Origin of the sequence: Tenacibaculum sp. Cn5-46 (assembly GCF_022347705.1) — a bacterium.
Lineage (GTDB): Bacteria > Bacteroidota > Bacteroidia > Flavobacteriales > Flavobacteriaceae > Polaribacter > Polaribacter aiptasiae.
This window is the reverse complement of record NZ_JAKRGD010000002.1, coordinates 115,343-346,028: the sequence shown is the minus strand read 5'-3', so window position 1 is coordinate 346,028 and position 230,686 is coordinate 115,343. Positions and strand designations below refer to the sequence as shown.

Annotated in this window: 204 protein-coding genes, 1 tRNA gene and 1 pseudogene (2 of these 206 cut by a window edge); 117 read left to right on the top strand and 89 right to left on the bottom strand. The window is 30.3% G+C overall.

Annotation, left to right across the window (positions count from 1 at the left end; all coding sequences use genetic code 11):
- On the top strand, positions 1–41 hold the final stretch of the coding sequence (locus MHN29_RS05555) for a GNAT family N-acetyltransferase (RefSeq protein WP_235274340.1). It extends 493 nt beyond the left edge of the window; the window shows 41 of its 534 coding nt (coding positions 494–534); its start codon lies beyond the left edge, outside the window; the stop codon is at positions 39–41.
- Here the strand turns inward: MHN29_RS05555 and MHN29_RS05550 are convergent.
- Entirely contained in the window at positions 38–2,794 is a 2,757-nt protein-coding gene (locus tag MHN29_RS05550) for a PD-(D/E)XK nuclease family protein (protein ID WP_235274341.1), read from the bottom strand. The genes MHN29_RS05555 and MHN29_RS05550 overlap by 4 nt on opposite strands.
- A gap of 144 nt (positions 2,795–2,938) precedes the next feature.
- Here MHN29_RS05550 and MHN29_RS05545 point away from each other — a divergent pair, with 144 nt between their 5' ends.
- The 3 genes from MHN29_RS05545 to MHN29_RS05535 all read left to right on the top strand — a co-directional run bounded on the left by MHN29_RS05545 (position 2,939) and on the right by MHN29_RS05535 (position 5,417).
- Positions 2,939–3,184: a hypothetical protein gene (locus tag MHN29_RS05545; protein WP_235274342.1), complete on the top strand. Its 246-nt coding sequence runs from the start codon at positions 2,939–2,941 to the stop codon at positions 3,182–3,184.
- A gap of 91 nt (positions 3,185–3,275) precedes the next feature.
- A complete protein-coding gene (locus MHN29_RS05540; RefSeq protein WP_235274343.1) occupies positions 3,276–4,622 on the top strand; it encodes a hypothetical protein in 1,347 nt (448 codons plus the stop codon).
- A 12-nt stretch (positions 4,623–4,634) separates the two neighbouring features.
- Positions 4,635–5,417, top strand: coding sequence for an amidohydrolase (locus MHN29_RS05535; protein ID WP_235274344.1), 783 nt, complete (start codon positions 4,635–4,637; stop codon positions 5,415–5,417).
- A 32-nt stretch (positions 5,418–5,449) separates the two neighbouring features.
- Here the strand turns inward: MHN29_RS05535 and MHN29_RS05530 are convergent, their stop codons facing one another.
- The 10 genes from MHN29_RS05530 to MHN29_RS05485 all read right to left on the bottom strand — a co-directional run bounded on the left by MHN29_RS05530 (position 5,450) and on the right by MHN29_RS05485 (position 17,880).
- Entirely contained in the window at positions 5,450–6,430 is a 981-nt protein-coding gene (locus tag MHN29_RS05530) for an acyl-ACP desaturase (RefSeq protein WP_235274345.1), read from the bottom strand.
- Between the two features lie 32 nt (positions 6,431–6,462).
- Positions 6,463–7,191 carry a 1-acyl-sn-glycerol-3-phosphate acyltransferase gene (locus tag MHN29_RS05525; protein WP_235274346.1) on the bottom strand — a complete coding sequence of 243 codons (729 nt, stop codon included), beginning with the start codon at positions 7,189–7,191 and terminating at the stop codon, positions 6,463–6,465.
- 63 nt (positions 7,192–7,254) lie between these two features.
- Positions 7,255–7,677, bottom strand: coding sequence for a hypothetical protein (locus MHN29_RS05520; RefSeq protein WP_235274607.1), 423 nt, complete (start codon positions 7,675–7,677; stop codon positions 7,255–7,257).
- A 146-nt stretch (positions 7,678–7,823) separates the two neighbouring features.
- Positions 7,824–10,454, bottom strand: coding sequence for a carboxypeptidase-like regulatory domain-containing protein (locus MHN29_RS05515; RefSeq protein ID WP_235274347.1), 2,631 nt, complete (start codon positions 10,452–10,454; stop codon positions 7,824–7,826).
- A gap of 137 nt (positions 10,455–10,591) precedes the next feature.
- Positions 10,592–12,160, bottom strand: a complete 1,569-nt coding sequence (gene pgi / locus MHN29_RS05510) for a glucose-6-phosphate isomerase (protein ID WP_235274348.1) — start codon at positions 12,158–12,160, stop codon at positions 10,592–10,594.
- Between the two features lie 7 nt (positions 12,161–12,167).
- Positions 12,168–13,481, bottom strand: a complete 1,314-nt coding sequence (locus MHN29_RS05505) for a peptidoglycan DD-metalloendopeptidase family protein (RefSeq protein WP_235274349.1) — start codon at positions 13,479–13,481, stop codon at positions 12,168–12,170.
- 96 nt (positions 13,482–13,577) lie between these two features.
- On the bottom strand, positions 13,578–14,354 hold the full coding sequence (locus MHN29_RS05500; protein WP_235274350.1) for a DUF3108 domain-containing protein: 777 nt from the start codon (positions 14,352–14,354) through the stop codon (positions 13,578–13,580).
- A 97-nt stretch (positions 14,355–14,451) separates the two neighbouring features.
- Positions 14,452–15,369: a tryptophan 2,3-dioxygenase family protein gene (locus MHN29_RS05495; RefSeq protein WP_235274351.1), complete on the bottom strand. Its 918-nt coding sequence runs from the start codon at positions 15,367–15,369 to the stop codon at positions 14,452–14,454.
- Positions 15,370–15,539: 170 nt separating this feature from the next.
- Complete coding sequence (gene hppD / locus MHN29_RS05490) at positions 15,540–16,700, bottom strand: 4-hydroxyphenylpyruvate dioxygenase (RefSeq protein ID WP_235274352.1); 1,161 nt, start codon at positions 16,698–16,700, stop codon at positions 15,540–15,542.
- Between the two features lie 22 nt (positions 16,701–16,722).
- Positions 16,723–17,880, bottom strand: a complete 1,158-nt coding sequence (locus MHN29_RS05485; protein ID WP_150898260.1) for a homogentisate 1,2-dioxygenase — start codon at positions 17,878–17,880, stop codon at positions 16,723–16,725.
- A gap of 329 nt (positions 17,881–18,209) precedes the next feature.
- On the opposite strand from MHN29_RS05485, the gene MHN29_RS05480 reads away from it, so the two are divergent.
- The 6 genes from MHN29_RS05480 (at position 18,210) to MHN29_RS05455 (ending at position 27,389) form a co-directional block, all read left to right on the top strand.
- Entirely contained in the window at positions 18,210–20,618 is a 2,409-nt protein-coding gene (locus MHN29_RS05480; protein ID WP_235274353.1) for a TonB-dependent receptor, read from the top strand.
- A gap of 227 nt (positions 20,619–20,845) precedes the next feature.
- Complete coding sequence (locus MHN29_RS05475; protein ID WP_235274354.1) at positions 20,846–23,554, top strand: TonB-dependent receptor; 2,709 nt, start codon at positions 20,846–20,848, stop codon at positions 23,552–23,554.
- Positions 23,555–23,654: 100 nt separating this feature from the next.
- The gene (locus MHN29_RS05470; protein ID WP_235274355.1) at positions 23,655–23,984 is read left to right on the top strand and encodes a hypothetical protein; all 330 of its coding nucleotides are present in this window, start codon (positions 23,655–23,657) and stop codon (positions 23,982–23,984) included.
- Position 23,985: 1 nt separating this feature from the next.
- On the top strand, positions 23,986–24,288 hold the full coding sequence (locus MHN29_RS05465) for a hypothetical protein (RefSeq protein WP_235274356.1): 303 nt from the start codon (positions 23,986–23,988) through the stop codon (positions 24,286–24,288).
- Complete coding sequence (locus MHN29_RS05460; protein ID WP_235274357.1) at positions 24,288–26,357, top strand: PepSY domain-containing protein; 2,070 nt, start codon at positions 24,288–24,290, stop codon at positions 26,355–26,357. Before MHN29_RS05465 ends, MHN29_RS05460 begins: the two co-directional genes overlap by 1 nt.
- A 63-nt stretch (positions 26,358–26,420) precedes the next feature.
- The gene (locus tag MHN29_RS05455) at positions 26,421–27,389 is read left to right on the top strand and encodes an AraC family transcriptional regulator (RefSeq protein ID WP_235274358.1); all 969 of its coding nucleotides are present in this window, start codon (positions 26,421–26,423) and stop codon (positions 27,387–27,389) included.
- Position 27,390: 1 nt separating this feature from the next.
- Here MHN29_RS05455 and MHN29_RS05450 read toward each other — a convergent pair whose 3' ends face one another.
- Genes MHN29_RS05450 through MHN29_RS05400 form a run of 11 tightly spaced genes read right to left on the bottom strand, consistent with a single transcriptional unit; the run spans position 27,391 to position 40,717 of the window.
- On the bottom strand, positions 27,391–28,221 hold the full coding sequence (locus MHN29_RS05450; RefSeq protein WP_235274359.1) for a crotonase/enoyl-CoA hydratase family protein: 831 nt from the start codon (positions 28,219–28,221) through the stop codon (positions 27,391–27,393).
- Positions 28,222–28,247: 26 nt separating this feature from the next.
- Positions 28,248–29,168, bottom strand: a complete 921-nt coding sequence (locus MHN29_RS05445) for a sterol desaturase family protein (RefSeq protein WP_235274360.1) — start codon at positions 29,166–29,168, stop codon at positions 28,248–28,250.
- Positions 29,169–29,170: 2 nt separating this feature from the next.
- Positions 29,171–30,187, bottom strand: coding sequence for an alpha/beta hydrolase (locus MHN29_RS05440; RefSeq protein WP_235274361.1), 1,017 nt, complete (start codon positions 30,185–30,187; stop codon positions 29,171–29,173).
- A gap of 1 nt (position 30,188) precedes the next feature.
- On the bottom strand, positions 30,189–31,289 hold the full coding sequence (locus MHN29_RS05435; protein WP_235274362.1) for a heparan-alpha-glucosaminide N-acetyltransferase domain-containing protein: 1,101 nt from the start codon (positions 31,287–31,289) through the stop codon (positions 30,189–30,191).
- A gap of 13 nt (positions 31,290–31,302) precedes the next feature.
- Complete coding sequence (locus tag MHN29_RS05430; RefSeq protein WP_235274363.1) at positions 31,303–31,884, bottom strand: nitroreductase; 582 nt, start codon at positions 31,882–31,884, stop codon at positions 31,303–31,305.
- A 1-nt stretch (position 31,885) separates the two neighbouring features.
- Entirely contained in the window at positions 31,886–33,691 is a 1,806-nt protein-coding gene (locus tag MHN29_RS05425; protein WP_235274364.1) for an IucA/IucC family siderophore biosynthesis protein, read from the bottom strand.
- Positions 33,681–34,271 carry a GNAT family N-acetyltransferase gene (locus MHN29_RS05420; protein ID WP_235274365.1) on the bottom strand — a complete coding sequence of 197 codons (591 nt, stop codon included), beginning with the start codon at positions 34,269–34,271 and terminating at the stop codon, positions 33,681–33,683. The genes MHN29_RS05425 and MHN29_RS05420 overlap by 11 nt, the downstream gene beginning before the upstream one ends.
- A gap of 2 nt (positions 34,272–34,273) precedes the next feature.
- Positions 34,274–36,694: a GNAT family N-acetyltransferase gene (locus MHN29_RS05415; protein WP_235274366.1), complete on the bottom strand. Its 2,421-nt coding sequence runs from the start codon at positions 36,692–36,694 to the stop codon at positions 34,274–34,276.
- 3 nt (positions 36,695–36,697) lie between these two features.
- Positions 36,698–37,873, bottom strand: a complete 1,176-nt coding sequence (locus tag MHN29_RS05410; RefSeq protein ID WP_235274367.1) for an MFS transporter — start codon at positions 37,871–37,873, stop codon at positions 36,698–36,700.
- A 4-nt stretch (positions 37,874–37,877) separates the two neighbouring features.
- A complete protein-coding gene (locus MHN29_RS05405; RefSeq protein ID WP_235274368.1) occupies positions 37,878–39,200 on the bottom strand; it encodes a lysine N(6)-hydroxylase/L-ornithine N(5)-oxygenase family protein in 1,323 nt (440 codons plus the stop codon).
- Positions 39,200–40,717 (bottom strand): aspartate aminotransferase family protein, encoded by a 1,518-nt coding sequence (locus tag MHN29_RS05400; RefSeq protein ID WP_235274369.1) that lies wholly within the window; start codon positions 40,715–40,717, stop codon positions 39,200–39,202. Before MHN29_RS05400 ends, MHN29_RS05405 begins: the two co-directional genes overlap by 1 nt.
- Before the next feature lie 127 nt (positions 40,718–40,844).
- On the opposite strand from MHN29_RS05400, the gene MHN29_RS05395 reads away from it, so the two are divergent.
- Positions 40,845–41,363, top strand: coding sequence for a flavodoxin (locus MHN29_RS05395; protein ID WP_235274370.1), 519 nt, complete (start codon positions 40,845–40,847; stop codon positions 41,361–41,363).
- Between the two features lie 31 nt (positions 41,364–41,394).
- Here MHN29_RS05395 and MHN29_RS05390 read toward each other — a convergent pair whose 3' ends face one another.
- From MHN29_RS05390 to MHN29_RS05365, 6 genes are all read right to left on the bottom strand, one after another.
- Positions 41,395–41,727: a 2Fe-2S iron-sulfur cluster-binding protein gene (locus MHN29_RS05390; RefSeq protein ID WP_150898244.1), complete on the bottom strand. Its 333-nt coding sequence runs from the start codon at positions 41,725–41,727 to the stop codon at positions 41,395–41,397.
- 2 nt (positions 41,728–41,729) lie between these two features.
- A complete protein-coding gene (locus MHN29_RS05385) occupies positions 41,730–42,626 on the bottom strand; it encodes a sterol desaturase family protein (protein ID WP_235274371.1) in 897 nt (298 codons plus the stop codon).
- 4 nt (positions 42,627–42,630) lie between these two features.
- On the bottom strand, positions 42,631–43,209 hold the full coding sequence (locus MHN29_RS05380) for a GrpB family protein (protein ID WP_150898243.1): 579 nt from the start codon (positions 43,207–43,209) through the stop codon (positions 42,631–42,633).
- 3 nt (positions 43,210–43,212) lie between these two features.
- Positions 43,213–44,268 carry an NAD(P)/FAD-dependent oxidoreductase gene (locus MHN29_RS05375; protein WP_150898242.1) on the bottom strand — a complete coding sequence of 352 codons (1,056 nt, stop codon included), beginning with the start codon at positions 44,266–44,268 and terminating at the stop codon, positions 43,213–43,215.
- 64 nt (positions 44,269–44,332) lie between these two features.
- The gene (locus tag MHN29_RS05370) at positions 44,333–44,569 is read right to left on the bottom strand and encodes a NifU family protein (protein ID WP_150898241.1); all 237 of its coding nucleotides are present in this window, start codon (positions 44,567–44,569) and stop codon (positions 44,333–44,335) included.
- 9 nt (positions 44,570–44,578) lie between these two features.
- Complete coding sequence (locus MHN29_RS05365) at positions 44,579–45,709, bottom strand: Mrp/NBP35 family ATP-binding protein (RefSeq protein WP_150898240.1); 1,131 nt, start codon at positions 45,707–45,709, stop codon at positions 44,579–44,581.
- A gap of 127 nt (positions 45,710–45,836) precedes the next feature.
- Here MHN29_RS05365 and MHN29_RS05360 point away from each other — a divergent pair, with 127 nt between their 5' ends.
- Positions 45,837–46,736, top strand: a complete 900-nt coding sequence (locus MHN29_RS05360) for a sterol desaturase family protein (protein ID WP_235274372.1) — start codon at positions 45,837–45,839, stop codon at positions 46,734–46,736.
- On the opposite strand, the gene MHN29_RS05355 is transcribed toward MHN29_RS05360, so the two are convergent.
- The 4 genes from MHN29_RS05355 to MHN29_RS05340 all read right to left on the bottom strand — a co-directional run bounded on the left by MHN29_RS05355 (position 46,731) and on the right by MHN29_RS05340 (position 48,670).
- Complete coding sequence (locus MHN29_RS05355; protein WP_235274373.1) at positions 46,731–47,057, bottom strand: MGMT family protein; 327 nt, start codon at positions 47,055–47,057, stop codon at positions 46,731–46,733. The genes MHN29_RS05360 and MHN29_RS05355 overlap by 6 nt on opposite strands.
- Positions 47,058–47,060: 3 nt before the next feature.
- A complete protein-coding gene (locus tag MHN29_RS05350) occupies positions 47,061–47,672 on the bottom strand; it encodes a hypothetical protein (protein ID WP_235274374.1) in 612 nt (203 codons plus the stop codon).
- A gap of 95 nt (positions 47,673–47,767) precedes the next feature.
- Complete coding sequence (gene trmB / locus MHN29_RS05345) at positions 47,768–48,439, bottom strand: tRNA (guanosine(46)-N7)-methyltransferase TrmB (protein ID WP_150898236.1); 672 nt, start codon at positions 48,437–48,439, stop codon at positions 47,768–47,770.
- 12 nt (positions 48,440–48,451) lie between these two features.
- On the bottom strand, positions 48,452–48,670 hold the full coding sequence (locus tag MHN29_RS05340; protein ID WP_150898235.1) for a hypothetical protein: 219 nt from the start codon (positions 48,668–48,670) through the stop codon (positions 48,452–48,454).
- A 42-nt stretch (positions 48,671–48,712) separates the two neighbouring features.
- Between MHN29_RS05340 and MHN29_RS05335 the strand changes: the two genes are divergently transcribed.
- A complete protein-coding gene (locus MHN29_RS05335; protein ID WP_235274375.1) occupies positions 48,713–49,615 on the top strand; it encodes a DUF6427 family protein in 903 nt (300 codons plus the stop codon).
- A 2-nt stretch (positions 49,616–49,617) separates the two neighbouring features.
- On the opposite strand, the gene upp is transcribed toward MHN29_RS05335, so the two are convergent.
- The 3 genes from upp to MHN29_RS05320 form a co-directional block, all read right to left on the bottom strand.
- A complete protein-coding gene (gene upp, locus MHN29_RS05330; protein ID WP_150898233.1) occupies positions 49,618–50,271 on the bottom strand; it encodes a uracil phosphoribosyltransferase in 654 nt (217 codons plus the stop codon).
- Positions 50,272–50,340: 69 nt separating this feature from the next.
- Positions 50,341–50,916: a hypothetical protein gene (locus tag MHN29_RS05325; RefSeq protein ID WP_235274376.1), complete on the bottom strand. Its 576-nt coding sequence runs from the start codon at positions 50,914–50,916 to the stop codon at positions 50,341–50,343.
- 61 nt (positions 50,917–50,977) lie between these two features.
- Positions 50,978–51,754, bottom strand: a complete 777-nt coding sequence (locus MHN29_RS05320; protein WP_235274608.1) for an alpha/beta fold hydrolase — start codon at positions 51,752–51,754, stop codon at positions 50,978–50,980.
- Between the two features lie 125 nt (positions 51,755–51,879).
- On the opposite strand from MHN29_RS05320, the gene MHN29_RS05315 reads away from it, so the two are divergent.
- The 3 genes from MHN29_RS05315 to MHN29_RS05305 all read left to right on the top strand — a co-directional run bounded on the left by MHN29_RS05315 (position 51,880) and on the right by MHN29_RS05305 (position 54,168).
- Positions 51,880–52,353, top strand: a complete 474-nt coding sequence (locus MHN29_RS05315; protein WP_235274377.1) for a hypothetical protein — start codon at positions 51,880–51,882, stop codon at positions 52,351–52,353.
- On the top strand, positions 52,354–53,625 hold the full coding sequence (gene brnQ / locus MHN29_RS05310) for a branched-chain amino acid transport system II carrier protein (protein WP_235274378.1): 1,272 nt from the start codon (positions 52,354–52,356) through the stop codon (positions 53,623–53,625).
- Between the two features lie 87 nt (positions 53,626–53,712).
- Complete coding sequence (locus MHN29_RS05305) at positions 53,713–54,168, top strand: nuclear transport factor 2 family protein (RefSeq protein ID WP_235274379.1); 456 nt, start codon at positions 53,713–53,715, stop codon at positions 54,166–54,168.
- 57 nt (positions 54,169–54,225) lie between these two features.
- On the opposite strand, the gene MHN29_RS05300 is transcribed toward MHN29_RS05305, so the two are convergent.
- The 3 genes from MHN29_RS05300 to MHN29_RS05285 form a co-directional block, all read right to left on the bottom strand.
- On the bottom strand, positions 54,226–54,714 hold the full coding sequence (locus tag MHN29_RS05300; protein ID WP_150898222.1) for a DUF3575 domain-containing protein: 489 nt from the start codon (positions 54,712–54,714) through the stop codon (positions 54,226–54,228).
- Positions 54,715–54,928: 214 nt separating this feature from the next.
- Positions 54,929–57,034: a ferrous iron transport protein B gene (gene feoB / locus MHN29_RS05290; RefSeq protein WP_235274381.1), complete on the bottom strand. Its 2,106-nt coding sequence runs from the start codon at positions 57,032–57,034 to the stop codon at positions 54,929–54,931.
- Between the two features lie 3 nt (positions 57,035–57,037).
- A complete protein-coding gene (locus MHN29_RS05285) occupies positions 57,038–57,262 on the bottom strand; it encodes a FeoA family protein (protein ID WP_235274382.1) in 225 nt (74 codons plus the stop codon).
- 127 nt (positions 57,263–57,389) lie between these two features.
- On the opposite strand from MHN29_RS05285, the gene MHN29_RS05280 reads away from it, so the two are divergent.
- The 6 genes from MHN29_RS05280 to MHN29_RS05255 all read left to right on the top strand — a co-directional run bounded on the left by MHN29_RS05280 (position 57,390) and on the right by MHN29_RS05255 (position 63,605).
- The gene (locus MHN29_RS05280) at positions 57,390–58,541 is read left to right on the top strand and encodes a DNA polymerase III subunit delta' (protein ID WP_235274609.1); all 1,152 of its coding nucleotides are present in this window, start codon (positions 57,390–57,392) and stop codon (positions 58,539–58,541) included.
- Between the two features lie 3 nt (positions 58,542–58,544).
- Positions 58,545–59,012: a hypothetical protein gene (locus MHN29_RS05275; RefSeq protein WP_235274383.1), complete on the top strand. Its 468-nt coding sequence runs from the start codon at positions 58,545–58,547 to the stop codon at positions 59,010–59,012.
- A 50-nt stretch (positions 59,013–59,062) separates the two neighbouring features.
- On the top strand, positions 59,063–60,475 hold the full coding sequence (locus MHN29_RS05270; protein ID WP_235274384.1) for an ATP-binding protein: 1,413 nt from the start codon (positions 59,063–59,065) through the stop codon (positions 60,473–60,475).
- Positions 60,476–60,479: 4 nt separating this feature from the next.
- The gene (locus MHN29_RS05265) at positions 60,480–61,262 is read left to right on the top strand and encodes an enoyl-CoA hydratase/isomerase family protein (protein ID WP_235274385.1); all 783 of its coding nucleotides are present in this window, start codon (positions 60,480–60,482) and stop codon (positions 61,260–61,262) included.
- 3 nt (positions 61,263–61,265) lie between these two features.
- Complete coding sequence (locus MHN29_RS05260) at positions 61,266–62,987, top strand: helix-turn-helix domain-containing protein (RefSeq protein WP_235274386.1); 1,722 nt, start codon at positions 61,266–61,268, stop codon at positions 62,985–62,987.
- A gap of 228 nt (positions 62,988–63,215) precedes the next feature.
- Positions 63,216–63,605: a hypothetical protein gene (locus MHN29_RS05255; protein ID WP_235274387.1), complete on the top strand. Its 390-nt coding sequence runs from the start codon at positions 63,216–63,218 to the stop codon at positions 63,603–63,605.
- 120 nt (positions 63,606–63,725) lie between these two features.
- Here MHN29_RS05255 and MHN29_RS05250 read toward each other — a convergent pair whose 3' ends face one another.
- The 3 genes from MHN29_RS05250 to MHN29_RS05240 all read right to left on the bottom strand — a co-directional run bounded on the left by MHN29_RS05250 (position 63,726) and on the right by MHN29_RS05240 (position 65,948).
- The gene (locus MHN29_RS05250) at positions 63,726–64,379 is read right to left on the bottom strand and encodes an HD domain-containing protein (RefSeq protein ID WP_235274388.1); all 654 of its coding nucleotides are present in this window, start codon (positions 64,377–64,379) and stop codon (positions 63,726–63,728) included.
- A gap of 67 nt (positions 64,380–64,446) precedes the next feature.
- Positions 64,447–65,454: an aspartate-semialdehyde dehydrogenase gene (locus tag MHN29_RS05245; RefSeq protein ID WP_235274389.1), complete on the bottom strand. Its 1,008-nt coding sequence runs from the start codon at positions 65,452–65,454 to the stop codon at positions 64,447–64,449.
- The gene (locus MHN29_RS05240; RefSeq protein WP_235274390.1) at positions 65,451–65,948 is read right to left on the bottom strand and encodes a GNAT family N-acetyltransferase; all 498 of its coding nucleotides are present in this window, start codon (positions 65,946–65,948) and stop codon (positions 65,451–65,453) included. The genes MHN29_RS05245 and MHN29_RS05240 overlap by 4 nt, the downstream gene beginning before the upstream one ends.
- 201 nt (positions 65,949–66,149) lie before the next feature.
- Here MHN29_RS05240 and MHN29_RS05235 point away from each other — a divergent pair, with 201 nt between their 5' ends.
- The 5 genes from MHN29_RS05235 to dinB all read left to right on the top strand — a co-directional run bounded on the left by MHN29_RS05235 (position 66,150) and on the right by dinB (position 70,229).
- The gene (locus MHN29_RS05235) at positions 66,150–67,181 is read left to right on the top strand and encodes a rhodanese-related sulfurtransferase (RefSeq protein WP_235274391.1); all 1,032 of its coding nucleotides are present in this window, start codon (positions 66,150–66,152) and stop codon (positions 67,179–67,181) included.
- A complete protein-coding gene (locus tag MHN29_RS05230) occupies positions 67,181–68,428 on the top strand; it encodes a peptidase U32 family protein (RefSeq protein WP_235274392.1) in 1,248 nt (415 codons plus the stop codon). Before MHN29_RS05235 ends, MHN29_RS05230 begins: the two co-directional genes overlap by 1 nt.
- Entirely contained in the window at positions 68,428–68,658 is a 231-nt protein-coding gene (locus tag MHN29_RS05225; RefSeq protein ID WP_235274393.1) for a ferredoxin, read from the top strand. The genes MHN29_RS05230 and MHN29_RS05225 overlap by 1 nt, the downstream gene beginning before the upstream one ends.
- An 80-nt stretch (positions 68,659–68,738) precedes the next feature.
- A complete protein-coding gene (locus MHN29_RS05220; RefSeq protein WP_150898207.1) occupies positions 68,739–69,137 on the top strand; it encodes an ACT domain-containing protein in 399 nt (132 codons plus the stop codon).
- A gap of 9 nt (positions 69,138–69,146) precedes the next feature.
- Complete coding sequence (dinB, locus tag MHN29_RS05215) at positions 69,147–70,229, top strand: DNA polymerase IV (RefSeq protein ID WP_235274394.1); 1,083 nt, start codon at positions 69,147–69,149, stop codon at positions 70,227–70,229.
- Here dinB and MHN29_RS05210 read toward each other — a convergent pair.
- The 4 genes from MHN29_RS05210 to rplU all read right to left on the bottom strand — a co-directional run bounded on the left by MHN29_RS05210 (position 70,226) and on the right by rplU (position 74,005).
- Complete coding sequence (locus tag MHN29_RS05210; protein WP_235274395.1) at positions 70,226–72,139, bottom strand: tetratricopeptide repeat protein; 1,914 nt, start codon at positions 72,137–72,139, stop codon at positions 70,226–70,228. The genes dinB and MHN29_RS05210 overlap by 4 nt on opposite strands.
- A 1-nt stretch (position 72,140) precedes the next feature.
- On the bottom strand, positions 72,141–72,878 hold the full coding sequence (locus MHN29_RS05205) for a LytTR family DNA-binding domain-containing protein (protein ID WP_235274396.1): 738 nt from the start codon (positions 72,876–72,878) through the stop codon (positions 72,141–72,143).
- 358 nt (positions 72,879–73,236) lie between these two features.
- Positions 73,237–73,497, bottom strand: a complete 261-nt coding sequence (rpmA, locus tag MHN29_RS05200; protein ID WP_150898203.1) for a 50S ribosomal protein L27 — start codon at positions 73,495–73,497, stop codon at positions 73,237–73,239.
- A gap of 22 nt (positions 73,498–73,519) precedes the next feature.
- Positions 73,520–74,005, bottom strand: a complete 486-nt coding sequence (gene rplU, locus MHN29_RS05195; protein ID WP_150898202.1) for a 50S ribosomal protein L21 — start codon at positions 74,003–74,005, stop codon at positions 73,520–73,522.
- Positions 74,006–74,213: 208 nt separating this feature from the next.
- Here rplU and MHN29_RS05190 point away from each other — a divergent pair, with 208 nt between their 5' ends.
- On the top strand, positions 74,214–75,530 hold the full coding sequence (locus MHN29_RS05190; RefSeq protein WP_235274397.1) for a pitrilysin family protein: 1,317 nt from the start codon (positions 74,214–74,216) through the stop codon (positions 75,528–75,530).
- 25 nt (positions 75,531–75,555) lie between these two features.
- A complete protein-coding gene (locus MHN29_RS05185) occupies positions 75,556–77,610 on the top strand; it encodes a pitrilysin family protein (RefSeq protein WP_235274398.1) in 2,055 nt (684 codons plus the stop codon).
- Positions 77,611–77,683: 73 nt separating this feature from the next.
- On the opposite strand, the gene MHN29_RS05180 is transcribed toward MHN29_RS05185, so the two are convergent.
- Positions 77,684–78,556: a DMT family transporter gene (locus MHN29_RS05180; RefSeq protein ID WP_235274399.1), complete on the bottom strand. Its 873-nt coding sequence runs from the start codon at positions 78,554–78,556 to the stop codon at positions 77,684–77,686.
- 89 nt (positions 78,557–78,645) lie between these two features.
- Between MHN29_RS05180 and MHN29_RS05175 the strand changes: the two genes are divergently transcribed.
- Entirely contained in the window at positions 78,646–79,101 is a 456-nt protein-coding gene (locus tag MHN29_RS05175; protein ID WP_235274400.1) for a cation transporter, read from the top strand.
- Positions 79,102–79,188: 87 nt separating this feature from the next.
- Positions 79,189–80,205, top strand: a complete 1,017-nt coding sequence (locus MHN29_RS05170; protein WP_235274401.1) for a heme A synthase — start codon at positions 79,189–79,191, stop codon at positions 80,203–80,205.
- 257 nt (positions 80,206–80,462) lie between these two features.
- Here MHN29_RS05170 and gldD read toward each other — a convergent pair whose 3' ends face one another.
- Genes gldD through mutY form a run of 4 tightly spaced genes read right to left on the bottom strand, consistent with a single transcriptional unit; the run spans position 80,463 to position 83,854 of the window.
- The gene (gldD, locus tag MHN29_RS05165) at positions 80,463–81,017 is read right to left on the bottom strand and encodes a gliding motility lipoprotein GldD (protein ID WP_235274402.1); all 555 of its coding nucleotides are present in this window, start codon (positions 81,015–81,017) and stop codon (positions 80,463–80,465) included.
- Positions 81,010–82,311 (bottom strand): gliding motility-associated protein GldE, encoded by a 1,302-nt coding sequence (gldE, locus tag MHN29_RS05160; protein WP_175578607.1) that lies wholly within the window; start codon positions 82,309–82,311, stop codon positions 81,010–81,012. Before gldE ends, gldD begins: the two co-directional genes overlap by 8 nt.
- Before the next feature lie 19 nt (positions 82,312–82,330).
- On the bottom strand, positions 82,331–82,771 hold the full coding sequence (locus MHN29_RS05155; RefSeq protein ID WP_150898195.1) for a single-stranded DNA-binding protein: 441 nt from the start codon (positions 82,769–82,771) through the stop codon (positions 82,331–82,333).
- 36 nt (positions 82,772–82,807) lie between these two features.
- Positions 82,808–83,854 carry an A/G-specific adenine glycosylase gene (gene mutY, locus MHN29_RS05150; protein ID WP_235274403.1) on the bottom strand — a complete coding sequence of 349 codons (1,047 nt, stop codon included), beginning with the start codon at positions 83,852–83,854 and terminating at the stop codon, positions 82,808–82,810.
- A 129-nt stretch (positions 83,855–83,983) separates the two neighbouring features.
- On the opposite strand from mutY, the gene MHN29_RS05145 reads away from it, so the two are divergent.
- Positions 83,984–84,274 carry an HU family DNA-binding protein gene (locus MHN29_RS05145; RefSeq protein ID WP_068702156.1) on the top strand — a complete coding sequence of 97 codons (291 nt, stop codon included), beginning with the start codon at positions 83,984–83,986 and terminating at the stop codon, positions 84,272–84,274.
- A gap of 285 nt (positions 84,275–84,559) precedes the next feature.
- Positions 84,560–86,104 (top strand): ribonuclease E/G, encoded by a 1,545-nt coding sequence (locus MHN29_RS05140; RefSeq protein ID WP_235274404.1) that lies wholly within the window; start codon positions 84,560–84,562, stop codon positions 86,102–86,104.
- Positions 86,105–86,163: 59 nt separating this feature from the next.
- Here MHN29_RS05140 and MHN29_RS05135 read toward each other — a convergent pair whose 3' ends face one another.
- Positions 86,164–88,359 (bottom strand): patatin-like phospholipase family protein, encoded by a 2,196-nt coding sequence (locus tag MHN29_RS05135; RefSeq protein WP_235274405.1) that lies wholly within the window; start codon positions 88,357–88,359, stop codon positions 86,164–86,166.
- Entirely contained in the window at positions 88,356–90,158 is a 1,803-nt protein-coding gene (gene uvrC / locus MHN29_RS05130; protein WP_235274406.1) for an excinuclease ABC subunit UvrC, read from the bottom strand. The genes MHN29_RS05135 and uvrC overlap by 4 nt, the downstream gene beginning before the upstream one ends.
- Before the next feature lie 75 nt (positions 90,159–90,233).
- On the opposite strand from uvrC, the gene MHN29_RS05125 reads away from it, so the two are divergent.
- The 8 genes from MHN29_RS05125 to MHN29_RS05090 all read left to right on the top strand — a co-directional run bounded on the left by MHN29_RS05125 (position 90,234) and on the right by MHN29_RS05090 (position 97,126).
- Complete coding sequence (locus tag MHN29_RS05125) at positions 90,234–92,003, top strand: DNA mismatch repair protein MutS (RefSeq protein WP_235274407.1); 1,770 nt, start codon at positions 90,234–90,236, stop codon at positions 92,001–92,003.
- An 83-nt stretch (positions 92,004–92,086) separates the two neighbouring features.
- The gene (moaA, locus tag MHN29_RS05120) at positions 92,087–93,079 is read left to right on the top strand and encodes a GTP 3',8-cyclase MoaA (protein WP_235274408.1); all 993 of its coding nucleotides are present in this window, start codon (positions 92,087–92,089) and stop codon (positions 93,077–93,079) included.
- Positions 93,080–93,094: 15 nt separating this feature from the next.
- Entirely contained in the window at positions 93,095–93,244 is a 150-nt protein-coding gene (locus MHN29_RS05115; RefSeq protein ID WP_235274409.1) for a hypothetical protein, read from the top strand.
- Between the two features lie 7 nt (positions 93,245–93,251).
- Positions 93,252–94,499, top strand: coding sequence for a molybdopterin molybdotransferase MoeA (locus MHN29_RS05110; RefSeq protein WP_235274410.1), 1,248 nt, complete (start codon positions 93,252–93,254; stop codon positions 94,497–94,499).
- 35 nt (positions 94,500–94,534) lie between these two features.
- Complete coding sequence (locus tag MHN29_RS05105; protein WP_235274411.1) at positions 94,535–94,972, top strand: hypothetical protein; 438 nt, start codon at positions 94,535–94,537, stop codon at positions 94,970–94,972.
- A 4-nt stretch (positions 94,973–94,976) separates the two neighbouring features.
- Positions 94,977–95,453, top strand: a complete 477-nt coding sequence (gene moaC, locus MHN29_RS05100; protein WP_235274412.1) for a cyclic pyranopterin monophosphate synthase MoaC — start codon at positions 94,977–94,979, stop codon at positions 95,451–95,453.
- Positions 95,446–96,555 carry an NTP transferase domain-containing protein gene (locus MHN29_RS05095; protein WP_235274413.1) on the top strand — a complete coding sequence of 370 codons (1,110 nt, stop codon included), beginning with the start codon at positions 95,446–95,448 and terminating at the stop codon, positions 96,553–96,555. Before moaC ends, MHN29_RS05095 begins: the two co-directional genes overlap by 8 nt.
- Complete coding sequence (locus MHN29_RS05090; protein ID WP_235274414.1) at positions 96,548–97,126, top strand: DUF1835 domain-containing protein; 579 nt, start codon at positions 96,548–96,550, stop codon at positions 97,124–97,126. The genes MHN29_RS05095 and MHN29_RS05090 overlap by 8 nt, the downstream gene beginning before the upstream one ends.
- 4 nt (positions 97,127–97,130) lie before the next feature.
- On the opposite strand, the gene MHN29_RS05085 is transcribed toward MHN29_RS05090, so the two are convergent.
- Positions 97,131–98,267 carry an AraC family transcriptional regulator gene (locus MHN29_RS05085; RefSeq protein WP_235274415.1) on the bottom strand — a complete coding sequence of 379 codons (1,137 nt, stop codon included), beginning with the start codon at positions 98,265–98,267 and terminating at the stop codon, positions 97,131–97,133.
- A 273-nt stretch (positions 98,268–98,540) separates the two neighbouring features.
- On the opposite strand from MHN29_RS05085, the gene MHN29_RS05080 reads away from it, so the two are divergent.
- The 4 genes from MHN29_RS05080 to MHN29_RS05065 are packed head-to-tail and all read left to right on the top strand — an operon-like array spanning position 98,541 to position 105,845.
- Positions 98,541–100,874, top strand: coding sequence for a TolC family protein (locus tag MHN29_RS05080; RefSeq protein ID WP_235274416.1), 2,334 nt, complete (start codon positions 98,541–98,543; stop codon positions 100,872–100,874).
- Positions 100,875–100,901: 27 nt separating this feature from the next.
- The gene (locus MHN29_RS05075; protein WP_235274417.1) at positions 100,902–101,990 is read left to right on the top strand and encodes an efflux RND transporter periplasmic adaptor subunit; all 1,089 of its coding nucleotides are present in this window, start codon (positions 100,902–100,904) and stop codon (positions 101,988–101,990) included.
- A gap of 56 nt (positions 101,991–102,046) precedes the next feature.
- Complete coding sequence (locus MHN29_RS05070; RefSeq protein ID WP_235274418.1) at positions 102,047–105,160, top strand: efflux RND transporter permease subunit; 3,114 nt, start codon at positions 102,047–102,049, stop codon at positions 105,158–105,160.
- Positions 105,161–105,167: 7 nt separating this feature from the next.
- Positions 105,168–105,845, top strand: a complete 678-nt coding sequence (locus MHN29_RS05065; RefSeq protein WP_235274419.1) for an ion channel — start codon at positions 105,168–105,170, stop codon at positions 105,843–105,845.
- A 63-nt stretch (positions 105,846–105,908) separates the two neighbouring features.
- Here the strand turns inward: MHN29_RS05065 and MHN29_RS05060 are convergent.
- Positions 105,909–105,990 (bottom strand) — tRNA-Leu (locus MHN29_RS05060).
- A 123-nt stretch (positions 105,991–106,113) separates the two neighbouring features.
- Here MHN29_RS05060 and MHN29_RS05055 point away from each other — a divergent pair.
- The 3 genes from MHN29_RS05055 to pth all read left to right on the top strand — a co-directional run bounded on the left by MHN29_RS05055 (position 106,114) and on the right by pth (position 108,359).
- Positions 106,114–107,055 carry a ribose-phosphate pyrophosphokinase gene (locus MHN29_RS05055; protein ID WP_150898178.1) on the top strand — a complete coding sequence of 314 codons (942 nt, stop codon included), beginning with the start codon at positions 106,114–106,116 and terminating at the stop codon, positions 107,053–107,055.
- Positions 107,056–107,077: 22 nt separating this feature from the next.
- Positions 107,078–107,653 carry a 50S ribosomal protein L25/general stress protein Ctc gene (locus tag MHN29_RS05050; RefSeq protein ID WP_150898177.1) on the top strand — a complete coding sequence of 192 codons (576 nt, stop codon included), beginning with the start codon at positions 107,078–107,080 and terminating at the stop codon, positions 107,651–107,653.
- A gap of 139 nt (positions 107,654–107,792) precedes the next feature.
- Positions 107,793–108,359, top strand: coding sequence for an aminoacyl-tRNA hydrolase (gene pth, locus MHN29_RS05045; protein WP_235274420.1), 567 nt, complete (start codon positions 107,793–107,795; stop codon positions 108,357–108,359).
- A 181-nt stretch (positions 108,360–108,540) separates the two neighbouring features.
- Here the strand turns inward: pth and MHN29_RS05040 are convergent, their stop codons facing one another.
- From MHN29_RS05040 to MHN29_RS05030, 3 genes are all read right to left on the bottom strand, one after another.
- Positions 108,541–108,990: a 6-carboxytetrahydropterin synthase gene (locus MHN29_RS05040; protein ID WP_150898174.1), complete on the bottom strand. Its 450-nt coding sequence runs from the start codon at positions 108,988–108,990 to the stop codon at positions 108,541–108,543.
- A 108-nt stretch (positions 108,991–109,098) separates the two neighbouring features.
- Entirely contained in the window at positions 109,099–109,272 is a 174-nt protein-coding gene (locus MHN29_RS05035) for a hypothetical protein (protein WP_175578604.1), read from the bottom strand.
- A gap of 3 nt (positions 109,273–109,275) precedes the next feature.
- Positions 109,276–110,043: an enoyl-CoA hydratase/isomerase family protein gene (locus MHN29_RS05030; protein ID WP_235274421.1), complete on the bottom strand. Its 768-nt coding sequence runs from the start codon at positions 110,041–110,043 to the stop codon at positions 109,276–109,278.
- 48 nt (positions 110,044–110,091) lie between these two features.
- Between MHN29_RS05030 and MHN29_RS05025 the strand changes: the two genes are divergently transcribed.
- Positions 110,092–110,547, top strand: coding sequence for a GNAT family N-acetyltransferase (locus tag MHN29_RS05025; RefSeq protein WP_235274422.1), 456 nt, complete (start codon positions 110,092–110,094; stop codon positions 110,545–110,547).
- Here the strand turns inward: MHN29_RS05025 and MHN29_RS05020 are convergent.
- Entirely contained in the window at positions 110,544–111,878 is a 1,335-nt protein-coding gene (locus MHN29_RS05020) for an MATE family efflux transporter (protein ID WP_235274423.1), read from the bottom strand. The genes MHN29_RS05025 and MHN29_RS05020 overlap by 4 nt on opposite strands.
- Before the next feature lie 139 nt (positions 111,879–112,017).
- Between MHN29_RS05020 and MHN29_RS05015 the strand changes: the two genes are divergently transcribed.
- Entirely contained in the window at positions 112,018–112,812 is a 795-nt protein-coding gene (locus MHN29_RS05015) for a universal stress protein (RefSeq protein ID WP_235274424.1), read from the top strand.
- A gap of 83 nt (positions 112,813–112,895) precedes the next feature.
- On the opposite strand, the gene mutS is transcribed toward MHN29_RS05015, so the two are convergent.
- A complete protein-coding gene (gene mutS / locus MHN29_RS05010) occupies positions 112,896–115,505 on the bottom strand; it encodes a DNA mismatch repair protein MutS (RefSeq protein WP_150898169.1) in 2,610 nt (869 codons plus the stop codon).
- Between the two features lie 64 nt (positions 115,506–115,569).
- Here mutS and MHN29_RS05005 point away from each other — a divergent pair, with 64 nt between their 5' ends.
- From MHN29_RS05005 to MHN29_RS04960, 10 genes are all read left to right on the top strand, one after another.
- A complete protein-coding gene (locus MHN29_RS05005; protein WP_235274425.1) occupies positions 115,570–116,100 on the top strand; it encodes an RNA methyltransferase in 531 nt (176 codons plus the stop codon).
- Between the two features lie 266 nt (positions 116,101–116,366).
- Entirely contained in the window at positions 116,367–116,534 is a 168-nt protein-coding gene (locus MHN29_RS05000; RefSeq protein WP_235274614.1) for a hypothetical protein, read from the top strand.
- Positions 116,535–116,596: 62 nt separating this feature from the next.
- Positions 116,597–118,540, top strand: a complete 1,944-nt coding sequence (locus MHN29_RS04995) for a tetratricopeptide repeat-containing sensor histidine kinase (RefSeq protein ID WP_235274426.1) — start codon at positions 116,597–116,599, stop codon at positions 118,538–118,540.
- The gene (locus MHN29_RS04990; RefSeq protein ID WP_235274427.1) at positions 118,533–119,210 is read left to right on the top strand and encodes a response regulator; all 678 of its coding nucleotides are present in this window, start codon (positions 118,533–118,535) and stop codon (positions 119,208–119,210) included. The genes MHN29_RS04995 and MHN29_RS04990 overlap by 8 nt, the downstream gene beginning before the upstream one ends.
- A gap of 1,668 nt (positions 119,211–120,878) precedes the next feature.
- Positions 120,879–122,360, top strand: coding sequence for a glycerol kinase GlpK (gene glpK, locus MHN29_RS04985; protein ID WP_235274428.1), 1,482 nt, complete (start codon positions 120,879–120,881; stop codon positions 122,358–122,360).
- 111 nt (positions 122,361–122,471) lie between these two features.
- Positions 122,472–123,128 carry a hypothetical protein gene (locus MHN29_RS04980; protein WP_235274429.1) on the top strand — a complete coding sequence of 219 codons (657 nt, stop codon included), beginning with the start codon at positions 122,472–122,474 and terminating at the stop codon, positions 123,126–123,128.
- Positions 123,129–123,513: 385 nt separating this feature from the next.
- A complete protein-coding gene (locus MHN29_RS04975; protein ID WP_235274430.1) occupies positions 123,514–124,158 on the top strand; it encodes a sensor histidine kinase in 645 nt (214 codons plus the stop codon).
- Positions 124,155–124,826 carry a LytTR family DNA-binding domain-containing protein gene (locus MHN29_RS04970; RefSeq protein WP_235274431.1) on the top strand — a complete coding sequence of 224 codons (672 nt, stop codon included), beginning with the start codon at positions 124,155–124,157 and terminating at the stop codon, positions 124,824–124,826. Before MHN29_RS04975 ends, MHN29_RS04970 begins: the two co-directional genes overlap by 4 nt.
- A gap of 1 nt (position 124,827) precedes the next feature.
- Positions 124,828–125,370, top strand: a complete 543-nt coding sequence (locus tag MHN29_RS04965) for a pyridoxamine 5'-phosphate oxidase family protein (protein WP_235274432.1) — start codon at positions 124,828–124,830, stop codon at positions 125,368–125,370.
- A gap of 100 nt (positions 125,371–125,470) precedes the next feature.
- On the top strand, positions 125,471–125,608 hold the full coding sequence (locus tag MHN29_RS04960) for a hypothetical protein (protein ID WP_175578591.1): 138 nt from the start codon (positions 125,471–125,473) through the stop codon (positions 125,606–125,608).
- A 93-nt stretch (positions 125,609–125,701) separates the two neighbouring features.
- Here MHN29_RS04960 and MHN29_RS04955 read toward each other — a convergent pair whose 3' ends face one another.
- Entirely contained in the window at positions 125,702–126,880 is a 1,179-nt protein-coding gene (locus MHN29_RS04955) for an acyl-CoA dehydrogenase family protein (RefSeq protein WP_235274433.1), read from the bottom strand.
- Between the two features lie 139 nt (positions 126,881–127,019).
- On the opposite strand from MHN29_RS04955, the gene rnpA reads away from it, so the two are divergent.
- From rnpA to purD, 4 genes are all read left to right on the top strand, one after another.
- Positions 127,020–127,403, top strand: coding sequence for a ribonuclease P protein component (gene rnpA / locus MHN29_RS04950; protein WP_150898162.1), 384 nt, complete (start codon positions 127,020–127,022; stop codon positions 127,401–127,403).
- Complete coding sequence (locus MHN29_RS04945; protein WP_235274434.1) at positions 127,393–129,018, top strand: S41 family peptidase; 1,626 nt, start codon at positions 127,393–127,395, stop codon at positions 129,016–129,018. The genes rnpA and MHN29_RS04945 overlap by 11 nt, the downstream gene beginning before the upstream one ends.
- A gap of 42 nt (positions 129,019–129,060) precedes the next feature.
- Positions 129,061–130,740: a hypothetical protein gene (locus tag MHN29_RS04940; RefSeq protein WP_235274435.1), complete on the top strand. Its 1,680-nt coding sequence runs from the start codon at positions 129,061–129,063 to the stop codon at positions 130,738–130,740.
- A gap of 76 nt (positions 130,741–130,816) precedes the next feature.
- Positions 130,817–132,091: a phosphoribosylamine--glycine ligase gene (gene purD / locus MHN29_RS04935; RefSeq protein WP_235274436.1), complete on the top strand. Its 1,275-nt coding sequence runs from the start codon at positions 130,817–130,819 to the stop codon at positions 132,089–132,091.
- Positions 132,092–132,130: 39 nt separating this feature from the next.
- On the opposite strand, the gene MHN29_RS04930 is transcribed toward purD, so the two are convergent.
- Entirely contained in the window at positions 132,131–133,174 is a 1,044-nt protein-coding gene (locus MHN29_RS04930) for a cell wall metabolism sensor histidine kinase WalK (RefSeq protein WP_235274437.1), read from the bottom strand.
- A gap of 55 nt (positions 133,175–133,229) precedes the next feature.
- Positions 133,230–133,928 (bottom strand): response regulator transcription factor, encoded by a 699-nt coding sequence (locus MHN29_RS04925; RefSeq protein WP_150898157.1) that lies wholly within the window; start codon positions 133,926–133,928, stop codon positions 133,230–133,232.
- 359 nt (positions 133,929–134,287) lie between these two features.
- Between MHN29_RS04925 and MHN29_RS04920 the strand changes: the two genes are divergently transcribed.
- The 6 genes from MHN29_RS04920 (at position 134,288) to MHN29_RS04895 (ending at position 137,930) form a co-directional block, all read left to right on the top strand.
- Positions 134,288–135,004 carry a 3'-5' exonuclease gene (locus MHN29_RS04920; protein WP_235274438.1) on the top strand — a complete coding sequence of 239 codons (717 nt, stop codon included), beginning with the start codon at positions 134,288–134,290 and terminating at the stop codon, positions 135,002–135,004.
- Positions 135,005–135,094: 90 nt separating this feature from the next.
- Complete coding sequence (locus tag MHN29_RS04915) at positions 135,095–135,568, top strand: hypothetical protein (protein ID WP_235274439.1); 474 nt, start codon at positions 135,095–135,097, stop codon at positions 135,566–135,568.
- A gap of 11 nt (positions 135,569–135,579) precedes the next feature.
- Positions 135,580–136,089: a hypothetical protein gene (locus MHN29_RS04910; protein ID WP_235274440.1), complete on the top strand. Its 510-nt coding sequence runs from the start codon at positions 135,580–135,582 to the stop codon at positions 136,087–136,089.
- Positions 136,090–136,197: 108 nt separating this feature from the next.
- Positions 136,198–136,854, top strand: a complete 657-nt coding sequence (locus tag MHN29_RS04905; protein ID WP_235274441.1) for a hypothetical protein — start codon at positions 136,198–136,200, stop codon at positions 136,852–136,854.
- Positions 136,855–136,879: 25 nt separating this feature from the next.
- A complete protein-coding gene (locus MHN29_RS04900; protein WP_235274442.1) occupies positions 136,880–137,449 on the top strand; it encodes a Crp/Fnr family transcriptional regulator in 570 nt (189 codons plus the stop codon).
- 58 nt (positions 137,450–137,507) lie between these two features.
- A complete protein-coding gene (locus MHN29_RS04895) occupies positions 137,508–137,930 on the top strand; it encodes an SRPBCC domain-containing protein (protein ID WP_150898149.1) in 423 nt (140 codons plus the stop codon).
- Here the strand turns inward: MHN29_RS04895 and MHN29_RS04890 are convergent.
- Positions 137,927–138,817: a LysR family transcriptional regulator gene (locus MHN29_RS04890; protein WP_235274443.1), complete on the bottom strand. Its 891-nt coding sequence runs from the start codon at positions 138,815–138,817 to the stop codon at positions 137,927–137,929. The genes MHN29_RS04895 and MHN29_RS04890 overlap by 4 nt on opposite strands.
- Before the next feature lie 129 nt (positions 138,818–138,946).
- On the opposite strand from MHN29_RS04890, the gene MHN29_RS04885 reads away from it, so the two are divergent.
- The 20 genes and pseudogenes from MHN29_RS04885 to MHN29_RS04785 all read left to right on the top strand — a co-directional run bounded on the left by MHN29_RS04885 (position 138,947) and on the right by MHN29_RS04785 (position 153,955).
- Positions 138,947–139,336, top strand: a complete 390-nt coding sequence (locus MHN29_RS04885; RefSeq protein ID WP_235274444.1) for a nuclear transport factor 2 family protein — start codon at positions 138,947–138,949, stop codon at positions 139,334–139,336.
- 43 nt (positions 139,337–139,379) lie between these two features.
- Positions 139,380–140,102, top strand: a pseudogene (gene bla / locus MHN29_RS04880) (subclass B1 metallo-beta-lactamase); the annotation flags it as partial.
- Positions 140,103–140,752: 650 nt separating this feature from the next.
- The gene (locus MHN29_RS04870; protein WP_235274445.1) at positions 140,753–141,682 is read left to right on the top strand and encodes a hypothetical protein; all 930 of its coding nucleotides are present in this window, start codon (positions 140,753–140,755) and stop codon (positions 141,680–141,682) included.
- A 112-nt stretch (positions 141,683–141,794) separates the two neighbouring features.
- A complete protein-coding gene (locus MHN29_RS04865; RefSeq protein ID WP_235274446.1) occupies positions 141,795–142,382 on the top strand; it encodes a hypothetical protein in 588 nt (195 codons plus the stop codon).
- Between the two features lie 202 nt (positions 142,383–142,584).
- Entirely contained in the window at positions 142,585–143,007 is a 423-nt protein-coding gene (locus tag MHN29_RS04860; protein WP_235274447.1) for a hypothetical protein, read from the top strand.
- A 115-nt stretch (positions 143,008–143,122) separates the two neighbouring features.
- Positions 143,123–143,836, top strand: a complete 714-nt coding sequence (locus tag MHN29_RS04855; RefSeq protein ID WP_235274448.1) for a hypothetical protein — start codon at positions 143,123–143,125, stop codon at positions 143,834–143,836.
- 202 nt (positions 143,837–144,038) lie between these two features.
- On the top strand, positions 144,039–144,446 hold the full coding sequence (locus tag MHN29_RS04850; protein ID WP_235274449.1) for a GNAT family N-acetyltransferase: 408 nt from the start codon (positions 144,039–144,041) through the stop codon (positions 144,444–144,446).
- A gap of 315 nt (positions 144,447–144,761) precedes the next feature.
- Complete coding sequence (locus tag MHN29_RS04845; RefSeq protein WP_235274450.1) at positions 144,762–145,049, top strand: biotin/lipoyl-containing protein; 288 nt, start codon at positions 144,762–144,764, stop codon at positions 145,047–145,049.
- 100 nt (positions 145,050–145,149) lie between these two features.
- Positions 145,150–145,428, top strand: coding sequence for a hypothetical protein (locus MHN29_RS04840; protein ID WP_235274451.1), 279 nt, complete (start codon positions 145,150–145,152; stop codon positions 145,426–145,428).
- A 65-nt stretch (positions 145,429–145,493) separates the two neighbouring features.
- A complete protein-coding gene (locus tag MHN29_RS04835; RefSeq protein ID WP_235274452.1) occupies positions 145,494–146,153 on the top strand; it encodes a hypothetical protein in 660 nt (219 codons plus the stop codon).
- Positions 146,154–146,247: 94 nt separating this feature from the next.
- Positions 146,248–146,694: a hypothetical protein gene (locus MHN29_RS04830; RefSeq protein ID WP_235274453.1), complete on the top strand. Its 447-nt coding sequence runs from the start codon at positions 146,248–146,250 to the stop codon at positions 146,692–146,694.
- Between the two features lie 60 nt (positions 146,695–146,754).
- Positions 146,755–147,240, top strand: coding sequence for a hypothetical protein (locus MHN29_RS04825; protein WP_235274454.1), 486 nt, complete (start codon positions 146,755–146,757; stop codon positions 147,238–147,240).
- A gap of 44 nt (positions 147,241–147,284) precedes the next feature.
- The gene (locus tag MHN29_RS04820; protein WP_235274455.1) at positions 147,285–147,869 is read left to right on the top strand and encodes a nucleotidyltransferase family protein; all 585 of its coding nucleotides are present in this window, start codon (positions 147,285–147,287) and stop codon (positions 147,867–147,869) included.
- Between the two features lie 142 nt (positions 147,870–148,011).
- Positions 148,012–148,602 carry a DUF6624 domain-containing protein gene (locus MHN29_RS04815; RefSeq protein WP_235274456.1) on the top strand — a complete coding sequence of 197 codons (591 nt, stop codon included), beginning with the start codon at positions 148,012–148,014 and terminating at the stop codon, positions 148,600–148,602.
- A 338-nt stretch (positions 148,603–148,940) separates the two neighbouring features.
- On the top strand, positions 148,941–150,398 hold the full coding sequence (locus MHN29_RS04810) for a serine hydrolase domain-containing protein (protein WP_235274457.1): 1,458 nt from the start codon (positions 148,941–148,943) through the stop codon (positions 150,396–150,398).
- 54 nt (positions 150,399–150,452) lie between these two features.
- Positions 150,453–151,025 (top strand): hypothetical protein, encoded by a 573-nt coding sequence (locus MHN29_RS04805; RefSeq protein ID WP_235274458.1) that lies wholly within the window; start codon positions 150,453–150,455, stop codon positions 151,023–151,025.
- A gap of 97 nt (positions 151,026–151,122) precedes the next feature.
- Positions 151,123–151,662 carry a hypothetical protein gene (locus MHN29_RS04800; protein ID WP_235274459.1) on the top strand — a complete coding sequence of 180 codons (540 nt, stop codon included), beginning with the start codon at positions 151,123–151,125 and terminating at the stop codon, positions 151,660–151,662.
- Positions 151,663–151,703: 41 nt separating this feature from the next.
- The gene (locus tag MHN29_RS04795; RefSeq protein WP_235274460.1) at positions 151,704–152,096 is read left to right on the top strand and encodes a hypothetical protein; all 393 of its coding nucleotides are present in this window, start codon (positions 151,704–151,706) and stop codon (positions 152,094–152,096) included.
- A gap of 167 nt (positions 152,097–152,263) precedes the next feature.
- Complete coding sequence (locus MHN29_RS04790; protein ID WP_235274461.1) at positions 152,264–152,848, top strand: RDD family protein; 585 nt, start codon at positions 152,264–152,266, stop codon at positions 152,846–152,848.
- A gap of 9 nt (positions 152,849–152,857) precedes the next feature.
- Complete coding sequence (locus MHN29_RS04785) at positions 152,858–153,955, top strand: hypothetical protein (RefSeq protein ID WP_235274462.1); 1,098 nt, start codon at positions 152,858–152,860, stop codon at positions 153,953–153,955.
- Positions 153,956–154,268: 313 nt separating this feature from the next.
- On the opposite strand, the gene MHN29_RS04780 is transcribed toward MHN29_RS04785, so the two are convergent.
- The 5 genes from MHN29_RS04780 to MHN29_RS04760 all read right to left on the bottom strand — a co-directional run bounded on the left by MHN29_RS04780 (position 154,269) and on the right by MHN29_RS04760 (position 160,455).
- On the bottom strand, positions 154,269–154,439 hold the full coding sequence (locus MHN29_RS04780) for a hypothetical protein (RefSeq protein ID WP_235274463.1): 171 nt from the start codon (positions 154,437–154,439) through the stop codon (positions 154,269–154,271).
- Between the two features lie 132 nt (positions 154,440–154,571).
- Positions 154,572–155,867 (bottom strand): IPT/TIG domain-containing protein, encoded by a 1,296-nt coding sequence (locus MHN29_RS04775; protein ID WP_235274464.1) that lies wholly within the window; start codon positions 155,865–155,867, stop codon positions 154,572–154,574.
- Positions 155,868–155,874: 7 nt separating this feature from the next.
- Positions 155,875–157,221, bottom strand: coding sequence for a hypothetical protein (locus MHN29_RS04770; protein WP_235274465.1), 1,347 nt, complete (start codon positions 157,219–157,221; stop codon positions 155,875–155,877).
- Positions 157,222–157,231: 10 nt separating this feature from the next.
- Positions 157,232–159,706 carry a hypothetical protein gene (locus tag MHN29_RS04765; protein ID WP_235274466.1) on the bottom strand — a complete coding sequence of 825 codons (2,475 nt, stop codon included), beginning with the start codon at positions 159,704–159,706 and terminating at the stop codon, positions 157,232–157,234.
- A 95-nt stretch (positions 159,707–159,801) separates the two neighbouring features.
- Positions 159,802–160,455, bottom strand: a complete 654-nt coding sequence (locus MHN29_RS04760) for an IPT/TIG domain-containing protein (protein ID WP_235274467.1) — start codon at positions 160,453–160,455, stop codon at positions 159,802–159,804.
- A gap of 670 nt (positions 160,456–161,125) precedes the next feature.
- Between MHN29_RS04760 and MHN29_RS04755 the strand changes: the two genes are divergently transcribed.
- The 5 genes from MHN29_RS04755 to MHN29_RS04735 all read left to right on the top strand — a co-directional run bounded on the left by MHN29_RS04755 (position 161,126) and on the right by MHN29_RS04735 (position 165,392).
- On the top strand, positions 161,126–161,608 hold the full coding sequence (locus MHN29_RS04755) for a ubiquinone biosynthesis protein COQ4 (protein ID WP_235274468.1): 483 nt from the start codon (positions 161,126–161,128) through the stop codon (positions 161,606–161,608).
- Between the two features lie 83 nt (positions 161,609–161,691).
- Entirely contained in the window at positions 161,692–162,042 is a 351-nt protein-coding gene (locus tag MHN29_RS04750; protein WP_235274469.1) for a hypothetical protein, read from the top strand.
- Between the two features lie 332 nt (positions 162,043–162,374).
- Positions 162,375–163,415, top strand: a complete 1,041-nt coding sequence (locus tag MHN29_RS04745) for a PIN domain-containing protein (protein ID WP_235274470.1) — start codon at positions 162,375–162,377, stop codon at positions 163,413–163,415.
- Positions 163,416–163,623: 208 nt separating this feature from the next.
- The gene (locus MHN29_RS04740; protein WP_235274471.1) at positions 163,624–164,475 is read left to right on the top strand and encodes a hypothetical protein; all 852 of its coding nucleotides are present in this window, start codon (positions 163,624–163,626) and stop codon (positions 164,473–164,475) included.
- A gap of 194 nt (positions 164,476–164,669) precedes the next feature.
- The gene (locus MHN29_RS04735; RefSeq protein WP_235274472.1) at positions 164,670–165,392 is read left to right on the top strand and encodes a hypothetical protein; all 723 of its coding nucleotides are present in this window, start codon (positions 164,670–164,672) and stop codon (positions 165,390–165,392) included.
- Between the two features lie 294 nt (positions 165,393–165,686).
- Here MHN29_RS04735 and MHN29_RS04730 read toward each other — a convergent pair whose 3' ends face one another.
- The 6 genes from MHN29_RS04730 to MHN29_RS04705 all read right to left on the bottom strand — a co-directional run bounded on the left by MHN29_RS04730 (position 165,687) and on the right by MHN29_RS04705 (position 185,892).
- Entirely contained in the window at positions 165,687–167,549 is a 1,863-nt protein-coding gene (locus MHN29_RS04730; RefSeq protein WP_235274473.1) for an ABC-F family ATP-binding cassette domain-containing protein, read from the bottom strand.
- 75 nt (positions 167,550–167,624) lie between these two features.
- Positions 167,625–171,635, bottom strand: coding sequence for a M4 family metallopeptidase (locus MHN29_RS04725; protein ID WP_235274474.1), 4,011 nt, complete (start codon positions 171,633–171,635; stop codon positions 167,625–167,627).
- A gap of 192 nt (positions 171,636–171,827) precedes the next feature.
- Positions 171,828–175,310 (bottom strand): M4 family metallopeptidase, encoded by a 3,483-nt coding sequence (locus MHN29_RS04720; RefSeq protein ID WP_235274475.1) that lies wholly within the window; start codon positions 175,308–175,310, stop codon positions 171,828–171,830.
- A 208-nt stretch (positions 175,311–175,518) separates the two neighbouring features.
- The gene (locus MHN29_RS04715) at positions 175,519–178,929 is read right to left on the bottom strand and encodes a GEVED domain-containing protein (RefSeq protein ID WP_235274476.1); all 3,411 of its coding nucleotides are present in this window, start codon (positions 178,927–178,929) and stop codon (positions 175,519–175,521) included.
- 241 nt (positions 178,930–179,170) lie between these two features.
- Positions 179,171–183,454, bottom strand: a complete 4,284-nt coding sequence (locus MHN29_RS04710; RefSeq protein ID WP_235274477.1) for a GEVED domain-containing protein — start codon at positions 183,452–183,454, stop codon at positions 179,171–179,173.
- Positions 183,455–183,546: 92 nt separating this feature from the next.
- Positions 183,547–185,892 carry a GEVED domain-containing protein gene (locus MHN29_RS04705; protein ID WP_235274478.1) on the bottom strand — a complete coding sequence of 782 codons (2,346 nt, stop codon included), beginning with the start codon at positions 185,890–185,892 and terminating at the stop codon, positions 183,547–183,549.
- A 290-nt stretch (positions 185,893–186,182) separates the two neighbouring features.
- Here MHN29_RS04705 and MHN29_RS04700 point away from each other — a divergent pair, with 290 nt between their 5' ends.
- From MHN29_RS04700 to MHN29_RS04675, 6 genes are read left to right on the top strand one after another with little or no spacing between them, the layout of a single operon-like run.
- On the top strand, positions 186,183–187,844 hold the full coding sequence (locus tag MHN29_RS04700) for an ABC transporter ATP-binding protein (RefSeq protein ID WP_235274479.1): 1,662 nt from the start codon (positions 186,183–186,185) through the stop codon (positions 187,842–187,844).
- Positions 187,845–187,902: 58 nt separating this feature from the next.
- Positions 187,903–188,919 carry a sugar phosphate nucleotidyltransferase gene (locus MHN29_RS04695; RefSeq protein WP_235274480.1) on the top strand — a complete coding sequence of 339 codons (1,017 nt, stop codon included), beginning with the start codon at positions 187,903–187,905 and terminating at the stop codon, positions 188,917–188,919.
- Positions 188,897–189,892, top strand: a complete 996-nt coding sequence (locus tag MHN29_RS04690; RefSeq protein WP_239176067.1) for a tetratricopeptide repeat protein — start codon at positions 188,897–188,899, stop codon at positions 189,890–189,892. The genes MHN29_RS04695 and MHN29_RS04690 overlap by 23 nt, the downstream gene beginning before the upstream one ends.
- Positions 189,893–189,914: 22 nt before the next feature.
- Positions 189,915–190,682, top strand: coding sequence for a DUF4292 domain-containing protein (locus MHN29_RS04685; RefSeq protein WP_235274482.1), 768 nt, complete (start codon positions 189,915–189,917; stop codon positions 190,680–190,682).
- Entirely contained in the window at positions 190,682–191,905 is a 1,224-nt protein-coding gene (locus tag MHN29_RS04680; RefSeq protein WP_235274483.1) for a murein hydrolase activator EnvC, read from the top strand. The genes MHN29_RS04685 and MHN29_RS04680 overlap by 1 nt, the downstream gene beginning before the upstream one ends.
- Before the next feature lie 6 nt (positions 191,906–191,911).
- Positions 191,912–192,946, top strand: coding sequence for an AI-2E family transporter (locus MHN29_RS04675; RefSeq protein ID WP_150898085.1), 1,035 nt, complete (start codon positions 191,912–191,914; stop codon positions 192,944–192,946).
- A gap of 7 nt (positions 192,947–192,953) precedes the next feature.
- Here MHN29_RS04675 and MHN29_RS04670 read toward each other — a convergent pair whose 3' ends face one another.
- Together MHN29_RS04670 and MHN29_RS04665 are read right to left on the bottom strand one after the other, a co-directional pair.
- Positions 192,954–193,466 (bottom strand): acyl-CoA thioesterase, encoded by a 513-nt coding sequence (locus tag MHN29_RS04670; RefSeq protein WP_235274484.1) that lies wholly within the window; start codon positions 193,464–193,466, stop codon positions 192,954–192,956.
- Between the two features lie 61 nt (positions 193,467–193,527).
- A complete protein-coding gene (locus MHN29_RS04665; RefSeq protein WP_235274485.1) occupies positions 193,528–194,427 on the bottom strand; it encodes an SPOR domain-containing protein in 900 nt (299 codons plus the stop codon).
- A gap of 95 nt (positions 194,428–194,522) precedes the next feature.
- Between MHN29_RS04665 and dprA the strand changes: the two genes are divergently transcribed.
- Positions 194,523–195,629: a DNA-processing protein DprA gene (gene dprA / locus MHN29_RS04660; RefSeq protein ID WP_235274486.1), complete on the top strand. Its 1,107-nt coding sequence runs from the start codon at positions 194,523–194,525 to the stop codon at positions 195,627–195,629.
- 32 nt (positions 195,630–195,661) lie between these two features.
- Complete coding sequence (locus MHN29_RS04655) at positions 195,662–196,720, top strand: hypothetical protein (RefSeq protein WP_235274487.1); 1,059 nt, start codon at positions 195,662–195,664, stop codon at positions 196,718–196,720.
- Here the strand turns inward: MHN29_RS04655 and MHN29_RS04650 are convergent.
- On the bottom strand, positions 196,717–197,430 hold the full coding sequence (locus MHN29_RS04650; RefSeq protein WP_235274488.1) for a DUF6503 family protein: 714 nt from the start codon (positions 197,428–197,430) through the stop codon (positions 196,717–196,719). The genes MHN29_RS04655 and MHN29_RS04650 overlap by 4 nt on opposite strands.
- Before the next feature lie 64 nt (positions 197,431–197,494).
- Positions 197,495–198,352, bottom strand: coding sequence for a DMT family transporter (locus tag MHN29_RS04645; protein WP_235274489.1), 858 nt, complete (start codon positions 198,350–198,352; stop codon positions 197,495–197,497).
- A gap of 181 nt (positions 198,353–198,533) precedes the next feature.
- Between MHN29_RS04645 and MHN29_RS04640 the strand changes: the two genes are divergently transcribed.
- Positions 198,534–200,519 (top strand): sensor histidine kinase, encoded by a 1,986-nt coding sequence (locus MHN29_RS04640; RefSeq protein WP_235274490.1) that lies wholly within the window; start codon positions 198,534–198,536, stop codon positions 200,517–200,519.
- Positions 200,520–200,522: 3 nt separating this feature from the next.
- Entirely contained in the window at positions 200,523–201,326 is an 804-nt protein-coding gene (locus tag MHN29_RS04635) for a response regulator transcription factor (protein WP_235274491.1), read from the top strand.
- Positions 201,327–201,415: 89 nt separating this feature from the next.
- Here the strand turns inward: MHN29_RS04635 and MHN29_RS04630 are convergent, their stop codons facing one another.
- Positions 201,416–202,981 carry a hypothetical protein gene (locus tag MHN29_RS04630; RefSeq protein ID WP_235274492.1) on the bottom strand — a complete coding sequence of 522 codons (1,566 nt, stop codon included), beginning with the start codon at positions 202,979–202,981 and terminating at the stop codon, positions 201,416–201,418.
- 172 nt (positions 202,982–203,153) lie between these two features.
- On the opposite strand from MHN29_RS04630, the gene MHN29_RS04625 reads away from it, so the two are divergent.
- Both MHN29_RS04625 and MHN29_RS04620 read left to right on the top strand, forming a co-directional pair.
- Positions 203,154–203,360 carry a hypothetical protein gene (locus MHN29_RS04625; protein WP_235274493.1) on the top strand — a complete coding sequence of 69 codons (207 nt, stop codon included), beginning with the start codon at positions 203,154–203,156 and terminating at the stop codon, positions 203,358–203,360.
- 111 nt (positions 203,361–203,471) lie between these two features.
- The gene (locus MHN29_RS04620) at positions 203,472–206,222 is read left to right on the top strand and encodes an AAA domain-containing protein (RefSeq protein WP_235274494.1); all 2,751 of its coding nucleotides are present in this window, start codon (positions 203,472–203,474) and stop codon (positions 206,220–206,222) included.
- A gap of 5 nt (positions 206,223–206,227) precedes the next feature.
- Here the strand turns inward: MHN29_RS04620 and MHN29_RS04615 are convergent, their stop codons facing one another.
- The 4 genes from MHN29_RS04615 to MHN29_RS04600 form a co-directional block, all read right to left on the bottom strand.
- Positions 206,228–206,959, bottom strand: a complete 732-nt coding sequence (locus MHN29_RS04615; protein WP_235274495.1) for a protein phosphatase 2C domain-containing protein — start codon at positions 206,957–206,959, stop codon at positions 206,228–206,230.
- Positions 206,960–207,044: 85 nt separating this feature from the next.
- On the bottom strand, positions 207,045–208,370 hold the full coding sequence (locus tag MHN29_RS04610) for a TlpA disulfide reductase family protein (protein WP_239176066.1): 1,326 nt from the start codon (positions 208,368–208,370) through the stop codon (positions 207,045–207,047).
- Positions 208,371–208,400: 30 nt separating this feature from the next.
- Positions 208,401–211,733: a transcription-repair coupling factor gene (gene mfd, locus MHN29_RS04605; RefSeq protein ID WP_235274497.1), complete on the bottom strand. Its 3,333-nt coding sequence runs from the start codon at positions 211,731–211,733 to the stop codon at positions 208,401–208,403.
- Positions 211,734–211,807: 74 nt separating this feature from the next.
- Complete coding sequence (locus MHN29_RS04600; protein ID WP_235274498.1) at positions 211,808–212,509, bottom strand: class I SAM-dependent methyltransferase; 702 nt, start codon at positions 212,507–212,509, stop codon at positions 211,808–211,810.
- Between the two features lie 239 nt (positions 212,510–212,748).
- Between MHN29_RS04600 and MHN29_RS04595 the strand changes: the two genes are divergently transcribed.
- From MHN29_RS04595 to MHN29_RS04585, 3 genes are all read left to right on the top strand, one after another.
- A complete protein-coding gene (locus tag MHN29_RS04595; protein ID WP_235274499.1) occupies positions 212,749–213,483 on the top strand; it encodes a DNA/RNA non-specific endonuclease in 735 nt (244 codons plus the stop codon).
- A gap of 417 nt (positions 213,484–213,900) precedes the next feature.
- Positions 213,901–214,335: a TerB family tellurite resistance protein gene (locus MHN29_RS04590; RefSeq protein WP_235274500.1), complete on the top strand. Its 435-nt coding sequence runs from the start codon at positions 213,901–213,903 to the stop codon at positions 214,333–214,335.
- Positions 214,336–214,390: 55 nt separating this feature from the next.
- On the top strand, positions 214,391–214,984 hold the full coding sequence (locus tag MHN29_RS04585; RefSeq protein ID WP_235274501.1) for an outer membrane beta-barrel protein: 594 nt from the start codon (positions 214,391–214,393) through the stop codon (positions 214,982–214,984).
- 51 nt (positions 214,985–215,035) lie between these two features.
- Here the strand turns inward: MHN29_RS04585 and gltX are convergent, their stop codons facing one another.
- Both gltX and MHN29_RS04575 read right to left on the bottom strand, forming a co-directional pair.
- Positions 215,036–216,553 (bottom strand): glutamate--tRNA ligase, encoded by a 1,518-nt coding sequence (gene gltX, locus MHN29_RS04580; RefSeq protein ID WP_235274502.1) that lies wholly within the window; start codon positions 216,551–216,553, stop codon positions 215,036–215,038.
- A 326-nt stretch (positions 216,554–216,879) separates the two neighbouring features.
- Entirely contained in the window at positions 216,880–217,704 is an 825-nt protein-coding gene (locus MHN29_RS04575; protein ID WP_235274503.1) for a hypothetical protein, read from the bottom strand.
- 122 nt (positions 217,705–217,826) lie between these two features.
- Here MHN29_RS04575 and MHN29_RS04570 point away from each other — a divergent pair, with 122 nt between their 5' ends.
- From MHN29_RS04570 to MHN29_RS04555, 4 genes are all read left to right on the top strand, one after another.
- A complete protein-coding gene (locus MHN29_RS04570; protein WP_235274504.1) occupies positions 217,827–221,129 on the top strand; it encodes a DUF4175 family protein in 3,303 nt (1,100 codons plus the stop codon).
- Positions 221,130–221,220: 91 nt separating this feature from the next.
- Positions 221,221–221,637, top strand: coding sequence for an rRNA maturation RNase YbeY (gene ybeY / locus MHN29_RS04565; RefSeq protein ID WP_235274505.1), 417 nt, complete (start codon positions 221,221–221,223; stop codon positions 221,635–221,637).
- A gap of 28 nt (positions 221,638–221,665) precedes the next feature.
- Positions 221,666–223,543 (top strand): tRNA uridine-5-carboxymethylaminomethyl(34) synthesis enzyme MnmG, encoded by a 1,878-nt coding sequence (mnmG, locus tag MHN29_RS04560; RefSeq protein ID WP_235274506.1) that lies wholly within the window; start codon positions 221,666–221,668, stop codon positions 223,541–223,543.
- A gap of 110 nt (positions 223,544–223,653) precedes the next feature.
- Positions 223,654–224,511 carry a class I SAM-dependent methyltransferase gene (locus MHN29_RS04555; RefSeq protein ID WP_235274507.1) on the top strand — a complete coding sequence of 286 codons (858 nt, stop codon included), beginning with the start codon at positions 223,654–223,656 and terminating at the stop codon, positions 224,509–224,511.
- A 142-nt stretch (positions 224,512–224,653) separates the two neighbouring features.
- Here MHN29_RS04555 and MHN29_RS04550 read toward each other — a convergent pair whose 3' ends face one another.
- Complete coding sequence (locus MHN29_RS04550) at positions 224,654–225,052, bottom strand: DoxX family protein (protein WP_235274508.1); 399 nt, start codon at positions 225,050–225,052, stop codon at positions 224,654–224,656.
- Positions 225,053–225,179: 127 nt separating this feature from the next.
- On the opposite strand from MHN29_RS04550, the gene MHN29_RS04545 reads away from it, so the two are divergent.
- Together MHN29_RS04545 and MHN29_RS04540 are read left to right on the top strand one after the other, a co-directional pair.
- The gene (locus MHN29_RS04545; protein ID WP_150898060.1) at positions 225,180–226,097 is read left to right on the top strand and encodes an SPFH domain-containing protein; all 918 of its coding nucleotides are present in this window, start codon (positions 225,180–225,182) and stop codon (positions 226,095–226,097) included.
- Between the two features lie 3 nt (positions 226,098–226,100).
- Positions 226,101–226,418 (top strand): heavy metal-binding domain-containing protein, encoded by a 318-nt coding sequence (locus MHN29_RS04540; protein ID WP_150898059.1) that lies wholly within the window; start codon positions 226,101–226,103, stop codon positions 226,416–226,418.
- A 51-nt stretch (positions 226,419–226,469) separates the two neighbouring features.
- On the opposite strand, the gene MHN29_RS04535 is transcribed toward MHN29_RS04540, so the two are convergent.
- The 3 genes from MHN29_RS04535 to rnr form a co-directional block, all read right to left on the bottom strand.
- On the bottom strand, positions 226,470–226,658 hold the full coding sequence (locus MHN29_RS04535; RefSeq protein ID WP_150898058.1) for a twin-arginine translocase TatA/TatE family subunit: 189 nt from the start codon (positions 226,656–226,658) through the stop codon (positions 226,470–226,472).
- Between the two features lie 34 nt (positions 226,659–226,692).
- On the bottom strand, positions 226,693–227,370 hold the full coding sequence (locus MHN29_RS04530; RefSeq protein ID WP_150898057.1) for a head GIN domain-containing protein: 678 nt from the start codon (positions 227,368–227,370) through the stop codon (positions 226,693–226,695).
- 91 nt (positions 227,371–227,461) lie between these two features.
- Positions 227,462–229,657 (bottom strand): ribonuclease R, encoded by a 2,196-nt coding sequence (gene rnr / locus MHN29_RS04525; protein WP_235274509.1) that lies wholly within the window; start codon positions 229,655–229,657, stop codon positions 227,462–227,464.
- Between the two features lie 116 nt (positions 229,658–229,773).
- Between rnr and MHN29_RS04520 the strand changes: the two genes are divergently transcribed.
- Positions 229,774–230,686, top strand: partial view of a diacylglycerol kinase family protein gene (locus tag MHN29_RS04520; protein WP_235274510.1) — the 5' portion only. 2 nt of this gene lie beyond the right edge of the window; only the first 913 of its 915 coding nucleotides appear in the window; the start codon lies at positions 229,774–229,776; only part of the stop codon is in view: it crosses the right edge, with 1 base visible at position 230,686.

The window sequence follows — 230,686 nt, the reverse complement described above, 5'->3', positions numbered from 1 at the left end:
CTAATAACCAAAATTGGATTATTGTTTATATGGATATTTAATACGGTAAATCTGCTGGTTCCATAAAACTAACTTCTGGATTGTACATTTCTTTTAAAACCTCTTTTATCTCTACCATAAACTCACTCAATTTCTCTTCTGTTACTAAATTATCTGGCTTTCTATAATTTGATGAGAAATTCATTTTTAAAAACCCACTTTTTAAATTCTTGAAAGAAATTATTCCCGCTTCTATTTCTTTAGAAAAATCAAACTTAGTATTTTGAGTATATAAAAAAGCATATAACATTACTTGTATTGCTTTATGATATTTTAACTCACGAATACTATCAAAATCGATAACTTTCAAATTGGTTGAACTAACCATACCTGTTTTATAATCAATAATTCGGGTTACTCCGTTTAGTTCATCAATTCTATCAACCTGTCCATGTATTTTTATCGGAAACTCTATTCCTTCAACAGCTATTTCAGCAGCCAAGTTTTGCTCTGTTGCTATAATTTTTAATTGGTTATTTTTATCTTTTAATAATTGCTCCTCTTTTGTTAAAAAATTTTTCACAAAACGATTTGCAACTTCAAAAACCAACCTGTTTTTACCCGTTTTTATATCTCCGTTTCTAAAATGCTTTGAAAAGAAAAAGACAACAAGTTCTTCTCTTTTCTTATGCATTTGCTGTACATCCTCTAATTGTAAAAACTTATTTAAATACGGCTTATATAATTCTTCCAGAGTATCATGAACTACTGTTCCCATTGTATTCGCTGCCACAGTTTCTTCTACATTTTCAAACTCATTTATTTTTAAAACTTTTTGTTTATAAAAAGCTATCGGATTGTATAAATAGTTTGTTAATGCAGACGGTGATATCCCTTTTCTTGCCAGTTCTTGCAATCGTTCTAAAGCTTTTTCATCTTTTTGTATTTCTTTGAGTTTTACTGGTGATGTTACTACTTTTGGACTTATTGTTTCCTCAGTAATATCATCTCTCATCATTTCTAACTGTGTTACAAAACGGCTTTTTTCTCCACTTCCAAATACATCATGTTCAGTATTATACAGTATATAAATGTTCTTTGCTCTTTGTAATAATCTAAAAAAGTGATAAGAAAAAAGAGCATCTTTTTCCTTATATGTTGGAAGTCCAAATGCTATTTTTACATCAAAAGGAATGAATGTATTTTGCTGACTACTTGCTGGCAACACTCCCTCATTTACTGAAGTTATAATTACGTTTTCAAAATCTAACATACGTGTTTCTAGCACTCCCATAAGTTGCAAACCTTGTAAAGGTTCTCCCTGAAAAGACAAACTTTCTGATTGAATTAACTGTTTAAAAAACTGATGTAATGTTTTTAAATCTTGTACATAATTAAACTCGTTATGTAAGTTTTGTAATTGTGTAAATGCTGTATAAAACCTAAACAAGTATTCTTTCTCTAAATCGTTTGCTGTATCTTTTAAAACATTGATGAGCTCTAATATTCTTGATAAAAAATCGCTTATTGATGTAAATGGTTTAAAAACATTATTGATTACCTCCTTTATTTTATCTTCTAAAGGAAGAAGAAACTCATTAATTTTCTCTTTATCTACAAACGTATTGTTCTCTTTTACGATAGCTTCAGAAATTACATCTGCAATATTTTTTTGTTCTTCTATTTGTAAAAGTCTATATATGGTTGCGTCTTTTACCAATCGAACAACATCTTTATGATAAAATAACCCTTCTTCTTGTTTTTGTAATTTTTCTTGATTGATAAACAATTGAAAAACAGCAAAAATTAAACTTGTTGTAGGAATATCTTTTAGTGGATATCCCATTGTTATATTTATTGCATCTACATTTTTTGGCAAGGAATTTAGAGTAATTGGTAATAAAGTCTCATCAGCCAGTACTAATGCTGTATTATTATAACTCGGTAATTTTGATAAAATCTCACCTGTATATTTTATTTGAGTAATATTTTTTGACGCTCCAATTACTTGGATGTTTTTTGGTTCAGAAAAATAATCTTTAATCGTTTGAATTGGATTATTTTGATAATGTTTCCAAGTAGTTTTATATTTTCTTAGAAAGCTTCCTGCTTGATGAGTTCCTTCATAAAACGTTTTTTCAATATCCCAGTAAACTTCTGTAGTTTCACTAGTTAAAAACTCTTGAAATATATATTCTTCAGCACTATTCAATGCATTAAACCCTATAAAAACATACTTCTTATCTTTATTTCTTTGCACATAATCCACTACTTTTTTAGTTGCTTCCCTGTACAGTACTCCTTGATAACCTATTTTATTGTCTGTTAAAAACTGATATAAAGATTCGTATAGTTTTTCCAACTCTTCCATAAAAGAAAAGTGATCTTTGATTAGTTCAGTTTCTTTAAACTCTCCTTTTACCGACCACTTTTTTAAACGGTGTATATCTCTCAAATACACAAAAATATCACGAGGATTAATTAAATGTTGATCTATCTCATTAAAATCTTGTAATACTGTAAATGCCCAAGAAGAGAATTTGTCAAATGGATCTGGATCCTCTACTATTTCTTTATAAATTGTATAAAAATGAAATAATAACTGAACACTATCTGCTTTTTTTATTTCAGAAATTTCTTCAACAAAATCGCCAATGTTAACTATATGAGGTAAAAAACCTGCTAAAATTTTATTCTTAAAATCTTGTTTAACAAATACACCTGCCCTTTGAGATGGTAATATAAACACAACATTTTCAAACGTTTTTGTTGTTTGCGAAATAGCATCCAAAGTCTCTGAAATAAAGGAATTCATCGGGTTTTTATTATTTAAAAATTGAAAAAGGTTTTTATTATTATTTCAAAGCCGAAAGTACAATATTTATATTTTTCACATCCATTAATAGCTTTTTATAAATTAAAAATTTATATTTGGTTTGCTTAATTAAAAATTATTTTTATGAAAAATTTAAAATCTTTAAGGGAATCCTTAACAAAAATTGCAAATTCTAAAGAACTTAGTAATCAAGAATTAAAAGAAATTAAAGGTGGTGGTAATATTGGTGATTGGTTTGCCACATTAGAAGAATGTAAAGCTGAATGTTGGGGAGCCGATTGGTGGTATCATCCAACAGGTGGTATACATGGTGAATCAGCAATCTGCACCTATGTTGGAAATGGTTATGAATGTGACCATGACAGTTAATTAAAAGATATACTTATTAAATTATCGGTAAAGCCTCATTTTTATTTTAAATGAGGTTTTATTATTTTAAAAATGCTTTAAAAAGAAACTTATGCTAAAATCCTTAATTAATGACATTACAGACAATAAAAACATAGCTTCAAATATTGCTTCTGTAATTAATATTCATTATCAAAATGTAAAAATCAATGCTATAATAATTGTAGGTAGTAACCATCAAATTAAAAATCTAAAGAATATAAACAATAAAAATTCTGATGTTGACATTATCATATTGTCAGAAAAAACAAGTAATCTTAAACAATTCAATTATGACTATGAAGGTATCAATCTAGATATTATTCTAACCAATCCAAATAATATTCTTTCATTAATTTTAGAAGCATTTAATGGTTCTAAACAAGCAGGGAAAATATTTTCATCCTCTATATTATATTCTATCGTTTATGATGAAAATGGAATTGGAAAAGACTTTATGTATACAGTACAAAAAGTTTACTCCTTGTTAAAAGAGTCTTACTTACCTAATTACTATACAAATAGTCTTTTTCTACATAATATAAATTCCAATTTAAATGATATATATAAACAAGATTTAGTAGCCAACTTTTTCTCTTTGCATCGTACATCAACTCAGATATTTGATTACATCTCTACACTTATATACCCCTTTAAAACATCTGGATCCTATAGAGGTAAAGTCTTTAATCAAAATTTTCCTAATGAATTCAACAACGAATTGACGCCTTATAAAAACTCAAACAATTACTTTGATTTTATTGAGTCTTCTGTTTCTAAATTTGCTCCTGTTTCTAAAACTAAATTTCAAGCTTTTCTTTATTCAGATGAATTAAAAAAAGAATTAACATTTAATAAAAGTGTTAGCTCATTTTTCTTTGGATATGATAATTTACTATTTGAAAAAGAAATCATCTTTCTAACAAAAGAAGATATCTCTAAACTACAAACAAAGTTAACTCCTATAAAACTAACTAATATTATTCCTTTGTTAGTTGAAAGTGAATTAAATTCTTTTTATCAATTCCTTAATTATTTATCTACAAAATATATTTTTTCTTCATTGAACGATAGAAAAGAGGTAATGGAAAAAATCTTATATCAGTTTACAGAATCAGTTGACAAAACAACTATTGAAAACTCTTTAAAAACAATAACTTTAATTAAAGTTATTGTTGATATTATAAAAGAGTCGAAAACTATACCTATAAAGGAATTTAGATCTTGGTTAGAAAGCTTTAATTTAAAACTAAAGCAAGAAGATATGCAGAGCCTTGAAAATCATCAACTTCTACCAGAAATTTTTTCAATAATAAATAACAGTTCTTCTATAAAAGAAAAAGAAATAAAAACTAACTTTATCTTTTTTAGTATTCTTAAATCACTAAGAATAAAAGTAGAAGACATTGACTTCTCTTAAAAACACAAAAAGATGAACTCAAAAACATTAAAAATTGCTCTTATACAAGCTGATCTTGTATGGGAAAATCCAACTAAAAACAGAAATCGCTTTCAAGAGAAAATTATGGCTATTTCTGATACTATCGATTTAATCATTCTTCCTGAAATGTTTACTACTGGTTTTTCTATGACCCCAGAAAATATTGCCGAAACTATGGAAGGAAATACGGTGAATTGGATGCTTAAATTAGCCAAAGAGAAAAACTGTGCTATTACTGGAAGTATTATTATTACTGAAAACAGCAATTATTATAATAGATTACTTTTTGTTCATCCTTCGGGAAAAATAGATTCTTACGATAAAAAACATACGTTTACATTAGCTGGTGAACATGAAGTATATACTGCTGGAAAAACTAAAAAGATTATTGATTATAAAGGATGGAAAATATGTCCTTTAATTTGTTATGATTTACGCTTTCCTGTATGGGCTAGGAATACTGAAAACTATGATTTATTATTATATGTAGCCAGCTGGCCTAAACCTCGTATTGAAGCTTGGGACACTTTATTAAAAGCTCGTGCTATTGAAAATATGAGTTATACTATTGGTGTAAATAGAGTAGGGGTTGATGCTAACAACTATGAATATAATGGTAACTCTGTTGCTTATGATATGCTAGGAAACTGTGTAGATAAAAAGAATGATAACGAAGAAGTTTCTATAATAATTGAACTAGATAAAGAATCTCAACTTAAAGTTAGAAATAGATTTCGCTTTTTAGAAGATCAAGACAATTTTATATTTCAATAAAAAAGCAACCTTTAAAAGGTTGCTTTTTTGTTTTAAGCTGGTATCATCCACTTAAAATTAAATTTGGTGTCTGGAACTACAATACGTTCTGTAATTCGATACATTCTATCTGGTAATTTCATTAAGAAATCTCTTGCTTTTTCTGCCTCTGGAGTTAAACCAGTGATTTTATCAATCTCCCAAGCTTTGTTTAACTTCCTTAAAATATCAACATAGTCAAAACCTGTATATACACCTATTCTTTGAGCTACTGTAGAGAAATCATCAAATAAACTTCCTTTTTCTCCAAAAGACTCTCTTAAGTGCATTGCAGGCATTACTATTTTATGCTTCATCATGTGTTGAAAAGCTAACATCATTTCACTTGGATCTATTTTAAATATTTCCTTCACAAAATCTGTATAAGCAATGTGATGACGCATTTCATCTCCAGCTATAATTTTAGACATTTTCGCTAAAGCCTTATGTCCTTTTTTCTTAGCTATCTTAGCTACATTATTATGTGAAATATACGTTGCTAATTCTTGGAAACTTGTATATACAAAGTTTTTGTAAGGATCAGTAGCTGTTCCAATATCAAATCCATCAGCAATTAAATGCTGAGTAGAAATTTCTACTTCACGCATATTTACTCTTCCTGAAAGATATAAATACTTGTTTAATACATCTCCATGACGATTTTCTTCTGCTGTCCAAGCGCGAACCCATTTTGCCCAACCATTATCTGGTTGCTGTGTTACTCCATCCAAATCTAATAACCAAGATTCGTATGTTGGTAAAGCTTCTTCTGTGATTGTGTCTCCAACCAAAACTACCCAAAAATCATCATCAAGCTCTTTAGAAAGTTCTTGAATTTCTTTTACTTCTTCTATAAAAGAATCTTTTTGAGAATTTGGTAAAAAATCTGTTGGTTGCCAGATTTTTTCAATTGGGATTAAGAATTTGTCTACAAAACTGTCAATATTTTTTTCCAGCGTTTGCATTACTTCCTTTCTAATGTTTTGTAATGACATAATTATATTTAATTTTAATTTTTATAAGGGGGTTATTCAATTGACTCTTTGATGGTCGACTCTACATTTGCTATCAACTCATCAAACGGTAAACTATCAATTTTTATTGGTTGGTGTGTTTTAATTTTGATGGGACTTCCTAAACCTAATGGAAATTTACCATACTTAAACACTTTCCATGAATTGTTAATTGTTAGTGGCACAATATACGCTTCAGGATTATACTTTGTAATCATTTTAAGACCATTAACTGAAAATGATTTAGGTTTTCCTGTTCTACTTCTTGTTCCTTCTGGAAATATAGCCGCAGACCATTTATTTTTATTAATTCTTTTAGAAAACCCTGCTAACTCTGTTAAAGCTTGTCTAGAATCTTTTCTATCAATTAAAGCCGCTCCTCCATGCTTTAGATTAAAAGAGATACTTGGAATTCCTTTTCCTAGTTCTTTTTTGGATACAAATTTTGGGTAGTGTTTCCTAAAATACCAAATAATTGGCGGAATATCAAATGTACTTTGATGATTTGCAACAAAAATTAGTGTTGTGTTTTCTGGCAAATCATGTTTATTTTCAACTTTTACTCTAATTCCTAAGATTAGAAGTGATTTAATTAAAAACCAATTCATTATATCTACCACATTTTGATGTCCATTTTGACCAAACAATTTTAGGCCAATCCATTGTAAAGGATGAAATATTAATAGTAGAGAAAAGAACACCAATGCAAAAATTGATGACAATATATAGCTTAAGAATTTCATTATTTTATTTTTAATAATCTGCAAAAATAAAAAATCCCGCGAAAGCGGGACTATATATCTGTGTTAAAACCAATTATTCCATGGAATTCTTGATAGTACTATTACCAATGCTAATCCATAAAAAATTGCAAAAGTTTTAAATTTTGCTTCACTCTTAACTTGCTTTTTATGCTTTGACCAACCAATTGTTATCAATACAATTGCAATAAGCATCATTATTGGATGCTCTAAGGCTAACAAACGTGCTCCAGAATCTTTCATAACCTCTCCTCCGTTACTTTTTAAGGCTTTATACCAAGGAGACATAAAATACCACCCTAAACCTATTAATAATTGAATGTGAGCCGTTATTAAAGTAAATAAACCTAAACGGAATTCTTTATGAGTAAATTCTTTTTTTTGTACTAAACCAATTATTGCATTTATAACTGTATAAACTAATACGGCTAATACTATATATGCCCAATAAGAATGTATTGTTTTCATCATATCTTCACTTAATTTTATAGAGTGATGTAACTAATAATTACATCAAAATTTGTTAGTTTTTGTTACTTGCAAAGTTACTGTTTTTTATGCATAAAAAAACCACCTCAATTGAGGTGGTTTTAAATTTTATTCTTTGTTAAGAATTAGAACTTATAAGTAACTCCAAAGTTCCAAGTTCTTCCGAATCCGAAATAAACTCTGTTGTTTTTGTTAACTCCATTCCAGTTGTTGTTTGGATCAGAATCAGCAGCGATGTTTGTATCAGAATCAGAGATATAAACTTCATTAAATAAGTTGTTCGCGTTAGCTCTAAACTGTAATGAAGACTCTTCAGTTAAATCAAACTTGTATGATAAACCTAAATCGAATAAATCATAGTTTGGTAATTCGATAGCACCATTACTTTGAGTTGGTACGAAATCAGAATATAAGTTTGAGAAGTAATTCCAATCAGCATCAACTTTGAATCCGTCTAAGAATCTATAAGAAGCTCCTAATCCAATAGTTGTTTGAGCAGCATCTCCTACTTTAAATCCATCAACATCAATTGAGCTACCAATATTAAGACTTCCATTAACAACGTTTAATTGTTCGTCGAATGCAGTTACTTGTGTATTTCCAACATATTCCCAATCTCCAAAAGAACCGTATCCTTTTAATTCTAAACCATTGATTGGTCTATAAGTAAAGTCAACCTCTAATCCTTTGTGAGCCTGTGTAATACCTTTGTATAAGAAAGTAACTACTTGACGAGCTCCGTTGAAAAATCTAAAAGTCGTATTTCTGTTTGCTCTGTTTTCCCATACTGTATAGTATAAGTTTACGTTAGCAGCAAATTTCTCTCCTCTATGACCGTAACCCATTTCTAATCCAGAAACTAATTCGTTAACCATTGCTGGATCTACTTCGTTTCTAAAGTTTAAGAAAATATTATCGTGGAAAGGTTGACGAGAATAGTGTCCCATGTTCATGAAGAAGTTATTCTTTTCATCAAACTTAAAGTTAATTCCTCCTTTAACATTATATCCTACGTTATTAACTTTTTCTGATTTGATATCAGCTGGGTTAGCATAGTTATGATAGTCATATCTTTGGTGACCTTGAGTAGATAAAGCACCTTGCACATAAGCGGACATATTATCATTCTTAAACTCAAACTGAGTAAAACCTCCAATGTATTGGATAGTCTCTTCGTAATCCCAAGCATATCTTTGGTTACGATCGTTATTTGGGCTAAATAAAGCACTCCAAGGGTTAGCTTCAAACGCTTCAGTTAAAGTATATGTTCCTTTTCCTGGGTTTGTAGTTGTCATTCCTTGTAATCCTAAGAAATCAACGATATTTCTAAAGTGAGTTCCTTCATAGTGTCTTCCATCAACTCCAATATTCCAAGTCCAGTTTTCATTTATATCTAAGTTATAGTTAGATACTAAACCATACCACTCGTGGTTGTTAACAGATGCTCTTAAAGCATATCCGTTTGCTGGGAAAGTTTCTTGTCCAATTCCACCTGCTATAGTAGCATTGTGAGCTCTTAATGCGTCAAAATCTACTTGTCCGTTAGCATCGTATCTGTCGCTTGATGATAATCCACCACCAACTCTACCAGTTCCTCCTCCTCGTCCCCAAGAAGCATATAATACAGTAGATAAAGAAGATACATCATTAATTTTATAATCCCAGTTTAAGTTAGCTACTGGTTTGTGGTAGAAGTTTCTTCTTTCAGTCTTATATTGACCATTTTCGTAACCCCAGTTATCGTTAAATCTATGACCTTTATCTAAGAAAGTCTGAATTGATTTAGAGAAGTTGTTATCGTGCCATTGTGGAGCACCAGTAATTAAGAAGTTTAAGTTATGCTTCTCGTTAATTTCATATCCTAATGAGATAAAGTAGTTTTGTCCTTGACCTCTAGTTCCATCGTTATATCCATCACCTTGCCAGTGAGTAAATAAAGCTGTAACTCCCCAAGGAGAATCTTCATTTTTACCTGTAGAGTATCCTACTGTACCTTTGTAGTAAGCGTCGTTACCAACTAATCCTTTTACAAAACCACCTTCTTTTTTATCAGTAGATTTTGTTACAATATTTACAGTACCTCCTACAGAAGAAATTGCTAATTTAGAAGATCCTAAACCTCTCTGAATCTGAACAGCGTTTGCAACATCTGTTACTCCAGACCAGTTAGACCAGTACATCTTACCATCTTCCATACCATTAATTGGTTGTCCGTTTAATAAGAATGCTGTATTAGATTGATCAAAACCACGTAAGTTAATTCTTGAATCTCCAAAACCTCCACCTTGCTTTGTTACATAAACAGAAGGAGTAGATTTCATAATTTCAGGAAATTCTTGGTTACCTGCTTTTTCTTGAATCTCTGCTGCTTTAATAGTTGAAACTGCGATTGGAGTTTGTCTATCTTTTACTAAATCTACAATTCCTGTTCCAACTACAACTATCTCATCTAAAATGTTAGCTGGTTCTAATTCAATAGTTCCTAAATTAGTACTTGCTGAAGAGTAAGCTACTTCTTTACTATTGTACCCTACGAAAGATACAACTACTGCTCCAGAATTTGAATTTGCGTTTATCATAAACTTTCCATCAAAATCTGTCGCTGTTCCATTTGTAGTCCCTTTAACTACAACGCTAGCTCCTGGTAATGGTTCACCCATTTCGTCAACCACTGTACCAGTAAGTTTAGTTTGTCCTAAAATTGTAGCCGTTGCAAAGAATAAAGCTACAAGTAAAACATTTTTAAATTTTCTCATTGTTTAATCTAATTGTTATTAAATGCGGAGGCAAAGGTCTTGCTTTTATACCTTGTTAATATTAACTTAATGTTAAGTTTTTTAACATTGACTTAACAGTGCCTGATAAACAAGAAGTTAAATTTTAATGTTTTTTTTTAGTTTTTTAGCATTTTTTTAGCAAGTTCTTTACCTAATTCAACACCAAACTGATCAAAAGAGTAAATATTCCACACTATTCCTTGTGTAAATATTTTATGTTCATAAGTTGAAATTAACATTCCTAATGTCTTTGGAGTCAATTTTTTAAACAAAAGTGAGTTACTTGGTCTATTTCCTTTAAATACTTTATAAGGTAGTAATTTATTTATATGGTCTAGTTTATTTTCTGTCTTTAACTCTAAATGAACTTCTTCTTTTGTCTTTCCATAAGCTAAAGCATCCATTTGTGCATAATAATTAGCCATTAACTTTTTATGGTGATCTGTTAAACCATATAATGATTCTTCATACCCAATAAAGTCAGTAGGAATTAATTTTGTTCCTTGATGAACTAATTGCATAAATGCATGTTGCATATTCGTTCCTGTACTTCCCCAAACGATTGTTCCTGTTTGGTAATTTATTTCTTCTCCATTTCTATCTACACCCTTACCATTACTTTCCATAATAGCTTGTTGTAAATATGCTGGAAGTTTAGATAAGTATTGACTATATGGAAGTACTGCTTCTGTTTCACTTCCATAAAAATTATTATACCAAACACTTAATAATGCTAAAATTACAGGAATGTTTTTATCGAAATCAGCTGTTTTAAAATGAACATCCATTTCTTCTGCTCCATTCAATAACTCTTTAAAGTTATCATAACCTACTGATAAACTTATTGACAAACCAACTGCTGACCATAAAGAAAATCTTCCGCCAACCCAATCCCACATTGGAAAAACATTTTTCTTGTCTATACCAAAACTATTTACAGCTTCTAAATTCGTAGATACTGCAACAAAATGTTTTGTTATATCAAAAACTGTAGCTGATTTTAAAAACCAATCTCTAATCATATTTGCATTGGTTAATGTTTCTTGAGTTGTAAACGTTTTTGATACTATTACAAATAATGTAGTCTCAGGGTCTAATTTTTTTAATACTTCTGAAACATGATCACCATCTATATTAGAAACAAAATGTGTATTTAGTTTGTTCTTATAATATTGCAATGCTTCCACTACCATATCAGGACCAAGATCTGAACCTCCAATACCAATATTAACTACATCGGTAATAGACTTTCCTGTATATCCTTTCCACTTACCTGAGATAACTTTATTACTAAAGCTTTTTATTTTTCTTAAAGCTGTTTGTACTTTAGGTTTTATATCCTTACCGTCTACAAGGACAGGTTCTTCAGAATTACTTCTTAAAGCTGTATGTAATACTGCTCTATTTTCTGTTTCATTTATTTTTTCTCCTGAAAAACATTTTTCTATTGCAGCTTCTAAGCCTACTTCTTTTGCTAGAGAAACCAATAAACTAATTGTTTCTTCTGTTATATGGTTTTTTGAATAATCTACTTCAAAATCATTATAACAAATAGAAAAATTTTTCTTCCTATTCTTATCCTTTAGAAATAACTCTTTTAAACTATTGTTTTTTGCTTCGTTAAAATGTTCTGTCAACTTTTTCCATGACTCTGTTTGAGTTGGATTTATGTTTGGTAAAGGCATAATTGATTTAGTGTTTTTCTATTACTTCTAATTTCTTAGCTAAAAGTGTATCTTTTTTTTCTTCAGCTATTCTAGGTTTCTTTTCTGGAAAAGGTATAGTATCCAACTGCTTTTTTAATGGTTCTATAAATTTAAAAAAAGTTGGTTTTATTTTAGGGTCTAATGGTTCTGCAGAAGGTAGTTTTTGTCTAAAAGGATCGACTTGTCTTCCATTTTTCCAAAATCGATAACATACATGTGGTCCACTTGTATTTCCTGTCATTCCTACCCAACCTATAATATCTCCTTGTTTTACATAATCACCTACTCTTACATTCCTTCTTTTCATATGTAAGTATTGTGTTGAGTAAGTACTATTATGTTTTACTTTTACGTAGTTACCATTTCCTCCTCTTCTAGCAGATTCTACAACGGTTCCACTAGCAGTAGTCATAATAGGTGTTCCATATTTAGCTGCAAAATCGGTTCCTTTATGAGCTCTAATTCTATTACCATATAACTTAATACGTCTTCTTAAGTTATATCTAGAAGATATTCTATATTGAAATTTTATTGGCGATTTTAAAAAGGCACGTCTTAGCATATTTCCTTTTTCATCATAATATTCAGCAATATTCTTAACAGAATCTGCTACAAATTTATAAGCGTGTAAATCTTCACCTTTATGATTGAAAATAGCTGCTTTTATTTCTCCATACCCAACAAAGGTAGTATCATTAATAAAACGTTCCTCGTAAATTAATTTAAACTTGTCTCCTTTCTGTAATCTATAAAAATCAAGAGTCCAAGCATAAATATCGGCAACAGTATTTGTTAAAGTAGGCCTTAATCCTAAGCTATCCATAGTTACTGATAAACTTGAATATATTTCTCCAGCTATTTCTTTTTCAACCGTTTTTACTTTTTTCTTAAATCTATATGCAGATATAATAGAATCTTTAAAATCTACTATCATTGCATTTACTTTATCTTGTTTATAAATAAAAACTTGTGCTTTTGCTAATGAATCTTTAGATGTTAAAATGGTGTATGCTTTTCCTGATCGTATCCTCCTTACATCAAAAGTATCTTTTATTTTTGTAGCAATTTGATTGATTTTTGGATACATCACATGATGCCTATCTAATATAATACCAAAACTTTCTCCGTTTTTTATGGTATCATTAACAATATCATAATCATCTAAATTATACCCAAATACATAAACAGGTTTAGGTTTCTCAATTTTAACAACTGGTTCTACAGGAGCTTTCTTTTCCTCTTTACACGAGATAAAAAATAAAAATACGAGACTAAGAAAAGGGAAGATGAGTTTTTTCAAAAAAGTTGTTTTAAAATTGAGTTTGTGCGCAAAAGTACAAATAAAAACTTTTGCTTTTAACACTTTAACAATATCTAAACATCTTATAACTCCCTATTAATCAACTATAATTTCAAATGGATTTGCTAAACCTTTATACGCTTCTAATTCAGCACGTAGCGAACCTACAGATAATGAGGCTTTCATTTTTATTGGAATCTTATTATCATCAGCAGTAATCCAAACTGTTACACTTTCTTGAGCTTTAAAAACTCTTCCTGCTTGTACTAAAGGTCTAAATTTTTGAGTCTTCACCTTACCAAATTTTGTTTTTAAAGTTTCAAACCCCAAAAAACGTAATTTAAAAGGATAGGATTTATCGTCCATAAACATATCTACTTTTATCTCTTCCCCTTTTTTCATCTTTTGGGTATCGTGACTTCTTAAAAAGTAAAAAGTAGAGATCATATCTTGAGGACCATTTATAGATATAATGCTATCTTTTTGTTTTAGAAAATCCTGTACATATGCTGTATTATTTTTATGATTAAATGTTATTTGACGATGTTTTTTATAACCACCTTCATCTATTTTCCTTTTAAACAAATATGGTTTTCCTGTATTTTTATCAAAATATGATTGATAATTATCATCTACTTTAAAAAACCATTTAATCATCCCTGTTGTCCATCCTTTTCCTGTAGCATGCAATACCCTTTTACCTTTTAAATTTTCTTCTTTTAAGGACAAGGTAGCATTACCGGCTTTTAAAAAACCGCTATAACTCATTCTAAATTTTAACCATTCTCCATCTTTAAACGCTATTGTTTTTTTTTGACTAAAACTTTGAATAGCAAAAAACAGTACGGAAATTAAAAGTATCTTTTTCTTCATGACTTTCAAACTTATGAAAAATGATAGACAATTACCATTCCAAAATAAAAAAAGAGGTTAAAACTAACCTCTTTTTAAACTTATCATAATGTTAAAACTAAAATGTACCCCAGTTTTTCAGCTCTTCTTCGCTCCATAAATATGGAAAGAAAACTCTTCGCTGATATTTTGGGTGTAAATATTTTCTCCAATTACTTCCACCTGTTGCTTCAAGTGCTGTATCGTCTCCTCCTAAGTATTTCCCAGCAGCATTATAATGTGCCATTACCCATTTTACATTAACTGTATAATCATAATGACGCATTGCTTCTATTAACTCTTTATTCTTTTGAACTTCATCAGGTAATTGCTTAAACTTTTTTGATAGGTTACAATCATTATAATCTTCCATAAAATCAATAAACTCACCCATATATTTCTTTTCAAATAACTTTAACAAGGTAGTTTTTTGTCCTGTTGAATAATTCTTACCTGCTGCTTGCCAATATAAATGGTCGTAAGCATTCTTAAATGAAGAGTCTCTATCAATCGTATCTCTAAAACGGGCATCAATTAAATTGATTAATTCTGTTGATGCAAATTCTATTTTTCTATACTGTGCACTTTGGAAACCACTTGCAGGTGTTAATGTATTTCTAAATTTCAAATATTGCTCTACATCCATTCCTTCTCCCATTACTGAAAAAGAGCTACTTAAAACATCAAAATATCTACTAATTCTCATTAGATGTTTGGTGAATTTTTCTGCAGATATATCATTTGATTTTGCAACTTGATCTATTTCCCAAAGAATCATTTTGAACAACAATTCATTTACTTGATGATACATGATAAACACCATTTCATCTGGTTGTGTTGTTCTAGGAATTTGTAATCCTAAAAGTGCATCGGTTTGTATATAATCCCAATAGGTTATAGGTTTACTCCAAAGTAAGCCTTCTAACATTGCTTCTACTGGCACTCCTAATTCTTCGTATTTATTTTCTATTGACTTTAATATTTCTTCTTTACTCATTGTTTTGTTTATTAAAAATAGGTATAAAATTCACTTTCGATTTTGTTAGTGAACTTTACGAGAAGGGAGATTTTATATTTAAATATCGATCCATTTTTTCAACTAAAAACCAAGAAACATAACATGTAAGTTTTGATTCTTGGTTTTTGTTTTTAGTTAGACTTTTGTCTTTATAGTGTACCTCTTAATTGTTGCTCTCTTTCAATAGATTCAAACAATGCCTTGAAGTTTCCTGCTCCAAAACCACGAGCTCCCATTCGTTGAATTATTTCAAAGAATAAAGTTGGTCTATCTTCTACTGGTTTTGTGAAAATTTGTAATAAATATCCTTCTTCATCAGCATCTACCAATATTGATAGCTTTTGTAATTCGGAAATATCTTCTTTCATAATTTCCATATGCTCTCCTAAACGCTCTGGAATCATATCGTAATATGATTGTGGCGGCGGTGGTAAAAACTCAACCCCATTAGCTTTTAACTGAGATACTGTTTTAATTATATCATCAGTAGCTACAGCGATATGCTGAACTCCTTCACCTTCATAGAAATCTAAATATTCTTCAATTTGAGAACGCTTTGCTGCTTTTGCTGGCTCGTTGATTGGAAACTTAATTCTTCCGTTTCCGTTAGACATCACCTTACTCATTAAAGCTGAATATTCTGTATGAATTTGCTTATCATCAAACGATAAAAAGTTTACAAACCCCATTACATCTTCATACCATTTTACCCATTTATCCATTTGATTCCATCCTACATTCCCAACCATGTGGTCAATGTATTTCAACCCTGCACTTGGTGGATTGTAATCTGTTTTCCACTCTTGGAATCCTGGTAAGAACACTCCATTGTAGTTTTTACGTTCTACAAACATGTGAACTGTTTCTCCATAAGTGTAAATTCCTGCACGAACTACCTCTCCTTGTTCATCAGTTTCAACAGTAGGCTCCATGTATGATTTTGCTCCTCTTGAAGTTGTTTCTTCCCAAGCTTTACGAGCATCCTCTACCCATAGCGCTACAACTTTTACACCATCACCATGTTTTACGATATGATCGTTAATTGGTGATTTACTATTTAATGGTGTTGTTAAAACTAATTTAATTTTGTCTTGTGTTAACACATAGCTTACAGAATCTGTTGATCCTGTTTCTAACCCTTTGTATGCATATGATTGAAAACCAAATGCTGTTTTATAAAAGTGAGCAGATTGTTTTGCATTACCTACATAAAACTCTACATAATCTGTTCCTAAAAGTGGTAAGAAGTCTTGTGCTCCTTCAAATATTTTTTCTAAACCGTAGTTTACTGATTTTATCTCTTTACTCATGATGTTGTTTTGTTAGTTATTGTTATTCCAACCAAGACTTATAATAATCTTCGTCTGCAATCTTCATCGCCTCTTCTGTTACTTGTAATGGTTTAAAAGTATCTACCATTACAGCCAATTCTTCTGTTACTGTTTCTCCTATACTTCTTTCCGTAGCTCCTGGGTGTGGTCCATGAGGAATTCCTGCTGGGTGCAATGAAATATGCCCTGCATCGATATCGTTTCTACTCATAAAATCACCATCTACATAATATAATACCTCATCGGAGTCTATATTACTATGATTGTATGGAGCTGGAATTGCATTCGGATGATAGTCGTATAATCTTGGTACAAAACTGCAAATTACAAATGCGTTTGTTTCAAATGTTTGATGCACTGGTGGCGGTTGGTGAATACGACCAGTAATTGGTTCAAAATCGTGAATTGAAAACGCATATGGAAAATTATATCCATCATAACCTACCACATCAAAAGGATGCGAAGCGTAAACCATTTCTATAATTTCTCCTTGTTTTTTTACTTTAATTAAGAAGTCTCCTAATTCATTATAAGTCTCTAATTCTTCAGGTCTTCTCAAATCACGTTCACAAAATGGTGAATGCTCTAATAATTGACCAAACCAATTTCTATAACGTTTAGGTGTATATACTGGAGAGTAAGACTCTACTATAAAAAGTCTATTATTCTCATCATCAAAATCTAATTTATAGATTATTCCCCTAGGAATTACTAGATAATCTCCATATTTAAAATCGATATTACCTAACATTGTACGTAATTTTCCAGATCCTTTATGAATGAAAATTACCTCATCTGCATCGGTGTTTTTATAAAAATAGTCTTTTGTTGAATGCTTTGGTGCAGATAATATGATATTACAATCTGAGTTTGTTAAAACTACTTTTCTACTCTCTAAATAATCGTTTTCTGGCGGTACTTGAAACCCTCTAAAACGGTATGATTGTATATTATTCGCTTTCGCTATTTTGGGCGCAACAGAATATTGTTTACGAATTTCTTTAACCATCGTAGGTCTGTGCTCATGGTAACTATTGGTTGACATACCGTCGAAACCAATGGTTCCAAAAAGCTGTTCGTAATACAAGCTTCCATCTTCTTTACGAAATTGTGTGTGTCGTTTTGGTGGGATTTTCCCTAATTTATGATAAAATGGCATAACCTTATATTTTTAATGATTTTATACAGTGTCACTCATAAGAAACACTACTCTTTTTTACTAATCGTCAATATTTATAAAGTAATTATTCCGGTTTACGTTTTATCATAAATTTTAAATGCGCTAAAAGACCTTCCCAATGCATTTTCATTAGTTTTTGTTGTGTGTTTACAAATATACCAAATTTAAAAACACATTATATCGTCTTAGAATTCAAAAAAGTATCGAAATTTATTTAAAATTAATCTAAATAAAGTTTGTTGTTAATTTTTTCATAAATATATTTGTGCCGTTTTTCTAATTATATTAAATAAATCTAAATAAAAACAATGAAAACAATTATAACAACCATGCTATTTTTAATAGCTGTGGTAAGTTCGTTTGCTCAAAACAGTGCTATTAGCGGTAGGGTCGTTGATAACAACAATGAGCCAATAGTAGGTGTAAACCTTACTATAAAAAACTCAACAATCGGTACACAAACCGATATAGATGGAAACTTTACTCTTAATGGAGTTAAGCAAGGAGAACAGATATTGGTTGCTTCTTTTATAGGTTTTAAAACCAAAAACATTACTATTTCTGTTCCTTCTAATAATCTTGACATTACTTTGTTTGAAGGAAATGAAATACTACAAGAAGTAATTATAGATACTGATAGAAAAAATAAATTTTCTCGTAAAAAATCTGCTTATGTAGCAAAATTACCTTTAAAAAACATTGAAAACTCTCAAGTTTATAGTACTGTTACGAATCAATTATTAATCTCACAATCTGTTACTAGTTTTGAAGATGCATTAAAAAACACTACTGGTGTTGAGAAATTATGGTCATCTACAGGTAGAAGTGGGGACGGTGCAGGATATTACTCAATCCGTGGTTTTTCTGTTCAACCTAAATTAGTAAATGGTGTTCCTGGAATTACTAACGGTTTTATTAATCCTGATAATGTAGAAAGAATTGAAGTTATAAAAGGACCTTCTGCTACTTTATTTGGAAGTACTGTTACTTCTTATGGTGGATTAATTAATGTAGTTACTAAAAAACCTTATAAAGGTACTGGTGGAAACATTACTGTTGGTGCTGGTTCTTTTGGTTTTAAAAAATTAACTCTTGATGTAAATACTAACGTAGAAGATAACGAAGACATTTCATTAAGATTAAATGCTGGTTATCAAACTGAAGATAGTTTTCAAGATGCTGGTTTTAGAAAATCTTTATTCTTAGCTCCTGCTATTTCTTATAAAGTTAACAACAGATTAACTTTAAACTTTAACTACGAATTATCTTCAACTGATCAGACAAATCAAACTTTTTTATTTTTAAATAGAGCTGCACCATTAACATTTAAAAATTTAGCAGAGTTAAATTATGATAGAAATAAATCATTAACTAGTGATGATGTTTCAATTGAAAATCCAACTCAAAATTATAGAGGTGAAATCGCTTATAAAATTTCTGATAACTGGTCTTCTCAAACAATAGTTGCTGGAGGTAATGCAAAGTCGCAAGGATATTACACGTATCTATACAATCTGCAAGCTAATTTATTTGGATTGTATGCTCAAAAAACTGATGCTGAAACTAACACATTAGCTTTACAACAAAACTTCACTGGAGATATTAAAATAGGGAGTGTTAGAAATAGAATTTTAGTAGGTGTTGATTATTTAGAATCACAAACTATTGATCAAAGTTCTGGTTTTAGAGGTATACATGTAGTTACTCCACAAGGTCAAGTTACTCCAGTTCCAGCTGCTTTTGGTTTTGCAAACTTACCAATAAACAAAGGTAATATTGATGCCGTGTTAGCTAATGTACCTAGATCTAACTCTGATCTTAACCAAAATGTTTTAAGCGGATATATTTCTGACGTTGCAAATATATTACCAGAATTATCTATAATGGCTGGAGTTCGTTATGACAGATTTGAATATAAAGGTGATGCCAATGATGCTAGCGACGATGACAAAGCATACACTAAATCAACTTTCTCACCAAAGTTTGGAGTAGTATACCAACCTATCTTAAACAAATTATCTGTTTTTGCTAATTATCAAAATGGATTTAGTTATGTAAACCCAGAAAGAGTTCCTATCGATTTAACTAATCCAGCTGCAGGGACTAGAATTCAATCATACGATTTAGAACAAGCTAACCAATTAGAGTTTGGTGTGAAATCAAACTTATTCAACAACAAGCTTGAAGCTACTCTTAGTTACTATGACATTACTGTAAAAGATAAGGTTATGGGATTTGGAGCAAACAAGCAGCAAGATGGTACTATCAATAGTAAAGGTTTTGAGTTAGAATTAAATGCAAATCCAATTGAAGGATTAAACTTAAGAGGAGGATTTAGTTATAACGATGCAAAAGTTACTAAATCTGCATCGAGACCTGATTTAATTGGAAGACGTTTAGCTGAAGCTGGTCCTGAAACTTCTTACAACTTTTGGGCTGATTATAAATTCTTAGATGGTGTAGCCGAAAACTTTGGTTTAGGTCTAGGTTTCAATGGAGCTAGTAATTATAACACAATGGTTGGTTACCCGACTGCTGGTGATTTTATACTTCCTTCTTATACTATTTTCAATGCATCTATTTACTATGAGAATGATACCTTTAGAGCAAGTATAAAAGCTAATAACATAACAGATAAAGAATATTATAAAGGGTGGAGTACTGTAACTCCACAAGCACCAAGAGCTTTCTTAGGTACTTTTACTTATAAATTTTAAGTTTGTTTATCTATCTCACAGAGATTATTCAATTTTAATTAATGAAAAACCTGGTTTTAAATCAGGTTTTTTGCTTTTAACAACATTCGATAACAAATCATATATTCTTAAAATTCAAAAAAATAGAGTTTTTAATTTAAAATTAATCTAAATAAAGTTTGCTGTTAATTTTTTGTGAAATATCTTTGCATCTGTTTTTCTAAATTAATTAAATCTAAATAAAAACTATGAAAACAATAATGACAACCGTGCTATTATTTTTAGCTACGGTAGTTTCAGTAGCTCAGAATTCTATTTCTGGTACTGTAGTTGACAATAACAACGAATCTATAGTAGGTGTTAACGTCATAATTCAGGGGACAGACAAAGGGGTACAAACTGACATGGATGGAAAGTTTGAAATTAAAAATGTTCCTTCTGGCAATTTTAAATTAGTAATTTCTTTTATTGGTTTTAAGACTAAAGTAATTGATGCAACTGCTTCAAATAATTTAACGGTAACTTTATATGAAGGAAATGAATTATTACAAGAAGTAGAGGTAACTTCAAGAAACAATAAGTTTTCTCGTAAGAAAACAGCCTATGTTTCTAAATTACCTTTAAAAGACTTAGAAAACTCTCAAGTTTATTCTACTATTACTTCTGAATTATTAGAATCGCAAATTATAACTAATGTTGAAGATGCCTTAGTAAATTCAACAGGTATTAGTAAATTATGGGAAGCAACGGGAAGAGCTCCTGGTGAAGGAACTGGTTATTTTGCTGTACGTGGTTTTGCAACTCAATCACAGTTAGTTGATGGTATGCCTGGTTTTACTTTAAGTGCACTTGACCCTTCCTATATTGAAAGAATTGAGGTTGTAAAAGGACCTTCGGCAACTTTATTTGGTAGTACAGCTACTTCTCTAGGTGGATTAATTAATATTGTTACTAAAAAGCCTTACAAAGGATTAGGTGGTAGCGTATCTTTTACTGCTGGTTCTTTTGGACTTAATAGACTTTCTTTAGACTACAATACTCCTTTATCTACAGATGAAAGAACATACTTCAGATTAAACGCAACAAACTTATCTCAAAATAGTTTTCAGGATGCTGGATTTAGAGATTCATTCTTCGTAGCTCCATCCATTACTCATAAAGTGAACAATCGTTTAAACATATCTTTTGGTTTTGAATTTGCAAAAACTTCGCAAACAAACCCATCTATGTTATTTGTTAACAGATTAGGTCAAGGAAGATTAACTGCTATGCTAGCTCCATTTGGAATTACTCCAACTGTACCGACTAATGTTGCTGAATTAAATGTAAACCCTAAAAAATCTTTTACTTCTAATGATGTTGCTTTAAACAGCTTGAACTTTAACACAAGAACTATTGTAGATTATAAAATTTCTAACGAGTGGAGTTCTCAAACAATTTTTGCAAGTAGCTATGCAAGAACTAAAGGATTTTATCAATACAATATTGATGGTGGTGCTGCTGCAATTTTACAATTAGCCCCTCTATTATCAGATCCAAGATTGGCTCCTGTGAACCCAATTATATCGCCAATCATTACTCCTATGCTTATTGAATCTGGTACTTTATTAGCTTCACCTTCTTTTACAAGAATTTTTGATAAGCGTAACGCTAATGCAACTAATTACAACATTCAACAAAACTTTATTGGTGATTTTAAAATTGGTGATTTAAGAAATCGTTTTGTAGGTGGTTTAGATTTTGTAAGTAGATCTCAACATTCTAGAAATCAGAATGGAAATCCAACACTAACTTCTACTCCAGGTTTTGCACAATTATTAGGGTTCTTTAATAATCCACAAGCATTTGTACCGTTTCCTTTAGACCCAGCTGTGGTTGGTGCGTTACAAGCAACAGGGCAACAAGTTGGAGGAGGATTTAATGCACTTCCATATTTCGATGCATTTTTAGATGCACAAGGAAATGTGAAAACATCAACATTTACACCTAATGCTGTATACTCACCTACAAAAGCAAGTTTAGAAAATATTTTTAGCAATGTTCCTGTTAATGATTTTAAAACTAATTCTAAAACCTATGCAGCTTATATTTCAAACGTATTAAATGTTACTCCAGAATTAACTGTAAATTTAGGTTTACGTGTAGATCACTTTGACCAAGATGGTAATACAGCTACTACTGCTGATGATTATACGAAAACTACTTTTTCTCCAAAGGCTGGGGTAGTATATCAAGTAATCCCTAATGAGCTATCTATTTTTGGTAACTACCAAACTGGTTTTGTAAACAAAGACCCTGTTATTACTCAAACTGGTATACAAAACTTTAAACCTATAAAAGCAAATCAATTTGAAGGAGGAGTAAAAACTAATTTATTCAATAACAAGTTAAACTTAGGTGCTTCTTATTACCATATTATAGCTAATAATGTTACTACAACTGATCCAACTGCTTTCTTAACAACAAATCAAATAGATCTTAAAGAGGTTGTAAGTAAAGGAATCGAATTAGAAGCAAACTCGAGTCCTTTTGCAGGGTTAAACTTAAGAGCTTCTTATGCTTATAACGATAGCAAAGTTACTGATGCTAATAGTGTATTTGCTAACAGAAATGTTGCTGAACTTTTAAACAGAAGACCTGAAGAAGCTGGTCCAAAAACTACTTATAACTTTTGGGCAGATTATAGATTCCAACATGGAAAATTCTTAAAAAACATTGGTTTAGGAGCTGGATTTAATGGAGCCTCAGAGCATTTAACAATTAACAATGCTATTTCTGGAACTTTTACATTACCAAGCTATACCGTATTTAATGCTGGTGCATATTATGATACTGATAAATTTAGAGTTGCGTTAAAAGTAAATAACTTAACAAACGAAACTTATTACAAAGGATGGAGTACTGTTAATGCACAAGCTCCAAGAGCTTTCTTAGGTACTGTAACTTATAAATTTTAAAACTAAACACTTTGTGTAGTATAAATTAATCTATTTAAATAAATGCTTCAAAACTCTTGGTCATTTTATGGCTGAGGGTTTTGTAATTAAAAAATAAATAATGATAAGTATTTTAATAGCCATACTATTTTTAGGCTGCTACCTATTTTACAATACTTCACAAAAAACAACTATTGTTTCAAATAGTTATATAGAAGAAAGGATACGTAGCAACGAGCAATTATCTAAAATTGTAGGTGGAAGTTTTTTCTTAATTACGTTGATAATAGCAGCAGTTCATTTTGGACTATTTTCTGGCATTCTTTTTTGGCTATCAGCCTTAACAATGCTAATGAGTTTATTAATTGTTATAGCCCCACTAAAGCTTGTAAACTATAAAACTTTAATTGCTCTTCTTTTTGTTCTCTTATTAATCGAATTCATTTTTTAATATGCCTGCAAATCCAAAACATCTAACATCTTCTCCTTGGCAACAATTTGCAAAAATATCTTCTGGTATTCTTGGAGGGTATATTGTTACTGCTTTATTTCATATGTGTTTAGCGCTATGGCTACCAAACTCAAGAGAAGTTTTAATAACCTCTATTTATACACATTTTATAATTTGGTGTGCATTACTTATTGTTCCTTTTCTATTCAAAAATGGATGGAAAGCATGGGGATTATATCTTCTTATATCGATAGTTCTTTATGTGATTTATTATTATGGTAATCAACAAAACCCTTTTGTATAATGAGTAAAAGAAACTACAATGTATTTTTTAATACACATACAGTAAGTGGTATTGTTATTAGTGTAGCTTTATACGTTATCTTTTTTGCTGGAGCTTTTGCTTTATTTAAAGATGAAATTGAAATATGGGAAAACGGAAAGCATTCTAAAAATATAGCTAGAGAAAAAATAGACTACGATTTTTTATTAAACAAACTTTCTGAAAACCGTCATCTAACTAGTAGAGATATTCGTTTTTATTTAGGTCATAAAGACGATAATATTTATGTATTAACTACTCCTGCTAAGGATACTGTAAACATTCCTGAAGAAGCAAAATATCAAAGTTACGAATCAATAAATATTCATACTGGTGAAACTGCTACTTATACTGAAAAATATGGATTAGGTGAGTTTTTATATCGCTTGCACTTCTTAACACAAATACCTGTAATAGGTGTTTATTTGGCCGGTTTCATTTCATTATTCTTTTTGTTTGCTATTGTAACAGGAGTTATAGTACATTGGAAAAAAATTGTTTCAAACTTTTATCAATTCAACCCAAAAAATGCTTTAAAGCGAGTTTGGACAGATGCACATACTGCATTAGGTGTAATTGGCCTACCTTTTCAATTTATGTATGCCGTTACTGGAGCTTACTTCTGCTTAAGTATTTTGGTTTTAATTCCTGCTAACTTTTTATACAATGGAGATCAGGATAAATTAATGGAAGATTTACGTCCTGATCGAAAAGTATATGAATGGGTTCAAAAAACCAATAAGCAGCTTCCTAGTGTTAATGATTTCGTTGAAAAGAATACTAATCGCTGGGATAATTTTAATCCTGAATATGTGCTTATAAAAAATTATGGAGGCACAAATATGAAATATGTTCTTTTAGGAGCCTTAGATCCTAAAGAACGTCTTCTAAGTTCTGGGAATGTTATTTATGATTTTGAAACTGGAAAAACTACTGTTAATCGAAATCCTAATGAAGCTAAATATACTGACGACATTCAATTGTCAATGGGACGTTTGCATTTTGGTAATTTTGGTGGTGTTACTGTTAAAATCATCTATTTCATATTAGCTTTAATTACTTGTTTTGTAATTATAACTGGAGTATTAATCTGGATAGAAGCTCGTAATAAAAAGAGCATGACTTTACGTCAACGATTATATACAGCAAAAGTTGGGCATATCTATATGGCTATTTGCCTTTCTTTATTCCCTGTAATTGCTTTATTCTTTTTAATAGTCAAAATACTTCCTGAAGAATATTTAACTCAAAAAATGTCAATCTTAAACAACTGGTTTTTTATTGTTTGGCTTATATCTATTCTATTCTTCAGATTTAAACGCAATAACTATTTCACTAATAAAGTAACATTACTAACTGGTGCTATTTTAGGGTTCTTAGTTCCTATTGCCAGTGGAATTAAATCAAATAATTGGATTTGGAACACTTATAAAAACAACCAATTTGACATCTTAACTATTGATTTATTATGGATAATTCTATCTGCTACAGCACTATTTATATACTTTAAAATAAAGCCATCTGTACAAGAGCAAAGTGCTTTTAACAAACATAAAATTGACTACAAAAACATTAAGACTTTAAAATTAGAAGAGAAAAATAAATTACAACAAACAAAACCAAAAATTATGGAAAACACGACTATACAACAAGGTTCTTTATCTCTAAGAACAAAAATTATTATTCTATGGATCTTTTTAGCTATTGGCTGGATTGTTCATCATATGTATGGGTTATTTAACATTTACTACAATGAAACTTTAGTAATGAAAGATGCTACTGGTGAAGCTCCTCTGATTCATCATATATACCGAATTTTATTTGAAGGTATGTGTTTATTATTTGCTTTATTGTCTATAGAAATTTCTAAAAAATGGTTCAAAATAACCTCTATTGTTTGGGCTAGCATTGCTGCTATCTATAACATTTATCACTTTTTTGAAGCTATTATGCATGAATCAAGTAATGTTTCAGAAATCTTTATGCTTACGCTAGTTGCAATAGCAAGTACTCTTTTAGTTATTAATATTAACAAATGGATTAAAAGTTAGATAAAGGCTTATTAATTATAATTATTTATAGGCCTATTATCTATTTCCTTTTGTCCCCCGTTTATGGAAATTCTAATAGCCAACAACCAAACATCGCAGTTAAAAAAAATACTGCAACTTCAATCTAAAAGTATAGACTGTGGTATTAAAACTTCAGTCTATACTATTAATCCTGTATATGGCGAAGGTTTTATTATAAGCTACTTTTTTGACGGCTTATTAATCAATATTATCAGCGCTAAATTTAAAGAAGACTTTTTATTTATATCTAAACACAATTTAAGTGCTTTAGAACTCTCTGTTTTAATGGAAGGTGAAAAAATTATTCGCTCTTCAAACTTTAAAAGCGATTTGATTCTTGAAAAAAATGAAAGCTACCTTTTATACGACGATTGTGAAAATAAAAAGATTATTTTTTATAAAGACAAACCTCTCAAAGAAGTAAAAATTAGGATGTATGATGACTTCATTAAAAAGCACAAAATGCAAGTTCTTTTATCAAACGATAAAACACTTAGTTTAAAAAAATCTAACAGAAATTTTACACATCAGCTAACTTCAAAAATGGAAGAAGTTGTTTCTGAAATACTTTCAAATTCTCAAAAAGGATTACTAAAAAGGATTTTTTTAGAATCTAAAACATTAGAATTATTACATCTTCAGTTAAATTTTCAAGCGAAGAAAACCTATAATTCAGATAATATTTTAAAGAAAATATATAGAGTAGAAACCATACTTCAAACCAATCTACACAAACAAATATCTATTGAGCAACTAGCTCGTATGGTGTTATTAAATCAAAATGTTTTAAAAAATGAATTTAAGAAATTGTTTGGAGAAACTATTTTTAACTACACTAAAAAGTTAAGAATGAGTAAGGCTAAAAACTTTCTAATCCATACTCAAAAACCTATTTATGAAATAGCAGACATGGTAGGATATAAAAATCCTACCCATTTTACTGCTGCTTTTAAAAAGTTTGAGAAAATAACTCCCAAAGAATTTCGTAAAAACCATGTTTATATTCCTTAAACTAGGATTTACATTCATGCTTTAATTTTCTTAACTGAGCGTTAATCATAAGTTCCATTCTACGTAAGCTTTCACTCTCTAAACTCATACAAGCATCTACCCACATATTTGTAATATCTCCTAGCTCACTTTTTTGTAGAGGAAAAACTCTTTTAATGCATTTATAGTGGTTGTATTTAAAACTAAAACTCGATTTATTTAAATAATTAACTACAGCTTCTATTCCTGATTCATTTTTAAAAATATTGTCTACAAGCCCCATTTCTTCAACTTCTTTTGCTTTGTATACATTTCCTGTATTTAAAACTTCTAGAGCCGTTTCTATATTTAATTTTCTACATAAAAAACTATAGGCTCCCATCCCTGGAAAAAGGTGAAATTTATTTTCTGGCAAGCAAAACTTTGCTGACTCATGAGATAATATAATGTCATGCGCCATTGCACATTCAAATCCTCCTCCATAAGCATTTCCTTCAACCAAAGCAATACTTAAAACAGGTAAATCAAACGTATTATAAATGTTATAAATAGCATCTATACACAAATTAGCATACTCCTCTAAAGCTGTTTTATTATGAGATTTTATATTTTTTAAAAAGTAAGGTAAATCGCCTCCCATATTATATACCTCATCATGAGTTGATGCTGACACAATGTATTTTAATGGATATCCATTGTCTGAAAACATCATTTTTAAGTCTTTCTTCAACTCATTAAACTCTCTCAATATACCGATTGAAAAATTAGGAACTCCTTCTGACTTGATACTCCAAAGCACAAGTTCATGCTCTGGATAATAGTTTACTTTAAAATTTTCATATTGTTTTATCATTGTCCTATTTCTTTTTTAGATGTATTCTAAGACACATCTGTTTTACATCTATTTAACCAAGCCTCATCTCTATAAGCTTTGGCTTTTTTCCCACCATCAATATGATTCCAACCTGGTGGCATAAAAATGTATTTTACTTTATCTGAAAAAGTTGGTGCTTTTTTAACGTCATTCCATAACTCTTTCCACATTAAAAATTGCACATCTGAAAAGCTCTCACTATTCAAAGTATCGTGCATAATTCCATAAGAAATTTTCTCATTATCTAACTCTTTCTGAAATGTATTGAAAATACGATCCCAAATACTGAAAGTTTCTCCATAATTTCTATCTAGATAGATATGGTTTTTAGCATGGTGAACCCTATGAACTGAAGGTGTTATTAATATCTTATCTAACCATTTTTGTTTCCCTATTACTTTTTCATTTACATGCGTTAAAGTTGCATACAAACGTGCAATAGGCTCAATGATGAATATCATTAATGGGTGAAATCCTAAAATAGGTAACCATATAAAGTTAAATGGTGTAAAAAACACATCGAATATGGAACCTCTAGCAACCACAGTTAAATTCATATCTTCCGCTGTATGATGCACTCCGTGAATACACCATAAAACACGAACTTTGTGTCCTAAAAAATGAATAAAAAACACTGTGAAATCATATAACAAATAAGCTATAATCCATACATACCATTGAAAACCTAGATCAAACAACCTATGTTCGTATAACAAAAACATTGTACCAACAATGAATACTTTAGACAATAAAAAGTAAGGAATACTTTGTACTATATATGATAATATACTAACCACTCCTTCTTTTTTTCTTTCAACATAATTAGTTAAAATAAGGATTCCCCATTCTACCAACATAAGTGCAAGTACTATTACACTCATATGCTCTAACTGCCCTACTATTTTTTCTATAGATGATAAATCCATTTCTATAAATTATTATTTAAAAAAGTACATATTTGCATTACTGCCGCTTTAGAAGCTTCTGTTTCTCTCAAAGGATTCAACACAATAAAATCATGGATAGTCCCTCCATATCTTGTTGAAATTACTGGTACTTCAGCCATTCTTAATTTTTTTGCATATGCTTCTCCTTCATCCCTTAACACATCATACTCTGCTGTGATTAAAAGTGTTTTAGGTAAATTTTTAAGCTCTTCTAAACTTGCTCTTAAAGGTGCTACTGTTGGAAGTAAATGTGTTTCCTTTTTAGGTGCATACACTTTCCAAAACCATTTCATTGTATCTCTTGTTAAATAGTGTCCTTTAGAAAATTGTTCGTAAGACCTTGTGTTCAGATTCGTATCCGTTACTGGGTATAATAATATTTGACCTTTAAGCTTAGGAACACCTTTTTCTTTTGCCATCATAGCAACAGCTGTTGCCATATTTCCTCCAGCACTATCTCCTCCTACTATAATTTTAGTAGGGTCTAAACCATATTTTTTTCCATATTTTGAAACAAATAATGTTGCTAAATAACCTTCTTCGTTGGCTACTGGATATTGTACTTCTGGTGCTCTTGAATAATCAACAAAAACAACTCCTACATTTGCTTTTAAAGCAATATCTCTCATTAATCTTTTGTGAGTTTCAAAACTATTGAATACCCATCCTCCTCCATGGAAATAAATTAAAGTAGGCAATAACTTCCTTCTTTTTTTAGGCTTTACAATAATCACTTTAACCGCTTTATTTCCTTCTTTAAAAATCGCCTTAGTAAAAGTTACTTTTGTATAAGTTAATGTTGAATCTTGCTGCATATACTCCATAGCATTTCTACCAACATCCAATGGTAATTCTTGTAATGGTGGTCCATCATAGGAATGTACTGCTTCCAGAAATTTCTGAACTTTAGAATCTAAACCATAACTTCCAGCTAGTTTTGTTTGAGCTATGGATGTAAATTGTAATAAAACAATTATAATAACTAATAACTTTCTCATACTATGCTGCTTGTTGTAGTACTTTTCTTTTTTTACTTCTTTTAGAAATTACATAATTGTTAAATAGATACAATAGTGTAAATGTTCCTACATTAATCCCTAGCATTATTAATAAAACAACTGGCTCATTGTATGCAGAGAAATCTAGAAATACTAACAACCAATAAATTAAAATCCATTGTATCATATAAAAAGTAGTTACATTTTTACTACAGTAAAAGAATAATCTGCTTATGTAATTATTTTCAGGCAATGCTTTTTCTATTAAATAATACACCCAAAAAAGCACTAAAATAATTCCCATTAATCCCATACTTCCTCCAGGGCCTAAATGATAATAATCTCCAAAATGGTACTCGTAATTATAATCGCATAGCAGTTTTCCAATCACTAGAAAAATTAAACCTAAATAGAGCATAGGTCTAAATAAAGATTTATCTGCATTTTCAGGATTTTCTTGATAACGTAATCCTAAGTATAATCCCATTAAAATAAAGGAAAGCCAAGGAAATAATGGAAAGTACACATCGAAGTTATTACCCCAAACTAAATTCAAAATATAATCTACACCAGGAACACCTAATTGTATACCACTCACAATTTTTGAAAGCCACATTATAACTAATGCTATAAAAATTAGCACTCCCTTATTTTTTATTAAAAACTTAAAAGATAGCCCTATTAAGAACAATGATATTCCTACTAACTGAAACATATCACCTTTTAAGAAATAGTTTAATAAACTACTAAGGTTACTTAATTCGAGTCCACTAGCTTTTACAAAACTCTCTGGAAATCCTCCAAAAAATAAAACTGGTATGATAAATCTTAAAAAATTTAAAATATATCCTAAAGCAATAATCATTAATGCTTTTTTTAAGATTCCATTTTTGTTTGCATTTCTTGAGAATGCAAATGAGATTCCCATTACAATAAGAAATACAGGAGATCCTCTTTCTAATAACTGCCCTATATTTCCTGTAACTGTATTTTCCCAAGTTTCCATGCTTGAAAAAATCATTAAAACGTGTACAGGAATCATCATAAGAACACTAAAGCCTCTTACAAAGTCTACTGCTCTTACTCTATTTTTTGTTTTCATTTTTTATCTTTTACTATTTTTTATTCCAACTTAATTTCTTCGATAATGGTTTTCTTTTTCTTCTAGGCTCTGGAATATTTTCTTTTTTATATCCCATAAAAAAGATTCCTAAAAACTGCTCGTCCTTTTCTAGGTTTACGTATTCTTTTCCATACTCTAAAGTTGCTGGAGAAGAATCCCAATAACTACCCAAACCTAAAGAAGTACAACTCAGCCACATGTTTTGTACAGCACAAGAAACAGCTGCCAACTCTTCCCATTCAGATAGTTTTGCTTTTTTATTTGGTGTAAACACAATTCCTATTAAAGTTGCATTTTGAGCATAGGTTTTAGTAGCTTCATAACGCTCGTTAGAAAATTGTTTTTCGGTGTATAACTCTCTATAATAAGATGCCATAAACTCACTTAAATCCAATTGATGCTTACCTTCTAAAACCACAAAACGCCATGGTTGTGTTACTAAATGAGTTGGTGCCCATAATGCATTTGTAACTATAGCTTCTATCGTTTCTTTTTCAATTTTTTTGTTTGCATAATCATACGCGTAAGTACTTTTACGCGTATGTATAACTTTTGTAAGCTCTTCGAAATTCATCTTAAAAAGTTTCTGCTACCTCTTTTTTAAATTGAGCAAGTGGATTTATTAAAGTTCCTTCTAATTTTAAGCTTTCTATTGGATCGGCCAAGGTTAACATTTGCTTTGTATTTCCTAGTTGTAATCTATTTAAACAACAACGGTCAAACTCATTTACGAATAAATCATATCGTTCGTATTTTTCTGAAAACTCTGGATGTTCTTCTTGATATTCATAGACACATTCTGCTACTAATTGCCAAAAATTATATTCAGAAAAATTCGCATGAGTATCTAATTGTTGTCCCATAAAACGGAAAATACAATCAAAAACATCTGTGAAAATTGACAGTATTTTCATTTTATCAGAAGTCTTCGTAAACAGCCTATCTGCATGTTCAGGTAAATGCATTGTTTCGTTGAAAACAATTACTTCTTCCGTAATATCTTTCATTAATACATGTACAGGAGTATTTTCTTCTAATACCATTATTAGATTTTCTCCATGGGGCATAAATACAAACTCGTATTTATAAAAGCAATGTAACAATGGTGCTAAATATGCTTTTAAATATCGCTGTATCCAAGTAGTTGCTCCATATGGAGAGGCCTCTATCAACGAACCTAATAACGAATTCCCTTGGTAATCTACATGCAGCAAAGCTGCCATTGTAAATACTCGCTGATTAGAGGCAATCTTTATAAACGGACTTTCTCTCCATAATGCAGACAACATTTTATTGTGTGGATTTGTTTTTCCTAATACTTCATAATAATGGTTATGATATCCTACGGTAGCAACTTCTCCTAACATTGTAAATCCATTCTCATTCAAGTAGGTATCTTCTGCTAGTAGATTTGTTATCCATGTAGTAATATGCGGAGTACTTTGCATATAATATGGTGACAAACCTCTCATGAATCCCATATTTAGAATGGATAATGCTGTTTTTGTATATAACTTTTCTGGATGTGAAGCATTAAACAATGTTCTAATAGATTGTTGCGCCGAAAACTTATCGTCACTTTCTCCAACTAAAACAATATTTTTCTGTGCTATATCTGCTCCAAAAACTGCCACTATTTTATTTTTCCATTGCCATGGGTGTACTGGCATAAAAACATAATCTTCAGGCGCTAAATTATTTTGATGTAACACCTCATTAAAACCAGTAATTTTATCTTTTCCTAGTTCATTTAACAACAACTCTTCATACTCATATCCTTCAACTGCTGTATAGGTTGCGTATTTTTTATGTCCTGCTATCCATAAAATTTGGAAAGGTTGATTACCTTCTGGTGCATATGCATGATAATCGTCAATATTGAAACCTATTCGACCATTATTAGCTACAAAACAAGGATGCCCTTCAGTCATACCATGCTCTATCTCTTGGAAACTTTTCTCTGCTAATTCTTTTGCTGAAAATTTTTCATTTAGATATTTATAAGCAGCTCCTGAAAGTGTGCTTGTGATTTCTTCTAAATAAGTTGCTAAAAATTCATCAGGAATTCCTAATATCGTTTTAAACTCAACAATGAAATGTAATGCATCTAAATACAATACATCTTTTGAATCTTCTTTTGTTTTTTTAATACTATCAGCATCTACCAACCAATGATCTAACAAATATTTTTTTGCTTTAAATTGATAGTTAAACTCTTTGGCGTCTGATTGTATTTTATACAAATTCCATCCATCTTGCTCTTCAAGAAACTCTGGAACTAAAATAAGCTCATGAGAAAACTCACTTATCGCTTTTTTTATTAATTGACGATTTACAAATTCCCATACCTGAGGTTGTAAATGTGCTATATTATTTTTCATTGTTCTCTAATTGGTTTAAAGCTTCCTTGTACATTTCTTGAGTACAAAAAGCCAAAGCTGCTTTCTTATAAGACAAGTCTATTTCCTTTTGATAAACAAAACCTGCTTTTTTATTTAACTTGTGAATTTTTTCATTGTTTACATCTGGTTCTACAACAACTCTTGCTACTTGTGGTAAACTGAAAAAATAATCGATAATGGTTGAAAACACATGCCAAGTAAATTGAGGTATTCTTTTTTCTATTGGAGCAACTAATATGTGCATCCCATAATCATTCTCTTGCGCTTCGTAGTGTTTCGCTATAATATCTGTTGAAGCTTTATAACGTTCCATTAAAAACACAGGAATATTATTTAACATTCCTATGTAAGTATGATGATTTGGATTTTCTTCTATCTCCTGATACTCGGCACGTACTTCTTCTAAAGATTTATCTAACATTCCCCAATATTTAGCATAGGGTTGTGTAACCCAAGTATGCAACATTGGTGAATCTGTATCTACATGAAATGGGCGAATACTTATAACTCCCAATCCAGCAATTTCTTTGCTAAATACTTCTTGATTCGTTTGTACCATGATTAAACTTCTTGCGTTTTAAATACTGCTAATGGGTTTTGCAGTTTCCCAGCAAATTGTAATAAGGCTACTGGGTCATCTAAATCAATCATTTGCTTATGATTATTTAACTGTAACCTATTTAAACATGATAATTTGAAATCTTCCGCAAACAAATCGTATTGTTCAAACTTTGCTACTAGTTGTGGGAATTTTGCTTGATATTCTTGAATGTTTTCTGCCACTAATTCCCAAAAACGATTTTCACTATAATCTGCGTGCTCTTCTAAAATAGGTGCTAAGAAACGGAAGAATCCATCAAACATATCAGTAAAAATTGATAGTAATTTTACGTCTTCCGGCACTGGAGCATACATTCTCTTTAAATGCTCTGGCAATTCAACTTCTGGATTTAAAATACAAGCTTCTTCAGTAATATCTTTCAATAATGCATACACAGGAATATTATCTTCTAATACCATAATTAAGTTTTCTCCATGTGGCATAAACACTAAATCGTAGTAATAGAAACAATGTAACATTGGACTTAAATATGCTTGTAAATACTTACGCAACCAATTATCAATTGAAATTCCTGAATCTTTTATGATTTCTGGTAATAATGCATTTCCATGATGATCAATATGAAGTAAAGCTGCCATAGTTAAAGGCTTCTGATTTTCTTTAACTACTGAATAAGGACTTTCTCTCCATAAAGAAGCTAACATTTTGTTATAATCATTATGAGGCCCGAACTCGTCAAAATAAGGATTCACATAACTTACTGAACCTATTTCGCTAAGCATTCTAAATCCATTTTCTTGGATATAGCTATCGTTGTATAATAAATTTTCTAACCAAACTGCCATTTTAGGTGCTGTACCTAAGTAATATAAAGGCAATCCTCTCATGAATCCCATATTTAAAATAGACAATGCCGATTTTGTATAGAATTTTTGTGGATTAGTCACATTGAATAATGTTCTAATAGATTGCTGTGCTAAATACTGATCTGGTCCATATCCTAAGCAAATTAAATCTCCTTTTGCTACTTCTGGAGAAAAGATGTTTGCTAGCTTGTTAAACCATTGCCATGGATGAATTGGTAAGAATAAATAATCTTCTGCTTTGTATCCTTTTTCTTCTATGGTTTTATTGAATTGTGCAATGGTCTCTGCATCTAATTCTTGTTGTATTAATGTTTCATATGGAAGCGACTCTATAGCAGAGAAAACTGCTTTCGATTTATGTCCTGCTAACCATAATAAAGAAAATGAATTTCCTGCCTCAGGTGCATACGAACGGTAATCGCTACTATCAAAACCTATTCTTCCATTATTAGCAACAAACCCTGGATGTCCTTCAGTCATAGACTGCTCTATAGTTTGAAAATCGGCCGTAGCTAATTCTTGAGCTGTTGGATTTCCTTTCGTTATTTTAAAAGCACTTCCGTATAATGTACTAATAATTTCTTCTAAGTATACTGGCATTTTCTCATCTGCAATACCTAATATTTTTCTAAACTCTTTTATAAAATAAATAGCATCTACTTCAGTAATAGCATCTTTTACATACTTTTTAATTGACTTTTCGTCTATCATAAAATGATTTAATGCCATTGGCTTTGCATTAAACTCGTATCGTATATCTAAAGAATCTGTATAAACTTTGTAGTGTTTATATCCATTACTTAATTCTTCTATTATTTCGGGTTTTATTAATAGTTCGTGTGAAAATTCACACAATGCTTTTTTTACTAACAATAAGTTCGCTTGTTTCCAAACATTTGGTTGTATATGTTGAGTTGATTGTTGTGGCGATACCACATTATCTAAGGTGTTCATGGCACTTCTTTTTGATGGTGAAAAAGATTGAATTTGGTTTTTATAGTTGATTTTGGTTAAAAATGCTAACTGAGCTGTTTTATTAGGTAACTCAATTACATTAGCCAATTCAAATCCTATTCTTTGGCATAATGCAAACATTTTTTTGTTTCGAATATCTGGCTCAACAACTATTCTATTAATTGCTGAATTTGTAAAAACAAAATCCATAATTGATCGAAACATAAACCAAGTAAAATTTGGAGTTTTTGGCTCTTTTGGCGGAGCTACAATAATGTGTACTCCACAATCTGATTCTTTGGTTTTATAAAAATTATTAATAATGTCTAACTGAGGGTTGTAACGCTCTAAAACAAATGCTGGTTCGTTATTAAACATTCCAACAAAAACATCATAATGTTCTGGAGCTGTTAATTCTGTATACTCTTTTTCTACATCTTCTAATGTAGCATTTGGCATTCCCCAAAAAACAGCATACTCTTTAGTTACCCATTTTTGTAAAAAAACACTATCTTCTTTTACTCGAAAAGGACGAATAGTAATCGTTCCAAAATCGTTGTATTCTTTTGAAAAAACTGAGGTGGTTTGTGTTGTTGACATTTCTTAAGCTTTTGCTAGTTGTTTATGAACTTTTCTTACCGACTTAAACACAAAAAAGTATAATATAAGAGTTAGTAAAAACCCTCCTAAAGCAATGGCAAAAGGCATCTGTAAACCAAATTCATCTACTATAATTCCTACATTTAAAGAAGCTAATAAAACTCCTAAATTTTGAAAGAAATGTATTTTACTATAGTCTACAGAATATGATTCTGGAGTACTTAATTCAAATAATAAAATATCGAATTTTACTACCCCTTGAAAAATTGCCCATCCATAGACAATTCTTCCTAAAATTACAATTCCGTCATAAGGTATTCCTTGTAATAAAAGACCAATTAACCCTATAAACAATGCATTTATAATTCCTTGATGTCCTTCTGATTTTCTTCTGTTATTAATCCATAAGGCTACTAAAGCAACAAAACCAGGTATTGCATAAACGGTTCCTGAAACTAATTTGCTTTTATAATCTGAAAAACTTTCCCAATACGATGAAAAGAAAGGTCTAATTAAAAAGTCACTGAAATATAAAATCAACGTAATTAGTCCTAATTTTAAAATAAAGCCTTTAGGTATAAACTTCTTCTCTGTATTCTCTGGCTTTTCTGAAATGATTAAATCTGTAGCATACTTTTTACTTTTTAGTAAATAGGCACTCATTGCCATTTGTATAAAATCACCTCCAGCCATAATTAAAAAGATACTACTTGGTGCTATATAGTCTACGGTTATTCCTCCCAATACTGCTCCTAATATTCCTCCTAAGTGCACAACTACCGAAAGCAACCCAATAGTACTTGGGTGTTCTTCTTTGGTAATAATTTTTAGAATATAAGGGTACACCAATAAATAACTTCCTTTAAACAGTACCATAATTAATGATACTATCCAGAAATTTAAATATGATGTTGTATAATAGCAATACAAGGCTAAGATACCTGCCACTGCTTGGGTATATACTAAAATATTAAGTTCAGAAACCTTTTTAGAAACATATGCCCAAAATGGAAATGCTATCATAACCATAAAACAAATAGCAGCGAAATAATACCCTACGTTTTTGGGATTGGTCATACCAAATCTAAGCTCAAAAAACTGCGGATAAAATGGATGCAGTAGATAATCACTTACTACTGCAACCAATGTCATTACTATTAAAAATGTTTTTAGCTTCATATTTCTATGCTAAAACATTTAATTGAATTTCTTCTTCCTTAGTAACATCAAATTGTTGAAAGGCTATTTTTTGTTCAATAGGGTAGTGCTCAACTCCTGTCATTTCTTTAATTATGTAAGAGTTTCTATAAGCTACCATTCCTAAATCTGGAGTTACAAATCCATGTGTATGTAATTCTGCATTTTGCACAAAAATTTCACTACTATTTTTATCAATACTATAGTTTCTATTTACGTCAAAACGACTTTGTTCATCCCATTGAATTCTATCTGAAATTTCACTTAAGAATTCTGGTAAATAATAGCTATATCCTGTTGCTAAAACCAAACCTTCTGTTTCGTGTTTGAAGTATTTATCTTGCTCAACTTGATGTAATTCTAAGCTAATAGAATTGTCATTTAATTCAGTTTCCTTTAGCTCAGTATTTGTTCTTAAAGAAACTTTTAGCGGTGCCTTAGCTACAACTCTCTTAGCATATAATGTATCGTGAATAGCTCCTATTAAATCTTGGTTTACACCTTTGTATAAATGCTTTTGATTCTTAATTAGATGATCTCTCCTCTGAGGAGGTAAATTATAGAAGTAATCTACATACTCAGGAGATGTCATTTCTAATGTTAACTTAGAATATTCTAATGGGAAGAAACGTGGAGAGCGTGTTATCCAATTTAATTCATATCCTCGAGTATCTATTTCTTGTAATAAATCATAAAATATTTCGGCAGCACTTTGTCCACTTCCTAAAATGGTAATCTTCTCTTTTTCTTGTAAACTATCCTTATACTCTAAATACTTAGATGAGTGCAATGCTTTTCCTTTTAATTTTTTACTACACTCAGGTATATATGGTTGAGTTCCTGTACCAAGAACTAACTTTTTAGCTTTATATATTTTAATCTCATCTGTTTTAGTACAAATGCTTGTTACAATATAAATTCCTTGAATTTCATCGTAATTAATATTTGTAACATTGGTATTAAAATAAACATTAGATAATTTACTAATTGCCCATTGGCAGTATTGATTGTACTCATTTCGTAATAACAAAAAGTTTTCACGTATATAAAATGAGTAAATTCTTCCCTGTTCTTTTATGTAATTTAAAAAACTAAACGGGTTTGTTGGATCGGCAAGTGTAACTAAATCCGCCATAAATGGAACCTGTAATGTTGTATCTTCTAATAACATTCCTGGGTGCCAATCGAACTTATCTTTTCTATCTAAAAAAATACCATTTAACCCATCTATTGGTTCTGTTAAACATGCCAAACCTAAATTAAAAGGTCCTACTCCTATTGCTATAAAATCTGCTATTGTACTTTGCATTATAATAATTCTGTTTTTGGTTGAAACTTCTTTCCTGTGTCTTCTATCATTTCAATAATATTTAGAAGATTGTTTAGCGTATTCTTTGGATTTAGCAATGTGAATTTTAAATAAATACTACCATTCAATTTTGTACTCGCTATAGAAGCTTTACCTGCTGCATACAATGTATTTTTGATATGTAAGTTTACCATATCATGTGTTGGTTCATGTGCGGCTTCTGAGTTTTTATATCTAAAAACAAGCGTACTTAACTCTGGTACATGTGCTAATTCGAAGTTTGGATTAGCATTCATTTTTTCATGTACACGCTTTGTTAAGTTATGTACTTCTTCTAAATAAGATGCAATTGTTTTAGTTCCTAAAGTTTTAAGGGTTAACCAAACTTTTAAAGCATCAAATCGGCGGGTGGTTTGTATTGATTTCTCTATTAAATTTGGACGTTCTTGATCCTTGTTTTCTAGTGGGTTTAAATAATCGGCGTAATACGAAATATACTGAAAGTGCTTTTTATTATTGGCTAAAAACGCACTACAACTAACAGGTTGGAATAATGTTTTGTGGAAATCTATGGTTATAGAATCTGCTATTTCTGATCCTTTAAAATGATGTTTATGCGTATCTGTAAGTACATAACATCCTCCATAAGCCCCATCAATATGTAACCACATATTGTGTTCTTTGGCAACCTTTCCTATGGTTTGCAATGGATCAAAGCTACCATAATCTGTAGTTCCTAAAGTGGCAACAACTGCTACTGGAATATTTCCTTCCTGCTTAACTTTTTCAATTGCTAACACTAATTCATTGGCATCCATTCTCATTTTAGAATCAGCCTTAACAGGAATAACGGCGTCATACCCCATTCCTAACAAAGCTGCATTTTTTTGAATACTGAAGTGTGCTTTTTCTGAACAGAAGAAACGAAATTTACTTATTTCATCCGACCAACCATTTTGCTTGATATTAATACCATAATTCTCAAAAGCATAATGATCTCTAGCCATTAATAAAGCCATAAAGTTCGATTGAGTTCCTCCACTTGTAAATACACCATCAGAATTTTCAGAAAAATTAAACTCGTTACAAATCCAACGAATAACTTCTTGCTCTATAAAAGTTGCTGATGTACTTTGATCCCATGTTTCTACAGCAGTATTAATAGTGGTGGCTATCATTTCTGCTACTATTGACGGTAATGTTATAGGACAATTTAAATGTGCTACATAATTCGGATTATGGAATGCAATTGCTTTTTGTATGTACAACTCATTCAGCTCTTCTAAAACAGTATCTAATGATTGAATATCTTCAATATTATCTAACTTTGCATTAAGTTTGTCGTTTTGAATTTCTGCTAACTCATCTCCTTTGTAGAATTTTCTGTTTGATAAAAACTTTTGAATGTAGTTTAGCGTTTTTAGTGTATACTCTTCGTATAATTTCACTGACTCATCATTAAATAGGTGATTATTTAATGACAATTCTTTTAGTGAAGGGCTTTCTTTAAGAATCATTATTTTTATTTAGTCTTAATAGTTTTTATATTGCAAAAATATATCTCGCTTCATAAAAAAAATGACGCGATTAGAAATTAAAAAGACGCAAAACAAAAAAGGATTACAATTTTTAAAACAGCTAAAAATGAATAAAAATATTGGCTTAATTTATGGCTCTGATACTGGAATGACAGAAGAAATAACGCATACCATTGTAGATGAGTGGAATGAAAGTGAAATTGAAGTAATTGAAGTATCGCAAGTATCAAAATCTGATTTTGAAAGAATGGATATTCTGTTTTTAGGGTTATCTACTTGGTATGATGGTGATTTACAAAGCGATTGGGAATCGTACTTTGATGAATTTAAAACCATTGATTTTACAAACAAAACAATAGCTTTATTTGGTTTAGGTGATCAATATGGCTACGGTGAATATTTTATTGATGGTGTAGGAATGTTAGCTGAAGTAGTTTTAGAAAATGGTGGAAAAATTATAGGACAATGGCCTACGGAAGGTTATGATTACACTGAATCTAAAGCAAAAATAGAAGGTGAGGAGTTGTTTTATGGTTTAGCTTTAGATGAAGACAATCAACCAGAATTAACACAAGAAAGGTTATCCACTTGGTTATCAATATTGAAAGAAAAATTAATAGCTTAAGTTTGATTAAACTTAAGCTATTTAAATATTTTTAACTCTCTGGTGCTAGTTCTACTTCTAGTCCTTCTAATTCAGGTGTCATTTGTATTTGACAACCTAAACGGCTATTATCTTCTACATAAAAAGCTTCTGCAAGCATTGCGTCTTCATCATCTCCCATTTCTGGCAATTCATGATCTGATTTGATATAGCATTGACATGAAGCACACATTGCCATACCTCCACAAATTCCAATAGTTCCTTCTGGAGCTAACTCATAAGAACGAACTACTTCCATTAAATTCATTGCCATGTCTGTAGGTGCTTGTATTTCATGTGTCACACCTTCACGATCTGTAATTTTTATAGTAATATCTTGTTCCATAATTATAAATTCATTTTTTTCCTTAGAGTTTTCGCTCTTTTATCTTCTCCATCATGACTCCAACCTGGTGAGTTGAAAATATAGTTTAATTTATCACTCCATGAATCTGCACGCTTTACATCTTTCCAAATAGCGGCATACTCATGAGTTGCTACTTTAACTGGATTGTATGTTTCTATGTTTACTGTTAATCCATAAACAGGTTTATCAACTTCTTTTAACTCTTCAGAAAATGTTCCAAACATACGATCCCAAATAATCAAAATTCCTGCGTGATTACAATCTAAATAGCGAATATTAGAAGCATGGTGTACTCTGTGATGAGAAGGTGTATTAAAAATAAACTCTATTAGCTTTGGCAACTTATCAACTAGTTCTGTATGTACAAAGAATTGATAAATTAAACTAATCCCCATCATAGTGAACATCATTAATGGATCGAAACCTAATAAAGGTATCCACATCCAAAAGAAAAATTTGTGAATACGCTCTCCAACTCCTTGACGTAAAGCTGTCCCTAAATTCATGTGTACTGATGAATGATGTGGTACATGACCTGCCCAGAATAATCGTACTTCATGGTTCAATCTATGAAACCAATAGTAAGCTAAATCATCTGCAAACAATAACACAATCCATGCCCACCATTTACGTCCTACAACACCTTTTAACGGGCTTATTTCATATAAGTAAAAGAAAGCTACAAAGGCTAAAATTTTAGGAATAAACTCAACAATAGCAGAAAACACCATCATTAATAAAGAAACACCTGTATCTCTACCATAATATTTTTCTTTTGCAAACTGATATTCGACCAGCATGGAAATAAAAAAAATGGGTAAAGCAAAGTATAATAATTTATCTTCTGAAAGTTGTTGTATGTAATCTGTTAATGTCAATTCTCTATTCTTTTTTGTAATATAATTTAAGAGTTTCTTTTACAAAATTAGTTTTTCCTAATACATAAGCACCTCTATCGTTTTTATGTTTAGATGCTAATTCTACTTTCAGTCTCTCGTATTCTTTTGCTCTTTTTGGGTTATCAATTAAATAGTCTCTAAACTTTAATTGTTGAGTCATTTCATTGTCCTTAGGACACATATGAATATGGTAAATTTGTTCTTTTTTACCTTCTAAATTATACCCTTTACCAAAAGACATATACGCTTGTATATTTTCTCTTTCTGGCACTTCAAAATAAGTATAACCTAAATTTTCGAAGCTTTTAATTACTTCTTTATTGAATAAAAGCTCTTTTGGAATTTCAATAAATAAATCAATATAAGCCTTTGACTTTATATTTGGTATTGAAGTACTACCAAAATGCTCTATTCTGTTAAAATATGAATTATCGACATTCTTAATAATATTGGCTTTTTCTCTTTCAAAAATGTGCTTCCAATTTTTATTATGATTTGACAATTGAATAGGAAAAAGTGTATTCCAATCTTCTCTTGTCAAATCATATAATGTCTTAGTCATTTTTTAGTTAATCGCTTTTACAACAGCTTTAGGTGCTTCTTTTTTAGTTCCATCAAAACCTGTTACCCCTCCAACTGTAGTATATTTCATTACATACTTTTTGTCTGGATAAATACGTTGAAAAGCACTCTGACACATTAAAGTTGCTTCGTGAAAACCACATAAAATTAACTTTAATTTTCCTGGATATGTATTCACATCACCAATAGCATAAATTCCAGGAATATTTGTTTGATAGTCTAATGCATTATTTACTTTAATTGCATTTTTCTCAATCTCTAATCCCCAATTAGCTATAGGTCCTAATTTAGGAGCCAATCCGAATAATGGAATGAAATGATCACATGCTAAAGTAAATGGTTCTTTATCTTTTTGCTCTACCATAACACCTTCTACTTTGCCTTCTCCAACAATTCCTTTAACCTCAGCTGGTGTTATTAGATTGATTTTTCCTTCGTTCTTTAATTCCTGAACTTTATCTACTGAATCTAAAGCTCCACGGAATTCATTTCTTCTATGGATTAATGTAACTGAAGAAGCTACGTCTGCTAAAAAAATAGACCAGTCTAATGCAGAATCTCCACCACCCGCAATAACTACATCTTTATCGCGATATAATTCTGGTTCACGAATCATATATTCTACTCCATTATCTTCAAAATCAGCAATATTTGGAATAGGTGGTTTACGAGGTTCAAAACTTCCTAATCCTCCTGCAATAGCTACCACAGGTGCTTGGTGTTTTGTTCCTTTATTTGTAGTTACAATAAAAGACCCATCGTCTTGTTTTTCGATGGTATCTGCACGCTCTCCTAAAGTAAAACCTGGTTCAAATTGCTTTATTTGTTCCATCAATTTATCGGTTAAATCACCTGCTAAAATTTCTGGATAAGCTGGAATATCGAATATTGGTTTTTTAGGATATATTTCAGAACATTGCCCTCCTGGTTGTGGCAATGCATCAATTAAGTGACATTTTAACTTTAATAATCCTGCTTCAAAAACGGTGAACAGTCCAGTGGGACCAGCACCGATAATTAGTATATCTGTCTTAATCATTTTCAAATAATAAAATCGAGTAAATTTATTAGTTGTAATTTTTTTAAATACTGATTTTTATCAGTTATTCAACATTAATTACTTCTTCAATTTCTGGTGCGTATTTTTTAATTGTTGCCTCAACTCCGTTTTTTAACGTCATTTGATTTACTGAACAACCACTACAAGCTCCTTCTAATTGTACTTTTACTGTATTATTTTCAATAGATAATAACTTAATATTTCCACCATCACTTACTAAAAATGGGCGGATTTCTTCTAACGCCTTCTCTACGTTATTTTTTGTTTCTGTTGCTGTCATAATCTTTGATTATTTTGTGCTACAACCACTCATTGTTGTAATACGAACTACTTCAGTTGGTGGTAAATTTGCATTTCTTTTTAATAATTGAGAAACCATTTCTTTTGTTACATCAGTAAATGCTTTTTCTAATGGTGAGTTTTCTTGTAAAGCTACTGGACGTCCTGCATCCCCTGCTTCACGAATACTTTGCACCAATGGAATTTCTCCTAAGAAACTAGTTTCAATATCTTCAGCTAAATTTTTTGCGCCTCCTTCTCCAAAAATGTAATATTTATTATCTGGCAATTCAGCTGGTGTAAAATACGCCATGTTTTCCACAATACCTAAAACTGGCACATTAATACTTTCTTGTTGAAACATTGCTACTCCTTTTTTAGCATCTGCTAAGGCAATGTTTTGCGGTGTACTTACTACTACTGCTCCATTAATTGGAACTGCTTGTACTATTGATAAATGTACATCTCCTGTTCCTGGAGGCAAATCAATTAATAGAAAATCTAGCTCTCCCCAATCTGCATCAAAAATTAATTGGTTTAATGCTTTCGAAGCCATTGGTCCACGCCAAATTACTGCTTGATTTGGGTTTGTAAAAAAACCTAGAGATAATAATTTAACTCCATAGTTTTCTACTGGTTTCATTTTTGAACGTCCATTCACATTTACTGCTAATGGCTTTTCTAATTCTACATCAAACATTAAATGTTGTGATGGCCCATAAACATCGGCATCTAAAACTCCAACTTTGAACCCCATCTTTGCTAAAGATACTGCCATGTTAGAAGTAATAGTAGATTTTCCTACTCCTCCTTTACCAGATGCTACTGCAATAATATTTTGAATATTAGGAATCTCTTTTCCTCTTATCTGGTTTGGATTTTCTTTTTGTTGAACTTCAACCTTCACATTCACTTTTACATCAATCTTTTCATCAACGTGTTGGTGAATTGCTTTCATTATCTCAACTTCAACTTTCTTTTTAGCTTGTAATGTCGGATTAGAAATTGTTACATCAACAATAACCTCATCGCCAAAAGCTACTACGTTTTTTATATTTTCGTTTTCAACCAAACTTTTACCTTCTCCAGGTGCAGTAATAGTTTCTAACGCCTTGTATATATCTTGTTTCTTAAAACTCATTAGAGTAATAAATTAAATTAATTCTAAATTACAAAGATACGCTTTAGCCCTCATAAAATAAAGCGTTTACATCGTGATTATTTATAGATTTATAAGCGATATTTATTTTTAGTATTTTCGTTAACCTATGGATCTAATAAATCAAATAAACTTACTGGCTTACCCTATAGCTATTCCTATATTTATTCTCTTAATTTTAGTAGAAATATATCTTGGTTGGAAAGACCGAAATCAGAATCATGAATTCAAGGACTCTGGTGTAAATATTCTTTCGGGATTAATCTTCTTTATAATTTCATTACTCACAAAATCATTAAAACTATTACTATTCTTTTTTGTGTATGATAATTTTAGACTATTTACAATTGGATATAACTCTTGGCCATCATGGGTAGTTTTATTCTTTTTAGATGATTTTGTTTTTTATTGGGGACATAGAATTTCTCATACCGTATCCTTTTATTGGGCTAGTCATATAGTACATCACTCATCTGAACGTTTCAATTTTTCAACTGCTTTACGAAAAACTTGGACTTATGATGTTACTGGACATTTTTTATTTTGGATTTGGTTGCCTTTAGTAGGTTTTCATCCTCTACAAATATTCGCTATTAAAACTTTAAATTTTATTTATCAATATTGGATTCACACAGAAAAAATTAAAAAACTTCCTTCTTGGTTTGAATTTGTTTTCAATACACCTTCTCATCATAGAGTACATCATGGTTCTAACTTAAAATATTTAGACAAAAATCATGCTGGCGTTTTAATTATTTGGGATCGTATGTTTGGTACTTTTCAAAAAGAAGAAGAAACTCCTACTTACGGGTTAACTTCTAACATTAAAACTCATAACTTATTTAAAGTTGAGTTTCATGAATGGAAAAGCATGCTTACTAGAGCTTTTAACAGTGGGAGTTTACTTAACGGAATTAAATATTTATTAATGCCTCCGGGGTGGAGTCATGATAAGAGTACTTTAACTACAAAAGAACTGAGGAAAAGTCTTGGTGATAAAAAACTATAATTCTTCAGATGGGTTCCAAAAAACCTTGTCAAAATCTTGAATTTGATTTTCTTTAACCTTTATTCCTTCACTTTCTAAAAGTTGTTGCATAAGGTTTGTTCCATCAAAATGTTGTTTACCTGTTAGCAAACCTATTCTATTTACAACTCTATGTGCAGGAACATTTTTAGCTCCAGAATTATTCATAGCCCAGCCTACCATTCTTGCAGAACGTGCTGCTCCTAAATACGTTGCTATAGCTCCATAACTGGTAACTCTACCGTATGGTATTAAACGTGCTACTTCGTAGACTCTTTCAAAAAAATTATCTGATTTTCCCACTTACTAAAAATATAATTTGATAGCTGAATAAATTGCAATAAATCCTGTGATTACCCCTATTAATATTGTAAAATATTTAGAATACTCTATAAGTTTATTCTCAAACTTTTGAGCTAAAAAAAGATAACTACTTAAAATAGCAAAAGTCCCAAGAACGGTACCCAACCCAAAAACTGAAGTACAAACAAGTCCAGACATTGCCCATCCGTGCATTACAAATGATGAATGCGCTACTGCAAAAAAAGGAATTGCAAACATATTGACAGAAGACAATGACAAGCCAAAGAAAAAACCATTTCGGATAGGTTTGTTTTCTTTCTGTTTAGACTTTGACAGCCCTTTATATATAAAAGTTGCAGAAATAATAGCAAAAACAAAGATTGCTATTTTTTTAACCCAAATTATTATTTCAGGGTATTCTTTCAAAAAAGATGATAATAAAACTGCTAATAAAACCTGAATTAAAACAATTACAGAAGCTCCAAGAGCAAATTGATAGGCAATTTTTCTATTATTTTCAATACAGATTTTACTCGCTGTAATATTTAACATACTTGGTGGTGTATAACCTATATAGGAAGTTATAAATCCTAGTGCCAAGTGTGATAATATCATTTCTTACGAGTTTTGTTTTACTATTGTGTTGGACGGAAAGAACGAGCAATCCTTTCTCAAAAATAGCTTAAAAACTCTTTATAAATTGAATTTATCTAGTATTTTAATTTAAAACGGATATAAGTAATTGGTTTACCAATTTCTAAGTATTGTTTTTCGTAAAAAGTTTGTGTTGAAGTTACTTCCTCTGGAGCTCCTTCATTTTTATACACATTGTGGTTTGCATGTATTATTTCATGTCCTTCTCCATGTAACAAACCTAATGTATATCCATGCATAAACTCACTATCGGTTTTTAAATTCATAAAACCTCCTTCTTTTAAGATATGGTAATATCTTCTTAAGAAAGTAGCATTTGTCATACGATGCTTGGTACGTTGATACTTTATTTGTGGATCTGGGAAAGTAATCCATATTTCATCAACTTCATTTTCTGCAAAAATGTAATCGACTAATTCTATTTGGGTTCTAATAAAGGCAACATTATCCATGTTGTTTTCTAGAGCTGTTTTAGCTCCACGCCAAAAACGAGCACCCTTTATATCGATACCAATAAAATTTTTATCTGGATTTTTTTCAGCTAATGCAATAGTATATTCTCCTTTACCACACCCCAATTCTAATACAATAGGGTTATCGTTTTTAAAAAAAGTATTCCATTTTCCTTTTAAAGAAAAATTATTGATTACTTCTTCTCTCGATGGTTGGATAACATTAGCAAACGTTTCATTTTCTTTGAAACGTTTTAATTTGTTTTTACTTCCCAATGTGTGTAGAAATTAAGCTCTATCTTCTGTTCCTTCTCTTAAGAAAGTAGCAGATTGGTTCATCCAATAAGCAAATAACACTACTAAAACTCCTAAGAAAATCCAATTAACAGTGTTAGAAGTCCACCATCCTGCATCTCCTTTAGCTACTTCTAATCGTAACCACTTAAAAGGGACGAATAATACTTCAAATAAATCTCCTATTAATCTAAAAATATTTAATCCTAACATAACTTGATTATCTTTACGTTTGCAAAAATATAAAAAGAAACGATGTTAGCCAATTTTTTCGGTAAATCTAAACCTGTAAATTTCGTAGTGCTTTTTGCACTCTTTTTAATTTATTTTTCTTTAAGCCTATTTTCTAAAGAGTTATCCTTTGGTCTTTTTAAAGAACTACTTTGGTTTATTGTGGTTTTTTCTGTTTATAATTTCATTATTGCAAAGAATCAACTCACTTTTGATAATTCTTATGCTTTTTTATTCTTTGTAATTCTTCTGGGTTTTTTCCCAGATACTTTAAATATTAACAATACTTTTTATGCTTGTTTAACTGTATTACTCTTTTTACGTAAAGTATACAGTTTGCAATCGTCAAAGAATGTTTTTCATAAAATATTTGATGGTGGTTTATGGCTTGGGTTTTCATTTTTAATTGAACCCTATACTGCCATATTTATTATTCTATTGTATCTTTCTATATTCTTACATCAACGTTTTACGTATCAAACATTACTAATTCCTATTATTGGATTTAGCAGTCCTGTTTTTTTATATTTTACTTATTGTTTTTGGTATGATAAAACTGAAGACTTCCAGCTTCTTTTTAATTGGAACTTCTCTTACAAATTGGACTTCTATTTAAATACTAAATATTTATTTCCAATTATTTTCATTTCCTTTTTAACATTATCTTCTATACTGTTAAAAAGTCCAAAAGCATTAGCTGTTCTTAATACTTTTAGAAAAAACTGGATACTAACTTTAACTCATCTAACCATATCTTTATCTATAATTTTCTTAATTAAAGATAAGGTAGGTAGTGAATTATTATTCTCTTTCTTTCCTATTTCTGTAGTACTAGCTAATGGTTTGGAACTATTCCAAAAAAGATGGTTTGCAGATTTATTTGTTATAGCTGCATTAGCATGTTCAATTGTTCTATATTTTATATAGAATTACATTTTTGTTCCAAATGCTAAATCTCCAGCATCTCCTAATCCTGGGATGATATATCCTTTGTCGTTAAGTTTTTCGTCAATATCAGCAATCCATAATTCTGTATCGTCTGGAAAGAATTCTTTAATATAATCAACTCCTTCCGATGAACCTATCACTGAAACAATTTTAATTTCTTTAGGAGTGCCATATTTTTTTATGGCCTCATAAACTGCTACTAACGAACGTCCTGTTGCTAACATTGGATCTACCAATAATAATGTTTTTCCATCTATTGATGGTGAAGCAAAATATTCTACTACGATTTCAAATTCTTCATCATTATTTGGGTGATGACGATACGCAGAGATAAAAGCATTTTCTGCATCATCAAAATAGTTCAATAATCCATTATGTAAAGGCAATCCTGCTCTTAGAATTGAACATAAAACTGTATTGTTAACAGGTAAGTTTGTTGGTTTAATTCCCAAAGGAGTTTGAACATCCTTATTTTCGAAAGATAATTTTTTACTTAATTCATAACCTAAAACCTCTCCAATTCTTTCTATATTTCTACGAAAACGCATTGAATCTTTTTGTACGTTAACGTCTCTAATTTCTGCTAAAAATTTATTAAGTATAGAGTTTTCTTGAGCTAGGTGATGAATGTGCATGTTTTAAATTATTTCCTGCGAAATTACAAAAAAGAAAAACTCCATCTTGAATGATGGAGTTTTAAATTATTAAAAAATAACATAGGAAAATTTAACCCCTACTGCTGGATAGATTGTTGAACTATCAATCCATTTTGGAGTATCAAAATCCTTAGCAAATCCTAATCCTACATGTGCATTAAATAACCAATTTCCTCCTAAAGATCTTTGAATACCCCAATGAACTTCATTCATTAAAACATTATTCCCAGGTTTTTCTCCTATTGCTTCTGAAAATCTTTTTGTTATATACTTTGTTTGAAAAGCCCAATAATTTCCTGAATTATTCGAATTATTTTTACCTGCTTTGAATCGCTTTTCTCTATTATAAATATATTTAAATTCTGATTTAAAATATGCTGATGGTGATTTATTAATTATCCAACGAGCTTCCAATCCATTGCTTACATTATATGATGCACCTATACCTGTACTTAAATCTACAGTCCATTTTTCTGCCAATGGTACTTCATAAGAAATTCCTAAACCAGATAAATTAAAATCTGTTTTAAATAATGATTTTAATTTTTCATCTTCTTGTGAAAACATTGAAAAACACATTAACAAAGTTGTTGCAATTGATAGTAGTAATTTGTTGTTCTTCATAACTTAATATTTAGTTTCTTTTAAAATTTAAGCTATCAAAAACCAAGTTTTATGCCAGCAACTATTTTACAAACGTCTTTAACATTTTTATAACTTCTTCTTTATTTTCAATATGACTCATATGTCCATTTGATAAAAACTGAATTGGTGTTTTTGTTCTTTTCGCTTCCTCTCTAATTGACTCCTCATTGATAATAGGGTCATTTTCTCCAGAAATAATCAAACGTTTCTCGATCTGCTTCAAAACATTTTCTTTATTCTTCCTTAGACGCATTCCTTGTGTTGCTGCTATATAACCTTGAAGTGGTGTTTTTAATGCTTCCTTTTTAACCTCATCAATTTCAAACAAAAACTCTTTTCTAGTTTCTTCTGCAAATAAATTTACAATAGACATTTTTATCAAACTTGTATAGTTTGTTTGTGCTACTTCACATGCTTTCAAACGTGTTTCTTTTCGTTCTTCTGAATCTTCTTGCGATGTTGAGTTAAGCAAACACAATCCTTTAATATTTTCTGAATATTTTTCTGCAAAAGCTAAAGAAACATACCCTCCCATAGAGTGTCCAATTATAAAAAACCTTCTAACTCTCAAATGCTTTAAAACTGCTTTAACAGCTTCTGCCATATCTTCCATAGAATGTATATAACCTATACATTCAGAATTACCATGCCCTAATAAATCAATACAAATTATACGATTATTTTTTTTTAGTTCATTGGCTATTCCATTCCACATAGCAGCGTTTTCGAGAAACCCATGAAGTAAAACTATAGCTCCTCCTTTTCCTATATCTGAATATGCTATTTTACTGTTTTTATAATTGATAAATTCTTGCATCCTGCAAAAATATGTATCTTTCACTAGTTAAAAATTCTATACTATAAAAAATGCTTCTTTCTCCCTTCAATAAATTAACTAAAACTCAAGAAAACAGACTCACCTACTTGCTTGTTTTTTCTACTATGGCTCTAATTATCTGTATGCTTTATTTTGATAGTTTTCTTACCAATTCTATATGTAAACATGGTATTGTTAGTTTTGAATTAGCTAAAGATTTAAAAGTCTCTGAAAAAATTATTAATTCATGGAATGAAACTTCAAAAATTAGTGCAGGTATTAGTTTAGGACTCGATTATCTATTTTTAATTTCTTACTCTTCTCTAATTGCTATTTTAATTCATAAACTCAACTCTCATTTATGGAAGAATACTCGACTTTATAGTTTTGGAGTAATTCTAATACTTTCATTGTTTTTTGCTGCATTATTTGATGCTATCGAGAATATTGGACTCATCCAACTATTATTGGGAAACCTAAAACAAACTTGGAGTTCAATAGCGTATTATTTTGCTGTACCTAAGTTTGTAATAATTTTAATTGGCACCCTTTATATTCTTTTCAATTTTGTTTATTTGTTAATCAAAAAATATATTTAGATGAAACTCTCAAAAGAAGTATTGATTACCGGTTTTGCTTTATTTTCTATGTTCTTTGGGGCTGGAAACTTAATTCTTCCACCTTTTTTAGGAAAAAATGCTGGAGATAATTGGTCTTGGGTTACTCTAGGTTTTTTTATAACGGCTGTTTTTATACCTATTCTAGGAATTTTAGCACATGCTAAATTACAAGGAACTATGTATGATTTCGGTAAAAAGGTTTCGCCTTTATTCAGTACTATTTACTGTTTTATTGTATACGCTATTTCCATTGCTTTACCTGCTCCCAGGACAGCTTCTGTTACTCACGAAATGGCTATAGCACCATACTTTGATATCAACTCAATAATTACAAGTACGATATATTTTGGACTGGTTTTTTTATTTGTAATGAATAGAACCAAGATTTTAAATTTATTAGGTAAGTTTTTAACTCCGTTAATCATATTAATACTACTTGCTATTATATTTATTGGAATGTTTACAGCTCCCGTAACTACAAATCCTTCTACTTTTAATTCTCCTTTTGTCAATGGGCTTCTTGAAGGCTATCAAACTTTTGACGCCATTGGAGCTGTGGTAGTAGGAGGAATTCTAGTTATTTCAATGAACTTTAACAAAAATACTTCTTTTGAAACTAAAAAAGAGTTAATTACCAAAGCTGGTATCATAGCTGGTATTGGTCTTTTAATTATATATGCTGGACTTATTTATAATGGAGCTATACATAATAGCATTTTTAGCAGTGAAGCTACTAGAACAGATGTTTTAAACACATTAAGTACACAAACATTAGGAAATATAGGAACCATTTTCTTAGGTATTTTAGTAGCCTTGGCTTGTTTTACTACTGCTGTAGGTATTATAACTGGTACTGCAGATTATATTAAAGGAATTACAAATAATTCGCAAAATGCTTATACGATTACTGCGGTTATAAGCTGTGTTTTAGGTGTCTTAGTTGGACAGTTTGATGTACATTATATTATAAACATTGCACTACCTGCATTAATGTTTATATATCCTATAACCATAGTTTTAATCATCTTAAATGTACTTCCTAACAAGTACACGTCTGCTAGAGTTTTTAAAGTGGTTGTTATAATTACTTTTATTTTTAGTATTCCAGATTTTTTAGGTTTTATTGTTCCTAAAGAAAGTTTAGTTGATGTAAAAAATATAATTCCTTTAGCTAATAAGCACTTGGGATGGGTATTACCAGCTATTTTAAGTTTTGTTGGAGTTAACCTAACAAAAGAAACAATTGTTTAAATCTAAAGAACTCACTAACAAGGACTTTAACAAGTTGTTAATATCTAAAAATCAGTAAATTAATTATTTTTAACAAAACCAAAAGTCATGAAAACTTTTTATTTGTTAATCATTTTATTTATTACAATTCAACTCACTGCTCAAGAAAAAGAGCAAGCAATTAAGGACGTAAAGCAAGCTGCCTATAATTATATTGACACTTTTTACAAAGCTGATACTACTTTAGCTTACAAAAGTGTTCATAAAGACCTCAGGAAAGTAGGCTGGTGGTTTGACAAGAAAAAAGGAAAATTTTCTAATAAATCTGAAATGCCATTTCATAAACTAATTGCATTGGCAAAAAAATGGAACGCTAAAGGCAATAGAGCCAATGAAAATTCAATTAGAAAAATAAATGTTTTAGAGGTTTCCGATAAAATTGCTGTAGTAAAGGTTACAGCAGTTTGGGGGATAGATTATTTGAATATGGTAAAAACTAAAGATGGCTGGAAGTCTATTAATATTATCTGGCAGTCAAAACCTAAATTTTCTTTAAAAGATTAATCCATAAAAAAACCGAACTTAAACTAGTTCGGTTTTTATTTTATTTATAAAGAGTTATTAAAATCTATACCCTAAATTAATACCTACTCTTGGCACAATAGATCTTGAATCTGAAGAAAACATATTTCTACCTAAACCTCCATGAACATCAATAACAAAACCTCCTGAAGATACATACTTAGATCCAACAGCTATACCTAAAGCTCCATCTGTATATTCTTTGTATTGATTTGTTCCAATTTTTCTTTCACCAGTGTTAATTCCTAAAAAAACTTCTCCAAAGTAATTCCAGTTTCTATTATTTGTAAAATAATGACGGAAAAATGGCGTAATCATTCTTTTTTCATTGTATCTAAAATCTGCTGATCTCTTCTCAAAATTAAATAATGCAGAAACCCCAACAGAAGATTGTTCGCTTGTATAATACTCGTAAGATACGTCTAAGGTTTTAAGTGCTAAAGCATCAAATATATCAACTTTTACCTCTTGTTGTGCTTGAGCAAATGCGCTGATAAATATCACAGCAACTAATATTATTTTTTTCATCTTTTACTTTTTATTGATTTAAATTACCTATCAATTATAGTACCACAAACATACATTAATTGTTTAAGGCTTTAAAAACTTACAACAACATTTTATAACTATGAACAATTACAGTTTGTATCGCAATTATTTTTCTTTTTTGATTTTATAAAAAACTTTTTAATCAAAAAAACAACTGCTAGTAAAACAACTATATATGTTAAAACTTCTTGCATTAACTTAAAAATTGATAGGCTCCTAACGCCGATAAATATGCTAAAACACCCATTCCTACTAATTGTATTAACGGCCATTTCCAGCTTTTAGTTTCTCTTTTAACAATAGCCAATGTAGCCATACACTGCATTGCAAATGCATAAAACAACAACAAAGATATCCCTGTAGCAAAGTTAAATCGGCTTTTACCTGTTTCTGAATTCATCTCTGAAGCCATTTTTTCTTTAATTGTAGTTGTGTCTTCATCATTATTCTCTACACTATAAATAGTTGCTAAGGTTCCAACAAAAACTTCTCTTGCAGCAAAAGACGCTATTAAACCAATTCCTATTTTCCAATCGTAACCTAATGGTTTTACAATTGGTTCAATTGTTTTTCCTGCAATACCTATATAAGAATTCTCCAACTTAGCTGAAGCTATTTTTTGTTCTAGCTCTTGTTCTGATAACTGTTGGTTCATTGTTTTTTGAGCTATGTCTTTTTCAACATTATCAAATGACGAAGGCCCATGCGATGCTAAAAACCATAAAACTATAGAGATTGCTAATATTATTTTTCCCGCTCCAAATACAAATGCTTTTGTTTTTTCTAATACATCTAAAAAGACATTTTTTACTGAAGGCACTTTATAATCAGGCATCTCTATTACAAAAAACGAATTACTTTTAATTTTTAGTGTTTTATGTAAAATAAATGCTGCTATTATTGCCGCTCCAAAACCAAGAATATACAATCCTAATAATGTAAGTCCTTGTAAACTTACAAAACCTAAAACTTTAGTGTTTGGAATAATTAAAGCGATTAAAATAGCATATACTGGTAAACGAGCAGAACATGTAGTAAATGGCGTAACTAAGATTGTAATTAAACGTTCTTTCCAACTAGAAATAGTACGTGTTGCCATTACTGCTGGTATTGCACATGCAGTTCCAGAAATTAAAGGGATTACACTTTTACCACTCATACCAAAGCGTCTCATAATTTTATCCATTAAAAAGACAACTCTACTCATATATCCTGTTTCTTCTAGAAGAGCTATAAATAAAAACAAAATGGCTATTTGTGGAATAAAAATTACAACTCCTCCTATACCTGGAATAATTCCATCAGTTAGTAAATCAGTAAACATACCTTCCGGTAGTTTAGATTTAGTAAACTCTGCAATGTTAGCAAACAAGCCATCAATAAAATCCATTGGAGTTGATGCCCATTCAAAAATCGATTGAAAAATCAATAACAGGAGTCCAAAGAAAATAACATATCCAAATATTTTATGAGTAAAAACACGGTCTAATTTAGATCTTATATCTGTTCCCTTAGAACTATCTACCTCATAAGTTTTCTTTAAAATTGAATTGATTTTTTGATATCTATAAATTGTTTCTTTATGCTGATACTTCTTCTGTTTAGACACATCATGACCAAACTGTTCTAATTCCTCTTCTTCCTTACTTGAAAGCAACGATGTATACTGCTTGGTATACATTAACCATAATTCGTAAATAGAAAATCTTTGACTTTTCTCTGATAATTCTTTAAAATAATTAGCATCAATTCTAGATGAAATTTCTTCAAAGTTTGAATATGGTTTTATCGCTTTATAATTTGCAATCTCTTCTTTTAAATCGTCAATCCCTTGATTGTTTCTTGCTGAAATTAAAACTACTTTAGTGTGTAGTTCTTTTTCTAAGCTATCAATATCAATTGAAATTCCTTTTCGTTGTAATTGATCGGCCATATTCAAGGCTAAAATTACTGGAATCTCTAAATCTTGAATTTGAGTAAACAATAGTAAGTTTCTTTTCAAATTCTCAACATCAGCAACTACCACAATTACTTCTGGCTTATCATCTTCATTAGAAGTTAATAAGTTTTTTAACACAATACTTTCATCAATCGAAGTTGGATTAATACTGTAAGTACCAGGTAAATCGGTAATTATAGCCGATTGTTTATTTGGTAATTTACATACACCTTGTTTTTTATCAACAGTAACTCCAGGATAGTTTCCAACTTTCTGATTTAAACCAGTTAACTGATTAAATAATGATGTTTTTCCTGTATTAGGATTTCCTATTAATGCTACTTTAATACATTTACTCATCAGTTAAATTTTTGTAACTATTATTTTACTAGCTGTTTCTTTTCTTATTGCTAAGTGACTACCATTTACACAAATGTAAATTGGGTCTTTTAAAGGGGCTATTTGCAATAGTTCCACTTCTGTACCAGGTAAGCAGCCCATTTCTAATAATTTTAACGGTATAACATCTAAGCTTTCTTCAGATATAATTCCTCTTTCTCCGATTTGTAAAGTTGCAATTGAATTCAAACGACATGTATAAATTAACCCACAAATATATTAAAATAGAACGATTCTAAACAACAAGCTTTGTTAATTATAAGCTCAAGCTTCATTTATTAATTGTCCTATCTGTATGAAACCTTATATTTGTGCTATGACTTTCGACCAAATCATCGGACAAGAACATATTAAAAAGCATTTACAACAAACTGTTAAAAACAACAGAATACCTCATGCTCAACTTTTTGTTGGTAAAGAAGGTTCTGGTACTTTAGCTACTGCCATTGCTTATGCTCAATATTTATTATGTAGTTCCTCTGCAAATGCCGAGGCTTGTAATTTAAAATGTAGTAAACTACAGCACCCTGATTTACATTTTGCTTTTCCAGTAACTACAAACGATTCTGTAAAGAAACATCCTGTAAGTAATTTATTTTTAAACGATTGGAGAGACTTTATTGAAAAACAACCTTATGGAAGTTTATTTAATTGGTTGCAACATATTGGAGTTGAAAATAAACAAGGACAAATTGGAGTTGATGAAGCTGAAGATATTGTAAAAAAATTACAACTAAAATCATACGAAGGAGGTTTTAAAGTAATGATAATTTGGATGGCTGAAAAAATGAATGCAGCTGCTTCCAATAAATTATTAAAACTTATTGAAGAACCACCTAGTCAAACTATCTTTTTGTTAGTTACTGAAGATGAAGGTCAAATTATTAACACTATTAAATCTAGATGTCAAGCATTGCATTTCCCTTCATTAAGTAGTGCTGATATAGCAAATACTTTAATTCAACAGGAAAATGTTTCTGAAAATGAAGCAACAAAAATAGCTTATCAGGCAGAAGGTAATTACAACAAAGCACTTCAGTTATTAAACAATAATTCTAACGATTTAATTTTTGAAGAATGGTTTATAACTTGGATTCGAGCAGCTTTTAAAGCAAAAGGTAATGCAGCTGTAATTCAAGACTTAATAGGCTGGTCGGAAACCATTGCAAAATCGGGAAGAGAAACACAAAAACAATTCTTACAATATTGTTTACAATTCTTTAGGCAAGCTTTATTATTAAATTATGGTACTCCTGATTTAGTTTTTTTAGAAACAAAAACGAACAACTTCAAATTAGAAAAATTTGCTCCTTTTATAAATAGTGCAAATATCTTAACTATAGAGAAAGAAGTTAGCGATGCTTTATATCATATTGAACGAAATGGAAATGCAAAAATTATTTTATTAGATTTATCAATCAAATTAACTCGTCTTTTGCATACCAAAGAAGAAAAAATTAATGCTTAAAACATGAGAAGATCTTATATAATTACAGTTATTATTTTCGGAATACTTTTTGCTGCATGTAAACAGGAAAAAAAAGCTGCTTTAAACGATTATATGGTTGGAAGTTGGCAAACTGAATATATCAAAATTGAAATGCCAACTATTAATAAAACTGATAGCACCTCTGTTTTTGAAGATAATTTTAGTAAGCCTAATACTGGCAGAGCTCAATCTACTTATAAAAAAGACGGGACTTTTAAAGCTTGGTTTCAACAACCTGATGGTAAAAAAACTGGAGAAACTAATGGTAATTGGAAAACCAAAAATGATAGTTTGTATGTAGATTACCCTTATTTAGGAAAACAAGTTCAAGCTTGGTATAAAATAACTAAAACAAAAGAAGGTTTTGAAGGTAAAGTAGTTTATGATTGGGATAATGATGGTGAATTTGACGATACTTTAATTATGAAAACTAAAAGAATAAAAGAATAAAATTGCTAAACGTTAACAACATATCCTTACGTATCCGAATATTTTTGTCAATGATACTTCTTGTATTATTGGCTTCTGTTTTAATTGTATTAGTAACTGTTTATCAATATGGTGAACAAACCAAAGATTATAACATTCATCGTTTTGGAAGAAAGGAAACTACCATTAAACAAGCTATTGAAATTGAATTAAAACGTAGAACAACATATCCTGTTAACACAGAAAACTTATCTAAAATTTTTCAGGATAGAATTTATGAGATGGCTGCTGTTCATAAGCTTACAATTACAATGTATGGTATGGATGGGAGGTTTTTAAAATCGTCAAAACCTTATAATTTTGAAAAAGTAGAAGATAAACCTCTTTCTAGTGAAATAACTACTGAATTAGCTAATAATTCTGATCATAAAATTTTAAAAAGCAGAAGTAAAAATGGAATTACCTACCAATCTTCTTATACGTATATAAACGATTTACGCTTTAAACGTATTGGAATACTTGAAATACAAATAGCGCAAAATAACGAAGAACAAAAAAAGGAGTTACAAGAGTTTATTTCACGTCTTGCACTTGTATACATTCTTATGTTCCTAGTAGCAATTGCTTTAGCCTACTTTTTATCAAGTTATATCACACGATCTATTCAAACAATTTCAGAAAAAATTAAAGAGACTCGTTTAAACAAACGAAACGAAAAAATCACTTTAAACTCTGCTAGTTCAGAAATCAATTCTTTGGTTGATTCTTATAATAATATGATTGATCAACTAGAAGAAAGTGCTGTAAAATTAGCTATGAGCGAACGTGAACAAGCATGGAGAGAAATGGCTAAGCAGGTTGCTCATGAAATTAAAAACCCATTAACCCCTATGCGACTTTCTGTTCAAAGTTTTGAAAGGAAGTTCAATCCTGACGACCCTAAAATTAGAGAAAAAATGTCTGAATATAGTGAAACACTTATTCAGCAAATAGATGTAATGAGTTCTATTGCCTCTGCATTCTCTGATTTTGCTAAAATGCCTACACAACGACGTGAAAAATTAGATGTAGTAGATGTTGTAAAACATTCTTTAGACATATTTACAGAAGGATATATACATTACATTCCACAAGAAACAGAATTATTTGCCAACCTAGATAAAACACAATTGATTAGAATTGTAACCAACTTAGTAAAAAATGCTACACAGGCAATAAAAGAAAACGAACAAAATCCTAGAGTTGAAGTAAAAGTCACTTCAGAAGGTAATAACGTTAAAATTTCTGTTTCTGATAATGGAAAAGGTATTACTGAAAAAAATAAAGAATTAATTTTTGAACCTAAGTTTACTACTAAAACAAGTGGAATGGGATTAGGTTTACCAATGATAAAAAATATAATTGAAGCATATGATGGTTCTATTACTTTTACCTCAACTGAGGGTATAGGAACTGTTTTTAATGTAATTTTACCCAAAACATAATCAAATGAATTTCGAAAACATCTTAGTTGATACTTCTAACGGATTAGCTACAATAACTATTAATCGTCCAAAAAAATTAAATGCTTTAAACAAAGCAACTATTGAGGAATTACATACAGCTTTTGACAGCTTAAATAATGATTCTTCAATAAAAGCAATCATTATTACAGGTAGTGGAGAAAAAGCTTTTGTAGCTGGTGCAGATATTTCTGAATTTGCTCATTTCTCAGTAACAGAAGGTGCTGAGTTAGCCAGAAAAGGACAAGAAACTTTATTTGATTTTGTAGAAAACTTATCTACTCCAGTAATCGCTGCTGTTAATGGATTTGCATTAGGTGGTGGGTTAGAATTGGCAATGTCGTGTCATTTCAGAGTTGCTTCTGACAATGCTAAAATGGGATTACCAGAAGTATCTTTAGGTGTAATACCAGGCTATGGAGGTACACAGCGTTTACCACAGCTTGTAGGTAAAGGAAAAGCTATGGAAATGGTAATGACAGCTGGAATGATTTCTGCTGAGGAAGCTAAAGATTCTGGATTAGTAAATCACATTACAACACAAGAAGAATTAATTCCATTAGCTGAGAAATTAGCTAGCAAAATAATGAGAAACTCATCTGTTGCCATTAGTGCTGCTATTAAAGCTGTAAACGATAATTTTAAAGACGGTATTAATGGTTTCGAAACAGAAATTACTGAATTTGGAAAATGTTTTGGTACAGAAGATTTTAAAGAAGGTACTACTGCTTTTTTAGAAAAAAGAAAACCTAATTTTCCTGGAGCATAACATATGACATTAAAGAAAACTCTTTTTCTAATTCTTTTTCTCTTTAGCTATAGTTTTTTTGCACAAAAAACTATTGATAGTCTCTATGTAAAAAGTCTAAAAACACTTTCTGATTCTTTAAGAGTAGAGGAAGGGAGTAGAGAAAGAGTTCGTTTAATGAACAAAATGTTAGTTCTTGCCGAAGAACAAAAAGATACCTTTAGAACAATTCATCTATTGCATAGAATTGCTAGACAAAGTCAATTCATTAATGAGCATTACACATCTATTAAATCTTATAAAAGAGAATTAGATTTATACAACAGGTATCAATTTAGCAAGAAAGAAAAAAAAGCCATACTCTTAGCTAAAATAACCCCTATAGAAATACAAGTACAACTTGGAAACAGCTACGCTGCCATAGGGGAGACTAAAATAGGGTTAGATTATTATTCTATTGGTGAAGCCATCGCTGAAAAAGAAGACCTAGGTTTTTATAAAGCTGTAATACCTGTTTTAATTGGCGGAATGAATAATACTGCTGGGGAATATGAAGAAGCTATAAAACAGTATAAAAAAGGCTTACAACTTATAGAATCTGCAAAAGATATAGATGAAATAAATAGGAAATTCAATAGCTCACTCACTATTGTAAGCATCAGTGACTCTTATCTTAAACTAAAAAAATTAGATTCAGCCAACTTTTATTTAAATAAAGGAATTGAAAAACACTTAGATACCATTAATGATGTTATTCGATTAAACTACTTGTCCCAAAAAAGTAAAATCTTAATTGCTGAAAATAAAAATGAAGAAGCTTTAATTGTATTAGAAAAATTAAAAAATTTAAGTCATAAATACGATACAAATTCAGGAGAAACATACTACTATAAAGAATTAGCTGAAGCCAATAGTAATTTAAAAAACTATGATAAGGCAATAGCTATAATGCTTAAAGGTATTGACAAAATTAAAAACAAAACCAAAGAATTCAATTTAGTAGAAGACTATAAAAAGCTTGCAAAAATTTATAAAAAAGCTGGAAACATTGAAAAATCAAATGAATATTTTGAAAAATATGTTTTAAATCAAACTGCATTAGAAAAAAACAGAAAACATATTGTAGACTCTTTTCATAAAAAGAAAATTTCTGATTTAGAAACAGCTAAACAAGAACAACAAAATAAAACTTCTCTTTTACTTATAGGAGGCTCTTTTGTCATTGCTCTTTTGCTACTTTTCTTATTTATTACATTAAAAAGAAGAGCAAAAACTACCAAGAGATTTAATGAATTATTAACTAAAATAGAATCTTTGGAAAAACAACAAACTCTTGTAGATACCAAAGACATTTCATTAGAAGAAAAGAATACTACTTCAGATATTAATCAAGAAACTTTTAATGAGATTTTAGCTGGCTTACAAAAAATAGAAGAACAGCATTATTATTTAAAACAAGAATGTAATTCATATAACGTAGCAAAGAAAATAAAAACAAATACTTCGTATTTATCTAAAGTAATCAATGCGCATTATCAGAAAAACTTTAATACATACATAAACGATTTAAGAATTAATTATATCATTTTAAAATTAAGAGAAAGCAGCAAATTTAGATCCTATTCTATTCAATCAATTTCAGAAGAAATAGGTTATAAAAGTCCAGATTCTTTTACCAAATACTTTAAAAAAAGAACTGGTTTACTACCTTCTGTTTATATCAAAAAATTGAATTCTATTTCTTAAATCAACATCAAAAAAACATTACAAAAGCCCTAAATTTATAAATTTGGGGCTTTTTCATTTTTGAGATCATCCACTTTTCAAAAACACAACAAAACACTATAAAACAAAGGATTAACCCCTAAAAAGATAACCCTATTTTCCTAAAACTGGGTATGCTTTACTTGGAATAGCTCTTTTAAAGTAGAATCTTTGTATCAGCAATTAAGCTCATATAAAATTTATAGAGAAATGAAAAAATCAGCAAGAACTTTAATTGTTATTATCTCATTATTATTACTTGGAGGACTATTTGGTTACACAGTAGCTTCCTCAATAAAAAGTTCTAATAAGTCTGATAAAATTTTACATACGTTAAAAGAAAATTGCGATTGTAAAGAGGTTAACCAAATCATTTATGCAAAAGGAATTCAGTTTGGAGAAAATGGTTTTTCAACCGAAAAAGGAGAATACCAATTAGTTGACTGCAATTTTGAATCAGTTGAAGCTGAAGCTAAAAAAATTCAATCTTTATTAGAATCTGAAATAAAAGGTTTTAAAGAAATAGACTTATTAGAGTTAGAATTTATTAACCAAAACGAAAGTAAAGTAGTCTTAATAAAAAAAGGAATCATTAAATAAAACTCAACATCATGATAATCATAATAACAACCATCATTTTAGAAGTAGCACAATTACTATTAAATTTAGTATTAACTATATTTTAAATACAGGATTATTCAATACTTTCTTAAAAGTTAATTAAACAGTTCCGTCCCATTCATTATAGAACTGTTGTAAAAATTGCTCCATAAACTCATGTCTTTTTGCTGCAATACTTTTACCTGTAGCTGTATTCATTTTATCTTTTAACAACAATAGTTTTTCATAAAAGTGATTTATCGTTGGTGCTGTAGACTTTTTATATTCTTCTTTGGTCATGTTTAGATTTGGAAGAATACTCGGATTATATAGCTCTCTATTTTTATAACCTCCATAGTTAAAACAACGAGCTATTCCTATAGCACCTATTGCATCTAATCTATCAGCATCTTGAATAACTTCTAATTCTGGCGATGTGAACTTTTGTTCGAAATTACCTCCTTTAAAAGATATATTTTGAATAATCTTTTCAACATGAACAATTATTGCTTCACTTACATTTTGAGACTCTAAAAATACTCGTGCCTTTTTAGGACCAACAGTTTCATCCCCATTATAAAACTTACTATCGGCAATATCATGTAATAAAGCACCTAAAGCCACTATGAATTCATCTACTTTTTCCGTCTTTGCTATTAATAATGCATTTTTATATACTCGTTCTACATGAAAATAATCATGTCCTCCCTCTGCTCCTTTCAAAGTTTCTTTTACAAACTCAATAGTATCCTGTATAATTTGCGCTCTGTTCATAGGTTCAAAAATAAAAAACCTGCATTTAAATAAATACAGGTTTTGAAAAATTATGTTCAAATTACTTTTAAGCTGTAACCGCCTTTCCTATTAAATTATTAGCTACTAAATATTCAGCTATTTGAATTGTATTTGTAGCTGCCCCTTTTCGTAAGTTATCAGAAACAATCCACATATTCAAACTATTTGGTTGCGATAAATCTCTTCTAATTCTACCAACGAAAACTTCATCTTTTCCTTCAGAATAGAACGGCATAGGGTATACATTATTCTCAATATCATCTTGTACAACAACTCCATCTGTTTCAGATAAAATTTTGCGAATATCCTCTACCTCAAAATGATTTTCAAACTCAATATTTACAGCCTCACTATGACCACCTACAACAGGTATTCTTACTGATGTAGCTGTAATACCAATACTAGGGTCGTTTAAAATCTTATGAGTTTCTCTTACCAATTTTAATTCCTCTTTAGTATAACCTGCTTCCTCAAAAACATCACAATGAGGTAATGCATTTTTATGAATTTGATGTGGATATGCTGTTTCTCCCTCTATTCCTTTAGATTCATTTTCTAATTGCTGTACAGCTTTAACTCCTGTTCCTGTAATTGACTGATAGGTAGAAATTACCAAACGTTTGATACCATATTTTTTATGCAATGGTGCCAAAGCTAAAACCATTTGAATTGTAGAACAATTTGGATTTGCTATAATTTTATCATTCTCCGTTAATTCAGAAGCATTAATTTCTGGTACTACTAGTTTTTTAGTAGTATCCATTCTCCATGCCGAAGAATTATCAATTACTGTTGTTCCAGCCTCTGCAAATTTAGGAGCCCATTCTAATGATGTACTTCCTCCTGCAGAAAACAACGCTACATCTGGCTTCATAGAAACAGCGGTTTCTAATCCAACAATGGTATAATTTGTTCCTTTAAACTCAATTTGTTTTCCAACTGAACGTTCTGATGCTACAGGAATTAATTCTGTTACAGGAAAGTTACGTTCTGCTAATACTTGTAACATTACATTACCTACCATTCCGGTAGCTCCTACTACTGCTACTCTCATTTATTATTATTATTTACGGTAAGTTGCCAATAACCAACATCTACCCATTTATTAAACTTATATCCAACTTCTTTAAAATGTGCTACTTTGGTAAAACCAAACTTTTCATGCAAAGCAACACTTGCTTTATTAGGCAATGATATTCCACCTATTAACACATGAAAACCTTTTTCAATTAACACTCTAATTAAATTATTGTACAACTGAGAACCTATTCCTTTACCTCCAACATTAACATCTAAGTAAATAGAAACTTCAGCTGTTTTACCATATGCACTTCTTGTATTCCAGAAATTTCCATGTGCATAACCTACAATTCTATTATTTTCTTCAAAAACAAACCAAGGAAAATCCTTTGTTATTTTTTCTATTTTATTTTTAAAGTAAATTACAGAAACAGGTTCCTCTACAAACGTAGCAATATGACTTACAACATAGTAATTGTAAATATTAGTTATTGCTTCAGCATCATTTATAGTTACACTTCGTATCATTTCTTCGAAATACTAGTACAAAGGTTCAAAAAAATGAGATTAGTTGTATCTGTTTTACCGCTAAATTTTCTCAAAAATTTGAATTCCTATCAATTTGATACTAAATGTATTATTTTAAACATAAAAAATAAAAATTATGTACTTTTGCAGCGATTTTTAAAAAAGATCATAACATATTTTGTTTAACTAAAAAAGTATAGCATGCAACTGTACAATAAGTTAAGCGCAAGTGAACGCGCTGCATTAATAGACGAAGCGGGAAAAGACCGTTTGACAATTTCATTCTATCAATATTTTAAGATAGAAAATCCAACCTTATTTAGAAACAAATTATTCCTAGAATGGAACGAATTAGATGTATTAGGTAGAACCTATGTATCTTATGAAGGTATAAATGCTCAAGTCTCTGTTCCTGCAGAAAACTTCTTAGCTTTAAAAGAACAATTAGATAACATTTCTTTCTTAAAAGATATTCGTTTAAATGTTGCCGTAGAGCAAGACAATAAGTCGTTTTTAAAATTAAAGGTAAAGGTTCGTAATAAAATTGTAGCTGACGGATTAAACGATGATACTTTTGATGTAACGAATAAAGGAGTTCACTTATCGGCTAAAGAGTTTAACGAAATGTTAGCAAATCCAAACACTGTATGTGTTGATATGCGTAACCATTACGAAAGTGAAATAGGGCATTTCGAAGGAGCTGTAACTCCAGATGTAGACACATTTAGAGACTCTTTAGATATTATTGAAGAAGATTTAAAAGATCATAAAGAAGATAAAAACCTATTAATGTATTGTACTGGTGGTATTCGTTGTGAAAAAGCATCAGCTTATTACAAGCATAAAGGTTTTAAAAATGTATTCCAATTAGAAGGAGGAATTATAGAATATACTCGTCAAGTAAAAGCAGAAGGGTTAGAAAATAAATTCAAAGGAAAGAATTTTGTTTTCGATCATAGACGTGCTGAACGTATATCTGAAGATGTAATTTCTAATTGTCATCAATGTGGAAAACCATGCGACACACATACCAATTGTGCAAACGAAGGTTGTCACTTATTGTTTATTCAATGTGACGAATGTGCTGAGCAAATGGAAAACACTTGTTCTTCTGAATGTCAAGAAATTATCCATTTACCTTATGAAGAGCAAAAAGCTTTACGTAAAGGTAAACATGCTAGCAATAAAATATTTAAAAAAGGGCGTTCTGAAGCTTTAAAATATAAGAAGTAATGCAAAAAATTGAACTAATGGCACCTGCTGGTAATTTTGAATCGTTACAAGCAGCGTTAGACAATGGATGTGATTCTGTGTATTTTGGTGTTGAACAATTAAATATGCGAGCTAGAGCGTCTATTAATTTTACTCTTGACGATTTAGAAGAAATTTCACAAAGATGTAAAGAGAAAAATGTTCGTACTTATTTAACCTTAAACACTATTGTTTATGATCATGATTTATCAATTGTAAAAACATTGATAAAAAGAGCAAAAGAAGCAGATATTACTGCGGTAATTGCTATGGATCAAGCAGTAATTGCTATGGCAAGGGCTGAAGGAATGGAAGTTCATATTTCTACACAAATAAATATTACAAATATTGAAACTGTAAAGTTTTATGCAATGTTTGCCGATACGGTTGTATTGAGTAGAGAACTTAGTTTACGTCAAGTAAAAAAGATTACCGAACAAATAGAAAAAGAGGAAATTAAAGGTCCATCAGGCCGTTTACTTGAAATAGAAATTTTTGGACATGGTGCATTATGCATGGCTGTTTCAGGTAAATGCTATATGAGTTTACACTCTCACAATTCTTCAGCAAACAGAGGTGCTTGCAAGCAAAATTGTCGTAAAAAATATACGGTAATAGATCAAGAATCAGGATTTGAAATGGAACTAGATAACGAGTATATCATGTCTCCAAAAGATTTATGCACGATTGATTTCTTAGATCAGGTTGCCGATGCTGGTATTAAAGTATTAAAAATTGAAGGTAGAGGAAGAGCTCCAGAATACGTTGCTAAAGTAATTAAATGTTATCGTGATGCTATTGATAGCTTACATAATGGTACTTATGATAAAGAGAAAGTAATTAGCTGGATGCAAGAACTAGAAAAAGTATATAATCGTGGTTTTTGGAATGGATATTATTTAGGACAAAAACTAGGAGAATGGAGTAAAGAACCAGGTTCTCATGCTACTCAAAAGAAAGTATACTTAGGTAAAGGAGTTCATTATTTCCAAAAAGCCCAAGTTGGTGAATTTAAAATTGAAGCTTATGATGTAAATGTAGGTGATACAATTTTAATTACAGGTCCAACTACAGGAGCTAAGGAAATGGAGCTAAAACAAATGTTTGTAAATGATGCTCCTGCTGAAAAAGCTACCAAAGGTGATGAAGTAACGATGAAATTAGATTTTAAAATTCGCTCTTCAGATAAGTTATATAAAATTGTAAAAACCGAATTTGCACAAGCCTAATGGTAGTAGTTACTTTACAAAGAAAAAAATGTATTGGTTGTAATTATTGTGTAGAGGTAGCTCCAGCACAATTTCAGATGTCAAAAAAAGATGGAAAATCAGTTCTTTTACATTCTTCTGAAAAAAAAGGTTTTTTCACAATAAAAACTCACGATGATTCTATTTACGAAACGTCATATGAAGCCAAAAAGGCTTGTCCAGTTAAAATTATAGAAGTAAAACAACTCTAAATACTTATTACTATATATCAAAGCTCTCTTCTGAGAGCTTTTTTATTTTAAATAATGTAATTTTATACTAAATAATTTAAATGTCTGGAGAAAAGAATTTAACTACCTTAATTAAAGAAATGAAACCTTTTGTTAATAAAGGGGAATATGTTTTTACCACAGTTTCAAACACTTCTAATATTGACAAAGAAGAAATTATTAGTCTTTTTAAAGAGCAGGAAGGTGTAACACTTATTCTAAAAAAGTCTGTTGCCGACAATTTAAATCTACCATATAGCTTTATAGCTTCTTGGATTACTTTAAAAATACATTCTGCATTAGACGCTGTAGGGCTCACAGCTGCTTTTTCAACAGAACTTGCAAAAAACAACATTAGCTGTAATGTTGTTGCCGGCTATTATCACGATCATATTTTTGTTGCAAAAAAAGATGAGGCTAAAACCATCGAAGTATTAACAAATCTTTCTAATAGTTTTTAGCTTTGTAAAATGGAATTACAACCACCATATCGTAAAATTATTCATGTAGATATGGATGCTTTTTATGCATCGGTAGAACAACTAGATAATCCTGATTTAAGGAATAAACCTGTTGCTGTTGGTGGAAGTGAAATTAGAGGAGTTGTCTCTGCTGCTAGTTACGAAGCTAGAAAATACGGTGTTCGTTCTGCCATGAGTGGAGTACTTGCTAAAAGAAAATGCCCACACATAATCTTTGTTCCTCCTAGGTTTGACAGATACAAAGAAATTTCTTCTAAGATTAGAAAAATATTTTATGATTATACTGATTTAGTAGAACCTCTTTCTCTTGACGAAGCTTACTTAGATGTTACTGAAAATAAAAAAGGAATTTTATCTGCCAGTTTAATTGCAGAAGAAATAAGAAAACGCATTTGGGATGAACTAGAATTAAGAGCTTCTGCTGGGATTTCTATAAATAAGTTTATAGCAAAAGTTGCTTCAGACATTAACAAGCCAAATGGTCAAAAAACCATAAACCCTGAAGAAGTAAATAGTTTTTTAGAAGAATTACCTATCAATAAATTTTACGGTGTTGGAAAAGTAACTGCTGCTAAAATGCATAATCTAGGAATTTTCACAGGGCTTGATTTAAAGAAAAAATCAATAGAAGAGCTTTCTAAACTATTTGGAAAGTCTGGCTTACATTATTATAATATTGTTAGAGGGATTCACAATAGTCAAGTAAAACCTAACAGGATAAGAAAATCTATAGCAGCCGAACGTACTTTTAATGAAAATTTATCTTCTGAAGTGTTTATGCTAGAACGTTTAGATAAAATTGCTGATGAATTAGAGCGCAGAATGAAAAAATCGAACACTAAAGGAAAAACCATTACTTTAAAAATAAAATATAGCGACTTTACCCAACAAACTCGAAGCAAAACTACCAACCATTATATTTATCAAAAAAGAGACTTTTACCCTATAATTAAGGAATTATTATTTCAAGAAACTTTAAAAAACTCTGTTCGATTATTAGGAATTTCTTTTAGTAATTTAAATACCGAAAAGAAAGAGCCAATTTGGGTACAACTAAAATTTAATTTTTAGATTATTGGAAGCCTTAAAGTAACTCTTGTTCCAATAGATTGGCCTTTTTCATCAACCAAATCTATGTAAACTAAAGAAAAATCATTTTGATATTGATTAGCGAAGTTCTTCAATCTTTCCGTAGTTAATTCTATCCCTATAGAATCTCTATTCAAGGATTTATTATTTTTAATTTTTAAAGCAGCATCTCTTCCTATTCCATTATCTGATATATCAATTTGAATAAACTCATCCGAAATTTTTTCTACTGATAACTCTACTTTTTTACTTCCTTTTTTTGAAGACAATCCATGCCAAATAGAATTCTCTAAAAACGGCTGTAATATTAACGGAGGTATTTTTATTCTCTCTAATTCTAAATCAGAGCTAATATTTTCCTCATATTCTATTTCATTTGAAAACCTAATGTTTTCAATACTCATATACAAGTTCATCGTTTTTAACTCTTCTCCCAATGTTACCTCTTTTACTCTAGAAGAATCTAAAATGCTACGAATTAACTTTGAAAACTTATTTAAGTAATAAACTGCATTCTTTTGTTCATTATTGATAATATAAAGTTTAATAGAATTCAGAGCATTGAATACAAAATGTGGATTCATTTGAATTCTTAATGCTTCTTGCTCTAAAAGTAAAATTTGCTTATCATTTTTTAACAAACGTTGTCTATATATTGAATACAATAAAACACCAAATAAAGCTATAGAAACCAAAGCTATAATTAGAATATTACGATTTCTTGTAAGTTTTAACTTACCTATTTCATTTTGCTTTGCAAGATCTTTAATTTTATTACTCTTAACTTCATTATCATACTTGCTAATTAAGCTATTTACGTAACGAATATTTTTAGCATTGAATGTCTTTTTTTCTAATTCAATTGCCATTTTGTAATACTCTAAAGACTTTTTGTATTTCTTTTGTTTTTGATATAGTTCAGATAAATGATCATAAGACACTGTTAAACTCGAAGGAATATTATTCTTCAAAGAAATTCTTAGTGCTTTATTAATGTAAATTTTAGCCTCATTTAATCTATTCAATTTTAAAAGAGCGCACCCTAAAGTATTGTAAACTTCAGATAAATAATACCTATTCCCTATAGATTCAGCAAGTTCAACAACCTCTTTTATGTACTTATGAGCTTCTTCATATTTAGACTGTTTAATTAAAATACCACTTATACTATTATGGCAAATTACTTTTCCTAACCGATCTTTATTTAGGTTATTATATTTTAGTGATTTTTGATAGTTGTCTAAAGCTTGATTTAGGTCTCCGATGTGTTTATAAGCATAACCAATATTTTGATGATTAATAGCCAATCCTCTTTTATCATCTAAGTCCTTTTGAATAGCTATAGACTTACTAAATTTTTCTAGTGCTTTTTCATATTGTTTTAAAGCTAAATAGATATTCCCTAAGCTATTAATTGAAATACTATGACTAATTTTAATATCCTTATTAGGCTTATCTATTTTTGAAATAATTTCTAAGGCCGATTGATGGTAATTCAGAGCCATCCTTATTTTATCTTGCCTTCTATAAACAACACCTAATTGGTTTAATGTTACTACTTCCGCCTCAACACTTTTAATCTCTTTGGCTAATTCTAAAGCTTCTTTATATCTTTTTATTGCTTTATTATATTCTGTAACATTTCTATGAGATCGTCCTTGGACATTTTTGGCAAAAATCTGACCTAAGATATAATCATTTTTTTTACTTTCATTTAAAAGTAAATTTAATTCTTCACTAGTAAATCGAATTCTTTTGAAATGCTTTTGAAGCTCAAAATAATTAGTCTCTTTTATTTCAATAGCTTTAACTATTAAACTATCAACATTTTTTTGAGATAAACATATAATGCTGAACAAAAAGAACAATACTAATGTGAAGATTTTTTTCATCCTAAAACTTTTCTAACAGATCCGATTTTCGTTGTCTTGACACAGGGATTTTGTGATTGTTTTCAATAATTACATAACCATCGGACTTTAAAAACTCTTTAATTTTATTTAAGTTTATGATGTAGGAATTATGAATTCTAAAAAAATGTTCTTCTGGTAACAATAAATTAATTTCTTTCAATTTTTTAGTAACTACTATTTTCTTATTATTTGTAGTATGAATTGAGCAATAATTACCATCAGATTCAACAAATAAAATTTCAAATTGTTCTAAAAAAATAAGTTTACCATCTGTATTTATTGTTATTTTTCTTCTATTGAATTTTTTATTAAAGCTTGAAAGTATTTTTTCAAACTTATCATCGTAGCTATTGTTTTTTGAATAATGCTTTTTTATCCTGTTCAATGTTTCTTCCAAGTCATCAGTATCTATAGGTTTTAGTAAATAATCTATAGCTTGATTTTTTAATGCTTTAATAGCGTACTCATTATAAGCGGTAGTTATGACAACAGCAAAATCTGTTTTTTCTAATTTTTCAAGCAGCTGAAAACCATCCATTGTAGGCATTTCAATATCTAAAAAAAGACAATCGATAGTGTTTTCGTTTATATATTTTATAGCCTTGTCGGCTTCTGTAAATGTTTGTATGATTTCTAAATCATCATTAAAATTCGATAACTCCCACAAAAGACTTTTGATAGCTTTTGGTTCATCATCGACAATAACTGCTTTTAACATAAAGTGGGATTTGCAACCAAATGTAACTTTTATAATTGTAAAATTAAAATCAGGGTAAAGCATTTATATATAAAAAAAGACCTCTTATTCACCTAAAAAAACAAAAGACCAACCATTTACACACTATTTCCTACTATTTATACATATGTTATCGAAAAAAATATATTTTCGCCCCATATTTGTACCATAATACACAAGGGGAATCATTATGATAAATTAGGGGATTAATCAATAATGATATTAAACTAAAAAGCATCACTTTAATAAAGAGATGCTTTTTTATTTGAAATAAGTTTATATATAAAAAAAAGCTCAAACAAAATTGTTTGAGCTTTCTCTTATTTAATCAAGTAGTTTCTTAAGCCTCGAAAGGAACTATAGAAACATAAGACTTGTTGTCTCTTTTCTTTCTGAATTCAACTACACCGTCAACTTTAGCATGTAAAGTATGATCTTTACCCATGTAAACGTTTTCACCTGGATTGTGAGTTGTTCCTCTTTGACGAACAATAATGTTACCTGCAATAGCAGCTTGTCCTCCAAAAATCTTTACTCCTAGTCGTTTCGATTCTGATTCTCTACCATTCTTCGAACTACCAACACCTTTTTTATGAGCCATTTCTGTAAGTTTTTAAAGTTAATTATTTACTTAATGCTTCAATTAATTCAGCTTTCTTTAAAGAAGTGTATCCAGAAATACCTTTTTCTTTAGCTAAAGCTTTTAATTCTGCAACAGTCATTGAACTAATATCTTTAGATTCAGCTTTAACTTCTGCTTTAGGAGCTTCTTTTTTAGCAGCCGCCTTTTTTACACCAGAAGCAGAAATACCTTCGATTTGAATCTCAGTTAAAGACTGTCTGTGTCCATTTTTCTTTTTGTAACCTTTTCTTCTTTTCTTTTTGAAAACGATTACTTTATCACCTTTTAAGTGACCTAATACCTTAGCAGTTACTCCTGCTCCTTCTATAGCTGGGGCGCCAATAGTTACGTTACCTTTATCTTCAATAAGCATTACGTTATCAAAAGTTACTTTTGATCCTTCTGCCTCTTGTAAACGGTGTACGTATACTTTTTGGTCTTTTGCTACTTTAAATTGCTGCCCTGCTATCTCTACGATTGCGTACATACTTTTTGTTTTGCGTTATATTATTCGCACCTTCTTAATGAAAATGCGGGTGCAAATATACGTTTTTTAATACAGAAAACAACCTATAATACAGAAAATTAATCTTTTAACACTTAACAAGTTAAAAATTATTTTTCTTACTGTGTAACAAATACCTTAAATTCACGTCACATATGTCAAAATCAGTCAAGAACTAATAAATAAATTAATGAAAAAAAGTATTTTATCTCTTGCTTCAGCTATGCTATTTGTATTCGCTACAAATGCACAAAAAGTTGAGTTTGAAGAGTACGATTTAAGTAACGGGATGCATGTTATTTTACATAAAGACAACTCTGCTCCTGTTGTTACAACTGCTGTTATGTATCATGTAGGGGCAAAAGACGAACAACCTGACCGTACAGGTATGGCACATTTTTTTGAACACTTATTATTCGAAGGAACTAAAAATATTAAAAAAGGTGATTGGTTTAAAATTGTTTCTTCTAATGGAGGAAAAAATAACGCCAATACTACTGATGACAGAACCTATTATTATGAAATATTTCCATCAAATAATTTAGAGTTAGGACTATGGATGGAATCTGAAAGATTATTACATCCAATTATTGGACAAGAAGGTGTAGATACTCAAAATGAGGTTGTAAAAGAAGAAAAGCGCTTACGTGTAGACAACCAGCCATATTCTCGTTTTTTAGAAAACGTAAAAAAGAATATGTTTAAAAAGCACCCATATAAAGGGACTACAATCGGAAAAATGAAACATTTAGACGATGCTACATTAGAAGAGTTTATTGCTTTTAACAAAAAGTTTTATGTTCCTAATAATGCAACATTAGTAGTTGCTGGAGATATTAATGTAAAGCAAGCTAAAAAATGGATAAAGGAATATTTTGAAAGAATTCCTAGAGGAAAAGATATTGAAAGAAATTTCCCTAAAGAAGATCCAATTACTACTCAAATAGAAGCTAAAGCTTACGATCCAAATATTCAGATTCCTGCAATTATGGAAGCTTATAGAACACCATCAATGAAAACACGTGATTCTAGAGTGTTAGACATGATATCTTCATATTTAAGTAGTGGAAAAAGTTCTGTTTTATATAAAAAATTAGTTGACAAAAAGAAAATGGCTTTACAAGCGGGAGCTATAAACTTAAGTCAAGAAGACTACGGTACATATATCATTTATGCACTTCCTTTAGGTAAAACTTCATTAAGCGATTTAGTAAAAGAAATTGATGAAGAAGTTGTAAAACTTCAAACAGATTTAATTTCTGAAAAAGATTATCAAAAACTACAAAATCAATTTGAAAATCAATTTGTAAACTCAAACTCTAGTGTAGAAGGAATTGCAAATTCTTTAGCTCGTTATAATGTATTATACGGTGACACAAACCTGATTAACACAGAAATTGACATTTATCGTTCAATTACCCGAGAAGAAATTAGAGATGTAGCTAAAAAGTACCTACAAACAAACAAACGTTTGTTAATGGAATATTTACCAGAGAGCAAAAAGTAACATCAAAAGACAATATAAAAGAATTATGAAGACAAAAATTTTATCATTAGTCGCGATTTTAGCAATGTCTTTTGCTGTAAATGCACAACGCGATTTAAATAAACAACCAAAACCAGGGCCTGCTCCTAAAGTTCAATTAGGTAAAGCCGAAAAATTTAAATTACCTAACGGTTTACAAGTAATTATGGTTGAAAATCATAAATTACCTAGAGCCTCAGCTAGTTTAACTATTGATAACAAACCTGTAGCTGAAGGTTCAAAAGCCGGATTAGCAGATTTAATGGGTGGTTTACTAGGAAATGGAACTACTTCTATTTCTAAAGATGATTTCAACGAAAAAGTAGATTATTTAGGAGCATTTGTGAGCTATAGTAAAGATGGAGCATATGCGTCATCATTAAAAAAATACTTTTCTGAAGTATTAGGATTAATGGCTGACGGCGTTAAAAACCCTATTTTTTCACAAGAAGAATTCGACAAAGCTGTTGCTCGTACTTTAGATGGATTAAAATCTAATGAGAAAAGCGTATCTGCTATTGCTTCTAGAGTTCAAGACGTTTTAACCTACGGTAAAAATCATCCTTATGGAGAGTTTACAACACCTGAAAGTATCAAAAGTGTTACTTTAGCTGATGTAAAAAACAATTACAACACATACTATCGTCCTAACAACTCTTATTTAGTAATTGTTGGAGATATTGACCCTGCTAAAACAAAAAAATTAGTTACTAAATTATTTAGCGGATGGAAAGCTGGAAATATACCTTCAGCTACTTTACCAAAACCAACAAATCCTGCTACTACTGAAATCGATTTTATTGATATGCCAAACGCTGTACAGTCTGAAATTGCAGTAATTAACAATATTGATTTAGTATTAGGTGATAAAGATTATTACGCAGCATTATTAGCAAATAACATTTTAGGTGGAGGTGGAACTGCACGTTTATTCATGAATTTACGTGAAGATAAAGGATACACATATGGTTCTTACTCTAGTGTAAGACAAAGTAGAAATGCTGCTACTTTTAGAGCAACAGCTGCTGTTAGAAATATGGTAACAGATAGTTCTGTAGTAGAATTACAGAAAGAAATTAATAAAATTCGTTATCAAAAAGTTAGTCCAGAAGAACTTAAAAATGCTAAAGCAAAATATATTGGTAATTTTGTAATGGATGTTCAAAAACCTAGAACAGCAGCTAGATATGCCTTAAACATTGCTCGATATAATTTACCTGCTGATTTTTATGAAAATTACTTAGCTAATATTAATGCAGTTACATTAGACGATGTTCAAAATGCAGCTATAAAGTATTTTAGAGGAGATAAAGCACGTATTATCATTACAGGTAAAGGAATTGATGTTTTAAAGAATTTAGAAAAGAATTCTGACTATAAAATCAATTATTTCGACAAGAAAGGTAACCCAACTACTAAGCCAGAAATGAACAAACCAATTCCAGCTGGTGTTACTAAAGCAACTGTAATTAACAAATACTTAGATGCTATTGGTGGTGCTGATAAAATTAAGAACCTAAAAAGCACAATGTTAGTTTATACTACAGATATGCAAGGAGCTAAAATTGAAAGTACTGAAAAAAGAACTCCTTCACATTATGGTATTTCTACAGCAATGAATGGAAACGTAATGATGAAAATAGTAGTAGATAACAATGCTGTTAAAATGAACGGACAAGCATTACCTCCTGCTATGGCTAAAGACATGACTCATATTTTAGGTGTTTTACCTGAATTAGGATTTTTAGATAACCCTGATGTTAAATTAACTGCCATCGAAAACATAGATGGTAAAGATGTTTATGTAATTTCTAAATTAGGAAAAGTAGTATCTACAAACAGTTACTTTGATGTAAACACAGGTCTTAAAATAAAAGAAACTCAGAGAATTCTTTTTGGAGGACAAGCTCAAAATACTGAAAGTATATTTAGTGATTATAAGGATTTTGGAGGAATAAAGTTTCCTACAAAAAAATCAGGAAGCTTAGGACCACAAAAAGTACAATATATATTAAAAGATGCTAAAGTAAACGAAGGTGTTTCTGACGCTGATTTTAAATAAAATTTTACTTAAGTAAAATTAAAAAGAGCCAAAACAATTTGTTTTGGCTCTTTCATTTTATATCTAAAATATACTATTTAGCTTTATTTACTAACCAAACTCCAAATAGAATAACTCCTCCTGCTAAAAGTTGAATTAAGCTTAATTTTTCTCCATCAATAATTCCCCACATTACTGCTACAATTGGTATTAAATAGGTTACGGATGAAGCAAAAATAGGTGACGATAAATGCACCATTTTATTAAACATTACTTTTGCTATTCCAGTACCAACTACCGATAAAATAGTAATATATCCTAAAGCACTTGTAGTTTCTTGGTTTACTTCAAAAGAAGAGAAAAAACCAGAAAACAATAACACTAAAAAAGCTGGGATAATTAACAATAAAAAGTTTCCTGCTGTAATAGCCAAAGCATCTAAATCATGTAAATACTTTTTTACAATATTTACATTAAAAGCATATCCTATGGAAGAAATTATAACTAATAAAGCATACCAATAATTCTGATTCGGGTTTAATTCAGCTCCTTTTAAAATTAAAATCAGCGTTCCAATAAGCCCAATTAAAATACCGATAAACTGCTTTCTTTTAAAAGAAAAACCAAAAACTAATGCTCCAAAAATAAAAGTATTGAATGGAGTCAACGAGTTTAAAATTGCCGAGATTGAACTATCTATCCCTTGTATAGCAAAAGCAAATAAAAAGGCAGGAAAAAATGTTCCTAATAATGCTGTATACAAAATATAAATCCAATGTTTTTTTTGAATCTTTTTGATACTTTTAAAACCTATCAATAATAAAAATACGACAGTAATTAACATTCGTAAAGCACCTAACTGTATTGGAGTTAAACCAATTAATGCTTTCTTTATCAAAATAAAAGAGCTTCCCCAAACTAGCGAAAGCACTATTAAATACAACCATTTTTGTTGTTGACTACTCATTTTCAATTCATTTAACGACAAAAATCGACTATTTTCATTTAAAAAATTGATTTTATTAATAACTTTGTCAAATAAACCAATAAATAGAAATGATGAAAATTCAAAAAATACTTTTAGCCTTAACTTTAGTTAGCTTTTTAGCTGTAGGATGTAAAAACGAAGCAAAAAAAGAAGACACTAACAAAGCTCCTAAAACTGTAGTTGCAGCAGATGCTAAAGAACTTTCTTTAAACATTTCTGGAATGACTTGTGAAATAGGTTGCGCTAAAAAGATAGCTTCTGATTTATCTAAAAAAGAAGGTGTATTAGAAGCAAAAGTTATATTTAAAGATAGTATTGCTACTGTAAAATACGACGCTAATATTACTAACAAAGAAGACTTAATTTCTTTTGTAGAAGGAATTGGAAGTGGAGATATGTACAAAGCTTCTGAAGCGACAAAAAAAGAAACAAAAGAAGCTGATACAGATAAAAAAGAAAGCAACAAACAAGCTTGTGCTACAGATTGTAAAAAAGAATGCTGTGGCGAAACAGAAAAGGCATAGTTCTACTTTAAATTAATAAAATCAAGCTTCTCAAATGAGAAGCTTTTTTTTGTGTTTTACCTTATCTTTGCAAAAACATTTCTTGTAATGAAAAAACACTTTCCTCTCCTAGTAAAAATATCATTAATATCGGTATATCTTATTTTTTTAGCAGGTTCTGTTGTTCGTATGACAGGTTCTGGAATGGGATGTCCAGATTGGCCAAAGTGTTTTGGTTATTATATCCCTCCAACCTCTGAAGAACAAATTACTTGGCAACCTAATACTTCCTACGAAAAAGGCATGATTATTATAAAAGATGAAGCCTTATTTGTTGCTGAAAGTGATTTAACAACTTCTAGTGAATTTAATAACAGTAATTGGTCTAAATACACCAAACACAGCTACGCTAAGTTTAACAAGTACCATACTTGGACTGAATACATTAACCGATTGTCTTCAGCTCTAGCTGGTATTCCTTTTCTATTCTTAATTTTTACTTCTGTTTCATTTTGGAAAGAGAAAAAACAAATTACACTACTAGCTTTTGGCGCATTCTTTTTAATGCTTTTTGAAGCTTGGCTAGGAAAAACTGTTGTCGATACTCATTTAAAACCAACTATCATTACCATTCATATGGTAGCTGGCTTACTCATAATTGCGCTATTACTTTGGCTATTACACATTGTTTCTGACCGTAAAAAAACAACTTTTAAATACAATTCTTTATTTAACAAATTGGTAATTGCTTCAGCAGTATTTTCGTTAATTCAAATTGCTATGGGAACGCAAGTACGTCAATTTATAGATGAGCAAGTAAAATTGTATGGTTTTGAAAACAAACAGTATAGTTTATTAGAGCCTAATTTTAAATTTTATTTCCACCGATCATTTACCATTGCTATTGTGTTGGTGAACTTAGGAATGTTTTATCTAAATCAAATTAAAGACTTAGGTTTTAAGCTTGTGAATTGGATTGTTTTCTTAATCTTTTTAGAAACTATTACAGGAATTTTAATGTATTATGCTGAATTTCCATTAGGAACACAAGCTGTGCACTTATTATCTGGAGCTATTTTATTTGGATTGCAATTTTATTTATGGATTCAAAGCAGAAGAGTTTGATTCATGACTGAAGAAGAAAAAAATAGAGAAATTAGAAGAACAACACCTTTAACTACCTAAGAATGGTTAGGTTTTTTCTTTGTTCCTGTTAACCTATCAAAATCAAAAGGAGAAATAAACATGTTTGCTACTGATGATTTTAATGATACTGAAGAGGAAAGGTTTAACTTTGATAAAAAACTAAAACAATCCCATACAGCGAGAGCTTTAGGTGTTCTTTTTTACTTTATTACTTTTATAATTTTAAGCTACCTCTTTTAATTATTCCACTCTAATGTTTCCATCATATGAATCATATCATTCTTAATATATTCAACTGCTGGTAAGATAGAATCATAATTAGGTTTGGTATAAAAAAACAAAGACCCTTTTAAAAAGTGTTTACTACTATCTGTAGCATGAAACTGTACTTGAGAAGCTGCATTTCCTAATATTTGATACACACTCCCATAAACTTTTTTATTAGGATTAGAATACTCTACTGGTGCGGTAATCTGATCGGCTTTAATAGCATGTTCAAAAACTAGCTTTTCAGACTCCATTAACAACTCTCTTAAGTTGTTTTGTATTGGACGATATGTAATATCAACTGAAGCTTTCAACTTAGGATACTGAACTTTAATCCAATTTTGAGGTAAATTTTTAATTGTTGTATTTTTAGCAACATCAAAACGATAAGGTCTATTATCATTTAGTTTATTATATCCTAATTGTGGGTATTCTAAACTTAAATATCCTTTTGGTTTTGGTAACGTTTCATTACCACAGCTTACTAATAACATTACTAAAATTAGTAATAAGAATTTATGCATTTCGTGTTGCTTTTACTTGTTTTATACGTTTTTTGTCAATTACCTCTATAGTAAACGTATACTTACTAAAATTTATTTTCTCTCCTTTCTTAGGAAACTTACCTGATATTTCAAGAATAAAACCAGCTATTGTTTCACTTTCTCCTTTTGCTTCTTCAAACTTATCTACATCATCATCTTCTAATACTCTACAGAAGTCTTTAATGGTTATTTTTCCTTCAAAAACATAGTTGTTTTCATCTAGCTTGGAATAGGTTAAATCATCATCATCAAACTCATCATTTATATCTCCAACTATTTCTTCAATAACATCTTCTAAAGTGACTATACCACTTGTTCCACCATACTCATCAACAACAATAGCTAAATGTTTTTTCTGCTCTTGAAATTCACTTAACAAATCATCAAGCTTTTTATTTTCTGGAACAAAAAATGGATCTCTAATTAATTTTTGCCATTTGAATGTTTTTTTATTCAGGTGCTCTAATAAATCTTTTGCATATAAAACCCCTCTAATATTATCTATGTTTTCATTATATACAGGGTTTCTGGAATAACCATTTTGCAAAATAGTTTTTAAAACTTCTTCGTATGATGCATCATCAGCAATAGCACAAACATCTGTTCTTGGCTTCATAATTTGTACAGTTTCAGTATTACCAAAACTTACAATTCCTTCTAATATCTTTTGTTCGTCTTTTGTTGTTGCTCCCTCTGAGGTTAACTCTAATGCTTGCGATAAACGTTCTACAGATAGATTATTATTTTTATTACCTAACTTATTTTCAACGATACTAGTAAGTTTAATTAAAGGCGTACTTAAGGGTGTTAAAATAACACTTAAAAACTGTAATGGTCTTGCCATAAAACTAGCAAACTGTAACGATTTTCTACTCGCATATACTTTAGGCAATACTTCTCCAAATAGTAAAATTAAAAACGTTACAAAAACCACTTCAACAAAAAACTTAACCCAGCCTGTAAGCCCTTTGAAAAACACTTCTCCTAAAGACGCAAAAATTAAAACAATAAGAATATTAATAAAGTTGTTCGTTATTAAAATAGTTCCTAATAATTTCTTAGGTTTATTCAATAGTTTTACAACAATATTTTCTCCTTTTGAACTAGATTTTAAGTCATCCAATTCCGTTTGAGATATTGAAAAAAAAGCTATTTCTGTACCAGACACTAAAGCCGAACAAATTAACAATGAGAGTAACAATAAACAGTTAAGAGTTGTTAATAAGTCGATACTTGATAATGCTAAAAATAAAGATTCGGGTTCTGGGTCCAATTTTTAAATTTTAATTAAACTAAAATGGTAAATCATCGTCTTCTTGTGGAGCTACATTAGGAGTTGGTTTACTACTTTCTTGAGTTGGTGTAGGATTCATATTTGAAGGTACACTATTAGGATCTTTTTTAGTTGATAAAAAAGTCATGTCTTGTACCTGAATCTCCGTAGTATATCTTTTTTGACCATCTACTTCGTACTGACGCGTTTTAATTCGTCCTTCACAATATACACGGTCTCCTTTTGTTAAATATTTCTCACAAATTTCAGCTAATTTATTACGTACTACAATATTATGCCATTCTACATTTGTTATTCTTTCTCCTGTTTGTCTATTGGTATATGTTTCATTTGTAGCTAAAGGAAAACGCCCTACAGAATTACCTCCTTCGAAATAATGCATTTTTACCTCATCTCCTAAATGACCTATCAAAATCACCTTATTAATTGTTCCTGCCATAGCTAAAAAATTAGTGTAAAATCAAATATACAAAAATTACAATGCCTCACTTAAATATTCATTTAAAAACTTATCTATTAATATAGGTGTAGGATATTTTTTCACCTGATTCCAATCTACTGTTTCTCCTTCTACTTTCTTTGTTTTTACAATCCAAAACTTAGTAAACAAATGTTGATGCGACAGTTTATGCACTATATCCTCCTTATTAAATAAAGACATCGTCGTTTTATCAGGAAATAATTCTAAAAACTGTTTATACTCTATTAGTTCTTCTTCTGAAATAGACATTTTAGTTTCTAAAAGAGGAAATTCATATAAACCTTGCCAAATTCCTTTACCAACCCTCTCATTAAATAAGGTTTTATTATCATTAGTAACAATTACTAAATAATTAAAATAACGCTTTTTAACTTTAATTTTCTTCTCTTTAACAGGTAATTCTTTTATCAAGTTTTTCCCGAATGCCACACAACTTTCAGACAGTGGACATTCATCACATAACGGGTTTTGTGGTTTACAATGTAAGGCACCAAAATCCATAATTGCCTGATTATAGGTTCCTGGCTGATTGACGTCAATTAACGTCCCTGCTAATTCCTTAAACTCCTTTATTCCTTTAGTAGAATTAATAGGTGTACTTATCCCAAAAAAACGTGATAAAACTCTATATACATTTCCATCAACTACTGCTACTGGTTCATCATAACAAATAGATGCAATAGCCGATGCTGTATAATCACCTACACCTTTTAATTTTAGTAACTCCTTATAGTTATTTGGAAAAACTCCTTTGAGTTCATCACTTATATATTTAGAGGTAAAATGTAGGTTTCTTGCTCTAGAATAATACCCTAAACCTTGCCATAATTTAAGCACTGTACTTTCATCAGATTTAGCTAAATCAAACACTGTTGGAAATGCTTCTGTAAATTTTAAAAAATATGGCAAACCTTGAGCAACTCGAGTTTGCTGAAGCATAATTTCACTCAACCAAACCTTGTAAGGGTCCTTTGTTTTACGCCAAGGCAAGTCTCTTTTATTTTGTAAATACCAGTAAATTAGTTGTTTAGGTAAAATCATTTATGTAAATTGGGTAAGCGAAAATAGTGCATTTTATTTAGATTTTTTTATTCTTATTTTTTTCGGAATAGATTAATTATCATATATTTGCACCCTCATTTTTAAAAATAAATTCAAAATATATATAGAATGACAAAAGCAGATATCGTATCTAAGATTTCAGATAAGAGTGGAATTGAAAAAGCAGATGTTTTAGCAACTGTTGAAGCATTTATGGACGAAGTAAAAGATGCACTTGAGAGTGGAGATAATGTATATTTAAGAGGTTTTGGTAGCTTTATCATCAAGACTAGAGCAGAAAAGACTGGTAGAAATATCTCTAAGAACACTACTATAAAAATACCTGCACACAACATTCCTGCTTTTAAACCTTCAAAAGTGTTTACAGAGGGTGTTAAGACTAAAGTATCTGTAAAATAATAAAACAATATTAACCAAAACCTTTATTTAAAGGTTTTACAAAACATTTCAATTATGCCAAGTGGTAAAAAAAGAAAGAGAGCAAAGATCTCTACTCACAAAAGAAAGAAAAGAGCAAGAGCAAATCGTCATAAGAAAAAGTAAGCTAACGCTTACTTTTTCGTTGCTTTTATAGCTTACGTTCATTGACATTAAGGTTTTAACACCTTAAAATGGTATATAATTTATACCTGTTTACAAATTAACCCGTCTACGATTAATCGTTGGCACAAAACCAAATTCAGAATGAAAACAGAATTAATAATTCGTTCAAATTCTTCTGATATTGATTTCGCCTTATTAAGAGATGGTAGACTTACTGAATTAAATAAAGAAACAAGCGATAATAAATTTTCAGTCGGAGATATTTTTCTTGCTAAGATAGGAAAGGTAATGACTGGTCTTAACGCTTCATTTGTAAATGTTGGATATCCTAAAGATGGTTTTTTACACTATCACGATTTAGGTCCACAAGTACAATCTTTAAATAAATTCATTAAGAAAGTAAGCACAGGTAATTATAAAGAATTCACTTTAAAAAACTTTCGCTTTGAAGATGATATCAACAAAGATGGAAGTATTAATGATGTACTAAAATCAGGTCAAAATTTATTAGTACAAATTGTAAAAGAACCTATTTCTACCAAAGGTCCGAGAATTAGTTCGGAACTATCAATAGCAGGTAGATTTTTAGTTTTAGTTCCTTTTTCAAACAGAGTATCAGTATCGCAAAAAATAGCTGATCCAAAAGAAAAAGAACGTTTAAAAAAATTAGCAAAAAGTATCAAGCCAAAAGGGTTTGGACTTATTTTACGTACTGTTGCCCAAGGAAAGAAGGTAGCAGAACTGGATAAAGATTTACAAAATTCACTTGATCGTTGGAAAACAATGTGCAATAGTATTGCAAACCAAAATACTCCAACAAAAATACTAAGTGAATTAAACAGAGCATCTTCTATTTTAAGAGATGTAATGAACGATTCTTTTACAAGTATTATCACCAATGATGAAGCCCTAAAGGTTGAAATTAAAGAATATTTACAAGAAATATCACCTGACAAGGAAAACATTGTGAAACTTCACAAATCTGACACACCAATTTTTGAGAAATATGGTATTGAACGTCAAATAAAAACATCATTTGGAAAAACAGTTTCCATGAGCAAGGGAGCTTATTTAGTTATAGAACATACGGAAGCACTACATGTTATTGATGTAAATAGTGGAAATCGTTCTAACAAAGCTTTAAGCCAAGAAGAAACTGCATTAGAAGTCAATTTAATAGCCGCTAGCGAAATAGCTCGTCAGTTACAGTTACGAGATATGGGTGGAATTATAGTTGTTGACTTTATTGATATGAAAACTGCCGAAAACAGACAGAAATTATATCAACATTTAAAAGAAGCTATGTCTTTAGATCGTACAAAACATAAAATTTTACCTCCGAGTAAATTTGGTTTAGTACAAATTACAAGACAACGTGTACGACCTGAATTACACATAAAAACACGTGAACCAAATCCTAATAAAAACGGTGAAGTTGAAGCTCCTATTGTTTTAGTAGACAAAATAGAAGCTGAATTAGAACGCATAATTAATAGCGGTAAAAAGTATAAGGAAATTACACTAAACGTACATCCTTTTATAGCTGCATATTTAACAAAAGGCGTTAATTCTATTCGTTTTAAGTGGTTTGTTCAACACAAAAAGTGGATTAAAATATTACCTAGAGATGCTTATCAATACCTACAGTATAAATTCTTTTTTAAAAAGAAAAAGAAGAGTAAGTAAGGCAATCTTATTATGAAATAAAACCTCATTTTATTAATAAAATGAGGTTTTTTTATGTCTTAAAACCAGAAACCTAAATTGAATAACCAGTACCTTTCCTTATGATCTGGCGACCAAGTATACTTTAACTCTATGGGACCTATAAGTGTTTCTGCACTATAACCCACTGCATAACCTGATTTTGTATTATCGAATAAACTAGCTCCTTTAAAAACGTTTTCTTCAACACGAGCATAGTTAGCTATAAATACCGCATAATGTTTATAATTATTAAAAATCTGATATCTAAAATTAAATTCAGATCTTAAAAATGATTGATCGTTTAGCATTCCTGTATCATAACCATAGAAAGGTGTGAAATTATTAATATAGTTTTGATTATACCCTCCTAAACGGAAATCAAACATTTGAGAAGACTTTTTTCCTAGTGTAAGACCTGCTTCTGAAATATATTGAAAAGTAAATTTATCATAAAAGGTTGTAGCAAATCCTAGGGTTCCTTTTATTAATGAAAACTGCCTAAAAGGATCACTTCCTTGTGCAAATCTAGATAGCCTACTATTCCTATCTGACCATACAAACCATTTAAATTCAATATCGGCATAGAAACCTTCCGTAGGAAACATTGCTTTGTTATAAGTATCTAATTTTAAAAAAGAATACCCATTTATATAGTTACTATAATCAAATATTGTTTCCTGCCCATTTGTCAAAACATTCTCAGAACTTACTTTTATGTTTTTATGTTCAATTCCAACACCAATAGCAAACTTTTTATCCATTGTTGTTTGCAAATAAATTTTATTACTAAAATCTCTATACCTAATGTTAATTAAGTTATTATTAAATAAAAAATCACTAGTAAAATTGTTGTACCTAGATTTGAACCCATAACTTGGTATTAAACCATTATCTACAAAATACTCAAAATCATATCTAATTTTATCTCCAATACCAACATCTAGTGACAACTCATCATTTTGAAGAAATAACTTTTTATAATTATAATTTAGCAATACTGCAGATTTATAAAGCAAATCGTAATGAACTCCAAATCGCAAATAAGATTGTATCTTTTCTTCTTTTACCGTTAACACAAGTTTCTTTCCTTTAACAGATTTTTCAAAATGATAATCTATTCTTTTAAAGTTTTTTGAAGCTGTTAGTGTATTAATCTTCTTCGAAATATCTTTATAGGAAACACTATCACCCTCCCTCAATTGCATCTTTCCTAAAATGTGATTATTTGTATAATTTTTATTTCCTTCTATTACAACCTTATCTATTAAAAATTTCTCATTTGTAAATTTAAGTACAGGCCTTTTCTTTTTATACGTCTGTAACTTAGCAATACTATCAAAAACAACTTTATAAGATTTTGCTTTTTCAATTCCTTTCTCTATAATTTCTCCTTTTTGATCGAAAGAAATTACACTATACTCTAAAATATCTGGACGTATATAAATATTCAACAATCGTGTTTGCTCATCAGACTTTTTATACATCTGAAAGTTCACAATTTGCATCAATAAAGATGCTATTGAAGATAATTCTTCTCTTTTCAACAGTTGCCCCTGAACACTAACTCCAATAACTAGGTCTAAACCTTTTCTTCTCATTACATCAACAGGAAAGTTATTCACCACACCTCCATCAACCAACAATTTCCCATCAATTTCTACTGGGTTTAGCAAAGAAGGAAAAGCTGCACTAGCTCTTAAAGCCAAAGGCAAAGAACCTTTCTCTAAAACCTCTTCTTCTCCTGTTTCTATATTTGTAGCAATACAATAAAATGGAATTGGAAGCTTAGAAAAGTCATTAATTTGATCTACTGGAGCTAATAACTCAGTCAAATAGTTAAGAACATTTTGCCCTTTTGATAAACCTAACGGCAACCCAATACTACCACCTTTAATTGGTAATGTGATTGCATACTTTTCGCCATGCTCTTTATTAAAAAGAGACTTTTCTCTTCTTGAAATTTTATCTTGAAGTAATGTTATAAAATCAGTATCTAAAACTATTTTTTCTATTTGACTTGCCGAGTAACCAGAAGCGTATAATCCACCAACTATTGATCCCATACTAGTTCCACCAATATAGTCTAAATGTACTCCTGATTTTTCTAGCTCTTTTAATATTCCAATATGGGCAAATCCTTTTGCACCACCACCACTTAGCACTAAACCAACTTTTGGTTGATTTTGCCCTAGCATAAGCATTGGAAAAAATAATAACAGTAATAATTTTCTCATTCTTTTTCTTTCTCTTTTTGATAGTATTGATAAATCTTTTGTGCTCTCGATAAACCAACCACTTCTTTTAAGTCATCTAAAGTAGCTTCTTTAACTCTTTTGGCTGATTTAAATTTACGTAAAAGATTCGTTATCGTTTGTTTACCTATATCTGGAATTTGTTCTAATTCCGACTGAATAGCACTTTTACTTCTTTTATTTCTATGAAAAGTAATTCCAAACCTGTGCGCTTCATTACGCAAGTACTGAATTATTTTTAGACTCTCTGACTTTTTATCTAAATATAGCGGAACACTATCTCCTGGATAATAAATTTCCTCTAATCTTTTAGCAATTCCTATAATAGCTATTTTTCCTCTTAACCCTAATGCATCTAAACTCTTTAACGCAGATGATAATTGCCCTTTTCCACCATCTATTACAATTAATTGAGGTAAAGGTTGATTTTCATCTAACAATCGTTTATATCTACGATAAACAACTTCTTCCATAGAAGCAAAATCGTCTGGCCCTTCAACTGTTTTAATATTGAAATGACGGTAATCTTTTTTGCTTGGCTTACCATCTTTAAAAACAACACAAGCTGCTACTGGATTAGTTCCTTGAATATTTGAATTATCAAAACACTCGATATGTCTTGGCTCTACATACAAACGTAAATCTTTTTGCATTTGAGCCATAATTCTTTTTACATGACGATCAGGATCTACAATCTTTATTTGTTTAAATTGTTCTTGTCTATAATATTTTGCATTGCGTTCAGACAATTCAACAATTCGTTTTTTATCCCCTAACTTAGGTACCGTAACTTTTATTTTCTCACCTAAATCTACTTTAAAAGGCACAAATACTTCTCTTGATAAAGAATTGAATCGATTACGTGTTTCAACAATAAATAACTCTAACAACTCCTTATCAGTTTCATCTAATTTCTTTTTGATTTCAGTTGTATAGGATTGAACTATAGAACCATTCATTACCTTAAAGAAATTTGCATATCCGTGAGTTTCATCAGAAATAATTGAGAACACATCTACATTATTTATTGATGGATTTACAATTGTTGACTTTGCTTGATAGTTTTGTAATGAAGCTAATTTATCTTTAATTTTTTGCGCCTCTTCAAATTTCATTTCAGAAGCAAAATCGAGCATAATATTTTGTAACCGCTCTAAACTTTCTTTAAAATTTCCTTTAATAATGTTTCTGATTCCTCTAATATCATCCATGTAAGCATCTTCATGTTGATATCCTTCACAAGCACCTTTACAATTACCTAAGTGATACTCTAAACAAACCTTGTACTTCCCAGAATCTATTTTCTCTTGATGTAAATCGTAATTACAAGTTCTTAGAGGATATAATTCCTTAATTAAATCTAACAGAGCATGTACAGTTCTCATATTGGTATAGGGGCCAAAATATTCAGAACCATCTTTAATAACTCTTCTTGTTGAAAACACTCTAGGAAAACGTTCTTTCTTAATACAAATCCATGGGTATGATTTATCGTCTTTTAGTAAGACGTTATATCTAGGTTTGTATTTTTTTATTAAGTTATTTTCAAGCAACAAAGCATCTGTCTCAGTATCAACAACAACATGCTCTATTCGTACAATTTTTTTAACTAAAACTCTCGTTTTACCATTTTCATGATTCTTTGTAAAATATGATGAAACACGCTTTTTTAAATTTTTTGCTTTACCCACATAAATAATTACATCATCCTTATCAAAATATTGATAAACTCCTGGAGATGTAGGCAGCGTTTTTACTTGAAGTTCTAATGAAGTTGGCATACAACGAAAATACGATTTTATACAGATATTTACGCTGCTATACGTACTTTTACACCAATTTTCATTCACAAAACAATGCAACAACCTATTTCATTTTACAAAGAAGAAATAAATAGCTTAAATACAGCACTTGCCAAACTTAAAAAACAGTTGTTTTACACCCGTATTTTAAGACTTATAACTTTTTTAGCTATTGCTTTTTCTATCTATTTTGCATTAACAGGAGTAAAAATGCTTTTTATTGGTAGCTTTTTGGCTATAATTTGCTTTGTTTTTTTAATTCTTAAACACAATCAATTAAAAGAAAATATTAGACTTATTCAAGCTAAACTCAAAATTAACCAAGATGAAATCGATGCCTTAAAAGGCAATTACTATTATTTTGTAGAAGGATATAATTTTGTTAATCCAGATCATTATTTTAGTAATGATATCGACTTATTTGGAGATGGCTCTTTTTTTCAATACCTCAACAGAACTGCAACACTAGAAGGAAGAAAATTACTAGCAGCTACTTTAACAAGTAATGATATTTCTAATATTGAAGAGAAACAGCAAATAATAAAAGAGCTATCATTAAAAGCAAAATGGCGTCAACATTTTACAGCTCTTGCTAGCTTAATTCAAACAAAAACCTCAACATCTGCAATTGTAAACTGGATACACAACTACGAACAAAAACTTCCATCTTTTTTAAAAGTTTCATCGTATGTATTTTCATTTATATCACTTGCTTTAATTGGTTTATTAAGTTTTAGCTTCATTCCATTTTCTGTTCTTTTGATTTGGTTTTTTATTGGTTTATCAGTTACCGTTTCTTTTATTAAAAACACTCAACAATTATCAATAGAAACAGGAAAAGCTAAAGAGACTTTTAATCAATACTATCAACTTCTAGAACAAATAGAAAACGAACAATTTTCTAATATAATACTAAAGGAAAAACAAGAAAAAATTCGATTTAAAGACAAAAAAGCTTCAGGTATTTTTAAAGAGTTTTCTAAAAAACTAGATGCCTTTGACCAACGAAACAATATTATAATTGCTCTAATAGGTAACGGTTTGTTTTTATGGGATATTCGTAATTCTATTCAAATAGAAAAATGGATTTCTACCTATAAAAACACTGTTGAAGAATGGTTTAGTGTAGTTTCTTTTTTTGATGCACAAAACTCATTAGCAAATTTTACTTTTAATAAATACGATTATGTATTTCCAAGTATTAAAAAAGAAAAAAACGTTATAAACGCTAAAAACCTAGGACATCCTTTATTAGATTCTTCTAAAAGGGTTGATAATAACTTCGCCATAGACAAAGAACAATTTTTTATTGTTACCGGAGCTAATATGGCTGGTAAAAGCACTTTTTTAAGAACAGTTTCTTTATCTATAGTTATGGCTAATTGCGGTCTCCCTGTTTGTGCTAGTAAATTTAATTATAATCCTATAAAACTAATTACCAGCATGCGAACTTCAGATTCATTAAGCGAAGATGAATCATATTTTTATGCTGAATTGAAACGTTTAAAATTTATAGTAAACGAAATTAAAAACGAAAACTATTTTATCATTTTAGATGAAATTTTAAAAGGAACCAATAGTAAAGATAAAGCCATAGGATCTAAAAAATTTGTTGAAAAACTAAATAATTCAAATTCAACTGGAATTATAGCAACACATGATGTGAGTTTGTGTGAATTAGCTAGTGAATATAAAACTATTGAGAACTATTATTTTGATGCTGAAATTTTAAATAACGAACTTCATTTTGATTATAAAATGAAAGATGGGATTTGTAAAAATATGAATGCTTCTTTTTTACTCAACAAAATGGAAATCATATAACATGACTATATCATAAGTTAATTTTTATATAACTATGATAAATGACAGCAAATAATTGACTCATTAATCCATATCTTTACAGTATGAGTAAACTTATTGACAATTTTGGAAGACAAATTAGTTATGTTCGATTGGCTGTAACCGATCGTTGTAACCTTCGTTGTCAATATTGTATGCCTGCTCATGGAATAGATATTGTTCCTAGAAAAGAGCTTTTGAGTTACAAAGAAATGTACCGAATTATTCGTGTACTTACTGAATTAGGCGTTAATAAAGTAAGATTAACAGGAGGAGAACCATTTGCTCGCAAAGACTTCATATCTTTCTTAGAAATGTTATCTTATAACGATTTGTTAGATGCTATTAACATTACTACAAACGGAGCGTTAGTTTCAAAACACATTCCTACCTTAGAAAAACTTGAAAAAATTAAGAATATCAATTTAAGTATTGATAGTTTACATTCTGATAAATTTGCTAAGATTACGCGTCGTGATGTATTTCCAGAAGTATATAAAACTTTCGAACTATTAGAAAAAAGTTCGTTGAATTTAAAACTAAATGTAGTAGTACAATCGGGTTTTAATACTGATGAGATTAATGATTTTGTTGCTTTAACTAAAGATAGAAATATAGCTGTTCGTTTTATTGAAGAAATGCCTTTTAACGGAAAAGGGCAACGAGACACGCAAGAAAACTGGAATTACACTAAGATTTTAAACGAAATAAAGTCGGTATACAATGTAAAAGCAATTGTTTCAGAAAAATCATCAACATCACGTAATTTTTCTATTGAAAATCACCAAGGAACAGTAGGAATTATCCCTGCTTTTACCAGAACAATTTGCAACGATTGCAACCGAATAAGAATTACTTCAACAGGAACTTTTAAAAATTGTTTGTTTGATGATGGTGTTTTTAATCTGCGTGATTTTATTAGAAGTGGTGCTAGTAATGAAGATTTAAAAGAATTGTTTTTATCCTTAATTAAAGAAAAGCCAGAAAACGGTTTTGTTGCCGAAGCCAATCGTAAAAAAGGAAATGTAAGCGAAAGTATGAGTACTATTGGTGGGTAACTTGAAAAAACATGGATGAAAAAAGGAAATGAAATATGGGATATTGTTAAACCAGAACCAAAATCGTTTTTAGATAAATTAAAATCTCTTCTCGGATTTAATAATGAACAATTAAAATTAACTAAAGTTGCTGAAAACATAGTTAATCAAAATACAATATCATAACTTACAAATGATAACAACACAAGAAGCAAAACATATCATATTAGAAAACACTCAGAATTTTGGTATTGAAGAAATTCCTTTTATGCAATCTGCTGGTCGTGTTTTAAAAGAAAATATTGTTGCCGATAGAGACTTCCCTCCTTTTAATCGTGTTGCTATGGATGGAATTGCAATTAATTATTCCTTTTTTAAAAACGGACAAAGAAACTTTAAAGTTGAAGGAATACAACCTGCTGGCAGTAAACAATTATCCATGCAACAAGATAATAACTGTATAGAAGTTATGACTGGAGCTATTTTACCTAACAATTGTGATACTGTAATTCGTTATGAAGATGTTGATATAGTAGACGGAATTGCAACCATTAATGTGGATACAATAAATAGTCAGCAAAATATTCATCAAAAAGGAAAAGACAAAAAACAAGGAGCAATTTTGGTTTCTGAAAACACTATTATTTCTCCTGCGGAAATTGGAGTAATTGCAACTGTGGGAAAAGCTAATGTAAAAGTTGCCAAACAACCCAAAGTACTTATTATTTCTACTGGTGACGAGCTAGTTGATGTACACGAAACTCCTTTAGATTATCAAATAAGAAGATCAAACGTTTATACCTTAGTTTCTTTATTAAGTAATCTGAATATTCCTTCAGAAACCAAACACTTAACAGACAACAAACAGGTTTTAAAGGAAAAGGTTTATAACTACCTACAAGAATACGATGTACTATTATTTAGCGGAGCTGTAAGTAAAGGAAAGTTTGATTTTTTACCAGAAGTATTATCTGAGTTAAAAGTAGAAAAGTTATTTCATAAGGTGGCTCAACGGCCAGGAAAACCATTTTGGTTTGGCTTTGCAGATGCTTTAGATATGGGAGAGAAAAATGTTTATCAAAACTCAGAAAACAAAAAAAACACAGTTGTTTTTGCTTTCCCAGGAAATCCAGTATCTACCTTTGTAAACTGTATGGTTTATTTTTATCCATGGTATAAAAAATCGGTAACTATAGAAGATAACATACAAGAAGCAATACTATCTGAAGATGTAACTTTTAAACCAAATCTGACATATTATTTACAAGTCAAATTAGAAAACAAAAACGGAACATTATTCGCTAAGCCTGTAAAAGGGAATGGTTCTGGTGATCTAGCTAGTTTGGTATCAGCAGATGGTTTTATAGAACTTCCTAAAACCGAAGAGGTAATATTTAAGAAAGGGAGCCTTTTTCCGATAATTACCTATCGAAGTTTTTAATTATTAATGTTTAGTTTTGAGTTAAAAAGTCAGAAATGGAACAAGAACAATTAAAAAAACTTATCAGCTCTTTAGAATTTGAAGACAACAATAAAGAAGCATACTTAGGTATTTTTTATCAACATGAAGATACTTTTATTAAAGCAAATAAGAAAGGGATTTTGAAGTTAGCTAACTCATTATTAAAGAGCTTAAAAGACTTTGATTTTCATTTATCAAAAGAAGACCACTTCTCGATAATAAAATTAGATAAAGGTGATTGGTATGACAAGGAAGGAATAATTATAGATTGTATTGAACCAACAAACGAAACAAGAAACGAGATTAATATAAATTATAAAAAAGAGAACTCTACAAAGTGGTATCATGGTATTATATCATTCTTATTCTCTTTATTTTTATTTTTCTTGATTATCTCTTTTTTTATTGGTCTATTCACCTCTTTAAAGTGGTTTTACAATTTAATTTTTTAATGTAATGAATAAATTCACTCACATAAACGAACAAAATCAGCCTAAAATGGTCAATGTTTCTGATAAAAAAATCACGAAACGAACTGCTATTGCAAAAGCAACCATGTATTTAGGTACCGAAATAATTTCTCATTTTAATAATGAAGAATTAATTACTAAAAAAGGCCCAGTTTTTCAAACAGCTATTATTGCTGGTATACAAGCGGTAAAAAAAACATCAGATATCATTCCTATGTGTCATCCATTACTAATCAATGGGGTTGATATTAACATTAATATAATCGATACAGAACATATTGAAGTGCTTTGTAAAGTTACTATTGAAGGGAAAACAGGTGTAGAAATGGAAGCATTAACTGGAGCTTCTGCAACTTGTTTAACAATTTACGATATGTGTAAAGCCATTAATCAAGAAATGGTGATTAAAGAAGTGAAACTATTAGAAAAAACTGGGGGTAAATCTGATATTAAAAATGGATAAAAAACATCAAAAACACGCAAATATTACCAAAAAGTATAATGACACTTTTGCTACCAATGAAGTTGCAATTTTAGGAGCTAAATGTGGTATAATTGCCGATTTAGTATATAAAGTTTCTGAAAATTTAGCTACTTATAACTTAGCTTATTTTGATGCTTCACACGCTAAAGATGTATCATTAAACACTTTATCAGAATATACTTTTCATCATGAGGGAAATTTACAGTTGAATACTGTATCTAGCATTAATAAATTTGAACAACGTTTACAGTTTATAAATCACGACTTTGTTTTCATAAATGGTAATCACTATCAAGGATCAAAACAAATATTAATTTTAGATAGCGAAAAAGAGGCTTCTATAAAAAAGCGAATGGATCAAATAACAAACATTCAGTTTGTTATAAAATTAAATCCAGATACTCCTTATTTCGATTGTCTAAAAGAAAAGTTTCCTCATATTGAAAACATTACAAGTTATTCAATTGATGAAGTAGATAAAATTACAAAGCACATTCATAATTTAATTAAAGAAAATATTGCTCCTGTTAAAGGATTGGTATTAACAGGCGGTAAAAGTACTCGTATGGGTACAGATAAATCTGAATTGAATTATTATGGCAAACCTCAAAAACAGTTTGCTAAAGAATTATTAGAATCTAATAGTTTAGAAACCTATTTCTCCGTTAGAACAAATTCTGAACATACTGATGAAATCCATGATACCTTTTTAAATTTAGGTCCTTTTGGTGGTATTTGTTCAGCATTTCAAAAAGATCCAAATTCGGCTTGGTTAGTTTTAGCTACCGATCTTCCTTTTGTAGATAACGCATTAATTCAGTTATTGTTAGAAAAAAGAAATCCTAGCAAATTAGCAACAGCTATAAAAGGAAAGGATAAAGAGTTTCCTGAACCTTTAATTACCATATATGAACCAAAAGCCTATAGTAAATTATTACAATATTTAGCCCAAGGTTATTCATGTCCTCGTAAAATGTTGATCAATTCTGAAGTAGAAATTATTGAAGTAGATGATAATCTAATTAGAAATATTAATACTCCAGAAGAATTTGAACTTGCTAAAAAAGAGATTAATGAGTAAAGCATTACATGTATTTAGTTCTGAAGAAGCCTTAACTATTTTTAAAGAATCATCTATTGATGGAGATACCTTATTTTTCAATGAAAAACTTACTGAAGGCCCTCTAGCAAAAGATATTTTTTCAGATGAATTCTGGTCTGAACGCTATTCATTTTTTGAAAGTACGTATGAAACTCCAAGAATAGCATATTTTGATGCTACTATAAAACCCATATTGCAATTAGAAGATGTAAGCGAATACTCAGAAGTTGTATTATGGTTAGATTACACTAAGACTTCTCAAATTAACTTAATAGCCTTAGGAAGTTTCTTAGCTCAAAATTTTTCAAAAAACACACAATATTTTTTAGTTTGCTCAGGAAAACACAAAGGAAAATCTGCCCTTCAAAAGCTAACTAATTATACCTCATCAGAATTTCCTATTCTATATAATTATAAAGTAAAAATTACTTTACCAAACTTAGAATACTTACAAAAATGCTGGGAAGCCTATGCTACAAAAAACAGTCTTTTCAAATATGATGAGTTTACTAACAAATTCAGATACTTGAAAGACGCTTTAACCAATTAAAAAATTACGCTACCATATCTTTTACATGATGCTTTCTAAACTCAGTAGGTGTGGTATTCGTTAACTTTTTAAATGCATGATAAAAAGTAGCTTTACTGTTAAAACCAACATCAATTGCAATAGCAAATATGGTGTCTGGTTTTTTTACTAGTAATCTCTTTTTTGCCTCATCAATTCGGAAACCGTTGATATAATCAGAGAAACTGATATTTTTATTCTCATTAATTGCTTGAGAAATATGTGGTACGGAGGTTTCTAACCTTTCTGATAGTGTATTTATCTTTAATTCGGGAGACAAGAACATTTTTTCCTCAGTAACTAACCTATCAACTTTTTTAAACAGTTCTTCTGAATTGATTAATGAAGAATTCTTATACTTCTCCTTCACATTTGTAGGTAAGTCATTGTAATCACCTGTAAAAGCAAATACAGGAAAATACATTAGAGAATAAACAAAAGCAAAGAAATAAATAGTATATAAAATCGGCTCTATCTTAAGAACAAACTCTAAACTACCTATTCCAAACAAGACCAATATTACAAGGGTCATTAAAAAAAAGATTACCGCAAAGTTGATAAAAAACAACAGATTAATCCATTTAAAATATATCTCTTTTTGAGTATTCAATGACACCATAAATGGTGTTGTTTTAAATAAGATAAATGCCCTATATATAAAGAACAAATTAAATAAACAAGAAGCTATATAATCGTAAACAGCATAATACACAATTGGCTCATAAGGCTCTTTTAACAACTCATATATAGATTCTCTATCACCAACTACTCTGACTAAGTAGATAAAAAAACAAGTTTTAAAAATTCCGTAAGCAACTATTATTAAAACTATTGGTTTGAACCTTATTTTTCTATCAACAATTGATGCACAGAAATAATAAAAAGTTACTCCAACAAAAGTAAAAGAGATGAAATTAATAAAACCCAAATATAATGGTGCGTCATAATGATTTGCATCAATATAATTCCCAATACATGTTAAGGTATAAAGAAAAACTAATAAAGCTAAACTATACTTAGCTACATTATTTTTCCCAAAACTATTTTTAGTTTGTATGATAAAAAAAGTTAAAAAACACCCTAAAAGTGCACTTATAACAGGAAATGCCTTAATTATATTCATAAGCTTATTTTATTCATGTACAAAAATACATTTCTAAATATAATTTTATCTATTATTATAAAATTACACACAAAAAACATTTTAACCACTCACTACCAATAATTTACAATAAAACAAACTTTATCTAATATTATAAAATTGAACTTCAAACTCCATACAAAGCCCTAGTTTTGCCCCTAAGTTTTTTATTATTATATTTAATAATTGAACACTTACAATATTTCTCCCCTTTTATCTCCCTGTTGAATAAAAATCAATTAAAAAAACTAAAAAATGAGAAAACTTTTTCTTTTTCTATTATTTTTAAGTGTAACATTTTCCTACGCTCAAAAAAAGAAAAACTACAACATTGGTATCTTATTGGATAATGCAACCACTGAATTAGAACCTCTGTTACAAAAACTAAAAACCCAAATTAAAACAGTAGTAGGAGAAGATGCTACAATTGCATTCCCAACAAATAGCTTGCTAGTTAACGATTACAATTTAGAAAACGCTAAACAAAACTACAATACACTACTAAATAATAGTACTGATATTATTTTAGCTTTTGGTGTTGTAAATAGTAAAATAATTGAAGCACAAACAGCATACAAAAAACCAACTATTTTATTTGGTGCCATTAATAAAGATTTTAATTCAATAGATGTTACAAAGGTTACTTCTGGAGTTAAGAACTTTACCTATTTAATAAACTCACAGTCCTATTTAGACGATTTAAAAAAGTTAAAACAACTTACTGATTTTAAAAAGGTAGGTATCGTTGTAGAAGCTCCTTTTGCAAACCTACTTCCTCTAAAAGAAACTTTTGATAGAGAGCTTAAAGAAGTTGGAGCTACTTATAAACTAATTCCTTTTAAAACGGTAAATGATATCACTTCTAATCTTGATGATATAGATGCAGTATATATTGCTGGTGGATTTTTCTTAACTGAAAACGAAACAAAACAAATAGCAAATGCATTAATCGATAAAAAACTACCATCATTTACCATAAACAGCATAAACGATGTTGAAAATGGTATTATGGCAACAAATCAATCAGAAGATAATTCTGATCAATTCTTCAGGCGTGTATCATTAACAATAGAAAGCTACATAAATGGCACACCTTTAGCCGATATGCCTGTTTATATAGAGTTTAGCCCAAGGTTAACGATTAATTTTAATACTGTAAGCGCTATTGGTATTCCTATAAAATATAGTTTATTAAACGATACTGATTTTGTTGGAGAATTTAACGACATTAATGCTGAAAGAAACTACAACTTACTTTCTGTAATGAAACAAGTTTTAGGTGATAACTTAACATTACAAGCAACTAAAAAGAATATTGATTTAAGCGAACAAAAAGTAAAAACCGCTAAAAGCAATTATTTACCAAATCTAACGGCTACAGCAACTGGAACTTATATTGATCCTAAAATTGCTTCAAACGGAAACCCTGAGTTTTCAACCGGAGGAAATGTTACATTACAACAAACTATTTTTTCTCCAGCTGCCAGTGCAAACATAACTATACAAAAGAATCTTAAAAAAGCAGAAGAAGAAAATTATAATGCCGAACAGTTAAATACAATTTTCAATGCTTCTAATGCATATTTTAATGCTTTGATACTAAAAACAAATGTGCAAATTAGAATGCGTAATTTGGATTTAACAAAGAAAAACTTACAAATAGCTAAAGAAAATTTTGAGGCTGGTCAGTCAGATAAATCAGATGTATTGCGTTTCCGTAGTGAGTTAGCACAAAACACACAAGCTATGATACAAGCTATAAATCAATTGGAGCAAGGATTTATAGGTTTAAATCAGTTATTAAACAATCCTTTAGAAATGCGAATTGAAATAGACGACGCTGAATTAGATAAAGGATTATATAAAGATTATAAATACACACAACTTACAGAATTGTTAGATAACTCAACAACTCGTGAACCATTTATTTCTTTCTTAGTAGAAGAAGCTAAAAAAAATGCTCCCGAATTAAAATCGTTAGACTACAATTTAAAAGCAACAGAACGCAACATCAAATTAAGCGGAAGTAATCGATTTTTACCAACTGTAGCTTTGCAAGGGCAATACAATCGTACATTTAACAGAAGTGGTGTTGGAAGTACACTTCCTGGTGGTGCTTCATTTATTAATGGAAATTATAATGCAGGAATTAATTTAACCATTCCTATTTTTAATCAAAACCAAAACAACATTAACAAACAAACAGCAATAATTCAAAAAGATCAAATAGAGGTCAATCGTCAAAACAGTGAATTAAATATTGCTGCCAATGTAAGAAATGGAGTGTTGAATTTAGTGAATCAAATTTCGAATATTGAATTATCTAAAGTATCAGAAGAAACTGCAAAAGAGTCTTTAGAGTTAATACAATCTTCATATCAAGAAGGTGCTGTAACGTTTGTACAACTGATAGATGCACAAAACAATTATTTAAACGCACAATTAGCAAAAGCAAATGCTGTATATAATTTCTTAATTAATGCAGTACAGTTAGAACGTAACATTGGTTACTATTTCTTATTACACACTAAAGCCGAAAACGAAGATTTTACACAACGTTTTCAAAATTACTTATTAAACAAACAATAACAACTCAACCATAAAAACATCATCAAAATGAAATATAATATCAAATTTTTAACGTTCATCTTTTCAGTTGTACTGTTTATATCTTGTGGTGAAGAAAAAAAGGAAACTATAAAATTATTACGTCCTGTAAAATATCAAACTGTTGGTTTTTTTGGAGGCGATAAAGTTCGTTCATTTAGTGGAACTTCGCGAACTGATAAAATTATAAAGTTAAGCTTCAGAAGTTCTGGAATTATAACAAAATTTAATATTAAAATAGGGCAAAAAGTACGTAAAGGACAACAACTAGCTACTTTAGACAATGTACAAGCTCGTTTAAACTACCAAAGTGCTTTATCATCATTAAATAGTGCAGAATCTGCAATGAATACTGCAAAATTAAGTTTAGAAAGAACACGCAAACTTTTCGAAAAAGGTTCTACTGCATTGAGTAATTACGAATCGGCTAAAAACTCATATAACTCAGCTAAAAACTCGTACAATTCTGCAAAACAAAGTGTAGCATTACAACAAGAGCAAATCCGTTTTGGATATTTAGTGGTTCCTGAAAACGGAATTATTTCTTCAGTAGAAGCTGAAATTGATGAAAATGTAAGCCCTGGACAAACAATTGCTACATTAAATGCAGGTACAGATATGGAAATCTTTCTAGGCTTACCAGAAAGTGTTATTAATGATGTTACTCAAAACATGCTTGTAGATGTTTCATTTTCTTCATTACAAGGAAAAGTTTTCAAAGGAAAAGTAACAGAAATATCACCAGCTTTAGATTCTAACACCGCTACCTATCCAATCCGTGTGGCATTAACAAACCCTTCTGATGAAGTAAAAAGTGGAATGGCAGCAAACGTTATTTTTCATTTTGAAAGTGCTAAAAAAACTACAGCTAAAGAGTTAGTAGTTCCTGCAAATGCAGTGGGAGAAGATAGTAATGGAAAATTCGTGTTCTTAATTACTGAGGATGGTAAAAACGCTAAAGTGAATAAACAATTGGTTACTATAGGCGATTTAACTCCTGATGGTTTTATTATCAAGACTGGATTATCGGAAGGTCAAAAAATAGCTACTGCAGGTTTACAGACTTTACTTAACGGACAAGAAGTAAAACTTCAATAAGAAAATTCATATAAAATTAATCTTCCATTACAGGGAAAAGAAAAACTAATTAGACAATGAATTTAGCACAATTTTCTATAGATAAAAACCGAATTACTTTTATGGTATTAGCTACCATAATTTTAATGGGATTGGTAATGTATTCTGGGTTATCACGAGATAGTATGCCACCATATACTGTAAGAGTAGCTACAGTGGTATCTGTATTTCCAGGAGCAAGTCCAGAGCGTGTTGAGCAATTGGTAAGTGATAAAATTGAAAAAATCGCGCAAGAGTTACCAGAACTTAAAGAAGTTACTAGTACTTCTAGAACAGGATTATCGGTAGTCTCAGTAACCTTAAAAGATGAAATTAGTAAAACAAAAATGCAAGCAGTTTGGGATCGTTTACGAAGAAAACTAACAGCTATGCAAGGACTTCCTCAAGGAGTAACTCCTAATTTAAACGATGATGGTATTGGTGATGTATATGGTATTGTTGTTGGTTTAACTTCAGATGGATATAGTTATGCTGAAATGAAAGACTACGCTGATGATATTAAAGATGATTTAATAAAATTACCAGATGCAGCAAAAGTAACTTTAGGAGGTATACAAGAAGAACGTGTTTTTATCGAATTTGATAATACTCGATTAAAAAGCTACGGCTTATCATCATCAAAATTACAGCAGATAATTTCTACAACAAACATCTTAAGTTCTGGTGGACAAATAAATGTAGGTGACGAACGTATCATTTTAGAACCTACAGGGAACTTTAACTCTGTTGAAGACATTAGAGAAATGTTAATTCCTGTTGGAACTAGCGGGTCACAGTTAGTAAAATTAGGTGATATTACTACCATAAAGAAAGATTACATTGATCCGCCAACACAAATTGTAAAAGTAGACGGAAAAAGTGCCGTTTCTCTTCACGTAAACCTTAAAAAAGGAGCGAATGTTATAAAATTAGGTAATGCCGTAAATACTATTGTAGCACAATGGAAGGCTAAACTACCAGTTGGATTAGAATTAACTCGAGTATCATCATTGGATAATTATATTGATGATAAAATCAACAATTTTATTTCAAACTTATTACAATCAATAGGAATTGTATTAGTAGTAATGCTTGTATTTCTTGGAATAAGAACAGGATTTGTAATTGCAAGTTTAATTCCTATCGTAACCATAATGACACTTATGATAATGGGAATTATGGGAATGGGGCTTAACCAAGTTACATTAGCCGCACTAATCATGGCATTAGGAATGCTGGTTGATAACGCCATTGTTGTTGCCGAAACCATCATGGTAAAAATGGAACAAGGAATAGATAAAAAGAAAGCTGCCGTAGATGCCTTTTCTGAATTATGGATGCCTTTATTAATTTCAACATTAACAACTTCAGCAGCCTTTTTAGCCTTTTATATGTCTCCAACAACCATGGGAGATATCGTAGGGCCAATATTTGTGGTAATCACTATAGCCTTAATGTCTTCATGGATTATTGCTTTAACCGTTATAACTATGTTTTGTTTCCTTTTCTTAAAGGTTGAACCAAAAGGAGAGAAAAAACCTAGTTTTATAGATCGAATTATAAACAAACTAAAATTCTATTATAAAGATTTAATTTTAATTGCTTTAAGTAACAAATGGAAAGTAATCATTGGAATATTTGTTGCCTTTTTTATCTCTCTTTATGGATTTACTAAAGTAGATTTTGTTTTCTTCCCAGATAGTGATCGTAATATGATTACTGTTGATGTAAATCTGCCTTTAGGAACTAAAATAGAACGTACAAAAGAAGTAGTAGAGAAAATTGAACAATATATGCTCGATTCTTTAAAAACTTCAAAAGATAGAACTTTAGGAATTACTGATTGGTCGTCATATATTGGACAAGGACCAGAGTCGTATGATTTAGGATATTCACAAGACGAAGCAAATTCAAGTTATGCTCATATCTTAGTAAATACAAGTTCCTTCAACGAAAACAAATTAATGATTAAAAAATTAGATCGTTATACGTTTGAAAACTTCCCAAATGCTGATATCAAAGTAGGTGCTTTAGGTGCCGGAGGAGGAGGAACTCCGATTGAAATTAAAGTATCTGGACCTAACCCTGATGAGTTAGCTAAAATTTCAGAAACTATTAAAACAAAATTATCTAATACATCAGGAACAAAAAATGTAAAAGATGATTGGGGTCCAAAGAGTAAAAAGTTCTTAATAAAAATAGATCAAAACAGAGCGCAAACAGCTGGTGTTTCTAGTCAGGATATTGCTACTTCTTTACAAACAGTTTTAGATGGATTTAATACTGGTGAATATAGAGAAGATAATAAGTCAATTCCTATTTTAATGCGAAGTGGAGATAGCCAGCAACAAACATTAGCTTCTTTAGAAACTTTAAATATTTTTGCTCAAAATTCTGGAAAAACTGTACCATTGTTACAGGTGGCTAACATTATTCCACAATGGCAATATTCTAAAGTAAAACGTTTAGACTTAAGAAAAACTATTAATATTTCGTCTAAACTTAGAGCTGATGGTAACGCTACTACTGTAATGGCAGAAGTAACACCGTGGCTAGATGAACAAGTTAAAAATTGGCCTCAAGGATATACTTACGAATTAGGTGGAGATGCAAAACAATCGGCAGAAAGTATGGGTTCAGTTATTTCATACTTACCACTTTCAGGATTTATCATTGTTCTTTTATTAATTATTCAGTTCAATTCTTTTAGAAAAATGACAATGGTTGTTTTAACCATTCCTTTAGGAGTAATTGGAGTTGTTGTTGGATTATTAACTTTCCAAGAGCCATTTGGTTTTATGCCTTTCTTAGGAGTAATATCTTTAGCGGGAATAGTAATTAACAATGCTATTGTACTCATAGACAGAATGGAAGTAGAACAAGGCTTAGGCAAAAACAATCAAGATGCCGTAATTGCAGCCTGCTTACAACGATTTAGACCAATTTTATTAGCTACATTTACCACTGTACTAGGTTTGATTCCACTATACCTTTCAGGAGGAGAAATGTGGGAAGGTATGGCTGTAAGTATTATGATTGGATTATTATTCGGAACCGTTATTACCTTATTATTTATTCCATCGTTATACAGTGCATTATTCAAAGTAAATTACAAAAATTACGAGTTTAACGAAGCTTTATTAGAAGATTAAGAATAACATGAAAGATTTATATAAAACATTATACGAACATCGCTTTGAGACTTTCTTTTTTAGTCTGCTTGCTATTTTATTTGGTTCATTATTGTTTCCTGTTCAATTTTTTCAAGAAAAACTAATGCCTATTCTTTTTCTTATAAATATTGCAGCTGGTATTATATTAATCTCTAAAAAGAAAAAGCTTTTTTGGTTTTTTGTTTCCCTTTTTACTCTGCTTCTATTCGTTTTAGGATTAAGTATGATTCAGAATACAACAACAGATTCTTACATGTATGTTCGTTTAGGTTTCTACTTTTTGTTTTATACAACAGTAACCATAGCTATTATAAAACAAGTTTGGAATTCGAAAAATGTAAACAAAAACGTAATTATAGGTTTAATGAGCGGCTATATTTCTCTGGGATTAATAGCATTTCTTATGTTTCTTTCAGTAGAAATTAGTAATCCAGGATCGTTTGGAGGAATCTTGTTAGATGTAGTTTCTATAGATGAAAAAATAGATTCGCTATTATACTACGCATATATAACCCTCTTAACAATAGGATATGGAGAAATTATTCCATTAACGCCTATTGCTCAAAAAGCATCAATCTTAACAGGCTTAATGGGTCAATTTTATATAGTGATTATTACTGCGGTCGTTGTTGAAAAATACATTCGACATTCGGTAAAAAATTAAGTCTCCCCTTGTGCATATTAATGCAAATCAAAAAAGCCTCAACATAATATGTTGAGGCTTTTGTACTCGAGGTGGGAATCGAACCCACACTCCCGAAAGAACTGGATTTTGAATCCAGCGCGTCTACCAATTCCGCCACTCGAGCGCTATCGTGCGCTGCAAATCTAAAAAATATTTTAATTAATTCGTTTAAAAATAACTTTTAAACTCTCAAAATAGTTTTACTTTTGCCCTAACAACAACATTAACTATAAATACACTTTTATAAATGGCTATAAATCAATTAAGCCCGAAGATTTTTGCATGCTCTCAAAGTATGGAATTAGCAGAAGAAATTGCTAAAGAATACGGAGCAGAATTAGGAAATGTAAAAACAACTCATTTTAGTGACGGTGAATTTCAACCTGCTTTTGAAGAATCTGTAAGAGGACGTAGAGTTTTTCTAATTGGTTCAACTTTTCCAAATGCAGATAATTTAATGGAAATGTTACTAATGTGTGATGCTGCTAAACGAGCTTCTGCTAGACACATTACAGCAGTTATGCCTTATTTTGGTTGGGCTCGTCAAGACAGAAAAGACAAACCACGTGTAGCCATTGGAGCAAAATTAGCTGCTAAATTATTAGAAGCTGCCGGTGCTACTCGTATTATGACAATGGATTTACATGCTGATCAAATCCAAGGTTTCTTCGAAAAACCAGTAGATCACTTATTTGCTTCTACTATTTTTCTTCCATACATTAAAAGCTTACAATTAGACAATCTTACAGTAGCTTCACCAGACATGGGAGGGTCAAAAAGAGCCTATGCTTATTCTAAATATTTAGAAAGTGATGTAGTAATTTGTTATAAACAACGTCAAAAAGCCAACGTAATTTCTCATATGGAATTAATTGGTAACGTAGAAGGCAAGAATGTAATTCTTGTTGATGATATGATTGATACAGGAGGAACACTTACAAAAGCGGCAGATTTAATGATGGAAAGAGGGGCAAAAAGTGTTCGTGCTATTTGTACACACCCAATACTTTCTGGTAATGCTTACGAAAAAATTCAAAATTCACAGCTAACCGAGTTAATTGTTTCAGATACAATTCCTTTAAAAAAGCGTGTATCTAAAATAAAAGTTGTAACTTGCGCCGCTTTGTTTGCTGATGTGATGCATAAAGTTCAAGATAATACATCTATTAGTGATCAATTCTTAATGTAAATAAATATAATAAATAGAAGTAATGAAATCAATTACAATCAACGGATCTCAAAGAGAAAGCGTAGGTAAAAAAGCAACAAAAGCCTTACGTAATGCTGGAAAGGTTCCTTGCGTATTATACGGAGGAGATAAGCCTGTGCACTTTTCAGCTGATGCAAAAATGTTCACGCCATTAGTATATACTCCAGACGTATTTACTGCTGCGATTGAATTAGATGGAACAAAATACAGCGCTGTATTACAAGACATTCAGTTTCACCCAGTAACTGATAATATCTTACACGTAGATTTCTACCAGTTATTTGAAGATAAAGCTGTAACTATGGAAATTCCTGTACGTTTAGTAGGTAGTTCTAAAGGTGTTATGGTAGGGGGTGCTTTACGTCACAACTTACGTAAATTAAAAGTAAAAGCTTTACCAGCTAACTTACCTGATTTTATCGAAGCTGATATTACTGAATTAGAAATCGGTAACAAATTATACGTTACTGAATTAAAGAGCGACAAATTTGAAATACTACACCCAGATAACACAGTAGTAGCTCAAGTACGTATGTCTCGTAATGCTGCTAAAGCTGCTGCAGAAGCTGAATCATAATCAGTTTTTACACTATAATATAAAAGCGTTACCGTTGTGTAACGCTTTTTTTTATTTTTGACACATGTTTTTAAATTCTTGTTTTTCTAAATTAAAGCGCTTTTTTAGAACACAATCAACAAATACAGAAAAGAATACAATGAAGAAATTTTTAGTGGTAGGATTGGGTAATATTGGTGAGAAATACCACAATACACGTCATAATATAGGTTTTAAAATCGTAGATGCTTTTGTTAAAGAACACGAAGGTAACTTTGAAACTGAAAAGCTTGGAGATATTGCCAAACTAAGAATTAAAGGAAAAACTGTAATTGTATTAAAACCTAGCACTTATATGAATTTAAGTGGTAAAGCAATTCAGTATTGGATGAAACAAGAGAACATTAAAGTAGAAAATTTATTGGTAATTACTGATGACTTAAATATCGATTTTGGTAAAATTCGTATTAAAGCTAAAGGTAGTTCAGGTGGACATAATGGTCTGAAAGACATTCAAGATAAATTTAATACAGGTGCTTATCCTCGTTTTCGTTTTGGTGTGGGCGCTAATTATGGTAGAGGGCGACAAGTCGATTTTGTATTAGGTGAATGGTCTGATGAAGAAGAGAGCGAAATGATTGAACGTATTCCTACTTCGGTAAAAGCAGTTACTTCTTTTATTACTGCTGGTTTAGCCAATACAATGAATGAATTTAACGGAAAGTAAAACTCATATAAAAACTAAAAAAGCCAAGGAAAAACCTTGGCTTTTTTTATTTAATTCCTAGTAATTTATTAAATGTTCTTATTTCACATTTATAAAAACTACTCCATTTTTTTAATAATTCTTTCATATTGTTCTATTTATACTAATTAGTAATTAAATATGAACAAATGTTACATTCTAATTAATTATCAGAAGCAAACCACTCAGCAAAACTAGTTTCTGTTTCTTGTAATTTTATAGCATGTAACTGAAGACCTTCTGGTAAACGTTTCTTAATTTTTTCAGCAAAATCAATTACCATCATTTCACTTGTAGGTTGATAATCAACTAAAATAACATGATGTCCTCTATCTTTTAACTCTTTAGCTAATTCAACATGAGGTGTATTTTTATTAAACACTGTTGCATGATCAAAAACATCAACAATTTCTTCTTTAACGATCTTTTTCAGATCTCCAAAGTCAATCACCATTCCGTACTTTACATTAGACGTGTCGGTAATAGGTTGCCCTAAAACAGTTACTGAAAGTTTATAACTATGTCCGTGAACATTTTTACACTTTCCATCATAACCATATAAAGCATGTCCTGTTTCAAAAGTAAACTGCTTTGTTATTCTAATGTTGCTCACTATCTTTTAAATTTTTTATTACTTCTGTACTTGTTATAAAAGTATACTACTGCTACTCCAGCTGCTAAAATGGCAAATAAATAATCTCCACCCATAATTCTAAATTTTTTATTCGCCGAATGTACGAATTTGTTTGACAACTTTAGTTAATAACCATACGAAACCTAAAGAAATAACTATTCCTAATAGAATAGCAAGCATAGGGTTATGATATACCCATTTACCAACTTCATATCCAAATTGATAACTTTTACTTTCTTTTACCTCTTGAAATAAAAACATAATTTACTTTTTAAACTTAGCTAATGCTTTTTTAGTAAAATCAGATAACACCAATTTTCCTGAAGTAACTGCTCTTTCTATCAGCAACTCTTCCCAGTGTTCTGTACCTTTCCACAAAGCTTTTTTCATTTCTTTTAAAGCTTCAGGATTATAAGACGCTAGTTTTTCTGAAAACATCTCAAGCTCTTTATCTAAATCAGAAATAGATTCAAAAACACGAGCATATAAGCCTTTCTCTTTTGCCCAATAAGCATTTTTCCAATTAGTAGCATCTAAAGTTAATTCAGCTAGTCCACTAACGCTTATTTTACGTTCTACAGCAGGTGCTATAACAAATGGACCAATACCTATTGTAAACTCAGAAAGTTTAATAGAAGCATGTTCTGTAGCAAATACATAGTCGCAAGCAGCTGCTAATCCAACTCCACCTCCTACAGTTTTTCCTTGTACACGACCTACAATTAGTTTAGAGCAACGACGCATTGCATTAATCACGTTTGCAAATCCAGAAAAGAAACTTTTTCCGTCATCTAAATTATCAATAGCAACTAATTCATCAAAAGAAGCTCCTGCACAAAAAGCACGCTCTCCTTCAGATTTTAATATAACAATTGCTACCTCATCATTTTCTGAAACTTTATCAAGTTCTTTAGCTAATCTTTCTAATAATTCACTTGGAAATGAGTTACTCGCTGGATGACCAAATTCAATAGTAGCAATCTTATTTTCTATATCTGTATATAAACTTCCGTTTTCTCTTGTTGTCGTCATTTTTGTTCTTTGTTCAAAAATAATCTTAATTTTAGTTTTTAAAAAATTATGAAAGATCAAAACCTATTTTTTAAGCAAATAGAAGGTATTCCAGATAAAAAGGGTTTAGAAGAATTATTAACTTTATATACTTCTGTTTTTAATGATGCTATAACTGAATTTTTTCTAGAAAGAATTCAAACTAAAGAAAAGGTGTTTTCGATAATAGCTTATTATAATAACAATCCTGTTGGTTTTAAAATTGGATATCAATACAATTCAAATACTTTTTATAGTTGGGTTGGCGGAGTATTGCCTCAATACAGAAAAAAAGGAATTGCTAGTCAATTGGCTAAACTACAGGAAAATTGGGCTTTACAAAACGGTTTTAAAAAGTTAAGGACAAAATCAATGAATAAATTTAAACCAATGTTGATTCTTAATTTAAAAAACGGATTTGATATTATTCAAGTTTACACCAATGAAAAAGGGCAAACCAAAATTGTTTTTGAAAAATCTATTTAGACATCTTCAACTAGAGAAGAAAATTTATTCCTAAACTTTACAATCAACGGAATTCCTCTTGCTATTATCCATGCGTAAAAAGCTGTCCAAATTGCATATAACTTATAATCCATAGAATCAAAAAACAACAATACTGGAATAAAAACAAAAGCTGTTGACAACAACAATACATTTCGTAGGTATTTCATTTCTCCCATTCCTTTAAACATTCCATCGTAAATAAAAGCAATCGAACAAACTGGCTGCATTAATAGAATAATCCAAAAAGTATTATAAAACTGCTCTAAAACCTCTTTTTCTTGAGTAAAGATTCTTCCAATGAAATTGTAAAACACAAATCCTACCAACGCTAAAAAACCACCAAACACAAATCCGTAAACAATTAAATTCTTACCCAACTTAACCAACGTTTTATAAGCTTTTGCTCCTAATAATTTACCTGACAAGATGTTTCCTGCAGATGAATATCCATCAATCATAAAAGCTCCCATTAACCATAAGTTCAACCCTATTGTATATGCAGCAATATATTCCTTTCCATAAGAAGCTGCGTAAGATGTGGCGAAATACAAAGCCACGTTTAAAGCAATAGTTCTAACAAACAAGTTTAAAATCATTACTACAAAACGAGGGATTTCTTTATTAAAAGGAAATTTAAACTGTAGTGAAATTTCTGTTTTTGTAAGCAATAAATATGTTGCTATTATTGCCATAATAATTTGTGCAAAAACACTAGCATAAGCTGCTCCTTGAATATTCATTGCTGGTAAATATCCTTCAATACCATAAACCAATACAATATCTAAAATAATATTAGCTACCGTTCCTATAATAGCAATAAGCATTGGATAATAGGTATTTTGCAATCCTCTAAATGTTCCAAAAACAGCAATTACATAAAGTGTAAAAGGAAAACCAAAAACCCTAATTTTATAGTACTCAATAGAATATTCTAAAATAGTTCCAGTGGCATTGTAAAATTCAAATATTTCTTTTGCAAAAGGATAGCTTATACCCAAAATGATTAAACTGGTAGTAATTACTAAAACTATTGCTTGAGCTGGTAAATCTTTTACTTCATTTAATTTATTAGCTCCAACATATTGTGAAATTATAGAAGATATTCCACTGCGGGTTTGTCCAAACACCCAAATTAACATTGATAAAAAAGCACCTACAATACCAATTGCAGCAATACTTTCAGTGGCATTATATTTTATATTTCCTACAATAGCTAAATCGGTAGTAGATAATAAAGGCTCTGCAACTCCAGCAATTAAAGCTGGTATTGCTAATTGATTAATCCTTTTAAAACTTATATCGTGATTCATATTCTAATATTCACCACAAAAAAACGGCTATTCTGTTATATTAAGAAACAAAACACCTAAAATTAAGAGTTTTAAATATTAATTATCTTTGCACCCTTGTGTATCAAAAAACACGATTATTATTTAAAAAAAGATTTTTATGAAACATATATTAGTTCCTATTGGTTCTTCAGACAATTCAATAAACACATTACAATATGCAATAAATTTTGCTGAAGCTATGAACGCAAAAGTTTTGGTAATGCGTGCTTATAAGATATTGTCAAAAGCGGGTGCTTTTGTAAATGCGGATGATACTATGCAAAGAGAAACCAATTTGTATTTACGAACTATGATTAATTCTGTTGATAGAAAGAATGTAGATATCAAAATGATTACTGCCAAAGGAAATGTTTTGGAAAGTATTACTTCTATAAACAGAGAATTAAATATCGATTTAATTATTATGGGACCTAAAAGTAACTCTATTAAAGAAGAGGTGTTTTTAGGAAATACGTCGGGAAGTGTTTTAAAACAAACTGATATTCCTATGTTAATTGTTCCTGAAAACTATGCTTTTTCTCCTATAAAAAAGGTATTAACAACATTTAAATCGGGGATTATAAATAAAGACGGTGTTTTAACTCCTTTACAAAAAGTGTTAACAGCTTTCTCAGCAACATCTAACTTATTATTAGTAAAAACTCCTTCTTATACTGATAATGATTTGAAATTAGATTCTGGATTAGAAGCTATAAAATCAGAATTGACTATTACTGAAAACGCAACTACTTTCCAAGGAGTTTTAGAGCATTTCCAATCACATAACCCAGATTTACTGTGTGTTTTTAGAAGAAATAGAGGTTTCTTTCAAAAACTTTGGGAAAGTAATACAATTCTAAAAAAAGAATTTCATTGTAATGTTCCTGTACTTGTTTTAAGAGGGAAATTATAATTTACAAAAGTTTTCTTCTTCTTGATTAAGAGGAAATGACTTAAATATATTAAAAAAGGAAGCTTAATCGCTTCCTTTTTTATTTACTTTTTTACCAACATTCTCTTAATTTCATTTAACTTCATTAAAGCTTCAATTGGTGTAAGTGTATCAATATTGGTTGCTAAAATCTCTTCTCTAATATCTTCTAATAAAGGATCATCTAATTGAAAAAAGCTCATCTGCATTTCTTCATGCTGTGTTTCTTTCAAGGTTTCTTTTACCTCTTTATGTGAATGATTCTCTTCTAATTGCTTTAATATTTTTTGTGCTCTGTGAATTACCATATTTGGCATTCCTGCTAATTTTGCTACGTGAATACCAAAACTATGATTACTCCCTCCAGCAACAAGTTTACGTAAGAAAATTATACTATTATCTAACTCTTTTACAGATACGTTAAAGTTTTTAATACGCTCAAATGTCGTAGTCATTTCATTTAACTCATGATAATGTGTAGCAAATAAAGTTTTTCCTTTTGCTGGATGTTCATGCAAATACTCGGCTATAGCCCAAGCAATTGAAATACCATCATAAGTAGAAGTTCCACGACCAATTTCATCTAACAAAACCAAACTACGCTCTGAAATATTATTCAAAATAGAAGCTGTTTCATTCATTTCAACCATAAAAGTTGACTCTCCCATAGAAATATTATCACTCGCTCCTACTCTTGTAAAGATTTTATCTACAATACCTATACGAGCATTTTGAGCAGGGATGTAACTTCCCATTTGAGCTAATAAAACAATTAATGCTGTTTGACGTAATATTGCCGACTTACCCGACATGTTTGGTCCTGTAATCATAATTATTTGCTGTTGATTACAGTTTAAAACTACATCATTAGCAATATATTCTTCGCCTATTGGTAATTGCTTTTCTATTACAGGATGGCGACCATTTTTAATTTCAAGATCTGTAGTATTATCCATTAAAGGACGCACATAATTATTATCCATTGCCAAAGTTGCAAATGATAATAACACATCTATTTTAGCTATGCTTTGTGCATTCTGTTGAACAGGTTGTACAAAATCGATAATATACTGAACAAGTTTTGCAAAAATCTCAACTTCTATTTGTTGAATTTTTTCTTCTGCTCCTAAGATTTTTGCTTCGTATTCTTTCAGTTCTTCCGTAATATAACGTTCGGCATTTACCAATGTTTGCTTACGAATCCATTCTTCCGGTACTTTATCTTTATGTGTATTTCGAACTTCAATATAATACCCAAAAACGTTATTAAACGCTATTTTTAAACTCGTAATTCCAGTTCTTTCAGTTTCACGAGCAAGCATATTATCTAAGTATTCTTTTCCTGAATTAGATATATTTCTTAATTCATCTAATTCACTAGAAACACCACTTGCTATCGCATTTCCTTTATTAATATTTACAGGAGCTTCTTCTAAAACAGTTTCGATAATTTTATCTATTAAAGGCTTACAATCGTGTAATTGTTTTCCTAACTCTTTAACCGTTTTATTTTTACTTTTCTCAGCAGCTTCTTTTATAGGTAAAATCGCTTTTAACGAGTTTTTTAATAAAATCACCTCTCGTGGCGATACTTTACCTGTAGCAACTTTTGATATCAATCGTTCAATATCTGAAACCTGTTTTAACTGATATGAAACCGTTTCAAAGAAATCGTCGTTATCAATTAAAAACTTGACCATTTCATGACGTTGCTGAATTTGCTCCAAATCTTTTAATGGCAAGGCCAACCAACGCTTTAACAACCTTCCTCCCATTGGAGAAATTGTTTTATCTATAACATCTAATAAAGAAACCGAGTTTACAGAATTACCACCATACAATTCTAGGTTTTTAACCGTAAAACGATCCATCCAAACATAGTTATCTTCAGCAATTCTACTAATTGATTGTATGTGTTCTATTTTGTTATGCTGTGTTTCTGACAAATAATACATGGCAGCACCTCCAGCTATAATCCCGTGTTCTAATTCATCAACACCAAAACCTTTTAAGTTTTTAACTTTGAAATGATTACTTAATAATTCATTTCCATATTCTTTTTGAAAAACCCAATCGTCTAAATAAAAAGTATGAAAACGATTTGTGAATAGTTCTAAAAAACGTTGTTTGTGTTTTTTCTCTACTAAAACCTCACTTGGAGTAAAATTTTGTAAAAGCTTATCTACATACTCTTCGTTTCCTTGTGCTATTAAAAATTCACCTGTAGAAACATCTAAAAAAGAAACTCCTAATAATTTTTTACCAAAATGTACCGCAGCTAAAAAATTGTTCGACTTCGATTGTAGCACTTCGTCATTTAAAGCTACTCCTGGAGTTACCAATTCGGTAACACCACGTTTCACAATCTTCTTAGTCATTTTAGGATCTTCTAACTGATCGCAAATAGCAACTCGTAATCCTGACTTAACCAACTTTGGTAAATAAGTATTTAATGAATGATGTGGAAAACCAGCCAAAGCAGTTTCACTTTCACTACCTGCTCCTCTTTTAGTTAAAATTATCCCTAAAACTTCCGAAGCTTTTATAGCATCTTCTCCAAAGGTTTCATAAAAATCACCTACTCTAAAAAGTAACATAGCGTCCGGATATTTAGCTTTAATTCCGTTATACTGTTGCATTAGTGGAGTTACCTTTTTTGCCTTTGTTTTTGCCAAGTTTCTAGATTTTTTGAATTAGTTTTGCGAAGATAAATATTCGAATTTAAAGTTAACATTTTTTATGAGAAAACTAAAGAATAGTGAGTTAGGTAGGATTTCAGTTGATGAGTTTAAACAAACCAAAAAAACGCCGATTATTGTTGTGTTAGACAACATTAGAAGTTTAAACAATATTGGTTCAGTTTTTAGAACATCGGATGCTTTTTTAATTGAAAAAATTTATCTCTGTGGTATTACTGCAACGCCTCCTAACAAAGAAATTCATAAAACTGCTTTAGGTGCTACAGAATCTGTTGCATGGGAGTATGTAGAAAACACTATTGATTTAGTTGAATCTTTAAAAAAAGACAAGGTAACAATTTTAGCTATTGAACAAGCTGAAAACAGCACCATGTTAAATGAATTTACTCCTGAAAACAACCAAAAATATGCTATAGTTATGGGAAATGAGGTAAAAGGAGTACAACAAGAAGTAGTTTCTGCTTCCGATGTTTGTATTGAAATACCTCAATTAGGAACCAAACATTCTTTAAATATCTCTGTAAGTTGTGGAGTTGTACTTTGGGATTTATTTAATAAAATTTCTTTATAAGCCTACTTTCATTTGAAAAAATAAACTCACGTTTTATTTTAGAATTTTTTAACACTAGACTAATTATTGTAAAAAAACCAAAGCAATCTCTTAGTTTTTAGTACACAAACACCTTTTTGTTTCACAAATACCAGCAATAACAAGAGCAATCTCAATAAAGAATAAATAAAAACTAGTTTAATTACTTGGCATTCTCCCTGAAACCTTTTAATTTAGGGTCTTTAATTATCCCCCCAGCAAACTTAGTAATCTAAACACTCTTAAATATGGAAAACAAAAACACTCTAAAAACAGCAATGAAAATGTACCGTGGCGGTGGTGACCCTACGAATCTTGGTGGTGGTGGAAATGGTACTGGTAGTACTTCTGGTGGTGGTGACTCTACTGGTGGTGGTGATGGAGGTAGTCAAGGTGGTGATGGAAACGATGGTTAGTTTTAACACTATATAAAAAGTCAACACCTTACACAAATTAATGTAAGGTGTTTTTTAATTTTATGCTTAAACCTACTTTATTTTTTGTTTTCTATTTTTCAATAATACTCTCTTATTCACAAGTAAAAGAGCAAGATTCTGTTTCTCATTTTTTTAAAAAATCTAAAGCTACTTATGGTCTTCAAAAGTTACCTCTTTTAAAAAAAGCCGTTTTTTTTGCTAAATTATCCAACAACGATTCTTTAATTAGAAAAGCTAATATAGAATTTGGAATCCAGAGTTTTTATATGAACTCTCTTAAAAACATTACAATTGCTAATGAAAACATTTATAACCTTTATTTAAAATCAAAAGACTCTAGTTTATTAGCCAAACACCTGCATTTTAAATCCTTAGAGCAAAAAATAAAATTAAACATTGATAGTGCTTATTTTTATTATCATCAATCTAAAAATATTTCTATAAAAATCGGTGATTCTTTAGCCGTTGGTAGACGATTATTAAGTGTTGCTTTATTACAAAGAGAAGTTAAAGATTATTTAGGTGCAGAGATTAGTCTGATTGAAGCTTTAAAATATTTAGAACCTATAAATTCTAATAAATTCCTAGAAAGAGTATATAATGTTTTAGGACTTATTACCGTGGAATTAAATCAAAAAGAAGAAGCTTTAAAATATTATAATAAAGCTTTAGAATATAATAAGTCAAATAAGAACAGCATTGGATATTTATATATAAATAATAATATTGGATTACTCTATCAAAAGCAAAACCTACATAAAAAAGCAATTTCTTATTTTAAGAAAGGGTTAGCTTTTGATAGTATTAATGAGAAGTATTCTATGCAGTATTCTTTACTTTTAGAGAATTTGGCATATAGTAATTATCAATTGAAAAAGAAAAAAAATGTTCTAAACCAATATGAAGAAGTTCTAAATATTAAAAAGAAAATAAACAATCTAAGTGGTGCTAGTACAACTCATATAAACATTTCTAATTATTATAAAGATCTCAAACAAAATACTAAAGCTAAACATCATTCTAAAGAAGCTCTAAAATATGCTAAACAAACTCAAAATAATAATCGTTGGTTAGAAGCTTTAAAGAACTTATCAGAATTAACTACTGGAAAACAATCAAAAGCATATTTATTAGAATACATTTCGCTAAACGATAGTTTATTTCAAAAAGAACGTCTATTAAAAAATCAATTTGCAAAAGTCAGATATGAAACTGGTAAAAAAGAAAAAGAAAACGCTGTTTTAAAAACTGAAAACGAAAAAAAACAAGCACAAATAGCTTATCATCAACAACAAGAAACTATTGGGTGGTTAACTGCTGCAAGTATTTTGTTATTACTTATTTTAAGTATTACTTTCTTTTTACACAGAAGAAGAAAACTTTTATATCAAGCACAACTAGAGGCTGCTAGAGCTAGAGAAAATGAGCGTCAACAAATTGCTAAATCATTGCATGATGAAGTTGCTGGTGATTTGCGTATGTTACATCAAAAACTAGAAAAATCCAACTTATTAACGGAAGCTAAAAAACTAAATAATGTAAAAGAAAATGTTCGAAATTTATCACATCAATTAAGTAGTGTAAGTTTTGACGAAGTTTCCTTTAAAGATCAAATAATTAATTTAGTAAGCGATTATTTTGAATTAGACTTTAAAATATCAGTGACTGGATTACAAGAATATGAATGGCAAGAAGTAAACAGCCCTATAAAAAGATTACTTTATTTAGGCATACGTGAAAGCATACAAAATTGTAAAAAATATGCTCAGGCAAGTAAAATAAATATTGATCTTACCATACAGAAAAATTATGTACTTTTGAATATTAGTGATAATGGTATCGGATTTGATACTAAAATCAGTAAAAAAGGAATAGGTTTACGTAACCTACAGGAACGTGTTGAAGATTTAAATGGAACTTTAAACATTAGTAGTAAAATAGGTAACGGTACCAAAACTAATATTCAAATACCCTTAAATGCCTGAACCAATAAAAATACTCCTCGTTGATGACCATCAATTAATAATTGAAGGAATACTCTCCTATTTAAGAGATATTGACAATTTAGAAATAGAAACAGCTAATTCTTGTGATGAAGCATTTTCTAAAATTAAAGCAAATATTAACAAGAATCCTTTTCATATTGTTTTTACCGATTTAAGCTTTGATAATCGTCAAGAAAACAGCACTCTTGACGGAGGAGAATCTTTAATAAAAGCACTTCAACAAGAAAAGGTTGATATTAAAATTGGTGTAATTACTGGGCATTCAGAAACCAATCGTGTATTTAATGTAATACATAATTTAAATCCATCTGCTTATATCTTAAAAGGAAATTGCAGTACAGACGAATTAACCTTTGCCATTAAAAAAATATTAAAAGGCGAAATATATTATACTCATGAAATTCATCAAAAACTTTTAAAAAGAGCTTTGATAGAAATTCAAATGGATGAAGTCGCTATTCAAATCCTAAAAGAATTACCTAAGCATGCAAAAATTGGTAATTTAGAAGGATTGATAAAAAAGAGAGATGGTTCGGCTATAAAAGTACGTTCTATAGAAAGTAAATTAGCGAAACTTCGTACAGATTTACAAGCAAATAACAATACTGATTTAGTATTAAAAGCTAAAGAATTAGGCATATTAGACTAATTTTGCGGAAATCCACATTTTTTGCTGCGGATATCCATTTTTATACTAAAGAGACTACTTATATCTTTGTATCAGAATTAAACTACTCTTGGGGAAAATTCTGAAAAAAGGAAAAAAGAAATAGAACAAACCTTTCAGATTCATATCTGAAAGGTTTGTTCGTTTTAAGCTTTATATTATTATTTACCTATCAATTGCGGAAATCCACACTTGACACTACATAAATCCCCTTTTTATAAATTCAAATCTATCATACATTTGTAACATCGAATTTCAACTCATAGTGAAAAACGATATTTAAGGGGAAAAACTAAACCTTCTGGATATAATAATCTGGAAGGTTTTTTATTTCAAGTAAATTGCACCTATACAAACCTTTACAGAAGTAAACTTTGCGGAAATCCACATTTTTTATTACATAAATCCCCTTTTTACAAATTCAAACCTATCATATATTTGTAATGTCGAATTTCATTTCTTAGCGAAAATCGATATTTAAGGGGAAAAAACTAAACCTTCTAGATAAATAAATCTGGAAGGTTTTTTTACACAATAAACTTAGATAAAAGTGAACTTTATAAAAAATTAAACATTGCGGAAATACACACCAAACTCTGCATAAATCCCCTTTTTGTAAACTCAAAACTGTCATACATTTGTAACATCGAATTTCAACTCATAGTGAAAAACGATATTTAAGGGGAAAAAACTAAACCTTCTAGTTAATTAAATCTGGAAGGTTTTTTTATATAACAAACTTATATAAAAGTGAATTTTACAAAAAATTAAACATTGCGGAAATCCACACCAAACACTGCATAAATCCCCTTTTTATAAACTCAAAGCTGTCATACATTTGTAACATCGAATTTCAACTCATAGTGAAAAACGATATTTAAGGGGAAAAAACTAAACCTTCTAGTTAATTAAATCTGGAAGGTTTTTTTATGGTTAATTTTTTCAAAAAAATCATAAACTTACCTTAAATCTGTCTTTTATTATATCATTCTCTTTCAAATAAATAAAAATCTCTTGTATATTTGTTATATCGAATTTCAACTCATAATTGAAAAACGATTTTTAAGGGGAAAACTAAACCTTCTAGATGTGTCTGGAAGGTTTTTTTTATTAAAAAAACAAACTTCTAAAGTTTTATCAATTGCGGAAATCCACAATTTTTATTTCGCTAATCCCCTTTTTATAACCCTAAAGCTGTTATACATTTGTAACATCAAATTTCGATTCATAACGGAAAATGATATTTAAAGGGGAAATTAAACCTTCTAGGCACATCTGGAAGGTTTTTTTATTTAAAAAACTCACTACCAACAACTTAACTACGGAAATTCACAACTTACTTTGCGGTTATCCCCTTTATAAAACAAAATACCTGACTTACATTTGTAATGTTCTTTTGAACAAAACATTAAGGGGAATTATTAAAAACCAGTAAAAAATGGGGAAATTTTTACAAAAAGCTACTGAGATTTTAAATGCATTTTTATCATCTTTATCAGAACTTGGTAAAGGAGCTAGCTATGCTTTAAGACACTAGTAGTAACTAACTAAGGGATAAAAACCTTCCTGATAAAATTATCAGGGAGGTTTTTTATTTCCCAAACTTTAAATTGTAAATTGCTATTTTAAATTACTCATCAAAATTGTTAAATGGCAAAGTATATTCTAGCATTAGACCAAGGCACTACAAGTTCTCGTTCTGTTATCATCAATGAATCTGGAGAAATTATTGAAATAGATCAACAAGAATTTTCACAAATATTTCCACAATCAGGATGGGTAGAACATAATGCTGAAGAAATTTTAACTACGCAACTTTCTACTCTAAAAAATGTTATTCAAAAAGCAAACATACACCCAAATGAAATTGCTGGTATTGGTATTACAAATCAGAGAGAAACAACTGTGGTATGGGACAAAAACACAGGGAAACCTATATACAATGCTATCGTTTGGCAAGATAAAAGAACTGCAAATATTTGTGAGTCTTTAAAAGAAAAGGGACTAGAAAACCATGTTCGTAAAACTACCGGATTAGTAATTGACAGTTATTTTTCTGCTACAAAAATTAACTGGGTACTAAATAATGTAAAAGGAGCAAAAATAGAAGCAGAAAAAGGAAACCTATTATTTGGAACAATTGACACATGGCTACTTTGGAATTTAACAAAAGGAAAAGTTCATGCAACAGATTATAGTAATGCTTCTCGCACGATGCTTTATGATATTAAAAATTTATGTTGGGATAATCAGTTATTACAAGAACTAGATATTCCAAATTCTATGCTCCCTGAAGTAAAGCCTTCTTCATTTCACTTCGGAAATTACGAATTAGAAGGTCATCAAATTCCAGTTGCAGGAATTGCTGGCGATCAACAAGCTGCTTTATTTGGACAAGCCTGCTTTCATAAAGGTGAAGCAAAAAACACTTATGGTACAGGTTGCTTTATGTTGATGAATACTGGAGAAAACTTAGAATTTTCTAAAAATGGCTTATTAACTACTATTGCTTGGGGAATTGATAATAAAATAAACTATGCTCTTGAAGGAAGTGTTTTTGTAGCTGGATCGGCTATACAATGGTTACGTGATGGTTTGCAAATTATAAACAACGCTAAAGAAAGTGAGGTTTTCGCAAAAAGTATAGAAGATGAAAACCCTGTATATGTAGTTCCTGCTTTTGCTGGCTTGGGAGCTCCTTATTGGGATATGTATGCTAGAGGTGCTGTTTTTGGTTTAACTAGAGATACTGGTAAAAATCATTTAATAAAAGCAACTCTTGATGCTCTTGCTTATCAAACAAAAGATATATTAGATGTAATGCAAAAAGATAGCGCTATTGAATTAACTTCATTAAAGGTAGATGGTGGCGCATGTGCGAACAATTATCTAATGCAATTTCAATCGGATATTTTAAATACAAAAGTTGAACGACCAGAAATTATCGAAACTACCGTAATGGGCGCTGCTTATTTAGCAGGTATTTGTGTTGGTTTATGGAAACAAGAGGATATTTTAAACAGGAGAAAAATCAATAATGTGTTCTCTCCTAACTTCACTTTAGAAAAAAGAGAAAGACTATATAAAAAATGGCAAAAAGCTGTAGAACGTACTAAAGATTGGATTGATTGATTTAAATTAAAAACTTTGTTTACCGAGAAAATAATAGCGTTTATCTAAAATATTTTTCTTTAGTCTACTTCTGCCCTTTATTTACTTTAAATAATTTTAAATTTGATACTTATGAAAATTAGAAAAGTAATTTTAGGCTTTTGTATTCTTTTATTAAGCTCTTGTGTTGTAAAATCATTACATCCATTTTATACTCAAGATACAATCTCTTTTGATAAAAACTTTATTGGTGAATGGGAAGATTCTAAAAAAGGAATTTGGAAGGTTGTTTCATTTAGGAATGAAATAACTAAAAACAACCCATATGAAAAGATGAAACCTGATGATAAAAAGCTTTATAACGAATATAAAAACAGTTACTATATTCAACGAATCTATAAGAATAAAGAAGTTATATTTATTGCAACTCCTTTTAAAATTAAAAATCAAAAGTTTTTAGATTTTATTCCTTTAGATCATCAAGATGATATTGATAATCTATTAGAAAGTCATTCTATTTATACACATAGTTTGGTAAAATATGATATTAAAAAAAATGGGGAAATCGAAATACGTTGGTTAGATGAAGAAAAAATAGCTCAACTTTTTAAGGATAAAAAAATTAAAATAAAGCACGAAACTGTTGGTTTAGCAAAAGACAAGTATTTATTAACTGCGAGTTCTAAAGAACTTCAAAAGTTTATAAAAAAATATATGAGTTCTAATAACGCTAAAAAATGGGAAACATCAACAAAATTCACATTATCTAAACTAAATGGAAGAAAATAAATCTTTTTTAAAAGGAACAATATTAACTAACTTGGTTTTTAAAACCATTTTATGGTGTTGTTCCTTTTTCATTTTTTTATTTCTTTTTTCTAAGAGTTCTTCGCCTTCAAAAATTGATTATATATATACTTCTTTTTTTATTATCAATCTATTCTTTCCTGTTTGTTTGAATTTATATTGGTTAATCCCCACTTATTTAAAAAAAGAAAAATATCTTCTTTTTAGTCTTTTATTTATTTTAAATCTAATAATTTTTGCTGAATTAAACAGCTTCTTGTTTGACCTATTTGTCAATACTTTTTTTAATGACTATTTCTTTATTTCTTACCATAATATTCTAGAAGTATACTTTATATTTTTTGTGTTTTTTGTTTTAACAATACTTATGAAACTTGCTAAAAACTGGGTGCATTTAAATCAATTAGAAAACAAAAAATTAAAGATTAAAAACCAACAAATAGAAAAACAATTACATTATTTAAAAGGTCAAATAAACCCACATTTTTTATTCAATTCACTGAATGTTTTATATGCTCTTTCTATTGAAAAAAAGCAAGAAGTTACAAATGCTATTTTACAATTATCGGAAATTTTAAGATATGTTATTTATGATTTAGATTCAAAGAAAATTTCTATTAACAAAGAAGTAGAATTAATTAAAAACTACATTGAATTTGAAAAAAACAGACATGTTGCTAATTCAAATATTGAGTTCAATTATAGTATAAAAGATAATCTTGAAATATATCCTATGCTATTATTACCTTTACTAGAAAACAGCTTTAAACACGGTTTAAAAAGTGGGATAAACAATCCTTATATTAACATCAGTTTAAAGGCAGAAAATAACAAATTAGATTTTCAAGTTTCTAATAACTTTAAAGAAAAAACAAACTCTGATTTTAAAGGAATTGGTTTAAAAAATATTCAAGAAAACTTAACTGTTGTTTATCCTAAAAAGCATCATTTATTAATTGAAAACAAGAATACTGTTTTTACTGTAAATCTCACAATATATTTAGAAAAATGAATATAAGCTGTTTAATAATTGATGACGAGCCATCTTCTCAAAACGTATTAAAACTATTTATCAATAAAATAGAATATTTAAAATTAATACATATTTGTAATGATGCTTTAGAAGCATTAGATTTTTTGAAAAACAACGATATAGATTTACTTTTTTTAGATATAAATATGCCCCAACTTTCAGGTATTTCTTTTTACAAATCGTTAAAAAATCCTCCAAAAGTTATTTTTACTACAGCCTATTCAGAATATGCACTTGATGGTTTTGAAGTTGATGCAATAGATTACCTATTAAAACCTTTTTCCTTTGATCGTTTTTTAAAAGCTGTTTCTAAAGTTAAAAACTTAAGAAATAATAGTATTCAACATATTATTATAAAGTCTGAAAAAAAGCTACATCAAATAAAAGTAAACGACATTTATTATATTGAAGGTTTGGGCGATTATATTAAAGTACACTTAAAAGATACTTTTTTAATAACATATAAAACTTTGAAAAAAATAACTGATTTGTTGCCAAAATCAAATTTTGTGCAAGTACATAAATCGTATATTATTAACAAAAATAAACTTGATTATATAGAAGGAAATTTAGCAGTTATTAACTCGAAAAACATACCTCTAGGTCAAAAATATAAATCAACTTTTTTAAATAAATTAAAAGAATAATATGGCAAAGTTTTATGACAAAATAAACTCTAGAGTTCAGAAGTTTATAGAAGCACAAAAAGTCTTTTTTGTAGCAACAGCACCAAAAGGTGGGCGTATTAATTTATCTCCAAAAGGAATGGACTCCTTCCGTGTACTAAATGAAAATAGAGTTGCTTGGTTAAGTGTAACAGGTAGTGGTAATGAAACCTCAGCACACTTATTAGAAGACAATAGGATTACTATTATGTTTTGTGCTTTTGAAGGAGCTCCTAATATTCTACGTTTATATGGAAAAGCTAAAGAAGTTTTACCAGATGATACTGAATGGAATTCATTAATATCGTTATTTACAAAGCTCTCTGGAACGCGACAAATTTTTGATGTAACTATTGAAAGCGTTCAGACATCATGTGGTATGTCTATTCCTTTTTATGAATATAAAGAAGAGAGAAATCAATTATTAGATTGGGCAGACGAAAAAGGTAAAAACGGTATTGAGCAATACTGGAAAGACCGTAACCAAGTAAGTATAGATGGTTTAAATACCAAGTTTAAAGAATAAACATAAAATCGCACTTTTTCACAATTTACTTCAAACCCTGATAAAAATCATATTTTAAGTAAATACATACAACTACTTTTGGGGTATTAAAGTAAATAAAATGATACAATTGATTAATACTCCTTTAGTTTCTTGGACAAACGGCACAATTATGATCGCAGTATTTGGAGTTGTTTGTGTAGGATTAATTACTACTCTCTTAATTCTCGTAAATGGTGGTGAGAAAAAAAAGAAGTAGTTACGGGTTGTATTTTTAGTTTTTAATAGTTGATTTAGAAGAAGTGCTCATTTTTGATGTGTTGGTGGTTTAACTCAAGAGCACTTCTTCTTACTATTTAAAGGCATTTAATCCTGTAATATCTAAACCTGTAATTAGTAAATGAACATCGTGTGTTCCCTCATAAGTAATTACACTTTCTAAGTTCATTGAGTGTCTCATAATAGAATACTCTCCAGAAATTCCCATAGCTCCTAAAACTTGTCTTGCTTCTCTAGCTATTTGTAAAGCCATTTCCACATTATTTCGTTTTGCCATTGATATTTGAGCAGAAGTAGCACGTCCTTCATTTTTTAAAACTCCCAATCGCCATGTTAGTAATTGTGCTTTGGTTATTTCAGTAATCATCTCAGCCAATTTCTTTTGTTGTAATTGAAACTGTCCAATTGGTTTACCAAACTGAGTACGCTCTTTAGCATAACGTAAAGCGGTATCATAACAATCCATTGCAGCACCTATGGCTCCCCAAGCAATTCCGTAACGAGCAGAATCTAAACACAATAATGGTGCACCTAAACCAGATTTGTTTGGTAATAAATTTTCTTTAGGAACTTTAACGTTATCAAAAATAAGCTCTCCAGTAATAGAAGCTCTTAAAGACCATTTATTATGAGTTTCAGGAGTTGAAAAACCTTCCATTCCTCTTTCAACAATTAAACCATGAATACGTCCTTCTTCATTTTTCGCCCAAACTACAGCTACATCACAAATAGGAGCATTAGAAATCCACATTTTAGCACCATTTAATAAATAATGATCGCCCATGTCTTTAAATTTCGTTTCCATTCCCCCTGGATTCGATCCATGATTAGGCTCAGTTAATCCAAAACTTCCCATCCATTCACCAGATGCTAATTTTGGTAAATATTTTTGACGTTGCGCTTCTGTTCCATAATTAAAAATAGGTCCCATTACTAAAGAAGATTGAACCGAGGCTGTTGATCTGATACCACTATCACCACGTTCTAATTCTTGCATAATTAACCCATAAGAAATTTGGTCTAATCCTGCACCTCCATACTCTTCAGGTATATAGGAACCAAAAGCTCCAACTTCAGCTAATCCACTAACTAATTGAGTTGGAAAAGTTGCGTTTTGTGCGGCATCTTCTATAATTGGAGATAAATTTTTCTTCACCCATTCACGGGCAGTATCACGAACAAGTTTGTGTTCGTCAGTTAACAAATCATCAGCTTGATAATAATCAGGTGCTTGAAATAAATCTGGTTTCATAAGTTTTTTTTACGTTAAATACTGATTTTGTATGTGTTGATGATTGATAAATTAATTATCCTAGTTTTATTTAATAGTATAGACTCAAAAATACTCAAAAAAATGGTTATTAGTACAGGTTTACGTATGTTTGTATTAGATGAGATTTACATTAGGACAGCAAGAACGATTAAAGAGTAAAAAGTTATTAGGAAAACTTTATGAAGAGGGAAAAGCGATAAAAGTATTTCCTCTTCGAATGGTTTATATACAAACGGAACATACTTCAAAGTTCCCTGCTCAAGTAGGCGTATCGGTTCCTAAAAGAAACTTTAAAAAAGCTGTAGACAGAAACCGAATAAAACGCTTGTTAAGAGAAATTTATAGAAAAGAAAAACATACTGTTTACAACGGAATAGATAAGCCTTATGTGTTTATGATTTCTTATATTGCAAGAGATGAATGGAAATATGCCGATATTGAGCATAAAATGAAGAAGTTATTAACGCTTTTTACAGAAGAAATTACCAAAGATGAAAAATAAAAAAATACTTTTTTTTGGTTCCCTAATTGTTATTTCGTTTTTATTCTCGTTTCAGTCTCGCTTTTTTGAGATTGCTAAGCAAATAGAAATTTATAACAATTTGTTTAAGGAATTAAACATCAATTATATTGATGAGATTAACCCTGGTGATTTAACCGATAAGGCCATTAAAAACACCTTAAAAAACTTAGATCCTTATACTAATTTTTATAACGAACAAGATGTAGAAGATGCACGTATTCGTAGAGAAGGAGAGTACGGAGGCATTGGTGTTTCTACTTTTTACACAAAACAAGGAATCGTAATTGCTGAAATATATAAAGGTTTTTCGGCAGACAAAGCAGGTATGAAAGCCGGAGACATTATTACTGATGTCAACGGACAAAAATTAGCTGATTTAGAAGAAAGTCAATATTCACAATTGTTAAAAGGAACACCAGACAAGGAACTTTCATTAATTGTTAATAGGAATAATAAAAATCAGACAGTTAATTTAAAACTAGATAAAGTTATTGTAAATCCAGTTCCTTTTTATGACATGATTGATGAGGAAACGGGCTACATTATTTTAACCAGATTTACAAGTCAAAAAGCTACACAAGGAGTTAAAGATGCTTTTAATGAGTTAAAAGATAGAGGAATGAAAAAATTAGTTTTTGACTTACGTAGTAATCCTGGAGGTTCTTTATTTGATGCAGTAAACATTACAAATTTATTTATTCCAAAAGGTTTAAAAGTTGTAGATACTCGCGGAAAAATTAAGAAAAACAGTAGAACTTATAAAACTAGTAGAGAGCCTTTAGATGCCCAAATCCCAATCGTTGTTTTAATTAACGATCGTTCTGCGTCTGCTTCAGAAATTGTATCAGGAGCATTACAAGATTATGATCGTGCGGTAATTATGGGAAAACGTTCATTTGGTAAAGGTTTAGTACAACGTTATTTTAACTTGAACTATGGAACTCAAATGAAAGCAACTATTTCTAAATATTACACTCCTAGTGGTCGTTGTATACAAGAATTAGATTATGCTAATAGAGATTCAAAAACAGGAAAAGTTCCAAAATTTTCCGACGGTCCTGTAAACACATTTACTACAAAAAATGGACGTAAAGTATACGATGGTGGTGGAGTAACTCCGGATATTCTCATCGATATATCTGAAAAGTCTGAGGAAACAAAAAAACTTTTAAAATCGAAAGCTATATTTAATTTCGTGACAGATTTCACTCATAAAAACCCTAGTTTATCTACAGAAAACTATACTTTTAAATCTGCCGATTTTAATAGCTTTAAAAACTATTTACTTACACAAGACACAGCTTTTGTAACAAAGAGTGAAAAACTCTTCAAAAAAGCTTATTCTTCAGTAGAAAATGAGGAGAAACTTTCATCAGAATACAATGCTATTCTTAAAAAATTAAAAAAAGAGAAAGTTCAAAAAATCGCTGTAAACGAAGATCTTTTATCAAACAAAATTCAAAACGAAATAGTAAAGAGATACACCTATCAGGAAGGAATGTTTAAGCACCAACTAAACAATGATCCTACTATTAAAAACGCAGTTAATTTGTTAAAAAACCAGCAAAAATATAGCGGTATTTTAACAAAATAATATGCATTACATAATTTGTATCTTTGCCTTTTAAAAAAATATATGTCAAAACCTAATCATAAAGAACGTACCAGAGCTCAAGAATCTACAAATGCCATAGAAAAGTTATACATTTCAATGCGTCATTTATTTAGTCGTGGATTTTATAAGCCAATGGGAGTTTCTGGAGAAACGTTACGTAAATCCTTATTACAATTACGTCCTGAAATTTATGGATCAATCGCTGAAAACAAAACCGAATTAAATGGTTTGGTTTATATTATTGAGCGATTACCTGAAGGTATTGAAGAATGTCAATACATCTACTTAACTGCAGATGAAGGGTATAGAAACTCAAAATTCAAAGCAATAGTTCCTCCAAAGAGAAGAAGAAATTGTTATCGTATTGACAAGGACCAAATGAATATTGAAATTACTCGTGGTCGTTCTGAAATTTATGATATACTTACACACCTTACCTTTTTATTTATAGAATCTCATAAAATAAAAGACCGTGTAATTATTAATAACGGTGAAAGTTTTATTAGAGAATGGCTTCAATTAGAAGACATTGTTTTAAATAACAAAACACTTACCGATGAAGAAAAAGATGTAATTGTTGTACATCTAGGAAACATCTTAGGTAGAACTTACGACGAGGTATATGATGTTTATAATACTTTTTCTACGGAAGAAAACCCTAATAGATTTTTCCATTTAATTTACTGGTTAGGAAAACTGGCTATCAATGAAGAATTATACGAACAAAAACGTTCGGTAAAATTCAGTTCTGTATTAATTGAAGAAATAGGACACCACTTTTATGGAGAAATGTGGGCAAACAGCATTAAAAAAGTTTTAGTAGATAATGATTTATTAGAACGTCCTATTCATATTATTAGTGCAAACATGCACAGTGTTATGAATAGTATTTATGCTCAAAATGCCTTACCTGATGAAGTAAAAAAACACAAAGGTTTTGAGCTTTTTGAAGTATTGAGTAATGCTAACAGTCAACCACTACAAAAAGCAGTTAAAAACTATGCTTCAGAAAATGGGTTGATATACATTAAAGATACATCTGGAACAAACATTAATGTTCAAGTTATTGATACTGAAAAAATAAACTTTGACACTACTTCTTTTGAAAAGAAGAACTCTGTTGGAGAAAAACCAGTAATCATTGTAATGGATTATGCATTTGGAGAGCAAGCATATGAAACAATGGACGAGTTATTAAAACCATATAAAATAGGAGATAAATCTGTTCATTTAGATGTCGTTTCTGTTTCTATAATGGGGAAAGCTGGTATTTTAGAAGGAGGTAAAGGAGACATTATGATTCCTTCTTCTCATATTTTTGAAGGTACTGCCGACAATTATCCTTTTAATAACGAATTAACCAAAGAAGATTTAGAAGGGTTTGGAGTACAAGTATTTGATGGAGCTATGGTAAGTGTACTAGGAACATCATTACAAAACAAAGACTTGTTAAAATTCTTCCACGATTCTACATGGAATGTAATTGGATTAGAAATGGAAGGAGCTCACTATCAAAAAGCAATTCAATCGGCTTCAAAAATTAGAGGAAACGTTAGAGAAGATATCAAAGTAAGATATGCATACTACGCTTCGGATAACCCATTAGAAACTGGTGCAACACTAGCTTCGGGTGGTTTAGGAATGAGCGGAGTAACACCAACATATGCAATTACGCAAAAAATATTAGAACAAATATTTTAAACAATTAAAAGGCTATTTTTTCAAATAGCCTTTTTTCTTATTCTATATTTGCAACAACAACACAACAACACATAAAATGAACATTCTAATTTTAGGATCAGGTGGTAGAGAGCACGCCTTTGCAAAGAAGCTTTCTGAAAGTAATAAAATTCAAAATTTATTTGTAGCACCTGGTAATGCAGGAACAGATTCAATAGCTACAAATATCAATATCAATCCGACCAATTTTCAGCAAGTAAAAGAAACAGTATTACAACACAATATTAATATGGTTGTGGTAGGTCCAGAAGCACCATTAGTAGCAGGTGTTCATGATTTCTTCTTAGCTGATGATGATTTGAAAAACATCCCTGTGATTGGTCCTAAAAAAGACGGTGCTTTATTAGAAGGAAGTAAAGATTTCTCCAAGAAATTCATGATCAAACACAATGTTCCAACTGCTAAATATGAATCGTTTACAAGTAATACTTTGGCACAAGGAAAAAGTTTTTTAGAAACCTTAACGCCTCCATATGTATTGAAAGCCGATGGTTTAGCTGCTGGTAAAGGTGTTTTAATTTTAAACGATTTAGAAGAAGCAAAATCGGAACTTGAAGAAATGCTTTCAAATCAAAAATTTGGAGAAGCATCATCAACAGTAGTTATTGAAGAGTTTTTAAAAGGAATAGAGCTTTCTGTATTTGTTTTAACAGATGGTAAGAGTTATAAAATATTACCTTCTGCAAAAGATTATAAAAGAATTGGAGAGGGAGACACAGGTTTAAATACAGGTGGAATGGGTGCTATTTCCCCAGTTCCTTTTGCTACTGATGATTTCCTTCAAAAAGTAGAAGAACTAGTTGTAAAACCAACAATAAATGGTTTACAGAAAGAAGGAATAGATTACCGAGGATTTATTTTTATTGGGTTAATGAATGATAATGGAAATCCTTCAGTAGTTGAATACAATGTTCGTATGGGCGACCCAGAAACAGAAGTAGTTTTACCAAGAATAGAATCGGACTTAGTCGATTTATTTGAAGGAGTTGCTAATCAGACTTTAAACGAAAAATCATACGAAGTAACACCACAAACTGCAACTACAGTAATGCTAGTTTCTGGTGGATATCCAGAAGCTTACGAAAAAGGAAAAACTATTACAGGTTTTGATACTGTAGATGATTCTATTGTTTTTCATGCAGGAACAACTGTAAAAGATGGAAAAGTAGTAACAAACGGAGGAAGGGTAATGGCAATAACCTCTTTTGGTGATTCTATCGAGGATGCCCTAAAAAAATCATATAAGAATATTGATAAAATAACTTTCGATAAAATTAATTATCGAAAAGATATTGGATTCGATCTAGTATAAATAAAAAAGAAGGAGTTGATTTTTTCAACTCCTTCTTTTTTACATTGCTTTTTCTAAAGTAAAAGAAAATTCTGATCCTTTACCAAAATCACTTTTTAATAAAATTGTCTCATTGTGAGCTTCAATAATATGCTTTACAATAGACAATCCTAAACCAGAACCACCTTGTTCTCTTGAACGACTTTGATCTACACGATAAAAACGCTCAAATAAACGAGAAACATGCTCTTGTTTTATACCTTCTCCATTATCGGAAATTTTAATAATAAACTTATTAGGATTGTATGTTTCTATACTAACTGTAGTTGCACCTCCAACTTTTCCGTATTTTATAGAATTTACAATTAAATTAATTAAAACCTGTTCTATACGTTCTACATCACCTTTTACAAAATGAGGAAATTCATAAATTCGATCAAACATCAAAGTTATGTTTCTCTTTTTTGCTTTCATCTCAAATAAATCAAAAACATTTTGAATCAGTTCAAGGATATTGAATGTTTCAATATTCATTTTCATTCCTTCTGTTTCTAATTTAGCAATCATGTCTAAATCTTTGATAATAGAAGTTAATCTCTCAACACCTTTATTCGCTCTGTTTAAGTACTTTGCACGAATTTCTTCATCTTCAGCAGCTCCTTCAATTAAGGTTAAAATATATCCTTGAACAGTAAAAAGAGGTGTTTTTAACTCGTGAGCAACATTCCCTAAGAAATCTCTACGAAAAGAATCTCTTTGAGTTAACAATGCTATTTCCTCACTCTTACCTTCAACATATTTTTGAACACTTTTTGTAAGTGCTTCAACATCGGTAGTTACTTTTTTCCTTTCTAAATCATTCACATCTAAAATGGAAATGTCCTGATATAACTTTTTAACACGTTGATAAATGAAATATTCAGCTCGGTATTGGATAATAAAAAATGATATAATAAACATTACAACACCAAAAACAAGCACAGTACCTATTCCTAATAAATTAATTAAGAACAAATAAGAAAGTAATGCTATAACGACTGAAATAATCGTAGAATATAATGACGACCAAAGTGCGTATTTGTATGTTTTTTTAATTTTTTTCATTATAAAAAAATAGATTGCCAATTAAGCAATCTATATAAATATTTTAAAGTTTAATTTATTTTTCTGCTCCTTCCAAAACAAATTTATAACCAACTCCTTTTACAGTTTTAAAGTAATCATCGCCGATTTTCTCTCTAAGTTTTCGAATATGTACATCAATTGTACGTCCTCCTACTACAACTTCATTACCCCAAACGCTATCTAAAATAACTTCTCTTTTAAATACCTTTCCTGGTTTAGATGTTAATAATGAGAATAATTCAAATTCTTTTCTTGGTAAAGCTATTTTTTTATCCCCTTTAAACACAACATACTCATCTCTATTAATAATGATGTCTCCAATCTTAGTTGTTGTATCAACAGATTCTTCTGTTTTTAAACGTCTTAACAACGATTTTACCTTACTTACCAAAACTTTTGGTTTTACAGGCTTGGTAATATAATCGTCAGCACCTGCGTCAAAACCTGCTACCTGTGAATAATCTTCACCTCTGGCTGTTAAAAAAGAAATAATAACATCTTCTAACGGCTTAATGTTTCTAATCTTTTCACACGCTTCAATACCATCCATTTCTGGCATCATTATATCTAATAATATTAAATGTGGATGTATTTTTTTAGCAGTCTTTACAGCTTCATTACCATTACTGGCTGTAAAAACCTGATAGCCTTCTGATTTTAAGTTATAACCTACTATTTCTAAAATATCAGGTTCGTCATCAACTAATAAAATTTTAATATCATTCGTATTCATAGATCATTTGTATTGTGTTATCCAAAAGTAACCATAAAATTATAAATCGTTCGCTCTCTTATTGAACTTAACATTCATTTAATCTTTAATAAACCTTCGCTTAAATAGTTAATAGAAAAATTAATCTGTAATTTTTTGTTTTTTGTATCTTTATAAAAATTGTTTGCTATGAAACTTATTCCTTTATTTGACGAAATTTTTTCTAAAACTAAAGAAGTCTTTATTGATAAGTTTAGAAAAGAAATTCCTAACCTACAAACAAAACCCTTCTTTAATATTATTTAGTTTATAAAACCTCCACAAAAAAACGAAGAATTACCTTTAAAATGAGAGTGTTTATATTTTAATAAAAAGAAAAAATGTTGAATAAAATTAATCTTCAAAATATCTTGTTCTTAGACATTGAAACTGTTCCAGAAGTAGAACTGTTTTCTGATTTATCGGAAGAAAAACAAGAGTTATATGCTTTAAAAACACAATACCAACGAAAAGATGAAATCAGTGCCGAAGATTTTTACCATCGTGCAGGTATATGGGCAGAGTTTGGAAAAATAATATGTATTTCTGTTGGGTATTTTGTTGACAAAAAAGAAGAGAATCAGTTTAGAGTAACTTCTTTTTATGGAGATGATGAAGTTAAAATATTAAACGATTTTAAAAATTTACTTGATCAACATTTTAATCTAAACAAACACCTTTTATGTGCTCATAATGGAAAAGAATTTGATTTTCCTTACATAGCTCGGAGGATGATAATCAATCGCATTGAATTACCCAAAAAACTAAACTTATTTGGTAAAAAGCCATGGGAGGCTCCCCATTTAGACACCTTAGATTTATGGAAGTTTGGCGATTATAAACATTACACTTCCTTAAAATTATTAACTTCTATTTTAGACATTCCATCACCCAAACAGGATATAGATGGAAGCGAAGTAGCTAATGTATATTATAAAGAGAAAAACTTATCTCGTATTGTTGACTATTGTGAAAGAGATACCATAGCAGTGGCACAGCTTTTATTGCGTTTTTTAAACAAACCTATTTTAGAAACAAAAAACATTGTAACTATATAAAAAACATCAGAAATTACCCCTCTACAAATAATTCATATTTTTAAATGAGGAAGTAAGAAGATTTAGAATATGAAAAAACAACGTTAAAAGATGAATAAAAATCAATATAAATTACGCTTAACAGTATATACAATATCTATTTTGATTGCGCTTGTAATCATAGCTGATTTTGCTTTACCAGGAAAAATTATAACTAACAAAATTGCTAACATTCAAAAGAGTTTAGAAGAATATTACAATGCAGGCGGAAACTATCATTATTCATATAAAATAAGCACAGATAAACACGAGTTTTCAGTTACAGAAGAATTTGCTGTATTGGTAAAAGAAAATGAAGAAATAGAATATTCAGTTTCTCAAATATTTAAAAAAGTAAACTGGTATAAACAACCTAGTTCAGATGACAAATCGTTTTATTCATTAAGAATAGTAACCGGACTCGTACTTCCATTATTAGTTATTCTTTCAATATTTATAGCTTATCGATATAAAAAGAAAATGAATACACTGTTATTTGTACTTCAAATCTTATTGATAGCTGACCTGATATTTTTAATATTATAAATAGTTAAAAAATGGTCAATTCAATAAGAATATTCCTGTTAATGATATGTTTTGTTTCTTTTAAAATTCAATCACAAACACATCAAAAAACAAACTCAATTCTTGAACAATGGAATTATATAGTTTTTGATAAAGGAGGTTGTTTAGGCGGTGGGCAATACGTCACAAAAAACAAAAGAGAAATTCCAACTATGGTTTTTAGTCAAAAAGAGTGGAAAAAATTCTCTAACAATAAAAAAGAAAAATTGACAAAATTTCTGATTAAAAGACTTTCAGATACTACCAAAACTAAAATTCACACATGTCCTTTTTTTGTAGCAACAAACGGAGAAATTGCTGTTTATGCTTTACAGCATATTCACAACAAAAACTGGTTTGATTTCAATGAGTTTAAAAGTTATAAAAATAAAGAAACTAAAAGTGCTATAGAACAAAAACAAATATGGCTACAAAACATTCTGAAAAATGAAACCGATAGACAAAAATTAACGGAACTGTTTTTAAATCAACTTAAAAAATAAATGTTCATAATATACCTAACTTATAAAACAGAATTAGAAAAATAGATTAATTTCTAAACGGACATATTGAGTTTTTATATAAAACAATTATCATAACTGCTAACTAAAATGAAAAATATTATAAACTTTTTAATTTGTGTAACATCTTTCATTTCTTATTCGCAAATCGGAATAATTAAAGATAAGGATGGTTACACAAATGTTAGAAAGGCTACAAATATAAAATCTAAAATAGTATACAAATTAAAAGAAAATGAAGCTTTTTGGTACAATGATATTGGAGAAGATTGGATTGAAGTATTTATTCCTCAAGATAAATTTAGTGTTGAGGATACTGACGATTTAATGATAGGAGGTTACATTCATAAATCTAGATTACAAAAAATCGAAAACCTTCCTACTGCTAATCAAAATGAAGTAAAATTTGAGTACATATTTAGAAAATTTAAAAGGGAAAACCATATTGATAATGGAGATGGGAAATTTGTAACAAAAATTGATGGAAGAAAAATTTGGGGAACGGACGGGAATTATCCTAAAATCGAAATTGAAAAAATAAATGCATCAATAAATAACAAAATTATAAAAATTCATAAAGTTTTATTTCTCGATTTATTTGAGTGTGATACAAACATTAACAAATATAAAAATGGCAACACCTATTTTATCTACCAAAATTGTAGTGATGGTGCTGGAGGTTATGAATTACTATGGGTCATAAATAAAAATGGCCTAACTCAACGCTTAGTTGGTTCTATAATATAGAATGACAAATCAAAAACATTTAAAATTGACCGAACTAGAAAATTATATTAAATCCTACTTTGGAATAACAAACCAAAACTTAGACAAAATAACATCGCTTTTTAACGAGTCTGAGCTTAAAAAAGGAGAATATTATACTAAATCAGGACAATACTGCGAAAAACTAAGTTTTGTAAAAAGTGGATATATTAGGCTTTTTGCTAAGGCTAATGACAAAGAAGTAACACAATGGATTGCTGCCAAAGGACATTTCTTAACAGAGTTATACAGTTTTAATTTTAAACAAAGAGCTAGGTGGAATATACAAGCATTAACCGACTGTGAACTATACATCATAAATAAAGAAAATTATACTCTTTTGAATAATATAATTCCAAACTGGATTGAAATAGAAAAGCAATTTATGGCAAGTTGTTTTATCCAATTAGAAGATAGAATTTTTAGTCATTTATCACTTAATGCAGAAGAACGTTACCATCAATTTTTTGAGAATAACAAAGAGCTTTTTAATCAAGTTCCTTTACAATACCTTGCTTCGATGCTAGGAATGACACCAGAAACATTCAGTAGAATACGAAACAAGAAAAATTCTTGATTTTTGTCAAGAGCATCACTTTAATTTCAATCTAGTTTTGTTATATAACTCAAACAATATGGCAAAGCAAATCACAACCTCAATTACTATTAACGCTAGCAAAGAGAAAGTTTGGAACATTCTTATGGACTTTGAGAATTACTCCAAATGGAACTCCTTTATTAAAGCTATTTCGGGAGATTTAAAAGTTGGAAACAAAATTCATGTGGAACTATCTGGAATGACTTTCAACCCTGTAATTAAAATATTGGATAAAAACCTAGAATTAAAATGGCTTGGTAGTCTCTGGTTTAAAGGGCTTTTTGATGGAGAGCATAAATTCAAACTCACAGACAACGGAAATGGAACTACTTATTTTGAACAAAGTGAAATATTTAGTGGAATATTGGTTCCTTTATTTTCAAAAAGTTTAGATACAAATACTAAAGCAAATTTTGAACAAATGAATAACGAATTAAAATTACGAGCAGAAAATATTTAGTCCTTCGAAAAACTATCTTGAAAATTCGATATAAAATCGTGAATAAATTTCTTCGATGTATCTGCTGTACGAAAAACTAAATAATGCTTTCTTTTTAAACCATTCTTGCTAATTCGTTTAAAAACCAAATCATCAGAAATTTTAAACGATTTAACCGCCCATTGAGGCATGCATAATATTCCCATATTTGCATTAACCATTTCCAAGGCAACTTCTGTTAACGGGATTGCTGAAATCTTTTTAGGAATTATTTTATTTGGTTTAAAAAAGCGTTCATAAACAGAAACCGTTTCTAAAGGAAAAGAATGAATAATTAAGTGAAGATTATTGAAATCATTTACATCTAAAAAATCCTTTTTGCTAGAAGGGTTTTCTTTATGCATAATAGTAAAAACCTCATCTTCATAAACTTCAATACTCGATAAAGTATTATTCTCAGGTTTAGAGGTAACAATAGCAATATCAATTTCATTAGATAAAATTTTAGGTATAGGTTGATGTGTAGCTTCTAAAATTAAATCAATAGTAATTTCTGGATATAGAAGTCCCATTTTCTGTACAAAAACAGGAAGACCTTGATAAAAACTATAACACTCAGTACTCAATTTAATGGTACCAACAGATCCCATTCTTAACTGCTCAATATTCCGAAAACCATTTTCAATACTTTCAAGGATTTCGTTACCTAATTTGTATAGCTCAGCTCCTTCATCAGTCAATTTCCATCTATTTCGACTTCTAAGAAAAACCTTAAAACCTAAGCGTTCCTCTAATTCTCTTAATTGATGACTTAAAGCCGATTGTGTTAAAAACAACTTATTGGCAGAATTGGCAATACTACCTTCTTCAACAATTGTTTTAATAAGTCTAAAATACTTGATTTCCATGTCACACAAAGTTAACGATTTAGAGGTTAAAGCTTAGTTGAAAAAAATTCAGTTAAGAAATAAAAACCTTCAATTTCGAAATTCAAAACACCACTACTTTCAAACTAATTTTACAAAAAGATTAAAATTATGTCGAAGCAAAAAAACAATACAACAAACAACTTACTAAAAGCAGTACAAACCTATTTCGATGCAATTCATTATTGCGACACTAAAAAATTAAATCAAATATTTCACAAAAACTCCAGCCTTTTTGATGTAGATGAAGAAAAAGTTTTTGTAGAACCAATAGCAAGTTTTAGCAAAGATGTGGGAGAAAGAATATCGCCAGCGAGCAAAGGACAAAAATTAACAGCTGAAATTTTAATGATTGATTGGTTATCACCAGCATGTGCAACAGTCAAAATAAGAATTAGAGCACATAAAAACGTATTTGTAGATCACCTAGGGTTTGTAAACGGAGAAGAAGGATGGCAAATAGTTTCTAAAATATGGCACCTCGAAAAAGTAATCAATTAAAACTGCTTTTTAAGTATATTCGCTATAAACAAAAGATAGCAAAATGAAATCGAAATTACTTTTCACTTTACTTATAATCTTTTTTATTTCTTCATGTAAAAAAGAACCAAAAAACTATGAATCGGAAACATTAAAAATAAAACAAGTAGCCAACAATGTTTATCAGCATATATCATACTTAGAAACACAAAGCTGGGGCTCAGTTCCATGTAATGGAATGATATTTTTAAATGGAAACGAAGCAATTATATTTGACACTCCAACCAATAAAAAAGCAACAGAAGAACTAATAAACTGGATAGGAAAAAGAAAAGTTAAAGCAGTAATAGCAACGCACTTTCATATTGACTGTTTGGCAACTTTAGAACAATTTCATGAAAAAGGAATAAAGTCTTATGCTACCAAACAAACAATTGAACTTGCCAGAGCAAACAACGAAAAAGTACTGCCACAAAATGGTTTTGAAAAAGAAAAAGAATTTCAAATAGGTAATAAAACAATACTAGCAAAATACTATGGAGAAGGACATACAAAAGATAATATCGTTGGTTATGTACCGTCAGAAAAAGTATTGTTTGGGGGTTGCTTTATAAAACAAGTAAAAGCACCAAAAGGTAACTTAGAAGATGCCAATACCTCAGCATGGCCAACAAGTGTAAAAAAGCTAAAAAAAGAACTAACAGATATAAAAGTAGTTATACCTGGACATGGAAAAAGCGGCGGAACAGAACTCTTAGATTATACCATAAAACTATTCGAAAAAGAGAAGAAAAAATATGTATTCTTCTTACATAATCGATTTTTAGAAGAACACGATTTAGAAGAATCACATCCAGAATATGGAAGAACAGAATACAAAGAAATAATAGCAGCATTCGAAAAAAGAAAATTAACAGTAATAAGTGAACAAAGAAAAGGCAATGTAAATGCAAGGGAATATGCATCGAGGATTGTTAATCAAATAGACAGTTTAGTTACAAATGGGGCTAAACCAGAGCATATAACAGTTATAGGAACTTCAAAAGGAGGCTATATAGCACAGTATGTATCAACCTTGGCAAATAATCCAAAATTGAATTTTGTATTTGTAGCAAGTTTTCAAAATAGCGATTTAGAAAATATTCCAGAAATAAACTTTTGTGGAAATATTTTAAATATTTATGAAAAAACAGATCCATTTGGGCAATCAGCCATCAAGCGAAAACAAAATTCTACATGCGAAATAGCACATTTTAAAGAAATAGAGCTGCATACGGGAATGAAACATGGTTTTCTATTCAAACCGTTAAAAGAATGGATAGAACCATCAGCAAAATGGGCTAATGGAAATTATGAAATCGAGTAAGGAATTGTAGAAAATGAAAAGCACTTAAACTAACTTTAAAAACATATTATAATTTTATACAAAAATCTGTTATGAAAAAGGTATTCATTTTGATAAGTTTTATTCAAACTATTTCTGCACAAATTGAAAATAATAAGAATCTCATTTTAAAAAACAAAGTAAAAGAATCGTTTGAAATACATTGTTTTTCAGGCTCAAACTCAAGTTGCACCTCAATTACAGAAAAATACGATAGAAAAGGGAACTCTATTGAATGGAATATGGGACGACTTGGTATGATTCGTAGAAATATATATAACAAAAACAATTATAAAATTCTTACACTTTATATCGACAAATTAGATTCAACAAAAATAGACTCAATCCCTTATATATTTGATAAAAATAATCAATTAACACAGGAAGGAGAAAATAAGTTTGAGAACTTTTATAATTCTAAAAAACAACTAATAAAACAAATAACTAAAAATCACGACAATAAGAAAAAGATAATTCAAAAAACAAAAACGATAGCATGGACTAGCTTTGAAAAAGTGAAAAAAGAAACTATCGAAACCCTTCTATTTGAAACAACAAAACCTACAAAATATAAAAAGTTAGATATCTCTTATGTAGAATATGAATATGACAAAAAAAAGAATCTAATCAAAGAAATTCATTATAAAAACAATGTCATAATAAATACAATTATTTACACTTACGATTCATCAAATAGACTAATAGAAAAAAGAGAAAAAGATATCCAAGAAATTGAACTTTTAAATGACATCAAATTTAGTAAAAGAGAAGATATCAATGAGTTAATTACAAAAATTTCATATAATAAAAATGGATCTATAAAAAGTAAGTATACGTATTTTAGTGACCCTTGTATGGGATTAGACGACCATTATTTATACAAACATTTCTATCTTAAAAATGGGCTATTGAAAAAAGCAGATGTATATAAAAAAAGTGATTTAATTTTTACTATAACTTATCAATATGAATATTATAAATAAGAATAATAGAATCAAGAGATAGCAAACCTAATTAAAAAACAGGGTTCATTCATTTACAGTATAAAGACAGGTAAACATGGTTTATATTTGAATAAACATCAACCAAACAGCTATGAAAAGAAGCATTTTTACTTTAATCATAATACTACAAGCATTTAATTTATGTAGTCAAAATATGCAACAAAAGCGAATCAATAATAAACCAATTTATTCGGGCGATTCAGAAATAAGAGTAATAAATAACACAAAAAGTATCTATCAAAATCAAAGTCCTATAGGCATCTTTGTAAATGGAAACTTTATAGGTAATCAATCATCCTTAGACTTTATAAATTCAAATAAAATAGAAACGTTAAAAGTAGAAAAGAAGAGTTTTGAAAAAAACGGAACAACCTACAATGGTAAGATTCTTCTAGAAATGAAGTCAGGTTATAAATCAAACTTTATAACATTAAAAAGCCTTACAGAAAAACATTTAACATTAGATAAAAATCCAACACTCTATCAAATAAACGAAAAAGTACTAGAGAGTAATAAGACCGAATTTCTAATAGATGAAAACTTTATTTTAAAAATCATTCCAACCAAAATAAAAACATCAAACAATAAAATAGAAATCAATCTAATACAAATAATAACTAAAACAGCTGACAATATTAAAAAAGCAAACGAGATAAGGATTAAAGGAAATAAAAATTAGAAGAAGGAAATTACCTGTTCAAAGATTTCAAAATAGTTATTGCAAATGCAGAAGCAATGGGAGCAGATGGAAATGGGTTAGCATATTTTTATTTAAACAATTAATCCAACAACCACTTAAAACCAATTATAACAAGAAGTTATACATTTTTCAACGCAACCTTTTTTAAGAAACTGCATCTTATAAAAAACTATAAGACCAAATGAAAAAAATTATAACACTAACGATAATTGGATTGATCATTTTAAGTTGTACAGAAAATAATGAAAACAGGGATAACTGTGATTTCCAAGCCATATTAAACACAGAACAATACCATAACACTCCTACTCAAAATCAAGTAATTATAAATAATCTTGAAATTATTGGTAACTGCTTAAAAATTAATTTTAGTATCAGCGGTTGCCAAGTAAATATTTGGGAAGCTAAACTAGTATCCATAAATGCAGTTTTAGATTCAGCTATACTTCAACGAAATTTAAAACTCTACATAAAAACAGATGGATCATGCAATACACTAATTACTAAAGAATTATCATTCGATATTTCAAACTTGCAAGTAGATGATAATAAAGTGTTATTGAACATCGTAAATGCTCAAAAACAAATTTTATACGAATATTAAAAAAAAGCCATCAAAACAGCATTTCATAACATGAATTCTACAGTTGACTACATCTCTTTTTTTTAAAAAGCTTCACATATTTAATATTGAACTTTTAAATTAAAAAAGTAGTAAAATGAGATTATTCACAGTATTCCTAGTAGTAAGTATCAGTAGTATAGCATTCGGACAAAAGGCAAAAAACAAAGTTTTAACAAGTACAGAGGAAAAGAATTATTGGGAAAAAGCATATAATAAATCAACAAAAGAAAGATTTATTCCAGTGGAATTATTTACAGGAGCTAAATGGGATGGAAAACATAAATTAACACTAAAAAAAGTTGCTATAACAGCCACTTCTTGTCATCCAGTAACAGGAAAACGATGCACTAACTATACTATTACAGGACCTTTTAAAACAGAAAAGAACAACACAAAAATTGAATGGGTAGGTAATAAAATTCCCTATTATCGAAGAATATATAACACCAAACGAGGAGGGAAAGTAGAATCGTTTTTTACCATTAACAATTCAAAAGATGGACTGGTTAGAATTTATGATAAACGAAAACAATGGGGAGAAAGAGCATATGACGGATTAGGAAGTAAATTTCCCCTAGGCTATTGGAAACAAGGAGAAGTACGTACCTATCCATCACGCAGGCCAACAAGAATAGAAATTATAGAATTAGACGGACCTGATCATTGCCTTACTTTTCGATGGACAGTTGGCGAAGGAAAAAAAAGAAATCAAGATAATATCTATACTTTTTGTCCAAACCGTGGTTTTACAGGTTTTCGTCATAAAAACCAACATTTAGATTCAAAAAAACGAAAACCAAAAAATTAGAATAACAACTAACAAATCCTCACTTGCAACACCAACATACATTTAGTACTTTGGACTTACAAAAAAAGAAAAAGGAACATCAACGTTAACTGTAAACACACAAAAGTTCCACATATAAACAAGATAGCAACAAGCTAAAAAACTAATCTCAATAATGAAATTTAGAAAAGCGACAAAAAATGATGTTTCGAAAATTGTGGAAATGATTGCAGATGACGAACTAGGAAAAACAAGAGAAGATTTTCAAACACCATTACCAGCAGAATATCTTAACGCTTTCGAAAATATAAATTCTGACCAAAATCAAGAACTCATTGTTATCGAAAATAAAAACTCTGAAATTATTGGAACCTTACAATTATCTTTTATCCAATATCTGACTTATCGAGGTGGTATTAGAGCACAAATAGAAGCAGTTAGAATTCGAAAAGATCAAAGAAACCTTGGAATAGGAAAAAAAATGTTTGAATGGGCAATTAATAGAGCAAAAGAACGAAATGCTCATTTATTACAACTTACATCGGACAAAAAAAGATCAAAGGCGATTAAATTCTATGAAGATTTAGGCTTTAAAGCTACTCACGAAGGAATGAAAATGCATTTTAAATAAAAAATCTAGGTATCAACAAGGTATAGTTGTAATTGCTACGAATACAACTAAATTCGTTTTCTGAAATAAAAACTTGAAAACAAAAAACACTATATAATAGTTCTTTTATACCAGTTTAAAACATCAATATAAATTGAGTACATTACACTCGTAAAAATTGAAAAAGAAACATCAAAACACAACGCTATACCTACAACAAAATCAATATTATAAATGATAAAATCTCTAATCCGTAAACTATTTCTTTCCAATGAAAACCGAAATACGGTTATAAACGATTTAAAAAGCAATCCAAACTTCAAAACAAAAGAAGAAATGGAGAAAAAGGGAACTACCTCAACCCAAACAGAAACTAAATTAGAAAAAGGAAAAACCCAATCAATCTTCCTACCAAAAATGGGAAACCAAAAAGGGTTCATTTTAACAAAATGGTATGTTAAACCAGGGGATATTGTAAAAAGCGGAGATATAATTTGTGAAATAGAAAACAAGAAGATTACAATGGAATTTGAAACTTTTTATAGTGGAAAAATAGTAAACACCTGCAGACTGAATCAAAAACTAACAAACGGAATCGAAATTGTAAAAATAAAAGTAATATAACCTCCCTTTACAACGCCAACATACATTGAGTACAGTTAGACTTACAAAAGCTGAAAAAAGAAACATCTAGAATTTCCTTATAATTTATTAAAACATATAAATGAATAACAGAGCACATGAAAATAGAAAAATTCGTTTAACAGAACTAAACGAAACACTTTTGAAAGATGTAGATAAAGTGTATGATATTTGGAAAAATTCAGAAAATGAAGAGGTAAAAGAATACTTTTCACAAGTATTATTTACATTAAACAAATTACTTTATGAATTAAATATAGATCTTGAAAATAATATATATACTGATGAAATGATAGAAAAAAGTGAAGAAATATCTGACTTTTTAAAACAAATATTTGATGATTTAAATGAAGAAGAATAAAAACATTTTACAAAAATGTATAAAATTAATTGCTAGTATAACCTACTTACAAAACTATAAATAGAATGAATTGGGAATGGAAAGAAAATAGCATCTTAAGAAGTTATAATGCAAATACACCTTGCAAAGATATATTTAAAGCCGTGTGTAATGAAATTGCAGAATACTATATTCCTAAAGGTTGGAAATATGCGAAATCAAGACCTAAACTAACCTATAATGATAAAAGCCTAAAAATTGAAATTGCTTTTTGGTCAAGTGGAAGTAATATACAAGGGGATTATGTAAATCTTGAAATAATTCCGGCAATTTATTCTTTAGATTTTAAAAAAGAATTAAAATCCAATGGGTATATTCTTGGTTATCCAACTATTTTTTTTGAAAAACTTGAGAATATTCCAAAAGGAATTAAAAGAGTTATTGATTTAAAAGGAAAAACCCACGAATTTGAAGAAGAATACGAAGAAACCAGTGTTTTAAGATATCACAATAATATTAATGTTTATGGAATAAATGAAAGAGATTTTTTGAATATTATTAATTTCATAAATACTAAAATCATCATTTGGAAAGATTTATTAAAAAACGACTATAAAGAATTAGAGAAAAATATTGAACCCTTTAGAAAATCAGATTTTAGAGAATTAAAAACTGGTAATTTTGGAAAATATATTAAATATCAATTTCCTGAAAACTATATTGAATTTGAAAAATTTGAAAATTAGTATAATATATATCCACAATCAAATTCAATTAAATATTGTCTATAAAAAAGAAAAAATAATCGTTAAATAAACATATCGGAAAAGATTATAAAAAATGGATAGGTGTGAAATTTGTGATAACAACCTAGAAAAAATCGAAATGTTTTTTCGAGCAACTATAAAAACTGGAGGGCATATTTATAGTTATAAAGGATGGTGTTCTAAATGTGAAATTTGGTTAACAAAAAAAGTTAAAAAAGGAGAAGAATCAAATTGGAAAACCTCCATAATAAACAGTTCTAAATTAGACCGAGAATTGAATGAAAATGAAGTGCATTTATTATATAAACTTATCTCTGAAAACAATGACTCTCCTTTAGGTAAGGATAAAGATATTGAGCTATGGAATGAATTTATTTCAATGAAAAAACAAACAGATAAAATATTTGAATGCAAAACTAAGCTAATAGGAAATGAATTTAAATGCCGAACATTTGTACTTAAAAGAAATAGTTTTTTAATTGGAAACTTTTTTATCTTTTTTAAAGTTAATGCTACCTAAATCTATAACAACAATCATTACGAATTCAACTAAACTCAATCTTGGGAATAAAAAAAGTTCATGAAAATACTATTTGAAAATAAAAGAAATAAAATCACCTTCAAAACTATTATTAGGAATCTATTTATAAAAATTCCAATTTTAATCCTCATAACTAGTCTATTTAAAAGTTTACTAAGCTGGGAAAAACCTGAAATTTCAGAAATATTACTCTTATTTTTAATATTTAATATTATCGTATTAATTCAAACTCTTATACACAATTATAAAAATCATTTAGAGAGTATAACTTTGGATTATGAAGAAAATAAGCTAATACTTAAGTACATTAAACTATCCAAAAATAGCACAGAAACAGTTATAAAATTAAACCAAATAAAAGTATCAGAAATAAAGCACATGCCTATTTCTTGGTTTTCATTCACTAATTACTTCTGGGTTTCAGATATTAAATCTAAAATCAAAATTTCAACTGCTGGACATGGTAATAAAGAAATAGAACTAGATGAAATTCATAAAGAATTAAGCAACATACAACATAAGTAATTATCTATTCTCACTATACTCTCCCTTTACACCATCAACATACATTGAATACATTAAACACACAGAAAAATAAATTGCTAAAAGAAAAGCTAATTTCACTAATAATAGATTGTCCCGAAATAGTAGAAACAATAGAGGCTTGTACAAAATATGGATTAAAAGATTATTATGTTGCAGGAGGAGCAATAACACAAATAATTTGGAATAATTTAAACGGAGAATCAACACTTAAAAATGTAAAAGATTTTGATATCATATACTATTCAAGTAACGAAAAAAGGGAGCAATCTAAAGTCCATCAATTAGAAATAAAAAAATTAATAAGTCATAAATTCCCTCTCGATATAACCAATCAAGCATATGTTCATGAATGGTATCCAGAAAAGTTCGGAAATAAAATAAAACCATTTAACAATACAGAAGATGGAATACAAACTTGGCTTTCAGCATTTGCAATTGGAATTCGAAAAACAAAAGAGTACCAAATATATGCACCATACGGATTGAAGGATGCTTTTAATATGCTTGTAAAACCAAATAAACTCACAATGAGTGAGAATAATTATATTAAAATGACCAATAGTTTTAAAAAGAGGTGGGAAAATATACAAATAGAACCTTGGAAATAAAAAACAAGGTATAGAAAAACAACCAGCCAATAAGTCTTTTAAAAAGACAAACTGTCTTAGAATTTTACTTGGCTCAGTTATTGAAAACCGATTTTACACAAGTCATAACAAAAACGTTATTATCTATATAAAATCAAAAAAAATGAAAAAGAGAAAAGTATTCCTGAGCATATTTACTGTTTTAATAGTAGCAATTTCAACATTTCTATTTATAAATAAAGACAAATTTGTCTATGTAGGTTCAGTAGAGGTTATAGAAGTAGACTGCAATAAAAAACAACAAATCTTGAGCGAAGTATATGAAAGCGATCAAAGGATTAGGAAATCAAATGATCTCATTAAGTACGCTAAAGAAGATCATAGAAATCAAGAATTAGTAATAAGCATTATTGAAAAATGTGGAATGCCAACATTAAAGGAGGTATCTCAAAAACAAATGAATGCTATCTGGTTAGGACTACAACATAGTAATAAAAAAATCAGAAAAAAGTATTTTCCACAAATAGAAAAAGCGGTAGAAAATGGAGACTTATCCAAACAGCAATACGCTTTAATGAAAGATAGAATGTTAATGGATGAAGGCAAACCACAAATATATGGTTCACAAATAAAGAATGGTAAATTATATAAATTAGAAAATCCAGAAACAGTAAACGAAAGAAGAAAAGAAATGGGAATGAAACCAATAGAGGGTTATTTAAAGTATTTCGATATTCAACCCAACTCAAATTAAAAATATAGATTATCGTATAATATAAAAAGTATGTAGAGTAGTGCCAATAGGAATAATATCAATATTACTATTGGCACTATTAGTATTTATATACAAAAACATATAACAACACCTCCCATAACCAATTATTCTACCTCACTTGCAAATCCAATTCACATTGAGTAAATTAGACACGCAAAAATTGAAAAAGGAATTCTAAAAAAACAACGCTATATCCTTAAAATTTAATATTTATCTATAAATTATGAGTACTTAAAAACCTCCTCATAATCAAGTGAATTAGATAAATGCTAAGGAACAAATTCCTCTTATAAACAAATTAGACACAATTGAGAAAAATGAAGTATAAACTTTTAACTTTAGTTCTTTTATTAATGTTCTGTGGGTGTAAATCTTCACAGAAGATAATAAAACAAACTAACCAAGACAAAGACTTAATAAACTATCTATTTCAAGATTATATCGGAGAAAAACCAAGTGCAAGTTTTATTGTTATAAAAAATGGTAAAATAAAGCATTGCCAAAGTTTTGGATATGCTAATTTAGAGAATCAAACCCTTGCCAATTGCGAAACTAATTACAGAATTGCATCAGTAACAAAACAGTTTACTGCAATGGGAATTTTAATATTAATAAATCAAGGGAAATTAAATTACGATTCTAAACTAACTGAAATAATACCAGAATTTCCAGATTATGGAAAAGAAATAACTATTAAAAACCTAATGTTGCATAGGTCAGGTTTACAGTCTTATAATAGATTATATCCAAAAGATTGGAAAAAACAGCTTGTTGATAAAGACGTGCTTAATCTTTTAATAAAACAAGATAGCCTTTTGTTTCCTACTAATTCTAAATTCAAATATAGTAATTCTGGATATGCTGTTTTGGCTACAATTATAGAAAGAGTTTCTGGTAAAAGTTTTAAAGAATTTATGGATGAAGAAGTTTTTGAAAAATTAGGAATGACTAATACTACTGTGTACTTAAAGGATTTAAAGATTAAAAATCGTGCATACGGATATAAATTCATAAAAAACAAATACGAAAACAAAGACCAAACAAAATATACAGCCATTCAAGGAGATGGAGGAATTTATTCATCTGTAAGTGATTATGCTAAATGGGATAAAATTTTATATAACGAAACTCTTGTGAGTAAGGAACTGTTAAATGATGCATTTTCAAATTGGAATGAAAATGGAAAAACTAATGGAAAAGGCTATGGGTTTGGCTGGCAAATTGACGAAAAAAACGGTAAAAAGTATTTACTTCATGGTGGTTCCACATCAGGATTCCTTAATACTGTTTTACGAATTCCTTCTGAAAAAATTACAGTGGCAATTTTCACTAATAACGGAAGTAAAGGTGGTCTAAAAAGAAAAGCTTTGTATTTAGCAAGTTACTTTTCTGATGGTAAAATTCCTTTCCCAGCCTATTTCTTAATTAAAAAAGATATTGAGGAAAATGGAATAAATAATATAACAGCTAAGTTTAATCAACTTAAAAACGATAGTACTAAATATGACATTGAAAAAGAAGATTTACGTGCTTTGGGCTTTAGTTATTTCAAAAAAGAACCAGAAAAATCACTTAAAATATTCGAATTAATTAAAATGGAATTTCCAGATTTTTATGGAGGTTATTTTGGATTAGCTCAATACTATGCCTATAAAACTGAAGGGAATAATGAAAAAGCAGTTGAATATTATAAAAAAGCAATTGAATTAACACCACATAAAAAACAACGCTTAATTAATTATTCTAAGAAAATGATTAAAAAACTAAGTAAATAAAACAGTGCCTAACAGTGTATGTAATAATAGCTAAATCAATTCAAAGAACATAAAATGAATAAATTCACAGTTTTTTTACTACTCATAGCAATAGTAATCAATTCCTGTAAAAATTCTGAAAAGGGATTTGACAAATTGGAAATTGCTAAAAAATATTATAACGCTCTTGATAAATCAAATGTTTCTGAAATCGAAATTTTGCTTACCGATAGCCTATTAATAAAGGAAACCGAATATGATTATGAGCAAACATTTTCTAAAAAAGAATACATCAAATGGTTAAAATGGGATTCTGTGTTTGAACCAACTTACAAAATCCTCGAAATAAAACAAGAAAATAAAACTGTAAAAGCTAAAATTTCAAAAACAGATAAAAGAATCTATTTCCTTCATAAAGAGCCAATTGTCAGCAAACAAATCATCTATTTCGATAATAATAAAATAACAAGTATTGAAACGGCAAAAAATGTGATTTTCAACGATTCCATTTTTGTTAAAAATCGAGATAAACTTTTGAACTGGATTGACAAAAATCATCCAGAATTGAATGGGTTTATTCACGACCAAACAGAAACTGGTGGAATAAAATACTTAAAAGCAATTGAACTCTATCAAAATAAAAAATAACGTGTTACAACAATGTATTAGTTAGAAAATGGCAATACCAAAAAAGAGCATAACAAATGTAAAAACGCATTTTACATTAACCTTCATAATTAATTAAATGAAATTGAAAGTTTATATATTATTTTGTTTTTTAGCATCTTCTATTTGTAATGCCCAAGTCAACGCTGTTTTTAAAAACTTTAAAGAATGTAATGGCTATTTCATAAAAGACTCCATTACGATATTTGATAACCTTAGAAATTTTACTTTAAAATTACCTGAAAAATGGAAGGGAAAATTAGAAGGCGATCTTAATCACTTACGTGCTTACAAAACACCATATTCTTCTGTATCTTCCATATTTAGATTAACAGGAGGATCTGCCTATGATGTTCAAGGCAACGATATTGAACTTAAAAAGAAAGATCCAAATTTCGTAGGGATAGATTATATTGAAAATCAAGAAATCGTAATTTTAAAACACCCAAAAGGAACGTATAAAGAGAAATTACTTCACAAGTATACATTTCATTTTGAAACTAAAAACAACCCTTGGGTTTGGATGTTTTATTTAGTTACAGATAGAAAACCAAATAAAAGAGACATTTGTGAAATTAAATATATCATAAAACAATACATACAAGGACTTAAAAACTAATTACAACAATACCTAAACAGCATTAAACGTAGCTTAACCAAATGAAATTCAAACTTACTTACATTTTAATTTTATTCTCATTTTTCAGCTGTAAAAACAATCCAATCTGTACTATTGATAAAAATAATGCTGGAAAAGAAATCTACGACTTAGATGAAGCAAGTTGCTTCATTGCATTGAAACTACAAAAGAAAAAGTCCGATTTGAATTTAATTCGCGATGCTTTGATTGCAGAAGAGAACTATATGTCTAAAATCAGACTACTATCCAAAAATCCGAATTCAGAAAATAAATCAAATGTCAATTTAGATATAAATGAACTTGTAAAATATGCTATACATAAGGAAAAAATAAACTTAACAAAAGACCATTTATTCGAAATATATAATGTTGAAATTGAATATTTAAAGTTTATTGGAGTTTTAGATAAATAGAAAATTACACTAATATATTTACTATTATTATATATTCGACTATACATAAACTCCACTTGTAAAACCAACACACATTGAGTACATTACACTCGCTAAAATTGAAAAAGAAACATTAAAAATACAGCTATGCTAACATAAATAAGTTAGCTCAATTCAGAACAAACCATATGGAAAACGAATTTGCAAAAGTAATGTCTGAGAGAACAGACAATGAATTAATTAAGATTGTAACTGTTGAAAGAGAAAAATATAACCCCATTGCAATTGAAGCTGCAGATGCAGAAGTTGAAAAACGAGGTATCGATACTTCAGGTTTTGAAAAAATAAGACAAAAAGCAGCAATAGAAAGAAAACAAAAAGAAAAAATTGATTCAAATGTTGTTGGTTCAGAAATTCGATTTCTGAATTTTTTAATAGATCTTATCGCATGGTTAATCGTAACATTTATTACCGGTTTTATAGTTAGTCTTTTTATCCAATTAACTAATTTTTTAATTGTCAACCTTTTAATCTTAGGGACTTTTATTGCTTATTATGCTCTAATGGAAATAAAATTCCAAAAAACAATTGGAAAGTTTATAACCAAAACAAAAGTGGTAAAAACAGATGGTAAAAAACCAATTGATGAAGATATAATAGTTAGAACTTTTTGCCGACTAATTCCATTTGACAGAATTTCTTTTCTATTTCAAAAAAATGGATTTCACGATCTTTTATCAAAAACAAAAGTTGTTAAAGATAGCTTAGAATAAAATTTTAACATGAAAAAACTAACATCAATAATAGTTTTTTGCTTTATATCAGCAATATCATTTTCACAAAACGCTAAGTACAAAAAAGGATTAAAATATTTTGACTCAATGAAGTTTATAAAATCCTTTAAAATCATGCAACCTTATGCAGATTCGGGCGACAAAACAGCTCAATTTATAGTTGGATATTGTTATTATAATAAAGAGTTAGAAATAAAGAATGACTCCTTAGCCGAACAATATTTAATTAAATCGGCAAACCAAAAGTTTGGTAGAGCAATGGGATTATTATCTGTTATATACTTTCAAAAGAGTATAACCACTCCAAAATATAAAGTAAATGCTTTGGTTTGGGCTGAAATTGCTGCAGCTTACGATCCAATTCAAAAAGGAACTACTACTAGACATTTAATTAAGGCTTATATGTCTTCTGAGGAATTACAATTAGCTAAGCAACTACTAGAAAAAAAGAAGCAAACATTTAACAAAATAAACCTTGAAGAATTTAAGGCTTCTATTCCTAGTATGAGGAATAAAAAATCCAAAAGATCTAAGATTCCTAAGAATAAGTTAGGACTAATGGAAGATCCTTATAGAGATTGGGTATCAAGGTGGAAATATGAACAATTTGAATGTTATACTCTATACTATACAAAGTCCATAGACGCATCAATAATCAATGCAACAATATCAGCTATTCAATCAACTAAAGAATTTGAATTATCGTCATTATATAGAGGAAAACAAACTAAAAATTTAAAGTTATCAGCTAAAGAAAAGAGTTACATTATAAAAGAACTAAGTGCATTATTAAACCACGAATGGCAAGAACATTTATTTCCTTACTCTAGCCGCCTTGATAGTCCGCAAGAAATTCAAAATGCATTCAACCGAACTGAAAAACTAGGAACAGAAAAGGAAAAAAATATGTGCGCTATTGTTTATACTTTTTCAAAACCAATTATTCTAAGAAACGGTACACTAGCTCTTTTTCTAGACCAAAAAAGATATAGAACAAACTACACACAACTAAATTTTAGCTTTTACTCGCTCGAAAACAATCGATGGAAAGAATTAGCGGTCGTGTATAAGTATTATGAAAATTGAAAATAATACAAGGCACAAAATTCTCATATAAACAAGTTATAAAATATTATCGCTGAACATAAAATTAAATAAATGAACATACTACAAAAAATAGCTAGAAAAATTATAAAACGATCATTTTGACCTTTCTGTTTCAACAATCGAATTCTTTAGTAAAATAGAACTTTAGGGAAAGAAATAGCGAATTGCCTTGATAAGCATAATCTCACTTTAGTTCCTAAATATGAAAGTCACGATTTAAAACACGTTTTACTTAATTATCAAACGACAACATAGCCAAAATTCAACTTCAGCTATGATGTCGTCTTTTTAATTAGACGTGTACTGTCTTTACCTCATAATGGGACTTATTTAAATTGTCATGTGGATATTTCTCTTTATAATTCTCTAAAGCTCTTGCTTTTGCAATTTTTTGCGTTGTACCTTCCATCCAATCGGATTGATGACCAGACCCATTATCGTTTACTAATTTAGCTTCGTACATAATAATTATTTTTTTTCCTACTCTCTTTAAAATAGGCTTTTCGGATTTCGCCTTAGTATTTAAAAACTAACTGTGCTAGTCAGTCGAATATTCAGTTTTGATATCATTACAATTATTAAATAATTTAATTTCTCAGCTTGCTACAAACAAAAACTCACAAGTACCTAATAAAATAGCAGCTTTAGTTATTGCCAACTCAGAATTTTCGTGGTGAGCCATGGTATACGATTGAATTACATGTTCTTCTTCTGCATACAATCCTGGTGCAGAAGGTTCTTGATAATAATTCACGTCAAGAGCCGTTTTTCTAGCAAAAGTATTCCCATGTCCTGTTGGCATTGAAACAGTTATCTTCACATTAATCAAAGATTCTCCTACTCCTCCATTTGCCTGACCATCTATTTTTATACCATTAAACGTTACTCCGTTTGTATTGCTCCATGTTTGTTGGTTTGTATAAGGCGCTCTTGAATCACTAATGTAAACTTTTACAATAGTTCCTGCTGGATAATTCCCTGTTCCTCCTGCTGGTGTCACCGTTAGGTAAAACTTAGACGCGTTATTATTGTTGTTACCAATCGTTGTATTAAATGTAGCCTCTGGTTTATTTACAGCTTCAAAAGCCATGTTTCGTTGGCTTACATTCGGATTGCTTTTTACCCAAAGAGCCATGGCTCCATTATTTTCAAAACTAGTAGGTTTAGGAAACGTCATATTCTGTTCGCTAGCAATTGCAATCATACAAAAATGTCCTCCAGTTGGAATCCCAGTAAAGTTAAAAGGTAATGGAGTGAATCCTATCTCATTGGGCTGAATTGATATTGCTCCTTCAGCTCCCATAAACTCTCCATTTTGGGTTGGTGAAACTATCTGAGACCACACCTCTGGTGTTAGAAATAAACTTACTGGAGAATAAAATAATTGTACAGAGCCTCCAGTAGGATTCTCCCCTAAATTTTTTACTCGAACATAAAAATTATTGTCTTCAGAATTCTTAAAAGGCTTATGCAAATATTCTGCATATTTAGAATTCACATCATTAAATGTCAAGGTATCTTGTCCGTAACAAATGATATCGGGTGATATCCAATGAGCTCCTGAAGAATGTCCTCCAGTATCATTTAAATTATCTCTAATAAGTAATGGAGAAGCTACATAGGTAAATTGCTCTGGTTGTGATTCTGCTCCATTGGCTGCAGTTACAATGACATCTACTGCACCTAGAGATACAACAGAAGGAGCAATCACGGTAAACTCTCCTTCAGCTTGATTTACTTCAAGTGTTTGTTTGCCAAACTGTACTTCTGTTACATATTCAAAATTAGATCCTTCAATTGTAATTTGAGTTCCTGCTGTAGCAGATGATGGACTTATGGAAAGAATCTTAGGAGTTCCTTCTACACTAGTCTTTTGTAGTATTCTTGTCATGATGTGATTAGTTTTGGTTATTAACTTTGTTGATAGCATCAGTTATCCATTCTCCATTTGTTGTACTAGACCAAGGATAATTCAAAGTGTTTTGGTAATAGCTAGTAATAGCATTTGCGAGATCTGGAAATTCGTATATTTTGTTCATTGAAATGGCTAGAAGATATACATTGGCTTGAGTCATATCTCTTAAAAAAGTAAACATATCTCCTGCATTTGTAACAGCTTGTGTTGCATTATGATGCTGTTTTTGATTCCTCATAAAGCTCTTTAGAGGAGGTAGTACCGTTACCTGAACTTGCACCTGATCTGTCCAAACAGCTTTATTTGATTTCGATGGAGGCTTACTTCCATCTGGTAATTTATAAGCAGTCAACGTATAAACCTGAGTTAAACTTGGAGAAAACTTTTTACCAATTTGCTCTGGAAATATCTTTGTCTGTAATGGGTCTAGAGAAGTCAAGGTTGTTACTATATAATTTTCTAAATACGTAAGTTCTACATAATTTGCATTAGGAGCATTCCAAGACAAGGTTATTTGAGTTCCAGGGTCTATACAAGGTTGGTCAACTTTAAAGTACTGTATTCCATTACTCGATGCATTAATACCTGTTAATTTAGATCCATCACCTATAAAGCTTTGTGCCTGAATTGCATTCTTCGGTAATTTAATATCTCCGCTTAATTCACTAGAAGGAATGCTGGTTAACCCAGATGCACTACCCGTAAAACTTTGTGCTGTAATCGTATTATCTGGAAAGTTAATATCACCTGCTTCTAAAGCACTGATAGGGATATTAGTCAACGCTGACCCATCTCCTGAAAACTTTGCTGCAGCAATGGTTCCGTTAACATCTAAAATTTCTGATGGATTGTTTGTTCCTACACCTACTTTACCATTAGGATCAATATAGAATTGTGAGCTACCTTTACTAGATTGAACCGATAAAGCGCTAAAAATCTTGCTTACAGATTGATTGCTAATAGGCACAGCTGGAGTTGTTAATGTTGTAAATGTTTTTGCAGATGGAATACTGGCTACAACATATGAATTACCAACAATTTCTAAGGTATCACCTACTGATATTTGATCCATTGTGAATTCTGCTGAAACTGTAAAAGTTGTCCCATTTGAAGAGATAGTTCCTTTTAAAGACTTGGATGGTTTTGTTTTAATAGAAACTTTACTAATGGGAGCATCATCACCAAACCCAACATTTTGATCGGAGGAAACCGTAATGTTATCATCAGTTTGGTTGATTCCCGAGTCAATAAAATTATCAAAATCTTCTTGAGTAGGCTTAGAACCTGTAGTAAAGTATCCTTGTAATATAGATCGTGATTGCTTGCTCATAATTTTTGTATTAATGAATGATAAATGTGCTACCTATGGCCATATGTCCAATACCTAATTGTAATTGCTTAGTAGAAGATGTATACACTTCACTAGAGATATAATTAGCCGCTGTAGCTTTTACACTAATTTGATAACTACTTAAATCTGCTGCTGAACCACTTAATTGAAAAGAACCTGCCAATTGTTGGTTATTTGTTTGTGATAAAGTTTGTTTTTCCACCATAGTTCCATTCTCTGCATCGATCAATTTGATGTCATAGTTTTCAGCATTAGACACACCTTTAAAAGAGAAATTAATCTTATTTTCATCTGTATTTAAAGAAGATTTAAAACTTGTTATTTCATCTAATTGAGTAATTCTGATGGTTGCCTGTGGACTATCATTATTTAACCCCGGATACGCTATGGCGATTACTTTACAGGAATATGGAGGAGCCGCTGTTACGTTCTTTTGTGGCATGTCAGGAGGAATCTTAAAATAAGTCTTAGTATTCCCAGAAGCTGCAGGTGGTACAATTACTACCTTTGCTAAATTTTTACCACTATATAAAATTGCTTGATAATAGCAAGCTCCCTGAATAGGAGGCCAACTTACCTCCCATTGTTTCTGATTAGGATGTGATGGCTTAACAAATGGATAGTTACTCGAAAGAGTAGGCTTTGGTAATGGTTGAATATTGGGTGCAGAATTACCATGTGATCCTGATGAATGCCCGCCATTATGATGTCCATGACCTCCGCCTCCACCAGAAGAACAACCTCCCAATCCTGTAGCAACCATAGTTCCTACAACCGCTGCAACATCTCCAACAATGGCAATAGGTTCTCCAGCTATTTCTAATTCATCTCCAGCTACTTCAAAAAAATCTTTCAACTGATCTTGAGTACTCGGCTGGTCTCCATCACCTCCATCATTATCATCACCTTCTTCTTTTTTGTCACAAACATTTTCTATTTGTTTTTTCAGTTCTTTTACTCCCACAAATACGGCTAAAAACTTAATAAGTGCAGCTCTTTCATTTAGTAGTTGAGATACAATTTTTTTTACCTTTTTATTGATAAGCTGTATTGCCTCTGTTTTAATGGTACTAAAGCTGAAACTCGTAGGAATAGGAATTAAAACATTAAGTGTTGGTAATGGAACAGAACAAATTACAATATCATTAGACTTTTGTGTAGCATTGATAGTCTCTGTAGGAGGTGTAGATGTTAATATACTATAGGTTCCGTTAAGAGTAATTTTTAATTGAGTAGTATTACCTGATAATGAAGTACCCAATGTTGGAATAATTGTAAAAGAAGTTTTGAAAGTGGGAGCATTTTTTTTTGCGGCTAATTTTAATTTCTTTCTTACGCTATTCTTAACTGAGCCACATTCATGGTTATTTATATGCTTTATGGCTTTGAGAAAATCTTTTAAGGTAAGCAATCCTTTCGATACAAAAGCTGGCCAATTAGTCACTTGAAGTCCTTTAGCCTTAGAGTAACTAACATCTAAACTAGGGTTTGTTATCGTACCTATTTTATTCGGATACGCTAACTTCCCGGTAAATTTGATGTTTCCTTTTTTATCTTTAGAAACAGTCATCCCCGCATTACCACATTTCAAGCCTAAAAACTCAAATCCGCATGCCAATCCTAAGGTAGGTGAGCTACTCTTTAAATTTGTTCTAAGAGTTGGGCCTCCTGTATACATGGGGTTGGCTCCAGTTAATTTTAAGATTTTACTATCTATAAAAGGTATTGCTTTATCAAAGGTTCCTTTAATAGCCACATCTCTATCAGTATTTACATTAACATCTACAGCAGGAAATGTAATCCCTGCTAATTCTAAAGTAACATTTGACGCAACATTCAATCCTGATTTAGCAGTAAGATCAGAAGGTAGTAATGAAGTCTGACTAGCCGTTTGTCCTTTTTCTAAATAATAGATTTGATTGTTGGCAAAGGATATATTGAAAAAATTACTAGGTAGGTTCAAACCAAAATGAGATGAGACCTCTGCCCAACTCAAACTAGGAATTTTATCTACTAAAATAAATACAGGTGAAGTATCTTTAAAGTAACAGTTAACGTTTACTTCCTGTCCTGCCACTTTTACTTTACCAAAAGCTTGGAGCGTATTGGTTCCTTTTTCAGCCATCTTATGCGCTAAGGTAAACCCAAGATTTTCAATCTTCAATCCAAGATTAACGCCAAACGGTTTAGGCCATGAAACACTAGAAGTTCCACTAAAACTAAATGATGTCTCTGGTTTAAGCTTTCCGGTTACATTTTCAAAGCTAATTGCTGGAAACTTAGATGAACTACTTTTACTTAAAGATTTATTTAAAATCGCCTTTACCAGTTTACTTGCCGTTAGTGTTTCACTTCCGTCCCATTTGGAAATAATGATCCATTGCTTGTTTTTCCATTCACCTGTACAGTGGAATGTAACACCTGCAAGAGTTAAGTTTGACTTAGAAGAGATAATAACAGACATAGGATTTTAATTAATTAAGTACACCAATGTATAGTAGCTGTTTTGGAAAAACAGCCACTATTTATTAAAAATTAATAGACGATGCTTTGTCTTATTTAAGGAGTATAGGTAAAACTGTTTGCACTAGATGGTGTAGCGCTACTACTACCGTGAGAACTAGTAACAATTACAGTAACTGTTTCTGCCTGAATTACCTTAGGGGATATAAGCGTTACACTCGTCGGAGATTTCTTGGTAATATCACTCTCTTCAACCGCAACAGTTCCAAACTTAGCACTGGTAATATTCTCTAAGTTAGTACCATGTACTACAACTTGAGTTCCTCCTGCTACCGAACCTTTAGTAGTTCCTAAACTAGTAATTGTAGGAGCATCAGATTCATTATAATTAACCGAGAATCCAACATCTTCTAATGAAATTGGAAAAGCGGCTCCAAAAGGCTGCCATCCCGTAGTACCAAAATCAATATCAACGCTTATATCAAAAGTTTGTCCGACTTTAAAATTCAACTCCTCAATTTTAATCGCTGGATTGTTTTGAGCATTAACCCCTGGGAAAGAAATGTGGGTATCCAATTGTTTGTTTAAAAATGACAATAAAGCTTCTATTTTAATAGTGGGCGGTGCTCCTGTTAAAGAAAATTCTGGATTTGAAGTATTCAAATTTGTACTTTTCATTTTTACAGAGGTATCTTGGTCGATACTCAAAGATGCATGACCCTGTACTGTTGTATTAGTTGCTGTGCTCATAATATTTAAATTTAAGTGATTATTTTATTTTTGATTACGTTACAAATAGTAGAAATACCTCGTAGTAATGAACTGATGAAATTACCTATACACTATGTATTCCATATCATCTAACAATTCAAATATGAAAAATTAATTACCTGAATTTCAAAAGAATGTCATAAGAGCTTAAATCCTATACATAAGCCAACTAATTCTCGGAATAAGAGAAAAAAGAATATAACAAAATAGCGGTTTTGTGCTTTAATACAAATTTTGCATCTTTATCAAAGTTTAGTAATAATTCAAAAGAATTGAGAGTTTAAATTTCGTTACTACGATGAAACGGAACCATGAAAATACTTTAAAACTAAAAAAATTGTTAACCCAAATACTATTAAAAGACACTATTGAATTTAACGGAACAATATCCGATTTAAAAGAAAAAATATTGTTTAAAAATTTAAAAACTATATCAATAGAATAGAGTAATTATAATAATTTACAACACTAAATTTACTTCTAACACTAACAAATATTGAGTACATTAGGCTCGCAAAAATTGAAAAAGAAATCTTCCTAAATAATTGCTCTATTTGTCAAAAATTAGCAAGAAAGCCTAAAGCAAAACAGTGTAGACTTTGTGGAAATAAATGGTTTGACTCTTACGTTAATTTAAAAAGTTAAATAAATGAACATACTACAAAAAATAGCTAGAAAAATTATAAAACAATCATTTGACCTTTCAGTTTCAACAATCGAATTCTTTAGTAAAATGGAACCTTATAAAGAAAAGGTTTCTGAATTAAGAAAACTTGAAAATGGAACTTTAGGGAAAGAAATAGCGAATTGCCTTGATAAGCATAATCTCACTTTAGTTCCTAAATACGAAAGTCACGATTTAAAACACGTTTTACTTAATTATCAAATGACAGTAGAAGATGAAATAAGAATGCAAGCTTTTATGGTAGGAAATGGAAATTACTCCATTCCTTCTTTTACTATTTTGATTTTTGGAGCAATTCTACTTCCAGACTTGTGGCTAACTTTATACTCGGACTTTAAAAAAGGAAGAAAATCCATCGGAATTTCAGAATGGAATATAGAAAATTATGCTAATCGAAATCTTATTGAATTAAGAGCTCAATTTGACTTTAATCAAGTCATCAAGTAGTTAGATTAAATCTTACTTAAGTAACCGAATAAAGAAATGATTTGAATCTCAAAAACTAGAAAAAGAAAAAATAAATTAATGAAATGGACATAGACAAACTAAAAAAAGAATATCTAAATCTTACTAAAACCTGTGTAGAAGTAGATTATTCTGATAAAAAATCTGTGAATAGAAATAATTCTGCAGTTGCAAGAATGTATGAGATTATAAATTTATTTTCGGAAAAAAATAACAAAACTGAAATTCTAAACTTTGCAGAACTTCTTACCGTTAAGGAAAATAAAACTAACCTTTGGGTTGCAACTCAAATGCTGGAAAAATTGAAAGTTGATAATAAAACTGAACAAATTGCATTGAAAATAATTAAAAAAGCTGCTAATGGAAATGGGGCTGAAGCAATGGGGTTTCAAAGTTGGCTAACTGAATATAAATAGAATAAAAATGTTCCTTAACATTATATAATCAATACAAAAAACATATCCCTCCAACCCCACTTGCAACACTAACACACTTTTAGTACATTAGACACGCAAAAATTGTGAAAGCAATAGTCCCCTATTCCTTTTATTTTTTTAAATACGAAGTAATAACATTCTTAACGGATACCCGTAAAGGAATACTATATGTTATACCTACATTTAGCACATAGTAATTATATATAAGCTGAATATGAGTACCTAAAAGTTCCACATAGCCAGCCATAATAGATAAATAATAGGAACTTAGTTCCGCATATAAATAAGTTACCACACATTTGAATTAACCTATGGATATAATTTTTATAGATACTTCTATTTTTGAATCAAACAATTTTCTCGAAAGCAAAAGGATAAAGGAAGTTTATAAACTCGCAGAAAGAGGAGATATAAAAATTGTACTTCCCGAATTGACGTATGACGAAATTGTAAACAGAATTTTTAAAAACATTCTAGAGGCAAGCCTAAAATTTAAAAAGTATCGAAATGATACAAGGACTTTAAGAAATGTTGATTCTCTTTCTGACAAATTTGAACCATTTGATAATGAAGAGGTACAAAAAGAATTTGTTGAAAAATTAAAAAGTCAATTCGATAAATCTAACATCGAAATTGTTGACTACCCAACTTTAAATATTAAAGATATTTTTCGAAGTTATTTTGAAAAAAGATTCCCTTTCGGTTCAGGTGGTAAGAAAAGTGAATTCCCAGATGCATTTGCCTTAAAATCAATTGAACTTTGGGCAGAAGAAAATAATGTAAAAGTATTAGCTTTTTCCAAAGACAAGGATATGCTAAACTACAGTAGCACACATTTAGAAATAATTGAAGATTTTGAATTATGGCTAAGTGATAAAATAAAGGAAATAGAGGGGAAATATCATCAAAAGCGTTTAGATGAAATTGAAGACTTCATTAAGAATAAATCTAATGGAATTCAACAAGATGTTGCGAATTGGGTTAATGACCAACTCGATGACTACACAAAATATTACGAATACTCGAACTATTTAGAAGTACACGATTTATCAATTGTTGAAGTAAAAACTGACATAGAGGATTACAACATAACTAATGTTTCGGAAGATTACATATCTGTTGAGTTAAAAATGTATGTTAATTATAAAGTAGAAATTATCATTGACGATGAAGACTATATGATTAAAGATTATGATACTAAAGAGTGGCTTTTTATGGATACAAAACCATTATTAATAGATGAGATTCGTTATATAGATATTGAGATTGTATTTGAAACTGAACCAGATGATGAGACAATATATGAACCAGAAATAGAAACATTCAATAACGGAAAAAACTTGAATGTGTAAAAAAAACTTGTGGTAACACGGTGTATAAAACATAGCTAATAAGTACTAAACCGCAAGGTTTTAGTTTATTTGCAAAGACCGCCAAATTTTTAATTTGGTTTTAAGAAAAGAAAATTAAAACAAAATATAAAAATTTGGCTCAGTGCTAATTCCAAAATGTAGTATCTTTTTACACGCTACGATTTTATACACTAGCCGTTAGAACAATATGAATCAACAATTAATATTCATAATACTATTTTTCCTTCTTTTAAGCTGTAAACAGAATACAACTAACCAATCGCAATCAGTAAAAACTGAATTGCAAACAGACCTTATATCAGAAGAAAAAGAAATTAAAGAACCAATAACAACAGTTGAATCCAAAATTGAAAGATGGTTTGAACCAACTAAATTAGATACAATTTTACATTTTGATAATTCTTATTCAATAATATTAAAGAATACTGATTCGATATCAATCACAGAATATTTTCTTGAAGTTGAAGTTTTGGATTCTTTAACTACGCTTCATAATAATAGCCATCGAACTGCTTTAGAAATTGAAAAATATCTTTTAAACATTAATAAAGAATTCGCAAAAAAAGATTCTACTGGGCTTCACTTAAAAATGACTAATAATAAATGGAAACTTATTTCATTAGACCCAAATACAGACGAGACAGATAACACCTTTGAACATTATTTTAAAAATTTCGGTTTCTATTCTGTTCGTACCCAATGGGGAGAAGGAAATGGATATAAATTAATTAATGACACCAGCGGAGAAACCACAAACTTATTTGGTAGGCCATATTTTTCGGAAAATGGAGAATTCTTAATCTCTGTAAACTCAGATATTGAAGCAGGTTACAGTAATAATGGTTTTCAGTTATTTAAAAATATTAATGGAAAGTTAAAAAGTATAGGAAGTTATAAACCTAATGGTTGGGGACCCTTTTCTGCTAAATGGACTGATAATTCTACTATAATTTTGAAAAACAAAACTATAGAGTTTAAAAACGAAGAAATGAATTATTTAAACTTTTATTCTCAATTAAAAATAAACAATAGCAATTAATATCACATATATAAATCATTAACTTTCAATAAAATAAAACCACAAAAACAAAAAATACAACCGTTTATTACATAAAACCTACCGTTTGTTCATTAGCCTTAGTAAAAGGCAAAGAATACAGCTAAATTAAAAGCAGTATTAACACAAGTAAGTCAAAATACAACGTATAAAACTTACTTTAAAAATCATCAAAAATGAGCAAGCAATATGAAACAGGAAATGCCAAAAATGTAGCAAACTTACAAAAGCTAATAGAGCACATAAGTTTATACACCAACTACAATCCACCAGTAGAAAGTCTCACCGTAGAAAATTTAAATCTACTCTATGCAAATGCGCTCAATGCAATAACAGAGGCAGAAGAAAAACGAAATGCAAAGAAAAACGCCATTTCAGTACGACAAGAAAAATACAATACCCTAAAGAAAACCTCAACAAGGGTAATTAACCAATTAGAAATTTTAGGGCTTACAGAAGGAATACTAGCACAAGCAAAACATTTAAATAAACTCATACAAGGAAATACAAAGAAAAAGAAACAAATAGACGAAGCAACAGGAGAAGAAAAGAAAACAATATCAACATCAAGGCAATCCTACACCCAATTAGCAGACAATTTTGCAAAACTTATACAACTGCTAACAACCATAACAGCCTATAACCCAAACTTAGAAGAATTAAAATTAGAAAGCTTAAACGATTACCATGCTTCATTAGTAGAAAGCACCAAAAAAGTAGATCAAACAGAAGCGGCATTCAGTTCTAAGCTAATAGAAAGAAATGCAATACTATACAAAGGTGATGCAAGCTTATATACAACAGTACAAAATGTAAAAAAATATGTCAAAAGTATTTATGGAGCCAAGTCACCAGAATATCAAAACATATCAAAAATTAAATTCATAGTAAACCTATAAAAAACAGGTCATCGGTTTTATAAAACTACCAATCTAATTGAATATTCTTGTGTCCTAAAGTATAAAACAAGTGGTCGGTTTTATAAAACTGCCACCCCAATTGAATATTCTTGCGTCCTAAAGTATAAAACAAGCGGTCGGTTTTATAAAACTGCCACCCCAATTGAATATTCTTGCGTCCTAAAGTATAAAACAAGCGGTCGGTTTTATAAAACTGCTAATCCAATTGAATATTCTTGTATCCTAAAGTATAAAACAAGCAACCTAAAACAAAAACCAAAAGAAAAGGAAGAACTACTCCCCTTCCAATTTCATAGAAAGTTCAAACCAGCGTTCTTCCTTTTCTTCAATACTTTCAATAATATCTTGAAGCTCTTTAGATTTTTCATTAATCTCATCGGCAGAAAACTCAACATTCATAAACTTCTCTTCAAGAGCAGCCTTTTTCTTTTGCAATCTATCAATGTCTTTTTCAAGTAAGCCCCATTCGCGTTTCTCATTATAGCTTAAAACACCCTTTTTAGGAGTTTTAACAGGAGCAACCACTTCTTGCTTTACTTCCTTCTCTTCTTTAGGCTTAGAGTCCTCATAAGCTCTAAAATCAGAATAATTACCAGGAAAGTTGTCAACAGCACCCTCACCTCTAAACACAAATAGGTTATCAACAATCTTATCCATAAAATATCGATCGTGAGAAACCACAATCAAGTTACCAGGATAATCCAATAAAAAGTTCTCTAAAACATTCAACGTAACTACATCCAAATCGTTCGTAGGCTCATCCAAAATCAAAAAGTTCGGATTCTGAATCAACACTGCACATAAGTACAAACGCTTTTGCTCACCTCCACTCAATTTTTCAACAAAGTCGTGCTGCTTTTTACGGTCAAACAAAAAGCGTTCAAGAAGTTGTCCAGCAGAAATCTTACGACCCTTACTCAACGGAATATATTCACCAAACTCCTTAATAACTTCAATAACCTTTTGCCCTTCTTTTATTACAATCCCTTTTTGAGTATAGTAACCAAACTTAACCGTTTCACCAACAACAACTTTACCACCATCTAACGGAATAGCACCAGTTAACATATTTAAAAAAGAAGATTTACCAGTACCATTTTTACCAATAACACCAATACGCTCACCACGTTTAAATACATAGTCAAAACCATCTAAGATAACTTTATCACCAAACGATTTTTTCATCTTATGAAGCTCTACAATTTTACTACCTAAACGCTCCATGTTAATCTCTAATTGAACTTCATGCTCAGTTCTACGCTTATGCGCTTTCTTCTTAATCTCAAAAAAGTCATCAATACGAGATTTAGACTTCGTAGTACGAGCTTTTGGCTGACGACGCATCCAATCCAACTCCTTTTTAAATAAACTTTTAGCCTTACTCAAATTGGTAGCTTCTAAGGCCAAACGTTCTTCTTTGTTTTGTAAGTAATACGAGTAATTTCCTTTGTATTTATACAACTGACCATTGTCAAGCTCAATAATTTCATTACACACACGCTCTAAAAAGTAACGGTCGTGCGTAACCATAAACAAAGTAATCTTCTCTTTAGCAAAAAAAGCTTCCAACCATTCAATCATTTCCAAATCTAAATGGTTTGTAGGCTCATCTAAAATAAGTAAGTCCGGTTTCTGAATTAAAACAAGAGCCAACGACAAACGTTTTTTCTGACCACCCGAAAGCAAACCAACCTTTTGCTGTAAATTATCCAGCTTTAACTTCGATAAAATTTGCTTGTATTGCGTTTCAAAATCCCAGGCATTATGTTGTTCCATCAATTCAAAAGCTTCTTGATAAGCCTCCGTATTATCCGGATTCTCCAAAGCCTTTTCATACTGCTTAATAATGTCTAAAACTTTATTATCTGTAGAAGAAATAGTCTCTTCAATAGATAAAGATGGATCTAATTTATCGTCTTGCGATAAATAGGCAATATCAATACCTTTTCTGCTCACTACCTGTCCAGTATCTGACTCATCAACACCAGCAACAATATTTAAAATAGAAGTTTTACCACTACCATTTTTCGCAACAAAAGCTATCTTTTGATCTTTGTTAATTCCAAAAGAAATGTCTTGAAACAATATTTTTTCGCCATATGCTTTCGATATGTTTTCTACAGATAGGTAATTCATTTGCTAAAATTTATGCAAAGAAACAAAAACCCAAGCAAAAGCTTGGGTTTTCTATCAGATAATAAGTACAACTTATTATTTCTTCATCAATTTAGTTTTAAATAATTTTTCACCATTAGAAACCTCAATAAAATACATACCAGTATTCAAACTAGAAATGTTAATACGAGAAGAGTTCAAATCACCAAATAACACAACTTTCCCAATACTATTTATAATTCTATAATGCATCATTTTACCAGTATCTGGAAGTTTAACCTGAATTTCATTAGTTCCAGGATTAGGATATACTAACATTTTAGAAATAGCATCCTCCTGAGGAGTACCGTCAAGTCCAACAATAAAACCACCAGAACCAATCTTAACAGAATAGTCTTCAACTTCTCCACTAGAAAAAGAACCACAAGGATTAGGCTCTCTATTATGGCGCATAGCAACACGCATTCTCGTTTTACCAGATTTAGCCGAATGTGGAATAGAGAAACTAGTAGAACGATTACCTTGCTGACTAGAAGCATTGGTCATAATACGTTCGTTATTATCAAAATAACCATTTTGGTTAAAGTCAATCCAAACAGCAAAAAACATCGTAGGTCTGTTATTACTACTAGCATAGCCAGCACTTACTGTAATTAAAGAACTACCGCCTTTACTAAGATTTCCAACCTTGTTTGTAAAGTTAGCGTAACCACCATTAGAACCAGAAGATTTAGACATACCACCTACAGCAACATAATCAATCCAAGCAGTGCTTGTACTATTACCTTGAGCAGAACAATAGGTCGGACCATTATCCACTGTTTTAAATGTAACAGTAGCAGTAGCAGAAATGTTACCAGCCGCATCTTTAGCCTTTACAGAATACGTATAAGAAGTACCCGCAGATAAACCAGACAAAGCAAAAGAAGTATTTGTGGTAGAACTTACTAAAGTAGCACCTCTAAAAACATCATAACCAACAACACCAACATTATCAATAGAAGGATTCCAATTTAAGCTAGCTTTCGTTTTAGTAATGCCAGAAGCTGTTAAGTTTCCAGGTTTAGAAGGAGCTTCCGTATCACCTAAAGTAGCAAAAGAAACATCAGTCTTAGCTGAAACATTACCAACAGCATCTCTAGCACTTACAGAATAGGTATACGAAGAATCCAAAGTTAAACCACTAAGGTCAATAGAAGTATTCGTAACAGAGCTTACCAAGTCAGTACCTAAATAAACATCATAACCAACAACACCAACATTATCCGTAGAAGCGTCCCAACTTAAAGTAGCAGAAGACATCGTAATATTAGAAGCCACTACATTTAAAGGAACACTAGGAGCTTCCGTATCGTTTAAGGTCATAAACGTAAGTTCAACAGCAGTAGAAGAATTACCCGCAGCATCTTTAGCGCTTACAGAATAGGTATACGAAGTATTCATATTCAAACCACTAACAGCAATAGAAGTATTTGCAGTAGATTCAACCAAAGTAGTACCTTGGTAAACATCGTAGCCAACAACACCAACATTATCAGTAGCAGCATCCCAACTTAAAGTAGCAGACGACAACGTAACATCGCTAGCCATAAAATTCGTAGGAACTGTAGGAGCTTCTGTATCGGCAGACACAGCAGTAATTACCACCGTATAATCCTCAACTTCACCATATGAAAATAACTTTTCACAAGCAGTAGGCGTAGCATCATATTTCATAACAACACGCATACGAGTAGCCCCTAAAGAAGCATCCGTAGGAACCGTAAACGTACCACTAACAGGAGTTTCATTCGATTTATCTTTAGTCCAAACCGTTTCACCAGGATCAGAAAAGTCACCGTCTTGGTTGTAATCAATCCAAACACCATAACCTTCTTCATATTCAGTAGCACGCCATACAGGAGTAACTGTAATAGTTTGAGAACTACCTCTAGCTAAATCAGTAGAAAGATCGGTATGATCTGTATAACCACTACCTTTAGGAGTCGTATTATCAATACTACCAATTTGAACTCTACCAATATATTCATCGTCAACATTATTCCCTTCAGAAATACAGTAACGCAAAGGAGGAGTACCCGTAGTAGTAACACTTAGCGTAGCAAGTTTACCGCTACCACCATCAGTACAATTCGCTTTAATAGTACAAACATAAACAGTACCAGGATCTAAATTAGGAACCGCTAAAGAAGTACCAGTAACCGTAAATTCCCCAGGGTTTGTAACCCCATCAATAGTACCATTAATATCAATAGTATAAGACATCGCGCTAGGAACAGCATCCCATGATAAAGAGAAAGCGGCATCAGAAATACTAGAAGAAACAAAGTTATCAGGAGCATCTAAGAAACAAAGTTCTCCAACGCCTACAGCATACCAAGCATTAATAACCGAAATAACTTCAGCACTATCTTCACCATACAAATCAGAAGCAGCAATAATAGCCCCTTCTCTAGCATCGGCAAAAGTAGAATTCTCCGATAAGTAATTCGCTTCCAAACGGTACGAAATCTTAGCAGCTTTTGTCATACCAATACCAGCAACATTAAAATTGTTACCAATATCGTTTGTACCAGAACCACCAACCGTAAGCAAGTAGAACCAATAATTTAAAACACCAGAATTGGTGTGTACACCACAATAATCGTTAAATTGATTAGGAAAAGCACAGTTAGGGTCTTTCCAATAAGAACCACCATAAGTATCAGGCTGACTTCTTTCATTAGGATTACTCATAGAACGCAAAGCAACAGCACCAGCTCTTCTATCAATTTCATCACCAATTAACCATACCGCAGGATCAGGAGCCATATCGTTACCATTACCTTTCGCAAAATGTTCAACAGCAGCACCCCAAATATCAGAAAAACCTTCATTCAAAGCACCAGATTCACGTTGATAAGCTAAATCGGCAGTACTCGTACATACAGCATGTCCAATTTCATGAGCAGCGACGTCAATAGAAGTCAAAGCGTCAAAACGACCATTACCTTCCGCACCATTAGAAGAACCATCACCGTACGACATTACCGAACCATTCCAAAAGGCATTGTCATAATTCGTACCAACATGCACATAACTACGAATAGCAGCACCATTGTCGTCAAAACTATTTCTATTATGCTCAGCTTGAAAATAATCATAGGTCATCATAGCACCCCAATGCGCATCTAAAGCAGCATTGTCTTTATTCGCACTATGCTCGGCCGTAGTCCAATTGTTATCATTATCGGTAAACTCCGTATAATTGTTAACATAAGGATAACCAGAAGCAGGCTGATTATTGGCATTTCGAGTATACACTTTCCTAGATTCATCATTCAAGCTAAATACGCCACCATCATTTCTAGTTTCAATAGAACGAGTGCCGCTATAACGAGTCTGAGCAGAACCAGCAACAAGCATTGACTCAAAACTTTCTTTAGCATGTTCATGAGAAACATGAGAAACCTCACCTACATGACCAAAATTGTCGGCGTGCTTAATAATAGGATTAAAAAATAAAGCTTTACCTGTATGCGCATCAATATACAAGTAACCTCTGCTCAAAGGCTTGGTAGCAAAAATGTCAAACTTGTATGCTAATTTAGGGGCATCAGTACGTATAACTTCTCTAGGTAAAATAACCAATTCACCTTCAGGTTTTTGGTAATTATCCATCTCTTTGGCAGCTTTTGGAAACTCCCAAAGGTATTTTTCAGCGCCAGTATGATCCAACGCTTTTTGAAAGGCTTGTTTATTAGATAGCTTAGGAATAACATTCACTTTACCAACATCATAAAATTGACCATTCATAGTTTTCAATCTGCCATTTTTAGCATGTGCTGTATAGGTGGCAAATTCAACTTTAAGACCCTTAAATTTTTGTTGAAATTTCTTGTGAGTAAAACCGAGGTCATCACGTTTCTCCTTTACTTTTACCAAACCATCGTTGGAGGAGAGTTGAAGTTTTTTTCTAAGAATTTCGGGGGCTTTTTCTAAAGATGATTTAGAAGATTCAACCATCTTGATTCGCTTTAGACTTCTACTTTCTTGTGCTGTGGTTGTTAAGAAACCAGCGAGCATGAAAGATGCTAAAAACACATTTTTAATACAATTGTGTTTCATTGTTCCGGGGGGTTTTGATTAATAAAAAATATGTGAAAAACAAAATTTAAGACATAAAAAGTCTTAAATTTTTATTCTTCACTCAATAAATGTATTAAAAAAATAATTTTTCAACAACGAAAAAAAACGAAAAAAGCCAGAACAAAATTTCGTTCTGGCTTTCCCATATTGCAAGTAAGGTTTTACCCTTTTTTACTCTTTCATTAATTTAGTCTTCAATATTTTTTGACCATCATTAACCTCTAAAATATAAATTCCAGTATTCAATTTAGAAACATTAATTTCAGAAGAAGATAAACGACCAACTTGAACAATTTTCCCAATCGTATTTACAATTCTGTAAGACATATTATTAGCCTCAGAAGACAACTTAATTTGAATCGTATTTTTAGCAGGATTCGGATAAGTCATTAAATTAGAAATAGCATTAGTTCTAATAGTTTCACCAACGATATTAGTATCTACAATACCAACACTAGAAGCAGTAATATTTACTGTATAATCTTCAACCTCACCGTCACCTAAATTAGCCTCACAAGCAGTTGGTGCTGAATTATATTTCATAGAAACACGCATTCTAGTTGCTCCTAATTTAGCACCAGCAGGTACTGTTATATTAGTTGTTCTATTACCAGCAGTGGTAGAATTACCAGAAGTAACCTGTTCGCCACTATCAGAAAAATCACCGTCACCATTAAAGTCAATCCATACAACAAAATATTCGTTATAAGCACTTCCGCTAAAACCAGCACTTACTACTAACTGACTTGTACTACCTTGAGCTACAGTAGCAACTTTAGAAGTAAAATCGCCATAACCACCGTTCGCACCCGTAGAATTAGTCATTCCACCAAAAGCAACATAATCAATCCATTCGTAAGTAACACGAGTACCTTTAGAATCACAATAAGAAACTTGGTTATCTAAAGTAGTAACGTTAACAACATTACTAGCAGCCGATTCATTACCAGCAGCATCTTTAGCTTTTACAGAAAAAGAATATCCAGTAGCAGCAGTTAATCCAGTTACATTATAAGAAGTAGCCGTAGTAGTCGACCCAATTACAGTAGTACCTTGATATACATCATAACCCGTTACACCTACATTATCAGTAGAAGCAGACCAATTTAACGTTAAGGTAGTTTGAGCAACATTAGTAGCAGCCAAACTACTAGGAGCAGTTGGAGCAGTAGTATCGGCTTGACCAGCACCAATAACAACTGTATAATCTTCAACCTCACCATATTGAATAGAAGCTTCACAGGCAGTTGGAGTAGCATTATATTTCATAACAACACGCATTCTCGTTGCACCATTAGTAGCCGAAGCAGGAACCGTAAAAGTTCCACTCACAGGAGTAGTTTTCGATTTAGCTTTCGTCCAAACCGTTTCACCAGCATCAGAAAAATCACCATCTTGGTTATAATCAATCCAAACACCATAACCTTCATCATAAACAGTACCAGTCCATTTAGGAGTAATCGTAATTGTGTTAGAATCACCTTTCGTTAAATTCGTAGAAATGGAAGTATGATCAGAGTATCCATTACCACCTGTAGATGTATTATTAATAGAACCTAATTCAACTTTTTGAATATATTCATCACTAACATTCGCACCTTTAGAGGTACAATACACTAGAGGAGCAGTACCCGTAGTTGTTACAGAAACATTCGCAGCAGTACCACTACCATTAGCAGAACAGTTAGCAGTTACCGTACATGCATATTCAGTACCAGGATTTAAACCTGTAATAACCTGCGAAGTAGTAGTTACTGTAGTAGAAGTACCATTTGCAGTTACTGTATATGATACAGCACCAGAAACAGCAGTCCACGACAATGTAAATCCGTTATCATTAATACTGCTTCCAGCAAAATTAGCAGGGGCAGCCAAAGCACATGGCTCAGAATAAGCATCACCTACACCAACAGCGTGCCAAGCATTGGTAACAGATTTAACCTCATTACTATTAGCACCATACAAATCAGTAGCAGCCGTAATAGCACCAGTTCTTGCATTTGCAAAAGTAGAATTAGCAGATAAGTAATTCACTTCTAAACGATACGATATTTTAGCAGCTTTCTCCATACCAATACCAGTAACGTTATAAGCATTATTAATATCGTTCGTACCAGAACCACCTACGGTTAATAAGTAAAACCAATAATTTAAAACACCAGAATTCGTGTGAACACCACAATAATCATTGGCACGAGTAGGAACACCACAATTAGGTTCTTTCCAATAAGTACCACCATAAGTATCAGGCTGATTTCTTTCGTTAGGATTGCTCATAGAACGCAATGCAACAGCACCAACTCTTCTATCAATTTCATCACCAATAAGCCATACAGCGTTACTAGGAGCAGTGTCACTACCATTTCCTTTCGCAAAATGCTCAACAGCAGCACCCCAAATATCAGAAAAACCTTCATTTAAAGCACCAGATTCTCTTTGGTAAGCTAAATTAGCTGTATTAGAACAAACAGCGTGACCAATTTCGTGCGCAGCAACATCGATAGAAGTTAAGGCATCAAAATTACCATTACCTTCTTGCCCATTAGAAGAACCATCACCATAAGTCATTACCGAACCATTCCAAAAAGCATTATCATATCCAGCACCACCAGCAATATTATCGTAATGCACATAACTATTAATAGCAGCACCAGAACCATTAAAACTATTTCTATTATGTTTATTTTGAAAATAGTCATAAGTCATCATAGCACCCCAGTGAGCATCTAAGGCAGCATTGTCTTTAGCGGCATTGTCAAATTCAGCAGCAGTCCAATTGTTATCAGCATCCGTAAAATTAGTAGAAGGATAACTTGGCTGGCCACCACTATTATAAGTATTTACACCATTACCTCTAGTATTATCACGTAAAGCATAAGTACTTCCAATAATTCTAGTTGTAATAGAACGTGTACCACTATATCGAGTAGCAGCATTACCAGTAGCTAAAGTTTCAATAAATTTAGCACCAATATCGTGGCTCACAGCGCCTAAATGTTCAGAAGAATGAGCATGCTCATCTAAATGCTTAATAGTAGCGTTAAAAAATAAAACCTCACCAGTATGAGCATCAATATACAAGTCACCTCTACTCAAAGGTTTCGTAGCATAAATATCAAACTTGTATGCTAATCTAGCAGTTTTAGTACCAATAACCTCTCTAGGAAGAATAAGTAATTCACCTTCGGGTTTTTTATAATTACCTAAAGCTTTCGCTTCTTTAGGAAGTTCCCATAAATATTGTTGGGCGCCAGTATGAGCAATAGCTCTGTTAAAAGCAGAATTCTTAGATAAGTTCGGTTTTACATTTACCTTACCTACATCGTAAAATTCACCATTCATCGTTTGCAACACGCTGTTTTTAGCATGAGCAGAGTACGTTCCAAATTCGACTTTTAAACCTTTAAATTTTTGTTGAAATTTTTCATGAGTAAATCCTAAGTTATCTACTTCAGATTTAATTTTTTGTAAGTTGTCATTCGGGGATAATTCTAATTTTTTCCTGATGATATCAGGCGCTTGCTGTAAAGAGATTTTTGAAGATTTCTCGAGCTTAATATGTTTTAATCCTCTATTATCTTGGGCGGTTACCGTAGCAATTCCAGCCAATAATAAAGAAGATAAAAACACATTTTTTAAATAATTGTGCTTCATCGTTTGAAGGGTTTAAGTTAGTTAATTGGGGTGTAATGATAAATATCTTAAATAAGATAGAAATAGCATTACACAACATAAATATAACAAACAAAAAACTCACAAACAACTGATTGTCAATTAAATAAATAATTTAAAAAGAAAAAATCCGCTAAACCCAATAGACATTGGATTTAACGGATTTAATGAGTTTATAAATTTAAAACATTTATTTCTTCATCAACTTGGTCTTTAATAATTTTTGACCATCATTAACTTCTAAAATATACATTCCAGTATTTAAATCAGATACATTAATGTTAGGTGAAGTTAATTTACCTGCTTGCACAACTTTACCTATAGTGTTTACAATTCTATAGCTAACAGCATCAGCTTTAGAAGCTAATTTAACTTGTACATTGTTAATAGCAGGGTTAGGATATGCTAATAACTCAGATATATTATTATTTCTTATAGTTTCTCCTGGTACGTCAGCAAAAATAGCATTGAAACTAGAAGAAGAAGCACCAGTAATGTTTACAGTATAATCTTCAACCTCACCATCTCCTAAGTTAGCCTCACAAGCAGTTGGTGCAGAGTTATACTTCATAGAAACACGCATTCTTGTTTGACCAATTTTAGCAGTTGCAGGAATGGTAACATTAGCAGTTCTATTTCCAGAACTAGTTGAGTTTCCAGAAGCTACTTGCTCTCCACTATCAGCGAAATCACCGTCACCGTTAAAGTCAATCCAAATTACAAAGTATTCGTTATAAGCACTTCCGCTAAATCCAGCACTTACTACTAATTGATTTGTACTACCTTGAGCAACATTAGCTACTTTAGACGTAAAGTCACCATAACCACCGTTAGCACCAGTAGAATTAGTCATTCCACCAAATGATACATAATCAATCCACTCATAAGTAACACGAGTACCTTTAGAAGCACAATAAGAAACAGCATTCGATAAAGTAGTTACATTTACTACATTACTAGAAGCAGACTCATTACCAGCAGCATCCTTAGCTTTTACAGAGAACGTATAAGCAGTAGCAGCAGTTAATCCAGTTACATTATAAGTAGTAGCAGAAGTAGTCGATCCAATCTTAGTAGAACCTCTAAATACATTATATCCAGTTACACCTACATTATCAGTAGAAGCAGACCAGTTTAAAGTTAAAGTAGTTTGAGTTACACTTGCAGCTGCTAAACTACTAGGAGCACTTGGTGCAGTAGTATCAGCAGAACCAGCTTGAACATTTACCGTATAATCTTCAACCTCACCGTCAAAATTAGTCTGACAAGAAGTTGGGTTAGCATTGTAACGAGCAGAAACTCTCATTCGAGTAGCACCCACAGCAGCGTTCGCAGGAACAGCTACAGCTTTAGTTGGTAACGCACCATTAGATACATTACTTATATTACCTAAGTCAATAGTTTCACCAGCATCGGCAAAGTCACCATCACGGTTCCAGTCAATCCAAGCAATAGCATCAACTCTATAGTTACCATCTGTATTTACATTAACTGTAAGATTCACATTAGATGATTGAGATACAGTAGTACTCATACTTGTAAAGTCTTCATATCCTTTATCTTTAGCAGTACCATCAGCATTATCAATAGATCCAAAACGAACTCTAGTTACACCAGTAGCATACGAAGTATTACCACTAGAAGTACAATAGTTAATTTGAACAGCAGTAGTTGTAAAGTTTACAGAAGAACTGTAATTAGAATTTCCAGAAGAACACTTAGAACGAACTTGCACTTCATATTGAGTAGAAGCCGATAAACCACTTAAAGTAGTAGACGTAGAAGATACAGCGTTAGTAGTCCAAGAAGAAGTACCTACTTGACGGTAACGTACATCATAAGTAGCACCAGGAACAGCAGTCCAAGAAACAGAAGCTCCAGAAGCAGTTACAGAACCAGTAGAAACACCAGTTGGTACAGTAGCATTACATACTACAGGAGTACCAGTAATACCAGTTACAATTAAAGAATAGTTTTGGCTACCACCAGTTAAAGAACCTTTGTGAGTAACAGTAATAGTATACGTTCCAGAAGCGTTAGCAACATCAACTCTTTCATAAGGGTCAACATTGTTATCTCTCTTAGCAGAAGTAGTTGGACCTGTTAACTCATAAGGTAAATGAGTAGTTCCACCTTTAGATACTCTAATATCTAAATCGTTTACTAATACAGGAGTTGTAGAGTTTACAGTAGTATTAGCAGTACCAGGTCTATCAGTCCATGAAATAGAAGCTAATAAAGGGCTAGTACCATCAGAATCAACTGTAATTGTGTAGGTTTGACCAGAAGTTAAAGTTAACTCCTCAATTTTAGCTTGATTACCTTTTTTAGTAATTGTTTCAGCAGCTCTCTTGGTGTTTAATAATCCCCATCCAAAAACAGCATCAGGACCAGAAGCACCAGCATCATCAGCAGTATGTAAAGCTAAACCTTTTAAAGTTGCAGCTTTCATAAAGTTACCACTGTTTAAGTTTTTATAGTGTTGTTGTAATAATAATAACGATCCAGTTACATTAGGCGAAGCCATAGAAGTACCCGTAATAGAGTTATAAGCAGTATCACTATTATCATACGTAGAATATACACCAGTACCGTTACCAGTAATATCTGGTTTAATACGCATATCATCAGTAGGTCCCTCACTACTAGAACTGTTTATAGAAACAGAAACTAAGTTACCACTAGAATCAATATTCGCATCTTGAGCATTTGCTACTACTAAGTTGTTTTTAGAAGTAGAGTGCCCAGTTAATTTATCCCATCCAGATCCACCAGTAGGATTGTTATTAGCCGAGTTATCATTACCGTCGTTACCAGCAGCCACAACCATTAAATAGTTAGGAGCGTTAAACATAATTTGATCCCACTCACGAGATTCAGTAATATAACCACCAAAATAGTGTTGTGGTAATTGAACTTGACCAAATTGGTTTCTAAAAGCAAAACCATAAGAGTGATTTGATAAAATCATTCCATTAGATACCTCAGCAGTTGCTTCAGACTTATCATTTGTCCAATCGGCAGTTTTAGCTTTGGCATGAGGAGCCATTCCTTTAGCATTGGCAACTACACCAGATGCTACAATAGTTCCTGTTACGTGTTGTGCATGGAAACTATTACTGTTTAAAGTAGATCCATCAATAATAGATACACGATTGTTTCCACCCGCTCCATCAAATTCTTGATGCGTTAAACGAGTTCCACCACCATCCCATACATAGGCAGTCATTCCTTGACCCATTAAATTTAATCCTAATGATCCTCCAGAATGTAAATGATTGGTTCTTGTAGATTTAGCAGCATCTACATTGTAAGTAGTGTAGTAGATAGGTTTTCCATTAACAACTCTTTGAAGTTCCATAAAACTTCCATCTGGATTGTTAATTTGAGTTTCCCACCCATTTTGTTTTGCGATTCTTAAAGCTTCTTTTCTTTCAGAATCTTCTTTAGCTTTTAAAGTTTTTTGAATTCTTTGAAGTTTTCCTAAGTCATATTGACTTTTGATTTTTTCAACCTCTCTTTTGTTTTGAGCTTGCGCTTGGAAACTTAATCCCAAAATAGCACCTGCCAAGACAATACTTTTAAAGTACTTCTGTTTCATTTGAAGGGTTATTTTGATTAGTTATTTAATAGCGAAATTTAATATTAATTACTCTTAATATTTTATCATTTCGTTGGCAAATATACTAAAAAAATGAATTATTCCTAATCAAACATCAAAAACACAAAATTATATTCAAAAAACAACAATTAAAAAACCTCATAAGCCTAGTGTTTATGTAGGTTTATGAGGTTTTGAAAAAAAAGGACTTATATAAAAATATAAGTCCCTGAAAGTCAAATTATTTCTTCATTATTTTAGTTTTTAATGATTTTTGACCATCATTAACCTCTAAAATATAAATTCCAGTATTCAAATTAGAAACATCTAAATTAGAAACATCTAAATAACCAGATTGAACAACTTTCCCAGCTGTATTTACAAGTTTATAAGTCATGTTATTAGCTTTAGAAGCAATTTTAACACGAACAAAAGATTTTGCAGGGTTAGGGTACGTCATTAAATCAACCGTAGCTGTTTGATCTAAAGGATTTTCAGCAATAATTTCAGTACCTGAAGAAGAAGTTTCAGTAATGTTAACTGTGTAATCTTCAACTTCACCATCTCTAAAAGTTTCACATGGAGTAGAAGCAGCATTGTACTTCATAGAAACACGCATTCTAGTTTGACCAACTAATGCAGTAGAAGGGATACTAATATTTGCAGTTCTATTAGAAGCTGTATTAGAAGAACCTAAAAGAGTTCTTTCACTATCTTCAAAAGTACCATTTCTATCATAATCGATCCATACAGTAAAATGCTCAGTATATGCACTACTAGCAAATCCAGCACTTACAACAATTTGATTCGTGCTCCCTTTAGCAACAGTAGCAACTTTAGAAGTAAAGTCACCATAACCACCATTAGCAGCAGTAGTATTCGTCATACCTCCAAAAGCAACATAATCAATCCATTCATAACTAACTCTTTCACCTTTAGACTCACAATAAGTAACAACATTTGCTAAAGTAGTTACATTTACAACATTACTAGAAGCAGACTCATTACCAGCAGCATCTTTAGCTTTTACAGAGAAAGTATAAGCAGTAGCAGCAGTTAAACCAGTTACATCATAGGTAGTTGCAGAAGTAGTAGAACCTAATTTAGTAGCACCTTGATATACATCATAACCAGTAACAGCAACATTATCAGTAGCAGCAGTCCAGTTTAAAGTTAAAGTAGTTTGTGCTACACTAGCTGCAGCTAAACTACTAGGAGCAGTTGGTGCAGTAGTATCAGCCACAGCAGCCTGAACATTCACTGTATAATCTTCCACTTCACCATCAAAGTTAGTTCCACAAGAAGTAGGGTTTGTGTTATATCTAGCCGCAACTCTCATTCGAGTAGCACCAGCTTTAGCACTAGCAGGTACAGGAATAGCTTTAGTTGGTAAAGCACCATTTGGTACATTACTAATATTACCTAAATCAAAAGCTTCTCCAGCATCAGCAAAATCACCATCTTGATTCCAGTCAATCCATGCAATAACATCAATTCTATAGTTACCATCGGTATTTACAGATACTGTAAGATTCTCTGTAGAAGACTGAGAAACCGTAGTACTCATACTTGTAAAGTCTTCATAACCTTTATCTTTAGCAGGCCCATCAGCATTGTTAATAGAACCAAAAACAACTCTAGTAATTCCAGTAGCATAAGAAGTGTTACCGCTAGCATTACAGTAAGAAACTGTTTTAGCTGGTGTAGTTACACTAACAACATTACTAGCCGAAGATTCATTTCCAGCTGCATCTTTAGCTTTTACAGAAAAAGTATAAGCCGTAGAAGCAGTTAAACCAGTTACATTATAAGTAGTATTAGTAGTAGTTCCTAACTTAGTAGCACCTTGGTATACATCATAACCAGATACAGCAACATTATCAGTTGAACCTGTCCAATTTAAAGTTAAAGAAGTAGATACTACATTAGAAGCAGCCAAATTACTTGGAGCAGTAGGAGCTTGTGTATCATTTACAGCATTAGCAGTAAAAGAACCTGTAAATACTCCTCTACCATAAGTAGACGCTATAATTTTGTTTTGAGAATGATTACCATTCACATTCCAATAATCAAAAGAAGTAACACTAACATCGCTCATACCATTATAAGCTTGTGTCCAAGTTGGATTCGCTTCGTTAAAGTTTGTAGTAGACCATACTCCTAATTGAGTTGCTAAAATAGCTTCAGTTCTATCTAATGGGTTTTGTAAAATATCTCTTACAGGAATGTTTGGTAAATTACCTTCTTTATTTACCCAGTTAGTACCACCATCAGTAGTAGCCCATACATTTGTTACACCATAATTATGAATAGTAACAAAAATATCATCATCAGTAGCACCAAAACGAACAGAAGAAACCGACCCTACAAAAGGAGTAGCAACATTAGTCCAAGTAGCACTACTATTAGTAACGTTAGTTAACTTTAATAATTTACCATTAGATAAACCAACATACCAAGTATTATTAGCAAAAGGAGAAGCTCTAAAAGCAGTAGGACTTGCATCTAAAAGAGCATTTGTAATATTTCCTTTAGTATTAGAAGCTACATTAATACTTTTAATAGATTTAGAAGATGCAGAAGCATTTGATAATAAACGATTCGCTTGACTATCATATCCCATTGGATTTACGAAGTCACCTGTATTACGCTCATTTAAAATCGTAGTAGCACCACCTTGAATTCTGCTTACACCATTCCAAGGTAGGTTAAAACGATAAATAACATTGTTCGTATACGTAGCAATCATATACTGACCATCTTTATCTATAAAAGTGTAAAAACCGTCACCACCAGAAACTTCCGTAGAACTATTTACCCCTGCAACCGCATTTCTAAAACCTTGAGTACCGTTATCCTGAGCACCAGCACTAAAAATACCATCAACATCACCAACTCCATCAGGACCTATACCAGCTTTCACAAACTGAGTAACATTATAACCTCTATTTCTAACATTTAAAGAACCTCCAGAGTTTCCAGAGTAGTAAATACCTCCATCAGTACCAAATAAGATTTTAGAAGAATCGTTGTTTCCAAAAGCAATAGCATGCTGATCTGCATGAACGATAGAAACATTTAAACCAGCTAAATTGTTATTGTTAGACCACTTAGATATTTGAGACCAAGAAGTACCTCCATTTGTCGATTTAAATAAATCAATACCACCTACATAAACAATATCATCATTTGTAGGATCAGCTTCAATTACTAAGTTATAAAAAGATTGACCTCTAGTAAAATCTTTAGCAGGAATACTTAAATCAGCGTCATTAGGTAAAGAAGTAGCAGAAATCGTTGCGAAACCATTTGTAGTCTTGTAAATATGAACAGGATCAATTAGCCTATTTTGAGCATCTCTAGCTAAACCTTCAGTAAGTGCATATATCTTATTAGCATCAGTCGCAGAAGGCTCTAACTCAACTCTATTCGAATCAGTTAAAGGAGAAGCAGCAGCTTCTGTCCAAGTAGAACCGTTTGTAGAACTAAATACTCTACCTCCGCTAGTAGCACTTAACACAGACTTAATTGTACCCATCCAAATTGTATTGTTGGCACTTACTTCTAAATCGTTAGGAGTATAATAATAATCATTACCGCTAAAAGTGTACTTCATATTATCAGACTCAATTCTATTCCAGTTAGCACCACCGTCAGTAGAACGATATAAACCAGCAGATTGTAATCCCAACCAATTTTTTGGACTTGATGAATCACCATAAACATGTGATCCTACCGCTACAAATAATTCAGTAGAATTTCCATTATCCCATGCTAAAACATCGTTTACATAGTGAATACCAGAAAGAAAAACATTACTCGCATTATGGTTAATAACAGCAGTACCAGCAGCTGGTATATTAACAGCCGCCCAAGTAGTACCACCATCTGTAGTTCTATATACTCCATTTCCTACTACATCACCAGCAGTATACTGCTCACCTGTACCTACATACCAAGTATTAGAGTTTCTAGGGTCAACAGTAATAGAAGTTACCGATAAATTTCCAGGTACATTTTGAACTCTTTGCCACTGAGAATTTGAGTTACTAATATTATTATTTACCCATAAACCACCACTAACACCACCGGCATAAACACGATTGTTAGTAGCATCATTAGGGTCAAACATAATAGCTCTCGTTCTACCACCAACATTATTAGGTCCTCTTTCAACCCAAGCATTCGTACTAGTACCAGGATTCTTTTGTCCTTTTCTTTCAGCTATTAATCTATTTCTTAACTCATTTAAAGACCCATCTTCTAATTTACCAGTAGCTGGGTTAATAGTAAGACCCCACATTTGTTCGAAATATCGATTAGGAGGTAAACCATAGTTTTTTCTCTTTTTTTTGTCCCATTTCAAGGTTTCTTGATAAGGGCTGTTCTTTAAGAACTCTGCGTGTGTTTGTCGCTGTTTTTCAACATCTAGCATCTCATTTCTATCAGAGAAATGCTTATAACCTATAGACGTGACTAAGGCTATAGACAAACCACCCATTAACAACTTTAAATTGTTATTCATTTTGTAAAGGGTTTGATTGTTAATAAATTAAATTGATAAAAAAACCCGGGCGAAAGCCCGGGTCATACTTAGCTTTATTAGTTTCTAACAAGCTATTTTTTGATAATTTTAGTTTTTAATAATTTTTGTCCGTCATTAACTTCTAAAATATAGATTCCAGTGTTTAATTTAGATACATCTAAACTACGAGAGTTATCTAAACGTCCAGCTTTTACTACTTTTCCAATTGTATTTACAACTCTATAAGCAATATCGTTAGACTTAGAAGCTAATTCAACTTGTACAAAATCAGATGAAGGGTTAGGGTAAGCCATTAAGCTTAAGCTTGTATCGTTTCCTAAGTTTGCAGCTCTTACTACATCAGAATCTCTGGTAGTACTTGCTGTAATATTTACAGTATAATCTTCAACCTCTCCGTAGTTATAAGTTCCACAAGAAGTAGTATGTTGAGCAGTATCTTTCATTGCAACACGCATTCTAGTTTGACCTAATAATGCAGATGCAGGAATTGTAATATCAGCAGATACATTTGATGCAGTTGAAGCAGAACCAGCTACTACTCTTTCGCTAGATTCAAAAGTTCCATTTTTATTAAAATCAATCCAAACTGACCAGTACTCTTTATAAACAGTACTTGAGTATCCAACACTTAATACAATTTTACTAGTACTTCCTTTAGCAACTGTAGCTACTTTAGAAGTAAAGTCACCATAACCACCATTAGCACCAGTAGAATTTGTCATTCCTCCGAATGATACATAATCAATCCACTCGTAAGAAGTAGTTCCTTTATAAGAACAGTAAGATACAGAGTTAGATAAAGTTGAAACACTTACAGTATTACTACTAGAAGATACATTTCCAGCAGCATCTTTTGCTCTTACAGAGAATGTATAAGCAGTTCCAGCAGTTAATCCAGTAATATTTACAGATGTATTAGCAGTGCTTCCTAATTTTGTAGAACCACGGTATACGTCATATTCAGTTACTCCTACATTATCAGAAGAAGCAGACCAGTTTAAAGTTAAAGTAGTTTGAGCTACGTTAGAAGCAGTTAAACTTGATGGAGCAGTTGGTGCTTGAGTATCCGCACTAGAAGTTGCAGAAGTATAGTTTGCAGCCCATCCAGCAGCTGTTACAGATCCATCAGAAGTAAACTTAACAAACATTGCATTTCCTGTAGAAGTTACAGCACTTGGAGTAGAAGTTCCAGAGAACTTACCTAATTGAGTTGCACTAGCACTAGAACCATCGTAAACAGTTACGAAATCATAACCACTTTCAGTATTAAAACTACTAAAGTTTAAAGTAACTTTTCCTCCGTTAGCAGGTTTAATTAACCAAGTACAGTTTTTACCATTTCCATAGTTTTGACTTCCACTTCCATCATTAAAAGAACCTGTATTTTCAGTTAAAGTAGCCCCACCATTACAAGGATCTTGAGAACCACCACCAGTGTTTCCACTTCCAAACTTATCAGATAAAGCTAAAGAACGTCTAGAACCACCAGCTAATAAAACAGCACGCATTCTATTCTTTTGTCCACTAGTAAATAAGTTCATACAAGAATCATCAGAATAATCCATATAGTTTTGAACCATATCTTCAGAACCACAAGAAACGTGTCCAGTTTTACATCCATAGTTAGGAGCATCAGACTCAGGAGTATCAGATACGAAATCATCAATACCACATCCACCGTCACCCCAAATGTGACGTAAATTTAAGAAGTGACCAACCTCATGAGTTGTAGTTCTACCTCCATCAAAAGGAGCTTTTGCAGTTCCAGTAGTACCAAAATATTGGTCAGACATTACAACACCATCAGTTGCAGCAGCTCCACCTGGGAACTGAGCATATCCTAAAATATTATCTCCATTTGGTCTTTGAATGTTATCAACTACCCACATGTTTAAATATTCAGCAGTATTCCATGCATTAACTCCACCTTGAGAAGCATATTTCATTTTATTTTGACCTGTAATCCAAGTAGAAGTAGCAACCTGAGTTCTTGTAATACCAGTAGTTGCATTACCGTTAGGATCAACAGTAGCTAATCTAAATTCAATTTGAGTATCAGCAGCTTGAGACCACTTGTTAGTTCTATCAGAATTTGTTCTTCTAAAATCGTTGTTAAGTACAGTTAACTGAGACTGAATTTGAGCGTTACTAATGTTATTTGTTGAATTTGTATATAAAACATGAACTACAACAGGAATTGTAATAATGCTACCATTTACTTTACCTTGGTAACTCTCCATTTCTTTTACTCTCTTCTGAGTAAAAGATTCAATTTCTTGCATTCTTTTTTCTAAAGTAGGATCCTGAGCCATCCTTTCTTTTAAATCCTCGTCTGCGTGACAAGTCCTTTTTTGTTGAGCAAATGTCACTCCAATAAAAAATAAGCATAAAAATGCCAGAGTAATTTTGTTTTTCATTTCTGAAGGGGTTTTTAATTAATTATTTTTTATTTAAAAGTTAACTATTATCATATTCGCAATAAAAACTCTTAAATTTTTGTTAAACGGGCAACAAATATAGAAAAAAACATTAGTTCTGCTATTTTTTTTGCAAAAAACAAAAATTTTTAATATTTTTAAGTCTTTTCATTTTTTTATAAACCCAGCACTACACTAGGTTTAAAGCATTTTTAAAACTTTTAAAAAAAATACATCTGTCATTAACTTTTCAATAAGATTAATTGTATTTTTATTAAAATTTCACACGAATGCTCCAAATTAAAAACTTAGAAATAGCTTTTAAAAAATCACCTTCAGTTGTTAAGAACATATCTTTTAATTTACAGCAGAATGAAATACTTGGAATAGTAGGAGAGAGTGGAAGTGGAAAATCTATAACCTCTCTTGCAATCTTAGGACTTTTACCTGAGTTTGCAGATATTAAAGGAGAAATCCTTTTTAACCATCAAAATTTATTAGCATTTGATAATCAACCCCTTGAAAAAATCAGAGGAAGTGAAATTGCTATGATTTTTCAAGAACCAATGAGTTCTTTAAATCCAACCTTAACTTGTGGTTATCAGGTTGCAGAAATATTACAATTACATACAACACTATCGAATAGTGAAATAAAAGAAGAAGTTATTTCTCTTTTTAATAAAGTCAAATTACCTAGGCCAAATGATATTTATAACTCTTATCCACACCAAATAAGTGGAGGTCAAAAACAGCGAGTTATGATTGCCATGGCAATAGCTTGTAAACCACAATTATTAATTGCCGATGAACCTACAACAGCTTTAGATGTTACAGTTCAAAAAGAAATAGTTTTACTGCTAAAAGAGCTACAAAAAGAGTTTAAAATGGGAATATTATTTATTTCTCATGATTTAGCGCTTGTTTCAGAAATTGCCGATAATGTAGTTGTAATGCACAAAGGAATAATTATAGAACAAGGCGCTTCAAAAGATATATTTTTAAACCCAAAAGAGAATTATACCAAAGCATTAATAAACTCGAAACCAAACACTAAGAATCGTTTAAAAACACTACCAACAGTTAGCAATTTTATAAACAATTCTGTTGATACTACTTTATATACCGATAAAGAACGAGAAGAGTACCATAACAAAATATACAATAAACCTCCTCTATTAGAAATCAAAAACTTACACAAAAATTTCATTTCCAATGCTTCTTGGTTGTCAAAACCAAACATAGTAAAAGCAGTAAATGATGTTTCTTTTAAAATTTATGAAGGAGAAACCTTAGGTTTAGTTGGCGAAAGTGGTTGTGGAAAAACTACATTAAGTAGAACAATTTTACAACTAGAAACAGCTAGTTCAGGAGAAATTATTTATAAAGGGAAAGACATTACAAAGCTTTCTAAATCAGAGTTTAAAAAACTGAGAAAAGATATTCAAATAATATTTCAAGATCCTTTCTCTTCCTTAAACCCAAGAATTACTATTGGTAATGCAATTCTTGAACCAATGAAAGTTCATAACATTCTTAATTCTTCAAAAGAAAGAAAAGATTATGTACTGGATTTATTAGAAAAAGTGGGACTCGATAAAGAACATTTTTATAGATATCCACATGAATTTTCTGGAGGACAAAGGCAACGTATAGGAATTGCACGTACCATAGCTTTACAACCAAAATTAATTATTTGCGACGAATCTGTTTCAGCTTTAGATGTATCAGTTCAAGCACAAGTTTTGAACTTATTAAATCAATTAAAAGCTGAATTTAATTTTACTTACATATTCATTTCACACGATTTATCAGTGGTTAAATACATGGCTGATCAATTAGTTGTAATGAACAAAGGTAGGATAGAGGAAATTGCAGATGCAGACGAAATATATAATAACCCAAAAACAACGTATACCCAAACTTTAGTAGAAGCCATCCCAAAAGGGCTTTAACTTTTTTCAATACTATATTAGTAGTATATTGCGCTGTTAAAAAATAGAAAAGAGAAATATGAAAATAATAGTCCCAATGGCAGGAATAGGTTCTCGTTTGAGACCTCATACTTTAACTATTCCTAAACCTTTAACTGTTATCGCTGGTAAGTCAATTGTACAACGCTTAGTTGAGGATATAACTTCAGTAGTAAACCAACCTATAGAAGAAATAGCTTTTATAATTGGTCCTGCTGCCAAAGGGTTCCCTGCAAACACTGCAGATAAGCTTAAAAGTATCGCTGAGGATCTTGGAGCAAAAGGTTCTGTATATGTTCAAGAAGAAGCTTTAGGAACTGCTCATGCAATTTACTGTGCTCAAGAGTCTTTAGACGGCCCTTGTGTAGTTGCTTTTGCTGATACTTTATTTAAAGCCGATTTTAAATTAGATTCAAATGCTGATGGTGCTATTTGGGTAAAAAGAGTAGAAGACCCTAGTGCTTTTGGTGTTGTAAAACTTAAAGATGGTTTTATTACAGATTTCGTAGAAAAACCAAAAGATTTTGTTTCTGACTTAGCCATTATTGGTATTTATTACTTTAAAGATGGAGCGAAAGTTCGTAATGAAATAAAGTATTTGTTAGATAATGACATTAGAGAAAATGGTGAATATCAATTAACTAATGTTTTAGAATCTTTAAAACAACAAGGAGCAAAGTTTATTCCTGGTACTGTTGACGCTTGGATGGATTGTGGTAAGAAAGACCCAACAGTAGATACAAACAAGCAAGTTTTAGGTTTTGAACAAAACAATGGCAACAATTTAGTAGCTAATGACGTTGTATTAGAAAACTCTGAAATTATTCAACCATGTTATGTTGGAAATAACGTAACATTAAAAAACACAAAAATAGGACCTTATGTTTCTATTGGTGAAAATAGTGTAGTTGAAAACTCTACTATTGTAAATTCATTAATACAAACAAATGTTCAAATATCTAATGCAAAATTAGATAACGCCATGATTGGTAATCATGCAAAATACAATGCTAATTATACATCAGTAAGTATAGGTGATTATACAGAACTTACATAAAAAAAATAGAAGAAAAATTAAAGAGGCAAGAAGGAACTTCTTTTTGTCTCTATTTTTCTTTTTGTTTTATTTTCTCTCCTTAAAAGCACAAGACAGCATTCCATCTTCAGAAGATGTTAGTGAAAATGATAATATAGAGTTCCAAGAAAACTTCTTTAAAGCACTGTCTAACAAAGCAATTTTCAATTATCAAAAAGCAATTGAAAACCTAGAAAAATGTAATGAGTTAGACCCAAATAATAAATCTGTATTATTTGAACTCTCTAAAAATTATGTAAAACTAGGCAGAAATAACGAAGCCTTAGAATACATAAAAGCTGCCGTAGAAATTGACAATGAAAATATATGGCTTTTAGAACATCAAGTTCATATTTTAAGGAAAATTGCAGCCTTTGATGAAGCCATTGAAGTTCAAGAAAAAATTGCTAGTAAGTACCCTAAAAAGAAACGATTCTTAGTTTTTTTACATTTACAAAACAGAGATGTAACTTCAGCAAAAAAAGTTTTATCTGAATTAGAGAAAAGTAAATTATTAAATGCTAGATTAAGAGTAATTCAAGAAAAACTAGAAGAAACAAGACCTAGCAAGGAAAACATAAAAAAAGAAGAAAACACAATTGTTAGCACTGATTTAAGAGCTAATTTTGAAAAGGAAAAATCATTCAATAATTTAAAACTTTTATTAAATAAACTGTCATCAAACAATGATGATGATTTATTAAAATACAGCGAACAAGGTTTAGCATTATTTCCTGCGCAACCTTTTGTTTATTTTATGAATGGAAAAGCGTTAAATAATAAAAGTCAATTTAAAAAAGCAATACAAAGCTTACAAAATGGCGTCGATTTTGTAATTGACAATAATGAAATTGAAGCTAAATTTTATTTAGAAATTGCTCGTGCTTATGAAGGATTAAACAATCCAGAAAAAGTAAAAACTTATAAAAATAAAGCAGCAAAAGTTCTAAAATAATTTACTTCTCTATTACTAATTTATGAAATATTATACTCTCTTATTTATATTATTCATTGGTTTTGCTTCATGTAAATCGAGCAAAAAGGCAATCAATTCTACAGTAGTAAAAAAAATGTCTGCTCGTAAAGTAGCAAAAAAACATATGTCTTCTAACTTCGATGAGAAGACCATTGACGCCCGCTTAAAAGTAAATTATAGAGATACTAAAGATAAAATAGGGTTTTCTGTACGTATGAAAATCATAAAAGATCAAGTTATTTGGTTAAAAGGAACTAAGATTATTAATATTTTTAAAGCTAAAATAACACCAACCAAAGTCCAATTTTATTCTTCTTATTACAAAAACTATTTTGATGGCGATTTTGCAATGCTTAAAAAAATGTTAGGAACTGATATTAATTTTGAGCAATTACAAAATATGTTATTAGGACAATCTATTTTGAATGTAAAATCTCAACGCCAAGAAGTAGTTATAAAAGATCAATCTTATCAACTTTCACCTAAAAAACAAGCTGAATTATTTAACATTTTCTTTCATGTAAATCCGAATCATTACAAGCTAGATAAACAATCAATTGTAAACCAAGCTAAAAATCAACGTTTAGATATTTCTTATCCAAAATATTCAAACAAAATGAATGTTTTATTTCCACAAAAAATTATCATAAACGCCAAAACAAAAGATAAGTTTACTAATATCAACCTTACAACTCGTTCTGTAGAGTTTAATAAAAAATTAAACACTGATTTTAAAATTCCTAGCGGGTATAAAGAAATTAAACTATAATGAAGAAGCACACGCTATTTACCCTTTCTTTTCTATGCCTTTTTTTGGCTAGTTTCTCTTCATTTGGACAAAGTAGAAAAGCTCTTGAAAACAAACGTAAGAAACTAAAAAATGAAATAAAACAAGTAAACACTTTACTAATTAAAACAGTAAAGAAAAAAAGTAATGCTTTAGATGATTTAAAAGATTTAAGTCAAAAAATAAACGCTAGAGAACGTTTAATTGAAACAATTGAATTAGAAGCCAAACTACTATCTAAAGAAATAGATAACAACGAAAAACAGCTTAAAGACTACAATAATCAGCTAAAAAACCTAAAGAAAGAATATGCTGATATGGTAGTTAAAACTCATAAAAGCAAATCGCAACAAAGTAAAACTATGTTTTTACTTTCTTCTGAAAGTTTCTATCAAGCCTATAAGCGTATAAAATATATGCAACAATATAGCGACTATAGAAAAAAACAAGGAGAGGAGATTATTGTTAAAACCAAAGACATACAAAAGCTAAATGATTCTTTAATTGAACGAAAAAAATCTAAAGAGTTATTAATTACTGATGAAAAAGATCAGAAGGATAAAATAGAATCTGATAAAAAGAGTCAGGAAAAGTTAATTTCTAAAATCAAGAGACAGGAGAAGAAGTATAAGAGAGATTTACAAAAGAAATTAAAAGAAGAAAAACGCATTACTGCACGTATCGATAGGTTAATTAGAAATGCTATTGCCCGTGCCAATAAGAATAAAAAAAATAATAAGAAAAAGTCATCATCTGCTAGTTTTGTTTTAAATGCTGCTGAAAAGAAATTATTAGCAAATTTTGAACAAAATAAAGGGCGTTTGCCTTGGCCTGTACATGGAATTATAACAAGAAAATTCGGTGTGCAACCACATCCAACTTTTCCTGGAATTAATGTTAGTAGTCCTGGTTTACATATTACAACAAAAGCAAACACTGACGCTCAAAGTATTTTTAATGGAAAAGTATTAGCTATCCAAACACAATTAGGAGGTAAAAAATCTGTCTTAGTACAGCACGGTAATTATATTTCTGCCTACAATAACTTAGAAAAAGTATATGTTAAGAAAGGTAACTCTATAAAAACTGGAGATAAATTAGGTAAAGTTTTTACAGACAAAATCTCTGGTAAAACAAAATTAGTGTTCATTTTATATAAAAATATTGTTCGTTTAAATCCAGCTCTTTGGATACGTAGTAAATAAAAACACATGAAAAACTCAGCTAACTTTATTATTATAACCATAGCATTAATTGCAACATTAGTAATTGGAAAAGGAATTCTAATTCCATTCATTTTTGCTTTAATCTTTTGGTTTTTAACTCGTGAAATACGAAAAACTATTTATAAGATACCTTTTGCTAAAAAGTTTATTCCTTTTTGGCTAAGTAACCTTATCGTTTTCACTTTAATAATTTTAAGCTTTGGATTTATTTCAGGCATTATAACAAATAGTATTTCTGACTTAACTACTTCCTATTCAAAATACGAACCTAATGTTGAGGCTATTATTAAAAAATTAGATACTTATTTTCATATTGATATAATTAAATCAATTACTTCTGTTTTAGGAGATTTTAATTATGGTTCTGTACTAGGAAATATCGCCAATGGAATAAGTGGTTTATTAGGCGATACTTTTATGATTGTAATCTATGCGTTGTTTATTTTCTTAGAAGAAACTAGCTTTAAAAAGAAACTAGTAAAGATGTTTCAGGGTAAACAAACAAGTTATGACAGTATGCAATCTATGTTATCTAAAATTGAGTTTTCAATTTCAAATTACCTTCGTTTAAAAACATACGTAAGTTTACTTACTGGAGTTCTAAGCTATATTGTTTTACTAGTAGTAGGTGTGGATAGCGCTCCTTTCTGGGCTTTTTTAATCTTTTTATTAAATTATATTCCAACTATTGGTTCTTTAATAGCTACAGTCTTCCCAGCAATTTTCAGTTTAATACAGTTTGGTGAATTTACTCCTTTTATAATCGTATTAATTGCTGTAGGTACCGTACAAGTAATAGTAGGAAATGTAATTGAACCTAAGCTATTTGGTAAGTCGTTAAATTTAAGTCCGCTTGTAACAATATTATCGTTAGCTGTGTGGGGAAAAATTTGGGGAATTACAGGTATGATTTTAAGTGTGCCAATTACTGTAATTATGATTATTATATTCTCACAGTTTGAGAAAACTAAAACAATCGCCATTTTCTTATCCGAAAACGGCGATTTAGAAGAGGTTTAAGCTCGTTTTATTCAGAAAACAATGCTTTTAACTCAGTTGCATCTTTAGGCGCTAATTTATTCGCTAAAACTAAGCTAAGCTGCTTTCTACGTAAAGCTCCGTCGTAACGTTGCTTTTCCAATTCAGTTTCTGGTTTAATTTGTGCAATAGGTACTGGTTTTCCAGTTTCGTCAACAGCAACAAATGTGTAAATTCCTTCATTTACCTTTGTTTTTTCACCCGATTGACGATCTTCTATCCAAACATCTACATAAACCTCCATTGATGATTTAAAAGCTCTTGAAACCTTTGCTTCTACTGTTACAACACTTCCTACAGGAACTGATTTAGTAAACGCGACATGATTTACGGATGCAGTAACCACAATTCTTCTTGAATGGCGACGAGCTGAGATACTACAAGCTCTATCCATACGTGCTAATAATTCACCTCCAAAAAGGTTATCTAAATAATTTGTTTCACCTGGTAAAACAAGATCGGTAAGTACAGTTAATGACTCTTTTGGCGTTTTAACTCTCATCAATTAAATTTTGATGCAAAGATATACATAAAGCCAAAAAAACGAGTAATTTTAAATGTGATTATTTAGCCAATAACCAAGCGTCTTCGCTTACCTTTTCTTTAATCAATTCTAATGCTTTTCTTGCATCTGATTTGTTGCTATAACTAGCAAAAGCAACTTGAGTTAGACCATAGGCATTTTCACCAATGATACTAGCATCATAACCTAAGTCTTTTAACTCTTGTAGCTTGTTTTCAGCATTTTCAACTTCTTGAAAAGCACCAGCAATAATATGAAAGCTATTATCTTCTGCCTTTGCTACATTTAAATTGATTGTTGGTAACGGATTATCAATTACAAAAGTTGCAGATTGTATTTTCTTTTGTAAAGATTTCTCTTGGTTTGCTAAAACTTCTTTTTGCTGTTGGTTTTGAACTCCATTCCAACCAACATAAGCAATACCTACAACAGCGGCAGCTACAGCAGCACGCTTTAATAAAATAGGCATTCTTCTTTCTTTTTCCTCAGCAGTAGCTGGTAATGTTTTAACTTCTTCTTTAAATCTTTTTATAGCAGGGCTTTCTACCTCAGCTAAACCAAAAGATTCTGCTAAAAAGTTACTAGAAGTATTAGGTTCAAAAACTACTTGCTTTGCTTCGTTTAAAGATAAAGCACCTACTGAAGCAACAGTAATAGTTTTAGATTCTAACTCCTTTTTCCACTTTGCTACTTCACTAGCAATAAATGCATTTGCTTTCTCGAAAGAAATGTTTTTGTTAGAAGCTATGTAATTAGCCAATAAACCATCATTGTGTTGCAAATACGAATTAAATGTAATTTGTTTCTTCGGTGGTGAAAAAGTATGGGTAAAGTTATTCACTTTAGCACCTATTTTGTTGGTTACAAATCCACCAAAGTTAGGAACAATTACGCAATCGTATCTGTATAATAAATCGTTTATATAGTTGGCTAATGTCATAAAAACAAAGATAGCTTTTTTAGCGTTTCTTGTCAAGGTTCCTTCTAAAATTTATCAACAGTTTTTTTGTATATTGATAATCAAAATATTGCTATATGAAAGAAGAAAAATTAGTGGCCATTCTTAGGCTACAGGCTACAAAAAACATTGGTAGTGTTTTAGCAAAAAAGCTAATTAGTACTACTGGAGGTGTAGAAAATGTATTTAAAGAACATAAAAATTCACTTCATAAAATTAATGGAATTGGTCCAAATATTACAACGCATTTATTGGATACGAAAAACTTAAAAAGAGCAGAGGAGGAGTTAAAATATATTCAACAAAAAAACATTCAATATTCTTATTTTTTAGAGAAAGATTACCCTCATAATTTAAAGCATTCTATAGATGCACCTATTCTTATTTTTAAAGATGGAAATATCAATCTAGATAATTCAAAAGTTATTTCAATTGTAGGGACAAGGAAATGTACTTCGTATGGACGTGATTTTTGCAATCAATTGATTGAAGATTTAAAAACTTATAACCCTATAATAGTTAGTGGTTTTGCCTATGGTGTTGATATATATGCCCATAAAGCAGCCATAAAAAACAACTTACAAACCATAGCTGTTTTAGCACATGGTTTAGAAGATATTTATCCAAAAACTCATAAAAAATATATTTCTCAATTACATAAAAATGGTGGTTTTATTACCGAGTTTTGGCATCAGGAAAAACCTCAACGAGAAAACTTTTTAAAGCGTAATCGTATTGTTGCTGGACTTTCTAAAGCCACAATTATTGTAGAATCTGCTGAAAAAGGAGGTTCACTAGTTACTGCTGATATTGCTAATTCTTATAACAGAGATGTTTTTGCTTTACCTGGAAAATACACAGACACCTATAGCAAAGGTTGTAACAACTTAATAAAAAACAATCAGGCACATTTATTAACCTCAGCTGAGGATATTGTAAAAATGCTGAATTGGGATGTTCAACAAACTAAAAAAGTACAGGTTATACAAAAACAATTATTTGTAAGTTTAAATGATACTGAAAAAAAGATTTATAATTACTTACAGCAACACGGTAAACAGCTTATGGATACTATTGCTATAAAATGCGAAATTCCAATATATCAGCTATCTTCTATATTATTACAAATGGAATTAAAAGATATTGTAAAACCTTTACCAGGTAAAATGTTTGAAGTAAGTTAAACTTGATTATTTTTGATTAAAATAGTTTAGAAATGTCATCAGAAGAAAAATTAATGTCTCAAAAAAAGCCTGCTTTTCCAGTAACTGAAGAGCTTCATACTTATTTAACCGAGCACAGTAGAAATATTAAAATCCCTATTTTTTATGATGATTTGTTACGGTTTCAAGGATCGGTAGTTGTGTATGATAACAATGATGTTGACACACTTTGGGTACGCACCTATTATTCTGAATTTGATCGTGAAGAAATTGATTTAAGTCTTAAAAAAGTATACACTATTTTACATTCAAATGGTAACGAAGAAACCATTCCTTTTTTAAATATTGATGCTATAGACTACTGTACTTTTGGTAACTCTAAACCATTCCGTGTAAAAGTTCGTAATATTTTAAACGATAACTATACGTATTTTTATGTAAAAAAAACTGATGCTTCTCGTATTTATGGACTTGAATTAGAACATATTTTATCGCCATACAACCTCAACTTTTTAGTGTATAAAGACACGCTAATTGAAGAACATATTGCTGGAATTCCAGGTGATGTTTTTATTAAAGATTTTTTACCAAAATGTACCGAATCTGAAAAAGCTCAGATAGCTAAAGAGTTTGTGAAATTTAACGAACGTTGTATGATTCGTTTATTGGGCGATATGCGTTCATATAACTACGTTATTGTGCCTACTCACGATTTTGATCATGTAGTGTATAAAATTCGTGCAATAGATTTTGATCAACAATGTTTTGAAGGAAAATTCAAAGTGTATTATCCTCAATTTTTCAAAGAAAACTTTTCAATGGTAACCTTAGTAGGGCAGAAGCTTCAAGAAACTTCTATTAACCAATACAAAATTGAAGAACGTTCTATTGTTGCTAAACGTATTTTAAGTTCTGAAAGTAGAGTAGACCAACTCGTTTATTGCATGAAAAACGATGTAATATCAACCGAAAAAAACATTAGTTTATTAAAACAACAAATTTTTGATTTTACTAAAGATGTTCATTTTAAAAAGAGCAACAATATGGGTGAAATACTAGATACTGCTTTAGAATTTGTAAAACGTAATTATGAAAATATGAGAGTAATCTAATTTATAGAATCTACAATAATATCTGAACCCGCATATTCATTATTCAGCTCTCTCCAATGCCTAATTCTTGTTAAAATCATATCATCGATTTGGAAGGTTCCTTCAAAAATTAAACGTTCTCCTTTAGTAGGTTCATTAGGAAAAATCATTTCTAAACCTATCATTTTATAATCTTTTAAAGAGAAATAAAGATTCCAATTTTTAGAAAATAAAGGCTCTTTTAATTCTATAGGAACTATATAACTTTCTTTATTATTAAAAGTTGCTTTTTCTGCTTTTCCGATTACAAATGTTTCATTTTTTAACGACATAGGTAAACCTAAAAGGACTTTATAAAATCTATGATATCTACCATTTCTATTAGGTTCTAGCCTGTATTTTTTAATAAGTATAGAATCTGTAACTATTGAATCATTTAACAAGGTTAAGTTTCCTTTATGAGTTACTTTGTGTGTAGAAATATGATGATCTCTATTTCTTTGAAGTTCAAAAGTATTATTCTTGTTATCAAGGCTTACTACAGAATATCTCTTATAATTACCTACTCTTGGTTCTTGAATATGAATTTTTAATACGGCATTAGACCATTTTTCATTCTTATCATGGAACTGATTACTTTTTTCTATGAGTAATTTTCCCTCTAATTTTGTTTCCTTTGTTCCACATGCAACAATGGTGAAAATAGATAATACAGCAGCTAGTTTTTTCATTTTAAAGTTTTTATAAAGTAACTAAAAAATAAAATGGCCTGTTATTAAATTGATGTTAAAACAGTTACTTTTTACTTCTAATACTTTCTATAATTACAGTGGCTAAAATTAAACTTCCTCCCAAATAAGTGTTCCACGTGGGGATTTCATTTAAAAATAAAAAAGCTAAAATAATTCCAAAAATAGGTTGTACACTACTAATGATACTTGCTGTAGATACTGAGAAAAACTGTAACGAATGTACCATTAAACTATGTCCAATAGCAGTAGTTAATAAGGCTAATAATAATAAAAATGGAAATTGACTTTCGAATCCTGATACATCCATAAAAAACAGAACAGGTACCAAACAAACAGTAATTATTAAGGTTTGAAAAAACATGAGTAATACTCCATCATATTGAGTAACATATTGCTTTAATATTAAGATTCTAATAGAATAACATAGCGCAGATAAAAGTCCAAACAAAACTCCTTGTACATTGGAACTTTCTAAATTAAAATCGGGCGCTAGAATATAAATTCCTAACAACACCATAATTCCTAAAACAATATATATAGGATTGAACTTAACCTTTAAAAATAAAGGCTCTAAAAAAGCAATCATAACTGGAAATGTGTATAATGATAACATTCCAATAGCAACACTCGATTTTTTTAAAGCATAGAAATAAGTAATCCAATGAATCGCCATAAAAATCCCGCTAATAATAAACGGTAGTATGTGCCTCCTTGATTTAATAGTAACTGTTATTTTCTTATAACGGCAAAACACGTATAAAAACACCATAGCAAAAGCCGATCGAAACCAAACAATTACTTCAGAAGGCATGGCAATATATTTACCTAAAACACCTGAAGTACTGATAAAAAATGTTGCTAATAATAAGCCTGTTAAGTTTTGAATATGATTGTTTTGCATACTATTAAAATATGCCCGCAAATATAAAAGGATTCCTGATAATTAATTATTAGAAAAATTGTGTTTAAACTGCTCTTTTGGAGTTTATAACCCCTAAAAAATACAATTTAAGGTAAATGACTCAAGGTATAGGGTAATATCTGCATAACGAAGGCTAATTTCATACGCTATTTTTGTAGATATGAAAACGTATCCCTTCATTTTAATTGGTATTATATTCACCGTTTCTAATTGTTTTTCACAAATTCCAGATAGTTTACGTCATATTTTAGATACTGCTTACACCTATAAAGCAAAAAAAGATATTCAAACTACGATTACTAATTATTACGATTCGCATCGAAAAATAGAAGAGGGATTACTTTTTTTAGACTCTATTCAAAAAAATACTAAAGACCAATCGCTTATTGCTTGGCAATACTTATTAAAAGGAAATTTATGGGGTTCTTTAAACAAACAAGATAGTGCTAAAAGCCAATTAAAGAGAGGTATTAAAGTTGCCGAAAAAAATAATGATTTCAGCAATTTAGCTGGTTTAAAAATGAATTTGGCTAATCATTACAAAGAAAATAACCAAACTAAAAAAGCCTTAGAGTTATACAATCAAGCCTTAACTAATTATAGAAAATTAAATGATACTCATGGAGAGTGTAGAGTACATATTAACTTGGTAGGTCTTTACCTTGGTCAGAGTAATTTTTTTAAAGCAGAAAATCATATCGATCAATTATTAAAAGCTAATAAAATAGAGCAAAGTCCTTTTTATGCTGCAAGTGCTGCTATGTTCCAAGCAATGATTGATACTTCTGTTGGTAATTATGAGTTAGCTGATAAAAGATATCAAGAAGCTTTTGATCGTTATGGCGATTTAGATAACGTTTATTATCAATTTGTTAGTACTATAAATAGATCCATAAACTTAGGTCATATAGAAAAAAATAAGGAGGCTTTAGATGCTTACAAAAAAGGTTTAGAACTCTTTAAAAAATCAGGTTTTTATTCAGATTGGGAATGGAAACTTATACAGCCTGGATATATTAGGGTATTGTTAAAAAATAACAAGAAAAAGGAAGCCTTAAAAGTTTACAATGATTTTTTAGCCATTGAAAGCCCCGTTAAGAAAACTTTCGATTATAATATTGCTAGTATCCATGCACATATGGATAAAATTAAGGGTAAAACAAATAGTGCTATTAAACAGTTTGAAGCTCTTAAAAAAGAAAAGGGAATGGCCGATTTAAAAATTGCCAATTACAAAGCTTTAGAAAACTTATATGTAGCTAATAAAAACTGGGAACAAGCTTATAATTTGCAAACCCTTCGCATTCATTTAAAAGACTCAGTAGCTAATGAAACTGTAAAACGTAAAACAGCTTATACTTCACAAAAAATAGGACTTGCTCAAAAGGAAAAAGAGAATTTAGAGCTAGAACTTCAAAAGGAAAAACAAGAAGTTTTATTAGCAAATCAAAGTAAAAAAAATCGATTACTAATCTGGATAATCAGTACTATTTTAATTGTATTAACAATTATTTTTTGGTTGTTAATTAAAAGTAACCGTCAGCAAAAACTAATCATTGCTTTACAAAAAGAAATGCATCATCGCATTAAAAATAACTTAGGAATTATTGATGCATTTTTAGAAGTAGCTAAAGAAGAATTTGATGAAACTCATTTTGAATCTAAATTATCAGAAATTCAACAAAAAATAAATGGTATATATGAGGTACACAATCACTTATATCAAACAGAAAATGGATTAAAAATTCCAGCTCGTCGTTATGTAAATCAATTGATTGATAAGTTGCAAGATACTTTTCCAGATGAAACAGTAACTATTGAAAATGAAGTGAGTGAAAACTTACAGTTAAAAGCAGAAACCTCATTCTGTTTAGGTTTAATTGTCAACGAATTTTTAACAAATGCAATTAAACATGCCTTTCCAAATCAACACAAAGGAGCCGTTTGGGTTCAACTTACACAAAACAAAAACGAAGGTATATTAGAATTAAAAGACAATGGAATTGGATTTAGTTCTGATTTTAATATAAATACTACAACTTCTTTTGGTTTACGAACCATTCAGCTGTTAAGTCGTCAATTAAATGGTAACTTCCAAATTATGGAACATCAAGGTGTTCGTATGCAAATTAAATTCCCTTTATAATTTATGAAAGCAACTATTTTTATTGTAGAAGATGAAGCTATATTATACGAGCGTTTACGTAGATTATTATTAAAAGAAGGATATGCTGTAAGTGATTATTTACCAAGTGTTGAAGATGCTAAAAAGGCACTTACTAAACAGTTGCCTGACTTGGTTTTATTAGATATTGATTTGCAAGGAACAGAAACAGGCATAGATTTAGGAAAATACTTATCTGACCATTATTCAATTCCTTTTATTTATTTAACTAGTTTACAGGATAATCAAACTTTTTATCAAGGATTAGCAACTCATCATGATGCATTTATGCTAAAAACAAAGCCTCGATTAGATTCTAGAGAAATTATAAGAACTATTCAAACCGTACTTGCTAAAAAAAATACCAAGCAAACAACACCTAAAAAAGGGGTTATGGGTTTAGTAGATTACTTAGAAGAATTGAAACAATACACCGATTCTCAAATTACCAAAGTTCCTGTTGCTTATTCAGATATAGCTTTCTTTTCTAAAAAAGCTTTTTTAAATGAAAACGATGAACCTGAGGTTGTACGTGAAAATTATATATGGTTTCAAACTCATCAAAAAGAATATTACTTTCTAAAAACCTCCTTACGTTCATTACAATCTCAATTACCCTCTAATTTTTGTAGAATTAATGAAGGAACTATAGTAAATCTATCTCCTAATTTTTACAATGGAAACATTTTAGGTGATAAAATAGTAATAGGCAAAACTACTTTTGTTATTGGGGCTACCTATAAAAACAACTTAAGAAATCAAATCAATCGATTTTATTTAGTTGAATAATATAAAGACTGCTTTAAAGTCTATAATTTCTAACTAGTAGTTTTATAATACTTTAAGAGCAGTCTTCCCTTACTTATGTTTTAAGTATTTTATAAGTCTAAAAGTCTATATACGCCTCCTATAGCTGCTGTATTAGCATACCAAGTAGTTTGATATTTACTTCCATTATATCGTTGTTTATATGTTTTGCGGAATTTATAAGGCAACCCATTTCTTTTGCTTTTAAAAGCTACTGTAGCAACTACATAACGATATAGTATTACACCTGTAAGACTGTTACGAGCTATTCCATAACTATCAGATTCTACCTTTACTCCAATAACCTTTGAACCATCTTTTTGTTCTACTTTTTTAATCCCAGCTTTAATACTAGCACTCTTATTTAGGCCTCCTGTTTTAACAGTTGTCCACTTATACCCAGACTTCATTGGACCAAGGATATTAATTGTAAATTCTCCCTCAAAAACTGGTGCTTCTGGCTTATAATCAATGCTCTTTTTTGATGCTTCCCATAACTCTTCGTTTTTATAACGATTCTTTTCAAAATAAGCCTGAACTTGTAACTCTGGATCTTGGAAATTTATTGATGTATTTACCGTAGCTACAATTTTAATTTTATGTTTACCTCTTGGTAATTTTCTCATTATTTCAATAAAATCCTCTGAAGTATAACCTCCGTCTCTTTTTTTAGTATGCCAAGAAGCGTAATACGATAAAGGTTCCACAAATTTTTCGTTCATTCCTTCAAAGTTTAAACGAAGCTCTGGAGTATAGTGTTTTTTCCCATCTATGTATATAGATATATTGTAATTATCTGCAGATAATAGTAAATCTTTATATAACTCTTTTTCAACATTTTTAGGTTTAAAGTACATGTTTCGAATAGCCTTACCTAAATATGTTGCCATATAAATCTCATCATTAGAAGTAAAATAATTAGTTGTTTTGGTAGAACTTGGAGCATCCTTAACAATATTTGATTTTGAAAAAACTATTTTTCCAATATTCTTTTTATGAAAATCTGAAACTATTTTTTCCTCTTCTTTATAAGGTCTTTCCTTAGTTAACATCTTAAATTCATCGTAAGCCTTTTGTACATAGGCTAAAGAATCAGCAACTCCTTGTTCCTTTTTTGCTTGAAGTTCATCTTCATATTGTTTTTGTTTAAATGCTTCATTTTCGGCTGTTTTACCTGTTAATTCTTCTTTAATATTATTGATTGTTTTATGGTAAAATGGCAACATAAACCATGCAGGAGCTGATTCCTGTATTCCTTGTACTCCAGGTTCTAATCGAGATATACGAGCTTTTAAAAACCCTTGATATTTAGAAAAACCTTTGGTTTCCCATTTCGATTTATCTCTTAGATATAATGAGATTAGCTGATCTACTTTATTAATTCTACTTACAGCACCAGAATTACGTACTTGTTCTTTATAAGGTTTTGATTTTATTAGCTTAGGATAGGTACTAAAATCGGCATCAAAAAAAGACGCTAAGAGTTGTTTAGTGTCTGTTACTTTTTGAGTGTTTTTAGAAATAGCTTTAGACGTTTTTTTAAATCGTTTACTGAGCTTTCCAAACTGGGCATTTACATGGTTCGTTTGAAGTAAAAAAACGAATAATAATGTGAATAGATACTGAGTTGTTTTCATGATTTTATTTCATTGTTTTTCACGAAAGTAGCATAGAAATTGCGTCAAAAAAATGACATAGTGGAAATGTGGATTATACTGGTGAAAATCTAGTTGTTACTGATGAAAATCTAATCCTCTTTTTAGAGATTTTAAAATACTTTTAACTCAGAAATTTTAATTTAATAATCTTATGTTTTCAGGATTTTTTTTATTGGGCTTTGCAGCCTTATTTTGGTTTCAGATAGCAAAAGATACTTCAGAAAAATCAAGTACAAGATTTATATGGTTTTTTAAAAAAGTATTTGGTATTAAAGGCTATGTGTATACAGCAAAAGCAATGGCCTTATTTATGCTTTACGCTTCTTTGGTTAATTTTTATAAGTACTTTTTTGGATAGAGGGGAAATTTAATTATGTATTAAGGGGAAGAAAAATAAGAGTAGTGTTTTAATAAATGCTACTCTTTTTATTATTATAGATTTCTTAAGTTAGCTGTTCTTAAAAAAACTATGATAACGAACTACATTTCTTATTTTCATTCTTGTTATAAAGCTGACAATAATGAAACTGGCATACTTAATTTTTTTTCATCCAAATATGAAAATCAGTTTATTATAAAACCTAAAGAGGAGCTTGTTAATAATCTTTATCCAATTCAGTTTATAGCTAAAAAACAAGCTGAACAATGCCTACAAACACTTACCTTATTTAAAAACGATAAAGAACTATGGTATGGGAGTTTATTTTGTTTAGGAAAGAAAAATAATTTTAGAAAGAGAGTTAATTCTATAGCTGCTCCATTATTTTTATATAAGGCTGAAATTATAGAAAAAGAGGAGGATTATTTTATAAAAATTGATCAACAAACTAGGCAATTGAATATTGCTTTTTGTAGAAACTTATTATATGAAACTTCTTTTGAAGATTTTTTAACGGAAGTAGAACAGTTTTTAGAATACAATTTACATTTAACTTTTGAAGCGTTAAGTCAGTTTAAAAGAATTCTTGAAAAGCACATTAAAAACTTAAATATTGACAATGATTTTTTACTTTTTCCTAAGTTGAAAAATCAAACATTTTTAAAGAAAAAACTTCAAAATACCGAGGAAGCAGAAAAATATACTCTAGTAGCTAGTTCTGGAGTTTTCATATCTAGTAGAATTAACAATGTTAATGCTGTAGTTAACGAATTAGAATTATTAAAAAATAGTTCCGATTATTCACAAGCTATTCAAGCTTTTTTCTCACATGTACCTCAAGAACAATCGAATGTAGATAGAAACATACAAATTCCTTTACTGTTAAACACAGCACAAGAACGTATTGTTTACAATGCATCTAAATATCATAAATCGGTCATTTTTGGGCCTCCAGGAACAGGGAAAACATATACTATCAATGCTATTGCTCAAGACTATGTAAGTAAAGGAAAAAGTGTATTGATTGTTACTAAAACTCCACAAGCTTTACAAGTAGTTTCAGACAAATTAATGAGTTCAAAAATAGGTGAATTTGCTATTAAAGTAGGAGGTAACTACTATAAAAGAACAGTTTTAGCTAAACTAAAAAGAATAAGTAGTGGTCGTTATTATCGTCATAATCATCTAGAACAAGCAACCAATGCTAATTTAAAGAAGAATAGTTTGTACAATTCTTTAAAATCTTTGGAAACTAACTTTACTGAAAAAGCTACAAAAGAAATAGATCGTGTTGAAAAGTTATTTTCAGATAATTTTCTACAAAGAACTCTTTCAAAAATTGATATCAATTTTATTCGATCTTTTGAAGCCGAAGAATGGGATATTATTTTAAAATACTTTGATACACTAAATTCATTTGAAAAAAAGGCTGATGAAGCACTATTTAAAAACTTAATTAGTAAAATTAATATTTATTCAAACAGCGAAATAAGGAAATTAATTACCCTAACAAACATATTAGAAACAGAAGAAAAATCTTTAAAAAACCAACATATACAAAATTTAGATGCTACGCCTCTTACACATTTCTTACCTATTTGGTTGGTAAAAATAGACGAAGTTTCTTCTTGTTTACCAATGCAAAAAGATCTTTTTGACATTGCTATTGTTGATGAGGCTACCCAATGCGACATTGCTTCTTGCTTACCTATTATGCAAAGAGCTAAAAAAGTTGTGGTTGCTGGAGATACAAATCAATTACGTCATATTAGTTTCTTATCAAAAACTCAAATGCATCGTTATCAAAAGCAACATAACATTACCGATGCTTTGCGTTTTAATTATCGTAAAAAAAGTTTGTTAGATTTCACTTTAGAAAGCACAGAAAAAGGAAATCAAATAGTATTATTAGACGAGCATTATCGTTCTTTACCTGACATTATACGTTTTAGTAATACTACATTTTACGGGGAAGCCCTCCGTATTATGACTCAAACACCTTCAAATACTCATAAACAAGCCGTTTTTTTACATAAAACTTCAGGAAAACAAGAAGAAAATGGTGTTAATAATGAAGAAATAAACCTCATCATTAACCATGTAAAAGGTATTGTTGCTAAAGAAAAAGAAACATACAAAAGTAAGGCTACCAGTATTGGTATTTTATCACCTTTTAGACAACAAACGGACTATTTAACTAAGGCTATTAAAGAAGCATTTACGTTACGACAGATTAAAAAACACAAGATTAAACTCGGAACTCCTTATCATTTTCAAGGAGAAGAATGCGATGTTATGCTTTTATCCATGGTGGTTAGCGAACAATCACATTTTGCTAGTTTAAATTATTTAAACAAAGAAGATGTATTTAATGTAGCTATTACCCGTGCTCGACATGAACAACACGTATTTTATTCAGTAACTTCTAAAGCCTTACCAGAAAAATCACTATTGAAGCATTATTTAAGCTCTTTTGAAAAACAAATTTCTGAACAGACTACCACTTTAAAAATTGAAGAAGATATCTTCAGTAAAGAAGTACAAGCCTTTTTAAAGTCATTTAACGCAACTATTCATGTTGGATATGTCATTGCAGGTTTAAGTATAGATTTATTGCTAGAAAAGGATAAAAAGTACCTTGGTATTGATTTAATAGGGTATCCTGGTAGTTTTATTCATGCTTTTGATATTGAAAGATACCGTATTTTACACAGGGTAGGGATACAAATAATCCCTATTTCTTATCTCTCATGGAAATATAGAAGAGATGAAGTACTAAGGTTTTTAATAAAAATTATTAAAGATAAATTACCTCAGCAAAAAAACTTGGTAAGTAACTAGAATTATTAAATCACTAATCTTAGAATAGCCAAATCGTCGGTTGGAATCTGGTTTTCTTTGGATAACTCTATCAATTTTCTATCTAAAAAATTGGTAGCAGACGCTTCTGGGATATCTTTTAATAGTGTTTGAATTATCTCTGATTCTTCCTTTTGATTTTCTTTGTTTTTAAGATTTTTAAAAGAATAAATTCCATCTGTACTGATAGATAAATCGTGGAACATTTCTATTGAAACTCGTTGTTTTTGTTGCTCAAACCACAAATTAAAATCTTCATTCAAATGATAGCCCAGATAATCAGGTTTGTCTTCTTGTTCAAAATGATATTCTTTTCCATCAACACAAACCAATCCATCACCTACAACTATAATTTCTGCCTTAGCATTATTAGGATTCACTATTCCTAAAATTAAAGTTGATAACAGCTCATTAAATTCTAAATCTAACTTATTTCTAATGATTTTTAATTCATCAAAAAGCTCTTTTAAAACGTTTTCAAGTGTTATTTTGGGTGCTGTAACTTCTTTTTCTACAAAAAACTTATATCCTGTCTTTTTAGCTATACTTCTTAAGATTTTACCAAACAATATAGATGAAAAAACAGTTTCTTTTCCCGTGGAACATCCATCCATAACAGCTATTAATCTCTGATTATTGGACAGTTCTTCGTTTATTAAAAAATCTTCGCAGTAATGGGTGTGAAATTCTCCTCTCTGGAGCGTTGAGTATATCTTCATTCACCACAAAAGTAAACACTTTTTTATTAAGATTCTAAATACTTTAAAAACTAAAAAACTCCTCTTTTAGTAGAGGAATTTTTAATTATTTGAGTAATTCATCTAAAACTTTTTCAGTTCTTTCATCTGAAGGTTTATGCATATTGGGGTTCACAATTTTTCCTTCTGGTGATATTAATATAAATCTTGGAATTGAAGTTATACTATATGATTCTATAAATTTAGATTGAAAAGAATTATCTGCAAATAACTGTATTCCTTTCATTTTTTTAGATTCTAATGTTTCTTTCCATAAAGCATGTTTATCTTTCTTATCAACTGAAATCCCAATAAAAACTATGTTTTTGCCATGGTATTTTTCTTCTAACTTTTTTATGTAAGGTATTTGCTGTAAACAAGGTAAGCACCAAGTAGCCCAAACGTCTATAAAAACATATTTACCTTTAAAATCGGTTAGCTTAACTATTTTTCCGCTTATATCATTAAATTCAAAATTAGGAGATGTTTTCCCTTCTTTAGTTTTTTTAACGTTTTCATATAACTTCTTGGCTTCTTTTAAAAACTCTTTGTGGGTAACATATGCTTTTATCAGCTTATAGTATTCTTCTGATTTCTTTGGGGTTTTAGAAATACCATAATAAAAACTCAATAATACATCTAGCTTTAACGCTCCAGTTTTAATACTTCTAAACAACAAGTCCATTTCTTCTATATCTTCTGCTTTTTCTATAGCTTTTTTCCATTTTAAACCGGCTAAACTCTTATATGCTGGTATTGCATTAAACAAATACTCATCATCATAATTTATATCTTTTAAAGGCTTTAAATAGCTTTCCGAAGGAGTAACTATTTTACCAAAATAAAATTTTTGCAAATTTTCATAACTATATAAATCCAATAAGTAATCGTATTTCAAATTTTCTAATTCTTTCCCAACAAAAGAATCATCTAATTTTTTACTCATTAGCATATTTTTAACCTCTATATTCAAGGTTTTTATTTGCTCTGAATATTTATTCTCACCTACTTTATAAAATTTCTCAGTATCTTTTTTTCTATCTATAAATAATTTTCTTTTATCTATTAAATACTGGTTTATTTTTGCTCCTTTCCCTGAAAAAGCAACCGTATTTATAAGGTCTTTTGCATCAAATGAAATGGTTAAATCGTCATTATTTTTTAGATACAAATAAATCATTTCATTATTCTTTCTTAGAATATAATATCCATCAGATAAATCAATTTTTCCTGTATTAAACGTACCTATTGTATCTACTTCAATGTTTTTAACTACTCTTTCCCCAAGGTTTCGTAACGAAAAAAAAGTTCCTTTTTCATAATTCTCTATTTTTCCTTTTAATTCTTGACCTAATACTACTGCTGATGCAAACAGTATTAGTAGCATACTCATTTTTTTCATAGCTTATTTTAATTATTTAATTTACACTCTTTTTAAGGTTTCTAAGGCTTTATGAACCGAATCTATTTTTATAAATGTAATAAGTAAACGCAAGCCATTTTTGGTTTGTTTTTCTTTCATTACACAGCTTTTAGAATTACGTTGTACATACTGTAACATCTTAGTAAATGCTTCTGTTTGGTAAAAAGCACTTTGCTGATCCGATACAAAGTATCCAATCATTCGTTTTTGTTTTAAGATTATCTTTTCAATCCCTAATTCTTTTGCTAACCACTTGATACGAACGCTGTCAAATAAATCTTGAACTTGTGTTGGATATTCTCCAAAACGATCGGTAATTTGACTTTCAAACTCTAGTAATTCTTCTTCTGTAGTTAAGGTAGATAACTTGTTATATAAACTTAAACGTTCTGTAACAGAATTCACATAATCGTCAGGGAAAAGAATCTCAAAATCGGTATCAATTTGCACTTCTTTTACGTATTCTTTTGGTGCATTTTCATCTACCGGATATAATTCTTTAAACTCGTTTTCTTTCAGCTCTTCTATAGCTTCTTGTAATATCTTCTGATAAGCATCAAAACCAATATCGTTAATAAATCCGCTTTGTTCACCTCCTAATAAGTCTCCAGCTCCACGAATTTCTAAATCTTTCATTGCTATATTCAGTCCGCTACCTAATTCAGAAAACAGCTCTAAGGCTTGTATACGCTTACGAGCATCGTCTGTCATCATATGATATGGCGGTGTTATAAAGTAACAAAAAGCTTTTTTGTTTGAACGTCCTACACGTCCACGCATTTGGTGAAGGTCAGACAGTCCAAAATTATTTGCATTGTTTATAAAAATGGTATTTGCATTAGGTACATCCAATCCACTTTCAATAATGGTAGTTGATACTAGTACATCAAACTCATTGTTCATAAAACCAAGCATCAATTCTTCTAGCTTTTTTCCTTCCATTTGACCGTGGCCTATACCAATTTTAGCACTAGGCACCAATCGTTGTAACAAACCAGCTACTTCCTTTATATTTTCTATTCTATTGTGGATAAAAAACACCTGTCCTCCACGTGAAACCTCGTAAGAAATTGCATCTCGAATGCTCTCTTCGCTAAAGCGAATTACATTGGTTTCTATTGGGTGACGGTTAGGTGGTGGGGTTTTTATTACCGATAAATCACGTGCAGCCATTAAACTAAACTGCAACGTTCTTGGAATTGGAGTTGCAGTTAAGGTTAGCGTATCAACGTTTTCTTTAATAGTTTTTAACTTGTCTTTTACGGCTACTCCAAACTTTTGTTCTTCATCAATAATTAACAGTCCTAAATCTTTAAATTTTATACTCTTGTTGGTTAATTGATGTGTTCCTATTACAATATCTACACTACCATCGGTAACTCCTTCTAAAACGCCTTTTCGCTGTTTTGCGGTTCTAAATCGGTTTAAATAGTCAATACTAACCGGAAAGTCTTTTAATCGCTCAGAGAAGGTTTTAAAGTGCTGAAACGCCAAAACTGTTGTTGGTACTAAAACAGCTACTTGTTTTCCGTTATCTACTGCCTTAAATGCTGCACGTACGGCTACTTCTGTTTTTCCAAAACCAACATCTCCACAAACCAAACGATCCATAGGTTGTTCTTTTTCCATATCGGCCTTTACATCTTGTGTAGATGTGTACTGATCTGGTGTATCTTCATACAAGAAACTTGCTTCTAGCTCATGCTGCATGTGAGTATCTGGCCCAAAAGCAAATCCTTTTTGTAACTTTCTCTTTGCATATAACTGAATTAGGTTAAATGCTATATGTTTTACTCTTGCCTTGGTTTTCTGTTTTACCTTTTTCCAAGCACCTGAGCCTAGTTTATATACCTTAGGTGGCTTACCATCCTTTCCGTTAAACTTCGAGATTTTATGCAACGAATGGATGCTTACATACAAAATATCGCGATCGCCATAAACTAATTTAATAGCTTCTTGCTTTTTTCCTTCTACGTCTATTTTTTGTAATCCTCCAAACTTTCCTATTCCGTGGTCTATGTGAGTTACATAGTCGCCAATATCTAATTTTGTTAGTTCTTTTAGGGTTATTGACTGCTTTTTAGCATATCCATTCTTTAAACGGAACTTGTAATAACGCTCAAATATTTGATGATCTGTATAACAAACTATTTTGTTTTCTAAATCAACAAACCCCTGATACAAAGGGAATACAATTGTTTCATATGAAACATCTTGTTCACCATCTTCAAAAATATCGTGGAACCTTTGTGCTTGTTTTTCATTAGCACAAAAAATATAATTGGTAAATCCTTTAGCCGAAAACTCGTTAAAATTCTGAATTAATAAATCGAATTTTTTATTGAATGAAGGTTGTGGGTGAGTATCAAAACTAACTTTTGTTAGTTTTTCATCTACTGTTGTTCCAATTTTTACGGTTGTAAACTCTTGTAATTGATTTTTTATGAGTTCTCCATTACAAAATAACTCTTTAGGCTCCGAATGTTTTATTTCTGTTGATAATTCGGCAAATGATAGCTCTGCTTTTCTATAAAACTTATCTAAATTTCCAGTAAGAATATCAACATTCTTGATAAAAATGGCTGTTTTTGAAGAGATGTACTTTAAAAAACTCTCTCTTTTTTCTTGTAATGCCTTGTTTTCTACATTTGGCATTATACTTACTTTCTTCAGCTTTTCTTTTGAAAGTTGAGTTTCTACATCAAAGGTTCGAATACTATCAACTTCGTCGCCAAAAAACTCTATACGATACGGTTCGTCATTGGAAAATGAAAACACATCAATAATTCCTCCACGTACCGAGAATTCTCCTGGTTCTGTAACAAAATCTACTCGATTGAAATTGTATTCAAACAGTACTTCGTTGACAAAATCTGGTGAAACATTTTCACTAACCGTAATTTTTAGTGTGTTTTTTTCTAGTTCTTTCTTAGTTACTACTTTTTCAAATAGAGCAGTTGGATAAGTAACTATAATGGCTGGTTTCTTTCGAGAATTAATTCGGTTTAACACCTCTGAACGCAGTAATACATTCGCATTATCCGTTTCTTCTATCTGATAGGGTCTTCGATAAGAACCTGGGTAAAATAGTACGTTTTTATCGCCTAATAATTGCTCTAAATCGTTTAAATAATAAGCGGCTTCTTCCTTATCGTTTAGTACTAACAAATAAGGCTTATCGGCTTTTTTAAATGATTCTGAAATAACAAAAGACAACGAAGAACCAACCAAATTCGTTATTTGAAAATGGTGTTGTTCTTGTTGAAGTGCACTAACAATCTGGTTTACATTATCCGATTGTTGGTAATAATTTACAATAGTTTGCTTACTCAACCTAAAAAATTTTGAGCTAAAATACGAGTATTATTTTTTTCTCTTTTTAATTTTAACACCTTATTACAAATAATTTAATTCGTTCTTTTTGTAGTTATCCATCCCATATAAATAGATGTTTGAAAAAAACGTAAAGGTGCTTCAAACCCAGCTTTTATAAGCAATTCGCTTAATCGTTCTTCCGAAACTGCTTTTAACTTATTTTCTATACGATACAAGCGATTGTTTATCCCTTCTTCCGTAATTGTTTTTGGTAATAGCTGTCTTAATATTTCTAAGTTTTCTTTGAGTTGTTTTTTAGTTCCTGTAATGTCTAATAACACCAATGGAGCGTTGTTTTCTAACCTCTCTGCTATACTTTTTAATAAGTTTAGCTTCGTACCATCGTCATCCATAAAATGCAATACCAATAGTAGGGTAGCTGCTCCAAATTTTTGCGATGGATTTAAATCACTTACCAATCCTTCGATTAAAGTTACATTTTTATATTCTTGCAGCTTTTTTCTGGCTTGTGCTATCATTTCTGGTGACGGATCTACTCCTAAAATTTCCCATTGCTTAGAATTCTCTATAAAATAGGCTATTTCGTTACCTGTTCCACAACCTGCTACTAGTAATTTTTTGTTGGTTGTTTGACTTAAAATCTGTGGTAATTTGCTTAAAAAATAGTGGTAGTTTGGTATCCAAGCTTCAACAAATTCATTATAATTAGTTGCTCTTTTATCTTCAAATATTTCTATGTTCTCCATTGTTAAAAACCTTTTCTTTTCTGTCATTAAACTTAGTTATTTAATAGGAGAGGAGCAAAGTAGTTCTTCCAATTTTACATGTAGAAAAACGTTTAAAATATAGAAATTTGTTTGTTTTTAAATTTACTACACGTGGAACATTTCATTTTGTAAATACAATTTTTCTTCAGCCATATATTTTATAAACCTCTTAAAATTAACGTTTTACAAATATTTAATTAACTTATTTTCAGTAATTTAACAACTAAATTTTATAAAAAAGAAAAATGAATAATCCATTTCAAATCCAACCTGAACTTCGTTATGGTGCTCCTGTATGCGATGAAATTTTAGTAGGTCGTTATTTTACTATTGGTTACTCTTGGTATTTCAGACAAGCCAAATGGACACTAGAAATTATTAACAGAAATAAGTATTTGCTAACCAAAGCCGATCGTATGAATAATTTTCGTGCTGATACTAGAATTCCTAAACGTTTTCGTGCTGGTTTAGGGGCTTATAAAAATAGTGGTTACGACCGTGGACACCTTGTAGCCAGTGCAAATAGTGATATTCTGGAAATTCAAAATAGTGAAACCTTTTTACTATCGAATATGTCTCCTCAAAAACCATATTTTAATCGTAGAATTTGGAGAAAATTAGAAGAAGCTATCAGAAAACTCAACGATAAACCTGAAATTTTAGAAACATATGTGCTTACAGCTCCTGTTTTCTATTTTGATCAAAAAATTAAAACTATTGGCGATTCTTCTAACGAATATGGTATCGATGTTCCTATTCCTCATGCTTTTGTTAAAAGTGTTTTAGCTGAAGACGATAAAGGTCGTTTGTCTTTATGGACTTTTGAAATGGAGAATAGACAACTGAGTGGTGAATTAGAAGATTATTTAATTGTTACCTATGACGCCGAACAAAAAGTTGGTGGAAGATTTTGGGATCGTATCGATGGAGGTGATCTTCATCAACAAAAAAAATTTCCAAATCCTATTTGGGATCATTAATTGAAATGTTCCACATGAAAAAATTTCATGTGAAACATTGTTTAGGATTTATTTTTTTAAAATAGAATTTTCTTATATAATTTTTAATTTGATCATAAAATTTTATTTAATTTTTCAAAAAACACTCAAAAGTGAATTTTTGAGTCAAAAAAATGTAAAAACTTAATTTTAGGTGGTTTTTAGAGTATTTTAAATAAATAACAACAATTCTATAAGGCCATTTTTAAAATACGCTTAAAAAAAACTTGAGAAAGCCGTTTTAATTACTAAAATTTATATTTAAAAACAACAACATAAAAAAAATCAATTCTTGTTTTTTTGACAAATTTCTTAAATTTAATAGAAAAGTTACTCGTGACTTTTTTTGAATCCCTGCTTCTAAATATTAAAAACTTATTAATCTTAAAAAATTTAGATATGGCTATTTCAGATTTATATTCAAGCGGAAAACACAAACAAGAAAAAGGTCATTTTGCTAGTGTTGTAAAAATTGCAAAGACTGATGGAATTATTTCAGAAGGGGAGCAGAAACTTTTAGATAGAGCTGCTAAAAAATTACACATTAATAAAAGTGAGTATGATGAAATTTTAAAGAGTCCTGAAAAATTTCCTGTCAATCCTCCTGTAAGCTACGATGAGCGAATTGAACGTTTATATCGATTAACTAAAATGATTTTTGCCGATGAACACGTAGACAAAGATCAGGTAATTTTAATGCAAAAAATAGCTATTGCTTTACATTTTCCAACAGATAATGTTGAAAAAGTATGCGATGAAGCTTTGCACTTAGTATTGAACGATAATGACTTGGATGATTTTACTAACGCTATAAAAAAAGTAAACGCTATTTAAACAGATTTATACTAAATTCGCGCTAACCAAGTTATTATAATAAATCTACTATTTAATGAAGAATAAAATTTTACTTATAGCCGTACTTTGTTGTTCTATTAATTTGTTTTCCCAAAATTTGAACGATACCTGGCAAATTGGTATTGGTATGGGAGTTACTAAATTTAGTTCAAGTGATGCTGCTTTTATTGGCGATCAGTATTTATTTCAAGTACCTGTTATTAGCCTAACAATGCCTATTGGTGAGCGTTTTTCTTTAGACGGAGCGATGTCATTTAATACAATTGATGATATTGGATTAATTGAAAATTCTGCAAAGTATTTTTCGTTAGATGCTTCTTTACGCTATAATTTAAATCCACTTTTTGAGAATTTTAGCCCTTATGTTTTCGCTGGAGGTAGTGTAGTTGATTCTGATAGAAAAATGACACCAACGTTTAATATTGGTGCGGGTGGTATTTATTGGTTAACCGATACTATAGGGATAAATCCTCAAGTATATTACAAGCATTCATTAGAGAGCTACGAAAGTATGCGCTCTCATATTCAAGGGGCATTAAGTGTTGTATTTAGGTTAAATTGGAATAATATGTCTGGTGGTAATTCACCAAATAAATCAAATGCTTCATGCTACTACAATCAGTTTTAGATACAAAACTAAACACATAAAAAAATCCGGTTTTAAACCGGATTTTTTTATTTATGATAACTTCTCTATTGCATTTTTTATACGTTCTAAGGTAGTTTCTTTTCCTATCATTGTCATGATTTCAAACAAATCTGGTCCTGCTAACTTACCAACTAGACTCAAACGAAGTGGTTGCATTACTTTACCAAATCCTATTTCTTTTGAAGTAATCCATCCTTTAATTTCAGTTTGTGAGTTTTCTATAGAAAAATCATCAATGTTAGAAATAACTTCTGTTAATTCAGTCATTAAAGCTCCTGTTGTTTCTTTCCATTGTTTTTTTGCTGCTTTTGCATCATATTCTGTAGGATTTTCAAAGAAGAAACTTGATAAATCCCAAAAATCAGCTACAAAAATGGCTCTTTCTTTTATTAAAGAAACTACTTTCTCTGTATAATCTACATCACTATTGATTCCCTTTTCTTCAAGAATTGGCAAGTATAAATCAGTTAATTCTTTATCTGTTTTAAGCTGTAAATACTGCTGATTAAACCATTTTGTTTTGTCTGGACTAAACTTTGCTCCAGATTTACTAACTCTTGCTAAATCGAATGTTTTTACTAATTCTTCTAAAGAGAAAATTTCTTGCTCTGTACCAGGGTTCCATCCCAAGAAAGCAAGCATATTAATAAATGCATCGTTAAAATATCCATCTTCTTTATATCCTCTAGAAACATCTCCTGATTCTTCGTTGGTATATTCCAATGGGAATACTGGGAAACCTAATTTATCTCCATCACGTTTGCTTAATTTTCCTTTTCCTACTGGCTTTAAAATTAATGGTAAGTGTGCAAATTTTGGTGCATCCCAACCAAAAGCTTTATATAATAACATGTGAAGTGGGAGAGAAGGTAACCATTCTTCACCACGAATTACATGTGATATTTCCATTAAATGATCATCAACAATGTTTGCTAAATGATACGTTGGCATTCCATCTGACTTAAATAATACTTTATCATCTAAAGTATTTGTGTCGATTTTAATAGTCCCACGTATTTCATCTTGCATGATTAATGTTTCGTCTTGTGGTGTTTTAAAACGAACTACATATTTATCACCAGCAGCTATTTTAGTAGCTACTTCTTCTTCTGAAAGTGCTAAAGAGTTTTGTAATTTCTCACGATTATGCCAATTGTAGATAAATGTTTTACCATTTTCTTCATGGTTTTTACGGTGTGCATCTAACTCTTCAGCTGTATCAAATGCATAATATGCCCATCCTTTTTCAATTAATAAATCGGCATATTGCTTATATAATTCTTTTCGTTCTGACTGACGGTATGGTCCGAATTTTTCATTTTTCCCTGGTCCTTCATCAAATGGTATGTTACACCATTCTAAAGAATCTATGATGTATTGTTCTGCATTTGCTACATAACGAGTTTGATCTGTATCTTCAATACGTAAAACAAAAGTTCCGTTATATTTTTTTGCAAATAAATAATTGAATAATGCGGTTCTAACACCACCCATGTGTAATGGTCCTGTTGGACTAGGAGCAAAGCGTACTCTTACGTTATCAGTCATTGTTTTTAATTTGAAAGCGCAAAGATAGTTTTAATATAATCATAAAAAAAGCGAGCCTAAGCTCGCTTTGTATTATTTGAATTGGCAGAAACCATTTAAACAAAAAGAATCCCATGGTGGGCAATCTTTGTATGTAAAGCATCTAATGTTTCTCCATCCTCCGTTCACTAATTTTTGTTCCTTTTTACTTAAAGCAACACCTAGTTTTGAAATATTTTTTAACATGATTAAAGTTTAAGTTTGGTTAGTTGATAACGCAAACTACTTTAATTTTATGTTTCATCGTTTTTTTTTGCCATAAAAAAAGTAAGGGTTTTCCTTACTTTTTAAAATTTATGATATAATCCGAAAGTTAACGCTGCTTTTTTAGGTACATTTCTTCCAGCAAATGCTCCTCCAAAACCAAAATTAACTCCTGTTTTTTCGCTAACTTCTCCTATTAGTTTTAATCCAAATGCTGCAAAACTTTGATCATTTACGTATAATCCAGTAGCAACATTTTGAAGTGGTAAAGCAACATCTCCGTTTTTGAGAGAAGCTACACCATCTAAAAATCCAGCAACCCATAACCAATCTATAGCTTTATATCCTATCTCACCACCTAACTTATATGTACTACTATAATCGTTAGTTCTAATATCAAATCCTGTTGAAGCTTGAATATACCATCTATCAAATCCTCTACCTGCAATAAATAATGGTGTAACTGTCCAAGCATCGTAACCAGTTCTTAAACCAGAAGCAATTGAAAAACTACTTGTATTAGCTTCAACTGTTAATTGCCCAGTTAATAACCATTTTTTGTTATAGAAGTTATGCTTAACTCCAATTTGAATGTTTCCTAATGATGTTTTTGATTCTTCTGTAGTAAATGAAACTGGTTGTACTAAAGCACCAGATTTAACCATTTTTAAAGGTACAGAAGCTATTAAAGTTGTTTTATCTGAAAGACCATACTCTCCATATAATTGTAAAGTATTATCATTTATTTTACGATTAGTGCTGTAATCTGGGTTACCATACAATGCATCATAATTAGAAATTGTAGTAAAAGATAATTGTACATATCCCTCGTTTTTCTTTTTCGTCCATGGACTTTGAGCTATAAGATTTACTGAAAAGAATAAAAGTAAAATAGATAGTTTTTTCATGTTTAACGTATTTAATTTTTTAAAAAATAATTATTTCAAGGCTTTAGTAGCTATTAATGATATTTTCTTACACATATCTTTAACAATAATTTACTTTTAAAAATAGTACTTTTATAGTTGATATGGAGAAATTTAATATAATAGAACAGAAGTTACTACAATTTAGTAAAAAATACTACACGAATGAATTAATAAGAGGAAGCATATTATTTGTTTCTTTAGGGTTAATATATCTTTTCTTTACCCTATTCATTGAATACTTTTTATGGCTTAAACCTAATGCAAGAACCATTTTATTTTGGCTATTTATTGTTGTAGAACTATTTCTATTTTTCCGTTTTATTTGCTTTCCTATTTTTAAAATTACTGGTTTACAAAAAGGAATTTCTTTTGAAGATGCTTCAAAAATTATCGGAAATCATTTTCCTGAAGTTAAAGACAAACTTTTAAACGTACTTCAATTAAAAGAAAATAGCGATAATTCTGATTTATTATTAGCTAGTATAGAACAAAAATCAAGTGTATTACAACCTATTTCTTTTAATAAAGCTATAGACTTTAAAAAGAATAAAAAGTATTTAAAGTACGCTTTAATTCCTCTTTTAATTTGGGGTTTTACTTTTTTAACTGGAACTACAAGTAAACTTTCACAGAGTTTTAATCGTATGGTAAATCATTCTGTTGCTTATACACCTCCAGCTCCTTTTTATTTTAATTTAACTTCTAAAGATTTAAATGTAATTAAAGGAAAAGACATTACTGTATATATTCAAACAACAGGGGAGGTGATTCCTCAAGAAGCTAAAATCCATTTCAACAATCAACAATACTATTTAGAGAATGAGGGTAACGGTCTTTTTTCTTACACATTTGTAGAAGTTCAAGAGGCAATTAATTTTTATACAAGCGCAAACGGTATTGAATCGAATACATTTAATTTATCTGTTATTAATACTCCATCTATTCAAAACATCTCTTTAAACTTAAAATATCCAGCTTATACTAAAAAGAAAAATGAGACGATTGAAAACACGGGAAACATAAATGTTCCACAAGGAACAATTGTTCAATGGAAGGTAAAAACAACTGAAACCGATACAGTTAGTTTACTACTAAATCAAAAACGTTTTAATTTTTCTAAAGAGAATTCTGATCTTTTTCAATTGAATAAACAATTGAAAGAATCAATCAATTATCAGATAACAACTACTAATAAAAATTTAAAAGATTACGAACAATTACAGTTTTCTATTGATGTTACTAAAGATGAATTTCCAACTATAAATGTGAATTCAAACATAGATAGTATTAGTAGAGGTAATGCTCAATTTGTAGGACAGATTTCAGACGACTACGGCTTTAAAAAATTAGAGTTGGTGTATTATGATAAAAACAATATTAGCGATTCTAAAAACACTTTAATAAACATAAACAAGAATAATATTCAGACTTTCTTTTTTGAGTTTCCAAACAAATTAGACTTAAAAGAAGGAGTTAATTATGAAATGTATTTTCAGGTTTTTGACAATGATATTATTAACGGAAGCAAAAAAGCTGTTAGTAGAAAGTTTTCATATAGACAGAAAACATCTAATGAAATTGAAAACGAATTATTACAAGAACAACGTAATTATATTCAGAATTTAGAGAACTCATTAAGCAAGCAAGAAAAGAGTAAAAAAGAATTAGAGAAGATTCAATTCGATCTGCAAAACAAAAAGAATATTAACTGGAACGATCAGAAAAAAATTAAAAATTTAATTAAGCGTCAAGACCAGTATAAAGAAATGATGCAACGTCAAGCTCAAAAATTACAAGAGAATTTCTCTGAGAAAAAAGAAAAAAACGAAACACTTCAAGAGAAAAAAGAAGACTTAAAAAAGAGAATAGAAGAGCTAAAGAAATTAGAAAAACAACAAAAGCTATTAGATGAATTAAAGAAGCTTGCAGAGAAGCTTAACAAGGAAGAGCTAATTAAAAAAACAAAAGAATTAGCAGAACAAAATAAGCAACAAGAAAAAAGTTTAGAGCGTATTTTGGAAATGACCAAACGTTATTATGTTGAACAAAAGATGCAAAAAGTTGCTGACGATATAAACGATTTAGCAAAAAAACAAGAAGAGCTTAATAAGAAAGAAGCAACAAAAGAAGAACAAAACAAAATCAATAAGGAGTTTCAAAAGATTAAAAAAGATCTTGATGAATTAAAAAAAGATAACAACAAATTAAAAGCTCCTATGAAACTTCCATCTTTAGAAAAACCTTCTGAAGAAATACAAAAAGAATTAAACAACGCAGATAAAAAATTAGATAACGGTAAACAACAAGAAGCAAAAGAAAACCAAAAAAAGGCAGCTAAAAAGATGAAGCAAATGAGTCAAAAAATGCAAGACTCAATGCAGCAAATGAGCGCCGATATGGAACAAGAAAACATGGAAGGTTTACGTCAAGTATTAGAGAATTTAATTACATTTTCTTTTGACCAAGAAAGACTAATGAATATCTTTTCAAGTACAAATTCTTCTCATCCAAACTTTGGTAAAAACTTACAAAAACAACATCTGCTTAAAACTTATTTTGAACACATAGATGATAGTTTATTTGTATTATCAATGAAATCTCCAAAGATATCTTCTAAGGTTCAAGATCAACTTGCATTAGCTCATTATAACTTAGATCAATCATTAGAAAACTTTGCAGATAATAAATTTAGAAATGGTATATCAAATCAACGCTATGTAATGACTTCTGCAAACACATTAGCAGACATGTTAAGTAATGCTTTAGACGCTATGCAAAATCCATTACCTGGTAGTGGAAAAGGAAAGGGGAAAGGCAAATCTTTTAGCTTACCAGACATTATTCAAAAACAAAATGAATTAATGGAAAAGATGAAGAATGGTATGAAAAAGAAAAATCAAGGAAAACCTAAAGATGGAAAAGATGGAAAGAAGGGTGGAGACAAAGGCAAAAAAGAAGGTAAAAAAGGAGAACAAGGCGAAGGCTTAGATGGTGAATTATATCAAATATATAAAGAACAATCTCAACTAAGACAACAATTAGAAAACGCTATTAAAGAAGGTAACGATTCAAATGGAAAAGCTAAGCAAGCTTTAAAAGAAATGGAGCAGTTAGAAAATGAAATTTTAGAAAAAGGTTTTACACAACAAAGCATTAATAGAATGCAACGATTAAACTATGAATTACTAAAATTAGACAAAGCTACATTTGAACAAAATCGTGATAAGAAACGAAAATCAAACACCAACTTACAAGAATTTAACAATAGTTCTACTAAAGAATTAAAATTCAAAAAGCCGTTTTATAACCAAACAGAGATATTAAACAGACAATCACTACCTTTGCGCCAAAATTATAAAAAGAAGGTTCAAGAGTATTTTAGCCTTCCTAAAAACGAAAAGTAATAGAGTCAATTTAGTATTTAAAACAATACTTTTTATTTATTAAATTGATTTATTACTTAATTAATAAATTAATTATCCTGATAAATAAAGAATGATTGACTTTAATTACGAAACCAATTTTCAGTTAGAAAGCGAAGAAAAAACTTCTAAATGGATTCAGAGCTGCATAGAAGAAGAAGGCTTTGAATTAGGCGAAGTAAACTATATATTTTGTGACGATTCTTACTTACACAAAATAAACGTTGAGTTTTTACAACACGATACTTTTACTGATATAATTAGTTTCGACTACACACTTGGTAAATTAGTTGGTGGAGATATTTTTATCTCAATAGAACGCGTAAAAGAAAACGCTGACTTATTTAAAACTTCTTTCGAAAACGAATTACACCGAGTAATTATTCACGGTATTTTACACTACATGAAATACAAGGATAAAACAGAAGAAGAGAAAGAAATTATGCGAAATAAAGAAAACGACTGTTTAAAGAAATTAGAAAATAATTAAAACCGTTCCACGTGGAACTGAATATAAAATGAGTTTATTTAATACAACATACGATGTAATTGTAGTAGGAGGAGGACATGCTGGAAGTGAAGCTGCAGCCGCAAGCGCAAACATGGGTGCACACACACTTCTAATAACAATGAACTTGCAAAACATAGCTCAAATGAGTTGTAACCCTGCTATGGGTGGAATTGCTAAAGGACAAATAGTTCGTGAGATTGATGCTTTAGGAGGTTATAGTGCTATCGTAACCGATAAGACAGCTATACAATTTAAAATGCTAAATAAATCAAAAGGACCTGCTATGTGGAGTCCAAGAGCTCAATCTGATAGAATGGAATTTGCAGAGTATTGGAGAACCATGCTTGAGCAAACTGATAATTTAGATTTCTATCAAGATTCTGTAAACGGTTTAATCTTTGAAGAAGATAAAATTGTAGGAGTAAAAACCGTATTAGGATTACACATAAAAGCTAAAACAGTTATTGTTACAGCAGGAACTTTTTTAAACGGTTTAATTCATATAGGAGATAAAACATTTGGAGGAGGAAGAGCAGGAGAAGGTTCTTCTACAGGAATAACAGAAGATTTAGTTTCTAAAGGGTTTGAATCAGGTAGAATGAAAACTGGAACACCTCCAAGAGTTGATGGACGATCTTTAGATTACTCTAAAATGACGGAGCAACCAGGAGATGATAATCCTGAAAAATTCTCTTACTTACCAGTTACAAAAACATTAACTAAACAACGTTCTTGTTATTTAACTTACACGAATCCTAAAGTACACGATTTACTTAGAGAAGGTTTTGATCGATCTCCAATGTTTAACGGAAGAATTAAATCTACAGGACCTCGTTATTGTCCATCAGTAGAAGATAAAATTAATCGTTTTGCAGAAAAAGAGCGTCACCAAATATTCGTTGAACCAGAAGGATGGAACACAGTTGAAATATATGTAAATGGTTTTTCAACTTCTTTACCTGAAGATATTCAAGATAAAGCTATACGATCTATTGAAGGTTTTGAGAATGTAAAATTCTTACGTTATGGTTACGCTATAGAATACGATTACTTTCCACCAACACAATTAAAACACAACTTAGAAACTAAGTTAATTGAGAACTTATTTTTTGCTGGACAAATAAACGGAACAACAGGATACGAAGAAGCAGCTGCGCAAGGATTAATGGCTGGAGTAAATGCTGCTCTTAAAATTCAAAACAAAGAACCATTTATTTTAAAAAGGAGCGAAGCTTATATTGGAGTTTTGATTGACGATTTAATTACTAAAGGAACAGAAGAGCCTTATCGTATGTTTACTTCAAGAGCAGAATACAGAACTCTTTTAAGACAAGATAATGCTGATTTACGTTTAACAGAAAAATCATTTCAATTAGGTTTAGCTTCTCAAGAGAGAATGGATAGAGTAGAAGAGAAGAGAAGAAAAACTAAAGATGTTATTAATTTCTTAGAAAACTTAAGTGTAAAGAAAGAAGAAATAAATCCAATTTTAGAAAGCAAAGGTTTAACTTTAATCAACCAATCAATGAAGCTTTTTAAAATTGCTGCAAGACCTCAATTAAGTATTAACGATTTTAAATCTATTGCAAAGCTTGAGAATTATTTTACAGAAAACAATATCGATTCTGAAATTATAGAGCAAGTAGAAATACATTTGAAATATTCTGGATATATAGAGAAAGAAAAAAATAATGCTGACAAATTAAACAGATTAGAAAATGTTCCAATACCTTCTAGTTTTGATTACAGCAAAGTAAAATCTTTATCATTTGAAGCAAGAGAAAAATTATCTAAAATACAACCTACATCAATTTCTCAAGCTAGTAGAATAAGTGGAGTATCTCCAAGCGATATATCAGTTCTATTAGTTTATATGGGTAGATAAAATATAACTAAAAATAAAACGTTCCATGTGGAACGTTTTTTCTTTTTACGTAATATTGCAAATAATTAAACTTACGTTCCACATGGAACAATATCAAAAAAATATAAAACTTGAATAATAAAAAAGAGTTGTATAAAGATTTAAAACCTTTTTTAAATTGTATTGATTACACAGTTTCAAAAGAAAGTTACGAGGTAATGCTTAATGAAGAATATGACATGTTAGTAACCTCTCCTGTTCCATCAAATTTAGAAACATACTATTTAAGCGAAGAGTACATTTCACATACCGATAGCAAAAAAGGATTTATAGATAAAATATATCAGTTAGTAAAAAACTACACACTTAAGAAAAAATTAAAATTAATTAATTCATTCAATACTGAATCAAAAACAATTTTAGATATTGGAGCAGGTACTGGAGATTTTTTAAAAGTATGTAAAGAAAATAATTGGGAGATAAAAGGAGTAGAACCTTCTGATAAAGCTCGTAAAATTGCAGAGGAAAAATCAATAAGATTACATGAAGAAATCACAGAAATAAAAAATACTAGTTTTGATGTAATTACTTTATGGCATGTTTTAGAACATATTCCAAATTTAGTGGAATACACGAATCAATTAAAAAAATTATTAAAACCTAATGGTGTATTAATAATAGCTGTTCCTAATTACAAAAGTTACGATGCTGATTATTATAAAGAATTTTGGGCAGCTTATGATGTTCCAAGACATCTGTGGCATTTTTCTAAAAACTCTATTCAAAAAATATTTTCTAATATAAACATGAATGTTGAAAAAATACTTCCTATGAAGTTTGATTCTTTTTATGTTTCATTATTATCAGAAAAATACAAAAACAAAAAAAGTAAAGCTGTTAAAGCATTTTTTGTTGGTTTAAAATCTAATTTGAAAGCAAAAAAGAACGGAGAGTATTCTTCTTTGATGTATATTATAAAAAACAAGTAAAAAACTATTTTAAACACTATTTAAGAATAGTAAATATAAATAACAATAAAATACCTTAGCCAAAAATAAAAACCTCTTAAAACGTAAATTTTAAGAGGTTTTTTAATAAGATATTTTTATTATTAAAATAAAATAATAAATTTTAACTATTTAAAATATAAACACCAAAAATTGCAATTATAAAGTAAACTGCTAAAGTCATCGCACCTGCATAATCTTTTGCTAAACGTTGACCTATTAATAAAAATATTAAAGACAGTGCTGCTAATTCAATTCCTAATAAAGCTAAATCTTTTGCTCCTGTTGTCGCTAAATTAAAAATACCAACAAGCATAAAAGCACCTGCTAAAATTTCCATCACTAAAATTATAGCTAATAAAAGTGGAACTGAATTTTTTAAAGGTGAATTTTTAAAATGATCTTTAATGAAAGATACATTACCTTTCCAATCATTTACTTTATCAATTCCAGATTGTAAAAAAGTTACAGTTAAAAAAAGTAATATTAAAATTTCTGTGGCGTGAGTTTGTATTAGATTCATATAATTGATTTTTAGCAAATATAATTCATCTCTCTATGTAGTTGTAACATTTTCTAAAAAATGCGTCTTATAACATATATAAGCTATATATTTAAAGAAAAATTACTAACTATTAAAAATTAAAATCATGCCTATTTTCATGTATCCGGTTATATTCTTCGGAATTATAATCTTTCTTTCTTCTTTCTTTATTATAAAACAGCAAACCGCTGGTATTATAGAAAGATTCGGTAAGTTTCACAGTATCAGACACTCAGGTTTACATTTAAAGATTCCTTTAGTTGATAGGATTGCTGGAAAATTGAGTTTAAAAATTCAACAATTAGATGTTATTGTAGAAACAAAAACTTTAGATGATGTATTCGTAAAGTTAAAAGTATCTGTTCAATATAAAGTTATTAGAGATAAGGTGTATGAAGCATTCTATAAGCTAGATTATCCTCACGATCAGATAACTTCTTATGTTTTTGATGTAGTGCGTGCAGAAGTTCCTAAAATGCGCTTAGATGACGTGTTTGTAAAGAAAGATGATATTGCAATTGCTGTAAAAGCTGAATTAAATGATGCAATGATGGAATATGGTTACGACATTATCAAAACTTTAGTAACTGATATTGATCCAGATGCTCAAGTAAAAGAAGCTATGAACCGTATTAATGCTGCTGAACGTGAAAAAGTAGCTGCACAATACGAAGGAGATGCGCAACGTATTTTAATTGTAGAAAAAGCAAAAGCTGAAGCTGAAAGTAAGCGTTTACAAGGACAAGGTATTGCAGATCAGAGACGTGAAATTGCACGTGGTTTAGAAGAGTCTGTAGAAGTTTTAAATAAAGTTGGTATCAACAGTCAAGAAGCATCAGCTTTAATTGTTGTAACGCAACATTATGATACTTTACAGTCTATTGGTGGGGAAACTAACAGTAACTTAATATTATTACCTAATTCACCACAAGCAGGAAGTCAAATGTTAAATGATATGGTAGCTAGTTTTACAGCTAGTAATCAAATTGGTGAAGCCATGAAAAAAAATAAAAAATCAGAATAAAATATGATTATATCAACAACACATACTATTGAAAATAAGCCAGCTAAAGAATATTTAGGAATTGTTACTGGTGAAACAATTATTGGAGCTAATATTTTAAAAGACTTCTTTGCAGGAATTAGAGATATAGTTGGTGGACGTTCTGGTTCGTATGAAAAAGTTTTACGTGAAGCAAAAGACACATCATTAAGAGAAATGCAAGAACGTGCTCAAGCTCTTGGAGCTAATGCTATAGTTGGTGTAGATTTAGACTATGAAACTGTAGGACCCAATGGTGGAATGCTAATGGTAACCGCCTCTGGAACAGCCATAAAGGTATAAATAAAAAGCCGATACTTAATTGTATCGGCTTTTTTTATATATAGAAAATAATTATTTCTTTTCTTCTATTTTCTCTTCTCCTTCAGTTTTAGTAGCATCTTTAAACTCTTTAATACCAGTACCTAAACCTTTCATTAGTTCTGGAATCTTCTTTCCTCCAAACATTAATAATACTAGTGCTACTACAATGGCTATTTGCCAAGGCCCGATCATTCCTAAAAATATAGTCTGTGAAATCATTTTATATTAAATTTTACAGTACAAAGATACAAAATTAACTTCTCTGTTCTATAACACCACCAATTACTTTTTTATCTTTAAATACTTCAGGTGTTCCTTTATAAAAAATTGATCCTCCAAAAGATACTTTAGCATCTAATGTTTCTCCTGATTGTACTTCTACTTTAGAACCAGAACCTGCTCTTACCATGGTCATATCAGTTACTTCTAATTTATATCCGTGATACATTCCACCTAAGTCAGCATCAACAGTTTGGTTTTTAGATGTACCTGAAAGCCTTATAACAGCCCCTGAAGAGCTTTTTACCTTTAAATGCTTAACCTTAACCACCATGTTAATAAAAGCTCCTTCTTGAGCCTTTATTTCAACTTGTGATTGTTCTATGCCATTACTAGTAATTATTGCTCCTTCATTTGCATCAATTGTTTTTAATGTTGATGCATAATAAAGTGTAGCTTTTACTTTACCATCTGCCGTTGTTTCAGGAAATCTTAATGATATTTTTAGTGTATTTCCTGATGTTTTAATTTTTACTTTTTCAGCTTTTTCGCCAGTGATAACTATTTTTGATTCATCACTTTTAACAAGCTTAACATCAATACCATTATACACTTTTACGGTAGTGAAATCTCCTAATTTTTTATCAATCGTTGTTTGTGCTGATGCTAAAACGGTCATCAAAAACAAACTCAAAAATGCTAATTTTTTCATTTTAATCGTCATTAGTTAGTTAGTATAACCAAGAATTATACCATTACTATAAAGACAAATATTAAATTTTATTGTTACAAAGTATATAAAATTAATGTGAAATTAAATCAAAATCTAAGTGCTTGCGCTCTAAATCTGTCTTTTTAACTTTTACAACAACATTGTCTCCAAGTTGAATCAAATTTTTAGTTGACTGACCTACAATAGCATACTGCTGTTCATCATAGATATAATAATCGTCTTTAATATCTCTAATACGAACCATTCCTTCACATTTATTTGAAGAAATTTCTACATAAATTCCCCATTCAGTAACTCCAGAAACAACACCTTCAAATTCTTGGTCTTTATGATCCTGCATATACTTAACTTGCATATACTTAATAGAATCTCTCTCAGCTTTAGAAGCTAATTCTTCCATTTTTGAAGAATGTTTACATCTTTCTTCATAAATTTCTGCTTTTGGTGATTTTCCGTCATCTAAATAATGCTGTAATAAACGATGTGTCATTACGTCAGGATACCTACGTATTGGTGAAGTAAAGTGGCTATAGTAATCAAAAGCTAAACCGTAATGTCCAATATTTTGAGTAGTATATTCAGCCTTACTCATTGATCTAATGGCTAAAGTTTCAACCATATTGGCTTCACCTTTTCCATGAACATCAGCTAGTAACTGGTTTAAAGACTGGGAAGTAGTTTCTTTACTTTCGGTATTAATCTTATACCCAAACTTACCAATAATGTTTTGTAATGAAGCTAATTTTTCAATATTAGGCTCATCATGCACACGATATACAAAAGTATTTTTAGTTGCTTTTCCTTTAGAAAATCCTATAAACTCAGCTACCTTTTTGTTTGCTAACAACATAAACTCTTCAATAAGTTTATTAGCATCTTTAGATTCTTTAAAGAAAACTCCAGTTGGATTTGCTTCTTTATCTAAATTGAATTTTACTTCAACTCTATCAAATGAAATTGCTCCAGATTTCATACGTTTTTTACGCATTTTCTTAGCAAGTTCATCTAATTTTAAAGTAGCTTCAACTATAGCATCATCAACAATATATTCTTCTCCTGTAAGTGATACATCAGCTGGAACAATATTATTTTTATTTTCAATAATTGCCTGTGCTTCTTCATAAGCAAAACGTTTATCGGAATAAGTTACTGTTCTTCCAAACCATTTGTTAATAATTTGAGCTTTATCGTTCATTTCAAAAACTGCTGAAAATGTCAATTTTTCTTCGTTAGGCCTTAACGAACAAGCACCATTACTTAACATTTCAGGTAACATAGGAACCACTCTATCAACTAAATAAACAGATGTTGCTCTGTCATAAGCTTCATCGTCTAAAATGGTTTTTGGTTGTACATAATGTGAAACATCTGCAATATGAATTCCTATTTCATAATTACCATTTTCTAATTTTGTAAATGATAGTGCATCATCAAAATCCTTAGCATCTTTAGGATCTATAGTGAATGTAAGATCACTTCGCATATCACGTCTTTTAGCAATCTCATCTTCTGTTATTTCTAGAGAAAGCTTTTTAGCATCTTCTTCAACTTCTTTTGGAAATTCATATGGTAAACCATATTCTAATAGAATTGAATGAATTTCTGTATTATGATCTCCTGGTTTACCTAAAACCTCTGTTATTTTACCAAATGGGTTTTTAGAATTTTCAGGCCAATCTGTTATTTTAGCAACAACTTTATCGCCATCTTGTGCATTGTTTAATTTGTTTTGCGATATAAAAATATCAGCATACATCTTAGTACTATCAGGTACTACAAAACCGAAGTTTTTATTCATTTGTAAAACTCCAACAAACTCTGTTTTAGCTCTATCTATAATTTCAACAACATCTGCTTCTAATTTATTACTTCTTCTTTTTTTATAAACATATACTCTTACAGTATCATCATGTAAAGCTTTTCCTAAGTTAACTGAAGGAACAAATATGTCGTTTTCAAAATCATCAGAAATAAAATAAGCATTGCCGTTAGAAGTAACATCCAGTGTACCAATATGATACTTTCTATCTTCATTGATTTGATATTTACCTCTATCAATTTCCTTTATTTTTTGACTGGCTGTTAGTTCTGCTAATTTTTTTAAAATTTGAGTTTTTCCATCAGTATCGGAAATTCCCATTTTGCTAGCAATTTGTTTATAATTATAAAATTTAGAGCTGTCTTCGTTAAGAATTCTAAAAATGTTTCGGGTAAGATCTTTTATAATTTTCCCTTTTTTCTTGTAGATTTTTTTCTTTCTAGTCATTAATCTTTCGTCTTAAATAAATTTTCCACCAAAGTACGAATAAAATTAGACCTTGTTAATTAAATAAGAGTTATCAATTCTATTTTGTACTTTGTCGCTCCTTAATTTATTCTTTTATGCAAAAATCTTGGTTTGTAATTGTTAATCCTATTGCAGGAAATGGTAATTTTAATCAACTATGGAATGAAATTCAAAAACAATTAAATTATTATCAAATCACTTATCAACATGCTAAAACAACACATTCTAAACATGAATTAGAATTAGTAGAAAACGCTATAAATCAGGATTTTAAGAATATAATTTCAGTAGGTGGTGATGGTACCTTACATCATGTTGTTAATGGTATAATGAAACAGAAAATTACTGATCCTAAAGAAATCACAGTAGCTGTAATACCTTTAGGTACTGGAAATGATTGGATTAAAACCTATGGAATTTCAAAAAATATAAAAGAAGCAATAGGTTTAATAAAAGCTGAGAATAAGATATATCAAGATATTGGTTGTATAGAGTTAAATAATGAGCTCTCATACTTTAACAACGTAGCAGGAATAGGTTATGACGGTTATGTTGTTAATAAGTTGAATAAATTAAAACGTTTTGGTGCTATAGCATACTTATTAAGCGGAATTGCTGGTTTATTATTTTATAAAAAGACAACTTTTGCTATAGAAGTTAACAATAAGCTTGTTGAAACTAAGTGTTTAATGACTTTATTTGGTATTTGTAAGTACTCTGCAGGAGGGATGCAACTAACTGATTATAAGGATTCTACAAACGGTTTATTTGATATAACTATAGCTAAAAACTTGAATTTAAGTGACTTAATATTAAATATTCAGAAGTTATATAATGGTCTGATAGTCAATCATACTAAGGTAGAAACACATTTATCAAACACTTTGTTAATAACTCCAAAATCAAAAAAGGACAAACCATTTATCCAAGCAGACGGAGAATTAATAGGGCAGGGAGCCATAAAAGTAACACTCATTCATAAGGCTTTGCAATTCATTGTACCTAAAT

Coding starts and splice junctions, on each gene's coding strand:
- MHN29_RS05550 (WP_235274341.1), bottom strand. CDS start 2,794: ATGAATTCCTTTATTTCAGAGACTTTGGATGCTATTTCGCAAACAACA.
- MHN29_RS05545 (WP_235274342.1), top strand. CDS start 2,939: ATGAAAAATTTAAAATCTTTAAGGGAATCCTTAACAAAAATTGCAAAT.
- MHN29_RS05540 (WP_235274343.1), top strand. CDS start 3,276: ATGCTAAAATCCTTAATTAATGACATTACAGACAATAAAAACATAGCT.
- MHN29_RS05535 (WP_235274344.1), top strand. CDS start 4,635: ATGAACTCAAAAACATTAAAAATTGCTCTTATACAAGCTGATCTTGTA.
- MHN29_RS05530 (WP_235274345.1), bottom strand. CDS start 6,430: ATGTCATTACAAAACATTAGAAAGGAAGTAATGCAAACGCTGGAAAAA.
- MHN29_RS05525 (WP_235274346.1), bottom strand. CDS start 7,191: ATGAAATTCTTAAGCTATATATTGTCATCAATTTTTGCATTGGTGTTC.
- MHN29_RS05520 (WP_235274607.1), bottom strand. CDS start 7,677: ATGAAAACAATACATTCTTATTGGGCATATATAGTATTAGCCGTATTA.
- MHN29_RS05515 (WP_235274347.1), bottom strand. CDS start 10,454: ATGAGAAAATTTAAAAATGTTTTACTTGTAGCTTTATTCTTTGCAACG.
- pgi (WP_235274348.1), bottom strand. CDS start 12,160: ATGCCTTTACCAAACATAAATCCAACTCAAACAGAGTCATGGAAAAAG.
- MHN29_RS05500 (WP_235274350.1), bottom strand. CDS start 14,354: ATGAAGAAAAAGATACTTTTAATTTCCGTACTGTTTTTTGCTATTCAA.
- MHN29_RS05495 (WP_235274351.1), bottom strand. CDS start 15,369: ATGAGTAAAGAAGAAATATTAAAGTCAATAGAAAATAAATACGAAGAA.
- hppD (WP_235274352.1), bottom strand. CDS start 16,700: ATGAGTAAAGAGATAAAATCAGTAAACTACGGTTTAGAAAAAATATTT.
- MHN29_RS05485 (WP_150898260.1), bottom strand. CDS start 17,880: ATGCCATTTTATCATAAATTAGGGAAAATCCCACCAAAACGACACACA.
- MHN29_RS05480 (WP_235274353.1), top strand. CDS start 18,210: ATGAAAACAATTATAACAACCATGCTATTTTTAATAGCTGTGGTAAGT.
- MHN29_RS05475 (WP_235274354.1), top strand. CDS start 20,846: ATGAAAACAATAATGACAACCGTGCTATTATTTTTAGCTACGGTAGTT.
- MHN29_RS05470 (WP_235274355.1), top strand. CDS start 23,655: ATGATAAGTATTTTAATAGCCATACTATTTTTAGGCTGCTACCTATTT.
- MHN29_RS05465 (WP_235274356.1), top strand. CDS start 23,986: ATGCCTGCAAATCCAAAACATCTAACATCTTCTCCTTGGCAACAATTT.
- MHN29_RS05460 (WP_235274357.1), top strand. CDS start 24,288: ATGAGTAAAAGAAACTACAATGTATTTTTTAATACACATACAGTAAGT.
- MHN29_RS05455 (WP_235274358.1), top strand. CDS start 26,421: ATGGAAATTCTAATAGCCAACAACCAAACATCGCAGTTAAAAAAAATA.
- MHN29_RS05450 (WP_235274359.1), bottom strand. CDS start 28,221: ATGATAAAACAATATGAAAATTTTAAAGTAAACTATTATCCAGAGCAT.
- MHN29_RS05445 (WP_235274360.1), bottom strand. CDS start 29,168: ATGGATTTATCATCTATAGAAAAAATAGTAGGGCAGTTAGAGCATATG.
- MHN29_RS05440 (WP_235274361.1), bottom strand. CDS start 30,187: ATGAGAAAGTTATTAGTTATTATAATTGTTTTATTACAATTTACATCC.
- MHN29_RS05435 (WP_235274362.1), bottom strand. CDS start 31,289: ATGAAAACAAAAAATAGAGTAAGAGCAGTAGACTTTGTAAGAGGCTTT.
- MHN29_RS05430 (WP_235274363.1), bottom strand. CDS start 31,884: ATGAATTTCGAAGAGCTTACAAAAGTTATACATACGCGTAAAAGTACT.
- MHN29_RS05425 (WP_235274364.1), bottom strand. CDS start 33,691: ATGAAAAATAATATAGCACATTTACAACCTCAGGTATGGGAATTTGTA.
- MHN29_RS05420 (WP_235274365.1), bottom strand. CDS start 34,271: ATGGTACAAACGAATCAAGAAGTATTTAGCAAAGAAATTGCTGGATTG.
- MHN29_RS05415 (WP_235274366.1), bottom strand. CDS start 36,694: ATGTCAACAACACAAACCACCTCAGTTTTTTCAAAAGAATACAACGAT.
- MHN29_RS05410 (WP_235274367.1), bottom strand. CDS start 37,873: ATGAAGCTAAAAACATTTTTAATAGTAATGACATTGGTTGCAGTAGTA.
- MHN29_RS05405 (WP_235274368.1), bottom strand. CDS start 39,200: ATGCAAAGTACAATAGCAGATTTTATAGCAATAGGAGTAGGACCTTTT.
- MHN29_RS05400 (WP_235274369.1), bottom strand. CDS start 40,717: ATGATTCTTAAAGAAAGCCCTTCACTAAAAGAATTGTCATTAAATAAT.
- MHN29_RS05395 (WP_235274370.1), top strand. CDS start 40,845: ATGAATAAAAATATTGGCTTAATTTATGGCTCTGATACTGGAATGACA.
- MHN29_RS05390 (WP_150898244.1), bottom strand. CDS start 41,727: ATGGAACAAGATATTACTATAAAAATTACAGATCGTGAAGGTGTGACA.
- MHN29_RS05380 (WP_150898243.1), bottom strand. CDS start 43,209: ATGACTAAGACATTATATGATTTGACAAGAGAAGATTGGAATACACTT.
- MHN29_RS05375 (WP_150898242.1), bottom strand. CDS start 44,268: ATGATTAAGACAGATATACTAATTATCGGTGCTGGTCCCACTGGACTG.
- MHN29_RS05370 (WP_150898241.1), bottom strand. CDS start 44,569: ATGACAGCAACAGAAACAAAAAATAACGTAGAGAAGGCGTTAGAAGAA.
- MHN29_RS05365 (WP_150898240.1), bottom strand. CDS start 45,709: ATGAGTTTTAAGAAACAAGATATATACAAGGCGTTAGAAACTATTACT.
- MHN29_RS05360 (WP_235274372.1), top strand. CDS start 45,837: ATGGATCTAATAAATCAAATAAACTTACTGGCTTACCCTATAGCTATT.
- MHN29_RS05350 (WP_235274374.1), bottom strand. CDS start 47,672: ATGATATTATCACACTTGGCACTAGGATTTATAACTTCCTATATAGGT.
- MHN29_RS05340 (WP_150898235.1), bottom strand. CDS start 48,670: ATGTTAGGATTAAATATTTTTAGATTAATAGGAGATTTATTTGAAGTA.
- MHN29_RS05335 (WP_235274375.1), top strand. CDS start 48,713: ATGTTAGCCAATTTTTTCGGTAAATCTAAACCTGTAAATTTCGTAGTG.
- upp (WP_150898233.1), bottom strand. CDS start 50,271: ATGCACATTCATCACCTAGCTCAAGAAAACTCTATACTTAATAAATTT.
- MHN29_RS05325 (WP_235274376.1), bottom strand. CDS start 50,916: ATGAAGAACAACAAATTACTACTATCAATTGCAACAACTTTGTTAATG.
- MHN29_RS05320 (WP_235274608.1), bottom strand. CDS start 51,754: ATGCAAGAATTTATCAATTATAAAAACAGTAAAATAGCATATTCAGAT.
- MHN29_RS05315 (WP_235274377.1), top strand. CDS start 51,880: ATGGCTCTAATTATCTGTATGCTTTATTTTGATAGTTTTCTTACCAAT.
- brnQ (WP_235274378.1), top strand. CDS start 52,354: ATGAAACTCTCAAAAGAAGTATTGATTACCGGTTTTGCTTTATTTTCT.
- MHN29_RS05305 (WP_235274379.1), top strand. CDS start 53,713: ATGAAAACTTTTTATTTGTTAATCATTTTATTTATTACAATTCAACTC.
- MHN29_RS05300 (WP_150898222.1), bottom strand. CDS start 54,714: ATGAAAAAAATAATATTAGTTGCTGTGATATTTATCAGCGCATTTGCT.
- feoB (WP_235274381.1), bottom strand. CDS start 57,034: ATGAGTAAATGTATTAAAGTAGCATTAATAGGAAATCCTAATACAGGA.
- MHN29_RS05280 (WP_235274609.1), top strand. CDS start 57,390: ATGACTTTCGACCAAATCATCGGACAAGAACATATTAAAAAGCATTTA.
- MHN29_RS05275 (WP_235274383.1), top strand. CDS start 58,545: ATGAGAAGATCTTATATAATTACAGTTATTATTTTCGGAATACTTTTT.
- MHN29_RS05270 (WP_235274384.1), top strand. CDS start 59,063: ATGATACTTCTTGTATTATTGGCTTCTGTTTTAATTGTATTAGTAACT.
- MHN29_RS05265 (WP_235274385.1), top strand. CDS start 60,480: ATGAATTTCGAAAACATCTTAGTTGATACTTCTAACGGATTAGCTACA.
- MHN29_RS05260 (WP_235274386.1), top strand. CDS start 61,266: ATGACATTAAAGAAAACTCTTTTTCTAATTCTTTTTCTCTTTAGCTAT.
- MHN29_RS05255 (WP_235274387.1), top strand. CDS start 63,216: ATGAAAAAATCAGCAAGAACTTTAATTGTTATTATCTCATTATTATTA.
- MHN29_RS05250 (WP_235274388.1), bottom strand. CDS start 64,379: ATGAACAGAGCGCAAATTATACAGGATACTATTGAGTTTGTAAAAGAA.
- MHN29_RS05245 (WP_235274389.1), bottom strand. CDS start 65,454: ATGAGAGTAGCAGTAGTAGGAGCTACCGGAATGGTAGGTAATGTAATG.
- MHN29_RS05240 (WP_235274390.1), bottom strand. CDS start 65,948: ATGATACGAAGTGTAACTATAAATGATGCTGAAGCAATAACTAATATT.
- MHN29_RS05235 (WP_235274391.1), top strand. CDS start 66,150: ATGCAACTGTACAATAAGTTAAGCGCAAGTGAACGCGCTGCATTAATA.
- MHN29_RS05230 (WP_235274392.1), top strand. CDS start 67,181: ATGCAAAAAATTGAACTAATGGCACCTGCTGGTAATTTTGAATCGTTA.
- MHN29_RS05225 (WP_235274393.1), top strand. CDS start 68,428: ATGGTAGTAGTTACTTTACAAAGAAAAAAATGTATTGGTTGTAATTAT.
- MHN29_RS05220 (WP_150898207.1), top strand. CDS start 68,739: ATGTCTGGAGAAAAGAATTTAACTACCTTAATTAAAGAAATGAAACCT.
- dinB (WP_235274394.1), top strand. CDS start 69,147: ATGGAATTACAACCACCATATCGTAAAATTATTCATGTAGATATGGAT.
- MHN29_RS05210 (WP_235274395.1), bottom strand. CDS start 72,139: ATGAAAAAAATCTTCACATTAGTATTGTTCTTTTTGTTCAGCATTATA.
- MHN29_RS05205 (WP_235274396.1), bottom strand. CDS start 72,878: ATGTTAAAAGCAGTTATTGTCGATGATGAACCAAAAGCTATCAAAAGT.
- rpmA (WP_150898203.1), bottom strand. CDS start 73,497: ATGGCTCATAAAAAAGGTGTTGGTAGTTCGAAGAATGGTAGAGAATCA.
- rplU (WP_150898202.1), bottom strand. CDS start 74,005: ATGTACGCAATCGTAGAGATAGCAGGGCAGCAATTTAAAGTAGCAAAA.
- MHN29_RS05190 (WP_235274397.1), top strand. CDS start 74,214: ATGAAAAAAAGTATTTTATCTCTTGCTTCAGCTATGCTATTTGTATTC.
- MHN29_RS05185 (WP_235274398.1), top strand. CDS start 75,556: ATGAAGACAAAAATTTTATCATTAGTCGCGATTTTAGCAATGTCTTTT.
- MHN29_RS05180 (WP_235274399.1), bottom strand. CDS start 78,556: ATGAGTAGTCAACAACAAAAATGGTTGTATTTAATAGTGCTTTCGCTA.
- MHN29_RS05175 (WP_235274400.1), top strand. CDS start 78,646: ATGATGAAAATTCAAAAAATACTTTTAGCCTTAACTTTAGTTAGCTTT.
- MHN29_RS05170 (WP_235274401.1), top strand. CDS start 79,189: ATGAAAAAACACTTTCCTCTCCTAGTAAAAATATCATTAATATCGGTA.
- gldD (WP_235274402.1), bottom strand. CDS start 81,017: ATGCATAAATTCTTATTACTAATTTTAGTAATGTTATTAGTAAGCTGT.
- MHN29_RS05155 (WP_150898195.1), bottom strand. CDS start 82,771: ATGGCAGGAACAATTAATAAGGTGATTTTGATAGGTCATTTAGGAGAT.
- mutY (WP_235274403.1), bottom strand. CDS start 83,854: ATGATTTTACCTAAACAACTAATTTACTGGTATTTACAAAATAAAAGA.
- MHN29_RS05145 (WP_068702156.1), top strand. CDS start 83,984: ATGACAAAAGCAGATATCGTATCTAAGATTTCAGATAAGAGTGGAATT.
- MHN29_RS05140 (WP_235274404.1), top strand. CDS start 84,560: ATGAAAACAGAATTAATAATTCGTTCAAATTCTTCTGATATTGATTTC.
- MHN29_RS05135 (WP_235274405.1), bottom strand. CDS start 88,359: ATGAGAAAATTATTACTGTTATTATTTTTTCCAATGCTTATGCTAGGG.
- uvrC (WP_235274406.1), bottom strand. CDS start 90,158: ATGCCAACTTCATTAGAACTTCAAGTAAAAACGCTGCCTACATCTCCA.
- MHN29_RS05125 (WP_235274407.1), top strand. CDS start 90,234: ATGCAACAACCTATTTCATTTTACAAAGAAGAAATAAATAGCTTAAAT.
- moaA (WP_235274408.1), top strand. CDS start 92,087: ATGAGTAAACTTATTGACAATTTTGGAAGACAAATTAGTTATGTTCGA.
- MHN29_RS05115 (WP_235274409.1), top strand. CDS start 93,095: ATGAAAAAAGGAAATGAAATATGGGATATTGTTAAACCAGAACCAAAA.
- MHN29_RS05110 (WP_235274410.1), top strand. CDS start 93,252: ATGATAACAACACAAGAAGCAAAACATATCATATTAGAAAACACTCAG.
- MHN29_RS05105 (WP_235274411.1), top strand. CDS start 94,535: ATGGAACAAGAACAATTAAAAAAACTTATCAGCTCTTTAGAATTTGAA.
- moaC (WP_235274412.1), top strand. CDS start 94,977: ATGAATAAATTCACTCACATAAACGAACAAAATCAGCCTAAAATGGTC.
- MHN29_RS05095 (WP_235274413.1), top strand. CDS start 95,446: ATGGATAAAAAACATCAAAAACACGCAAATATTACCAAAAAGTATAAT.
- MHN29_RS05090 (WP_235274414.1), top strand. CDS start 96,548: ATGAGTAAAGCATTACATGTATTTAGTTCTGAAGAAGCCTTAACTATT.
- MHN29_RS05085 (WP_235274415.1), bottom strand. CDS start 98,267: ATGAATATAATTAAGGCATTTCCTGTTATAAGTGCACTTTTAGGGTGT.
- MHN29_RS05080 (WP_235274416.1), top strand. CDS start 98,541: ATGAGAAAACTTTTTCTTTTTCTATTATTTTTAAGTGTAACATTTTCC.
- MHN29_RS05075 (WP_235274417.1), top strand. CDS start 100,902: ATGAAATATAATATCAAATTTTTAACGTTCATCTTTTCAGTTGTACTG.
- MHN29_RS05070 (WP_235274418.1), top strand. CDS start 102,047: ATGAATTTAGCACAATTTTCTATAGATAAAAACCGAATTACTTTTATG.
- MHN29_RS05065 (WP_235274419.1), top strand. CDS start 105,168: ATGAAAGATTTATATAAAACATTATACGAACATCGCTTTGAGACTTTC.
- MHN29_RS05055 (WP_150898178.1), top strand. CDS start 106,114: ATGGCTATAAATCAATTAAGCCCGAAGATTTTTGCATGCTCTCAAAGT.
- MHN29_RS05050 (WP_150898177.1), top strand. CDS start 107,078: ATGAAATCAATTACAATCAACGGATCTCAAAGAGAAAGCGTAGGTAAA.
- pth (WP_235274420.1), top strand. CDS start 107,793: ATGAAGAAATTTTTAGTGGTAGGATTGGGTAATATTGGTGAGAAATAC.
- MHN29_RS05035 (WP_175578604.1), bottom strand. CDS start 109,272: ATGTTTTTATTTCAAGAGGTAAAAGAAAGTAAAAGTTATCAATTTGGA.
- MHN29_RS05030 (WP_235274421.1), bottom strand. CDS start 110,043: ATGACGACAACAAGAGAAAACGGAAGTTTATATACAGATATAGAAAAT.
- MHN29_RS05025 (WP_235274422.1), top strand. CDS start 110,092: ATGAAAGATCAAAACCTATTTTTTAAGCAAATAGAAGGTATTCCAGAT.
- MHN29_RS05020 (WP_235274423.1), bottom strand. CDS start 111,878: ATGAATCACGATATAAGTTTTAAAAGGATTAATCAATTAGCAATACCA.
- MHN29_RS05015 (WP_235274424.1), top strand. CDS start 112,018: ATGAAACATATATTAGTTCCTATTGGTTCTTCAGACAATTCAATAAAC.
- MHN29_RS05005 (WP_235274425.1), top strand. CDS start 115,570: ATGAGAAAACTAAAGAATAGTGAGTTAGGTAGGATTTCAGTTGATGAG.
- MHN29_RS05000 (WP_235274614.1), top strand. CDS start 116,367: ATGGAAAACAAAAACACTCTAAAAACAGCAATGAAAATGTACCGTGGC.
- MHN29_RS04995 (WP_235274426.1), top strand. CDS start 116,597: ATGCTTAAACCTACTTTATTTTTTGTTTTCTATTTTTCAATAATACTC.
- MHN29_RS04990 (WP_235274427.1), top strand. CDS start 118,533: ATGCCTGAACCAATAAAAATACTCCTCGTTGATGACCATCAATTAATA.
- glpK (WP_235274428.1), top strand. CDS start 120,879: ATGGCAAAGTATATTCTAGCATTAGACCAAGGCACTACAAGTTCTCGT.
- MHN29_RS04980 (WP_235274429.1), top strand. CDS start 122,472: ATGAAAATTAGAAAAGTAATTTTAGGCTTTTGTATTCTTTTATTAAGC.
- MHN29_RS04975 (WP_235274430.1), top strand. CDS start 123,514: ATGAAACTTGCTAAAAACTGGGTGCATTTAAATCAATTAGAAAACAAA.
- MHN29_RS04970 (WP_235274431.1), top strand. CDS start 124,155: ATGAATATAAGCTGTTTAATAATTGATGACGAGCCATCTTCTCAAAAC.
- MHN29_RS04965 (WP_235274432.1), top strand. CDS start 124,828: ATGGCAAAGTTTTATGACAAAATAAACTCTAGAGTTCAGAAGTTTATA.
- MHN29_RS04960 (WP_175578591.1), top strand. CDS start 125,471: ATGATACAATTGATTAATACTCCTTTAGTTTCTTGGACAAACGGCACA.
- MHN29_RS04955 (WP_235274433.1), bottom strand. CDS start 126,880: ATGAAACCAGATTTATTTCAAGCACCTGATTATTATCAAGCTGATGAT.
- rnpA (WP_150898162.1), top strand. CDS start 127,020: ATGAGATTTACATTAGGACAGCAAGAACGATTAAAGAGTAAAAAGTTA.
- MHN29_RS04945 (WP_235274434.1), top strand. CDS start 127,393: ATGAAAAATAAAAAAATACTTTTTTTTGGTTCCCTAATTGTTATTTCG.
- MHN29_RS04940 (WP_235274435.1), top strand. CDS start 129,061: ATGTCAAAACCTAATCATAAAGAACGTACCAGAGCTCAAGAATCTACA.
- purD (WP_235274436.1), top strand. CDS start 130,817: ATGAACATTCTAATTTTAGGATCAGGTGGTAGAGAGCACGCCTTTGCA.
- MHN29_RS04930 (WP_235274437.1), bottom strand. CDS start 133,174: ATGAAAAAAATTAAAAAAACATACAAATACGCACTTTGGTCGTCATTA.
- MHN29_RS04925 (WP_150898157.1), bottom strand. CDS start 133,928: ATGAATACGAATGATATTAAAATTTTATTAGTTGATGACGAACCTGAT.
- MHN29_RS04920 (WP_235274438.1), top strand. CDS start 134,288: ATGTTGAATAAAATTAATCTTCAAAATATCTTGTTCTTAGACATTGAA.
- MHN29_RS04915 (WP_235274439.1), top strand. CDS start 135,095: ATGAATAAAAATCAATATAAATTACGCTTAACAGTATATACAATATCT.
- MHN29_RS04910 (WP_235274440.1), top strand. CDS start 135,580: ATGGTCAATTCAATAAGAATATTCCTGTTAATGATATGTTTTGTTTCT.
- MHN29_RS04905 (WP_235274441.1), top strand. CDS start 136,198: ATGAAAAATATTATAAACTTTTTAATTTGTGTAACATCTTTCATTTCT.
- MHN29_RS04895 (WP_150898149.1), top strand. CDS start 137,508: ATGGCAAAGCAAATCACAACCTCAATTACTATTAACGCTAGCAAAGAG.
- MHN29_RS04890 (WP_235274443.1), bottom strand. CDS start 138,817: ATGGAAATCAAGTATTTTAGACTTATTAAAACAATTGTTGAAGAAGGT.
- MHN29_RS04885 (WP_235274444.1), top strand. CDS start 138,947: ATGTCGAAGCAAAAAAACAATACAACAAACAACTTACTAAAAGCAGTA.
- MHN29_RS04870 (WP_235274445.1), top strand. CDS start 140,753: ATGAAAAAGGTATTCATTTTGATAAGTTTTATTCAAACTATTTCTGCA.
- MHN29_RS04865 (WP_235274446.1), top strand. CDS start 141,795: ATGAAAAGAAGCATTTTTACTTTAATCATAATACTACAAGCATTTAAT.
- MHN29_RS04860 (WP_235274447.1), top strand. CDS start 142,585: ATGAAAAAAATTATAACACTAACGATAATTGGATTGATCATTTTAAGT.
- MHN29_RS04855 (WP_235274448.1), top strand. CDS start 143,123: ATGAGATTATTCACAGTATTCCTAGTAGTAAGTATCAGTAGTATAGCA.
- MHN29_RS04850 (WP_235274449.1), top strand. CDS start 144,039: ATGATTGCAGATGACGAACTAGGAAAAACAAGAGAAGATTTTCAAACA.
- MHN29_RS04845 (WP_235274450.1), top strand. CDS start 144,762: ATGGAGAAAAAGGGAACTACCTCAACCCAAACAGAAACTAAATTAGAA.
- MHN29_RS04840 (WP_235274451.1), top strand. CDS start 145,150: ATGAATAACAGAGCACATGAAAATAGAAAAATTCGTTTAACAGAACTA.
- MHN29_RS04835 (WP_235274452.1), top strand. CDS start 145,494: ATGAATTGGGAATGGAAAGAAAATAGCATCTTAAGAAGTTATAATGCA.
- MHN29_RS04830 (WP_235274453.1), top strand. CDS start 146,248: ATGGATAGGTGTGAAATTTGTGATAACAACCTAGAAAAAATCGAAATG.
- MHN29_RS04825 (WP_235274454.1), top strand. CDS start 146,755: ATGAAAATACTATTTGAAAATAAAAGAAATAAAATCACCTTCAAAACT.
- MHN29_RS04815 (WP_235274456.1), top strand. CDS start 148,012: ATGAAAAAGAGAAAAGTATTCCTGAGCATATTTACTGTTTTAATAGTA.
- MHN29_RS04810 (WP_235274457.1), top strand. CDS start 148,941: ATGAAGTATAAACTTTTAACTTTAGTTCTTTTATTAATGTTCTGTGGG.
- MHN29_RS04805 (WP_235274458.1), top strand. CDS start 150,453: ATGAATAAATTCACAGTTTTTTTACTACTCATAGCAATAGTAATCAAT.
- MHN29_RS04800 (WP_235274459.1), top strand. CDS start 151,123: ATGAAATTGAAAGTTTATATATTATTTTGTTTTTTAGCATCTTCTATT.
- MHN29_RS04795 (WP_235274460.1), top strand. CDS start 151,704: ATGAAATTCAAACTTACTTACATTTTAATTTTATTCTCATTTTTCAGC.
- MHN29_RS04790 (WP_235274461.1), top strand. CDS start 152,264: ATGGAAAACGAATTTGCAAAAGTAATGTCTGAGAGAACAGACAATGAA.
- MHN29_RS04785 (WP_235274462.1), top strand. CDS start 152,858: ATGAAAAAACTAACATCAATAATAGTTTTTTGCTTTATATCAGCAATA.
- MHN29_RS04780 (WP_235274463.1), bottom strand. CDS start 154,439: ATGTACGAAGCTAAATTAGTAAACGATAATGGGTCTGGTCATCAATCC.
- MHN29_RS04775 (WP_235274464.1), bottom strand. CDS start 155,867: ATGACAAGAATACTACAAAAGACTAGTGTAGAAGGAACTCCTAAGATT.
- MHN29_RS04770 (WP_235274465.1), bottom strand. CDS start 157,221: ATGAGCAAGCAATCACGATCTATATTACAAGGATACTTTACTACAGGT.
- MHN29_RS04765 (WP_235274466.1), bottom strand. CDS start 159,706: ATGTCTGTTATTATCTCTTCTAAGTCAAACTTAACTCTTGCAGGTGTT.
- MHN29_RS04760 (WP_235274467.1), bottom strand. CDS start 160,455: ATGAGCACAGCAACTAATACAACAGTACAGGGTCATGCATCTTTGAGT.
- MHN29_RS04755 (WP_235274468.1), top strand. CDS start 161,126: ATGAACATACTACAAAAAATAGCTAGAAAAATTATAAAACAATCATTT.
- MHN29_RS04750 (WP_235274469.1), top strand. CDS start 161,692: ATGGACATAGACAAACTAAAAAAAGAATATCTAAATCTTACTAAAACC.
- MHN29_RS04745 (WP_235274470.1), top strand. CDS start 162,375: ATGGATATAATTTTTATAGATACTTCTATTTTTGAATCAAACAATTTT.
- MHN29_RS04740 (WP_235274471.1), top strand. CDS start 163,624: ATGAATCAACAATTAATATTCATAATACTATTTTTCCTTCTTTTAAGC.
- MHN29_RS04735 (WP_235274472.1), top strand. CDS start 164,670: ATGAGCAAGCAATATGAAACAGGAAATGCCAAAAATGTAGCAAACTTA.
- MHN29_RS04730 (WP_235274473.1), bottom strand. CDS start 167,549: ATGAATTACCTATCTGTAGAAAACATATCGAAAGCATATGGCGAAAAA.
- MHN29_RS04725 (WP_235274474.1), bottom strand. CDS start 171,635: ATGAAACACAATTGTATTAAAAATGTGTTTTTAGCATCTTTCATGCTC.
- MHN29_RS04720 (WP_235274475.1), bottom strand. CDS start 175,310: ATGAAGCACAATTATTTAAAAAATGTGTTTTTATCTTCTTTATTATTG.
- MHN29_RS04715 (WP_235274476.1), bottom strand. CDS start 178,929: ATGAAACAGAAGTACTTTAAAAGTATTGTCTTGGCAGGTGCTATTTTG.
- MHN29_RS04710 (WP_235274477.1), bottom strand. CDS start 183,454: ATGAATAACAATTTAAAGTTGTTAATGGGTGGTTTGTCTATAGCCTTA.
- MHN29_RS04705 (WP_235274478.1), bottom strand. CDS start 185,892: ATGAAAAACAAAATTACTCTGGCATTTTTATGCTTATTTTTTATTGGA.
- MHN29_RS04700 (WP_235274479.1), top strand. CDS start 186,183: ATGCTCCAAATTAAAAACTTAGAAATAGCTTTTAAAAAATCACCTTCA.
- MHN29_RS04695 (WP_235274480.1), top strand. CDS start 187,903: ATGAAAATAATAGTCCCAATGGCAGGAATAGGTTCTCGTTTGAGACCT.
- MHN29_RS04685 (WP_235274482.1), top strand. CDS start 189,915: ATGAAATATTATACTCTCTTATTTATATTATTCATTGGTTTTGCTTCA.
- MHN29_RS04680 (WP_235274483.1), top strand. CDS start 190,682: ATGAAGAAGCACACGCTATTTACCCTTTCTTTTCTATGCCTTTTTTTG.
- MHN29_RS04675 (WP_150898085.1), top strand. CDS start 191,912: ATGAAAAACTCAGCTAACTTTATTATTATAACCATAGCATTAATTGCA.
- MHN29_RS04670 (WP_235274484.1), bottom strand. CDS start 193,466: ATGAGAGTTAAAACGCCAAAAGAGTCATTAACTGTACTTACCGATCTT.
- MHN29_RS04665 (WP_235274485.1), bottom strand. CDS start 194,427: ATGACATTAGCCAACTATATAAACGATTTATTATACAGATACGATTGC.
- dprA (WP_235274486.1), top strand. CDS start 194,523: ATGAAAGAAGAAAAATTAGTGGCCATTCTTAGGCTACAGGCTACAAAA.
- MHN29_RS04655 (WP_235274487.1), top strand. CDS start 195,662: ATGTCATCAGAAGAAAAATTAATGTCTCAAAAAAAGCCTGCTTTTCCA.
- MHN29_RS04650 (WP_235274488.1), bottom strand. CDS start 197,430: ATGAAAAAACTAGCTGCTGTATTATCTATTTTCACCATTGTTGCATGT.
- MHN29_RS04645 (WP_235274489.1), bottom strand. CDS start 198,352: ATGCAAAACAATCATATTCAAAACTTAACAGGCTTATTATTAGCAACA.
- MHN29_RS04640 (WP_235274490.1), top strand. CDS start 198,534: ATGAAAACGTATCCCTTCATTTTAATTGGTATTATATTCACCGTTTCT.
- MHN29_RS04635 (WP_235274491.1), top strand. CDS start 200,523: ATGAAAGCAACTATTTTTATTGTAGAAGATGAAGCTATATTATACGAG.
- MHN29_RS04630 (WP_235274492.1), bottom strand. CDS start 202,981: ATGAAAACAACTCAGTATCTATTCACATTATTATTCGTTTTTTTACTT.
- MHN29_RS04625 (WP_235274493.1), top strand. CDS start 203,154: ATGTTTTCAGGATTTTTTTTATTGGGCTTTGCAGCCTTATTTTGGTTT.
- MHN29_RS04620 (WP_235274494.1), top strand. CDS start 203,472: ATGATAACGAACTACATTTCTTATTTTCATTCTTGTTATAAAGCTGAC.
- MHN29_RS04615 (WP_235274495.1), bottom strand. CDS start 206,959: ATGAAGATATACTCAACGCTCCAGAGAGGAGAATTTCACACCCATTAC.
- MHN29_RS04610 (WP_239176066.1), bottom strand. CDS start 208,370: ATGAGTATGCTACTAATACTGTTTGCATCAGCAGTAGTATTAGGTCAA.
- MHN29_RS04600 (WP_235274498.1), bottom strand. CDS start 212,509: ATGACAGAAAAGAAAAGGTTTTTAACAATGGAGAACATAGAAATATTT.
- MHN29_RS04595 (WP_235274499.1), top strand. CDS start 212,749: ATGAATAATCCATTTCAAATCCAACCTGAACTTCGTTATGGTGCTCCT.
- MHN29_RS04590 (WP_235274500.1), top strand. CDS start 213,901: ATGGCTATTTCAGATTTATATTCAAGCGGAAAACACAAACAAGAAAAA.
- MHN29_RS04585 (WP_235274501.1), top strand. CDS start 214,391: ATGAAGAATAAAATTTTACTTATAGCCGTACTTTGTTGTTCTATTAAT.
- gltX (WP_235274502.1), bottom strand. CDS start 216,553: ATGACTGATAACGTAAGAGTACGCTTTGCTCCTAGTCCAACAGGACCA.
- MHN29_RS04575 (WP_235274503.1), bottom strand. CDS start 217,704: ATGAAAAAACTATCTATTTTACTTTTATTCTTTTCAGTAAATCTTATA.
- MHN29_RS04570 (WP_235274504.1), top strand. CDS start 217,827: ATGGAGAAATTTAATATAATAGAACAGAAGTTACTACAATTTAGTAAA.
- ybeY (WP_235274505.1), top strand. CDS start 221,221: ATGATTGACTTTAATTACGAAACCAATTTTCAGTTAGAAAGCGAAGAA.
- mnmG (WP_235274506.1), top strand. CDS start 221,666: ATGAGTTTATTTAATACAACATACGATGTAATTGTAGTAGGAGGAGGA.
- MHN29_RS04550 (WP_235274508.1), bottom strand. CDS start 225,052: ATGAATCTAATACAAACTCACGCCACAGAAATTTTAATATTACTTTTT.
- MHN29_RS04545 (WP_150898060.1), top strand. CDS start 225,180: ATGCCTATTTTCATGTATCCGGTTATATTCTTCGGAATTATAATCTTT.
- MHN29_RS04540 (WP_150898059.1), top strand. CDS start 226,101: ATGATTATATCAACAACACATACTATTGAAAATAAGCCAGCTAAAGAA.
- MHN29_RS04535 (WP_150898058.1), bottom strand. CDS start 226,658: ATGATTTCACAGACTATATTTTTAGGAATGATCGGGCCTTGGCAAATA.
- MHN29_RS04530 (WP_150898057.1), bottom strand. CDS start 227,370: ATGAAAAAATTAGCATTTTTGAGTTTGTTTTTGATGACCGTTTTAGCA.
- rnr (WP_235274509.1), bottom strand. CDS start 229,657: ATGACTAGAAAGAAAAAAATCTACAAGAAAAAAGGGAAAATTATAAAA.